The sequence below is a fragment of the Pseudomonas sp. MH9.3 genome, assembly GCF_034354675.1.
Lineage (GTDB): Bacteria > Pseudomonadota > Gammaproteobacteria > Pseudomonadales > Pseudomonadaceae > Aquipseudomonas.
Genome location: NZ_CP133785.1, coordinates 4,298,873 through 4,529,558 on the forward strand (window position 1 = coordinate 4,298,873; position 230,686 = coordinate 4,529,558).

At 62.2% G+C, this 230,686-nt stretch carries 184 protein-coding genes, 5 tRNA genes, 3 rRNA genes and 3 pseudogenes (2 of these 195 cut by a window edge); 101 read left to right on the top strand and 94 right to left on the bottom strand.

What is annotated here, in order from left to right; translation table 11 throughout:
* Positions 1–1,241, bottom strand: the 5' portion of a protein-coding gene (locus RHM60_RS19040; RefSeq protein ID WP_209987857.1) for an AhpA/YtjB family protein. 292 nt of this gene lie to the left of the window's left edge; the window shows 1,241 of its 1,533 coding nt (coding positions 1–1,241); the start codon lies at positions 1,239–1,241; its stop codon lies off the left edge, out of view.
* Between the two features lie 133 nt (positions 1,242–1,374).
* Between RHM60_RS19040 and serB the strand changes: the two genes are divergently transcribed.
* On the top strand, positions 1,375–2,589 hold the full coding sequence (gene serB / locus RHM60_RS19045; RefSeq protein WP_209987860.1) for a phosphoserine phosphatase SerB: 1,215 nt from the start codon (positions 1,375–1,377) through the stop codon (positions 2,587–2,589).
* 71 nt (positions 2,590–2,660) lie between these two features.
* Here the strand turns inward: serB and asd are convergent, their stop codons facing one another.
* Genes asd through RHM60_RS19060 form a run of 3 tightly spaced genes read right to left on the bottom strand, consistent with a single transcriptional unit; the run spans position 2,661 to position 5,946 of the window.
* The gene (gene asd, locus RHM60_RS19050) at positions 2,661–3,521 is read right to left on the bottom strand and encodes an archaetidylserine decarboxylase (protein WP_209987864.1); all 861 of its coding nucleotides are present in this window, start codon (positions 3,519–3,521) and stop codon (positions 2,661–2,663) included.
* 16 nt (positions 3,522–3,537) lie between these two features.
* Positions 3,538–4,353: a rhodanese-like domain-containing protein gene (locus tag RHM60_RS19055; protein WP_231422383.1), complete on the bottom strand. Its 816-nt coding sequence runs from the start codon at positions 4,351–4,353 to the stop codon at positions 3,538–3,540.
* A 57-nt stretch (positions 4,354–4,410) separates the two neighbouring features.
* Positions 4,411–5,946, bottom strand: coding sequence for an HDOD domain-containing protein (locus tag RHM60_RS19060; protein WP_231422452.1), 1,536 nt, complete (start codon positions 5,944–5,946; stop codon positions 4,411–4,413).
* Positions 5,947–6,112: 166 nt separating this feature from the next.
* Here RHM60_RS19060 and motA point away from each other — a divergent pair, with 166 nt between their 5' ends.
* Both motA and motB read left to right on the top strand, forming a co-directional pair.
* Positions 6,113–6,964 (top strand): flagellar motor stator protein MotA, encoded by an 852-nt coding sequence (motA, locus tag RHM60_RS19065; RefSeq protein WP_003236261.1) that lies wholly within the window; start codon positions 6,113–6,115, stop codon positions 6,962–6,964.
* A gap of 3 nt (positions 6,965–6,967) precedes the next feature.
* Positions 6,968–7,984, top strand: a complete 1,017-nt coding sequence (gene motB, locus RHM60_RS19070) for a flagellar motor protein MotB (protein ID WP_209987870.1) — start codon at positions 6,968–6,970, stop codon at positions 7,982–7,984.
* 156 nt (positions 7,985–8,140) lie between these two features.
* Here motB and rsgA read toward each other — a convergent pair whose 3' ends face one another.
* Positions 8,141–9,172, bottom strand: coding sequence for a small ribosomal subunit biogenesis GTPase RsgA (rsgA, locus tag RHM60_RS19075; protein WP_003236258.1), 1,032 nt, complete (start codon positions 9,170–9,172; stop codon positions 8,141–8,143).
* 108 nt (positions 9,173–9,280) lie between these two features.
* Here rsgA and orn point away from each other — a divergent pair, with 108 nt between their 5' ends.
* A complete protein-coding gene (orn, locus tag RHM60_RS19080; RefSeq protein ID WP_209987873.1) occupies positions 9,281–9,823 on the top strand; it encodes an oligoribonuclease in 543 nt (180 codons plus the stop codon).
* Positions 9,824–9,962: 139 nt separating this feature from the next.
* On the top strand, positions 9,963–10,577 hold the full coding sequence (locus RHM60_RS19085) for a trimeric intracellular cation channel family protein (protein ID WP_057010242.1): 615 nt from the start codon (positions 9,963–9,965) through the stop codon (positions 10,575–10,577).
* On the opposite strand, the gene queG is transcribed toward RHM60_RS19085, so the two are convergent.
* Positions 10,571–11,638, bottom strand: coding sequence for a tRNA epoxyqueuosine(34) reductase QueG (queG, locus tag RHM60_RS19090; RefSeq protein ID WP_231422384.1), 1,068 nt, complete (start codon positions 11,636–11,638; stop codon positions 10,571–10,573). The two genes, RHM60_RS19085 and queG, sit on opposite strands and share 7 nt — an antisense overlap.
* 63 nt (positions 11,639–11,701) lie before the next feature.
* Here queG and RHM60_RS19095 point away from each other — a divergent pair, with 63 nt between their 5' ends.
* The 13 genes and pseudogenes from RHM60_RS19095 to RHM60_RS25740 all read left to right on the top strand — a co-directional run bounded on the left by RHM60_RS19095 (position 11,702) and on the right by RHM60_RS25740 (position 26,061).
* Positions 11,702–12,562 (top strand): NAD(P)H-hydrate dehydratase, encoded by an 861-nt coding sequence (locus tag RHM60_RS19095; RefSeq protein WP_231422385.1) that lies wholly within the window; start codon positions 11,702–11,704, stop codon positions 12,560–12,562.
* Positions 12,550–13,020 carry a tRNA (adenosine(37)-N6)-threonylcarbamoyltransferase complex ATPase subunit type 1 TsaE gene (tsaE, locus tag RHM60_RS19100; RefSeq protein ID WP_057010245.1) on the top strand — a complete coding sequence of 157 codons (471 nt, stop codon included), beginning with the start codon at positions 12,550–12,552 and terminating at the stop codon, positions 13,018–13,020. Before RHM60_RS19095 ends, tsaE begins: the two co-directional genes overlap by 13 nt.
* Before the next feature lie 15 nt (positions 13,021–13,035).
* A complete protein-coding gene (locus RHM60_RS19105; RefSeq protein WP_209987883.1) occupies positions 13,036–14,457 on the top strand; it encodes an N-acetylmuramoyl-L-alanine amidase in 1,422 nt (473 codons plus the stop codon).
* On the top strand, positions 14,457–16,373 hold the full coding sequence (mutL, locus tag RHM60_RS19110) for a DNA mismatch repair endonuclease MutL (protein ID WP_416195150.1): 1,917 nt from the start codon (positions 14,457–14,459) through the stop codon (positions 16,371–16,373). Before RHM60_RS19105 ends, mutL begins: the two co-directional genes overlap by 1 nt.
* Positions 16,373–17,344 (top strand): tRNA (adenosine(37)-N6)-dimethylallyltransferase MiaA, encoded by a 972-nt coding sequence (gene miaA, locus RHM60_RS19115; protein WP_209987887.1) that lies wholly within the window; start codon positions 16,373–16,375, stop codon positions 17,342–17,344. The genes mutL and miaA overlap by 1 nt, the downstream gene beginning before the upstream one ends.
* Before the next feature lie 95 nt (positions 17,345–17,439).
* On the top strand, positions 17,440–17,700 hold the full coding sequence (gene hfq, locus RHM60_RS19120) for an RNA chaperone Hfq (RefSeq protein WP_003171355.1): 261 nt from the start codon (positions 17,440–17,442) through the stop codon (positions 17,698–17,700).
* Between the two features lie 12 nt (positions 17,701–17,712).
* A complete protein-coding gene (gene hflX, locus RHM60_RS19125; protein WP_209987890.1) occupies positions 17,713–19,014 on the top strand; it encodes a ribosome rescue GTPase HflX in 1,302 nt (433 codons plus the stop codon).
* Between the two features lie 96 nt (positions 19,015–19,110).
* Positions 19,111–20,286: an FtsH protease activity modulator HflK gene (gene hflK, locus RHM60_RS19130; protein ID WP_003236241.1), complete on the top strand. Its 1,176-nt coding sequence runs from the start codon at positions 19,111–19,113 to the stop codon at positions 20,284–20,286.
* A complete protein-coding gene (gene hflC, locus RHM60_RS19135) occupies positions 20,286–21,152 on the top strand; it encodes a protease modulator HflC (protein WP_209987893.1) in 867 nt (288 codons plus the stop codon). Before hflK ends, hflC begins: the two co-directional genes overlap by 1 nt.
* Before the next feature lie 303 nt (positions 21,153–21,455).
* On the top strand, positions 21,456–22,643 hold the full coding sequence (locus RHM60_RS19140) for an ATP phosphoribosyltransferase regulatory subunit (RefSeq protein ID WP_231422387.1): 1,188 nt from the start codon (positions 21,456–21,458) through the stop codon (positions 22,641–22,643).
* A gap of 54 nt (positions 22,644–22,697) precedes the next feature.
* Complete coding sequence (locus RHM60_RS19145; RefSeq protein ID WP_209987899.1) at positions 22,698–23,987, top strand: adenylosuccinate synthase; 1,290 nt, start codon at positions 22,698–22,700, stop codon at positions 23,985–23,987.
* A gap of 1,114 nt (positions 23,988–25,101) precedes the next feature.
* Positions 25,102–25,155 (top strand): annotated as a pseudogene (locus RHM60_RS25735) (hypothetical protein); the annotation flags it as partial.
* Between the two features lie 201 nt (positions 25,156–25,356).
* A complete protein-coding gene (locus tag RHM60_RS25740) occupies positions 25,357–26,061 on the top strand; it encodes a methyl-accepting chemotaxis protein (protein WP_416195188.1) in 705 nt (234 codons plus the stop codon).
* Positions 26,062–26,149: 88 nt separating this feature from the next.
* On the opposite strand, the gene RHM60_RS19155 is transcribed toward RHM60_RS25740, so the two are convergent.
* The 4 genes from RHM60_RS19155 to RHM60_RS19170 form a co-directional block, all read right to left on the bottom strand.
* Positions 26,150–27,703: an iron ABC transporter permease gene (locus RHM60_RS19155; RefSeq protein WP_322212497.1), complete on the bottom strand. Its 1,554-nt coding sequence runs from the start codon at positions 27,701–27,703 to the stop codon at positions 26,150–26,152.
* Positions 27,703–28,728 carry an extracellular solute-binding protein gene (locus RHM60_RS19160; protein ID WP_231422390.1) on the bottom strand — a complete coding sequence of 342 codons (1,026 nt, stop codon included), beginning with the start codon at positions 28,726–28,728 and terminating at the stop codon, positions 27,703–27,705. Before RHM60_RS19160 ends, RHM60_RS19155 begins: the two co-directional genes overlap by 1 nt.
* 143 nt (positions 28,729–28,871) lie before the next feature.
* Positions 28,872–28,958, bottom strand: a tRNA-Leu gene (locus tag RHM60_RS19165).
* Between the two features lie 155 nt (positions 28,959–29,113).
* A tRNA-Leu gene (locus RHM60_RS19170) sits at positions 29,114–29,200 on the bottom strand.
* A 225-nt stretch (positions 29,201–29,425) separates the two neighbouring features.
* Here RHM60_RS19170 and rnr point away from each other — a divergent pair.
* From rnr to dnaB, 7 genes are all read left to right on the top strand, one after another.
* Positions 29,426–32,056 (top strand): ribonuclease R, encoded by a 2,631-nt coding sequence (gene rnr / locus RHM60_RS19175; RefSeq protein WP_322212499.1) that lies wholly within the window; start codon positions 29,426–29,428, stop codon positions 32,054–32,056.
* Positions 32,053–32,808 (top strand): 23S rRNA (guanosine(2251)-2'-O)-methyltransferase RlmB, encoded by a 756-nt coding sequence (gene rlmB / locus RHM60_RS19180; protein WP_322212500.1) that lies wholly within the window; start codon positions 32,053–32,055, stop codon positions 32,806–32,808. The genes rnr and rlmB overlap by 4 nt, the downstream gene beginning before the upstream one ends.
* Positions 32,809–33,116: 308 nt before the next feature.
* On the top strand, positions 33,117–33,539 hold the full coding sequence (gene rpsF, locus RHM60_RS19185) for a 30S ribosomal protein S6 (protein ID WP_003236224.1): 423 nt from the start codon (positions 33,117–33,119) through the stop codon (positions 33,537–33,539).
* A gap of 28 nt (positions 33,540–33,567) precedes the next feature.
* Positions 33,568–33,798 (top strand): 30S ribosomal protein S18, encoded by a 231-nt coding sequence (gene rpsR, locus RHM60_RS19190; RefSeq protein ID WP_002551829.1) that lies wholly within the window; start codon positions 33,568–33,570, stop codon positions 33,796–33,798.
* 36 nt (positions 33,799–33,834) lie between these two features.
* Positions 33,835–34,728, top strand: coding sequence for a hypothetical protein (locus tag RHM60_RS19195; RefSeq protein ID WP_231422392.1), 894 nt, complete (start codon positions 33,835–33,837; stop codon positions 34,726–34,728).
* An 18-nt stretch (positions 34,729–34,746) separates the two neighbouring features.
* Positions 34,747–35,193: a 50S ribosomal protein L9 gene (gene rplI, locus RHM60_RS19200; protein ID WP_003171376.1), complete on the top strand. Its 447-nt coding sequence runs from the start codon at positions 34,747–34,749 to the stop codon at positions 35,191–35,193.
* Between the two features lie 110 nt (positions 35,194–35,303).
* Positions 35,304–36,698 (top strand): replicative DNA helicase, encoded by a 1,395-nt coding sequence (gene dnaB, locus RHM60_RS19205; protein ID WP_003236220.1) that lies wholly within the window; start codon positions 35,304–35,306, stop codon positions 36,696–36,698.
* Here the strand turns inward: dnaB and RHM60_RS19210 are convergent, their stop codons facing one another.
* A complete protein-coding gene (locus RHM60_RS19210) occupies positions 36,699–40,487 on the bottom strand; it encodes a dermonecrotic toxin domain-containing protein (RefSeq protein ID WP_322212502.1) in 3,789 nt (1,262 codons plus the stop codon).
* A 258-nt stretch (positions 40,488–40,745) separates the two neighbouring features.
* Here RHM60_RS19210 and RHM60_RS19215 point away from each other — a divergent pair, with 258 nt between their 5' ends.
* The 7 genes from RHM60_RS19215 to RHM60_RS19245 all read left to right on the top strand — a co-directional run bounded on the left by RHM60_RS19215 (position 40,746) and on the right by RHM60_RS19245 (position 52,101).
* Entirely contained in the window at positions 40,746–43,049 is a 2,304-nt protein-coding gene (locus RHM60_RS19215) for a YgiQ family radical SAM protein (RefSeq protein ID WP_322212503.1), read from the top strand.
* Between the two features lie 211 nt (positions 43,050–43,260).
* Positions 43,261–44,178, top strand: coding sequence for an NAD synthetase (locus tag RHM60_RS19220; protein WP_231422394.1), 918 nt, complete (start codon positions 43,261–43,263; stop codon positions 44,176–44,178).
* Positions 44,178–44,621: a hypothetical protein gene (locus RHM60_RS19225; RefSeq protein WP_209987931.1), complete on the top strand. Its 444-nt coding sequence runs from the start codon at positions 44,178–44,180 to the stop codon at positions 44,619–44,621. Before RHM60_RS19220 ends, RHM60_RS19225 begins: the two co-directional genes overlap by 1 nt.
* Before the next feature lie 104 nt (positions 44,622–44,725).
* A complete protein-coding gene (locus RHM60_RS19230; protein WP_231422395.1) occupies positions 44,726–45,088 on the top strand; it encodes a hypothetical protein in 363 nt (120 codons plus the stop codon).
* 187 nt (positions 45,089–45,275) lie between these two features.
* Positions 45,276–48,566 carry a transglutaminase family protein gene (locus tag RHM60_RS19235; RefSeq protein WP_322212504.1) on the top strand — a complete coding sequence of 1,097 codons (3,291 nt, stop codon included), beginning with the start codon at positions 45,276–45,278 and terminating at the stop codon, positions 48,564–48,566.
* A gap of 158 nt (positions 48,567–48,724) precedes the next feature.
* The gene (locus tag RHM60_RS19240) at positions 48,725–51,211 is read left to right on the top strand and encodes a circularly permuted type 2 ATP-grasp protein (protein WP_322212505.1); all 2,487 of its coding nucleotides are present in this window, start codon (positions 48,725–48,727) and stop codon (positions 51,209–51,211) included.
* Positions 51,211–52,101: a transglutaminase family protein gene (locus RHM60_RS19245; protein WP_322212506.1), complete on the top strand. Its 891-nt coding sequence runs from the start codon at positions 51,211–51,213 to the stop codon at positions 52,099–52,101. Before RHM60_RS19240 ends, RHM60_RS19245 begins: the two co-directional genes overlap by 1 nt.
* A gap of 36 nt (positions 52,102–52,137) precedes the next feature.
* Here RHM60_RS19245 and RHM60_RS19250 read toward each other — a convergent pair whose 3' ends face one another.
* Positions 52,138–52,320, bottom strand: coding sequence for a hypothetical protein (locus RHM60_RS19250; protein ID WP_209987942.1), 183 nt, complete (start codon positions 52,318–52,320; stop codon positions 52,138–52,140).
* Between the two features lie 222 nt (positions 52,321–52,542).
* Here RHM60_RS19250 and azu point away from each other — a divergent pair, with 222 nt between their 5' ends.
* On the top strand, positions 52,543–52,989 hold the full coding sequence (gene azu, locus RHM60_RS19255; RefSeq protein WP_322212507.1) for an azurin: 447 nt from the start codon (positions 52,543–52,545) through the stop codon (positions 52,987–52,989).
* Positions 52,990–53,108: 119 nt separating this feature from the next.
* Here azu and nadE read toward each other — a convergent pair whose 3' ends face one another.
* From nadE to RHM60_RS19270, 3 genes are all read right to left on the bottom strand, one after another.
* A complete protein-coding gene (gene nadE / locus RHM60_RS19260; protein ID WP_057009741.1) occupies positions 53,109–53,936 on the bottom strand; it encodes an ammonia-dependent NAD(+) synthetase in 828 nt (275 codons plus the stop codon).
* 3 nt (positions 53,937–53,939) lie between these two features.
* Positions 53,940–55,154 carry a nicotinate phosphoribosyltransferase gene (gene pncB, locus RHM60_RS19265; RefSeq protein ID WP_209987948.1) on the bottom strand — a complete coding sequence of 405 codons (1,215 nt, stop codon included), beginning with the start codon at positions 55,152–55,154 and terminating at the stop codon, positions 53,940–53,942.
* A gap of 222 nt (positions 55,155–55,376) precedes the next feature.
* Positions 55,377–56,267: a LysR family transcriptional regulator gene (locus RHM60_RS19270; RefSeq protein ID WP_322212508.1), complete on the bottom strand. Its 891-nt coding sequence runs from the start codon at positions 56,265–56,267 to the stop codon at positions 55,377–55,379.
* 153 nt (positions 56,268–56,420) lie between these two features.
* On the opposite strand from RHM60_RS19270, the gene RHM60_RS19275 reads away from it, so the two are divergent.
* The 9 genes from RHM60_RS19275 (at position 56,421) to RHM60_RS19315 (ending at position 67,362) form a co-directional block, all read left to right on the top strand.
* Positions 56,421–57,911: an aldehyde dehydrogenase family protein gene (locus RHM60_RS19275; RefSeq protein ID WP_322212509.1), complete on the top strand. Its 1,491-nt coding sequence runs from the start codon at positions 56,421–56,423 to the stop codon at positions 57,909–57,911.
* 106 nt (positions 57,912–58,017) lie between these two features.
* Positions 58,018–59,301, top strand: coding sequence for an NAD(P)/FAD-dependent oxidoreductase (locus tag RHM60_RS19280; RefSeq protein WP_231422400.1), 1,284 nt, complete (start codon positions 58,018–58,020; stop codon positions 59,299–59,301).
* A 373-nt stretch (positions 59,302–59,674) separates the two neighbouring features.
* Positions 59,675–60,811 carry a branched-chain amino acid ABC transporter substrate-binding protein gene (locus tag RHM60_RS19285; protein WP_057009736.1) on the top strand — a complete coding sequence of 379 codons (1,137 nt, stop codon included), beginning with the start codon at positions 59,675–59,677 and terminating at the stop codon, positions 60,809–60,811.
* Positions 60,812–61,013: 202 nt separating this feature from the next.
* Positions 61,014–61,928, top strand: a complete 915-nt coding sequence (locus RHM60_RS19290) for an ABC transporter permease subunit (RefSeq protein ID WP_003236186.1) — start codon at positions 61,014–61,016, stop codon at positions 61,926–61,928.
* 2 nt (positions 61,929–61,930) lie between these two features.
* On the top strand, positions 61,931–63,208 hold the full coding sequence (gene livM / locus RHM60_RS19295; RefSeq protein WP_209987960.1) for a high-affinity branched-chain amino acid ABC transporter permease LivM: 1,278 nt from the start codon (positions 61,931–61,933) through the stop codon (positions 63,206–63,208).
* Positions 63,205–64,080: an ABC transporter ATP-binding protein gene (locus RHM60_RS19300; RefSeq protein WP_322212511.1), complete on the top strand. Its 876-nt coding sequence runs from the start codon at positions 63,205–63,207 to the stop codon at positions 64,078–64,080. The genes livM and RHM60_RS19300 overlap by 4 nt, the downstream gene beginning before the upstream one ends.
* Positions 64,077–64,793 (top strand): ABC transporter ATP-binding protein, encoded by a 717-nt coding sequence (locus tag RHM60_RS19305; RefSeq protein WP_209987966.1) that lies wholly within the window; start codon positions 64,077–64,079, stop codon positions 64,791–64,793. The genes RHM60_RS19300 and RHM60_RS19305 overlap by 4 nt, the downstream gene beginning before the upstream one ends.
* 694 nt (positions 64,794–65,487) lie before the next feature.
* Positions 65,488–66,252 (top strand): SDR family oxidoreductase, encoded by a 765-nt coding sequence (locus tag RHM60_RS19310; RefSeq protein ID WP_209987969.1) that lies wholly within the window; start codon positions 65,488–65,490, stop codon positions 66,250–66,252.
* 204 nt (positions 66,253–66,456) lie between these two features.
* On the top strand, positions 66,457–67,362 hold the full coding sequence (locus RHM60_RS19315) for a cation diffusion facilitator family transporter (RefSeq protein ID WP_231422403.1): 906 nt from the start codon (positions 66,457–66,459) through the stop codon (positions 67,360–67,362).
* Positions 67,363–67,713: 351 nt separating this feature from the next.
* On the opposite strand, the gene RHM60_RS19320 is transcribed toward RHM60_RS19315, so the two are convergent.
* From RHM60_RS19320 to RHM60_RS19350, 7 genes are all read right to left on the bottom strand, one after another.
* On the bottom strand, positions 67,714–68,823 hold the full coding sequence (locus RHM60_RS19320) for an AGE family epimerase/isomerase (protein WP_322212513.1): 1,110 nt from the start codon (positions 68,821–68,823) through the stop codon (positions 67,714–67,716).
* A 171-nt stretch (positions 68,824–68,994) separates the two neighbouring features.
* Positions 68,995–69,567: a HupE/UreJ family protein gene (locus RHM60_RS19325; RefSeq protein ID WP_322212514.1), complete on the bottom strand. Its 573-nt coding sequence runs from the start codon at positions 69,565–69,567 to the stop codon at positions 68,995–68,997.
* A gap of 23 nt (positions 69,568–69,590) precedes the next feature.
* A complete protein-coding gene (ureG, locus tag RHM60_RS19330) occupies positions 69,591–70,205 on the bottom strand; it encodes an urease accessory protein UreG (protein ID WP_003236172.1) in 615 nt (204 codons plus the stop codon).
* A 23-nt stretch (positions 70,206–70,228) separates the two neighbouring features.
* Entirely contained in the window at positions 70,229–70,903 is a 675-nt protein-coding gene (locus RHM60_RS19335) for an urease accessory protein UreF (protein WP_231422405.1), read from the bottom strand.
* A complete protein-coding gene (gene ureE, locus RHM60_RS19340) occupies positions 70,900–71,400 on the bottom strand; it encodes an urease accessory protein UreE (RefSeq protein WP_209987985.1) in 501 nt (166 codons plus the stop codon). The genes RHM60_RS19335 and ureE overlap by 4 nt, the downstream gene beginning before the upstream one ends.
* Positions 71,401–71,592: 192 nt before the next feature.
* On the bottom strand, positions 71,593–72,225 hold the full coding sequence (locus RHM60_RS19345; RefSeq protein ID WP_209987987.1) for a TetR family transcriptional regulator: 633 nt from the start codon (positions 72,223–72,225) through the stop codon (positions 71,593–71,595).
* Between the two features lie 181 nt (positions 72,226–72,406).
* Entirely contained in the window at positions 72,407–72,775 is a 369-nt protein-coding gene (locus RHM60_RS19350) for a hypothetical protein (protein ID WP_322212515.1), read from the bottom strand.
* A 345-nt stretch (positions 72,776–73,120) separates the two neighbouring features.
* Between RHM60_RS19350 and RHM60_RS19355 the strand changes: the two genes are divergently transcribed.
* Complete coding sequence (locus tag RHM60_RS19355) at positions 73,121–75,187, top strand: AsmA family protein (protein ID WP_322212516.1); 2,067 nt, start codon at positions 73,121–73,123, stop codon at positions 75,185–75,187.
* 135 nt (positions 75,188–75,322) lie between these two features.
* Here the strand turns inward: RHM60_RS19355 and RHM60_RS19360 are convergent, their stop codons facing one another.
* Positions 75,323–75,853 carry a ferritin-like domain-containing protein gene (locus RHM60_RS19360; protein WP_209987997.1) on the bottom strand — a complete coding sequence of 177 codons (531 nt, stop codon included), beginning with the start codon at positions 75,851–75,853 and terminating at the stop codon, positions 75,323–75,325.
* 88 nt (positions 75,854–75,941) lie between these two features.
* Positions 75,942–76,856 carry a DMT family transporter gene (locus tag RHM60_RS19365; protein WP_231422409.1) on the bottom strand — a complete coding sequence of 305 codons (915 nt, stop codon included), beginning with the start codon at positions 76,854–76,856 and terminating at the stop codon, positions 75,942–75,944.
* 122 nt (positions 76,857–76,978) lie between these two features.
* Between RHM60_RS19365 and RHM60_RS19370 the strand changes: the two genes are divergently transcribed.
* Together RHM60_RS19370 and RHM60_RS19375 are read left to right on the top strand one after the other, a co-directional pair.
* Positions 76,979–77,278, top strand: coding sequence for a PsiF family protein (locus RHM60_RS19370; RefSeq protein WP_209988003.1), 300 nt, complete (start codon positions 76,979–76,981; stop codon positions 77,276–77,278).
* Between the two features lie 199 nt (positions 77,279–77,477).
* On the top strand, positions 77,478–78,491 hold the full coding sequence (locus tag RHM60_RS19375) for an AI-2E family transporter (RefSeq protein ID WP_209988006.1): 1,014 nt from the start codon (positions 77,478–77,480) through the stop codon (positions 78,489–78,491).
* Between the two features lie 338 nt (positions 78,492–78,829).
* Here RHM60_RS19375 and RHM60_RS19380 read toward each other — a convergent pair whose 3' ends face one another.
* Positions 78,830–80,098 carry an Hsp70 family protein gene (locus RHM60_RS19380; protein WP_209988014.1) on the bottom strand — a complete coding sequence of 423 codons (1,269 nt, stop codon included), beginning with the start codon at positions 80,096–80,098 and terminating at the stop codon, positions 78,830–78,832.
* A gap of 238 nt (positions 80,099–80,336) precedes the next feature.
* Between RHM60_RS19380 and RHM60_RS19385 the strand changes: the two genes are divergently transcribed.
* Both RHM60_RS19385 and RHM60_RS19390 read left to right on the top strand, forming a co-directional pair.
* Positions 80,337–81,278, top strand: a complete 942-nt coding sequence (locus tag RHM60_RS19385) for a DnaJ C-terminal domain-containing protein (protein WP_322212517.1) — start codon at positions 80,337–80,339, stop codon at positions 81,276–81,278.
* 78 nt (positions 81,279–81,356) lie between these two features.
* Positions 81,357–88,346 (top strand): NEL-type E3 ubiquitin ligase domain-containing protein, encoded by a 6,990-nt coding sequence (locus tag RHM60_RS19390; protein ID WP_322212518.1) that lies wholly within the window; start codon positions 81,357–81,359, stop codon positions 88,344–88,346.
* Between the two features lie 48 nt (positions 88,347–88,394).
* On the opposite strand, the gene ureC is transcribed toward RHM60_RS19390, so the two are convergent.
* The 11 genes from ureC to urtA form a co-directional block, all read right to left on the bottom strand.
* Positions 88,395–90,095, bottom strand: a complete 1,701-nt coding sequence (ureC, locus tag RHM60_RS19395; RefSeq protein WP_209988027.1) for an urease subunit alpha — start codon at positions 90,093–90,095, stop codon at positions 88,395–88,397.
* A gap of 111 nt (positions 90,096–90,206) precedes the next feature.
* Entirely contained in the window at positions 90,207–90,512 is a 306-nt protein-coding gene (locus RHM60_RS19400; RefSeq protein WP_003236142.1) for an urease subunit beta, read from the bottom strand.
* On the bottom strand, positions 90,509–91,042 hold the full coding sequence (locus RHM60_RS19405; RefSeq protein ID WP_322212519.1) for a GNAT family N-acetyltransferase: 534 nt from the start codon (positions 91,040–91,042) through the stop codon (positions 90,509–90,511). The genes RHM60_RS19400 and RHM60_RS19405 overlap by 4 nt, the downstream gene beginning before the upstream one ends.
* Positions 91,043–91,047: 5 nt before the next feature.
* On the bottom strand, positions 91,048–91,560 hold the full coding sequence (locus tag RHM60_RS19410) for a GNAT family N-acetyltransferase (protein ID WP_209988033.1): 513 nt from the start codon (positions 91,558–91,560) through the stop codon (positions 91,048–91,050).
* Between the two features lie 10 nt (positions 91,561–91,570).
* The gene (ureA, locus tag RHM60_RS19415) at positions 91,571–91,873 is read right to left on the bottom strand and encodes an urease subunit gamma (RefSeq protein ID WP_003171437.1); all 303 of its coding nucleotides are present in this window, start codon (positions 91,871–91,873) and stop codon (positions 91,571–91,573) included.
* 80 nt (positions 91,874–91,953) lie between these two features.
* Entirely contained in the window at positions 91,954–92,793 is an 840-nt protein-coding gene (locus RHM60_RS19420; RefSeq protein WP_322212521.1) for an urease accessory protein UreD, read from the bottom strand.
* Between the two features lie 31 nt (positions 92,794–92,824).
* Positions 92,825–93,523 (bottom strand): urea ABC transporter ATP-binding subunit UrtE, encoded by a 699-nt coding sequence (urtE, locus tag RHM60_RS19425; protein WP_209988035.1) that lies wholly within the window; start codon positions 93,521–93,523, stop codon positions 92,825–92,827.
* Between the two features lie 70 nt (positions 93,524–93,593).
* Positions 93,594–94,427 (bottom strand): urea ABC transporter ATP-binding protein UrtD, encoded by an 834-nt coding sequence (gene urtD, locus RHM60_RS19430; protein ID WP_209988037.1) that lies wholly within the window; start codon positions 94,425–94,427, stop codon positions 93,594–93,596.
* Entirely contained in the window at positions 94,424–95,491 is a 1,068-nt protein-coding gene (gene urtC / locus RHM60_RS19435) for an urea ABC transporter permease subunit UrtC (protein WP_322212522.1), read from the bottom strand. Before urtC ends, urtD begins: the two co-directional genes overlap by 4 nt.
* On the bottom strand, positions 95,491–96,993 hold the full coding sequence (gene urtB / locus RHM60_RS19440; RefSeq protein ID WP_322212523.1) for an urea ABC transporter permease subunit UrtB: 1,503 nt from the start codon (positions 96,991–96,993) through the stop codon (positions 95,491–95,493). The genes urtC and urtB overlap by 1 nt, the downstream gene beginning before the upstream one ends.
* Positions 96,994–97,132: 139 nt before the next feature.
* Entirely contained in the window at positions 97,133–98,398 is a 1,266-nt protein-coding gene (gene urtA, locus RHM60_RS19445; protein ID WP_209988044.1) for an urea ABC transporter substrate-binding protein, read from the bottom strand.
* A 286-nt stretch (positions 98,399–98,684) separates the two neighbouring features.
* On the opposite strand from urtA, the gene RHM60_RS19450 reads away from it, so the two are divergent.
* The gene (locus RHM60_RS19450; RefSeq protein WP_322212524.1) at positions 98,685–103,301 is read left to right on the top strand and encodes a DUF4329 domain-containing protein; all 4,617 of its coding nucleotides are present in this window, start codon (positions 98,685–98,687) and stop codon (positions 103,299–103,301) included.
* A 4-nt stretch (positions 103,302–103,305) separates the two neighbouring features.
* Here RHM60_RS19450 and RHM60_RS19455 read toward each other — a convergent pair whose 3' ends face one another.
* The 11 genes and pseudogenes from RHM60_RS19455 to cbiE form a co-directional block, all read right to left on the bottom strand.
* Positions 103,306–104,316, bottom strand: coding sequence for a FecCD family ABC transporter permease (locus RHM60_RS19455; protein ID WP_231422418.1), 1,011 nt, complete (start codon positions 104,314–104,316; stop codon positions 103,306–103,308).
* Complete coding sequence (locus tag RHM60_RS19460) at positions 104,313–105,260, bottom strand: ABC transporter substrate-binding protein (RefSeq protein WP_322212525.1); 948 nt, start codon at positions 105,258–105,260, stop codon at positions 104,313–104,315. Before RHM60_RS19460 ends, RHM60_RS19455 begins: the two co-directional genes overlap by 4 nt.
* Positions 105,257–106,045, bottom strand: coding sequence for an ABC transporter ATP-binding protein (locus RHM60_RS19465; protein ID WP_209988053.1), 789 nt, complete (start codon positions 106,043–106,045; stop codon positions 105,257–105,259). The genes RHM60_RS19460 and RHM60_RS19465 overlap by 4 nt, the downstream gene beginning before the upstream one ends.
* 59 nt (positions 106,046–106,104) lie before the next feature.
* A complete protein-coding gene (locus tag RHM60_RS19470) occupies positions 106,105–108,213 on the bottom strand; it encodes a TonB-dependent receptor (RefSeq protein ID WP_322212528.1) in 2,109 nt (702 codons plus the stop codon).
* Between the two features lie 148 nt (positions 108,214–108,361).
* Complete coding sequence (locus tag RHM60_RS19475; protein ID WP_231422422.1) at positions 108,362–109,744, bottom strand: PepSY-associated TM helix domain-containing protein; 1,383 nt, start codon at positions 109,742–109,744, stop codon at positions 108,362–108,364.
* Between the two features lie 130 nt (positions 109,745–109,874).
* Entirely contained in the window at positions 109,875–110,264 is a 390-nt protein-coding gene (locus tag RHM60_RS19480) for a DUF2946 domain-containing protein (protein ID WP_322212529.1), read from the bottom strand.
* 11 nt (positions 110,265–110,275) lie between these two features.
* The gene (locus RHM60_RS19485; RefSeq protein ID WP_322212530.1) at positions 110,276–110,749 is read right to left on the bottom strand and encodes a copper chaperone PCu(A)C; all 474 of its coding nucleotides are present in this window, start codon (positions 110,747–110,749) and stop codon (positions 110,276–110,278) included.
* 47 nt (positions 110,750–110,796) lie between these two features.
* Positions 110,797–111,192 carry a DUF2946 domain-containing protein gene (locus RHM60_RS19490; protein WP_322212531.1) on the bottom strand — a complete coding sequence of 132 codons (396 nt, stop codon included), beginning with the start codon at positions 111,190–111,192 and terminating at the stop codon, positions 110,797–110,799.
* Between the two features lie 139 nt (positions 111,193–111,331).
* Positions 111,332–111,487 (bottom strand): annotated as a pseudogene (locus RHM60_RS19495) (type II toxin-antitoxin system RelE/ParE family toxin); the annotation flags it as partial.
* Positions 111,488–112,207: a cobalt-precorrin-6A reductase gene (locus tag RHM60_RS19500; protein WP_231422425.1), complete on the bottom strand. Its 720-nt coding sequence runs from the start codon at positions 112,205–112,207 to the stop codon at positions 111,488–111,490. It lies immediately after the preceding pseudogene.
* Positions 112,204–113,409, bottom strand: coding sequence for a precorrin-6y C5,15-methyltransferase (decarboxylating) subunit CbiE (gene cbiE / locus RHM60_RS19505; protein ID WP_322212532.1), 1,206 nt, complete (start codon positions 113,407–113,409; stop codon positions 112,204–112,206). Before cbiE ends, RHM60_RS19500 begins: the two co-directional genes overlap by 4 nt.
* Before the next feature lie 38 nt (positions 113,410–113,447).
* Between cbiE and cobG the strand changes: the two genes are divergently transcribed.
* The 5 genes from cobG to RHM60_RS19530 all read left to right on the top strand — a co-directional run bounded on the left by cobG (position 113,448) and on the right by RHM60_RS19530 (position 118,777).
* On the top strand, positions 113,448–114,785 hold the full coding sequence (cobG, locus tag RHM60_RS19510) for a precorrin-3B synthase (RefSeq protein ID WP_322212533.1): 1,338 nt from the start codon (positions 113,448–113,450) through the stop codon (positions 114,783–114,785).
* The gene (locus tag RHM60_RS19515; protein ID WP_322212534.1) at positions 114,778–115,404 is read left to right on the top strand and encodes a precorrin-8X methylmutase; all 627 of its coding nucleotides are present in this window, start codon (positions 114,778–114,780) and stop codon (positions 115,402–115,404) included. The genes cobG and RHM60_RS19515 overlap by 8 nt, the downstream gene beginning before the upstream one ends.
* Positions 115,404–116,135 carry a precorrin-2 C(20)-methyltransferase gene (locus RHM60_RS19520; protein WP_209988079.1) on the top strand — a complete coding sequence of 244 codons (732 nt, stop codon included), beginning with the start codon at positions 115,404–115,406 and terminating at the stop codon, positions 116,133–116,135. The genes RHM60_RS19515 and RHM60_RS19520 overlap by 1 nt, the downstream gene beginning before the upstream one ends.
* Positions 116,135–117,772, top strand: coding sequence for a precorrin-3B C(17)-methyltransferase (gene cobJ, locus RHM60_RS19525; protein WP_231422454.1), 1,638 nt, complete (start codon positions 116,135–116,137; stop codon positions 117,770–117,772). The genes RHM60_RS19520 and cobJ overlap by 1 nt, the downstream gene beginning before the upstream one ends.
* 225 nt (positions 117,773–117,997) lie before the next feature.
* Positions 117,998–118,777, top strand: a complete 780-nt coding sequence (locus RHM60_RS19530; RefSeq protein WP_209988080.1) for a hypothetical protein — start codon at positions 117,998–118,000, stop codon at positions 118,775–118,777.
* A gap of 440 nt (positions 118,778–119,217) precedes the next feature.
* Here RHM60_RS19530 and RHM60_RS19535 read toward each other — a convergent pair whose 3' ends face one another.
* The 12 genes from RHM60_RS19535 to RHM60_RS19590 form a co-directional block, all read right to left on the bottom strand.
* Complete coding sequence (locus tag RHM60_RS19535) at positions 119,218–121,989, bottom strand: hybrid sensor histidine kinase/response regulator (RefSeq protein WP_209988082.1); 2,772 nt, start codon at positions 121,987–121,989, stop codon at positions 119,218–119,220.
* Positions 121,990–122,089: 100 nt separating this feature from the next.
* Complete coding sequence (gene purD / locus RHM60_RS19540; RefSeq protein ID WP_209988085.1) at positions 122,090–123,382, bottom strand: phosphoribosylamine--glycine ligase; 1,293 nt, start codon at positions 123,380–123,382, stop codon at positions 122,090–122,092.
* A 166-nt stretch (positions 123,383–123,548) separates the two neighbouring features.
* Positions 123,549–125,156 carry a bifunctional phosphoribosylaminoimidazolecarboxamide formyltransferase/IMP cyclohydrolase gene (purH, locus tag RHM60_RS19545; RefSeq protein ID WP_322212535.1) on the bottom strand — a complete coding sequence of 536 codons (1,608 nt, stop codon included), beginning with the start codon at positions 125,154–125,156 and terminating at the stop codon, positions 123,549–123,551.
* 81 nt (positions 125,157–125,237) lie between these two features.
* Positions 125,238–125,558 (bottom strand): DNA-binding transcriptional regulator Fis, encoded by a 321-nt coding sequence (gene fis, locus RHM60_RS19550; protein ID WP_003221275.1) that lies wholly within the window; start codon positions 125,556–125,558, stop codon positions 125,238–125,240.
* Positions 125,555–126,568, bottom strand: coding sequence for a tRNA dihydrouridine synthase DusB (gene dusB / locus RHM60_RS19555; protein WP_231422431.1), 1,014 nt, complete (start codon positions 126,566–126,568; stop codon positions 125,555–125,557). The genes fis and dusB overlap by 4 nt, the downstream gene beginning before the upstream one ends.
* A 186-nt stretch (positions 126,569–126,754) precedes the next feature.
* Positions 126,755–127,951: a DUF3426 domain-containing protein gene (locus RHM60_RS19560; protein ID WP_231422432.1), complete on the bottom strand. Its 1,197-nt coding sequence runs from the start codon at positions 127,949–127,951 to the stop codon at positions 126,755–126,757.
* Between the two features lie 30 nt (positions 127,952–127,981).
* Positions 127,982–128,860 (bottom strand): 50S ribosomal protein L11 methyltransferase, encoded by an 879-nt coding sequence (prmA, locus tag RHM60_RS19565; protein ID WP_322212536.1) that lies wholly within the window; start codon positions 128,858–128,860, stop codon positions 127,982–127,984.
* Positions 128,861–129,135: 275 nt separating this feature from the next.
* The gene (gene accC / locus RHM60_RS19570) at positions 129,136–130,497 is read right to left on the bottom strand and encodes an acetyl-CoA carboxylase biotin carboxylase subunit (RefSeq protein ID WP_046033970.1); all 1,362 of its coding nucleotides are present in this window, start codon (positions 130,495–130,497) and stop codon (positions 129,136–129,138) included.
* Between the two features lie 17 nt (positions 130,498–130,514).
* Complete coding sequence (gene accB / locus RHM60_RS19575) at positions 130,515–130,976, bottom strand: acetyl-CoA carboxylase biotin carboxyl carrier protein (RefSeq protein ID WP_015373672.1); 462 nt, start codon at positions 130,974–130,976, stop codon at positions 130,515–130,517.
* A gap of 24 nt (positions 130,977–131,000) precedes the next feature.
* Positions 131,001–131,456, bottom strand: a complete 456-nt coding sequence (gene aroQ / locus RHM60_RS19580; RefSeq protein WP_015373673.1) for a type II 3-dehydroquinate dehydratase — start codon at positions 131,454–131,456, stop codon at positions 131,001–131,003.
* Between the two features lie 307 nt (positions 131,457–131,763).
* A complete protein-coding gene (locus tag RHM60_RS19585) occupies positions 131,764–133,725 on the bottom strand; it encodes a methyl-accepting chemotaxis protein (RefSeq protein ID WP_322212539.1) in 1,962 nt (653 codons plus the stop codon).
* 53 nt (positions 133,726–133,778) lie between these two features.
* The gene (locus RHM60_RS19590) at positions 133,779–135,449 is read right to left on the bottom strand and encodes a PleD family two-component system response regulator (RefSeq protein ID WP_322212540.1); all 1,671 of its coding nucleotides are present in this window, start codon (positions 135,447–135,449) and stop codon (positions 133,779–133,781) included.
* 300 nt (positions 135,450–135,749) lie between these two features.
* Here RHM60_RS19590 and RHM60_RS19595 point away from each other — a divergent pair, with 300 nt between their 5' ends.
* The 5 genes from RHM60_RS19595 (at position 135,750) to RHM60_RS19615 (ending at position 140,997) form a co-directional block, all read left to right on the top strand.
* The gene (locus RHM60_RS19595) at positions 135,750–136,817 is read left to right on the top strand and encodes a DUF2333 family protein (RefSeq protein ID WP_322212541.1); all 1,068 of its coding nucleotides are present in this window, start codon (positions 135,750–135,752) and stop codon (positions 136,815–136,817) included.
* Between the two features lie 2 nt (positions 136,818–136,819).
* Positions 136,820–137,356 (top strand): NUDIX hydrolase, encoded by a 537-nt coding sequence (locus tag RHM60_RS19600; RefSeq protein WP_231422435.1) that lies wholly within the window; start codon positions 136,820–136,822, stop codon positions 137,354–137,356.
* Positions 137,357–137,539: 183 nt separating this feature from the next.
* Entirely contained in the window at positions 137,540–137,911 is a 372-nt protein-coding gene (locus RHM60_RS19605) for a translation initiation factor Sui1 (RefSeq protein ID WP_209988113.1), read from the top strand.
* 142 nt (positions 137,912–138,053) lie between these two features.
* On the top strand, positions 138,054–139,967 hold the full coding sequence (speA, locus tag RHM60_RS19610) for an arginine decarboxylase (protein WP_003233168.1): 1,914 nt from the start codon (positions 138,054–138,056) through the stop codon (positions 139,965–139,967).
* A 136-nt stretch (positions 139,968–140,103) separates the two neighbouring features.
* A complete protein-coding gene (locus RHM60_RS19615) occupies positions 140,104–140,997 on the top strand; it encodes an alpha/beta hydrolase (protein WP_209988116.1) in 894 nt (297 codons plus the stop codon).
* Here RHM60_RS19615 and RHM60_RS19620 read toward each other — a convergent pair.
* Positions 140,942–142,279 (bottom strand): MATE family efflux transporter, encoded by a 1,338-nt coding sequence (locus RHM60_RS19620; protein WP_322212542.1) that lies wholly within the window; start codon positions 142,277–142,279, stop codon positions 140,942–140,944. The genes RHM60_RS19615 and RHM60_RS19620 overlap by 56 nt on opposite strands.
* A gap of 473 nt (positions 142,280–142,752) precedes the next feature.
* Here RHM60_RS19620 and RHM60_RS19625 point away from each other — a divergent pair, with 473 nt between their 5' ends.
* Positions 142,753–147,648: an alpha-2-macroglobulin gene (locus RHM60_RS19625; RefSeq protein WP_322212543.1), complete on the top strand. Its 4,896-nt coding sequence runs from the start codon at positions 142,753–142,755 to the stop codon at positions 147,646–147,648.
* A gap of 57 nt (positions 147,649–147,705) precedes the next feature.
* On the opposite strand, the gene RHM60_RS19630 is transcribed toward RHM60_RS19625, so the two are convergent.
* A complete protein-coding gene (locus RHM60_RS19630) occupies positions 147,706–147,999 on the bottom strand; it encodes a hypothetical protein (RefSeq protein WP_003233162.1) in 294 nt (97 codons plus the stop codon).
* 232 nt (positions 148,000–148,231) lie between these two features.
* Between RHM60_RS19630 and pbpC the strand changes: the two genes are divergently transcribed.
* From pbpC to RHM60_RS19655, 5 genes are all read left to right on the top strand, one after another.
* On the top strand, positions 148,232–150,523 hold the full coding sequence (pbpC, locus tag RHM60_RS19635; RefSeq protein WP_322214643.1) for a peptidoglycan glycosyltransferase PbpC: 2,292 nt from the start codon (positions 148,232–148,234) through the stop codon (positions 150,521–150,523).
* Between the two features lie 158 nt (positions 150,524–150,681).
* Entirely contained in the window at positions 150,682–150,990 is a 309-nt protein-coding gene (locus RHM60_RS19640) for a MazG-like family protein (RefSeq protein ID WP_003233158.1), read from the top strand.
* Positions 150,983–151,732, top strand: coding sequence for a methyltransferase domain-containing protein (locus RHM60_RS19645; protein WP_209988128.1), 750 nt, complete (start codon positions 150,983–150,985; stop codon positions 151,730–151,732). Before RHM60_RS19640 ends, RHM60_RS19645 begins: the two co-directional genes overlap by 8 nt.
* 24 nt (positions 151,733–151,756) lie before the next feature.
* Positions 151,757–152,377: a DUF4136 domain-containing protein gene (locus tag RHM60_RS19650; protein ID WP_209988130.1), complete on the top strand. Its 621-nt coding sequence runs from the start codon at positions 151,757–151,759 to the stop codon at positions 152,375–152,377.
* Between the two features lie 23 nt (positions 152,378–152,400).
* Positions 152,401–152,958: a DUF4136 domain-containing protein gene (locus RHM60_RS19655; RefSeq protein WP_209988133.1), complete on the top strand. Its 558-nt coding sequence runs from the start codon at positions 152,401–152,403 to the stop codon at positions 152,956–152,958.
* 63 nt (positions 152,959–153,021) lie between these two features.
* Here RHM60_RS19655 and RHM60_RS19660 read toward each other — a convergent pair whose 3' ends face one another.
* On the bottom strand, positions 153,022–153,870 hold the full coding sequence (locus tag RHM60_RS19660; protein ID WP_209988136.1) for a MaoC family dehydratase: 849 nt from the start codon (positions 153,868–153,870) through the stop codon (positions 153,022–153,024).
* A gap of 2 nt (positions 153,871–153,872) precedes the next feature.
* Positions 153,873–155,216 carry a 3-oxoacyl-ACP reductase gene (locus RHM60_RS19665; protein WP_322212545.1) on the bottom strand — a complete coding sequence of 448 codons (1,344 nt, stop codon included), beginning with the start codon at positions 155,214–155,216 and terminating at the stop codon, positions 153,873–153,875.
* A 105-nt stretch (positions 155,217–155,321) separates the two neighbouring features.
* Between RHM60_RS19665 and RHM60_RS19670 the strand changes: the two genes are divergently transcribed.
* Complete coding sequence (locus RHM60_RS19670; RefSeq protein ID WP_322212546.1) at positions 155,322–156,599, top strand: acetyl-CoA C-acetyltransferase; 1,278 nt, start codon at positions 155,322–155,324, stop codon at positions 156,597–156,599.
* A gap of 134 nt (positions 156,600–156,733) precedes the next feature.
* Positions 156,734–157,633, top strand: a complete 900-nt coding sequence (locus tag RHM60_RS19675; protein WP_057009670.1) for a PA4780 family RIO1-like protein kinase — start codon at positions 156,734–156,736, stop codon at positions 157,631–157,633.
* Positions 157,634–157,774: 141 nt separating this feature from the next.
* On the opposite strand, the gene cueR is transcribed toward RHM60_RS19675, so the two are convergent.
* The 3 genes from cueR to RHM60_RS19690 all read right to left on the bottom strand — a co-directional run bounded on the left by cueR (position 157,775) and on the right by RHM60_RS19690 (position 160,816).
* Entirely contained in the window at positions 157,775–158,176 is a 402-nt protein-coding gene (cueR, locus tag RHM60_RS19680; RefSeq protein WP_322212547.1) for a Cu(I)-responsive transcriptional regulator, read from the bottom strand.
* Positions 158,173–160,365 (bottom strand): heavy metal translocating P-type ATPase, encoded by a 2,193-nt coding sequence (locus RHM60_RS19685; protein WP_322212548.1) that lies wholly within the window; start codon positions 160,363–160,365, stop codon positions 158,173–158,175. Before RHM60_RS19685 ends, cueR begins: the two co-directional genes overlap by 4 nt.
* Positions 160,366–160,435: 70 nt before the next feature.
* On the bottom strand, positions 160,436–160,816 hold the full coding sequence (locus RHM60_RS19690) for a hypothetical protein (protein WP_322212549.1): 381 nt from the start codon (positions 160,814–160,816) through the stop codon (positions 160,436–160,438).
* A gap of 204 nt (positions 160,817–161,020) precedes the next feature.
* Here RHM60_RS19690 and RHM60_RS19695 point away from each other — a divergent pair, with 204 nt between their 5' ends.
* Entirely contained in the window at positions 161,021–162,214 is a 1,194-nt protein-coding gene (locus tag RHM60_RS19695; protein ID WP_209988152.1) for a multidrug effflux MFS transporter, read from the top strand.
* 4 nt (positions 162,215–162,218) lie between these two features.
* On the opposite strand, the gene RHM60_RS19700 is transcribed toward RHM60_RS19695, so the two are convergent.
* Together RHM60_RS19700 and RHM60_RS19705 are read right to left on the bottom strand one after the other, a co-directional pair.
* A complete protein-coding gene (locus RHM60_RS19700) occupies positions 162,219–163,232 on the bottom strand; it encodes a zinc-binding alcohol dehydrogenase family protein (protein WP_322212550.1) in 1,014 nt (337 codons plus the stop codon).
* 37 nt (positions 163,233–163,269) lie between these two features.
* Positions 163,270–163,563 carry a putative quinol monooxygenase gene (locus tag RHM60_RS19705; RefSeq protein WP_231422446.1) on the bottom strand — a complete coding sequence of 98 codons (294 nt, stop codon included), beginning with the start codon at positions 163,561–163,563 and terminating at the stop codon, positions 163,270–163,272.
* A gap of 117 nt (positions 163,564–163,680) precedes the next feature.
* On the opposite strand from RHM60_RS19705, the gene RHM60_RS19710 reads away from it, so the two are divergent.
* The 3 genes from RHM60_RS19710 to RHM60_RS19720 all read left to right on the top strand — a co-directional run bounded on the left by RHM60_RS19710 (position 163,681) and on the right by RHM60_RS19720 (position 166,916).
* Positions 163,681–164,592: a LysR family transcriptional regulator gene (locus tag RHM60_RS19710; RefSeq protein ID WP_322212551.1), complete on the top strand. Its 912-nt coding sequence runs from the start codon at positions 163,681–163,683 to the stop codon at positions 164,590–164,592.
* Between the two features lie 152 nt (positions 164,593–164,744).
* Positions 164,745–165,440 (top strand): ArsR/SmtB family transcription factor, encoded by a 696-nt coding sequence (locus RHM60_RS19715; RefSeq protein ID WP_209988162.1) that lies wholly within the window; start codon positions 164,745–164,747, stop codon positions 165,438–165,440.
* A 105-nt stretch (positions 165,441–165,545) separates the two neighbouring features.
* The gene (locus tag RHM60_RS19720; RefSeq protein WP_057009661.1) at positions 165,546–166,916 is read left to right on the top strand and encodes an MFS transporter; all 1,371 of its coding nucleotides are present in this window, start codon (positions 165,546–165,548) and stop codon (positions 166,914–166,916) included.
* Between the two features lie 63 nt (positions 166,917–166,979).
* Here the strand turns inward: RHM60_RS19720 and RHM60_RS19725 are convergent, their stop codons facing one another.
* Positions 166,980–167,933: an adenosine deaminase gene (locus RHM60_RS19725; RefSeq protein WP_003233123.1), complete on the bottom strand. Its 954-nt coding sequence runs from the start codon at positions 167,931–167,933 to the stop codon at positions 166,980–166,982.
* Positions 167,934–168,126: 193 nt separating this feature from the next.
* On the opposite strand from RHM60_RS19725, the gene RHM60_RS19730 reads away from it, so the two are divergent.
* Entirely contained in the window at positions 168,127–169,218 is a 1,092-nt protein-coding gene (locus RHM60_RS19730) for a calcium:proton antiporter (protein WP_057009659.1), read from the top strand.
* 126 nt (positions 169,219–169,344) lie between these two features.
* On the opposite strand, the gene RHM60_RS19735 is transcribed toward RHM60_RS19730, so the two are convergent.
* The 6 genes from RHM60_RS19735 to RHM60_RS19760 all read right to left on the bottom strand — a co-directional run bounded on the left by RHM60_RS19735 (position 169,345) and on the right by RHM60_RS19760 (position 175,310).
* Positions 169,345–170,703, bottom strand: coding sequence for an 8-oxoguanine deaminase (locus tag RHM60_RS19735; protein WP_322212552.1), 1,359 nt, complete (start codon positions 170,701–170,703; stop codon positions 169,345–169,347).
* Between the two features lie 121 nt (positions 170,704–170,824).
* Positions 170,825–171,511 carry an SDR family oxidoreductase gene (locus tag RHM60_RS19740; protein ID WP_322212553.1) on the bottom strand — a complete coding sequence of 229 codons (687 nt, stop codon included), beginning with the start codon at positions 171,509–171,511 and terminating at the stop codon, positions 170,825–170,827.
* 54 nt (positions 171,512–171,565) lie between these two features.
* Positions 171,566–172,147, bottom strand: a complete 582-nt coding sequence (locus RHM60_RS19745; RefSeq protein ID WP_322212554.1) for a YigZ family protein — start codon at positions 172,145–172,147, stop codon at positions 171,566–171,568.
* 12 nt (positions 172,148–172,159) lie between these two features.
* Positions 172,160–172,819: a TetR/AcrR family transcriptional regulator gene (locus RHM60_RS19750; RefSeq protein ID WP_209988177.1), complete on the bottom strand. Its 660-nt coding sequence runs from the start codon at positions 172,817–172,819 to the stop codon at positions 172,160–172,162.
* Between the two features lie 87 nt (positions 172,820–172,906).
* Entirely contained in the window at positions 172,907–174,301 is a 1,395-nt protein-coding gene (locus RHM60_RS19755) for a nucleobase:cation symporter-2 family protein (RefSeq protein WP_322212555.1), read from the bottom strand.
* Positions 174,302–174,389: 88 nt separating this feature from the next.
* Positions 174,390–175,310: a LysR family transcriptional regulator gene (locus tag RHM60_RS19760; RefSeq protein WP_209988184.1), complete on the bottom strand. Its 921-nt coding sequence runs from the start codon at positions 175,308–175,310 to the stop codon at positions 174,390–174,392.
* 126 nt (positions 175,311–175,436) lie between these two features.
* Between RHM60_RS19760 and RHM60_RS19765 the strand changes: the two genes are divergently transcribed.
* From RHM60_RS19765 to RHM60_RS19810, 10 genes are all read left to right on the top strand, one after another.
* On the top strand, positions 175,437–176,786 hold the full coding sequence (locus tag RHM60_RS19765) for an aspartate aminotransferase family protein (protein WP_209988188.1): 1,350 nt from the start codon (positions 175,437–175,439) through the stop codon (positions 176,784–176,786).
* Between the two features lie 40 nt (positions 176,787–176,826).
* Positions 176,827–178,320, top strand: coding sequence for a CoA-acylating methylmalonate-semialdehyde dehydrogenase (locus RHM60_RS19770; protein WP_209988193.1), 1,494 nt, complete (start codon positions 176,827–176,829; stop codon positions 178,318–178,320).
* 612 nt (positions 178,321–178,932) lie between these two features.
* Positions 178,933–180,469: ribosomal RNA gene (locus RHM60_RS19775) — 16S ribosomal RNA — on the top strand.
* Positions 180,470–180,632: 163 nt separating this feature from the next.
* Positions 180,633–180,709 (top strand) — tRNA-Ile (locus tag RHM60_RS19780).
* Between the two features lie 30 nt (positions 180,710–180,739).
* A tRNA-Ala gene (locus RHM60_RS19785) sits at positions 180,740–180,815 on the top strand.
* 247 nt (positions 180,816–181,062) lie between these two features.
* Positions 181,063–183,954: ribosomal RNA gene (locus RHM60_RS19790) — 23S ribosomal RNA — on the top strand.
* Positions 183,955–184,126: 172 nt separating this feature from the next.
* Positions 184,127–184,242, top strand: a 5S ribosomal RNA gene (gene rrf, locus RHM60_RS19795).
* The 16S, 23S and 5S rRNA genes sit together here with 2 tRNA genes alongside, the layout of an rRNA operon.
* 155 nt (positions 184,243–184,397) lie before the next feature.
* On the top strand, positions 184,398–185,057 hold the full coding sequence (locus RHM60_RS19800; protein ID WP_209988196.1) for a paraquat-inducible protein A: 660 nt from the start codon (positions 184,398–184,400) through the stop codon (positions 185,055–185,057).
* Entirely contained in the window at positions 185,044–185,667 is a 624-nt protein-coding gene (locus RHM60_RS19805) for a paraquat-inducible protein A (protein WP_231423749.1), read from the top strand. Before RHM60_RS19800 ends, RHM60_RS19805 begins: the two co-directional genes overlap by 14 nt.
* Complete coding sequence (locus RHM60_RS19810; protein WP_209988202.1) at positions 185,660–187,963, top strand: PqiB family protein; 2,304 nt, start codon at positions 185,660–185,662, stop codon at positions 187,961–187,963. The genes RHM60_RS19805 and RHM60_RS19810 overlap by 8 nt, the downstream gene beginning before the upstream one ends.
* 160 nt (positions 187,964–188,123) lie before the next feature.
* Here RHM60_RS19810 and mksF read toward each other — a convergent pair whose 3' ends face one another.
* From mksF to mksB, 3 genes are read right to left on the bottom strand one after another with little or no spacing between them, the layout of a single operon-like run.
* On the bottom strand, positions 188,124–190,955 hold the full coding sequence (gene mksF / locus RHM60_RS19815) for an Mks condensin complex protein MksF (protein WP_322212557.1): 2,832 nt from the start codon (positions 190,953–190,955) through the stop codon (positions 188,124–188,126).
* Entirely contained in the window at positions 190,952–191,659 is a 708-nt protein-coding gene (mksE, locus tag RHM60_RS19820) for an Mks condensin complex protein MksE (RefSeq protein WP_231423751.1), read from the bottom strand. The genes mksF and mksE overlap by 4 nt, the downstream gene beginning before the upstream one ends.
* Positions 191,649–192,926, bottom strand: a complete 1,278-nt coding sequence (gene mksB, locus RHM60_RS19825; RefSeq protein ID WP_209988208.1) for an Mks condensin complex protein MksB — start codon at positions 192,924–192,926, stop codon at positions 191,649–191,651. Before mksB ends, mksE begins: the two co-directional genes overlap by 11 nt.
* Before the next feature lie 187 nt (positions 192,927–193,113).
* On the opposite strand from mksB, the gene RHM60_RS19830 reads away from it, so the two are divergent.
* Entirely contained in the window at positions 193,114–193,857 is a 744-nt protein-coding gene (locus tag RHM60_RS19830; RefSeq protein WP_322214644.1) for an energy transducer TonB, read from the top strand.
* The gene (rimI, locus tag RHM60_RS19835) at positions 193,850–194,302 is read left to right on the top strand and encodes a ribosomal protein S18-alanine N-acetyltransferase (RefSeq protein WP_005784514.1); all 453 of its coding nucleotides are present in this window, start codon (positions 193,850–193,852) and stop codon (positions 194,300–194,302) included. The genes RHM60_RS19830 and rimI overlap by 8 nt, the downstream gene beginning before the upstream one ends.
* Positions 194,303–194,420: 118 nt before the next feature.
* Here the strand turns inward: rimI and RHM60_RS19840 are convergent, their stop codons facing one another.
* Positions 194,421–194,825, bottom strand: coding sequence for a serine kinase/phosphatase (locus RHM60_RS19840; RefSeq protein WP_209988211.1), 405 nt, complete (start codon positions 194,823–194,825; stop codon positions 194,421–194,423).
* 139 nt (positions 194,826–194,964) lie between these two features.
* Between RHM60_RS19840 and can the strand changes: the two genes are divergently transcribed.
* Positions 194,965–195,609 (top strand): carbonate dehydratase, encoded by a 645-nt coding sequence (gene can, locus RHM60_RS19845; protein WP_003232867.1) that lies wholly within the window; start codon positions 194,965–194,967, stop codon positions 195,607–195,609.
* Here can and RHM60_RS19850 read toward each other — a convergent pair.
* From RHM60_RS19850 to RHM60_RS19865, 4 genes are all read right to left on the bottom strand, one after another.
* Positions 195,606–196,136 (bottom strand): SET domain-containing protein-lysine N-methyltransferase, encoded by a 531-nt coding sequence (locus tag RHM60_RS19850; protein WP_322212559.1) that lies wholly within the window; start codon positions 196,134–196,136, stop codon positions 195,606–195,608. The two genes, can and RHM60_RS19850, sit on opposite strands and share 4 nt — an antisense overlap.
* Positions 196,137–196,284: 148 nt before the next feature.
* A complete protein-coding gene (locus tag RHM60_RS19855) occupies positions 196,285–197,454 on the bottom strand; it encodes a hypothetical protein (protein ID WP_209988217.1) in 1,170 nt (389 codons plus the stop codon).
* 121 nt (positions 197,455–197,575) lie between these two features.
* Entirely contained in the window at positions 197,576–199,276 is a 1,701-nt protein-coding gene (gene acpA, locus RHM60_RS19860; protein WP_322212560.1) for an acid phosphatase, read from the bottom strand.
* 136 nt (positions 199,277–199,412) lie between these two features.
* Positions 199,413–200,831 (bottom strand): short-chain fatty acid transporter, encoded by a 1,419-nt coding sequence (locus RHM60_RS19865; protein WP_209988222.1) that lies wholly within the window; start codon positions 200,829–200,831, stop codon positions 199,413–199,415.
* Between the two features lie 185 nt (positions 200,832–201,016).
* On the opposite strand from RHM60_RS19865, the gene RHM60_RS19870 reads away from it, so the two are divergent.
* Positions 201,017–202,306 carry an MFS transporter gene (locus tag RHM60_RS19870; RefSeq protein ID WP_231423754.1) on the top strand — a complete coding sequence of 430 codons (1,290 nt, stop codon included), beginning with the start codon at positions 201,017–201,019 and terminating at the stop codon, positions 202,304–202,306.
* A 3-nt stretch (positions 202,307–202,309) separates the two neighbouring features.
* On the opposite strand, the gene RHM60_RS19875 is transcribed toward RHM60_RS19870, so the two are convergent.
* The gene (locus tag RHM60_RS19875; protein WP_322212561.1) at positions 202,310–203,680 is read right to left on the bottom strand and encodes a gluconate:H+ symporter; all 1,371 of its coding nucleotides are present in this window, start codon (positions 203,678–203,680) and stop codon (positions 202,310–202,312) included.
* A gap of 298 nt (positions 203,681–203,978) precedes the next feature.
* Between RHM60_RS19875 and RHM60_RS19880 the strand changes: the two genes are divergently transcribed.
* The 3 genes from RHM60_RS19880 to RHM60_RS19890 are packed head-to-tail and all read left to right on the top strand — an operon-like array spanning position 203,979 to position 209,503.
* On the top strand, positions 203,979–205,199 hold the full coding sequence (locus RHM60_RS19880) for a TolC family protein (protein WP_322212562.1): 1,221 nt from the start codon (positions 203,979–203,981) through the stop codon (positions 205,197–205,199).
* Between the two features lie 17 nt (positions 205,200–205,216).
* Positions 205,217–206,329: an efflux RND transporter periplasmic adaptor subunit gene (locus tag RHM60_RS19885; RefSeq protein WP_322212563.1), complete on the top strand. Its 1,113-nt coding sequence runs from the start codon at positions 205,217–205,219 to the stop codon at positions 206,327–206,329.
* Between the two features lie 18 nt (positions 206,330–206,347).
* A complete protein-coding gene (locus tag RHM60_RS19890) occupies positions 206,348–209,503 on the top strand; it encodes a CusA/CzcA family heavy metal efflux RND transporter (protein ID WP_322212564.1) in 3,156 nt (1,051 codons plus the stop codon).
* On the opposite strand, the gene RHM60_RS19895 is transcribed toward RHM60_RS19890, so the two are convergent.
* The 3 genes and pseudogenes from RHM60_RS19895 to RHM60_RS19905 all read right to left on the bottom strand — a co-directional run bounded on the left by RHM60_RS19895 (position 209,409) and on the right by RHM60_RS19905 (position 213,188).
* Entirely contained in the window at positions 209,409–210,854 is a 1,446-nt protein-coding gene (locus tag RHM60_RS19895) for a heavy metal sensor histidine kinase (RefSeq protein ID WP_322212565.1), read from the bottom strand. The two genes, RHM60_RS19890 and RHM60_RS19895, sit on opposite strands and share 95 nt — an antisense overlap.
* Entirely contained in the window at positions 210,851–211,525 is a 675-nt protein-coding gene (locus tag RHM60_RS19900) for a heavy metal response regulator transcription factor (protein WP_209988254.1), read from the bottom strand. Before RHM60_RS19900 ends, RHM60_RS19895 begins: the two co-directional genes overlap by 4 nt.
* Before the next feature lie 343 nt (positions 211,526–211,868).
* Positions 211,869–213,188 (bottom strand): annotated as a pseudogene (locus RHM60_RS19905) (OprD family porin).
* Positions 213,189–213,409: 221 nt separating this feature from the next.
* On the opposite strand from RHM60_RS19905, the gene RHM60_RS19910 reads away from it, so the two are divergent.
* Positions 213,410–213,730, top strand: coding sequence for a DUF2790 domain-containing protein (locus RHM60_RS19910; protein ID WP_322212566.1), 321 nt, complete (start codon positions 213,410–213,412; stop codon positions 213,728–213,730).
* A 13-nt stretch (positions 213,731–213,743) separates the two neighbouring features.
* Here the strand turns inward: RHM60_RS19910 and RHM60_RS19915 are convergent, their stop codons facing one another.
* A complete protein-coding gene (locus tag RHM60_RS19915) occupies positions 213,744–214,553 on the bottom strand; it encodes an AraC family transcriptional regulator (protein ID WP_209988263.1) in 810 nt (269 codons plus the stop codon).
* 131 nt (positions 214,554–214,684) lie between these two features.
* On the opposite strand from RHM60_RS19915, the gene ddlA reads away from it, so the two are divergent.
* A complete protein-coding gene (gene ddlA / locus RHM60_RS19920) occupies positions 214,685–215,779 on the top strand; it encodes a D-alanine--D-alanine ligase (protein ID WP_209988266.1) in 1,095 nt (364 codons plus the stop codon).
* A gap of 226 nt (positions 215,780–216,005) precedes the next feature.
* On the opposite strand, the gene ggt is transcribed toward ddlA, so the two are convergent.
* From ggt to RHM60_RS19940, 4 genes are all read right to left on the bottom strand, one after another.
* Positions 216,006–217,817: a gamma-glutamyltransferase gene (gene ggt / locus RHM60_RS19925; RefSeq protein ID WP_322212567.1), complete on the bottom strand. Its 1,812-nt coding sequence runs from the start codon at positions 217,815–217,817 to the stop codon at positions 216,006–216,008.
* A 54-nt stretch (positions 217,818–217,871) separates the two neighbouring features.
* Positions 217,872–218,651, bottom strand: coding sequence for a PhzF family phenazine biosynthesis protein (locus RHM60_RS19930; RefSeq protein WP_322212568.1), 780 nt, complete (start codon positions 218,649–218,651; stop codon positions 217,872–217,874).
* A gap of 147 nt (positions 218,652–218,798) precedes the next feature.
* Positions 218,799–218,875 (bottom strand) — tRNA-Met (locus RHM60_RS19935).
* Between the two features lie 290 nt (positions 218,876–219,165).
* Positions 219,166–219,717, bottom strand: a complete 552-nt coding sequence (locus tag RHM60_RS19940) for an RNA polymerase sigma factor (protein WP_209988276.1) — start codon at positions 219,715–219,717, stop codon at positions 219,166–219,168.
* 263 nt (positions 219,718–219,980) lie between these two features.
* Between RHM60_RS19940 and RHM60_RS19945 the strand changes: the two genes are divergently transcribed.
* The 11 genes from RHM60_RS19945 to sctU are packed head-to-tail and all read left to right on the top strand — an operon-like array spanning position 219,981 to position 230,097.
* Complete coding sequence (locus tag RHM60_RS19945) at positions 219,981–221,036, top strand: TyeA family type III secretion system gatekeeper subunit (RefSeq protein WP_416195189.1); 1,056 nt, start codon at positions 219,981–219,983, stop codon at positions 221,034–221,036.
* Positions 221,033–223,126, top strand: a complete 2,094-nt coding sequence (sctV, locus tag RHM60_RS19950; RefSeq protein ID WP_322212570.1) for a type III secretion system export apparatus subunit SctV — start codon at positions 221,033–221,035, stop codon at positions 223,124–223,126. The genes RHM60_RS19945 and sctV overlap by 4 nt, the downstream gene beginning before the upstream one ends.
* Before the next feature lie 37 nt (positions 223,127–223,163).
* On the top strand, positions 223,164–224,063 hold the full coding sequence (locus RHM60_RS19955) for an FHA domain-containing protein (RefSeq protein WP_209990646.1): 900 nt from the start codon (positions 223,164–223,166) through the stop codon (positions 224,061–224,063).
* Positions 224,060–225,418, top strand: coding sequence for a FliI/YscN family ATPase (locus RHM60_RS19960; RefSeq protein WP_209988285.1), 1,359 nt, complete (start codon positions 224,060–224,062; stop codon positions 225,416–225,418). Before RHM60_RS19955 ends, RHM60_RS19960 begins: the two co-directional genes overlap by 4 nt.
* A complete protein-coding gene (sctO, locus tag RHM60_RS19965; RefSeq protein ID WP_322212571.1) occupies positions 225,405–225,818 on the top strand; it encodes a type III secretion system stalk subunit SctO in 414 nt (137 codons plus the stop codon). The genes RHM60_RS19960 and sctO overlap by 14 nt, the downstream gene beginning before the upstream one ends.
* The gene (locus RHM60_RS19970) at positions 225,815–226,273 is read left to right on the top strand and encodes a type III secretion system HrpP C-terminal domain-containing protein (RefSeq protein ID WP_322212572.1); all 459 of its coding nucleotides are present in this window, start codon (positions 225,815–225,817) and stop codon (positions 226,271–226,273) included. The genes sctO and RHM60_RS19970 overlap by 4 nt, the downstream gene beginning before the upstream one ends.
* Positions 226,270–227,283 (top strand): FliM/FliN family flagellar motor switch protein, encoded by a 1,014-nt coding sequence (locus RHM60_RS19975; protein WP_322212573.1) that lies wholly within the window; start codon positions 226,270–226,272, stop codon positions 227,281–227,283. Before RHM60_RS19970 ends, RHM60_RS19975 begins: the two co-directional genes overlap by 4 nt.
* A complete protein-coding gene (gene sctR, locus RHM60_RS19980; protein WP_209988295.1) occupies positions 227,280–227,933 on the top strand; it encodes a type III secretion system export apparatus subunit SctR in 654 nt (217 codons plus the stop codon). The genes RHM60_RS19975 and sctR overlap by 4 nt, the downstream gene beginning before the upstream one ends.
* 7 nt (positions 227,934–227,940) lie before the next feature.
* A complete protein-coding gene (gene sctS, locus RHM60_RS19985; RefSeq protein WP_015371072.1) occupies positions 227,941–228,204 on the top strand; it encodes a type III secretion system export apparatus subunit SctS in 264 nt (87 codons plus the stop codon).
* A gap of 10 nt (positions 228,205–228,214) precedes the next feature.
* The gene (gene sctT / locus RHM60_RS19990; protein WP_209990649.1) at positions 228,215–229,003 is read left to right on the top strand and encodes a type III secretion system export apparatus subunit SctT; all 789 of its coding nucleotides are present in this window, start codon (positions 228,215–228,217) and stop codon (positions 229,001–229,003) included.
* Entirely contained in the window at positions 229,000–230,097 is a 1,098-nt protein-coding gene (gene sctU, locus RHM60_RS19995) for a type III secretion system export apparatus subunit SctU (protein ID WP_209988298.1), read from the top strand. Before sctT ends, sctU begins: the two co-directional genes overlap by 4 nt.
* Before the next feature lie 83 nt (positions 230,098–230,180).
* Here sctU and hrpT read toward each other — a convergent pair whose 3' ends face one another.
* Both hrpT and sctC read right to left on the bottom strand, forming a co-directional pair.
* The gene (hrpT, locus tag RHM60_RS20000; RefSeq protein ID WP_209988301.1) at positions 230,181–230,384 is read right to left on the bottom strand and encodes an HrpT family type III secretion system protein; all 204 of its coding nucleotides are present in this window, start codon (positions 230,382–230,384) and stop codon (positions 230,181–230,183) included.
* Positions 230,381–230,686: the 3' end of a type III secretion system outer membrane ring subunit SctC gene (gene sctC, locus RHM60_RS20005; RefSeq protein ID WP_209988304.1), read on the bottom strand. 1,827 nt of this gene lie beyond the right edge of the window; 306 of the gene's 2,133 nt are visible here — the last part of the coding sequence; its start codon lies off the right edge, out of view; its stop codon occupies positions 230,381–230,383. The genes hrpT and sctC overlap by 4 nt, the downstream gene beginning before the upstream one ends.

Sequence of the window (230,686 nt, forward strand, 5' to 3'; positions counted from 1 at the left end):
GTTATGCCGCTGTCGGCCACTTCGATCTGCAGTTCATGCCCCAGGGCGCGCAGCAGCTCACCGCAGCAAATGGCATTGGTCAGGTAGTCCTCACCGCTGTCTTCGCTGTGGAACAGCATCAGCGTGCTGCCGTCGTTCAGGGTGTGCAGCTCGCTCTGGTACAACGAGGCAGCCTGATCGAGGCAATCGCGGTAGCGTTCCAGCAGTTCGGTCAGGCGTGCGCGGGGCAGGCGGCGCAGTTGCTCCTGAGAGCCCAGTTGCACGGCGAGTACGGCGCTGTGCTGCGGTTCGGTGTTTTTCACCACCGCCGCTTTTGGCGCCACGGCAGGACTGGCAGCCGACGTGTCGCGCAGGTCGGCGAACGGGTCTTCGTCGTCCAGTTCGTCTTCCTGGGCTCTGATCACCTGGCGCGGTGCTGGTTTGGCGCTGGCGACCGGGGCGCTTTCGTCAAAGCCTGGGTCGCGCAGGTCGCGTACTTCAAACTCGGGTTCGTCGTCGTAATCGGTGTCGTCGTATTCGGGCTCGGGTTCAACCTCGGGCACCACCGGTTCCGGCGCAAAGCTTGCGTGGAGCTGGCGCGCGAGGTCGCCGATTTCATCCTGGCGGTCGGTGGCCGGGGTGTGCTCGTCGATATCGCGCAGCCAGATGCGCAGTTGCATCAACGGCGTGGAGATATGCCGCCCCAGGCGCAGGCTCAAGGCCAGCGCCAGCGCCAGCAGAATCGCGCTGAGGATGCCCATGCTTTGCAGGCTGATGGTCATCGGCTGCTGGAATTGCTGCATGTCCAGGCTGATGCGCAACTGGCCGGCCTTCACATCCTGAAACGTGATATTGCTCTGGTACAGACCTTCGGCTTCGCCCAGCAGGCCGTTCTTCGGGCGTTGCCCGGCTTCGGCCATGATCCGGTTGTCCACGCTGTAGATGGCGGCGTGGGCCACCAGCGGGTTCTTGGTCAGGTTGTTGAGCAGCACGTTGAGGCTGAGGATGTCGTTGGACACCAGCAGCTCGGTCGCCGAGGTGGCGGTCTGGGTCGTCAGGCTCTCGCCCAGGGCGTCAGCCTGCTCGTGCATGGCCTGCTTGAACTGCAAGCCCATCACGCAGGCGTAGATCACCAGGGCCAGAGCGACCAGGATCACGTTATGGCTGGCGATGCGTAATGCTATCGGCACACGGCGATGGCGCAGTGCCCGGAAGATCAGCAGGAAGAAGTTATCGGTTTTTACTGGCGTGGGCCGGTTCACTTGCGCTCGGCTCTTGGTCCGTGAAGTTGACGCGCAGTATAGCGACAGGCCCTGTACCGGCAAAGCGCTCGCTGTGCCCGATGGTCACTGAAAGTGGGTAGAATGCGGTTTTTTTCCAGCCTGGGGGTGCGCCTTGCGCGAAATTGTCCTGATAAACATCACCGGCGTTGACCGCCCGGGTCTTACCGCGGCCATTACCGGCGTTCTGGCCCAGGGTGGTGTGAACATTCTCGACATCGGCCAGGCCGTGATTCACGACACCCTGTCGTTCGGCATCCTGGTGGAAATCCCGAGCGAAGAACAGGCTGCGTCCCTGCGTACGCAAATCCTGTCTACCGCGCAAACACTGGATCAACAGGTGCGTTTTACCCCGCTGTCCGAAGCGGACTACCAGCACTGGGTGGACGGCCAGCGTGATAAGCGCCACATCGTTACGTTGCTGAGCCGCAAGGTCACGGCCGAGCAGTTGCAGCGCGTCAGCGCGATCACCGCCCATCACGCTTTGAATATCGACCATATCGACCGCCTGTCGCGGCGCATGCCCCTGGACACGTCGACCGACCTGGGCAAGGGCTGCATCGAGTTCTCCGTGCGCGGCGAACCGGCCGACCCGCAGGCCCTGCGTGCTGAGTTCCTCAGTGCGGCGCAGGAATTGAATATCGATATCGCCTTCCAGGAAGACTCGCTGTACCGGCGCAACCGCCGTCTGGCGGTGTTCGACATGGACTCCACGCTGATCGAGGCCGAAGTCATCGACGAACTGGCCAAGGCCGCCGGCGTGGGCGAACAGGTCTCGGCCATCACCGAGCGTGCCATGGCCGGCGAGCTGGATTTTCGCGCCAGCTTCAAGGAGCGCCTGGCGTTGCTCAAAGGGCTGGATGTCAGCGTGCTGGACGCCATCGGCGCTTCGCTGCGCCTGACCGAAGGCGCCGAAATCCTGTTCGCCGAACTCAAGCGACTGGGCTACAAGACCGCGATCCTGTCCGGCGGCTTCACCTACTTTGCCAGGCAATTGCAGGTCAAGCTGGGCATCGACTATGTGTTCGCCAACGAGCTGGAAGTGGAGGACGGCAAAGTGACCGGCGTGGCGGTCGAGCCGATTGTCGATGCGCAGCGCAAGGCTGATTTGCTCAGGGAGTTGGCGCACAAGGAAGGTTTGCGACTGGAACAGACCATTGCGGTGGGCGACGGCGCGAATGACTTGCCGATGCTGGCAATTGCTGGCCTGGGTGTGGCGTTCCGCGCCAAGCCGTTGGTGAAGCAGTCGGCCAAACAGGCGATTTCGACGCTGGGGCTGGATGGGGTGTTGTATCTGCTGGGCTTTCGCGAACGCGACGGGCAGGGTTAAGCGGTTTCCAACTGCAGACATGCAGTAAAGATGTGGGAGGGGGCTTGCGCCCTCCCACATTCAGAGCGGTGTCAGGCTTTGGGTGAGCCGATACCCTGGCCCATCTGCACCGGCGAGCCGGCCACCAATTCCTGCGCCCACTTCACCTGGTCGGGCCCAAACAGCACAATCGCCGTCGAACCCAGCTTGAAGCGGCCCAATTCAGCGCCTTTCTCCAAATGAATCGGCGCCCGCGCGGCTTCGTCATAACGGAAGGTTTTCAGCTCACGCTTGGGCGGCGTAACCAGGCCTGCCCACACGGTCTCAATCGACGCCACAATCATCGCGCCGACCAGCACTACCGCCATCGGGCCGCGCTCTGTGTCGAAAATGCAGGCAACACGTTCGTTACGCGCAAACAGCTCGGGCACGTTTTCGGCGGTGGTCTGGTTCACCGAGAAGATGCGCCCCGGAATGTAGACCATCTCGCGCAGGGTGCCGGCCAGTGGCATGTGCACCCGGTGGTAGTCCTTGGGTGACAGGTACACGGTGGCGAAGTCACCGCCCATGAACGGCGCAGCCACGGCCGCGTCACCGCCCAGCAGCTCCAGCACGCTGAAGCTGTGGCCCTTGGCCTGGAAGACCCGGCCGTGTTCGATTGGGCCAAGCTGGCTGACCGCGCCGTCGGCCGGGCTCAACACCGCGCCCGGCGTCTGGTCCAGTGGGCGCGCGCCGTCTTTCAAGGCACGGGTGAAGAAGGCGTTGAAGTGCTCGTAGGCCGTCACGTCTTCCACCAGGGCCTGGGACATGTCCACCTGATAGCGCTTGGCAAACCAGGTGGTGAAGGCATTCTTGAACCAGCGCACACGGCACTCGGCAATGCAGCCGGCCAGGCGCGACAGCAAGTGGTGCGGCAGCAAGTACTGGCTGAGGATAAACAACTGCTTTTTCATTAACTGTCCTTAAACCTTAAATCTCAACGGGGGTGTCGGGGTGGTTGCCCCATTCGCCCCAGGAACCGGCATAACCTTTGACTCGCGGATAACCGAGCGCCTTGGCCACCAGGTAGGTGAAGCCAGAGCGGTGGTGAGTCTGGCAGTGGGTGATGATTTCCTTGTCGCGGGTAAGCCCCAGGTCTTCGAGGATCTGCGGCATGTCGCGGCGAATGCGCAGGTTGCGCGCCTTGTCCATGCCGGCGGTCCATTCGAAGTTGACGGCGCCGGGGATGTGCCCGCCCTTGGCTGCCAGCACCTTTTCGCCGGAATACTCCAGCGGGCCGCGTGCGTCCCAGATGCCCAGATCGGCAGCGCCGAGGCGGCTTTGCAGGTATTCGCGGGTGGCGGTGGGGCCGTCGTGCAGTGTGAGGCTGACCGGGCCGCCAGCCGGGGCGGGTGCCTCGGTGGACAGCGGGTAGTGTGCTTCCAGCCAGGCCAGCAGGCCGCCATCGAGGTAGTGGTACTTCTGGTGGCCGATCACGTCGAGCAGCCAGATGAAGCGCCCGGCCCAACCGCCGCCTTCGTCGTCGTAGACCACGTAGGTGGCGTCCGGGGTGTGGCCCAGTTCGCCGAACAGCTTCTCCAGTTCGGCCTTGTCCGGCAGCAGGCCCGGTGCCGGTGGCTGGCCCAGTTGGGTGCGTTTGGGGTCAACGAAATGCGCGCCGGGAATATGCCCTTCGGCGTAGCGGGCGGCACTGGTGAGGTCCACCACAATCAGGTGCTCGGCATCCAGTTGACCAAGCAGGTCGCTGGACTCGATCACCAGCGGCAAGCCAGAGAAGTCAGGCATGTGAGGTCTCCTGGGCACAAAAGTGGGTGATAAAGGAGGGCGATTGTAGCGCAAGCATCAGGCGCTGCGGTTGGTAAAGCAGTGCAGGGCTTTCTCGACGCATTGGGCGGTTTTGCCGAAGGCCTGCACGGTGGTTTCCGAAAACGGCCCGCCGCCCTGGTCGGCGATCATCAGCATCACCACCTTGCCATTGCAGCTCAGCGAGCGCAGCAGCAGGTGTTCGCCAGCGAACAGGCGGCGCAGGATCGGCGGCAGCAGGGCCGAGAATTGCGCATGGTTGTCGGGCGTAAGGCGCACCTGGGCGGACTTCTCCAGCAAGCGCTGCAGCAGCGTGCTGTTGACCACGTCCAGGCTCAGGTTGGCCGCGTCCCGGGGCAGGCCGTCAACCTGATGCACGCGCAAGGTGCTCTGGGCGCGATCCGTCATCATCAGCATCACCCGCTGCATGCCGCTGGCCACCAGAGCGTCCCGGGCGCAGGTGGTCAGGTGCATGGCGTTGGCGAAACGGCTCGGCTCCAGCAACAACTCGGTGCAGTGCCTGCGCCACACAGCGAGGGCTTCGGCGGTGGGCGGTGGCGCCGGCAGCAGGCCGCGATGGACCTTCTGCACATGCCACGGCCAGATCAGCGACAGCGCCGGGTGCCAGAGGTCGGGCATCAAGGTGGTACGGGCGCTGGTGACGGCCTGCTGGTGAGCCTGTTGCTGCACATCGGCCAGCGGCTGTTGCAGGTACAGCGCGGTGAGGTATTGCCAGCGCTCGGCGTGTGGGCAGGTCCAGGACTCCTGGGCCGACATCGCCAGGCCGTTGGCCAGTAGCACGGTATTGGCCGGCTGGTTGAGCCAGCGACGCAGGTTGGGTTCGGCGTCGAGCAATTGCTGGTGGCGCAGTGCGTCATCCTCGCGGGCGATGCGCAAGGCCTTGACCAGCAGGCGTTTCTCGTTGCGCAGCAAGGTATAACCCTGGGACACCCAGACCGGCAGGTGCCAGGCTTCGGTCAGGCCCAGGCACAGGTCCAGAAGGCGCACGCCGAACACCTGTTGCTCCACCGCGCGGGCGCTCTCGCCTTTATGGATAACCCGCAGCTCCCATTCTTCCAGCAGCTTGGGATAGGCCACGGCCATCGGCCACAGCGGTGACAGAAACAGCAGGCTGCCCCAATGAATGTCCTGCCACAGGCGCGCCAGGCGGCTGGCGAACAAGCCGCTGGCCTGCTGGGACGCGTGCTGGCTCACCAGCAGCAATTGGCGCAAGGCCAGCGGGATGTCCTGGGCGGGCACCGAGGGCAGCCGCGCGAGCAGTTCTTCGGCGCGCTTGAGGCCCAGGCGGTTGAGCGCCACTTCGAGGTTTTCTGCCGGTTCCGTCATGCTGCCCTGGGTGTGGCCGTTGGCTTCGCGCATCACGCTGAGCACCAGCGCCGGGCTGTTCTGCATCAGCTCGGCAATGTCTCGCAACGAACTGCGGCTGTCGCGAATGGCCTTGCACACGCGCTCATGGGCGGCCTGCGGCACGGGCAGCAGCACATCGTCCAGGCGCTTGATCCAGGCGGCGAGGGTGGCGGGTTTGGCACTTGGGACGCTGGTTTCATTAGCCATCATTGGGGCGTGATCATCACTTGCGTTCAATACGCCCGGAACGGGCTGAGTTGGCTTTTCGCCTTAACGGGCTATAGTCTGGCGCAGTTTTGCCGATAAGTAGAACAAGAGTTTTCAGCTGCACCCACTATGTCCATGAACCCGACGGCGCAAGTACAGATCCCCTATGGCTAAAATTATCGGCATCATTGTCGTCATCGCAAGTGTGCTCGGTGGGTACGTCTTGTCCCACGGTAAAATTGCCGCGTTGATCCAGCCTTTCGAAGTGCTGATTATCGGCGGTGCTGCGTTTGGCGCATTCCTGCAGGCCAACCCCGGCTACATGACCATGCACGTGATCAAGAAATCGGTGGGCATGTTCGGCTCGCGCTTTTCTCACACCTTCTATCTGGACGTGCTGGGTCTGGTCTACGAGATCCTCAACAAGAGTCGTCGCGAAGGCATGATGGCCATTGAAGGGGATATCGAAGACGCCGCGGCCAGCCCGATTTTCGCCAAGTACCCGACGGTGCTCAAGGACGAGCGCCTGACCGCCTATATCTGTGATTACCTGCGCATCATGTCCTCCGGCAACATGGCTCCCCACGAACTCGAAGGCCTGTTCGACATGGAGCTGTTCAGCCTCAAGGAAGAGCTGGAGCATCCATCCCATGCCGTGACCGGCGTCGCCGACGGCATGCCCGGTTTCGGTATCGTTGCGGCAGTGCTCGGCATCGTGGTGACCATGGCTTCTCTCGGCGAAGGTGACCAGGCGGCCATTGGCATGCACGTCGGCGCGGCGCTGGTGGGCACCTTCTTCGGTATCCTGGCGGCCTACGGCTTCTTCGGCCCGCTCGCCACCTGCCTGGCCCACGACGCCAAGGAAGAAGTGAATCTGTACGAAGCGATCAAGGCCAGCCTGGTGGCGTCGGCGTCCGGCATGCCGCCGTCGCTGGCCGTGGAGTTCGGGCGCAAGGTGCTCTACCCCAAACATCGCCCGAGTTTCTCCGAGCTGGAGCAAGCGGTTCGCGGTCGCTAAGCCATGGAAAACAACCAGCCGATAATCATCAAGCGCGTCAAGCGCTTCGCTGCGGGGCACCATGGTGGCGCCTGGAAGATCGCCTTCGCCGACTTTGCCACGGCGATGATGGCGTTCTTCCTGGTGCTATGGCTGATGTCCACCGCCACGCCGGAACAGAAGATCGCCATTGCCGGTTACTTCAAGGACCCGATCGGCTTCTCGGAAAGCGGCACGCCCTTTGTGATCGACCTGGGTGGATCACCGCAGTTGGCGCCGGAGCGCACCATCAACCCGGAGGTGCAGACCGAGTCGCCGCAGGACAAGATTCCCGTGGAGCGCGATACCGTCGAGAGCATGGCCGAACAGGTCGAGCAGGAACGCCTCGAACTGTTACTGCAGGAGTTGCAGAACAAGGTTGAAGAAAACCCGCAGTTGCTCAAGTTCAAGGATCAGATTTCGTTCGAAATCACCCCGGAAGGCCTGCGCATCCAGATCACCGACGCCGCCAATCGGCCGATGTTCGACTCCGGCAGCGCACGCCTCAAACCGTACTTTGAAGACATCCTGCTGGCCATGGCCGACACCATCAAGGCGGTGCCGAACAAGATCAGCATCAGCGGCCATACCGACGCCAAGCCCTACGCGGGCCAGGGCGACTTCGGCAATTGGGAGCTGTCGGCCAACCGCGCCAACGCCGCCCGGCGTGCGCTGGTCGCCGGCAGTTATCCGGACCCGCAAGTGGCGCGCGTGGTGGGGTTTGCCTCCTCGCAGCTGTTTGATCACAAGGACCCCTTCAATCCGGTCAACCGCCGCATCGATATCGTCGTACTGACCAAAAAGGCCCAGCGCGCGATTGAAGGCGATCAGCCGCCACCGGCACCCGCCCAGGGTGAAGGCGCACCGGGTGAAGTGCCCACCGACCCGAATGCGATTGCGCCGGGGCAGGAGCCGTTACCGGCCCATGAACTGCGCCAGAAGCTGAATTTGTTCGATGACGGTGGGGTGAAGGATCCGACGGTGCCTGGGACGGGTTCATAGCTAAATAGGCTGTGGCTTATTGTGGCGAGCAGGCTTGTCCTGCGTTTGGCTGCGCAGCAGCCCCAAAGCCTGATAAATCATTTCTGGAATAAATAAGCCGTTTGGATGAGGGCTGCTGCGCAGCCCGGCGCGGGGCAAGCCCGCTCGCCAATACGTTCAGTAACTGCTCTCAGGCAAGCTCGCAATAATCGACCGATAGCTGTTCATCCGCTGCTGCTGCACACGTCCGTCTTCCAGTGCCTTGAGCAACGCACACCCAGGTTCGCGGTCGTGTTTGCAGTCGCGGAAGCGGCAGGTACCGATCAGGTCGTTGAACTCGATAAAACCCGCTTCCACATCGCTGCGGCTAACGTGGCCCAGGCCGAATTCACGAATGCCGGGGGAGTCGATCAACTCGCCGCCGCCCGGGAAGTGGAACAAGCGTGCGGTGGTGGTGGTGTGCGTGCCCTGGCCGGACAGCTCCGACAGCGGGCCGACGCGGGTGTCGACTTCCGGCAGCAGGCTGTTGACCAGCGACGACTTGCCCACGCCCGATTGGCCGACGAACACGCTGATACGCCCGTCCAGCTGCTGTTGCAGTTGTTCCATGCCGTCGCCGTGATGGGCCGACACTTCCAGCACCGGGTAACCCAGGGTGCGGTACACCGCCAGCAGCGCGTTGAGCGCGGGGGCGTTCTGATCGTCGATCAAGTCGAATTTGTTCAGCAGCAACAGCGGGCGAATGCCGGCATGCTCGGCCGCGACCAGGTAGCGGTCGATCAGGTTGGCATGGGGCTCGGGCAGCGGGGCGAACACGATCACGATCATGTCGACGTTGGCTGCCACAGGCTTGAGCTGACCACGGCTGTCGGGACGGCGCAGCTCGGTGGTGCGCGGCAGTTGCGCGACGATGACGCCGATGCCCTGGTTGCCGGCACGCCACACGACCTTGTCGCCAGTGACCAGCGCCGGCAGGTTGGCGCGCAAGTGGCAACGTGACACTGAGCCGGCGAGTTCGCCTTCCAGCGCCTCCACTTCGACCTGCACACCAAAGTGCGCGATCACCAGGCCCGTCTGTTCCGGGCCGAGGTCGCCACCCTCGAGTGCTTCCACGGCGGAGGATTCACGTTTGGCGGCGCGCGCGGCGCGTTCGCCTTGAATCTTTTCGATGCGCCAGTTTTGGCGACGATTGAGCTGGCGTTTGGCCATTGGTGTTCCGTGTCGATAATGCAAAGATAGGGTGAAACGGTCGCGAGTCTAGCACGCCGCCGCCTGCTAAACTGCGCGGCTACGCCAAGGTGCCAAGAGAATCAAGCCATGCTGAACCCACAGAACCTGATTTGGATCGATCTGGAAATGACCGGTCTGAACCCAGACACCGACGTCATCATCGAGATGGCGACGATTGTCACCGACAGCAACCTCAACACCTTGGCCGAAGGTCCGGTGATCGCCATCCACCACAGCGACGCGGTGCTGGCCACCATGGACGAGTGGAACACCCGCACCCACGGCAACTCCGGGCTGACCCAGCGCGTGCGCGACAGCCGCATCAGCATGGCCGACGCCGAAGCCGAAACCATCGCGTTTCTGGAAAAGTGGGTGCCCAAGGGCAAGTCGCCGATCTGCGGCAACAGCATTTGCCAGGACCGGCGCTTCCTCTATACCCACATGAAGGGGCTGGAGAGTTACTTCCACTATCGCAACCTGGATGTGTCCACCTTGAAGGAGCTGGCCGCGCGCTGGGCGCCCGAGGTTAAAGACAGCTTTCATAAAGGCAGCACGCACCTGGCGCTGGATGACATTCGCGAGTCGATTGCCGAGTTGCAGCATTACCGCAAGCATTTCATCAAGGCTTGAAGAGGTATTGACTGGCCTGGCGCTATCGGGAGCAAGCCCCCTCCCGCATTGATGTGCGAACGCAGTCAACTGTGGGAGGGGGCTTGCTCCCGATGGCCGCGACTCGGTCACCTTTGATGCCCATGCAAGGATCGCCCGCATGCTGCTGATGCTCTACCTCATCGCCATCACCGCCGAAGCCATGACCGGCGCCCTGTCCGCCGGTCGGCGCGGCATGGACTGGTTTGGCGTGGTGCTGATTGCCTGTGTGACGGCACTGGGAGGCGGTTCGGTGCGCGATGTGTTGCTCGGCCACTACCCGCTGACCTGGGTCAAACACCCGGAATACCTGATACTGACTTCGATCGCCGCGCTGGTGACGATCTTCGCCGCACCGCTGATGCGCCGCCTGCGCTCGCTGTTTCTCGCGCTGGATGCCGTGGGGCTGGTGGCTTTTACCCTGATCGGCTGCATGACCGCCCTGGAAATGGGCCATGGCATGTTGGTGGCTTCGGTCAGCGGCGTGATCACCGGGGTGTTCGGCGGCATCCTGCGGGACATTTTCTGCAACGACATCCCGCTGGTGTTCCGCCGTGAGCTGTACGCCAGCGTGTCATTTCTCGCCGCGTGGTTCTACCTGCTGTGCCTTTACCTCGAGTTGCCCAGCGAACAGGCCATTCTGCTGACGCTGTTCAGCGGTTTTCTGTTGCGCCTGCTGGCGATCCGCTTTCATTGGGAAATGCCCAAGTTCGTCTATAACGACGACGTTCACTGACGTCCGGCGTGCTGCTTCAGCGCCCATTCCACGTGCTCGCGCACCAGCTCTGAAGGGTAATCGCGACGCGCCTGCAACGCCTCCAGCACCGGAATGCTCGATGGCGCATTGCCCAGGCCCACTGCCAGGTTGCGCAGCCAGCGCTCATAACCGGCGCGCCGCAGCGGTGAGCCTTCGGTGCTGCTGAGGAATCTGTCCTCGTCCCACAGAAACAGTTCGGCCAGTTCTGCGTTATCCAGATTGTGCCGTGGCTTGAAATCGCTTTCGGCGGTGGGCCGGGCGAAACGATTCCATGGGCAAACGATCTGACAGTCATCGCAGCCAAACACGCGGTTGCCGATCAGCGGGCGCAGGTCCTCGGGAATGGCGCTCTTGAGTTCGATGGTGAGGTAGGAAATGCAGCGCCGGGCGTCAAGTACGTAGGGGCCGACGAAGGCATTGGTCGGGCAGATATCCAGGCACGCCGTGCAGCGGCCGCAATGTTCGGTGCTGTGGGGCGCATCCACCGGCAGCGGCAGGTCCACGAACAGCTCGCTGAGGAAAAAGTAACTGCCGGCCTTGCGGTTGAGCACCAGGGTGTTTTTGCCGATCCAGCCGAGACCGGCCTGTTCGGCAATGGCTTTTTCCAGCACCGGCGCGCTGTCGACGAAGGCACGAAAGCCGAACGGGCCGATCTGCGCCTGGATGCGGTCGGCCAGTTGCTGCACACGCTTGCGGATCAGCTTGTGGTAATCGCGGCCCAGGGCGTAACGCGAGATGTAGGCTTTTTCCGGCTGTGCCAGCAAGTGAGCCATCTGGGTGTCGCCGGGCAGATAATCCATGCGCAGCGACACCACGCGCAGGGTGCCCGGCACCAGTTGCTCGGGATGGGAGCGTTTGCTGCCATGGGCGCCCATGTAGTCCATCTCGCCGTGATAGCCCGCGTCGAGCCAGCGTTGCAGGTGCTGCTCATGCTCGGCCAGGTCCAGGCCGCTGATGCCCACTTGTTGGAAGCCCAGCTCGCGGCCCCAGTCTTTGATCGATTGGGCAAGCGCGGGCAGATCGGAGGTAATGGCAGGCATGAGACACAAGAAACCACAGGTTAGATGGGTATAATTCTGCCAGACATCGGAGCTTGAAGACGCATGCCTCAGACAAAACACGAAATAACCGACGTTCAGCCACTGTTGCCCGGCAATTTGCCGCAACTGCCTGCACGTTCCCCGGATGCCCATAAAGGCCAGTTTGGCCATCTGCTGGTCATTGGCGGCGACCATGGCTTTGGCGGCGCCGCGCTGCTGAGCACCGAAAGTGCCCTGCGCAGTGGCGCCGGCATGGTTTCCCTGGCGACCCGGCCTGAGCATGTGCCGGCGGCGCTGGCGCGACTGCCGGAGGTCATGGCGCTGGGCGTTAGCTCGGCCAACCAGTTGATGGGCCTGCTGGAAAAAACCTCGGTCATCGTCATGGGTCCTGGCCTGGGCGAATCAGCCTGGGGCAGAAGCCTGTTGTCGGTGGCGGCCAACGCCAAACTGCCGCAGGTGTGGGACGCGGACGCATTGAACCTGCTCGCTGCAGGCCATGTCGACTTGCCGGCCAATTGCGTGATCACCCCCCATCCGGGCGAGGCCGCGCGTTTGCTGGGCATTACCACCGCCGAGGTTCAAGCTGATCGCCTCACTGCGGCACTCGCGCTGAGCCTCACATTAAATGCCGTGGTTATTCTCAAAGGAGCTGGCAGTCTGATTGCAAGCCCCGATGGGGACGTTGCCCGTTGTGATCAGGGCCATCCCGCCATGGCTGCGCCCGGTCTGGGTGATGTATTGGCCGGGTTGGTGGGTGCATTGCTGGCCCAGGGCATGCCGGCTTATGACGCCAGCTGCCTGGCGGTGTGGCTGCACGCTACGGCAGGTGATCGTCAAGGCACCTTCGGTCGCGGGCTGGCGGCCAGCGACCTGATCCCCGCCATTCGTCAATTGCTGGAGGAGCAGTCGCCGTGTCTGACGTAACCCTGTTCCTGGCCGATGAAGATGCCATGGTGGCGCTTGGGAATCGTATCGCCGCCGTCACGGCAGGCGCCGGGCTGATCTTCCTCGAAGGCGACCTCGGCGCGGGCAAGACCACGCTGTCGCGGGGGATTATTCGTGGGCTTGGGCACGCTGGCGCGGTGAAAAGTCCCACGTTTACGCTGGTCGAACCCTACGAGATCGGCGACGTGCGCGCCTTTCACTTCGATCTGTACCGCCTGGTCGACCCCGAAGAGCTGGAATACATGGGCATTCGTGATTACTTCGACGAAGATGCGCTGTGCCTGATCGAGTGGCCAGATAAAGGTGCAGGCTTTTTGCCAAAGCCGGACATGACCATTACCATTACGCCGCATGAAACAGGACGTCAGCTGAAGTTGTTGCCCCAGAGCGCGCGTGGCCAGTCGTGGTGCGCCGCTTTGGCATTGGAATTCAAATAATTGGTGGGGTTAGGTATGCGCTTTCGCGCGTTGGTTGCTGTCGTGGGAGTGTTGCTTGCGGCAATGACTGTCAATGCTCTGGCTGCTTCACAGGTGAAAAGTGTTCGCCTGTGGCGAGCGCCGGATAACACGCGACTGGTGTTTGACCTGTCTGGCCCTGTCCAGCACAGCGTCTTTACCCTGGCGGCGCCTGATCGCCTGGTGATCGATATCAATGGTGCGACCCTGGCCGCACCGCTCAAGGTGTCCACCGCCAACACGCCGATCACCGCCATGCGCTCGGCCCAGCGTACGCCCACCGACTTGCGCGTGGTCATCGACCTGAAAAAGGCCGTGACCCCGAAAAGCTTTTCCCTGGCGCCCAACGCCCAGTACGGCAACCGCCTGGTGGTCGACCTGTTCGACAATGCCGCCGACGCCAACCCGACGCCTGCGCCGACGCCGAGCGTGGCGACCGTGCCCGCGATACCGGTCAACCCATCGCAACCGCAGGTGAAATTGCCGCCGCCGCCGCCCGCGCCGCCGGGCAAGCGCGACATTATTGTGGTGATCGACGCCGGCCACGGCGGTGAAGACCCGGGGGCCTCCGGCTCGCGCGGCCAGCATGAAAAAGACGTGGTGTTGGCCATCGCCCGCGAGCTGCAGCGCCAGGTCAACGGCATGAAAGGCTATCGCGCCGAGCTGACCCGCACCGGTGACTACTTCATTCCGCTGCGCGGCCGTACGGAAATCGCGCGCAAGAAGGGCGCCGACCTGTTCGTTTCGATCCATGCCGACGCTGCGCCGTCCAGCGCCGCCTTCGGTGCCTCGGTGTTTGCCCTGTCCGATCGCGGCGCCACGTCCGAAACGGCGCGCTGGCTGGCCGACAGTGAAAACCGTTCCGACCTGATCGGCGGGGCCGGCAACGTGTCCCTCGACGACAAGGACAAGATGCTCGCCGGCGTACTGCTCGACCTGTCGATGACCGCCTCGCTGACCTCCAGCCTCAACGTCGGCCAGAAAGTCCTGAGCAACATCGGCCGGGTCACCTCGCTGCACAAACAGCGCGTGGAGCAGGCCGGGTTCATGGTGTTGAAATCGCCGGATATCCCGTCGATCCTGGTCGAAACCGGCTTTATCTCCAACGCCAACGAAGCCTCCAAGCTGGCCAGTGCCAGCCATCAGCAGGCCCTGGCGCGTTCCATCAGCGCCGGCGTACGGCAGTTCTTCCAGCAGAATCCGCCGCCGGGTACCTACATTGCCTGGCTGCGTGATTCCGGCAAAATCGCCCAGGGCCCGCGCGACCATCGCGTGCAGCCCGGCGACACCCTGGCCATGCTGGCGGTGCGCTTCCAGGTGTCGCCTGCCACGTTGCGCAGTGCCAACAACCTGAAGAGCGACGAACTGAAAGTCGGCCAGGTGCTGACCATCCCCGGCACTGAATTGGCGGCGCAGTAATGAGCGAGTCCTTGTTGAACAGTGGCTCGCGCATTGAATTGCTCAGCCCGCGCCTGGCCAACCAGATTGCCGCCGGTGAGGTGGTTGAACGCCCGGCGTCGGTGATCAAGGAGCTGCTGGAAAACAGCATCGACTCCGGCGCCAAACGCATCGATGTCGACGTGGAGCAGGGCGGCGTCAAGCTGCTGCGCGTACGCGACGATGGCAGTGGTATCTCCTCGGATGACCTGCCGCTGGCCCTGGCCCGTCACGCCACCAGCAAAATCCGCGACCTCGAAGACCTGGAGCGGGTGATGAGTCTGGGTTTTCGCGGTGAGGCCCTGGCGTCGATCAGCTCCGTGGCGCGCCTGACCCTGACCTCGCGCACCCGCGACGCCGAGCAGGCCTGGCAAGTGGAAACCGAAGGCCGCGACATGGCCCCGCGCGTTCAGCCGGCGGCGCATCCGGTGGGTACGTCGGTGGAAGTGCGCGACCTGTTCTTCAACACCCCGGCCCGGCGCAAATTCCTCAAGGCCGAGAAAACCGAATTCGATCACCTGCAGGAAGTCATCAAGCGCCTGGCCCTGGCACGTTTCGACGTAGCGTTTCACCTGCGTCACAACGGCAAGACCATCCTCAGCCTGCACGAAGCCCATGACGATGCTGCGCGTGCCCGACGGGTGTCGGCGATCTGCGGCGCGGGTTTCCTGGAGCAGGCGCTGCCGATCGAGATCGAGCGCAATGGCCTGCGTCTGTGGGGTTGGGTGGGCCTGCCGACGTTCTCGCGCAGCCAGGCGGACTTGCAGTATTTCTTCGTGAATGGCCGTGCGGTGCGCGACAAACTGGTGGCGCATGCGGTGCGTCAGGCGTATCGCGACGTGTTGTTCAACGGTCGGCATCCGACCTTTGTGTTGTTCTTTGAGGTCGACCCTTCGGTGGTCGACGTCAACGTGCACCCGACCAAGCATGAAGTGCGCTTCCGTGATGGGCGCATGGTGCATGACTTCCTGTATGGCACCTTGCACCGTGCCCTGGGCGATGTGCGCCCGGACGATCAACTGTCGGCGCCGATCGTGACGGCAGTGGTGCGGCCGACCGGCCCCGAGGCCGGTGAGTTCGGGCCGCAGGGCGAAATGAGCCTGGCGGCCAACCTGCTGCAATCGCCGCAGCCACAGCCTTCGTACACCGCGCCGGGCTCGGGTGCTGGCGCGGGCTATCAGTATCAATACACGCCGCGCCCGCAATCGACTGTGCCGGTGGCCGAGGCCCAGGCGGCCTATCGCGAATTTTTCGCGCCGCTGCCGGGTGCCGAGCCGGGCGCCGCCGTTGCGTTGCCCGAAGGTGGCGGTGATATCCCGCCGCTGGGTTATGCGCTGGCCCAGCTCAAGGGGATCTACATCCTCGCGGAAAACGCCCACGGTCTGGTGCTGGTGGACATGCACGCCGCCCACGAGCGAATCATGTACGAGCGCCTCAAGATCGCCATGGCCAGCGAAGGCCTGAGCGGCCAGCCGCTGCTGGTGCCCGAATCCCTGGCCGTCAGTCAGCGGGAAGCCGACTGCGCCGAAGAACACCATGGTGTGTTCCAGAAACTCGGTTTTGAACTGCAACGCCTGGGCCCGGAAACCCTTGCGATCCGTCAGATTCCGGCGCTGCTCAAACAGGCCGAGGCCAACCGCCTGGTGGCCGACGTGCTGGCCGACCTCATGGAATACGGCACCAGTGACCGTATCCAGGCGCACATCAATGAGCTGCTCGGCACCATGGCCTGCCACGGCGCGATCCGCGCCAATCGCCGCCTGGCCCTGCCGGAAATGAACGGCCTGCTGCGCGACATGGAAAACACCGAGCGCAGTGGCCAGTGCAACCACGGCCGGCCGACCTGGACCCAGATGGGCCTGGACGATCTGGACAAACTGTTCCTGCGCGGCCGCTGATGAGTGCCTTGCCCCCCGCGATCTTTCTGATGGGCCCCACGGCCGCCGGCAAAACTGACCTGGCCATCGAGCTGAGCAAGGTGCTGCCCTGCGAGCTGATCAGCGTCGACTCTGCCCTGGTTTACCGGGACATGGATATCGGCACCGCCAAGCCTTCCAAAGCGCTGCTGGCCGAACATCCCCACCGCCTGATCGACATCCTCGACCCGTCGATGAGCTATTCGGCTGCGGATTTTCGCACTGACGCCCTGGCAGCCATGGCCGACATCACCGCGCGGGGCAATATCCCGCTGCTGGTGGGCGGCACAATGCTCTACTACAAGGCTTTGCAGGAAGGGCTCGCCGACATGCCGCCCGCCGACGCCCAGGTGCGCGCCGAACTTGAGGACGACGCTGCCCGCCTTGGCTGGCAAGCCCTGCACGACCAACTGGCGGCGGTAGACCCGGTGTCTGCCGCGCGTATTCACCCCAACGATCCGCAGCGCCTCACGCGCGCGCTGGAAGTCTGGCGTGTGAGCGGCCAGACCATGACTGAACACAGGCTGAAACAAACTGCGCAAAGTGCTGATGCAGACGCGTCGGGTCAATCACAATTGCCCTATACTGTCGCGAATCTGGCCATTGCCCCGGCAAATCGCCAAGTGCTGCATGAACGAATTGCGCAAAGATTCACGATTATGTTGGAACAGGGGTTTGTGGACGAGGTCGTAGCTTTGCGTTCCCGAGGTGACCTGCATGCCGGGCTGCCTTCGATACGCGCTGTAGGCTACCGTCAAGTCTGGGATTACCTGGATGGCAAGCTGACGTCAGCCGACATGCAGGAGCGCGGCATCATCGCCACGCGCCAATTGGCGAAGCGCCAGTTCACCTGGCTGCGCAGCTGGAGCGATTTGCACTGGCTGGACAGCCTGGACAGCGACAATCTGTCACGCGCCTTGAAATACCTGGGGTCGGTCTCCATATTGAGCTGAGTCCTTGCAATTGCCGTCTATCCTTGGGGGTGTGACGGCCATAAGCTACCCATTTTCCGATTTTTTAATTATTGATCCTTAAAGGAGTGCGACACATGTCAAAAGGGCATTCGCTACAAGACCCTTACTTGAACACTTTACGTAAAGAGAAAGTGGGGGTTTCCATCTACCTGGTCAACGGTATCAAGCTGCAGGGCACGATCGAGTCGTTCGACCAGTTCGTGATCCTGCTGAAAAACACCGTCAGCCAGATGGTCTACAAGCACGCTATCTCGACAGTCGTTCCAGTCCGTCCAATCCGTCTGCCTAGCGCAGCCGGTGATGATGCAGCTGACGCTGAGCCAGGTAACGCCTGATAGGAGTCTCCTTTGTTCTTTGAGCGCCACGGTGGTGGTGAGCGAGTAATCCTCGTTCACTTGGATGGACAGGACCCTGAGGCGCGCGAAGATCCGCAGGAGTTTCAGGAGTTGGCAAATTCGGCCGGCGCCGAGACCGTTGCGTTTTTTAACGTGCCGCGTCATCGGCCAACCGCCAAATACCTGATCGGCAGCGGCAAGGTCGAGGAACTGCGCGACCTGGTCCACGCCGAAGAAGCCGATCTGGTGATCTTCAATCACACCCTCACGCCCAGTCAGGAACGCAACCTCGAACGTGTTTTCGAGTGTCGCGTGATCGACCGTACCGGTCTGATTCTCGATATTTTTGCCCAGCGCGCCCGCACCCATGAAGGCAAGCTCCAGGTCGAACTGGCCCAGCTTGACCACATGAGTACGCGTCTGGTGCGCGGCTGGACTCACCTTGAGCGTCAGGGGGGCGGTATCGGCATGCGGGGTCCGGGTGAAACCCAACTCGAAACCGACCGACGCCTGCTGCGGGTGCGCCTGCGCCAGATCAAGGGGCGCCTGGAGAAGGTACGCAGCCAGCGCGAGCAATCGCGTCGAGGCCGTTCGCGTGCGGATATTCCTACCGTGTCGCTGGTGGGCTATACCAACGCCGGCAAATCCACACTCTTCAATAATGTGACGAAGTCGGACGTGTATGCGGCCGACCAACTGTTCGCCACTCTCGACCCGACCTTGCGCCGCCTTGATATAGGCGACCTGGGGCCGATTGTCCTGGCCGACACGGTAGGTTTCATTCGTCACTTGCCCCACAAGCTGGTCGAGGCCTTTCGGTCTACGCTCGAAGAGTCGAGCAACTCCGACCTGCTGCTGCATGTGATCGATGCGGCCGAACCGGACCGCATGCTGCAGATTGAACAGGTGATGGTGGTACTGGGCGAGATTGGTGCCCAGGACTTGCCGATCCTCGAGGTCTATAACAAACTCGATTTGCTTGAAGGCGTTGAGCCACAAATTCAGCGCGACGAGAACGGCGTACCCCAGCGGGTGTGGCTGTCGGCGCGTGATGGCAGTGGTCTGGAGCTGCTTGAACAAGCGATTGCCGAACTGCTCGGCAGTGATTTGTTCGTCGGCACCTTGCGCTTGCCGCAGCGTTTTGCTCGACTGCGTGCACAGTTTTTCGAACTGGGCGCGGTACAGAAAGAAGAACACGACGAAGAAGGTGTCAGCTTGCTGGCCGTTCGGTTGCCGCGCTCGGAGCTCAATCGGCTGGTCAGCCGCGAGGGTGAGGTGCCAGCGGAGTTCATCGAACAACACACTTTGCAATAAAAGCCTCCTAAAGCGGTTGTGCCGCAATGGCAGGCATTCTGTAGCATTGGTCGGCGCGCCGTGGGCGCGTCTTTGCTTTATCAGATGGAGAGCGCTATGGCTTGGAATGAGCCGGGTGGCAACTCGAATAATCAGGATCCTTGGGGTGGTAAGCGCCGCAATAATGGCGACCGCAAGGGGCCTCCAGATCTCGACGAGGCCTTCCGAAAGCTGCAGGAAAGCCTGAATGGGTTGTTCGGTGGTGGGAAAAAACGGGGTGGTGACGACGGCGGTCGCACAAGCAAGGGCGGTGGCTATGGCCTGCTGGGCCTGGGTCTTGTCGTGCTGGCGGCCGTATGGCTGTACAGCGCCGTTTACGTGGTGGACGAGCAGGAGCAAGCCGTGGTGCTGCGCTTCGGCAAGTACTACGAGACGGTCGGGCCGGGCCTGAACATCTACTTCCCGCCGATCGACAAGAAGTACATGGAGAACGTCACACGTGAGCGTTCCTATACCAAGCAGGGCCAGATGCTGACCGAAGACGAAAACATCGTCGAAGTGCCGCTGACCGTGCAGTACAAGATCACCAACCTGCAGGACTTCGTGCTGAACGTCGACCAGCCGGAAATCAGCCTGCAACACGCGACCGAAAGCGCCTTGCGCCATGTGGTGGGTTCCACCGCCATGGATCAGGTGCTGACCGAAGGCCGTGAGTTGATGGCCAGCGAAATCAAGGAGCGTCTGCAACGGTTCCTCGATACCTATCGCACCGGTATCACCGTCACCCAGGTGAACGTGCAGAGCGCAGCGGCACCGCGTGAAGTGCAGGAAGCCTTCGACGACGTGATCCGCGCCCGTGAAGACGAGCAGCGTTCGCGCAACCAGGCTGAAACCTACGCCAACGGCGTCGTGCCGGAAGCCCGTGGTCAGGCCCAGCGCATCCTTGAAGATGCCAACGGCTACCGTGACGAAGTGGTCTCGCGCGCCAAGGGTGAGGCGGATCGCTTTACCAAGCTGGTCGCCGAGTATCGCAAGGCACCCGAGGTCACCCGTGAGCGTCTGTACCTGGACACCATGCAGGAAGTCTTCAGCAACACCAGCAAGGTTCTCGTGACCGGCAGCAAGGGCGGGCAGAACAACCTGCTGTACCTGCCGCTGGACAAGATGATCGAAGGTGGTCGTAGTGGCGCCAGCGCGCCGTCGACCGGTTCGAACGCCGCTGCCAACGAAGCCAGCGCCCGTGCGGCCGCTGACCTGCTGCAACAGCAAACACGTACCAGGGAGAGTCGTTGATGAGCAATAAATCGCTGACCGCCCTGATTGTGGGCGTCGTCGTGGTCATCGCTGCCTGGAACTGCTTCTACATCGTCGCTCAGACCGAGCGCGCGGTGCTGCTGCAATTCGGTCGCGTGGTCCAGGCGGATGTCCAGCCCGGCCTGCATGTGAAGGTTCCTTACGTCAATCAGGTGCGCAAGTTCGACGGTCGCCTGATGACCCTGGATGCACCGACGCAGCGCTTCCTGACCCTGGAAAAGAAAGCCGTGATGGTTGACGCCTACGCCAAGTGGCGCGTCAAGGATGCCGAGCGGTACTACACCGCGACCTCCGGCCAGAAGCAGCTTGCCGATGATCGTTTGTCGCGTCGTCTCGAGTCGGGTCTGCGCGACCAGTTCGGTAAGCGCACCCTGCACGAAGTGGTATCCGGCGAGCGTGATGCGCTGATGGCGGATATCACCCGCTCGCTGAACACCATGGCGGAAAAGGAACTGGGTATCGAAGTGGTCGATGTGCGCGTCAAGGCCATTGATCTGCCCAAGGAAGTGAACCGCAGCGTGTTCGAGCGTATGAGCACCGAGCGTGAGCGTGAGGCACGTGAGCACCGCGCCAAGGGTAACGAACTGGCTGAGGGGATCCGTGCGGATGCCGACCGTCAGCGTCGTGTCCTGCTGGCGGAAGCCTATCGCGAGTCTGAAGAGGCCCGTGGTGATGGCGATGCGCAAGCGGCGGCGATCTACTCCAAGGCCTATGGCCAGGACCAGGAGTTCTACGCGTTCTATCGTAGCCTGCGTGCCTACCGCGAAAGCTTCGCGAACAAAACCGACGTCATGGTGCTGGACCCAAGCAGCGATTTCTTCCGCTACCTGGAAAAAGCCAAGTAATCAGCTCGTCACTGTGCAGGAACCACTCCGTCGGGCGGCTAAAATGCCGGGCGGGGTGATCCTTTCAGAAAACGGGTGTATGATGCGGCAGCCGGGAAATTCCCGGCTTTTTTGCGTCTGCATGTTTGATTGTTGATGGTCGAGCAGGCGCCACCGGTTTTTCGAGGAAAGTGCCCGACGAGGCCATTGACAGGCCGTTCGTCACGTCGCTCTTGCGCGTGGTTTATGCAAGGGGCGGGTGTTTTCTGCTTCACTCAAGGCTCGGCCGAGGGCTGGCCGCCCGGATCAAAGGGGAATGGCGTAATGGCAACGGTAGACCGCTGGCTGCTGCCAGATGGCATCGAAGAAGTACTGCCACCAGAGGCTGCGCGCATTGAAGTAGCGCGTCGCCAGGTGTTGGATCTGTTCCAGAGCTGGGGTTACGAGTTTGTCGTGACTCCCCATATCGAGTACCTGGAATCCCTGCTGACCGGCGCGGGCCAGGACCTGGATCTGCGCACCTTCAAGGTTATCGACCCGCAATCGGGCCGGCAGATGGGCTTTCGTGCCGACATCACGCCACAGGTTGCGCGCATCGACGCGCACACTCTGCGCCGCGAAGGCCCGAGCCGCCTGTGCTACGCCGGCAGTGTGCTGCATGCGCAGCCGCGTGCCCTGTCGTCTTCGCGCAGCCCGATCCAGCTGGGGGCCGAGCTGTATGGCGACGCCAGCCCGAGCAGCGACGTTGAAGTGATCAGCCTGATGCTGGCCATGTTGCAACTGGCTGATGTGCCGGATGTGCACATGGACCTGGGTCACGTGGGTATCTACCGTGGTCTGGCCCGTGCCGCCGGGTTGTCCGGCGAAGTGGAGCAGCAGTTGTTCGATGCCCTGCAACGCAAGGCCATCGATGAAGTCATTGCCCTCACCGAAGGCGTGCCTGCAGACCTTGCCGGCATGCTGCGTGCGCTGGTCAACCTGTGCGGTGGTCGTGAAGTGCTGGTGGCCGCGCGTGAGCGCCTGGCCAATGCGCCGGCGTCGGTATTGGCCGCGCTGGACGACGTGCTGGCGATTGCCGAGCGCCTGTCGGCACGTTTCCCGCAGTTGCCGCTGTACTTTGATCTGGGTGAGTTGCGCGGCTACCACTACCACACGGGTGTGGTGTTCGCCGTATTCGTACCGGGTGTTGGCCAGGCCATCGCCCAGGGCGGTCGTTATGACGATATCGGCGCTGACTTTGGTCGCGCGCGTCCGGCTACCGGCTTTTCCACCGATTTGAAAACCCTGGTGACCCTGGGGCGTGCTGAGGTCGAGCTGCCGTCTGGTGGCATCTGGATGCCCGACAGTACGGACGCAGCACTCTGGCAGCAGGTTTGCCAGTTGCGCAGTGAGGGTCAGCGTGTGGTCCAGGCTTTGCCTGGGCAGCCATTGGCCGCCGCCCGTGAAGCGGACTGCGACCGGCAATTGATTCAGCAGAACGGGCTTTGGCAAGTATCGCCACTGGCTTCTTGAGTTTTCCTGCCGGCCATCGCCGGCACCAAGTTTGCGCGAATGAGGACAAGTGTTATGGGTAAGAATGTCGTAGTCCTGGGCACCCAATGGGGTGATGAGGGCAAAGGCAAGATCGTTGATCTGCTGACCGAACATGCTGCCGCCGTAGTGCGCTATCAGGGCGGCCACAACGCTGGCCACACCCTGGTCATCGATGGCGAAAAAACCGTCTTGCACCTGATCCCGTCGGGCGTGCTGCGCGAAGGTGTGCAGTGCCTGATCGGCAACGGCGTGGTGGTAGCTCCCGACGCCCTGCTGCGCGAGATCACCAAGCTGGAAGAAAAAGGCGTGCCGGTGCGCGAGCGCCTGCGCATCAGCCCGTCCTGCCCGCTGATCCTGTCCTTCCACGTTGCCCTGGATCAGGCCCGTGAAAAGGCGCGTGGCGAGCTGAAGATCGGCACCACCGGTCGCGGCATCGGCCCGGCGTACGAAGACAAGGTTGCCCGTCGTGGCCTGCGTGTGGGCGACCTGCTCAACATGCCGCGCTTTGAAGACAAGCTGCGTGAACTGGTGGATTACCACAACTTCATGCTGGTCGGTTACTACAAAGAGCCGGCCATCGAGTTCGACAAGACCCTGGCCGAGTGCAAGGAATACGCCGAGCTGCTCAAGCCGCTGATGCTGGACGTGACCGCCGAGCTGCACGACCTGCGTCGCGCCGGCAAGGACATCATGTTCGAAGGCGCACAGGGCTCGCTGCTGGACATCGACCACGGTACCTACCCGTACGTGACCAGCTCCAACACCACTGCCGGCGGCGTTGCCACCGGTTCCGGCGTTGGCCCGATGTTCCTCGACTACATCCTGGGCATCACCAAGGCCTACACCACCCGCGTGGGCTCGGGTCCTTTCCCGACTGAGCTGTTCGACGCCGTGGGCGCGCACCTGGCCAAGCAGGGTCACGAATTCGGCGCCACCACCGGCCGCGCCCGTCGTTGTGGCTGGTTCGACGCCGTTATCCTGCGTCGCGCCATCGATGTGAACAGCATCTCCGGCATCTGCCTGACCAAGCTGGACGTACTCGACGGTCTGGAAGCCATCAACATCTGCATCGGCTACAAGGATGCGCAAGGCAATGACGTCGCACCGACCGACGCTGACAGCTACGTAGGCCTGCAGCCGGTGTACGAAGAAGTGCCGGGCTGGACCGAATCGACCGTGGGCGCCAAGACCCTGGAAGAACTGCCGGCTAACGCCCGTGCCTACATCAAGCGTGTTGAAGCGTTGATCGGTGCGCCGATCGACATTATTTCGACGGGGCCGGACCGCAACGAAACCATCGTTCTGCGCCACCCGTTCGCTTGATAAGCGATTGATGTGAAAAGCAAAGGGCTCCTTCGGGAGCCCTTTTTCATGGGCGTCTGCCAGACGGCACGACACTTGCTGTTATTCTCTCTTTCGCGGTGCTATCAAAATAATGGCACCCGTGGTCGAGGGATTACCGATGTCTGCCGTTCTCTCAGTGTTACAAAGTCGTCTGTTGCGTCCGGTGTTCGTTACTCTGGGTATCGCCCTTTTGGTGCAAGTGCTGGTCGCCGTCGCGCTGACGCGGAGCACGGTCACGGCGTTGGAGGCAGATTTGGCCGCGCGTCTGGGCATCGACAGCCAGAAGCTCTCAGGCGAACTGGCCCAGGCCGGCAAGGAAGTCACGTCGAGTCTGGAGAGCTTGTCCACCAGCACGCGTCAGCGTCTGACTGCGGGGCTTTCAACACGCCTGCAGGAAGAGCAGAAGCAACTGCGTGCGACCCTGGAAAAAGACCTGCAAGACTCCGCCAACGACATGGCGCAATTGCTGGCCTCGGTGGCGCCGCGCGCCATGTGGGACAGCGATGTGCCGACGTTGTCCGAATTCGCCCGGCGCGCCCAGCGCAATCCCAACGTGTTGTTCGTGGTCTACGACGACGCCACCGGTGAGCATCTGACCCGCTACCTCAATCGTGAAAACCCGATCAACCAGGCGCTGCTGGCCAAGGGCGCCGGTGAGCGCGCCCTCGACAAAGTGCTGGATGCGGCCAGGTCCGATCCTGCCGTGTACTACGTCGAAGCGTCCATCAGCCCCAATGGGGTCGAGATCGGCAAGGTGCGCATGGGCGTTTCGACCGCCTCGGTGGAGGCGAATCTGCAAGCCCTCGACAAACGCTTTGCCGCGTTGATTGCCAGCGGCGATCAACTGGTGGGCGACAGCCTCAAGGGCGCAGCCGCTGACAGCGCGTCCGCCATGGGCGCGCGTCTGCAATCGGCCCAGGCCACCGCCAACCAGATGACCGCCAACACCACCGATGCCGTGCAGGATGCGGCGGGCACGCTGCGTTGGCGCATCGGTATGGGGCTCGCCATCGTGGGTTTGGCGGTGTTGCTGCTGATCGCCATCGTGCTGGGGCGGCGCGTGGTCAATCGCCTGAAACTGTTGATTGCCGCCATGGATGACTTGGCGGCGGGGGACGGCGACCTGACCCGGCGCGTGCAAATCAACAGCAAGGACGAAATCGGCGCCATGGCTTCGGCGGTCAATCGCTTTGTGGATAAGTTGCAGCCGATCGTGCGCGAAGCGGGCGATGTGGCCCAGCGCACCGGGGTGGAAATCGGCGCCATGACCCTGCGCAATGCCGGCGCCGATGCCGCGGCCGGCTTGCAGCGCGATGAGGTGGCCGAGAGCCTGCGCGAGCTTTCGCAGATGGCTGATGAAGCCCAGGCCGAAAGCCAGGCGATGCAGGCGGCGTTGCAGCAGGTGGTGGATATTCGTCAGGCCACCGATGAAAACGCGCGCACTTCGGCCGAAGTCGGCAGTTTGATCGAGGCGCTGGCGGGGCAGGTGCAGGCCGGTTCCCAGGTCATCGAGCGGCTGGCGCAGCAAAGCGAGCAGATCGAAGTGGTGCTGACCGTGATTCATGGCATCGCCGAACAGACCAACCTGCTGGCGCTCAACGCGGCCATCGAGGCGGCGCGTGCCGGTGAGACCGGACGCGGCTTTGCGGTAGTGGCGGACGAGGTGCGTGCGCTGGCCAGCAAGACCCAAAGCTCAACCGGTGACATCCAGGCGCATATCGTCGCGTTGCAGCAGGGCGCGCGCGAGGCGGTGGAAACCATCGGCAAGGCCGGGCGCCAGGCCAGCGAAGGTTTGCTGGTGTTGCGTGACAGTGTGCGCTTGCAGCAGACGGTGCAGGCCTCGGTGGAGCAGGTGCACGCGGCCATCGGCCTGGCGACGCGCGCGGCCGAGCATCAGGCCCAGGGGGCGCATGCGGTGCGTGGGCGGGTGGAGGTGATCCATGCCCAGGCCGAGCGCGCGGCGCAGGCGGTGGTGGAGACCACGGCCAGTGGCAAGGTGCTGGATGGGTTGGCGGCGCAGCTTAAGGCCAGCCTGGGACAGTTTCGGGCCTAGTGCTGGCGCTATCGGGAGCAAGCCCCTCCCACATTTTGATGTGTGAAGACCTTCAAATGTGAGAGGGGGCTTGCTCCCGATAGCGATTTCAGCGGCTCAGATACATCCGAGTCGTCAGCCAATACACCGGCAACCCCGACACCAGAATCAACAACGCCGCATAAGGCGCCGCCGCCGCAAATTCTATATTCGAGGTATGCGCCCACACCGCAGTCGCCAGGGTATTCAGCCCGGTCGGACTGAGCAGCAACGTCGCCGTCAATTCCTTCATCGCATCCAGAAATACCAGCGCAAATGCTGCGCCCAGCGCCGGGAAAATAATCGGCAGGGTCACCCGGCAGAACGCACTGAACGACGACGCGCCCAGCGTGCGCGCCGCCTCTTCCAGCTGCGGTGCAGCCTTGTTCAGGGCCGTACGAATCGGCGCCTGGGCCAGCGGTAAAAACAGCAGCGCATAAGCGATCAGCAACAGCGCCGAGGTTTGATACAGCACTGGCACATAATGCAGTGCGAAATACACCAGCGTCAGGGCGATGACCAACCCAGGCAGAGCGTGCAGCAGATAGGGCAGACGCTCGGCCCAGATCGCCAGTCGGCCTTTGTAGCGCACCACCAGCAGCCCCACCGGCACCGCCAGTAGCAGGCACAGCGCCGCGCCGCCCAGCGAGAGCGCCAGGGACGACAGCAGCGCCTCGCCAATCTCGGCCAGCGGGAACGCTGCCGACGAACCCACCGCCAGCCAATACCCGAGCATGCCCAGCGGAATGCCGCTGCCGATCACCGCCAGCGCCAGGCAACACAGCTGGCCCAACGGCGCCCACTGGCCCAGCTTCACCTGCCCGGCATGCCGCGCCGCGCCCTGGCCGATGCGCACGTGTCGGCCCTTGCCGCGCACACGCAGCTCCAGCCACAGCAGGGTCAGGCACATCACCAGCAACACTGCCGACAGCATCGCGGCATTGGCATTGCTGAACTCCAGTTCGAATTGCTGGTAGATCGCCGTGGTGAAGGTCTGCAGGCCGATGATCGAGAGGGCGCCGAACTCCACCAGCATATGCAGCGCGATCAGCAATGCGCCGGCCAGCAGGGACGGCCACAGCAAGGGCAGGGTGACGCGCACGAACACGCCCCAGCGATTGTGTCCCAGCGTGCGCGCCGACTCTTCAAGAGACGGATCCAGGTTGCGCAGGGTTGCCGCCACTGGCAGAAACACCAGCGGGTATTTCGACAGCGTCATCACCAGGATCGCCCCGCCGAGCCCTTCGAAATTGGCGCTCAGCGACACCCAGGTAAAGCTGCTGACAAACGCCGGCACTGCAAACGGCAGGCACAGGATCACGCCCCAGATGCGCCGTCCCGGCAGGTTGCTGCGTTCGAGCAGCCAGGCCAGGGACAGGCCGATCACGCCGCACGCCAGGGTAACGCCGACCATCAGCGCCAAAGTATTGCGCAGCAGGCCGAACACGTAAGGCCGCCACAGCAGGTGCAGGGCCTGCGCCCAGCCCGCCTGCCAGGCTTTGAGCCCAACGTAGACCAGCGGCAGCAGGCTCAGGCCAACCAGCAATAACACGGGCAACAGCAGCCAGATCGACGGACGTTTGCGCCGGGGCATGAACCCCGGCGCCGATAGCGATGGGCTCATCAGTTCAAGCCAACCTCGCGTTCCAGCTCCAGGGCTTCCTCGGCATTGCCAAGGTCGGCAGGCGTGACTTTCGGCGGTTGCAGCTCAGAGAATGGCTTGAGGCCACGGCTCGATTGCATCCCCTTGCGCAGCGGGTATTCGGCTGAGGTGTTGGTGATCACACGCTGGCCGTCTTCGCTGGCCATGAATGCCAGCAACTGCTGGGCTTCTTTCGGGTGTTTGCTGGATTTGAGTGCGGCTGCCGAAGACACGGTGATCAGGCCGCCGGCATCGCCGTCGGTGAAGTAATGCAGTTGCGAATCCAGGTTGGTTTTTTCTTTCTTCAAGGCAAACCAGTAGTAGTTGTTCACCAGCACGGTGGCGACTTCGCCATTTTCCACCGCTTTGAGCGCAACCATATTGTTGCTGTACACCTTGCCAAAGGCGCGCAGGCCGGTCAGCCATTCTTCAGCCGCCTCGCGCCCGTGCAGCTTGAGGATTGCCACGGCCTGTTCCTGGAATGCGCCGCTGGTAGGCACGAAGCCGACTTTGCCTTGCCACTCGGGGCCGGCGAAATCCAGCACCGATTTGGGCAGGTCTTTTTCCGCAATCAGTTTCGGGTTGAAGGCCACCACGCGGGTGCGGGCGGTCACGCCCATCCAGTTGCCGTTGCTGCCCACGTAGTCCTTGGGCAGTACGTCGAGGGTGCTGGCGTCGATGTTGGCCAGCAGGCCTTGCTCGCCCAGTTTATTGAGCGGGGGGGATTCTTCGGTATAGATCACGTCGGCCGGGGAGCGCTCACCTTCTTCGACGACCTGGCTGGCCAGCTGGTTGCTGCTGCCTTTGCGCACGTTGACGTGAATGCCGGTTTTGGCTTCGAAGGCCTTGGCGAGTTCATCGCCGACTTCTTTGTGTTGGCCGTTGTAGAGGGTCAGTGAGACCTTGTCGGCGCTGTGAGCCGAAGGGGAGAGCAGGGTCAGACTGAGTAGAGTGAGCGTCAGGCCACGCAGAAGGGATGTCTTGAGATGGGTAGAGCGGATAGTCATCCGACGGTTTCCTCGCTTGAATGCAACAAATCTTTGCAAGGATAAACGATAAAACTTCTCAAGTACGGGCGAGGGCTGAATCGCCGGGAAGTTTTCAAACCCCGGAAACGAAAAAACCCGCTTTCGCGGGTTTGATCTGAATTTGGTGCCCAGGAGAAGACTCGAACTTCCACGACCTTGCGATCACCAGCACCTGAAGCTGGCGTGTCTACCAATTTCACCACCTGGGCATTATCAAGCAACGTTGCCGCTGTTGATGGGGCAAACTATACGGCGGGCTTTTTAATCTGTAAACCCCTGGCTCGAAAAATATAAATCAATTTTTTCGTTAAAAATCAAAGGCCTGAAACGAAAAAACCCGCTTTCGCGGGTTTGATCTGAATTTTGGTGCCCAGGAGAAGACTCGAACTTCCACGACCTTGCGATCACCAGCACCTGAAGCTGGCGTGTCTACCAATTTCACCACCTGGGCAGCATCAACCACGTTGCCGTCGTCGATGGCGCGCACTATACGGAGCCGAATTTACGCTGTAAACCCCCGCTATCAAAAAACTCTGGAAAACTTCGCCAATGGTCGTGCAAGGTGTGCAACCGATGGCACAAAAGGCCTTTTAAGGGCTTGTTGACGCCTGAAATTTCCCGTTTCAATACGCGTATGCCAAACTAACCCCTATATAGACAAGGTGAAAACTCTCTAATGGCCGATTGGCAGTCCCTCGATCCCGAGGCCGCTCGTGAAGCGGAAAAATATGAAAACCCTATTCCTAGCCGCGAACTGATCCTGGCGCACCTCGCCGATCGGGGTTCGCCTGCTAGCCGCGAGCAACTGGTTGAAGAGTTCGGTCTGACCACCGAAGACCAGCTCGAAGCCCTGCGCCGCCGTCTGCGTGCCATGGAACGCGACGCTCAGTTGATCTACACCCGCCGTGGCACCTACGCGCCCGTGGACAAACTCGACCTGATCCTGGGCCGCATTGCCGGTCACCGTGACGGCTTCGGCTTCCTGATCCCGGATGACGGCAGCGATGACCTGTTCATGAGCCCGGCGCAAATGCGCCTGGTGTTCGATGGCGACCGTGCCCTGGCACGTGTTTCCGGGCTGGACCGTCGCGGTCGCCGCGAAGGTGTGATTGTCGAAGTGGTGTCCCGCGCCCACGAGTCCATCGTCGGCCGTTACTTCGAAGAAGGCGGCATCGGCTTTGTTGTCCCGGATAACCCCAAGGTCCAGCAGGAAGTGCTGATCACCCCGGGCCGCAATGGCGCCGCCAAGGTCGGCCAGTTTGTCGAGGTGAAAATCACCCACTGGCCAACGGCGCGCTTCCAGCCTCAGGGCGATATCGTTGAAGTGGTCGGCAACTACATGGCGCCGGGCATGGAGATCGACGTTGCGCTGCGCACCTACGATATTCCTCACGTATGGCCCGAAGCGGTCATCAAGGAAGCGCGCAAGCTCAAGCCGGAAGTGGAAGACAAGGACAAAGAGAAGCGCATCGACCTGCGCCATCTGCCCTTCGTCACCATCGATGGCGAAGACGCCCGCGACTTCGACGATGCGGTCTACTGCGAAGCCAAGCCTGGCAAATTGCGCTTGTTCTCCGGCGGCTGGAAGCTGTATGTCGCGATTGCCGACGTGTCCAGCTACGTGAAAATCGGTTCTGCGCTGGATAACGAAGCCCAGGTGCGCGGCAACTCCGTGTATTTCCCTGAGCGCGTGATACCGATGCTGCCTGAGCAGCTGTCCAACGGCCTGTGCTCGCTGAATCCGAAAGTCGACCGTTTGGCCATGGTGTGCGAGATGACCATCTCGAAAACCGGTGAAATGACCGATTACCAGTTCTATGAGGCGGTGATTCACTCCCAGGCGCGCCTGACCTACAACAAGGTCAGCACCATCCTGGAAACACCGAAAACCAGCGAAGCCAAGGCTCTGCGTACCGAATACGCTGGCGTGGTACCGCACCTCAAGCAGCTCTACTCGCTCTACAAGGTATTGCTGGGTGCTCGTCATGTGCGTGGCGCGATCGATTTTGAAACCCAGGAAACCCGAATTGTCTTCGGTTCCGAGCGCAAGATCGCCGCAATCACCCCGACCACCCGCAACGATGCGCACAAGCTCATCGAGGAATGCATGCTGGCGGCCAACGTGGCCACCGCTGAATTCCTGAAAAAACACGAGATCCCTGCGCTGTACCGAGTGCATGATGGCCCGCCGCCGGAACGTCTGGAAAAACTGCGCGCGTTCCTCGGTGAGCTTGGTCTGTCTCTGCACAAAGGCAAGGACGGCCCGACGCCGAAGGACTACCAGGCACTGTTGGCCAGCATCAAGGACCGTCCGGATTACCACGTGATCCAGACCGTGATGTTGCGTTCCCTGAGCCAGGCGGTGTACAGCGCCGATAACCAGGGCCACTTCGGCCTCAATTACGAAGCGTACACCCACTTCACGTCGCCGATCCGCCGTTACCCGGACCTGCTCACGCACCGGGCGATCCGCAGCGTGATCCATTCCAAACAGGACACCCCGCACGTCAAGCGCGCCGGTGCCATGAGCATTCCGAAAGCGCGGATTTATCCGTACGACGAAGCCGCCCTGGAACAGCTCGGCGAGCAGTGCTCCATGAGCGAGCGCCGCGCCGATGAGGCCACACGCGATGTGGTGAACTGGCTCAAGTGCGAGTTCATGAAGGACCGCGTGGGCGAGTCGTTCCCGGGTGTGATCACCGCCGTGACCGGCTTTGGCCTGTTTGTCGAGCTGACCGACATCTACGTCGAGGGCCTGGTGCACGTCACCGCCTTGCCGGGCGACTATTACCACTTCGATCCTGTGCATCACCGCCTGGCGGGCGAGCGCACCGGTCGCAGCTTCCGTTTGGGCGACACGGTGGAAGTGCAGGTCATGCGCGTCGACCTCGATGAGCGCAAGATCGACTTCGGCATGCCTGACAAGCCGACCGAGCCGACCGGCCGTAAAAAACGCGGCAGCGACACCACAGCGCCGACCGCGAAAGGCAAAGCGGCTGCCACAACCGCGGCGACAGAGTCTGCGCCTGCCAAGTCGGGCCGTCGTTCCTCTGCCAAGGATAAGGCCCCAGAAGCCTATCGCCCGAGCGATGCCGCGGCGAAAAACGCCGAGCTGCGCAAGAGCCGCGAGTTGAAGCAGCAGTTGCTCAACGAAGCCAAAAGCGGTGGTAAAGCGGCGTCTGGGGGAAAGTCCCAAACGGCGGAAAAAACCTCGAGCAAGACCAGTAAACACCGTAAAGGCCCGTCCAAGACGGGTTCGACCCCTGCCAAAAGCAGCGGGTCGCGCAAACCTAAGGCCAAGTCATGAGTCTGGAAAAAATCTACGGCGTCCACGCCGTAGAAGCGCTGCTGCGTCACCATCCCAAGCGCGTCAAGCAGGTATGGCTGGCCGAAGGGCGCAGCGAGCCACGCGTGCAGGCGCTGGTCGAGCTGGCGACCCAGAATAAAGTCGCCATCGGCCAGGCCGAGCGCCGTGAAATGGATGTGTGGGTCGAAGGTGTGCATCAGGGCGTGGTTGCTGACGTCAGCCCGAGCCAGGTGTGGGGCGAGGCCATGCTCGACGAGCTGCTCGACCGTACCGAAGGTGCGCCGCTGCTGCTGGTGCTGGACGGCGTGACCGACCCGCACAACCTCGGCGCCTGTCTGCGCTCGGCAGATGCCGCCGGCGCCCTGGCGGTGATTGTGCCCAAGGACAAGTCGGCCACCCTGACGCCTGTGGTGCGCAAGGTTGCCTGCGGCGCGGCGGAAGTGATTCCGCTGGTGGCCGTGACCAACCTGGCGCGCACCCTGGAAAAACTCCAGCAGCGCGGCCTGTGGGTCGTGGGCACGGCGGGGGAGGCCGAGGTCAGTATTTATGACCAGGACCTCACCGGCCCGACCATCCTGATCATGGGCGCTGAAGGCAAAGGCATGCGTCGCTTGACGCGTGAGCATTGCGATTACCTGGTGCACCTGCCGATGGCCGGTAGTGTCAGCAGTCTCAATGTGTCGGTCGCGACCGGTGTATGCCTGTTCGAAGCGCGGCGTCAGCGTGGCGCCAAGGCCAAGGCCAAGAAGTAATTTTTAGCCTGGCATAGATGCAAATGTGGGAGGGGCTTGCTCCCGATAGCAGTGAGTCAGTAATAGATAATGTTGCTGATCCACCGCAATCGGGAGCAAGCCACCTCCCACAGTTGTTTTGCGGCGATTGGGAGATTGTTCAAATAATCACCAATCACCTTGCGCCTGTTCCTCCCCTTCTCTACAATTGCGCCCCTTGCCCACCCGGCAGGCACGCATGTGCCTCCCCTGCGGCAAGATCCATAAGTGTCATTCACTCCTTGTCTGACCGTTTTTGAGCGGCAGGCTACAACCCGTAAGGAGCATTCATGCGTCATTACGAAATCATCTTTTTGGTCCACCCGGATCAAAGCGAGCAAGTCGGCGGCATGGTTGAGCGTTACACCAAGCTGATCGAAGAAGACGGCGGCAAAATCCACCGTCTGGAAGATTGGGGCCGTCGTCAACTGGCCTATGCAATCAACAATGTTCACAAGGCTCACTACGTGATGCTGAACGTTGAATGCACCGGCAAGGCCCTGGCCGAGCTGGAAGACAACTTCCGCTACAACGATGCAGTGATCCGTAACCTGGTCATCCGTCGCGAAGAAGCCGTTACCGGCCAATCCGAGATGCTCAAGGCTGAAGAAAACCGCAGTGAGCGCCGTGAGCGTCGCGACCGTCCTGAGCACGAAGGCGCTGATAGCGCTGACAGTGATGACAGCGACAACAGCGATAACGCTGACGAGTAATCCACGGACCTTTTAAGGAGCCTATCAAATGGCACGTTTCTTCCGTCGTCGTAAATTCTGCCGCTTCACCGCTGAAGACGTGAAAGAGATCGATTACAAAGATCTCAACACTCTGAAAGCCTACGTATCCGAGACCGGCAAAATCGTTCCAAGCCGTATCACCGGTACCAAAGCACGTTATCAGCGTCAGCTGGCCACCGCTATCAAGCGCGCCCGCTTCCTGGCCCTGCTGGCCTACACCGACAGCCACGGCCGCTGAGACCGGGCAGTCGACAAGTAGTAAGGGATTAAATGCATGCGCGCCTTAGCTGAGTTCATCATGCGCGGTCGTATGCAGGCCACTCTGGTAGTGGCCGGCTGTGCGGCATTGCCGTTGTTGTATTGGTTGGGTGCTGCCGCCGGATGCCTTGTGCTCCTGCGGCGCGGTTTACAGGATGCCATTGGCGTCCTGGCCCTGGGATTGTTGGCCGGCCTTGTCTGGTGGCTGCAATTGGGCGAACCCAAGGTGCTTATGGTGCTGTTGGGTTCGTCGAGCCTTGCGTTGGTCTTGCGCGCAAGTGAGTCCTGGGTCCGCACGCTGCTGGTCAGCGTGGCAGTGGGGTTGGTGTATTCAGTGTTGCTCGGCGCGGCTTTCCACCCGCAAATCGAGGCGCTGGCGCAAGAGATCGTCAAGGTCCTGCCGTCGGCTCTCGGGGAGCTCTACCAGCAATTGTCGGTAGACGAGCGAGCGCGTCTCGCAGCATTGATAGCACCGGCCCTGATCGGCCTGATGGCGGTGGTGTTGCAGGTCGTCAGCCTGCTGAGCCTGATGCTTGGGCGTTATTGGCAGGCGTTGTTGTACAACCCGGGTGGTTTTGGTCGCGAGTTTCGCAGCATCAGAATCCCTGCGGGCCCGGCGATGTTGCTGCTGGCATGCATGGTGGTCGGACCGAACTTCGGTCCACAGGCCGCCCTGTTGTTGCTGTTTTGCAGCGTACCGCTGGTGTTTTCCGGGCTGGCTCTGATTCATGGGCTGGTGGCGCAGAAGCGCCTGGCCAGGTTCTGGCTGGTGGGGTTGTACGTGACGCTGGTGCTGTTCATGCAGCTGATTTATCCGTTACTCGTGGTTTTGGCCATTGTCGACGGCCTGATTGATTTTCGCGGTCGTCTGGCGCCGAAAGACGCCGACAACGCGAACGGTGAAGGTTAAAAGTTAGAGGATTTTCACATGCAACTGATCCTTCTGGAAAAAGTCGCCAACCTGGGCAACCTGGGCGACAAAGTAAATGTTAAGGCCGGTTACGGTCGTAACTACCTGCTGCCATACGGCAAAGCCACCGCTGCAACCGCTGCCAACCTGGCTGCGTTTGAAGAGCGTCGTGCTGAGCTGGAAAAAGCCGCAGCAGACAAAAAAGCCTCGGCCGAAACTCGCGCTGCCCAACTGGCTGAGCTGGAAGTGACTATCACTGCCACTGCCGGTGACGAAGGCAAGCTGTTCGGTTCGATCGGCACCCACGACATCGCTGATGCACTGACCGCCTCCGGCGTTGAAGTGCAGAAGAGCGAAGTTCGTCTGCCGAACGGCACCATCCGCAACGTAGGCGAATTCGACGTAGCCGTGCACCTGCACGCCGAAGTTGAAGCCACCGTACGCGTTGTCGTGGTAGCAGCTTAAGCAGCACCTAACTGGGTGGCACCTCGCGTGCCAGCCGGTTAACATCGGGCACGATCCTGTTTACAGGTCGTGCCTTTTGTTTTTCTACACTCCCCAAATTCCAAGTGGCCATGAACGATATTTCAGCTCCCGAGCAATACGATCTGCAAACCGCTGCCCTGAAGGTGCCGCCGCATTCCATCGAGGCCGAACAGGCCGTGCTCGGTGGCCTGATGCTGGACAACAACGCCTGGGAACGCGTGCTGGATCAAGTCTCGGACGGCGATTTCTATCGGCATGACCACCGCCTGATCTTCCGTGCCATCGCCAAGCTGGCCGACCTGAACTCACCGATCGACGTGGTGACCCTGGCCGAGCAACTCGACAAGGAGGGCCAGACCTCCCAGGTCGGCGGCCTGGGCTACCTCGGTGAGCTGGCGAAAAACACGCCGTCCGTCGCCAACATCAAGGCCTATGCGCAGATCGTTCGCGCCCGGGCCACCTTGCGCCAGTTGATCGGCATCGCCACCGAGATCGCCGACAGCGCCTTCAACCCCGAAGGCCGCACCGCCGAAGAAATCCTCGACGAGGCCGAACGGCAGATCTTCCAGATCGCCGAAGCGCGCCCCAAGACCGGCGGCCCGGTGGGGGTCAACGAGTTGTTGACCAAGGCCATCGACCGTATCGACACCCTGTTCAACACCGACAACGCCATCACCGGCCTCTCCACTGGCTACACCGACCTTGACGGCATGACCAGCGGCCTGCAGCCGGCGGACTTGATCATCGTGGCCGGCCGTCCGTCCATGGGCAAGACCACCTTCGCCATGAACCTGGTGGAAAACGCCGTGCTGCGCAGTGACAAGAGCGTGCTGGTGTACTCCCTGGAGATGCCAGGCGAATCGCTGATCATGCGGATGCTCTCGTCCCTCGGCCGTATCGACCAGACCAAGGTGCGTGCCGGCCGCCTGGAAGACGACGACTGGCCGCGCCTGACGTCGGCGGTCAACCTGCTCAATGACCGCAAACTGTTCATCGATGACACCGCCGGCATCAGCCCCTCGGAAATGCGTGCGCGCACCCGACGCCTGGTGCGTGAGCACGGCGACGTGGCGCTGATCATGATCGACTACCTGCAGCTCATGCAGATCCCGGGCTCCGGCGGCGACAACCGTACCAACGAGATCTCCGAGATTTCCCGCTCCCTGAAAGCCCTGGCCAAGGAATTCAATTGCCCGGTGGTGGCGCTGTCCCAGCTCAACCGCTCCCTGGAACAACGTCCGAACAAACGCCCGATCAACTCCGACCTGCGTGAATCCGGAGCGATCGAGCAGGATGCCGACGTGATCATGTTCGTCTACCGCGATGAGGTGTATCACCCGGAAACCGAACACAAGGGGATCGCCGAAATCATCATCGGCAAGCAGCGTAACGGCCCTATCGGTACGACGCGGCTGGCCTTTATCGGTAAATACACGCGCTTCGAAAACCTTGCGCCTGGCAGTTACAACTTCGACGACGAGTAGTCACCCCGGCGGCAATGGGAACAGTTGCCTGACGGTGGCTTCACTGTATTGATAGTTCCAGCGTAGTTCGGCGCCTGCGGGGACATCCTCGCTGGCAAACATGCCGGTCAGAATCATTTGTTCCTGTGGCGCATCGCCGACCTGGGTATTCACCCGAAAGTGCGCGGCTTCAACGTTGTAGCCCGTACTGGCCTGCCGCACCGGATGGCCTGCCTCGTATTCGAAAATCGTGTTTATCCTCGACAACGCGTTGTCGCCCGACAGGATCGGTTGAGTGTTGACGGCGTAAGGGGAGGCGGGCCGGACTTCTTTAATGGCCATCAGATACGGGTCATGCCGAGCGTGTGCAACGTACAAAGGCAGCACTTCCCCGCCATACACGCCCAAGGCTTCGCCTTTCCTGAGCGGTTTGCGGGTAATGACGGTGGCCTGCCCGATCAGCGCAGATTCCTGCGCAAACTTCTGATGCGCCGCTGTGAAAGGCGTTACTTCGAGCTTGTCCTCGTAAAGGCGCGCGACGTTTTCATAACCTTCCCACTGGATGTAAGGCCGGATCGACGCGCTTGCGTATACCACGTCGGACGTTAACGACTTCCCCTGGATTTGCAGATGCCGGATCCGCATGGGCTGACCTGTCTGGTCACGTAACGGATATCGACCGTTGTTGGCTCGGTCGTAGATGCACCGGTAGTTCCAGCTGTGCTGATAGCCTCGTTCGCTGCGCATGCTGGTCAGTTCCTGTGCGGTGTAAGCCGGCTGCACGCTGTCCCCTTCGGCTGATCCGTAATCGCTGGAAGACTGCGTCGACTCAAACTCGTCGCTGGACTCCATGCCTTGAAGTGACGGTGCAGGTGATGTTCCGCCGCCGAGCAGTAACCCAGTGGCTTGATCAGTTTCCCAGCCTCCCCCGGTTTTTTGACGAACGTAGGGCTGATAGGCGCGGAAACGATTGCGGGCATCGATCAGTCGCCATCCCTGCGGGTCAGCTTTGACTTCGTAATACCTTTGCTGGTCCTGAAGGTAGTAGCGATAACTGCCGTCTGAAGCGGGACGGCTTTGATGAAGGCCGTCCGCGCGCAACGTCAGCCCGGTCGGGGGGCTTGTTTGTGCAAATGATGGATCAAGTGGCAACCCTGGCTCTGTTGGCGCGTGCCTCAAGAGCATGTGGCCCCGATAGGCCGCGGCAGGCCCGGCGATCAGCGACGCGCCGGTCTTGTGCAGCGCGGCTTCGAGGGAAGTGGCGTTTGCCCGGGTCAAGAGCGCAGTGCGTTCGGAGTCGGTGAGCGTGCCCTCGATAGCGCCAAGCAGGTCGGTCGGTGCAGCAGGTTGTTCTGCGTACAGCTCACCTTCACGAACCAGTACGTGGCTGGTGATGCTATCTGGATCGCCGATGCTGCCCAGCAACGGGCCGTCGGGACTGGCGTCGTGTACGCTGATTTTTCGTGCCTTTGGCCAGCCGGGCGTTTGCTCCAGGGCATAGAGAACCAATGGCACGCTCTCGGGGCTGCGCCTGGCCTCGAGAAAAATACCGGCCTGCAAACGGGCTGCCTGCGCAGCGTCACTGGTGGCCTTTACCTCCATTTCCAGGGGCGGCGGCAAGCGTTTTTCCATCGTCGTGACCGCTGTTTCACCGGACTCGTCGAGCAAGGAAAGCAGTCGCTGCTTTTTACGCGGAACGTCATCCGCCAGCCGTACTGCCAGATTTTCGATTTTGGTTAAATAATCGACATAGAACCTGGGTAGCAGCTTGTTGAATTCGAGCTGTGGCATCTGCTCTTCCAGCGCATGCAGCAGCTCGCCCTTTCTGAAGCGCGCTTCGCTGATTTTTATTTCGACTGTTCCGGTGCCGTGGCTCATCACGACCTGTTGTTGTTCGCCGACAATTTTCAGCACATGGTTGGCTGGCCATTCAGGCAGCGATGTAAGCAGGTGGAATTGAATCTGTGGTGAACAGGGCGTCACCGCTGTGCCTTCGGCGCGCTCCAGGTTGAAGTCGGTCAGCTCCTGGTCCAGGTTGAAGTCCCTGACCGTATCGAGCAGCAGGGGCGGCGGGCGCTGCATATCCTGGTGGACTTCACGCAGCTGGGTCTTGTCCAGGCCGCTGAGCAGGAGGATGGGCTCAACCTTGGGCAGGGTGATAGTTGCGGCGTCAGGCCCCAGGCGCTTGATCAGTTTAAGCTCGTCCCAGTCGTGTGGCGTTTCATGGGCGTGGCGCCAACCGCCGGCTCCATTGCTCAGGAGAGCGGGTTGGTAGGCATCCGGATCGGTGGGGTGTGAAAGCTCCCATTGCTGGCCATCGGCGGCGCGTTGTATGGCATGGGCGTGATCGTCCAGTTTCAGGTAGTGCTGCTGCCCATCCTTGTAAATTCCCTGTTTATCGGCCACCACATGGCTGGGCAATGCTTCGTGATGGCGGTAGGGTTTGAGGTCGGTGTTCCACAAACGCCAGCCTTTGTTGCGCACCTTGACCTTGACCAGCCGGGTGCCGAAGCCGACGGTGCGCACCGCGCCCGCCGTGGCCACCGCCAGAGCGGCGCTGTCCACCAGGTCGAGCAAGTCATTCAAGGCTTCATCGCTGTCGCCACGGCTCCAGGCCGCGAACCCTTCATACACGGTGCCGATCACCTGTGCAGCGGTGACGACCAACAACACTTCGCCCACCACGGGAATGAAAGACGCTGCAAAAAACAGCGCGGACTTGCCCAGGTCGAGCCAGCCCTGCAGACGTTTTTGCCGGCTGATCAGGTCGACGTCGGCGGTGGGCACGGCCACGATGCGTGCATCGCTTTTGATCTGGTCGATTCGCTGCCGGGCAATGGCTTTGAAAAGGTCGCCTTCAACTGCCGTGAGGCTGATGGCCGCCTTGAGTGTGGCTGGCAGCTTTTTCTGCAGGGCTGGCGCCTCGGGATGGCGAAGGCGGGCCACAGTCACTTCCAGCAGATTACCTTGATGCTGCAACGGCACCAAGTGTTTGAAGAAGGCCTGGTAATCCGGTTTAAGCAGGCGCGTCGCCAGCTCTGCCACAAGCTCAGCCAGGGAGGCGTGTTGACGCAGCGCTGCGTGCGGGTCCTCGGGGGTGTAGAGCAGGAACGGGATACCGATGCTCTCGGCCTTGATCACCAAAACACTGGGCAGTACCACCTCATTGAGGGTCAGGTGGTTGCAGGTTATCTCCAGGTGTTTTCCCGCTTCCTGGAGGACCTGCAATTGCAAATGCTGGCGAGCTATTATCTTCTGGCGCATGTTGCTGCTGTGCAGTGCAACACCGAAGGCATGCCGCGCCTGGGCCCTGAATAGCCCCCGGACCTTGTCAGCAGACGCAGGCTCAAGGACATCGCTGATGTGTTTTAGATACTGGCCGCCGATATCCAGCTTGCGACAAAAGCGTGCGAACGCGGTCGCGCAAACCGCACTCGGCACCTCTCCCGAGTCAGTCGGATTGAAAATCGCCGTGCCGATTTCCATGCCTCCCGCCTCTGCCTCCGAGGCTTCGAATTTCTGCAGTGCAGCCTCCAGGAGCGTCTGCCGGGTGGTTTTTGCGTGGTTCTTGATCAAGCCCAGCAGGTGATGATTCTTCCACTCGCGGGACAGGACGGCGTCTTCGTTCGTAACGAGGCCAAAGAACCAGGATCGGATTTTCTCGCGCAACAACTTGCGTGCAAACGCTTCCGGGCTTTGTATTGCATCGAGCAGGGCGTCAAGGTCGTGCCTGGCCTGGTTGCTGCTGATCAGGCTGCTGCGAAAACTCCGGCGCAACTGCTCCGGCGCTTCGCTCAGCCAGGAGGGCAACTGATTCTTGATGAAGTCCAGGTGGGGCGTCAGGGGCGAGGCGGGTGTGTGCATTGCCGAAACGTGTTGGGGCATGGATCGAGCCCTCATGGGCTGTGGTTGGTCGCTCTCAGGCTATCCATGATTTTTTTGACGGGGCCCTAGCCCGTTAGCCCCAGTTGGGTGTTCATGGAAAAGCCGACCACTGTCGTCGGAATTGGTCAAAATTTGTGCTATATTCCGCGCCCGCGATTTTTCATCTCAACACCGGTTATCGTCATGCAAACAGCCAAGCCGTTATTTGACTATCCCAAGTACTGGGCCGAATGTTTCGGTCCAGCGCCATTCCTGCCGATGAGCAGGGAGGAGATGGATCAGCTTGGCTGGGATTCGTGCGACATCATCATCGTCACGGGTGATGCGTACGTGGACCACCCGTCCTTCGGCATGGCGATCATTGGCCGGCTGCTGGAGTCCCAGGGCTTTCGCGTGGGGATCATTGCCCAGCCGAACTGGCAGTCCAAAGAAGACTTCATGAAGCTCGGCGAGCCGAACCTGTTCTTCGGCGTCGCGGCCGGCAACATGGACTCCATGATCAACCGCTACACCGCCGACAAGAAAATCCGTTCCGACGACGCCTACACCCCCGGCGGGATGGCCGGCAAACGCCCGGACCGTGCGAGTCTGGTGTACAGCCAGCGCTGCAAGGAAGCCTACAAGCACGTACCGATCGTGCTCGGCGGCATCGAAGCCTCCCTGCGCCGCATCGCCCACTACGACTACTGGCAGGACCGCGTGCGCAACTCGATCCTGATCGACGCCGCCGCCGATATCCTGCTGTATGGCAACGCCGAGCGGGCCATCGTCGAAGTGGCTCAGCGCCTGTCGTGGGGCCACAAGATCGAAGACATCACCGATGTGCGCGGCACCGCGTTCATTCGCCGCGATACCCCGGCGGGCTGGTACGAAGTGGACTCCACGCGTATCGATCGCCCGGGCAAGGTCGACAAGATCATCAACCCGTACGTCAACACCCAGGACACCCAGGCCTGCGCTATCGAGCAGGAAAAGGGGCCGGTTGAAGACCCGGAAGAGGCCAAGGTCGTACAGATCCTGGCCAGCCCGCGCATGACCCGCGACAAGACCGTGATCCGCCTGCCCTCGGTGGAAAAAGTCCGTGGCGACGCGGTGCTCTACGCTCACGCCAACCGCGTGCTGCACCTGGAAACCAACCCAGGCAACGCCCGCGCCCTGGTGCAAAAGCACGGTGAAGTGGACGTGTGGTTCAACCCGCCGCCCATCCCGATGACCACCGAAGAAATGGACTACGTGTTCGGCATGCCTTACGCGCGCGTGCCGCACCCGGCGTACGGCAAGGAAAAGATCCCGGCCTACGACATGATCCGCTTCTCGGTGAACATCATGCGCGGCTGCTTCGGTGGCTGTACCTTCTGCTCGATCACCGAGCACGAAGGCCGCATTATCCAGAACCGCTCCGAAGAGTCGATCATTCGCGAGATCGAAGAGATCCGCGACAAAGTGCCGGGCTTTACCGGCGTGATCTCCGACCTCGGCGGCCCCACCGCGAACATGTACCGCATCGCCTGCAAGAGCCCGGAGATCGAATCCGCATGCCGCAAGCCGTCCTGCGTGTTTCCCGGTATCTGCCCGAACCTGAACACCGACCACTCCTCCTTGATCCAGCTGTACCGCAGCGCCCGTGCGTTGCCGGGTGTGAAAAAGATCCTGATCGCTTCCGGCCTGCGCTACGACCTGGCCGTCGAGTCGCCGGAATACGTGAAAGAGCTGGTCACCCATCACGTCGGTGGCTACCTCAAGATCGCCCCGGAACACACCGAGGAAGGTCCGCTCAACCAGATGATGAAACCGGGCATCGGCAGCTATGACAAGTTCAAGCGCATGTTCGAGAAGTACACCAAGGAAGCGGGCAAGGAGCAGTACCTGATCCCGTACTTCATCGCCGCCCACCCCGGCACCACCGATGAAGACATGATGAACCTCGCCCTGTGGCTCAAGGGCAACGGCTTCCGTGCCGACCAGGTGCAGGCGTTCTACCCCTCGCCGATGGCCACCGCCACCGCGATGTACCACTCGGGCAAGAACCCGCTGCGCAAGGTCACCTACAAGAGCGACGCGGTGACCATCGTCAAGAGCGAAGAGCAACGCCGTCTGCACAAGGCCTTCCTGCGCTACCACGACCCGAAGGGCTGGCCGATGCTGCGTGAAGCCTTGACCCGCATGGGCCGCGCCGACCTGATCGGGCCGGGCAAGGAACAATTGATTCCGTTGCACCAGCCGAGCACCGACAGCTACCAGAGCGCCCGGCGCAAGAACTCGACGCCGGCCGGCAGCCACAAGGTTGCCAAGGAAACCACTACCAAAATCCTCACCCAGCACACCGGCCTGCCGCCGCGTGGCAGCGACGGCAGCAACCCCTGGGACAAGCGCGAACAGGCCAAGGCTGCCGCGCAAGCGCGCAACAAACAGGTGGCCAAGGAACGCACGGATGCGGCGAAGGGCAAAGGCGGCAAGCCAACGCGCAAGCCGGTAGTGCCGCGTTGATCGCAGCCTGAAATACAAAACGCCAGCCTTAAGGGCTGGCGTTTTGCTTTCTAGGCGCTGGGTAGTCTGTTTGATAAGGTGGCGGGCATTGGATCGCTATCGGGGGCGAGCCCCTCCCACCGTTTGAATGTATTCACCGTTCAGACTGTGGGAGGGGGCTTGCTCCCGATAGCGTCAGTTCAGTCACCCCCCTTCAAGGAAGAGCACCCCCATGGGCAACCCCCTGGCCGGCATCGGCATGGACTTCAACCGCTCCCAGTTCCTGGCCCGCCAGCGCATCGAAAGCCAACTCAATCTGCCCCGCCTGTTTGCGGCCATCGATGGCGACCCCGGCATCGTCGGCGCGGGTGTCGTGTACATCGACGCTGATTTTAATGTCGTGACGCTGCGCGAATTCAAGCCCATCTGCAGCATCAAGCCCAAGCGCATCATTTTGCGTGAGGCGCAGAAGTACATAGCCCCCGCGCAGTTTGCCGATCAGGTAACCAACAATCCGCGTGAGTCTCGACTCGTGGGGGAGGCCGTCAATACGACATTGTCATGTGCCGGCGCGATTCTGGGTTGGATTGTGGTGTTCAGCGGCACTGTCGCCGTACCGTTCACGGGTGGCGCGAGCTTGGTGGTGGCGGGCCTGGGCGCCACCGCTGCCGCGGCCAGTACCGCGCAGTGCGTGGTGGGAGGCATGAGAACGTTCAACGAACTCAACGACCCGACCGCCAACGACGATATGGACAACGAGGAATGGTATCGCTATGCGATGCCGGTATTGGACGCGGCCTCGCTGTTGGGCGCCGGCGCCTCTACCCTGACGACTGTTCGACTGTTGCAGGCTCGAAAAGCAACGACCGGTAGAAGCTGGTATGAGCTGTCCAAGGGTTTGACCCGCCAGCAACGTAAGGCGCTCACCAAAGAGTTGCTAAGCCTGAAAGACCCAAGCCTGAGCAATAAGCTGCTGAAGTTGCGCCAGCGCTCCGGTGAGTTGGTGAAGCGCTATTCGGCGACCGAGATCAATCACGCGACTATTACGCAGATCAGGGACTCCCTCGGTGCCGCTATTGGTTTCACCGGCAGTGCAGTGTCCGGCAACATTCGAACCATCGCAGTAGGGTTGTACGAGGAGCTTGAGTGATGGTGCGCCAAGTCTCGTTAAAAGCTTTTTTGGCTGACTACTTCCCTGCGTTTATTTGTGCATTTTTCCTTGCCTGTTTTTCCCTGTCCGCTGCCATTTCATTGGCATCCAGTACCTTTTTCCGGGGTGAACCAGAGCGAGCGCGTTACTCCTTTGTGGCGGCGGTAGTCTTGGGGCTGCTCTTGGCGGTCAGTCACTTCTTCATGATTCGGGGGAGAGCCTGGGGCGTTTGGGCCATCGTCGCCTTCTACGCGGTGTGTTTTTTGATCGTATTACCAACCTATGGCTATCGGCCCCATATGGCTGCCTATGTCATTGGGTTGCTGTTTCCAATGCTGGGACTGCTGTTGCTCAACAGTAAGCGTCATCGGGCAATGCGCCGTCAGCTACGGGAAATCCGTCACCTGCGTGAAGCCAAGAGCGCCAAGCACAAAGCTCGCTGAATGGGTAGATTCACCCCCCCCAGCCTCGCACGCGCGCCATAAGTATGTGCAGCGCGTGCAACGAATCGCCCATTTGAAGGAAGATCACCCCATGGGCAACCCCCTTGTTCACGGTCCCGCTGGTGGTCGACAGCTATTTCCCGCGCCTGCCGCTGGAGGACAACCTCCGGTATTGCTTTTTCGGCGGCCTGGCGCTGACGTGGGGTGTGGTGCAGTGCAACTTCATGATCGCGCGCGGTCGGCCGCAGTGGGTACGGCCGCTGGCGACGCTGCTGGTACTCTGCATGTTGGCGGTGCTGCCCACGATCGCTTGCGGTCCACATTGGCTTTCGTTTGGCTTGAGCCTGCTGTTTCCCCTGCTGGGATTGCTGCTGCTCAACAGCAAGCGTCACCGTGTAATGCGCCGCAAACTGGTCGAAGTACGGCGGCTGCGGCAAGCCATCATCGCCACCCGCAAAGCTCGCTAGTTGGGTAGATTCGCCACTGATCGCCACACGGGCGCCACAAATACGTGCAACGCTCGCACCACTCCCCACCCGTTGGCGCCGTTTTGGTGCTGTACTGCACCGGGTCCATTGAGAAAGCGCAATGACCGCCGCGCTGGCATAAGTCTTGCGCGCGTTGTTCCCATGCTTTGGCTCGCAGGAGGCCGCCGTGTCGATTCATGTCGCGTTGCACCACGTTACGCATTACCGCTACGACCGCGCTGTCGAACTCGGCCCGCAGATCGTGCGTTTGCGCCCCACGCCCCACAGCCGCACGCGGATTCTGTCTTACGCGCTCAACGTGCAGCCCGAGCAGCACTTCATCAATTGGCAGCAGGACCCCCAGGGCAATTACCTGGCGCGCCTGGTGTTTCCGGAAAAGACCGCCGAGCTGCGCATCGAGGTCGACCTGGTCGCCGAGATTGCGGTGTTCAATCCGTTCGACTTTTTCCTTGAGCCCTACGCCGAGAACATCCCCTTCAGCTACGCCGCCGATGAGCAGCGCGAGCTGGCGCCGTACCTGGAAACCCTACCGCTGACGCCAACGTTTGCCGCCTACCTGGCCGGTATCGACCGCACGCCCTTGCCAGCGGTGGATTTTCTGGTGGGCCTCAACCAGCGTCTGGCCGCCGATATCGGTTACCTGATCCGCATGGAACCGGGGGTGCAGACCCCGGAATTCACCCTGCAGAACGCCTCCGGCTCCTGCCGCGATTCGGCCTGGCTGCTGGTGCAGTTGCTGCGCAACCTCGGGCTGGCCGCGCGCTTCGTGTCCGGCTACCTGATCCAGCTCACCGCGGACGTCAAGGCCCTCGACGGCCCGTCCGGCACCGAGGTGGACTTCACCGACCTGCACGCCTGGTGCGAGGTGTATCTGCCCGGCGCCGGCTGGATCGGTCTGGATGCGACGTCCGGCCTGTTCGCCGGTGAAGGCCACATCCCCTTGGCCTGCAGTCCCGATCCATCGTCCGCCGCGCCGATCAGTGGCCTGGTGGAACCGTGCGGCTGCGAATTCACCCACGAGATGTCGGTAGAGCGGATCTGGGAAGCCCCACGGGTGACCAAACCCTACACCGAAGCACAGTGGCAGGAGATCCAGGCCCTGGGCCAACAGATCGATAGCGACCTGCTCAAGCACGACGTGCGCCTGACCATGGGCGGTGAGCCGACCTTCGTGTCCATCGACGACCCCGACGGCGCCGAGTGGAACACCGCCGCCCTGGGCCCGGACAAACGGCGCCTGTCCGCCGAACTGTTCCAGCGCATGCGCCAGCACTATGCGCCGCAGGGCCTGGTGCACTTCGGTCAGGGCAAGTGGTACCCCGGCGAGCAATTGCCGCGCTGGTCGCTCAATGCCTACTGGCGCCGCGATGGCGTGCCGATCTGGCACAACAGCGCGCTGATCGCCGATGAGCAGCAGGACTATGGCGCCGACGGCGAGCTGGCCGGGCGCTTACTGGCCAGTGTGGCCGAACGTCTGAAATTGCCGGCGCGCTTCGTGTTCCCGGCCTTCGAAGACAACTTCTACTACCTGTGGCGTGAAGGGGCGTTGCCGCAGAACGTCACCGCCCAGGACCCGCGCTTGAGCGATGAGCTGGAACGCGAACGCCTGCGCAAAGTGTTCGCCCAGGGCCTGGATAAAGTTATCGGCCAGGTGCTGCCGCTGGCGCGCACCGCCGCCAATGATCGCTGGCAGAGCGGGCGCTGGTACCTGCGCGACAACCACTGCCGCCTGGTGCCGGGTGATTCGCCATTGGGTTACCGCCTGCCGCTGGCCTCGCAACCCTGGGTGACGGCAGCCGAGTACCCGTTCGTGCACCCCACAGACCCCAATCAGGATCTGCCGGCGTTACCCACCACCGCCCAACTGCACCATCACGGCGAACCCGCGCCAAGCGATGAGCGCGTGCCCGAGGTGGACGAGTCCGCCGACTGGCTGACGCGCACCGCGCTGTGCGCCGAAGCCCGGGAAGGGCGGCTGTACCTGTTCATGCCGCCGCTGGAACGGCTCGAAGATTACCTGGAACTGGTGGCCGCCATCGAAGCCACCGCCGAGGAGTTGCAGTGCCCGGTGCTGCTCGAAGGTTACGAGCCGCCGGCCGATACGCGCCTGAGCAACTTCCGCGTCACACCCGATCCAGGGGTGATCGAGGTCAACGTACAGCCGTCCTCTACCTGGAGCGAGTTGGTGGAGCGCACCGAATTTCTCTACGAAGAGGCGCGGCAAACCCGCCTGACCACGGAAAAGTTCATGATCGACGGGCGCCACACCGGCACCGGTGGCGGCAACCACTTAGTGCTCGGCGGCGCGACACCCAAGGACTCGCCATTCCTGCGCCGGCCCGACCTGCTGCGCAGCCTGATCAGCTATTGGCACAATCACCCGTCGTTGTCGTACCTGTTTTCCGGGCTGTTCATCGGCCCGACCTCCCAGGCGCCACGGGTGGACGAAGCGCGCAACGACGCGTTGTATGAGCTGGAAATCGCCTTTGCGCAAATGCCCGAACCGGGCGAAGAATGCCCGCCGTGGCTGGTCGACCGTCTGCTGCGCAACCTGCTGATCGACGTGACGGGCAACACCCACCGCGCCGAATTCTGCATCGACAAACTTTACTCTCCGGACGGCGCCACCGGACGCTTGGGCCTGCTGGAGCTGCGCGCGTTCGAGATGCCGCCCCATGCGCGCATGAGCCTGACCCAGCAATTGCTGCTGCGCGCCCTGGTCGCGCGTTTCTGGCGTGAGCCTTACGCGCCGGCGAAACTGGCGCGCTGGGGCACCGAGCTGCATGACCGCTTCCTGTTGCCGCATTTTATCGCGCAGGATTTTGCCGACGTGATCGACGAGCTCAACACGGCTGGCTACCCGCTGCGCGCCGAGTGGTTTGCCGCGCACCTGGAGTTCCGTTTCCCCAAAGTCGGCGACTACGCCGTCAGCGGCATCGAGCTGGAGTTGCGCCAGGCCCTGGAGCCCTGGCATGTGCTGGGCGAAGAGGGCGCGGTGGGCGGCACGGTGCGTTATGTGGACTCGTCGCTGGAACGCCTGCAAGTGAAGCTGACCGGCCTGGCGCCGCAGCGCTACCTGCTGACCTGCAACGGCATTCCCGTGCCGCTGCAGCCCACCGGCCGCGTTGGCGAGTTCGTCGCCGGCGTGCGGTATCGCGCGTGGCAACCGGCCAACTGCCTGCAACCGACTATCGCGGTGCATGCGCCGCTGGTGTTCGACCTGCTCGACACCTGGATGCAACGCTCGCTGGGCGGTTGCCAGTACCACGTCGCCCATCCAGGCGGGCGCAACTACGACAGCCTGCCGGTGAATGCCAATGAGGCCGAGAGCCGGCGCATGGCGCGGTTTTTCCGTCTGGGGCACAGCCCTGGGAAGCTCGCCGTGCCTACGGTGGTGCTCAACGATGAACTGCCGATGACGCTCGATCTGCGCCGCTTCCCCAATAAAAATGACTGAATGCAATTCAACCTGTGGGAGGGGGGTTGCTCCCGATCGCGGTATATCAGCCGATACATAAGTGACTGATCCGCCGCCGTCGGGAGCAAGCCCCCTCCTACATTGGATTGCGGCAAGTTTGAATTACACTGATCCCCCTTTGCCCTGCCGAGCGTTCCATGTCCGATTTGCTCGACCGTTACCCGCTGACCGCGGGCACCTATCACGAACTGCTGGATGACAGCGGTGCCGTGCGTGCCCATTGGCGGCGCCTGCTCGACCACCTGCAACGCAGCACGCCCAACCAGTTGGCCCAGCGCCAGGCGCTGCTGACCCGGCAGATCCAGGAAAACGGCGTGACCTACAACGTCTACGCCGACCCCAAGGGCGCCGACCGCCCGTGGGAGCTGGACCTGCTGCCCCATGTGCTGGCTGCCGATGAATGGCAGCACCTGGCGGCCGGTATCGCCCAGCGTGCGCGCCTGCTCAATGCCGTGCTCGCCGACCTGTACGGTCCGCAACGCCTGATTGCCGAAGGCCTGCTGCCGGCCGAGCTGGTGTTCGGGCATAACAACTTCCTGTGGCCGTGCCAGGGCATCCAGCCGCCGGACGGCGCGTTTCTGCACCTGTACGCCGTCGACCTGGCGCGTACGCCGGATGGTCGCTGGTGGGTGACGGCCGACCGCACCCAGGCCCCCTCGGGCGCCGGCTACGCCCTGGAAAACCGCACCATTGTGTCCCGCGCCTTCCCGGACCTGTACCGCGACCTGCAAGTGCAGCACCTCACCGGTTTTTTTCGCACACTCCAGGAAACCCTGGCGCGCCAGGCACCGGGCGACAACCAGCCGCCACTGATTGTGCTGCTCACCCCGGGGCGCTTCAACGAAAGCTATTTCGAACACCTGTACCTGGCCCGCCAGCTCGGCTACCCGCTGGTGGAAGGCGGCGACCTGACCGTGCGCGACAGTACCGTGTTTCTCAAAACCCTCAGCGGCCTGCGCCGGGTGCACGCGATCATGCGCCGCCTGGACGATGACTTCTGCGACCCGCTGGAGCTGCGCACCGACTCGGCACTCGGCGTGCCCGGCCTGCTCGACGCCGTGCGCCAGGGCAATGTGCTGGTGGCCAATGCCCTGGGCAGCGGTGTGCTGGAGTCCCCTGGGCTGCTGGGCTTTTTGCCGAAGATCAACGAGTTCCTGTTCGGCGAAACACTGATCCTGCCGTCGATTGCCACCTGGTGGTGCGGCGAGGCGCCGGTGCTGGCCAAAGCCCTGGAGAAACTGCCCGAGTTGCTGATCAAACCGGCGTTTCCCTCGCAGAGTTTCGCCCCGGTATTCGGCCGCGACCTCAACCCCGAACAACGCCAGGCCCTGGCCGAGCGCATGCGCGCGCGGCCCTACGCCTACGTCGCCCAGGAGCTGGCGCAATTGTCCCAGGCGCCGGTGTGGCACACCGTCGACGACCACCTGCAACACCGCGCCATCGGCATGCGCGTGTACGCCGTGGCCAGTGAGGACGGTTATCGCGTGCTGCCCGGCGGCCTGACCCGCGTGGCGGCCGATGCCGACGCTGAAGTGGTGTCGATGCAGCGCGGCGGCGCGAGCAAGGACACCTGGGTGCTCGGCGAGCGCGCCGCCGCTGGTGAGCTGTGGCGTGCACAACGCACAATTGGCGCCCATGACCTGGTGCGCCGAGACCCTTATCTGCCCTCGCGCGTGGTGGAAAACCTGTTCTGGTTCGGCCGCTATTGCGAGCGCTGCGATAACAGCGCGCGCTGGTTGCGTATCGTGCTCGCGCGCTATGTCGACGGCGACGACCCGCTGGCCTTGCAGGCGGCGGTGGAGCTGGGAGAAAACCTGCGCCTGCTGCCGGAGGAGGGCGAGTTGCCGGAGCGCCTGCTCGCGGCCTTGCTGGGAGATGACTGGCCGTCAAGCCTGCGCGCCAACCTGCAACGCTTGCAGTGGGCGGCGTCCCAGGTGCGCGGCAAGTTGTCCCGCGAAAACTGGCAGGCGCTGGTGGAGCTGCAGCGCGAAGCCATGGAGTTGGAGCGCGACGCTGCGGATGTGGGCGAGCTGCTGGACTTCCTCAACCGCCTGGTGATGTCCCTGGCGGCGCTGTCCGGCTTTGCCCTGGACGACATGACCCGCGACGAAGGCTGGCGCTTTCTGATGATGGGGCGGCGCATCGAGCGCCTGCAGTTCCTGAGCAGCAGCCTGGCAGCGTTCCTGCGCGGCGTGGCGGTGTTCGATCAGGCCGGGCTTGAGTGGTTGCTGGAGCTGGGCAACAGCAGCATCACCTACCGCTCGCGCTACCTGGCAGTGCCGCAGTTGATCCCGGTGCTCGACCTGTTGCTGCTCGATGAGCAGAACCCCCATGCGGTGCTGTTCCAGCTCAAACTGGTGAGCCGTACCTTGCGCCGCTTGAACGACGACTTCGGCGTGCCGCGCGAAACCGGCCTGGCGCCGTTGGTGGAGCGTCTGGCGCGTTTCGACCTGGCGTGCCTGGAGAACCCGCTGTTCGGCGAGCCCGGTGTGCGCGCCGCACTGAACGGTCTGGCCGACCTGTTGCAGGCGGTCGCCGATGAGAGCGGGCAAGTCTCGGATCGCCTGGCCCTGCGCCATTTTGCCCATGTGGATGATGTCAGCCAGCAGACGGTGTCGGTGTAATGAGCGCGCGCTATCAGATTTTTCACGATACCCACTACCACTATGACAGCCCGGTGTCCCTGGCCCAGCAGTTGGCCCACCTGTGGCCCCGGCCTTGCGCCTGGCAACGTTGCAGCTCGCAGCAACTGGACATCAGCCCCGAGCCGTCCTCGCGGCGCGACGAGCTGGATGTGTTCGGCAACCCGATCACCCGCCTGGCGTTCGAGCGGCCTCACGATGAATTGCTGGTCAATGCCAGCCTGAGCGTGGAAGTGCTGGCGCGGCCGGCGCTGGATTTTCGGCAGTCGCCGGCCTGGGACCGCACCCGTGACAGCCTGGCCTACAGCAGCCAGCCGCTGTCGCCAGAGCGGATCGAAGCTTGTCGCTACCGGTTCGAATCGCCTTACGTGCACCTCAAACAAATCTTCGTCGAGTTCTCCGCCAGCTGTTTCCCGCCCGGCGCGCCGTTGCTGGTAGGCACGCAGGCATTGATGGAAAAGATCTTCAGCGAGTTCACCTTCGATGCCGAGGCCACCCAGGTCGCCACGCCGCTGGTGGAAGTGCTGGAACGTCGACGCGGCGTGTGCCAGGACTTCGCCCACCTGATGCTCGCCTGCCTGCGCTCGCGTGGCCTGCCGGCGCGCTACATCAGCGGCTACCTGCTCACCCAGCCGCCGCCCGGCCAGCCACGGCTGATCGGCGCCGACGCGTCCCACGCGTGGGTTTCGGTGTTTTGCCCGGTGTCGGGCTGGGTCGATTTTGATCCGACGAATAACGTGCAGCCGGCACTGGAGCACATCACCCTGGCCTGGGGCCGGGATTTCTCCGATGTGTCGCCGTTGCGGGGGGTGATTCTGGGAGGGGGGAGCCATGACCCGGAGGTGCGGGTGACGGTGATGCCGCTGGAATAACTGTGGCAAGCGCGCTTGCCACAGTGTGGGGAATACTTATTCAGCCGGATCTTTTGGTGTTTCGCTCTCGTCGCTCGTTACTTCAGCATCTGCATCCGGGGTCTCGCCACCGGCTTCTTCGTCTGCAGCGGCTTTTTTGCGTTGCAGTTTTTCCTCTTTCTTCTGTTCCTTGGCCAAGTCTCTCTGACGTTTGGCGAAGGAGTAATTAGGTTTGGCCATGGGCGATCCTCTAGGGTCGAAGGGGAGGGGGGCGGCGCGCAGCTGCCTTTGGGTCGCTATGGTAGCAGCTTAGCGGCGCGGTTGGCGGCTGGCAGATTGTGCTGAGCAGTCTGATAGCCTAAAGTTGTATACAATCTGCCGGTGCAGATCATAAGAATTCAAGCCTGTCTGAGGCGCCCTTTGCGGTATTACGCGTTTTAAAACCTTGCCATGGAGATTCACATGTTTGCCAAAATCGTTGCTGTTTCCCTGCTCACTCTGGCCAGCGGCCAGTTGCTTGCAGCAGAGTGCGCGGTCACTGTTGATTCCACCGATCAGATGTCCTTCAACACCAAGGAAATCACGATCGACAAAAGCTGCAAGACCTTCACGGTGAACCTGGAGCACTCGGGCAACTTGCCAAAAAACGTCATGGGTCATAACTGGGTGCTGAGTTCTGCCGCCGATATGCCTGGCATCGCCAGCGACGGCATGGCCGCCGGTATCGACAATGGCTACCTGAAAGAAGGCGACACCCGCATCATCGCGCACACCAAGATCATCGGTGCCGGTGAGAAGGATTCGGTGACTTTTGATGTGTCGAAGCTGGCTGCGGGTACTGACTATGCGTTTTTCTGCTCGTTCCCGGGGCACATCTCGATGATGAAAGGTACGGTGGTGGTCAAGTAACACCGCGTTATCGTTTATCGGGAGCAAGCCCCCTCCCACATTCGACCGCATTCCAAGTGTGGGAGGGGGCTTGCCCCCGATGACTATCTGACAGTCAACACAAAACTACCTGACTCACCTCACGGCGCAAACGGCATCACCCGCTTGTGCTCGGTCTTGCGATACGTCTCGCAGATAATCCGGAACGCCTCTTCGCGCACCGGCTCACCGTGCAGGAACGCATCGATCTCGGCATAGGTCACGCCATGTGACGCTTCATCCGGCTTGCCCGGCGACAAATCTTCCAGGTCCGCCGTCGGCACTTTCTCCACCAGCGACTCCGGCGCGCCGAAGTAACGCGCAATCGCGCGCACCTGGTTTTTCACCAGCCCGCTCAAGGGGGCCAGGTCGCAGGCGCCATCGCCGAACTTGGTGAAGAAACCCATCACCGCTTCCGCCGCATGGTCAGTGCCGATCACCAGGCCACCGGCCGCGCCGGCGATGGTGTACTGCGCCACCATGCGCATGCGCGCCTTGGTGTTGCCCAGCACAAAGTCGCGGGACGCGGCGGGCTTGTCTTCAAACGCCGACACTTCAGTGGCCAGGGCTTTCACCGCCGGGCCGATGTTCACGGTGTGGCGCTCGTGCGGGTTGATGAAGTCGACCGAAGCCTGGGCATCGAGTTCGTCGAACTGGGTTTCGTAGGGCAGACGCACCGCGATAAAGCGATAGGCCTCGTCGCCGCTGCTGGCGCGCAGTTCCTGCATCGCGCGCTGGGCCAAAAGGCCTGCGGTGAGGGAGTCGACGCCGCCGCTGATGCCCAGCACCAGGGCCTTGAGTCCGGAATTGCGCAGGCAGTCCTGGATAAACGTTATGCGCCTGACCACTTCGGCCTCAAGGGCCGCCTGGTCGTTGAACGGCGCCTGGACCTTGAGCTGCTGCGCAATTTCACGCTGTACGGCTTGCATGGTTCACTCCTTGCTGGATAGGGCAGGTACTTTGAAAACGTGACGCAAATAGGCGACGAAATTGGGGTCGGTGCAGTGGGTCTTGCCCGCTTCATCGGAAATCTTCGCGACCGGCTGGCCATTGCAGGCGGTCATTTTAAGCACGATGCTCATCGGCTCCACCCCTGGAATGTCGCAGGTCAGGTTGGTGCCGATACCAAAGCTCACATTGATGCGACCGCGCAGCGCACGGAATATCTCCAGCGCCTTGGGCAACGTCAGGCTGTCGGAGAACACCAGGGTCTTGCTCATCGGCTCGATGCCCAGTTTGTGATAGTGGGCGATGGCTTTTTCGGCCCATTGCACCGGGTCGCCGGAGTCGTGGCGCAGGCCGTCGAACAGCTTGGCGAAGTACAGATCGAAGTCGCCGAGGAACGCGTCGGTGGTGATGCAGTCGGTCAGGGCGATGCCGAGCAGGCCACGGTATTCGCGCACCCAGCAGTCGAGCGCGGCGATCTGGCTGTCGATCAGGCGCGGGCCGAGTTGCTGGTGGGCCATGATCCACTCGTGGGCCATGGTGCCCAGCGGCTTCATGTCGAATTCGCGGGCCAGGTGCACGTTGCTGGTGCCCACGAAGCGCCCGGGGAAATCGTGCTTGAGCACGCTCACCACTTCTTCCTGCACGCGGTAGGAAAAGCGTCGGCGCGTGCCGAAATCCGCCACTTGCAGCTCCGCCAGCTCCTCGCTGCTCGCATGGGCGGTCAGCCAGTCGAATTTGCGATACAGCTGCTCGCGCGCCTGTTCGAGGATCACGCTCTGGTAGCGGTAGCGGTTACGCACTTCGCTGACAATCGCCAGCATCGGCACTTCAAACAGGATCACATGCAGCCACGGCCCGCGCAGGCGGATAAACAACTCGCCGTTTTCGATACCGGTCTGCACGTAGCGCAGGTTGAAGCGGAACAGCCCGAGGAAGCGCAAAAAGTCCGGCTTCATGAAACTGATGCGTTCCAGAAAGCCCAGTTGGTCGGGGCTCAGGCTCAGTTCGGCGAGGCGCTCGATCTGGTAGCGGATTTCCGCCAGGTACGGACGCAGGTCTTCGCTGTTGCGGCAACGAAACTCCCATTCAACGTCCACGTTCGGGTAGTTGTGCAGCACCGCCTGCATCATGGTCAGCTTGTAGAAGTCGGTGTCGAGCAGGTTCTGCACGATGCGATCGGCAAACACACTCTCGCTCATAACGGGAATCTCCAGACGGGTCGGCGATGGGCGCCGGCCTTTACGCATAATTGAGGAAAGAGCTAGTGGCGCATAGACCTGTAGGGTTTTGCCAGCGATTTTTTTTGCTGAGGCCACTGGCGCTATCGGGAGCAAGCCCCCTCCCACACTTGACCGGGTTGGCACATGAGTACACGGTCAACTGTGGGAGGGGGCTTGCTCCCGATAGCGGTATTCCACGCACTAAATGACTTGCTCCATCATCCACTTCACAAATTCGCGCACCTTGGGCACCTCTGCCGAATGCTCCGGATACGCCAGGTAATACGCATCCTGGCTGGGCATCGCATGCTGCCAGGGAATTACCAGCTTGCCCTCGGCCAGTTCCTCTTCCACCAGAAACCTCGGCAACAAGGCCACGCCACAACCGACCTGCGCGGCACGAATGCACATGTAGAAGGTGTCAAAACGTGGCCCGTGATAGCCGTGTTCGGTATGAAGCCCCTGATCGGCGAACCAGTCATGCCAGCCCTGCGGGCGTGAGGCGTTTTGCAGCAGCACCAGGTCGCTCAATTGCGTGGGGTCGGTGAACGGCGTCGCGGGCAGGCTTTCCGGGGCACACACCGGCACCAGTTCCTCGCTGAACAGCTTCAGGCTCTCGGTGCCGGGCCGCGAGCCCTGGCCGAAGTAGAAAGCCATATCGGCCTTGCCTTGCAGCAGTTCGTCCGGTTCCTGCTCGTTGCACAGGTCCAGATGAATCTGCGGGTGACGCAAACGCCAGCCCTTGAGGCGCGGCACCAGCCAGCGCGCGCCGAAGGTGTAGGGCGTGGACACGCGCAGCACTTCGGTCTCGCCGCCGTAGGAGCGTAGGTAGTGGGTGGACATCTCCACCTGCGTGAGGATCTTGCGCACTTCCACCAGGTAAAGATCCCCCGCCGGGGTCATCTGCAAGCGGCGGCGCACCCGGCGAAACAACAGGTGTTGCAGCAACTCTTCCAACTGCGCCACCTGCTTGCTCACCGCGCTTTGCGTGAGGTTGAGTTCCTCGGCGGCGCGGGTGAAGCTCAGGTGGCGGGTGGCCGCTTCGAAGCACTGCAGGGCGGTGATCGAGGGCAAATAGCGTTTGTTCAGCACGGCACGCCTCTTTTTATTCTTTGCATGAATAAACGGAATGATATCTCGCCTAATCGTCGTTTGTTGGCAAGTCTTGGGCCAGCTACAAATAGGCCCTGAATTGCCGTGCGTGTGGCGGCGCGATTTTTTGTGTGCAGATTGAAGGAGTGACCCATGGTTGCCGCATTGCTTGATCGTCTCGGGGTGAGCCCGGCGCTGTACCAGGCGGGTAAACAGCCCGTGCATTCGCCGATTGATGGCAGCCTGATCGGCAGTGTGCACTGGGAGGGTGCCGCCGAGGTGGAGCAACAGGTCAGTCGCGCCGAGCATGCATTCGACGCCTGGCGCAACGTGCCGGCACCGCGTCGCGGCGAACTGGTGCGCCAGTTTGGTGATGTGCTGCGCCAATACAAGGCCGACCTGGGCGAACTCGTGTCCTGGGAAGCCGGCAAGATCACCCAGGAAGGCCTGGGCGAAGTGCAGGAGATGATCGACATCTGCGACTTCGCCGTCGGCCTTTCGCGTCAGCTCTACGGGCTGACCATCGCCTCCGAGCGTCCCGGCCACCACATGCGTGAAACCTGGCACCCGCTGGGCGTGGTCGGCGTGATCAGTGCGTTCAACTTTCCGGTGGCCGTGTGGGCGTGGAACACCGCCCTGGCGCTGGTGTGCGGCAATGCGGTGATCTGGAAACCGTCGGAAAAGACCCCGCTCACCGCCCTGGCCTGCCAGGCATTGTTCGAGCGCGTGCTGAAGACCTTCGACGGCGCTCCGGAGTACCTCTGCCAGGTGATCATCGGTGGTCGCGATGCGGGCGCCGCGCTGGTGGATGACCCACGCGTGGCGCTGATCAGCGCCACCGGCAGTACGCGCATGGGCCGCGAAGTGGCGCCGAAAGTCGCCGCACGCTTTGCCCGCAGCATCCTCGAGCTGGGCGGTAACAACGCGATGATCCTCGGCCCCAGCGCCGACCTGGACATGGCGGTGCGCGCCATCCTGTTCAGCGCCGTCGGCACCGCCGGCCAGCGTTGCACCACCCTGCGCCGCCTGATCGCCCATGAGTCGGTCAAGGAGGAAATCGTCACCCGCCTCAAGGCCGCCTATGCCAAGGTGCGCATCGGCCACCCGCTGGAAGGCAACCTGATCGGCCCGCTGATCGACAAACACGGTTTCGACGCCATGCAGGACGCCCTGGAACAGGCGTTGAGCGAAGGCGGCAAGGTGTTCGGCGGCCAGCGCCAGTTGCAGGACAAATTCCCCAATGCGTACTACGTGTCCCCGGCCATTGTGGAAATGCCTGAGCAGAGCGACGTGGTGTGCACCGAAACCTTCGCGCCGATCCTTTATGTGGTTGGCTACAGTGACTTTGCCGAAGCCCTGCGCCTGAACAACGCCGTGCCCCAGGGCCTGTCGTCGTGCATCTTCACCCTTGATGTGCGCGAAGCCGAGCAATTCATGTCGGCGGTGGGCAGCGACTGCGGCATCGCCAACGTCAACATCGGCCCGAGCGGCGCGGAGATCGGCGGCGCGTTCGGCGGCGAGAAAGAAACGGGCGGCGGGCGTGAATCGGGTTCGGATGCCTGGCGCGGGTACATGCGTCGCCAGACCAACACCGTGAACTACTCGCTGGAGCTGCCGCTGGCGCAGGGCATTACCTTCGACTGATTCCCCAAGGCGGAGCGCGGTCAATGTGGGAGGGGGCTTGCTCCCACAGTTGATCGCATTTGCACATCAAGAATGGTTGTTTGTTGGGTCTCATCGGAGTCTGGCAATGGCACTGCGCGAAGCATGTTTGTGGGAACACCTCACCCCCGGCCGGCCCGACCGCGCCGCGCTCAAGGGCGAGGTCAAGGTGGATGTGTGCGTGATCGGCGCCGGCATCACCGGGTTGTCGGCAGCCATTCACCTGCTGGAGCAGGGCAAAAGCGTCGCCGTGCTCGAAGCCCATCGCACCGGCCACGGCGGCTCTGGGCGTAACGTCGGGCTGGTGAATGCGGGCCTGTGGATCCCGCCGGACGAGATCGAAGCCGGTTTTGGCGAAGCGGTGGGCAGCCAGCTCAACCGTATGCTGGGTGCGGCGCCGTCGCTGGTGTTCAGCCTGGTCGACACATACAACATCGATTGCCAATTGCGCCGCGAGGGCACCTTGCACATGGCGCACAACGCCCGGGGCGAGGCGGATTTACGCAGTCGTGAAGAACAGTGGAAGCGCCGTGGCGCGCCGGTCGAGCTGCTGACCGGTCAGGCCTGTGAACAGGCCACCGGCACCCGCAAAATTTCCGCCGCCCTGCTCGACAAGCGCGCCGGCACGTTGAACCCGATGGCGTATACCACGGGGCTGGCGAATGCCGCGGCCGGCCTGGGCGGGCAGATGTTCGACCATTCCCCGGTGACGCAATTGGAACGCCAGGGCGCGAACTGGTCGGTGCAGACGGCCCAGGGTTCGGTGCAGGCGGCCCAGGTGGTGATCGCCTCCAATGCCTACACCGAAGGCGAATGGACCGAGTTGCGGCGCAATTTTTTCCCCGGTTATTACTATCAGGTCGCCTCCGCGCCGCTCACCGATGATGCCGCCCGGCAAATCCTCCCCGGCGGCCAGGGGTCATGGGACACCCGTCAGGTGCTCAGCAGCATTCGCCGCGATGCCGATGGCCGCCTGTTGCTCGGTAGCCTGGGCAACGGCAATCAGAAGCCGGGCTGGTTCCTCAAGGCGTGGGCTGATCGGGTGCAACAGCATTACTTCCCGTACCTCAAATCGGTGCAGTGGGAATACACCTGGACCGGCTGCATCGCGTTTACCCCGGATCACCTGATGCGCCTGTTCGAACCGGCGCCGGGCCTGGTCGCCGTCACCGGCTATAACGGGCGCGGCGTCACCACCGGCAGTGTGGTCGGCAAGGCGTTTGCCGATTACCTGTGTCACCAGAATCCCCAGGCCTTGCCGATACCGTTTGCGCCGATGCAGCCCCTGGCTGGTGTGGGCGTGCGCAGTTGTCTGTATGAAGCGGGATTCTCGCTGTATCACGCCGGGCAATGCCTGCGAATCGTGATCTGAACAGCGACCCGGCGTGTAAAAGCCTGCCTCTTCCTGGCAGGCTTCCCATCTGTATTGGTGCAAGTCGTAGCAATCGCGCACTGTAAATGTGCAGTTCCGTTACGCCTGTTGTTACAGGTGCAGGCGCTGTCGTTTGCGGGTCCGGTTGCAGGTGCCACCGGGTCGGGTTGTACTTTTCTTGCCTGCTGGTTGCACCTATGCCGGCCAGAGGGTTGCACGTACTGGCAAGCGGCGCCGAAACGCCTGCAATAACAATGACACGGTGTCTTTTTGAAGAATAAAAAAGTAATGGCACGCGGCTTGCTCTGAGCTTTCGGTGAAAGGATGGAATGCAAGTCGTCGTGCCTAAAATCAAAAATACGGAGCACCACTCATGTCCCAGACGTTTTACAAGAAAGGTTTTCTGGCCCTCGCCGTTGCAGCGGCGCTGGGTGTTTCTACGTTTGTTCAAGCTGATGTGAAAATCGGCGTGGCGGGCCCGATGACGGGCGCCAACGCCGCTTTCGGTGAGCAGTACATGAAAGGTGCCCAGGCGGCGGCCGATGTGATCAACAAGGCCGGCGGCATCAACGGCGAAAAAATCGTGCTGGTGGCTGGCGATGATGCGTGTGAGCCCAAACAGGCCGTGGCCGTGGCCAACCGCCTGGCCGACCAGGACAAAGTGATCGGCGTGGTCGGGCACTTCTGCTCCTCCAACACCATCCCGGCGTCCGAGGTGTATGACGAGGCCGGCATCATTGCGATCACGCCGGGCTCCACCAACCCGCAAGTCACCGAACGTGGCCTGGGCGCGATGTTCCGCATGTGCGGGCGTGACGACCAGCAGGGCGTCGTCGCCGGCGACTACATCGTCGATGTGCTCAAGGGCAAGAAAGTCGCGGTCATCAACGACAAGGACACCTACGGCAAAGGCCTGGCCGACGCCACCGCTGCCCAGTTGACCAAGCGCGGCGTCAAGCCGGTGCTGGAAGAAGGCCTCACCCGTGGCGAGAAAGACTTCAGCGCCCTGGTCACCAAAATTCGCTCCACCGGCGCCGACGTCGTGTACTTCGGCGGCCTGCACCCCGAAGCCGGCCCTCTGGTGCGCCAGATCCGTGAAGCGGGCCTCAAGGACGTCAAGTTCATGTCCGATGACGGCATCGTCACCGACGAACTGGTCGCCACCGCCGGCGGCAAGCAGTACGTGGACGGTGTGTACATGACCTTCGGTGCCGACCCGCGCAAACTGCCGGACAGCAAGACCGTCGTGGAAGAGTTCCAGAAGAGCGGCTACGAGCCGGAAGGCTACACCCTGTACGCCTACGCATCGGTCCAGGCGCTGGCGGCCGGCTTCAATGGCGCCAAGTCCAACAAGGGCGAAGACGCTGCCAAGTGGCTCAAGGCTCACCCGGTAAAAACCGTCATGGGCGAAAAAGCCTGGGATTCCAAGGGCGACCTGAAAATCTCCGACTACGTGGTTTACCAGTGGGATAAAGACGGCAAATACCACCAGCTGGAAAAACAGAAGTAAGCCTGAGCACCACAGCTCCACTGTGGGAGGGGGCTTACTCCCGATAGCGGTATGTCAGGCAACACCTGCATGACTGACCCACCGTCATCGGGAGCAAGCCCCCTCCCACAGGAGACGGGGCTGTTATCGAGATCTGTTTTTTCCTCCAGAAGCGCCGCACACCCACCCGGTGTGCAGGTGCTCACCGCGTGAGATTTGCGTTATGGATGGTATTTTCCTGCAGCAACTGGTCAACGGCCTGACCCTCGGGTCGGTCTACGGCCTGATCGCCATCGGCTACACAATGGTCTACGGCATCATTGGCATGATCAACTTCGCCCACGGCGAGGTTTATATGATCTCCGCGTACCTCGCGGCGATCAGTCTGGCACTGCTGGCTTACTTCGGCATCGAATCCTTCCCGCTGCTCATTCTCGGCACCCTGATCTTCACCGTGGTCGTCACCGGCGTGTACGGCTGGGTGATCGAACGGGTTGCCTACAAACCGCTGCGCAACTCCACCCGACTGGCCCCGCTGATCAGCGCCATCGGGATTTCGCTGATCCTGCAGAACTACGCACAGATCGCCCAGGGCGCCAAGCAACAAGGCATCCCGACCCTGCTGGCCGGCGCCTGGCGCGTCGATATCGGCAGCGGGTTCGTGCAACTCACCTACACCAAAGTGTTCATTCTCGTGGCGGCGTTTGCCGGCATGGCCCTGCTCACCTACATCATCAAGTACACCAAGCTGGGCCGCATGTGCCGCGCGACGCAGCAAGACCGCAAGATGGCCTCGATCCTCGGTATCAACACCGACCGCGTGATCTCCTATGTCTTCGTCATCGGTGCCGCCATGGCTGCGTTGGCCGGCGTGCTGATCACCCTCAACTACGGCACCTTCGACTTCTATGCCGGCTTCATCATCGGCATCAAGGCATTTACCGCAGCGGTGCTCGGCGGCATCGGCTCCCTGCCTGGGGCGATGCTCGGCGGGATCATCCTGGGGATTTCCGAGTCGCTGTTCTCCGGGTTGATCAACTCCGACTACAAAGACGTGTTCAGTTTCTCCCTGCTGGTGGTGATTCTGATTTTCCGTCCCCAGGGCCTGCTGGGTCGCCCACTCGTGGCTAAGGTGTAAACATGTCTGCTGCCAAACCTATCGATATCAAGAAAAGTGCGGTCGATACGATCCTTGCCGGGCTGATTTCGTTGATCGTGTTCGGTCCGATCGTCGGCGTGGTCCTCGACGGCTACAGCTTCAATCTGGAACCGGCCCGCGTGGGCCTGCTGGTGGCCATCGTGATGGTCGGCCGCTTTGCCATGAGCCTGTTCCTGCAAACCCCCAGGGGCCTGAAGATCCTGCAGGGCTTCGAAAGCAGCGGCTCCGGCGTGCACGTGCGGGCGCCGGACTATAAATCGCGGCTGCGCTGGATCATCCCGGCGCTGATCGTGATCGCCATCGTGTTCCCGATCTTCGCCAACAAGTACCTGCTCACCGTGGTGATCCTCGGACTGATCTACGTGCTGCTCGGCCTGGGCCTGAACATTGTGGTCGGCCTGGCCGGTCTGCTCGACCTCGGTTACGTGGCGTTCTACGCCATCGGAGCCTACGGCCTGGCATTGGGTTATCAATACCTCGGCCTGGGCTTCTGGACGGTGCTGCCGTTGGCAGCCATCGCGGCGGCGTTAGCGGGGTGCATACTCGGCTTCCCGGTGCTGCGAATGCACGGTGACTACCTGGCCATCGTGACGCTTGGCTTCGGTGAAATCATCCGCCTGGTGCTCAACAACTGGCTGTCGTTCACCGGCGGGCCGAACGGCATGCCCGTGCCGTCGCCGACCTTCCTGGGCCTGGAGTTCGGCCGGCGCGCGAAGGACGGCGGGATACCCTTCCACGAATTTTTCGGCATTGACTACAACCCCAATATCAAATTCCTGTTCATCTACATCGTGTTGTTCCTGGTGGTGCTGGCCGTGCTCTACATCAAGCACCGCCTGACCCGCATGCCGGTCGGCCGCGCCTGGGAAGCCCTGCGTGAAGATGAGATCGCCTGCCGCTCCATGGGCCTGAACCATGTGCTGGTCAAGCTTTCGGCGTTCACCATCGGTGCATCGACTGCCGGCCTGGCCGGGGTGTTCTTTGCCAGCTATCAGGGCTTTGTGAACCCGTCGTCGTTCACCTTCTTCGAGTCGGCGCTGATCCTCGCCATCGTGGTACTGGGCGGCATGGGTTCGACGGTGGGCGTGGTGATCGCGGCGTTCGTATTGACCGTGGCGCCTGAGTTGCTGCGCAGCTTCTCGGAATACCGCGTGCTGCTGTTTGGCGTGTTGATGGTGGTGATGATGATCTGGCGACCACGCGGGTTGATCCGCATCAGCCGAACCGGTGTGACCCCACGCAAAGGAGTGGCGCCATGAGCAAGGAAGTCGTTCTGTCCGTGGAACACCTGATGATGCACTTCGGTGGCATCAAGGCCTTGAGCGATGTGAGCCTCAAGGTCGAACGCAACTCGATCTTCGCCCTGATCGGCCCCAATGGCGCCGGCAAGACCACCGTGTTCAACTGCCTCACCGGCTTCTACAAGGCCAGTGGCGGCAAGATCCAACTCAACATCCGCGGCAAGCAGACCAACGTGATCCAACTGCTCGGCGAACGCTTCAAGGTCACCGACTTCGTCTCGCCGAAAAGCTTCTTCAGTCGCGTGTACTACAAGATGTTCGGCGGCACCCACCTGGTCAACCGCGCAGGCCTGGCCCGTACGTTCCAGAACATTCGCCTGTTCAAGGAAATGTCGGTGCTGGAAAACCTGCTGGTGGCCCAGCACATGTGGGTCAACCGCAACATGCTCGCGGGCATCCTCAACACCAGGGGCTACCGCAAGGCCGAGAGCGATGCGCTCGACCACGCCTTCTACTGGCTGGAGGTGGTCGACCTGGTGGACTGCGCCAATCGCCTCGCCGGCGAACTCTCCTATGGCCAGCAGCGCCGCCTGGAGATCGCCCGCGCCATGTGCACGCGGCCGCAGATCATCTGCCTGGACGAACCGGCCGCCGGCCTTAACCCGCAGGAAACCGAAGCCCTCAGCGCGATGATTCGCCTGCTGCGCGACGAACACGACCTCACGGTGGTGCTGATCGAACACGACATGGGCATGGTGATGAGTATTTCCGACCACATCGTGGTGCTCGACCACGGCAACGTGATCGCTGAAGGCGGGCCGGAAGCGATCCGCAACGACCCGAAAGTGATTGCCGCCTACCTGGGCGCCGACGAAGAGGAGCTGGTATGAGCGGGCCTATCCTCGAAATGAAGGACCTGGACGTGTTCTACGGCCCGATCCAGGCCCTGAAAAAAGTCTCGCTGCACATCAACGAAGGCGAAACCGTGAGCCTGATCGGCTCCAACGGCGCGGGTAAGTCCACGCTGCTGATGTCGATCTTCGGCCAACCACGGGCAGAATCCGGGCAGATTCTGTACAACGGCGTCGACATTACCCACAAGTCGTCCCACTACATCGCCTCCAATGGCATCGCACAGTCGCCGGAAGGGCGGCGGGTGTTCCCCGACATGACGGTCGAGGAAAACCTGTTGATGGGCACCATCCCCATCGGCGACAAGTTCGCGCAGGAAGACATGCAGCGCATGTTCGAGCTGTTCCCACGGCTCAAGGAGCGGCGCAACCAGCGCGCCATGACCATGTCCGGCGGCGAGCAGCAAATGCTCGCCATCGCCCGTGCCCTGATGAGCCGGCCCAAGCTGCTGCTGCTGGACGAACCGAGCCTGGGCCTGGCACCGATTGTGGTGAAGCAGATCTTCTCCACGCTGCGCGAGCTGGCGGCCACCGGCATGACCATCTTTCTGGTGGAACAGAACGCCAACCACGCGCTGCGCCTGTCCGACCGCGCGTATGTGATGGTCAACGGCGAGATTCGCCTGACGGGCACCGGCAAGGAGTTGCTGGTGAACGAGGACGTGCGCAGCGCCTACCTCGGCGGGCACTGATCGCTGTGGGAGGGGCTTGCTCCCTCCCACACGGGTTTTGTGTGGTCCGCAAGACCCCTTTCGAAATTGTGGAAAACAAATCCAGCCGCCCTCCAAACCGCGACATATAGCCGCCGCAAATCCCTGTTTTGTCACAGTTTTGACTTGTCCCCATTCGCTGTGGAACCGGCTGTGGGTAACGTGGGTGTAGCTGGCTGAAAGCCTTTAACGCCGTGGCTTTCAGCGCGGTGGTCGTTTATTGATCAGCGGTTTTTTCGTGGCCTGTCGAGGGGTTTGTCAACCTGTTTAAAGACACAGGTATATGACCGATTGATGTCGGATCAGCCTGTGGATAAGTCTGTGACTAAACTCTGGAAAGACCTCCGTAGGGGCCGGATTAACTGGCCTGGAGCCATCGTTCGGTTTTTGCCTTTTCACCCAGGCCTACATACGGCCCGGTCCAGGTCAAGCAAAAAACTTTCTAAAATCGCCTGCGGGCCTTGTGTACAGCGGCCTGGAGCCTTTTCGACTTGCCCCCAAAGACTGTGGGCGCAGTTGTGGATAACCTGCGCGCATATGGCTGCAAGCCACGGTTCATAAGGCGTTGAATAAATCGATCAAAAAATGATCAGTTGGTGTGCCTGGCGGTTGCCGCAAGCGCCGTGTACGGGCATTCTGCTGGCAACTTTTTCCCGATGTTCGCAAGGAGACCACCATGTCCGACACGTTGTTTATTACTGGCGCCACCTCAGGTTTCGGCGAAGCCTGTGCCCGTCGTTTTGCCGAGGCCGGCTGGAAACTGGTGCTCACCGGTCGCCGTGCCGAACGCTTGAATGCGCTGGTCGAAGAGCTTTCCAAGCAGACCGAAGTACACGGCCTGGTGGTGGACGTGCGTGACCGCAAGGGCATGGAAGAGGCCATCGCCAACCTGCCGCCGTCGTTCGCGACCCTGCGTGGGCTGATCAACAACGCCGGCCTGGCCGTGGGCACCGACCCTGCGCCCAAGTGCAGCCTCGACGATTGGGAGACCATGGTCGACACCAACATCAAGGGCCTGCTGACCACCACCAACCTGCTGCTGCCGCGCCTGATTGCCCATGGGCGAGGCGCGGGCATCATCAACCTGGGCTCCATCGCCGGCAACTACCCTTACCCGGGCAGCCACGTGTATGGCGCGTCCAAGGCGTTCGTGAAGCAGTTCTCGCTGAACCTGCGTTGCGACCTGCAGGGCACCGGCGTGCGCGTGACCAACATCGAGCCGGGCTTGTGTGAGAGCGAGTTTTCGCTGGTGCGCTTCGGTGGTGACCAGGCGCGCTACGACGCCACTTACGCCGGCGCCGAGCCGATCCAGCCGCAGGACATCGCCGACACGATCTTCTGGGTGATGAACACCCCGGCGCACGTCAATATCAACCGCCTGGAGCTGATGCCGGTGAGCCAGACCTGGGCTGGGTTTGCGATTGAGCGGGGCGGTAAGTAAGGCTTTAAACCGGGTCGTTGCCATCGGGAGCAAGCCCCCTCCCACACTTGACGGTGTTCACACGTTTGAATGTGAGAACTCAGTCCCCTGTGGGAGCGGGCTTGCCCCGATGGCGTCAAATCGGCCAAAACAGGCCATAAGGTACACTCCCACCCTGAAAACCCCACCGCACCCGGCGGTTCAAAGGTTTTGACGGGAGGAAATGTGAGTAACCGAGGTGAGCAGGCACTGCTCAAACAATCGACGATTCTGATGTTCGCGGTCGCGATCGCCGGAATTGTCACGGGTGTGATATCCGGCGCCCAGTCCATTCTGTTCGACGGCTTCTTCTCGCTGATCGCCACCGCCATCAAGGTGTTGATGCTGATCACGGCCAAGCTGATCGCCAGGAAAAGCAACGAGCGTTTCCAGTTCGGCTATTGGCACCTGGAGCCGATGGTGTTGTTGATCGAAGGCAGTTTCCTGCTGCTGATCGCCCTCTATGCATTCCTCAACGGGGTGTTCGGCATTATCAACGGCGGGCGCGAGATCGAGTTGGGGCTGGTGATCATCTATGCGGCGGTGTTTACCGTCGTCGAGTTCGCTTACTTCTTCTATGTGCGCTACCGCAATCGCACGCTCAAATCATCGCTGATCCAGTTCGACAACATCAGCTGGCTGGTGGACGCGATGCTGTCGATAGGCTTGCTGTTCAGCTTCCTCGCCGCGCTGTTGCTCAAGTCCCGGGGCTATGGCGAGTGGGCCGTGTATGTCGACCCGGCGATCCTGATCCTGCTGGCCCTGAGCATGCTGGCGCCGGCCTTCAAGATCCTGCGTCCGGCGTTGCGCGAGGTGCTGGGGATCGCTCCGGATCACCTGGACGACAAGGTGCGTGAAGTGATGGACGCGGCCCAGGCCAGACATGGCTTCGACGACTACGTGTCCTACGTGCAGAAGCACGGGCGCGCGCGGTTTATCGAAATTCATGTGGTGTTGCCGGCGGATTACCCGGTGGAGAACGTGGCCACCTTCGACAGGCTGCGCGAAGAGATATCCACAGGGCTCGGCACGCCGGATGCGGCGCGCTGGCTGACGATCAGCTTTACCGGGGATCGCAAGTGGATTGCATGAGGCCGGTTAGACCGCGGTGAGGCAATCGCAGGCAAGCCAGCTCCCACATTCAGCACAGTCAAGTGTGAGAGGGGGCTTGCCCTAATGCCGTTCAGTTAAGCCAGCGTGTTTGACGGGGCGCCTAAGATCAAGATCAAGAGCGCGGCGGCCTGAGAGCCGACCGGAATGGTTTGCGAACTCTGTACAAAATGTGGGAGGGGGCTTGCTCCCGATGGCGTCGGCCCAGCAAACATTGATGTTGACTGACCCACCGCTTTCGCGGGCAAGTCGAATCGTCGCACCGCCGCTCCCATAGGGGAGCTGCGCTTAACTGACTGGCATTAGGGCTTGCCCCCGATGAGGCCCGAAAGGTCAGCGCAGATGCTTGATCAGCCCCTGATAGCAAGTCGCCAAATGATAAGGGGTGGTCGACGGCATATCCCGTCGGCTCACGACACCCTTGGCATCCAGGCATTCATGCCAGCCTTTTGCATGCAGGAAATGGTCTTGCAACGCCAGCAATTGGCGCTGCAACACTGCTTCGCTGCCCGGCCGCAACGTCAGCGCGCGCAGGTATTCGGCCTGGGCCCAGATACGCTGAGTGCCGTCACGCACATTGCCGTCTAGGTCGAGCATGCCGCTCACGGCGCCGCTCAGCTTATCCACACCCTTTTGCTCGGCGTAGACAAACGCCCGGCTGAGCGATGCATGCAGCGGCGTGCCGCGCAGCACCTCGGATGAGTCGAGCAGGAAGAACCATTCGAACTGATGGCCCGGCTCGAACCAGTTGTCCACAGCGCCCAGCGGCTTTTCCAGCATCACGCCGTGCCCCGGGTCGATGAAGCGCCGCTGCATGGCCGTCGCCAGGTTCAGCAGGGCGGTTTGCACGTGTGCGTCTTCACGCACCGCCAGGGTGGCGAGGAACGCTTCGGCCAGGTGCATCAACGGGTTTTGCAGCGGGCCGGACGAGAGTGACGACCAGTCGCGCTCCAGCACCGCGTCGTACAGGCCGTCACCGCTGGCGAACCGCTGGGCAACCACTTCGAGCGCGGCATTGAGGACCGACGCCACCAGCGGCTCGCGCACCTTGGCCCAGTAATGGGCGCAGGCGAAGATGATGAAGGCATGGGTGTAGAGGTCTTTGCGCGTATCCAGCGGTTGGCCCGCCGGGTCGATGCTGTAGAACCAGCCGCCGTGTTCGGCGTCATGGAAGTGCTGTTGCAGGGAGCGGAACAGCGCAGCTGCGCGCGCGTGCGCAAAACCGGCCTCGGGCTCGCCGATCAGGCTGGCAAACAGGTACAACTGACGGGCGCAGGCCATGGCGCGGTAGCGCTGGGGCGGCAAGGGCTGGTGATCGGCGTCCAGTGCCTCGTAGGGCAGCGCCAGCTCGGCATTCCAGCCCGGGCCTTGCCAGAGTGGCACGATCAGATCATGGAAATGGTTGAGCACGGTATTCAAAAGCGGTTGGGAAGCGCTGGGCATCGGCTGGCGTCGTCACGGCAGGGGTGTAGGCGCGCATGGTAGCAGGCTTGGGTGCGGTGGTGTCTGCGCCACCGTTATCGCGGGCAAGCCCGCTGCCACATTTTTGAATGGCGAATCCGCTCAAATGTGGGCGCTGGCTTGCCTGCGATGGGGCCGGCACAGGTGCCGAAATCAGCCCGCGAGCAACCACACGCCAGTCGCCGCCGAAGCCGCCCCAGCCACCCGCACCAACGGCGCCGCCGCGGCCGGCAGCACGCGCACCACGGCATAACCGGCAGCATGCAACAGGGCCGTCGCACCGACAAACCCCGCCGCATACGCCCAGGGGCTGGACATCTCCGGCAGTTCCAGACCATGCGCCACGCCGTGGAACAGCGCAAACAGCGCCGTCGCACCCACTGCCACAAACAGCGGCGGACGCACCGCCAGCGCCACCGCCAGGCCCAGTGCAAGCACCGAGGCAGCGATGCCGCTTTCCAGCGCCGGCAATGCCAGGCCTTCAAACCCCAGCACGCCGCCGATCAGCATGGTGCCGACGAAGGTGCACGGCAGCGCCCAGCGTGCCGCGCCTTTTTGCTGGGCGGCCCACAGGCCCACCGCGAGCATGGCCAGCAAGTGGTCGATGCCGCCCAGAGGATGGCTGATGCCGGCCACCAGGCCGTTGTCGCCATGGCCCGGATGGGCGAAGGCCAGGGCAGGGGCCAGCAGCAGTGCGGCGGCGGCGAACAGTTTGTTGAGGCTCATAAACAGGCTCCGTAATGGGTTGATCAGGCGGCGGTCAGCAGGCCCTGGCGTTCGATGAAGGCGACGATCTCGTCCAGGCCGACGCCGGTTTTCTGGTTGCTGAACACAAAAGGTTTACCGTTGCGCATGCGCTGGGTGTCGCTGTTCATCAGCTCCAGCGAGGCGCCCACCAGCGGCGCCAGGTCGATCTTGTTGATCACCAGCAGGTCGGATTTGCAAATACCGGGCCCGCCCTTGCGCGGCAGCTTGTCGCCGGCCGACACATCGATCACGTAGATAGTCAGGTCTGACAGTTCCGGGCTGAAGGTGGCCGACAGGTTGTCGCCGCCGGACTCCACCAGGATCAGGTCCAGGCCGGGAAAGCGCCGGTTGAGCTGGTCGACCGCTTCGAGGTTGATCGAGGCGTCTTCGCGGATCGCCGTGTGCGGGCAGCCGCCGGTTTCCACACCGATGATGCGCTCCGGCGCCAGGGCCTGGTTGCGCACCAAAAAGTCGGCGTCTTCGCGGGTATAAATATCGTTGGTGACCACGGCCAGGTTGTAGCGATCGCGCAGCGCCAGGCACAGGGCCAGGGTGAGGGCGGTCTTGCCGGAGCCCACCGGGCCGCCGATGCCGACACGCAGGGGTTGTGAGTTCATGTGCTTCTCCACATCAAGGGAATTTAGGAACGGAACAGGCGGCTGTATTGGCGTTCGTGGGCCATGCACGCCAGAGACAGGCCGAACGCGGCGCTGCCTGTTGAGTTGGGGTCGATGCGTGCGGCGTCCTGCTGGGCCTGCTGCAGCAGCGGCAGCAGTTCACTGGTCAGGCGCTGCGCGGCTTGCTGGCCCAGGGGCAGGGTTTTCATCAGCACCGCCAGCTGGTTTTCCAGCCAGCTCCACAGCCAGGCGGCGAGGGCGTCGTCGGGGCTGATGTGCCAGGCGCGCGCGGCCAGGGCCCAGCCCAGGGCCAGGTGAGGTTCGGCGCGCAGAGCGAGAAAGTCTCGGGCCGCGTCATCCAGTTCGGGCAAGCCATTGAGCAGCTGCTGCAGCGAGTAGCCCATCTGCCGGCTCTCCTGGTACAGCTCGCGGGTCTCACGGCTGGCGCGGTGCTCTTCGCACAGGTGCGCCAGTTGCGACCAGTCATCAACAGCGGCGGCACGGCAGTGGGCGAGCAGCAGCGGCGCTTCGAAGCGCGCCAGGTTAAGCAGCAACTGGTCGCTGATCCAGCGGCGTGCGCTGGCGGCGTCCGGCACGCGGCCGTTGTCCACGGCCATTTCCAGGCCCTGGGAATAGCTGTAGCCGCCAATCGGCAATTGCGGACTGGCCAGGCGCAGCAATGCCCAGGCTGGATTCATGTACGCACGCCGAATTGATGCAGTTTGGGCGGGTAGTTGAAATCTTCATCGCCATGGCGCGAGTGATGATGGCCGCCGCCGTAGGCACCGTGTTCCGGCTGGAACGGCGCCTCGATGGTTTCGGCCTGCGCGCCCAACTGTTCAAGCATCGCCTTGAGCACGTAGTCATCGAGCAGGCGCAACCAGCCATCGCCGACTTGCAGGGCCACGTGGCGGTTGCCCAGGTGGTAGGCGGCGCGTGTCAGTTCAAACGCGCTGCTGCAGGTGACGTGCAGCAGCTGTTCTGGCCGTGCGCACACGCGTACCACCCGGCCGTCTTCAGCCTGCAGGTATTCGCCGTCATGCAGCGGTGGCTGGCCACGCTCCAGAAACAGGCCGACGTCTTCGCCGTCGGCACTGAAACAGCGCAGACGGCTTTTGCTGCGGGCTTCGAAGTTGAGCAGCAGCTCGGCGGCCCATTGGGCCTGGGGGGCGATTCGGCGGTGGATCACCAGCATCAGAGGGCTTCCAGCTATGAGCGATAACGGAGCTAGAGCAAGGGGCTTGCCAACCCGGGGCGGGTTGTAGGAATTGCCTGTCGGCGCGCGCCGTTGTGCCTCCGAATAGGGCGGCGGCTTGTTCAGGGCGTGACTCAATGTGGTGCATTGCGTGTGCTAGGGCACTGGATGAGGGCGTTTTTGCCTGGCGGCCTATTCGGTGCTGCCCAGGCCTTGCCAGTGCTTGAGACCAATAAAGATAAAGCGCAACTGCTGGGTGATTTTCGCCTGGGGCGTGAGGTGTTCAGGCAGGGCGTGGGCGGGCGGGTCGATGATATCGGGCAGGGTGGCGAACACGCTCTTGACGATCAGGTCGGCCATCACGTGCAAACCGTCGGCCTGCAGGTGCGCCAGCTTGGGCATGCGGGTGAGGTCGGCGGCGAGGTCGCGGGTGATGTCTTCGCGCAGGGCCGCGATGGCCTGACGCACGGCGAGGCAGCCGCCGTATTGCTCGCGGGCCAGGAACAGGAATTGCGAACGGTTGGCCGATACCACGTCGAGAAAGATCCGCACCGAGGCATCGATGATGCCGCCCATCACGAATTCGTTGTGGCGTACCAGGCGAATGGTGGCGCGAAAGGTCTGGCCGACCTCGCTGACCAGCACGAGCCCGAGCTGATCCATATCGGCAAAGTGCCGATAGAAACCGGTAGGCACGATCCCGGCGGTTTTGGCCACTTCGCGCAGGCTCAGGCTGCCGAACCCACGGCCGCACTCCATCAGATGGCGGGCTGCGTCCATCAGGGCGAGGCGGGTCTGTTGCTTCTGTTCGGCACGGGGCAGCATGGCGGGTGAGCTTTGTCGGCAAGTACAGCGACGCACTCTAGCAAAAGCGCTTTGCCGGCGTCGAACTTGGCGGTATGAAGCGAGGGCGTTGCGTGAAATCGGGGGGGGCAGACGTTAGTGACGTTGGCGAGCAAGCTCGCTCCTACGGATGTCGGAGCGAGCTGTCTGGGCCACCACAGGCTCAGCTCTGTGCTTGATGCAGGTCTTGCAGGCGATCAGCACCACCTTCGGCAACGCCTTCAGTGTAGGCACGCTCGTTGGCTTGCTCGGCGCCGCCTTCAACCAGGCGTTTTTCTTCCAGGCGGTGCCGGCCGTTTTCGCTCAGGCCTTCGGTGTAAGCGCGTTTGTTGGCTTGCTCCGAACCGTTTTCGGCAACGCCTTTGGCGTAGTCGCGGTTCTCATCTTCTTGCGAGCCGCTGCGGGCCAGAGTCTGGCTGGACTGAACGGCCTGAGCCTGGTGTTGCGGGATAGTCTGCTCGGCGGCTGGCAGGGCGAAGGCACTGGAAGCCAGGACAGACAACAGGACGGTAGCGAGTACTTGGCGTTTCATGATGGTTGCTCCTTGGGAGGGCGATAAAGTGGGTACAGGACTCATGCTACTCTCGATATATCGATATAAAAGTTCATAAACGCAATGGTAATAATCAACACAATTGATGGTTCAAGCGGAGGGCTCTAGATCGGGCCTCTCAAGCACGCGGTTTTGCACCCAAGTGGGTATTTTCGACACAATGGCGGGTAGCAATGGTGCAGGCGAGCAGGCGAAATCTGTCGGTCCGGTCAGAAAAAAAGCGTTCTGCGGTTAAATCCATCAATGGGTTAAACCCTGCTGAGGTTTGCCAGTCGTACCCTTATGAGCTGTATTCCAGCTATCCGTGTTCAGGAGTTCTGTGCAATGACGCGCACTCGTAAAATCGTCGCCTGGTGCTGCGCCGGCTTCGCCGTATTGATCGCCGTGGTGGTGGTGTTCCTGGTGTTTTTCGACTGGAACCGCATCAAGCCGCCGCTCAATGCCAAAGTCTCCGAAGAGCTGCATCGTCCGTTCGCCATTAATGGCAACCTCGCGGTGGTGTGGCAGCGCGAACCCGAGGAAGGCGGTTGGCGCGCCTGGGTGCCGTGGCCCCATGTGATCGCCGAGGACCTGACCCTGGGTAACCCGGACTGGTCGAAGCAGCCACAGATGGTCACCTTGAAAAAAGTCGAGCTGCGCATTTCGCCGCTGGCCTTGCTGGCGCAGCGCGTAGCGATTCCGCGTATCGACCTCACCGAACCGAGTGCCCAGTTGCAGCGCCTGGCCGATGGCCGCGCCAACTGGACCTTTACGTTCGACCCCAAGGACCCGGACGCCGAGCCGTCCAACTGGGTGGTCGACATCGGCGCCATCAAGTTCGACAAGGGCCACGTGACCCTCGACGACCAGACCCTCAACACCCAGCTCGATGTGATCATTGACCCGCTGGGCCAGCCGATTCCCTTTGCCGAAATCGTCGGCGACGCCGATGCCAAAAAGGCCCTGGAAAAAGGCGCTGCGCCGCAGGATTACGCGTTCGGCCTCAAGGTAAAAGGCCAATACCATGGGCAGAAACTCGATGGCAGCGGCAAGATCGGCGGCCTGCTGGCCCTGCAGGACGCGGCCAAACCGTTTCCCCTGCAAGCCCAGGTCAAGATAGGCGACACCAGCATTGCCGTGGCCGGTACCCTGACCGACCCGCTCAACCTCGGTGCGCTTGACCTGCGCCTCAAACTCGCTGGCGCGAGCCTGGGCAACCTCTACCCGCTCACCGGCGTGACCCTGCCGGATTCGCCGGCCTATTCCACCGACGGTCACCTGATCGCCAAGCTGCATGAAGCCAGCGGTGCGTCGTTCCGCTATGAAAACTTCAACGGCAAGATCGGCAACAGCGATATCCACGGCGACCTGGCCTACGTCGCCAGCCAGCCACGGCCCAAGCTCAGCGGCACCCTGTTGTCCAACCAGTTGCTGATGACCGACCTTGCGCCGCTGATCGGCGCCGACTCCAACGCCAAGCAAAAGGCCCGTGGCGGTGCGAGCAAGCAGCCGGCCACCCGGGTGCTGCCAGTGGAAGAGTTCCGTACCCAGCGCTGGCGTGAAATGGATGCCGATGTGGAATTCACCGGCAAGCGCATCGTGCACAGCGCCGACCTGCCCTTCACCGACCTTTACACCCATGTGGTGCTCAACGATGGCGAACTGAGCCTGGAGCCGCTGCGTTTCGGCGTGGCCGGCGGCAAGCTCGATGCGCAGATTCGCCTCAACGGCCGCATCACTCCGATGGAAGGCCGCGCGAAACTCAGCGCGCGCAACTTCAAGCTCAAGCAGCTGTTCCCGACCTTTGAACCGATGAAAACCAGCTTTGGCGAACTCAACGGCGATGCCGACATCGCTGGGCGCGGCAACTCGGTCGCAGCCTTGCTGGGCAGTTCCAACGGTGACCTGAAGATGCTGATCAACGACGGCGCCATCAGCCGTGGGCTGATGGAGATCGCCGGGCTCAACGTGGGTAACTACGTGGTTGGCCGCCTGTTCGGCGACAAGGAAGTGAAGATCAACTGTGCGGCGGCGGACTTCGGCATCAAGACGGGCCTGGCGACCACCCGGCTGTTCGTGTTCGATACCGAGAACGCCATCATCTACATCGATGGCACCGCGAACATGGCCACCGAGCAGCTTGATCTCACGATCACCCCGGAATCCAAGGGCTTCCGTCTGTTCTCGCTGCGCTCGCCGCTGTACGTGAACGGGCCGTTTATCAAGCCTAACGCTGGCGTCAAAGCCATCCCGCTGGCCCTGCGTGGCGCGGGGATGGTGGCATTGGGCGTCATCGCAGGTCCGGCTGCCGGCCTGCTCGCGCTGGTGGCGCCGAGCGGCGGCGAGCCCAACGAGTGTGCGCCGTTGCTGCAGCAGATGAAGGAAGGCAAGGCGCCCAAGACCGTTAAATAACTGACGGCGCATGGTCCGATGTGGGAGGGAGCAAGCCCCCTCCCACCGTTTATTTTCGGTGTGGCAAAAAAAGAGGGGAGAGCCGTTTAACCGGCTCTCCCCCCTCTTTTTTGTGCGACTTTTTCGTGCGACGACTTACAGGCTTTCGAGAATGTCCGCCATGTCGTCGGCATGCTCTTCTTCCTGAGCCAGAATCTCTTCAAACAGACGGCGGGTGGTTGGATCCTTGTCGCCGATGTACTGGATGATTTCGCGGTAGCTGTCCACGGCAATACGCTCGGCCACCAAGTCTTCGTAGACCATTTCCTTCAGCGAATTACCCGCCACGTACTGCGCGTGGGAGTTTTTCGACAGCAGGTCAGGGTTGAACTCCGGCTCGCCGCCCAGTTGCACGATGCGCTCGGCAAGTTTGTCGGCGTGTTCGGCTTCCTGGGTCGCGTGCTCGAGGAATTCATCGGCGGCGACGGAGGCCTTGATGCCGCTGGCCATGAAGTAGTGACGCTTGTAGCGCAGCACGCACACCAGCTCAGTGGCCAGCGATGTGTTGAGCAGGCGAATGATCTCTTCGCGGTCGGCGTTGTAGCCTTCGGTCACGGCACCGTTTTCGACGTTCTGGCGGGCGCGGCTGCGCAGGGTCGCAACGTCAGTCAAGTTTGCTTCGGTCATCTCAATCTCCTGGTGCTAATCCGGTTGTACGCCACGCTCTGTCGGCGTGATCGCTACAGGTTGTGAGTCGCGGCCAGGGCAAAAAGTTTTATCGGATTTTACCGGATGTGTCACGAGGGCCTGGCTGACGGTTCTGGCTCACCGGTGTCGTCCAGCGCTCCGACAGGATCACCCCGCCCAGGGTCAGCAAGCCGCCCAGCAAGTGATACAGCGCCAGTTCCTCTTTCAGCACCACCGCTGCAATCAGCGCGGTGATCAACGGCAGCAGGTTGAAAAACAGCGTTGTGCGGCTCGGGCCCAGGGTCTTCACCGAATGCATCCACGCCAGCGGCGCCAGCATCGAGGCCAGCAAACAGGCGTACAGCACCAGTGGAATGTTCGCCCAGCCCAACCCTGTTTTGGGCGAGAACAGGAACAGCGGAAACAGCACCACCACCGCCACCAGCACCTGCAAGTACAACAACACCAAAGGCGGCAGGCGCAGTTGCCATTTTTTCAGCAGGGTGCTGTAGACCGCGTAGGCCAGGGTGGCCACCAGCATCATGCCGTCGCCCAGGTTGACCCCGTGTTGCAGCAGCGCGCCCAGGCTGCCGGACGACACCACCACGACCACGCCGGCAAACGACAGCATCGCCCCGGCAAGCGCGCCGTACGTGAGGCGCTGGCCCAGGCTGATAATCGCGGCAGTCAGCGCCATCAACGGCATCAGCGACAGGATGATGCCCATGTTGGTCGCCGAGGTCAGCGTCGCTGCGTAATAGGCCAGGCTCTGATACACCGCCATGCCCAGCACGCCCAGCACGAAGACCTTGCCCAGGTTAGGGCGGATTAACGGCCAGTGGGCAATCACCGGTTTAAGCATGAACGGGGTGAACAGCAGCGCCGCCAGCAACCAGCGGTAAAAGCCGATTTCGGCCGGGAAGATCGAGCCCACCGCCAATTTGTTGATCACGGTGTTGCCGGCCCAGATAAAAATGGCCAGCAGGGGATACGCGTATTGCATGAACATCGCCGTATAGATGGATGGGCGAGGATTATCCACCGTCCGCGCAGGAAGGTGTAACAGGGTTTGACTACACTCTGCCAAGGCCGTGCCCGTCGGCGCGGTAACCGGGAGAAAACTCCATGAAGATGCTGCGTATTCCTTTGCTGATGATGGGACTGTTGCTGTGTTCCCAAGGCTTTGCCGCCACTGCCCAGCAAAACAAGATGACCACCTGCAACGCCGAAGCCACTACCAAGACCCTCAAGGGCGACGAGCGCAAGGCCTTTATGAAGACCTGCCTGTCGGCCCCGGCCGCCAATGACGCCAAGGCTGTCACGCCGCAGCAGCAAAAGATGAAGGACTGCAACGCGTCAGCAAAAACCAAGGCGCTGGCCGGCGATGCGCGCAAGGCCTACATGAGCACCTGCCTCAAGGGCTGACGACGCTTTTGTAGCCACTGGCAATCGAGTGTGGGAGGGGGCTTGCCCCCGATAGCGGGATGTCAGGTAAAAGATGTGCTGGCTGACTGACCGCCATCGGGAGCAAGCCCCCTCCCACACTTGATCGCATCCCCCTCGCTTGATTCCCTCAAGGCTGGCAGACTGCCCATCCTTTTATCGCCGTTCGTTCTGAGGCTGTATGCCAACGTTTTCTCAGCGTCACGTGATATTGCTGGCCAGCTACATCATTATTCTCGGCGGGTTGCTGCTGGTGCTGCCGCTGAAGTTGCTGCCCAGCCTGCTGGCAGGCCTGTTGGTCTATGAACTGGTCAACATGCTCACCCCCCAACTGCAGCGGCTGATAGAGGGTCGCCGCGCGCGCTGGCTGGCGGTGGCGTTGCTCGGCACGCTGATCGTCAGCGTGCTGGCGCTGATCTTCGCCGGCGCCATCAGCTTTCTGCTGCACGAAGCGGAAAATCCCGGCGCCTCTCTCGACAAATTCATGGGCGTGGTTGACCGTGCACGCGGCCAGTTGCCGCCGTTCCTCGACGCCTACCTGCCCGCCAGCGCCGCCGAATTTCGCGTTGCCATCGGCGACTGGTTGAGCAAGCACCTGAGCGAACTGCAACTGGTGGGCAAAGACGCTGCGCACATGTTTGTCACCCTGCTGATCGGCATGGTACTCGGCGCCATCATTGCCCTGCAGCGCGTGCCCGACCTGACCAAACGCAAACCCCTGGCCGCCGCGCTGTTCGACCGCCTGCACCTGCTGGTGCAGGCCTTTCGCAACATCGTTTTCGCGCAGATCAAGATCGCTGCGCTCAACACCGCTTTCACCGCGATCTTCCTGGCCGTGGTGCTGCCGCTGTGCGGCATCCACCTGCCCCTGACCAAAACCCTGATCGTGCTGACCTTCCTGCTCGGCCTGCTGCCGGTGATCGGCAACCTCATGTCCAACACCCTGATCACCATCGTCGCGCTGTCGCTGTCGATCTGGGTGGCATTGGCCGCGCTGGGCTACCTGATCGTGATCCACAAGGTCGAATATTTTCTCAATGCCCGCATCGTCGGCGGGCAGATCAGTGCCAAATCGTGGGAATTGCTGCTGGCGATGCTGGTGTTTGAAGCCGCGTTCGGCTTGCCAGGTGTGGTGGCGGGGCCGATTTACTATGCGTACCTCAAGAGTGAGCTGAAGCTGGGTGGGATGGTCTGAGGCAATAACCCAGGCGCATTTGCTTCTTGGACTTTAAAGGGAATTAGGGGACGGCCAGCGATGAGTGATCAACTTCGCTGCGGGCGATCCCGACGGGCAGAGCAATGACCGCTTCAATGCGTGGAATTACCTGGTGATCGTGTCGGGTATCGCTGTCTGGTGCCTGACGGTTTTGAGACTCTGGATGTTTTATCCGCGCTGAGCAGTCTCTCGACAGGACCAAAATGTGGGAGGGGGCTTGCCCTCGACGGAGGTGTGTCAGTCAGCGCCTCTGGCACTGACCTGCCGCTATCGGCAGCAAGCCCCCTCCCACCTGCCTATCCGCAACGTTTGGGACATCAGCTGCCGTAGCGCTTGCTCGCCTCAATCGCCAAACCACTGCCGATACTGCCGAAGATGTTCCCTTCCACATGCCGTGCATTCGGCAGCATCGCGGAGATGCTGTGGCGCAGCGCCGGGATGCCGCTGGAGCCGCCGGTGAAGAACACCGTGTCCACCTGCTCGACGCTCACCGAGGCGTCATTGAGCAACTGCGTGACACTGCCGCGCACACGTTCCAGCAAATTGTCGATGGACGACTCGAACAGAGCCCGGCTCAAGTCCACGCTCAGGCCTTTTTCGATGCGGTCCAGCGCCACATGGCGGCTGTCTTCATGGGTCAGCTGGATCTTGGTTTCTTCCACTTCCATCGCCAGCCAGTGCCCGGCGCGCTGCTCGATCAACTTGAACAGGCGGTCGATGCCGCCGGTGTCTTCAATGTCGTAACGCATGCTGCCCAATGCCAGCTGGGATTTTTGCGAGTACACCGAGTTGATGGTGTGCCAGGTGGCCAGGTTCATGTGGTGACTGGTGGGCATGTAGGCGCCGCTTTTCATGCGGCTGCCGTAGCCGAACAGCGGCATCATCCCTTGCAGGCTGAGCTGTTTGTCGAAGTCGGTACCGCCGATGTGCACGCCGCCGGTGGCGAGGATGTCGCTCTGGCGGTTGTCGTTGTGGCGGCGGTCCGGCGACAGGCGTACCAGCGAGAAGTCCGACGTACCACCGCCGATGTCGACGATCAGCACCAGCTCTTCCTTCTGGATGGTCGACTCGTAGTCAAACGCCGCCGCAATCGGCTCGTACTGGAACGAAATATCCTTGAACCCGATGGCGCGCGCCACGTCCACCAGGGTGTTTTCCGCTTCCTGGTCGGCCATCGGGTCGTCGTCGACGAAGAACACCGGGCGGCCCAGCACCACTTCCTCGAACTCGCGGCCAGCGGTGGCTTCGGCGCGGCTCTTGAGCTGGCCGATAAACAGCGCCAACAGGTCGGTGAACGGCATCGCGGTGCCGAGCACGCTGGTGTCGTGCTTGATCAGCTTGGAACCCAGCAGGCTCTTGAGCGAGCGCATCAGCCGGCCTTCGTAGTTTTCCAGGTATTCGTGCAGGGCCAGGCGGCCGTAAACCGGGCGACGCTCCTCGAAGTTGAAGAACACCACCGACGGCAAGGTGATCTTGTCGTCCTCCAGCGCAATGAGCGTCTCCTCGCCGGGGCGGATCCAGCCGACGGTGGAGTTGGACGTGCCGAAGTCGATACCGCAGGCACGGGCTGGGGCTGGGTTTTTCATGTCTATCGGGTTCCGGTTGCAAAACGGCCGCGCAGTGTATGCCAGTCGGGGGCGGATGCGTAGGCCGACCATCCGTTAAATAGTGCTTGAAACGGCGCGATTCGCCCCCACATCTGCTGCATACGGCATGCGCCGATAACACTTTGACGCACCCCCGGCCACACCACTCGACATGTGCAAACCATCGCACGGTGTAGAGCCGGCGGTGCGATCTCGATTTAAGGAAGGTGAACCGCCGATGGATTTCAAAGACTACTACAAGATATTGGGTGTCGAGCCGAGCGCCGATGACAAGGAAATCAAGTCCGCCTATCGCAAGCTCGCACGCAAATATCACCCGGATGTGAGCAAGGAAAAAGACGCTGAAGCCAAATTCAAGGACGCGTCCGAAGCCTATGAAGCGCTCAAGAGCGCCGACAAACGCGCCGAATACGACGAGCTGCGCAAATATGGCCAGCACGGCCAGCCGTTCCAGGGCCCGCCGGGCTGGCAGAGCCGTGGCGGCTTTGGCGGTGGCGGCACCGGCACGGAGGATTTCTCCGACTTCTTCAGCTCGATCTTCGGCAATCGCGGCGACGGCTTTGGCGGCGGTCAGCGTCGTCCTGCCGGGCGCAAGGGCCAGGACGTGGAGATGCAGCTGACGGTTTCGCTGGAAGAGACACTGGCCACCGAGTCCAAGCAGATCAGCTTCCAGGTGCCGCAATACGACGCCTCCGGTCGCCACGTCAGCAACACCACCAAGAGCCTCAACGTGAAGATCCCCGCCGGCGTGGCCGACGGCGAGCGCATTCGCCTCAAGGCCCAGGGCGCGCCCGGCATCGGTGGCGGTGCCAATGGCGACCTGTACCTGATCATCCGGTTTGCGCCGCATCCAAAATTTGAAGTGGATGGCAACGACCTGATCATCAACCTGCCGCTGGCGCCGTGGGAACTGGCACTGGGCACGGAAGTGGCGGTGCCGACCCTCACCGGCAAAATCAACCTCAAGGTGCCGGCCGGCAGCCAGAACGGCCAGCGCATGCGCGCCAGGGGGCATGGCTTGCTGAACAAGGCCGGCGAGCGTGGCTATCTGTTTGTGCAGCTCAAGGCCGTGATGCCAAAGAGCAGCGACGAAGAGGTCAAGGCGTTGTGGCAGGAGCTGGCCAAAAAAGCGGCGTTCAACCCGCGAGAGCATTTCTGAGCGCCGATAAATAGGTAGGCTTTCCCGCCAGGGCCATTCGATAGGCTGTTTTTTCACAGCCTTCAAGGATGGCCCTTTATGTCACCTCAGCTTGTCACACTCCCCACCCATGGCGTCTTCAATGTCGACCTGCGCGGCGCGCACTACGACTTTCTCAAGGCGCGAGTACCCGATTGGTTCAACCAAGCCAGCACCCGGCGCCAGCAAGAACTCGCCAGCCACGAACTGCACCAGTTACCCAGTTGGTATCAGGCGGCACTGCCCCAGGCCCGGCGCGTGCTGGAGGCCAACCACACCCGCTACCGCGAGGCGCTCAATGCGCTTGAGCAGACGCTGGGCGACATCACCGATATCCAGGCCTTCGCCGAAGAGGCCCTGACAGCGGCGATCAAGCGCACCTTCAACCTCGATCTGGATGTCAAGAACGTCTACTTCGCCAGGAAGTACGCCTATGCAACCGGGCGTACCGACCTGTTTGGTGCATTCACCCTTGAGCGCCAGGACGACCCCGCGCTTGGCTACCGCTACCGTGGTGTTTCATTGCTGGAAGCGGCGCTGGCCAACTTCGAACCCGACGAAGAAATCCCTGCAGCCTGCGACGATTGCCACATTATTACCCGCTACAGCGGGTTTGATGGCGAGGCCAGTCCATCGTTCGAGGCACTCCAGCGCCAGGCCGTGCCCATCACCCCGCATGCCTTCGCCAAACTGTGCCGCACGCTTGACCTGGGCGAGCGTTATCTGGAGCACCTCAACAGCGTGCTGCGCCCATCGGTCACGTACGAGCGCGATAAAGTGCAGCAGCGCCTGCAGGATTACTACCGCCAACAACTGGCCGTGAGCGTTGAGATGGCGCACCTGCAAGTGGCCAGCGTACCAGGCAACGGCGAAATCGACTCAGGCGTGAGTGACGAAGCCTACCGCATGCTCAAGCGTGTACTGTCCGACACGCCCGGCGCCAACCTGGACGGCCGCCCGGTGACGTTCGCCGCCTTGAAAGTCTTCGATATCCGACTGGTCGGCCCCATTCTGATCGGCCCGGATCGCCTGCACAGCGACCGTGGTGAACGGGTGCTGGTGTTTATCCCCAACGACCCGCAGCAACCCCTCAAGGAATATGCGTCCAGCGCCGATTTCATGGCCGACCTGCGTACGCGCCTGCACAGTGCTTCCTATCGGCGCTTTTTCAGCAGCTTTATACCCAAGCGCGACCAAGGGGCATTTTTTAAACAATTCAACAAACTGTACCAACCTGCCGATAACAGCGCCGCGTCCCTCGACTTCCCGCACCAGCCCGATTCGGAACGCTTGAGCCTGGGCGAGGCGGTCGTTACCGGAACACTGTGGGCGCACCAGGCCAACGCGTTTGTCGACAAGACGCTCAGCGATGCCCGGGCGGTTGCCGTGCCGACAGGCGACGAAGACATCAAGGCGCGCAACGAACGCCTGGAGAGCTATCTGGATGCGGTGGTCAGCTTCTTGAACCTGGCGGCTTTCGTTGTGCCAGGGCTGGGCCCGGTGATGCTGGCCGTGGGTGCTGCGCAAATGTGCGGTGAGGTCTTCGAAGGCATCGAAGCGGCGGAGCAGGGCGAAGTTCGCGAGATGTGGGCACACTTTTCCTCGGTGGCTCTGAATGCGGCGTTCTTTGCTGGCGGCGCCAAAGTGCTGCCCCATGTCCAGTACGTGAATGTGCTGGACCGCTACAAACCGGTCACGATGCCCAAGGGCAAGCGGATGTTGTGGAAGGCCGACCTTGAACCCTATGAGTCACCGATCAAACCGGCACCCGACGTCAAACCCGATGCGCTTGGCCTGCACGTGCACGAGGGCAAGACGTTGCTGTCCATTGAGGGCAAGTCCTATCAGGTAAGCCCGGACGCGCAGACCGGCGAGTACCGCATCCAGCACCCGAAGCGGCCCAAGGCCTACACGCCAAAAGTCGCACGTCACCCTCAGGGCGGCTGGAGCCATGAAGTTGAAGAACCCTTGACCTGGGATGAGCACACGCTGTACCGGCGCCTTGGACTGGAGCATTACGTGGATCAGGTGCGCATCAGCGGCGTCGAAGCGCCCACCCTGCGCGAAACCTTTATGAGCCAAGAGCCGTTGCCGATGGTGCTGGACGAGACGATCCAGCGTTTCCAAATCCATCAGCAACTCAGCACCTTTGTAGAGCAGATGAGCAGCAGCGATCCCCTGGTCTACGCACAGGCAGACCCGGTGCTGCAGCTCGACATCATGCAGCGGCGCGGCATGCTGCCGCAAAGCTCATCCCTGCGGGTGCTCGACCCAAGCGGCAAAGTGCTCTGGGAAAGCGTCGCTCCAGCGTCCGCCGAACGTCGCATTGCGCCGATCAGCCAGGCCGAGCTCGACAGCGGCCAACTGCTCGACGGGGTGCTCTACACCTTGCAAGGTGTTGACCCGTCACTGCTGGAAATACCCGGTACCCCTCAAGATCCGTTGTCGGTGCGCGCGCGCCTGTTGCGCAGGTTCATTGCCCGCACGGTCGGCGAGCTCAAAGGTAACCTGATGGACGAGCGCTACGCAGCTTCCACCCGCTCAAGCGATCCCAACGTTCAACGCGTGCAGGCCGATTACCCGGGGCTTTCCGCCCCAATGGCTGCGCACATGCTCGAAGGCCTGGACGCCGCTGCCCTGGAACACTTTCACGCCACCGGCCGGCTGTCCGGCACCCTCGCCGAGCAGATGCGCTGGTGCGCACAGGAAACCCGTGTGTCCCGCGCCTACGAAGGGCTGCATCTGGACACGCTGAACGTGATCGACAGCCATCGCCTGGCATTGCATACGCTCCAAACCGTGCCAGGATGGTCGAGCGGCACGCGTGTGGAACTGCGCCATTATCGGACTGATGGGCCGCTGCTGGATGCCATCGGCGCCGCAGACGCGCCGCTGGGCAAGGCGTTGGTATTGCAGGACGACGGACTGTTTTCAGCGCCGCTGGGCGTGGATTTCTACAGCGCGGCATGGGAGGTATTGCCGCCTGCCCAGTGGCGACAGATGGGGTTGAGCGATGCCTCGCAACTCAAGCTAGCGATCCAGCAATCGCCGTTGCCGCGTGAGCCCCTGCGCCAGGTCCTGTTGAAACATCCGGTGCGCAAACCGGCCTACCATCGTGGTTTGCACTTGCTCGGCGGTGGCCCGGGTTTCCGGCAACTGCTCACAAGGACGGCGCAGGTGCTGCGTTCTCCCGAGGCGAGGGTGCGCCGGCTGTTTCCAACGTTCAGTGAGGCGATGGTCACCGAATTCATTCAGTCGCTGGGTAGCGATGTATCGAGTAGCCTGGCTCGGCGCGAGCTTGAACTGGACACGCTTGAGCGCACGTTGAAGCGTTGGGTCAAGGAAAATACACCGCAACCCACAGGCAGCGGTTTTGCCTCTGTGGTTTCATTAATCACTGGCGAGGCCTCGGATATTTTGTATTGCTGGCGCCGGGGATGGAGGACAGAGCATCTAAGCCTCAACACACGAGCAGCAAAGTTGCCGGCCATCAGCGGCGACTTCAGCCATGTCCAGACGCTCGATCTCTATAACGTGGGCGCAGGTGGCGGTGTCGACACGTTTTTAAAAAACTTCACTCATCTCAAGCATTTGAAGGTGAGCGGTGCTCTGGCTGATGTCCCTTTGGCCGTCGCCGACATGAAGGCCCTGACCTCGCTGGAACTGGAGGGCAATGACATTCGCCTTACCCCGCAAAGCGCGACGGCGCTGAACTCGCTCACCAGCCTGGAAACGCTCAACCTGGGCCATAATCCGCTGGGCGTACCTCTCGATTTCAGTACGATGCCCGCGCTCAAGCGCGTCACGCTCAATGCTACGCAGATGGAGCGGTGGCCAACCGGCTTGTCGCCCTCGCTGGAACTTCTGGACCTGCGCAACAATAACCTGCGCCAGGTTCCCGAGGCACACGTGAACCCGCCGCCTGAACAGGTCGAAACCATGGCAAGGATCAACCGTGTCACGTTGCTGGACGGCAACCCATTTCCCGGGGACTACTGGCGAGTCTTCGATGCTTACTGGAAGCGTCTGGGTGAGTCCCGTCCCGACTTGGCCGCCGGTGCACTGCACGACGCTTTCGATAGCGGCATGGGCACGGGCAAGTCGATCATGCGCAGGCTCTACCCGAACTACAGCGCCCAGCAGATCAGGGACTTTATCTGGAAGCTGGGGACCGGCGCAGGCACCGAGTTGATCGCGCTGGAGCGCGAGTTCAATCTGCTCGAATCTCAACTGGACGCCTGGACGTTCTCGGGTGTGGGCGCGCAGCAGCGTTATGTCAGGCCGCAGCAATGGCAAATGACTATGGCGGTGCACAGTGGACGCTACGAAGCCCGGGAACGCATTTTGCGCTGCTGGCGCAAGGAAACCCCGCAGATGCTGGCCACCGATGGCACGCCAATTGGCCTGGAGTTGGACCTCAGCGGCCTGAACCTGCCAAGCCTGCCTGACCTGGAAGCGGACCTTGGCCATGTGGGCTCGCTCAAGTTGAACAACATGAACCTGACCACCTCCCCGGAGGGCTTTCTCTCGCGCTATCGCGGGGTGCGCTGGCTGGATTTGTCGGGCAACCACCTGCGAGAACTACCGCCAGCCCTGGGCCAAATGCACGGCTTGACGCGCTTGTTCCTGCAATTCAACAGTATTCGCCTGAGTCCCGAGGCGGCCGGCATTCTGTCTGAGCGCGTCACCTTGCGCGCCCTGGACCTGAGCTACAACGACCTGGGCTTGACCCCCGACTTCACTCAAATCACCGATATGCGCTCCCTCAACCTGGCGCACACCGGTCTGGAGACCTGGCCGGCGGGTTTGCTTGAGCAACCCTTGCTCGAAGGGATAAACCTTTCAGGCAACCGGCTGACGACCATTCCCGCCTCGATCATCGCGCCCTCCGACGAACAACTGGCAACCACCGCGCAGGTCAACAACGTGACGGATGCGAGCGACAACCCCTGGACCGACGCGACCTTGCAGGCCACGCGCGCTTACGGCGAGCGGCTTGAACGCGCGGGCCTGGCTTCGCCGGAGCGCCCGAACCGGCTGGTCGCTACAGCGCCGCGCAGCACGGGGCGAGTGGCGTGGGGTGGGGGCAACGATGCGGTCTTTCGGCGTTGGGCCGTCGGCCTGTCCGAAACCGAGGCGGCCGCCCGCCAGATCCAGTGGCAAGGCCTGCGTGGGCAGACCGGCTCGCAAGGGTTCTTCGACATGCTCCGGGACCTGCAAACCACTGTCGACGGGCAGGAAGACCTGCAGCGCCGCGTCTGGGCGGTGATCGATTCCATCACGGCCAACTCCACCCAGTCGGAAAGCCTGCGCGCGCAAATGTTCGAGTGGGCGGGCAGGGCGGCATGCTGCGACCGGGCGGCGTTGTCGTTCAGTAACCTGGAAGTCATGTCGCTGGTCGACAAGGCCCGGCTCCAGGCGTTGGACGCGACCCAGGGCGTGGCGCTGTCGAGCTTGTCCAGGGGATTGCTGCGCCTGGACGAGGTTGAGCGGATTGCCCTGCGCGATATTGATCAACGTCGCGCCACGATCAATGCCGACCCGGCGTTGACGGCGGCCGAAAAATACACGCGCCTGGCGCTATTGGAGGAGGTTGAAATCAGGTTGGCCTATCGCTACGGCCTCAAGGACCGCCTGCAACTGCCTGGGCAACCCCTGGACGTCAAGTTCACCCAGTTGGGCAACGTAACCCCGGCCATGCTGGACGCTGCCTACACCCGCGTTGTGGCACTGGATAATTCGGCGCAGATGTTCCAGGCCTTGCTGGCCCGGGAATTCTGGCAGGACTACGTGACGCAGAAATATCGGCCCCGGTTCGAGGCACAGAGCAAACCGTATCAGGACCGGATGGCGGCTTTGCACGACAGGTTTTCTGACGGCACCCTGGCCGAAGCGGCCTACGACACGCAGGCCAGGGCGCTGCAAGCCCAACTGGCGATTGATGATGCCGCGCTGATCGACACCCTGACCCGCCAGGAGATCGCCGCGCACCTGCTCCCCAGGGAGCCGCTTCAAACCTTGAACGAACCGGTGTTCAGTCAGCTCACCTTGCAGTTTTCGAACGCCCAGGCCATCGAATTCGAGGGCAAACAGTATTTCATCGCAAGCCTGCCGGACGCCGGGGATGGGCAGCATTATCTGTTGCGCGTGCAGCGCTCGGACAACCCTTATGAACTGGCCAACAGCGGCATCATCGCCAAGCCGGATGCGGCGGGGGTGTGGAAGCGCAGGGGCCTCAAAGGCGGGGGCGTTTCCGAGGACGAGTACGAGTCTGCGTCGGAGTCCATGCCGGTCACGCCCTACAGCGCTGACGAACTCGCCTTCATGCGTCAGGCCGTGCACTTTTCGGCTCAGAAGAACGTGCTGGGGCGATACAACCGGGCCAACAACGGCAAGTATCCTCTCAGGGACCTGCAAGGTCGGCCGATTCGTATCCGCAGCCTGGAGCGAGAGGCCCGGATGGACGCCGGGACGACCTATGCCTCGACCCAGATCAAACCCTACATCCGCTTTGAAGGGTATGAGCGCGTGGCGGCCTTGTATGAAGAGAAACTGCAATGGCGCACGTTCACCGCCGATGACGTGAAAGTGCCCGGAGAAAAAGCCTTGATCGGGCAGTCCATGGTGGTGGCCAACCGGCGGATCGCCAAGGGCGAAATCATCGGCCTGTACGGCGGGGTGGTGATCCCCTACGACATGTCGGTGCGCTCGGAGAGCACGTTCGGCATGGTCGTTGCCTATAAAATGCTCCCGGACGCCGGCGCGTTTCGCGCCGATCCGATCTTTATCATCGGCGACACCATCACCTCCAGGATCAACACGAACTTCGAATACGATGCTCAAGGCACGCCGGTACGCCAGGCCACCGGCGGGTACAACGTAGAGTGCGTGCCGTTCCAGGTGGAAGCCGAGCACGCCACCAGCGCGCCAGGCAAGAGAACGACCTATCGGTTGAATACGATGTTTGCCACGCAAGATATCCCGGCAGGTGTGGAACTGCGGATGGATTACGGTTACACCGAAAACATGATCAAGAACAAATTTGCGTGAGGCATCGGCCCTGAACACCGCCTGGTATTCAGGGTCGCCAAGGCCGAGTCAGAACAGGAAATACCGCTGCGCCATCGGCAGCACCTCGGCCGGCTCGCACCACAGCAGCACGCCGTCCGCCTTGACCTGATACGTCTGCGGGTCCACTTCGATGTCCGGCAGGTAATCGTTGTGGATCAGGTCGGTTTTCTGCACGTCACGGCAGCCCTTGACCACCGCAATCTGCTTTTTCAAGCCCAGGGCCTCGGGCAATCCGGCGTCCTGCGCCGCCTGGCTGATAAAGGTCAGGCTGGTGGCGTGCAGCGAACTGCCAAAGCTTGCGAACATCGGGCGATAGTGCACCGGCTGCGGCGTGGGAATCGACGCGTTGGCGTCGCCCATCAGGCTTGAGGCAATCGCGCCGCCCTTGAGAATCAGCGTCGGCTTGATACCGAAAAACGCCGGACGCCACAGCACCAGATCGGCCCACTTGCCCACTTCAATCGAACCGACAATATGGCTCACGCCGTGGGTGATCGCCGGGTTGATGGTGTACTTGGCGATGTAGCGCTTGGCGCGGAAGTTGTCGTTGCCGGGGCCGTCGCCGGGCAGCGGGCCGCGCTGTTTTTTCATCTTGTCGGCGGTCTGCCAGGTGCGTGTGATCACCTCGCCGACCCGGCCCATGGCCTGGCTGTCGGAGCTGATCATCGAGAACGCGCCGAGGTCGTGCAGGATGTCTTCGGCGGCGATGGTCTCGCGGCGGATGCGGCTTTCGGCGAAGGCCACGTCTTCGGCAATGCTCGGGTCGAGGTGATGGCAGACCATCAGCATGTCCAGGTGTTCGTCGATGGTGTTGCGCGTGAACGGTCGCGTCGGGTTGGTGGAGCTGGGCAGCACGTTGGGGAAACCGCAGGCCTTGATGATGTCCGGCGCGTGGCCGCCACCGGCCCCTTCGGTGTGGTAGGTGTGAATGGTGCGGCCCTTGAGCGCGGCCAGGGTGGTTTCGACGAAGCCGGACTCGTTGAGGGTGTCGCTGTGAATCGCCACCTGCACGTCGTATTGGTCGGCCACGCTCAGGCAGTTGTCGATGCTGGCCGGTGTGGTGCCCCAGTCTTCATGCAGCTTCAAACCGATGGCGCCGGCCTTGACCTGTTCGATCAACGGTTCGGGCAGGCTGGCGTTGCCCTTGCCGGTGAAGCCGATGTTCATCGGGAACGAATCGCTGGCCTGGAGCATGCGCGCCAGGTGCCAGGGGCCGGAGGTGCAAGTGGTGGCGTTGGTGCCGGTAGCCGGCCCGGTGCCGCCGCCGATCATGGTGGTGACGCCGCTGGTCAGCGCCTCTTCGATCTGCTGCGGGCAGATGAAATGCACGTGGCTGTCGATGCCGCCGGCGGTGAGGATCATGCCTTCGCCGGCGATCACTTCGGTGCTGGCGCCGATGGCCATGGTCACGCCGGGTTGAATGTCCGGGTTGCCGGCTTTGCCGATAGCGTGGATGCGGCCATTCTTGAGGCCCACATCGGCCTTGACGATGCCCCAGTGGTCGATGATCAGCGCGTTGGTGATCAACGTGTCGACCACTTCGTGGGCGAGCAGCTGGCTCTGGCCCTGGCCGTCGCGGATCACCTTGCCGCCGCCGAATTTGACCTCTTCGCCGTAGACGGTGAAGTCCTGTTCCACTTCGACGAACAGCTCGGTGTCGGCCAGGCGGACCTTGTCACCGACGGTGGGGCCGTACATGTCGGCGTAGGCTTGGCGGCTGATTTTCATGTGTGTGAACCCTGAAAAAATGTGTTGAATGTGAAACCGCTATCGGGAGCAAGCCCCCTCCCACAGGGAACGTATTTCAACTGTGGGAGGGGGCTTGCTCCCGATGAGGCCCTAAAGATCACCCATGATTCGGCCGGCAAACCCGAACACCCGCCGCCCACCGCTCAAGTCCACCAACTCGATGTCGCGACTCTGCCCCGGCTCAAAGCGCACCGCCGTGCCCGCCGGAATATTCAGGCGCATGCCCCGGCTTGCCGCGCGGTCGAAGGTCAGCGCGTCGTTGGTCTCGAAAAAGTGATAGTGCGAGCCCACCTGAATCGGCCGGTCGCCGCTGTTGGCCACGCTCAGGGTGACGGTGCGGCGGCCGACATTCAGTTCGATCTCGCCAGGCTGGATCTGATATTCACCAGGAATCATGCAGGTTGCCCCAGGGTCTTGAAGTAGATGGCGGTCGGGCTGTAGCGCCCGTCCGGGCTTTGGCAGTAGTCGGGCAGTTCACCGACTTTGGTGTAGTGCAGCGATTGGTAGAAAGCTTCCGCGCCGGAGCCGGCCTCGGTGTCCAGATACAAGAGGCCGCGCCGGTGCTGGCGCGCGGCGAGTTCCAGCGTGTTCATCAACTGCTGGCCCAGGCCATGGCGGCGCGCGCTGCTGTGTACCAGCAGCTTTTGTACTTCGGCGCGGTTGCGCCCGTTGGCTTTCTGGCACAGCGCCAATTGCACGCTGGCGATCACCTGCTCGTCGCGCACCACTACCCACAGCAGCAGGCTCTGGTCTTCGATGCTGGCTTGTACGCCGGTCAGGTAGGCGCGGGCCTGGGCCTCGTCGAAGTCGGCCATGAAGCCGACCGAGGCGCCATGCTGTACCGCGTCCAGCAACAGATCGATCAACCCCAGGCGGTAGTGGGCAAAACTTTCAGCATTGACTCGACGCAGTTGCGCAGTACTCATCGATGTCACTCCTTGGGCGGTTCGGCGCCCGGGTTCAAGGCCAGTTGCATGAAGGTCAGGTCCAGCCAGCGGCCGAACTTGATGCCCACTTGCGGCATCTGCCCGGTGGTGACGAACCCCAGGCGTTCGTGCAGGCGGATCGAGGCCAGGTTGCCGCTTTCGATGGCCGCGACCATCACGTACTTGCCGCAGGTGCGCGCGCGTTCGATCAGGGTTTCCATCAACCGTGGGCCCAGGCCTTTGCCGCGCTGGTCGTTGCGCACGTACACCGAGTGTTCGACGCTGTAGCGAAAGCCTTCGAAGGGCCGCCAGTCGCCAAACGAGGCGTAGCCGGTGACCTCGTCGTTTTCGATCGACACCAGAATCGGATAGCCCAGGGCCTGTCGCGCCTGGAACCAGGCCTGGCGGTTGGCCAGATCCACCGGTTGCTCGTTCCAGATCGCCGTGGTGTTGAGCACCGCATCGTTGTAGATGGCGCAGATCGCCGACAGGTCGCTTTCAATGGCGTCACGAATCATGGCCGGCCTCTCACGCGATGGGCTGGTGGACGGTGACCAGCTTGGTGCCGTCCGGGAAGGTGGCTTCCACCTGGATATCCGGAATCATCTCCGGGATGCCTTCCATCACCTGTTCGCGGCTGAGCAGGGTGGTGCCGTAGTGCATCAGGTCGGCGACGGTGCGGCCATCGCGCGCGCCTTCCATCAGCGCAGCGGAAATGTAGGCGATGGTTTCCGGGTAGTTGAGCTTCACCCCGCGTGCCAGGCGGCGCTCGGCAACCAGGCCGGCGGTGAAGATCAGCAGTTTGTCTTTTTCCCGTGGGGTCAGATCCATGGTTCAAGGTCCTTCAGACTACATTCATAAAAACACTGGAGATCCCTGTGGGAGGGGGCTTGCTCCCACAGTGTTGATCTTCATGTGCTCCAGATTCTCGGTGCTACCGCTTCCCGTCCCAGCACCGCCGGGCGCAGCAAACGCCATAAATCAATCAACCAGGCCCGCGCCTGCAGCGCTTCACTGGCCAGGCAGCGGGCCACCAGCAGCCCGGGCAGTTGGGTCAGGTCGCCGCGCACCGCATGGGGCAGGGCGCGGCAGGCTTCAAGTAAGTCAGGATCGATGTCGCCGGTGAGCAGCAGGGTGGCGAACACCGGTTGCCCGTCCAGGCCGATGGGTGAGTCGAGCAGGCCATCGGCGCCCACAATGCGCTGGCGCTCATGCCAGAGCAACTGGCCGTCGCGGCGGATATCCAGGTGCGACTGGAAGTGGCCCAGGTCAAAGCGCTCGTCGCTGGCCGGGCGCCCGAGGGCGACCACGTCCCAGTAGAGCAACCGTGCATCGCCCTGCAGCTCAATGCGTGTGGTCAACTCGGCCTGGGCGGCGCTGAACACGATGGTTTCCTGGGGCAGCCACTCCAGCGTGGCGCCGGCCTCCACGGTCAGTTCGAGCTGTTGATACGCCGGACCACTGGCGCGGTACCACTTGGCGGCGCCGGGGCTGGTCAATTGTGCCCACGCCCCTTCGCCAACGTGGGCGCGGATATCCAGCCGATCACCGCCGGCAATGCCGCCGGGCGGGTGCACGATGATGTGCTGGCACACCTCGGGGCCTTCGGCGTAGAGGTGCTTTTGCACGCGCAGCGGGCCGCTGTGCCGGCGCATCACCGGGCGCGTGGTATCGCCGAAACGCGCGTAGCCGAGGTCCAGCGCGGCGTGCCAGCTGGGGGTGAACAGGGCAGGGGAAACGGGCAGGTTCATGGTTTCTGGCTTAGTGTCGGGACGCCACAGGTTAGATGGTTACGAGGCCGCGTACACCCTCGCTTTGCATATTTTCGCCACGGCCCTGCTGCACGATTTCACCCCGCGACATCACCAGGTACTGGTCGGCCAATTCGGCGGCAAAGTCGTAGAACTGCTCCACCAGCAGGATCGCCATGTCGCCGCGCGCCGCGAGTTTTCTGATCACCGCGCCGATCTCCTTGATCACTGACGGCTGGATGCCTTCGGTCGGTTCATCAAGAATCAGCAGACGCGGACGGCTGGCCAGGGCGCGGCCGATTGCCAATTGCTGTTGCTGCCCGCCGGACAGGTCGCCGCCGCGTCGATGTTTCATCTGCAGCAGCACCGGGAACAGCTCGTAGATGAACGCCGGCACTTCCTTGGCCTCGGCGCCAGGAAAACGCGACAACCCCATCAACAGGTTCTCCTCCACCGTCAATCGAGCGAAAATTTCCCGGCCCTGGGGCACGTAGGCAATGCCGGCGTGCACGCGCTGGTGCGGCTTGTAGCCGGTGATGGCTTTGCCTTCCCAGTTCACTGCGCCTTCCCTGGCCGGCAGCAGGCCCATCAGGCACTTGAGCAGGGTGGTCTTGCCCACGCCGTTGCGTCCGAGCAGGCAGGTGACTTCGCCGATCTTCACGTCAAACGAAAGCCCGCGCAGGATGTGGCTACCGCCATAGTACTGGTGCAGCTTGTCGACTTGCAGCATGTTCAAATACTCCTCAAATCGTGCGGGGGCCTGGCTTCTGTGGCAAGCAGGTGTGCATACCACGCACTTTTCAGCGACCGAGGTAAACCTCGATCACCCGCTCGTTTTCCTGCACCTGTTCCAGCGACCCTTCGGCCAGCACGCTGCCCTGGTGCAACACGGTCACGTGATCGGCAATCGAACCGACAAAGCCCATGTCGTGCTCCACCACCATCAGCGAATGCTTGCCCGCCAGGCGCTTGAACAGCTCGGCGGTGAACTCGGTTTCGGCGTCGGTCATGCCTGCCACCGGTTCATCCAGCAGCAGCAGTTGCGGGTCCTGCATCAGCAGCATGCCGATTTCCAGAAACTGTTTTTGCCCGTGGGACAGCAACCCGGCCGGGCGCTGCGCCGAGGCGGTCAGGCGAATGGTCTCGAGCACTTCCTCAATGCGGTCCTTCTGCTCGCCACTCAGGCGCGCGCGCAGGCTGGCCCATACCGACTTGTCGGTCTTCTGCGCCAGCTCCAGGTTTTCGAACACGCTGAGCGCTTCGAACACCGTGGGCTTCTGGAACTTGCGACCGATGCCGGCCTGGGCAATCTGCACTTCGCTCATGCTGGTCAGGTCCAGGGTTTCGCCGAACCAGGCCTTGCCGTGGCTGGGGCGGGTCTTGCCGGTGATCACGTCCATCAGCGTGGTCTTGCCTGCGCCGTTGGGGCCGATAATGCAACGCAGTTCGCCGACGCCGATGTACAGGTTCAGGTCGTTGAGCGCCTTGAAACCATCGAAACTGACGCTGATGTCTTCCAGGGTCAGGATCGTGCCGTGGCGCGTATTGAGGCCCTTGCCTGCGGCCTGGCCGAGGCCGATGGCATCGCGGCCGCTGCCCGCATCGAAGATAGGTTCCAGCATGACGTTCCTCATTTTTTCAGCAGCCCGATCACGCCCTTGGGCAGGTACAGGGTGACGATGATGAACAGCGCGCCAAGAAAGAACAGCCAGTATTCCGGGAAGGCCACGGTGAACCAGCTCTTCATGCCATTGACCACGCCGGCGCCGAGCAGCGGCCCGATCAGCGTGCCGCGTCCGCCCAGTGCCACCCACACGGCGGCTTCGATCGAGTTGGTCGGCGACATTTCGCTGGGGTTGATAATGCCCACCTGCGGCACATACAAGGCCCCGGCCAGGCCGCACAACACCGCGCTCAGCACCCACACGAAGAGCTTGAAACCGCGCGGGTCGTAGCCGCAGAACATCAGGCGGTTCTCGGCATCGCGCAGGGCGGTGAGTACCCGGCCGAACTTGCTTTGCGCCAGGCGCCAGCCGATGTACAGGCTGGCGATCAGCAGCAGAACGGTGGCGATGAACAGCGCCGCGCGGGTGCCGGGCTCGGTGATGCCGAACCCGAGGATGCTGCGGAAATTGGTGAAGCCGTTATTGCCGCCAAAGCCGGTCTCGTTGCGAAAGAACAGCAGCATGCCGGCGAAGGTCAGCGCCTGGGTCATGATCGAGAAATACACGCCTTTGATCCGCGAGCGAAACGCGAAAAAGCCGAACACCAGAGCGAGCAGCCCGGGAGCGAGCACCACCAGGCACAGGGCCCAGAGGAAGTGGTCGGTGCCGGCCCAGTACCAGGGCAATTCCGTCCACGACAAAAAGGTCATGAACGCCGGCAGCTCATCGCCGGACGCCTGGCGCATCAGGTACATGCCCATGGCATAACCGCCGAGGGCGAAGAACAGGCCATGGCCGAGGGACAGCATCCCTGCATAGCCCCACACCAGGTCCAGGGCGAGGGCGACAATCGCATAGCAAAGGATCTTGCCCACCAGCGTCAGGGTGTAGGCGGAAACATGAAAGGCGTTTTCCGGCGGCAACAATGACAGCAGCGGCAGGGCCAGCAGCACCGCGAGGATCACCACGCCCACCGCAATCGTCACCTTGGGGCCGGCCTTTTGCGTGGCCGTGAGCATCAATGGCTGGTTCATCAGTCGATCACCCGTCCTTTCAGTGCGAAGAGTCCCTGCGGACGTTTCTGGATAAACAGAATGATCAGCGCGAGGATCAGGATCTTGCCGAGCACCGCGCCGATCTGCGGCTCCAGAATCTTGTTGGCGATGCCCAGCCCGAACGCGGCCATGACGCTACCGGCCAACTGGCCGACGCCGCCCAACACCACCACCAGGAACGAGTCGATGATGTAGCTCTGGCCCAGGTCCGGGCCGACGTTGCCGATCTGGCTCAGCGCCACGCCGCCCAGGCCTGCGATGCCGGAGCCGAGGCCAAAGGCGAGCATGTCCACGCGCCCGGTGGGTACGCCGCAGCAGGCGGCCATGTTGCGGTTCTGGGTGACGGCGCGCACGTTGAGGCCCAGGCGCGTCTTGTTCAGCAGCAGCCAGGTCAGCACCACCACGAACAGCGCGAAGGCGATGATCACCATGCGGTTGTACGGCAGCACCAGGTTGGGCAGCACTTGAATGCCACCGGACAGCCACGCGGGGTTGGCCACTTCGACGTTCTGCGCGCCGAACACCAGGCGCACCAGTTGGATCAGCATCAGGCTGATGCCCCAGGTGGCGAGCAGGGTTTCCAGTGGGCGGCCATAGAGGTGACGAATCACCGTGCGTTCCAGCGCCATGCCGATGCAGGCAGTCACGAAGAACGCCACCGGCAGTGCGATCAGCGGGTAAAACTCGATGGCGGCGGGCACGTAGCGCTGCATCAGCAGTTGCACCACATAGGTGGAGTAGGCGCCGAGCATCAGCATTTCGCCGTGGGCCATGTTGATCACCCCGAGCAGGCCGAAAGTGATCGCCAGGCCCAGCGCGGCCAGCAGCAGGATCGAGCCCAGGGACATGCCGCTGAACGCCTGGCCGAGGATCTCGCCAAACATCAGCTTGCGTTTGACCTGGGCCAGGCTGGTCTCGGCGGCGGTGTGCACGGCGGCATCGGTTTCCACGCCGGGCGCCAGCAGCGCCTCGAGGCGAGTGCGGGCCAGCGGATCGCCGGTGCCGCCGAGCAGGCGCACGGCGGCCAGGCGCACCAGCGGGTCGCTGTCGACCAGTTGCAGGTTGGCCAGGGCCAGGCTGAGGGCAGTGTGCACGCCCTCGTCGGTCTCGGCGGCGACCTGCTGGTCGAGCAATTTGAGTTGTGCAGGCACGGCGCTTTTTTGCAGGGTGCGGGCGGCCGCCAGGCGTACTTTGGGATCGGCGGCAAGCAGTTGCTGGCTGGCCTGTACGTTATCGATCAGGCTGCGCAGGCGATTGTTCAGGCGTACGGTTTTGGTTTCGCCGTTGAGTGTGAGCTGGCCTTGTTGCAGGGCGTCCACCAGCTCGATGCGCGCCGGGTCAGGCTGGGCGGCCCAGTCCTGCAGCAATTTGGCTTGCTGCGCCGGGTTGGCGGCAAGGAAGTCTTCGGCGTCGCCGGCGTGTGCGGCGAAGGGCAGCAATAGCAGCAGCGTCAGGAGATAGCGTGTGAGGGCAGTGGGCATAAACAAATGTCCTGATCATGCGTGGACAGTGTGGGAGGGGGCTTGCCCCCGATAGCGGAGTGTCAGGTGAAACTTCTGTCACTGATGCACCGCCATCGGGGGCAAGCCCCCTCCCACATTTTTAACCTGTGGTGCGGCTTTAGTTGCTCTTCACCGCATAGTCCGGCTTCTTGTCATTGCCCGGAATGTAAGGGCTCCACGGCTGGGCACGGATCGGCTCTTCGGTCTGCCACACCACCTGGAACTGCCCGTCGGCCTGGATCTCGCCGATCATCACTGGCTTGTGCAGGTGGTGGTTGGTCTTGTCCATGGTCAGGGTGAAGCCGGACGGCGCGGCGAAGGTCTGGCCGGCCAGGGCTTCACGCACTTTGTCGACGTCGGTGGACTTGGCTTTTTCCGCTGCCTGCGCCCACATGTGGATGCCCACGTAGGTGGCTTCCATCGGGTCGTTGGTCACCGCTTTGTCGGCGCCCGGCAGGTTGTGTTTCTTGGCGTAGGCTTTCCAGTCGGCGACGAATTTCTTGTTCACCGGGTTCTCCACCGACTGGAAGTAGTTCCAGGCGGCGAGGTTGCCCACCAGCGGCTTGGTGTCGATGCCGCGCAGTTCCTCTTCGCCCACCGAGAACGCCACCACCGGCACGTCGGTGGCTTTCAGGCCCTGGTTGGCCAGCTCTTTGTAGAACGGCACGTTGGAGTCGCCGTTGACGGTGGAGATCACGGCGGTTTTGCCGCCGGCGGAGAATTTCTTGATGTTGGCGACGATGGTCTGGTAATCGGCGTGGCCGAATGGGGTGTAGACCTCTTCGATGTCCTTGTCCGCCACGCCTTTGGAGTGCAGGAACGAACGCAGAATCTTGTTGGTGGTGCGCGGGTAGACGTAGTCGGTGCCCAGCAGGAAGAAGCGCTTGGCGCTGCCGCCTTCTTCGCTCATCAGGTATTCCACTGCCGGGATCGCCTGCTGGTTGGGCGCCGCACCGGTGTAGAACACGTTTGGCGACATCTCTTCACCTTCGTATTGCACCGGGTAGAACAGCAGGCCGTTGAGCTCTTCGAACACCGGCAATACCGATTTGCGCGACACCGAGGTCCAGCAACCGAACACCACGGCGACCTTGTCCTGGGTCAGCAACTGACGGCCCTTTTCGGCGAACAGCGGCCAGTTCGACGCCGGGTCCACGACCACCGGCTCAAGCATCTTGCCGTTCACACCACCCTTGGCGTTGATCTCGTCGATGGTCATCAGCGCCATGTCTTTAAGGGACGTTTCGGAGATCGCCATCGTGCCGGACAACGAATGCAGGATGCCGACCTTGATGGTCTCTGCGGCCTGTGCGGTCCAGGTCAGGCCCATGGCGACGATGGAGGCGGAAAGAGTGAAAGCCTTGATCAAGCTGCGACGCTTCATGGTGCGATCTCCGAGAACCTGTTGGTGTTGTAAGGGCAGATGCAGGAGGCATTGCAAGGGGTGTGCCTAGTCGGAAAAGAGCACCTGTCGGTCGTTTCGCCAGGGGGCCTGGCGCGATGGCGCACCACAAGCGGGCAGGCGCAATTGATGGTGCGCTGCCAAGCGCCAAAATGACGCGCGTTAGCTATGTTCAAGCCAGGTTTGCAGCAGGACACCGTGGGGTACGAACCGCACAGTGTCAGCGAGAGCAACTATGTAGCGCCCGCGGCGTTGGCGAAGGGAGAGGATGAAACGCTTATCCATATTGCGTTTCGAGGTTTATGTCATGGATGCACCCCTCTCCCGGGAAAAGCGCGCCACTCTCGGCACCCTGACCCCCGCTTTTCTCAGCGCCGATGATGCTGCACGCTACGTGCACGAGCGTATCCCGCGCACCGCCGAGCACGAGTACGGCAGCGTGATCCTGCAGCGGCTGTCCGATGATCTGTTTGTCGCCTCGCAACCTGTTGTTGGCCGCGCCAGCACGTTTGACTGGACCCAACTGCTGGATCGCTCCGGACCCACCGCAGACTTCATTGACCCGACCGGCTACCGGATCGTGGCCAGCCTGCATTCCCACCCGGACATCGTTCAGTCCACCAGTCAATTGAACCCGTCGTGGTCGATGCCGCAGGTCAAGGCGTTTCTCAGTTTCTATTCCGAGCCGGATATCATTTTCAACTTCACCGAGCGCGCGCGATTCAGGCTGGCCTATTTGTCTGGCCCGGACGGCGCCTTGCTCAAGTATCAGGTGCACGACGTCAAGGCTGCCGAAGGCCATGTGAATTGGTTGAAGACGCAGGGTCCCTGGACCTCACCTGACGCGCCCGATGGGACCCTGGAAGGCGCGTTCAAAAAGCTCGCCAGTGTGGGCAAATTGACGTTCCTGGTATCCAGCCCGTCATGGGGCGGCTCCGTCGGCGAGGTGCCGCAGGATTGGCAACCGCTCAGACCGTTCGCCAGCGAACCGCTGACCTTGCCCTGCGGGCCGGTGTTTCCCTCGCAGGACCTGGCGCTGAACTACGCTCAACAGCGCATTCAGCGCCAGCCCGCGTTGCAACAACAGGTGGTGATCCTGCAGCAGACGCTCTCGGAGCGTTACATCGCCAGCGAACCCGTCGCGGTCGAGCCGCTGTTCGATCCACTGCCGCCGCTCCCTGCCGGCTGCTACGTACGCGGCTTCTACGTGCAGGCGCGACCGTTGCCGGGCAATTACCCTGAACTGGAAGACTGGCTGTACAAAAACTTCATCAGCCCGATGCAGCTGGCCCGGCACATCGCCCACTACCGACATTTTGCCCGCAGCGTGCAATCAAACCTCGGTGCTTCGCTGTTCATCCGGCTACGTGATGAGGCGATCCTGTACTACCGCTTCTCTGGTTCGGCCGCCGAGTCGAAGCTGTTCGACACGGGCAGCGACGGCACAGTCAATGACAACGGGCACCAGGCCAAACTCAAGGCCGGCACCTTGTTGACTCGAGCGTTCGTGCGCCAGGTGGCGCAGGCAGGTGAATTGTCGGTGCAGAAGACCAGTGCGCTGTGGGACCGCCTCGGTGTGGTCGAGGAGACGTGGGAGCCCTACGCCGATTTTCCGTTGCCGGGGCTCAGTCGCCGTTTTCTGACGGCCGACGATGCGGTTCGCTACGCTCACGCCAGTATCGGCGGGCGTCGGGACAAGATGTCCGGCGGGCTCGTTTTGCAACGCAGTGACGGTCGCTTTGTGGTCACAGAACCTGTTGAGACGCCTGTGCGGGGATTGCTGCATGACGGCTGGTACCCAAAGGGCCGGTTGGGGAAAATGATTATTCTGCATGCAGGCCATCGCTTGAAAGGGCGCTACGGCGCCTGTCCAGGACTGTCGACGATGGAGACGGCCAATAGTGCCCGGCTCAAGTGGACGCACCAGGAAGCCGAACTGTATGGGCAAATGTTCACCGATCAGGAGGTCGAGGCGATTGTTCAGTCCGGGTTGCCGGGGTATTTGTCAGGGACACAGGACAGCTTGATCAGCTTCCAGCCAGGTCCCGCCCCAGGCAATTGGCGGCAGCAGTGGCAAGCCGATGCAGCCGGCGGGATGAGCCCCATCGCCAGGCAACTCGAAGACGGCAAGATCAAGCCAGCCGACGTGGTCCGCTCCCTTGCCGAGGGGGGCACCTTGCGGGTCATGACCGGCACGGCGCTGTGGGGGCCGGCCGAGAAAGTGGCAGTGGACTGGGGGCCTTTTGTTCGCGTGCTGGAGTTTCAGCGCCCGGTCGAGCTGAGTTACGGTGGGCTATTCGAAACGGCGGATGCGGCCGCGCTGGATGTCTACCATCGTCGGCCTGAGCGGGAGCAGCAGCGCTATGCCGATCAGTACTTCGCCTTTATTTTCAAGCACGAAGAAAAACAGGAGTACCTCGCCAGCGAGCTCGTGGCGACCACGCGCAAGACACCGCTGCTGTCCCTCGCGGACGTATCCGCAAACCCGGTGCCTGAAGGTTTTGGTTGCTGTGGTGTGTACTACTCCCAGCAATGGTCGAATGAAGGCAAGACGAAATGGCTGGAACGTTTTTTTATCGCGCCGCAGGATTTGAGTATTGCGATTACCCAGTTACGTAACGCCCAGTCGCCGTCGACCCGGCAGCCTTCGTTGTATATCGCACCGCCCGAAGGTGTATTGCTACGCTATCGCTCACCCTCTACCAGCGCCTTGTTTGAAGCGCAAAGCGAAGGCGATACGTTTGAGACGGTCCAGGCCAAGCTGGATAGCGGTACCCTCTCTGCACCGGAGTTTGTCCACAAGGTGGCCAATTCGGGTGACCTGCAGGTCATCCGCTACAGTCATTGCTGGGACCGCCTGGGCAAGGTAACGGGGCAGTGGCAGCCCTACGCGCATATTCAGCGTCGCCGCTTGAGCCCCGCTTTCCTGTCGATGGACGATGCTGCGCGGTATGTGCGTCGGCGTGTGCCGGTGACAGCGCGCGTTTGCTACGGCGGTGCGATCCTGCGACGCGACGATGGCTGGTTCCTGGCCACCGAGCCGGTTGTGGTGCTCAATGAAGTGTTCGATATCAAGCAGATTTTTCCTGACAGGTTGGCCGACCTGGGGCTTCATCCTGTTCTCACCTCGGTGGTTGCGCTGTATCACTCAAAACCTGCGAGGCACATGCCGTTCCTGCTGACAGCCGAGCAGGCAGTGATCTACAGCGCCATGTTTTCCACGCGGGTCCTGGCCCAGGCCATGGCCGCCGTAGCCGATCACATGCATCACTATTCATTGGGGGCGGACGGATCATTGATCAGCCTGCTGATAACACCTCGCTCCAGGCTGATCAGCCGTCAAAATGTGGTATTGCACCCGCAAGGCCGCCACGATTGGCTGCATGGAGAGCTTGAGCGCAAGCTTCGCTCCGGCGAGTTGACGCCTTTGGAGTATGTGAAACTAGTCGCCGGGACCTACCCATTGCAGGTGGTGGTGGTGGTGGGCAGCCGGATGTGGGGTGAGCCGGGCCAGGTATCGAACTGGTGGCTCCCGTTCGCTTCGGCCGCCAGTACCGATCGGGGCTACCCCATGGCTCAAACTGATCCGTCCTGTAGCGCGATCTGCGCCCAACCGGACGACGCCGCACTGTGTGTACACCAGCAAGTGACGACGCGTGCCGAACTGAGTTTCGGTTACCTGCTCAAGTCCATGAAAAACGGCAACTTCACCGCGACGTTGCCGGTGGCCGACAGGGGCGCCAGGTTTGCTCATCGCCGGGTGTTCAGCGACGTCGGTTACCCCTACCGCTATGAAATGGCCGGGCTGTATTTTTGCGTGCCGCAGCACGCTGACTTTCATCCGGCGGGGTCGTCGGTGGCGGGGGCCAGCCGGTACCTGGGGCTGTTCTCGCCTGCTGATTTGAAAAGTGCGCTTGCGCTTCTGCATGCCACCGCGTCGCGCGCGGCCCTGCCGCTCTATATCTCCTGTGCGGACGGTGCGTTGCTCAAGTTCGTGATACAGGACAGGCAGTTTATCAAGCCCAATGACCTGCTCTTTTTAAGGCTGGGGTTGTTGAGTCCGCGTGATTATATTCGCCGCATGGCGTCGGCCGGGGAGCTGCGGGTGCTCCGCTCCAGCGCAAATTGGCCAGGGCTTGGCGTGGTCGGCGACGACTGGCAACTGGGCCATACACGAGCCGTTGCAGACCCGCGCGACAGCCGTTTGGTGCTGGGACCGATTCATTCCCATGCCGAAGATGCCGCGCACTATATCCATGGACGGGCGGGGACATTCAGCGGCGAACAGTATCTGGGTGCTCAACTGGCGAGCCAGGACGGTCTTTGCTACCTGCCAGTGCTTGCGCAGCCCGACGACGGTTTTCCCTCGGCAGTGGCCGAGCGATTGTTTCCTCAGGCGCGCTTTGCGGGCGGACCGAGCCCCTCCCTTGCGTTCCCGCTGCCGCAGTTGCCTCAGGGTTACCAGTTGAATGCTGCTCACCTGGTGTTTCATGCGGGGCTCGACCAGCCTGAAGCGGTCGGTGAAAGTGAGTACAGACAGTACTTCGTCTCCTGGCGTGAGCTGGGGTTCTACCTTCATGAGTTGAAACGCAAGGGGCTGCCTGTAAACCGAGTCTATCTATCGGTGCGCGATGGTGCGTTGTTGAGCTACATGCCGCGGTTCAGCAATGAAGAGGCCACGCTATTCGACACTGCCGCCAAGTGGTCGAAAGACGAGGGCTACTCAGCCGATGCACCAGCCCCTTCCAGGGTTGTCATCGAGCTGGCAGGCATTGGCGAGTTGCAAGTGATTCACCCGGGACGCTTCTGGAGGCTGCAGGGCAAGGTGGAGGCGGATTTCAAGGATGTGAATGGCAGTTTCGTCCCGGACAAGGACGAACTGTGAGCCGTTAGCGCTTGCGCATCAACCCGATGAAAAACAACCCGCCAATCGCCGCCGTGGCCACGCCAATAGGCAGGTCTTCGGGGGCGATCAGGGTGCGTGCGGCCACGTCGACCCACACCAGGAACAAGCTGCCCAGCAGCGCGCACACCGGCAGCAGACGACGATGCTCGGCGCCGACCAGGCGCCGCGCGATATGCGGCACCATCAGCCCGACGAAGCCGATGGAGCCGCTGATGGCCACCAGCACGCCAGTCATCAGCGAGGCCACCAGAAACACCTTCAGGCGCACCGTGCGCGCGTTGAGGCCCAGGGTCACGGCGGTCTGTTCGCCGGCCATCAATGCGTTGAGCGGTCGGGCCATGCCCAGCAGAATCAGCAAGCCCAGCAGTACCGTGACGGCGGGGATCGTCAGTAATTCCCAGCGCGCCAAACCGAGGCCGCCGAGCATCCAGAACATCACCGCCGACGCCGCGCGATGGTCGCCCATGAACAGCAGCAGGTTGGCGGCGGCCATCATCACGAACGATACCGCCACGCCGCACAGCAACAGGCGATCACTCTCCAGCCGGCCATTGCGACTGGCCACCGCCAGCACCACCAGCATGCTCGCCAGCGCGCCGATGAATGCGGCGATGGGCAGGGTCAGCAAACCGATGATTTCACCCACATGCAGCACCACGATCACCGCGCCGAGGGTGGCGCCGGACGTGACGCCGAGCAGGTGCGGGTCGGCCAGCGGGTTGCGCGTGACCGCCTGCAACACCGCGCCGATCAGCGCCAGGCCGGCACCCACCAGCGCCCCCAGCAGCATGCGCGGCACGCGGATCAGCCAGACAATATGCGCCTGCCCGGCCGGCCAGTTCACCTCGCCGAATCCAAAGGCCTTGTGCAGCAGGATGCGCCACACCACGTCCACCGGCACCCGCGCCGGGCCAAAACCCAGGGAGATCACGCAGGACACCAGCAACAGCGCACCGAGGGCGGCGAGCAACAGGGCGTAGCGACGACTGATCATTCGCCGTGGAACCCCTTGGCCAGGGTTTCCACCGCCTGCACGTTGTCGATGCCCGGCGTGGCCTGCACATAAGGGATCACGATAAAGCGCTGGTTTTTGATCGCGTCCACCCCTTGCAGCGCGGGGTTGTTGAGCAGGAATTGTTCCTTTTGGTCGGCAGTGATTTCGCTGTAGTCGACGATCACGATCACCTGCGGGTTGCGCTCCACCACGGTTTCCCAGTTGACGCGGGTCCAGCTGGCGTCAATGTCGTCGAGGATATTGCGCCCGCCAGCGGCAGCGATCAGCGCCTGCGGCATGCCCAGGCGCCCGGAGGTCATGGCGCGGTCTTCGCCACTGTCGTAGAGGAACACGCGGGGCTTGTCGGCCGGCAGGTCTTTTTGCACCTCGGCGACTTGCGCCTGCATCTGCGCGATCAGCACATTGGCGCGGTCCTGCACGTCGAAGATCTTGCCCAGGTTGCGCAGGTCGTTGTAAGTGTCGTCCAGGCTCGCGGCCTTGCGCTTCATCACGAACGCGCAGGACTCGGTCAGCTCATACACGTTGATGCCCAGGGGTTGCAGGGTGGCGGGCGTGAGGTCGCCGCCCACGCGCATGCCGTAGTCCCAGCCGGCGAAGAAGAAATCCACGTTGGCGTTGAGCAGGGTTTCCACCGACGGGTACTTGCTCGCCAGTTCCGGCAGGCCGTCGAGGATCGCGGCCATTTCAGGGGTGACCGACTTCCAGCCAGTGACGCCGCTGTAGCCGGCCATGCGCGACTTGAGGCCCAGGGCGAGCATCATCTGGGTCATGTTGATGTCATGGCTGACTGCGTGTTGCGGCGCTTCCTGGAAGGTCACGTTGCGGTTGCAGCTCTTGATGGTCACCGGGTAATGGGTGGCCTCGGCGAACGCCTGGGCGGTGCCGAACAGCAGGGCGAGAGACAGCAGTGAGCGCAGCATCATGGTTGAGTTATCCAGGTGATTCGGGGGTAGCCGGACAAGGGGTGAGTGTCGATCAGTGCCTGCACGCCAAACACGTCGTGCAGCAGTTCGGCAGTGAGGACTTCATGGGGCGTGCCGCTGGCGATGATGCGGCCGTGGTCGATCACATACAGGCGATCACAGAACGCGGCGGCCAGGTTGAGGTCGTGGATGCTGGCCAGTGTGCCGATGTGCAGGCGCTTGACCAGGCGCAGCAGCTCCAGTTGGTAACGCGGGTCGAGGTGGTTGGTCGGCTCGTCGAGGATCAGCAGGTGCGGCTCCTGGGCCAGGGCGCGGGCGAGGATCACACGCTGCTTTTCGCCGCCTGAGAGGGTGGCGAAAGCGTGGTCTTCGAAGCCTTGCATGCCAACTGATTCGAGCATGTTGCACACCAACTGCCGGTCGTGCACGGTGTCGCCATCGAACAGGCCCTTGTGGGGCGTACGGCCCATGGCGACCACTTCATCCACGCGCAGGCCGAAGGCATCGGGGAACTCCTGCAGCACCACGGCGATGCGTTGCGCGCACCATTTGGCGCTTTGCTTCCACACGTTCTGATGTTGCAGCAGTACGTCGCCCTGGTCCGGTTTGCAGAAGCGGTAAGCGCAGCGCAGCAGGCTGGTCTTGCCGCTGCCATTGGGGCCTATCAGCCCCACGAATTCACCGGCGGCGACGTGCAGGCTGGCGTCACACAGGTGGAACTGGTGATGACAGCTGCCGTGGTCCCGTGGGGTCCAGGTGAGGTGGGTGAGGCTCAGTGCGGTCATCAATTTTCTCAGGTGCAGTGCAGGGGCTAAAGGTGGGAGGGGGCTGTGTGTAATGCCGGTCAGAAGGTGTAGTCCGCCGTGACGAACAGCGAGCGCGGCTCGCCTAGGATCCACTGTTGGCCGTCGTTGTACTGGCTGACGGCGTAGGTGCGGTCAAACAGGTTGTTCAGTTGCAGGCCCAGGGTGGTGTTGCGCAGGGCCTTCCATGACACGCTGGCGTCCACCACGGTGTAGCTCGGCAGCTCGTTCTGATTGGCCATGTCGGCATAGCGCGCGTCGACATACCGCACGCCGGCACCGGCGCGGATGCTATCGCTCACGGCCTTGCTCAGCCACAGGTTGGCGGTACGGCGCGGCACGTCCACTGGGCGGTTGCCGTCGCGCGATACCTGCACACCGCCGACGTCCTGCTGGAAGTCGTCGTACTGCGCACGCACGAGGGCGGCGTTGGCTTGCAGCTGCCAGGCATTGGGCAGTTGCAGGTCGAGGCTGGCTTCCAGGCCACTGGAGGATTGCTGGCCGACTTGCTGCTTGAGGTTCGGGTTGCCCGGAACGTCGGTCAGCAGCTTCTTTTTCACAATGTGGTAGGCCGCCAGGGTCCAGTCGCCGCGTCCGCTCCAGAACGCCTGCTTGATGCCGATTTCGCTTTGTCTGGCCGTGGACAGGTCGAACTGCTGCTGGCCCGGGCTCAGCGAGATCAGGCCGCCGACGCCGTCGGTGCTGGTGGCGTACTGGCCATAGAGCGAGGTGTCCGGCGTGATCGCATACACCAGCCCGGCCTTCCAGTTGTTGCCGGTCAGCGTTCTGCTTGTTTGGCTGCCATCGCGCAAATCATCGCGATCGACATGGGCGTAGTCGCGGCGAATGCCGGTAACCAGTGCGAGCTGGTCGGTGAGCTGCAGGCGGTTTTCGGCAAAACCTGCGACGGTTTTGGTGGTGGTGGCGAACAGCGGTTCGAACGGATCGGCGCTGGCAAACGGCCCCGGTTGCGGGTGGTTCACGTCGATGGGCTGGCCGTTGGCAAAGGTGTCGTCAAACGGCGAGTTGCTGGCCAGGCGAAAGCGGATGCGGTTGTACTCAATGCCGGTCACGGTCTGGCTGTCGAGACCGAACAGCGTGTGCTTGAAAGTGAAGGTCTGGCGATCACCCACCTGTTGCTGATTGTGCTTGATGCCGAAGTTACCGCTGCGGGTGAGTTGGCCGTTGGTGAAGTTGTAGTTCTCGGCGTTCTGCCAGCGGCGCTGGTTTTTCAGGTAGAACAACTCGTTGGTGGCGCTGACGCTGTCGTTGATCTGCCACTCGCTGGTCAGGCGCGTCCACTGGTCGTTGTAGTGTTGGGTGTCGTTGCTGACGTTGTAGTTCTTGTCGCGCAGGCCCTTGTGCAACTGGCCGTTGATCAAGGGGGTGCCGAAGTAGTTTTGCGGTTGCTGGTCGCCGTAGTCGCTGGCGAGGGTGAAGCTCAGGGTGTCCGCCGCTTGCCAGCGCAGGGCGCCGCTGACGAAGTCGCTGGCCGAATCGCCACGGTCGATGAAACCGTTGCTGCGCAGGCGATTGAGGTTCAGGCGGTAGCTCAAGGTGTCGCTCAGCGAGCCGCCGCTGTCGAGGGCTTGCTGCTGGCGGTCGTAGGAGCCGTAGCCGAGGCGCACGTGGTTTTCGATTTCGCCTTCGAACGGTTTTTTCGGCACCGTGTTGATCACCGCGCCGGTGGCGCCTTCGCCGTACAGCACCGAAGCCGGGCCGCGCAGCACGTCGACGCGCTCCACCGACCAGGTGTCCACCGGGAAGGTCGAAGTGCCCATGCCCATGTACATGCGGTTGCCGTCGTACAACTGCATCACCGAACCCTGGCCGGTAAAGCCGCGCGCCGACAACGAGGTGCCGCCGTCGCCCGGCGAGCCGGTGCGGCTGATGCCGGTGGCACGGGAGATGGCGTCCTGCACACTGGCATCGCCACGCTGGCGAATCTGCGTGCCGGTCTGGCTTTCGACGCTGCCCGGGGTTTGCAGGGCGCTGAGGTTAAGGCGCGAGCCAGCGGTGGTCGGGGTGTTCAGGTCGACCCGTTCGTCATCCACGGCGGGCGCGGTGACGGGGCTGGCGGGCAGGGTCAGGGCCTGGGCGCTGTTGTGCAAGGCGAGCAGGCACAGGCCGGACGCTAGGTACTTGTTCATCGGTCGATCAGTCTTCCTGGGGTGTGCTCGCCGCAGGGTGCGGCGAGCAACGATAACGCACAAAGTGTTATAAGTTAACAATTATCGGCTGCGTGACTAACGTCCGCGCAGCCTACACAAGCCTTGTGGCATGGGCATCTCGCCGGTTTCATGCAGAACCTGAGGCGGATTCACCTTGAGCAAAAAGACGCGACAGCACCAGGCGATCGACTGCCCACACGGCGATCAACGAAGCGCCCACCAACGGGAAAATGATCGCCAGGCCGAGCATGATCAGCATCGCGGTTTTCCATTTCGGCAGGTCATGGCGCAGCGGCGGAACGCCCAGCCCGCCCATGGGCCTGCGCTTCCACCAGATCACCACGCCACTGACCGCACTGAGCAGAATCATCAGGCAGATCAGCAGTACGATCAGCTGGTTGACCCAGCCGAACATCTTGCCCTCGTGCAGCATCACACCGGTCTCGGTGGCGCGTGCCGCCAGGTTGTAATGCTGCCAGCGCACGTCGGCGAGGACCTTGCCGGTGTACTGGTCCACGTGCAGGGTGGCGTCATTGCGCGGGTCGTCGGCGAACACCGAGACCGTGAACACGCCCGTGGCAGTGGTGGGGAAGGTGATGCTGTAGCCGGGTTCGACCTTGCGCGCAGTGGCCAGGTCGACCACCTGTTGCAGGCGCACGCCGGGCGCGGCGGGGCCTGCATGCATGGCGCCGTGGTTCACGTGTTCGGCATGGTCGCCGGACATCGGCATCGGCGTGTTTTCCATCGCCCACGGCACCGTCTGCTGGCTGGCGCTGTTGAGGATGCGCGCCTGCTGGTCGGACTGCGGCACGTTGTTCCACATCGCCGCCGGGAAGGTGTTCCACAGGGCGGCGTATTGCTTGCCCCAGAAGCCGGTCCAGGTCATGCCGCTGAGCAGCATCACCAGCAGGAAGGCCGCGCCCCAGAAGCCGGCGACGGCGTGCAGGTCGCGCCACAGCAGGCGGCCCCTGGCGTTCAGGCGCGGCCACAAGACCCCAGCCGATGACTTGCCACGCGGCCACCACAGGTACAGACCGGACACCACCAGCATGACCCCCCAGCCGGCGGCGAGCTCCACCAGGCGGTCGCCGGTGGTGCCGATCATCAATTCACCGTGCAGTGCACGGGCGATGGCTTGGAGGTTGTATTTGGCGTCCTGCTCGCCAAGCACGTTGCCGCGATAGGGGTCGACGAACACGGTTATTTCGCGGCCGTTGTTGTGCATGACGAATTGCGCGCTGCGGGTGGCGTCGGTCGGTGGCAGGTACTTGCTGATCGTCGCCTGCGGGTAGGCGGCCCTGGCGCGTTGCAACTGTTCATCGGCGCTGAGGGCGTGTTCAGCGCTTTTTACGTTGAGCAGGTCGGCGTACATCAGCGGGTCGAGCTGGGGTTTGAACAGGTAGATGATGCCGGTGAGGGCCAGCAGCACCATGAACGGGGCCACGAAGAGGCCGGCGTAGAAGTGCCAGCGCCAGGCGAGGTTGTAGAAGGATACTTTTTGGGGGGTCATCAGGGGCTCCGCAAGCCATGAATATTGGATGCCGATTGGGCCGTCATCGGGAGCAAGCCCCTCCCACACATTTACAGGTGCGAAGGGGGCTGGCTCCCGATGCTTTTTACAAGCACAGGGTGTGAAGGGCCTACGCGGCAGCGGGCGGAGCGCGGCTACGGGCGCCGGGGAAGGTACTTTGCCGGGCATGGCCCAGGCGCGGAGCGGGGGTAAGGGCGGCTATCGGCGGTGGCGTGTCGAGGGCGCCCCAGGACACGTCGCCGGGCAGGGCAGGGCAACTGAACAGCAGGTCGCAGTAGCCGCATTTTGCCCAGAGTGCGTGATGATCGTCGGGGGCTTGAGGGTGATGGGAGTTGCCGTGGTGTGCCGGCATGTCCATGGACATGCCGACGTGATGATTCATCGGCATCGCCTGGGAAATCAGCGGACCGATAAAGATCATCAGCATGGCGAACAGGCTGACCCAGCCGCCGCGTGTCAGGCGGTGGCGTGCAGACAACCCGGCGCGAGGGGCGCCCATCGATCAGCGACCTATTGGGCGTGGTTATGCGCGTGGGGCGGTGCCTTTTGTACCGACACCTGCACCTCGACCCTGCCGGCCTTTTCGAAGGTCAGGGTCAGCGGGAAGTGCTTGCCATCGGCCAACAAACTGCGGTCCTTGAGGCCCAGCAGCATCACGTGATATGCCATGGGCGCGAAGGTCAGCTCGCCGTTGGCCGGCACCGCGACGCTGGTCACTTGCTGCATCTTCATCAGGTCGCCCTGCATCACATGCTCATGCAACTCGGCCTTTTCGGCCACGGGGGTTTCGACACCGAGCAGGCGGTCCGGGGTTTTGCCGTCGTTATGGATCACGAAATACGCTGCGACGGTGGGCGCATTCGGTGGCAGCTCCTGGGACCAGGGGTCGCTGACCAGCAGCTCGCCGGCCTTGTAGTCATCGGCATTGGCGGCGCTGAACACGGGCATCAGCAATGCGGCCAGCAGCAGGGAAGATTTGAGCATGACAGTTCTCCAGAACGGTTTTGAACGCAGTTCACGAGCGAAGCAAATCAGACCGTGGGAGAGGCGCGCGGGTTGAGGCTCGGCCATTGACGGCGCGGGTTTGGGGCGTGTGGCGACGGCGGTGAAAGGCCCTGGGAGGCTTCAAAACGAGCGACGTACAACTGCGGCACATGCCCCGGCAGCGCCACCCATGGCGTCGAGCCCGAGCAGCACCAGCAATGCTGCATCGTGGAGTGATCGTCCTGCTGCGGCGCCGGGATCTCCAACTGGCCCAGGGCGACGGTCTTGAGGCTTGCACCAGTGGACGAACAGAACCCGCCCCAGAACAGCTGCTTGACCGGATCGTGCGCTGGCTGCATCGCATTGGTCAGCGGCATGGCAAACGCATTGAACAGCACTGCAAGACAGGCGATCCAGGCAAGTGCAAAGCGTTGACGGGCCATGGCGGACAAATCCGTGAGGGTAAGCGATCAGGCGGGTATTTAGCCTGAACGGGGTGGATAAGTAAAAAGGGCTGGTGTGGTGGGGTGGCGCAGTGCAATCAGATGGCAGTGGATCGAAATCTTTGAACCTGGTCATGCGTCACTCCGGTTTTTCAAATTCAGCTGCGATGTGTCTCGCGCGTTGTATATCGCGTTTTTGCGTTGATTTATCGCCACCCATCAACAGCAGGTAAATAACTTCATCTATGCGCTTGAAGTACACCCGATATCCAGGACCGTAGTGGATGCGCATTTCTCAGTGAGAGTGGATTGCCTGCAGCACCGCATCCACCGCTGTGAATTCTCGATCCACTCCTGCCAACACTGGCCGCTTCAACACCAGCACCGGCACCCCCAACTCCCGCGCCACTTCCAGCTTCGGCTCGGTGGCCGTGCTGCCACTGTTTTTGCTGATCAGCACATCAATTCGCTGGCGCGCAAACAACTGACGCTCATCCTCCAGCAGAAACGGCCCGCGCGCGCCGATCACTTCGCAGCGCTCATTGCCCGGGTACACCTCCAGCGCGCGCAGGGTCCAGAACTGGTGGTCAGGGATTTCGTCGAGGTGCTGCAACGGCTCGCGGCCCAGGGTGAACAACGGTCGTTTGAACGGTTTCAACGCTTCAACCAACTGCGTCCAGTCACTGACTTCGCGCCAGTCGTCCCCGGGCTGCGGCTGCCAGGCCGGACGCCGCAGCGCCCAGCACGGCACCCCGCAGGCGCGCGCCGCCTGGGCCGCGTTGTGGCTGATCTGCGCCGCATACGGGTGGGTCGCGTCGAGAATCAGGCTGACGCCTTCGGCGCGCACAAACTGCGCCAGGCCGTCCGCACCGCCATAACCGCCCACGCGCACCTGGCAGGTCAGGTCGGTGGGCACGCGCCCAACCCCCGCCAGGCTGTAGATATGCTGCGGCCCCAGCGTCCGCGCGATGGCCAGCGCCTCGGTCACGCCGCCCAGCAGCAAAATCCTGTTCATGACGGCTTGACCATGTCCAGCAGGGTGATCGGCAGCGCCTGGCGCCACGTATCGAATTCCCCCAACGGCTGCGCCTGGGCCACGTGGATGCGCGTGAGTTCGCCGCCATGCCGGGCGCGCCAGTTCATCAGGGTCATTTCGCTTTGCAGAGTTACTGCGTTGGCGACCAGCCGCCCGCCTGGGCGCAATTGCTGCCAGCAGGTTTCCAGCACGCCCTCGCGGGTGACGCCGCCGCCGATGAAGATCGCGTCCGGCGCCGCAAGCCCCGCCAGAACCTCGGGTGCCTTGCCGCGAATCAGTTGCAGGCCCGGCACGCCAAGGGCATCACGGTTGTGTTCGATCAGGCCCTGGCGACCAGTATCTGCTTCAATCGCCAACGCGCGGCAGCTCGGGTGCGTGCGCATCCATTCGATGCCGATGGAGCCACTGCCCGCGCCCACGTCCCACAGCAGTTCGCCGGGCAGCGGCGCGAGGCGCGCGAGGGTCATGGCGCGCACGTCACGCTTGGTCAGTTGACCGTCGTGCCGGAACGCCGAATCCGGCAGGCCGGCAAGGCGTGACAGCCCCGGCGTGTCGCTGCAGGCCTGGCAGTCGATGGCGACCAGGTTCAAATCGGCGACCCGGTCCAGCGTCCACGACTGCGCGAGCCCATCGATGCGCTGCTCATCCGCGCCGCCCAGGTGTTCAAACACGCTCAGTCGGCTCGATCCAAATCCGGCCTGTGCCAGCAACGCGGCGATCAACCCAGGGCTGCTGCCGTCGTTGCTTAACACCAGCAAACGCACGCCGCTGGCCAGATGCGCGTTGAGCGCCGCCAGCGGCCGGGCGACCACGGATAACGTCACCACGTCCTGCAACGGCCAACCCAGCCGCGCCGCCGCCAGCGAGACGGACGACGGCGCCGGCAACACCAGCAGTTCGTCAGCCGGCACCTGCCGCGCCAGGCTGGCGCCCACGCCGTAGAACATCGGATCGCCGCTGGCCAGCACGCACACCGGCTCTCCGCGCCGTGCCAGCACCGGCGCCAGGGAAAACGGGCTCGGCCACACGTGCCGCTCGCCGCGAATACACACCGGCAGCAGGTCCAACTGGCGCTGACCACCTATAATCCGCGTAGCGCGCAACAGGGCGTGCCGGGCGTTTTTGCCCAGCCCCTTGAAGCCGTCTTCACCGATGCCTACAACCGTCAGCCAGGGCGACATATCCATTCCTTGAGCGACATCCGACGGGCAGGCTTTTCATGCCGCCGGACAAAGCAGGCATAATACCGCGCCTTTACCCGTCAACCGGTAGCCCCGTGAACCCATCGCCCGCCCTGAACACCTTGCGCCCCTCGGCTTGTCCGGGGTTGCTGCGTATCGTCCAGGCGCTGGATGGCGGCATCTGCCGGATCAAACTGGCCGGCGGCTCGATCACCGCCACCCAGGCCCACGCCGTGGCGGACGCGGCCCGGGCCTACGCGGGCGGCGTGATCGAGGCGACCAACCGCGCCAACCTGCAGATTCGCGGGATCGGCGCCGAGCAGGACGCCTTGATCGCGGCCCTGCTGGCTGCAGGCCTTGGGCCGAATAATGCGGCGGGTGACGACGTGCGCAACCTGATGCTCAGCCCCAGTGCCGGCATCGACCCGCAGATGCTGTTCGACACCCGCCCGCTGGCCGCGCAGATCCTCGCCACGCTGGAAAACCATCCGCGCTTTCATGAGCTGTCGGCCAAATTCGCCGTGCAACTGGACGGCGGCGAGGCCCTGGCGATGCTCGAACACCCGCACGACGTGTGGTTGTCGGCGTTTGAACGCGGCGGCGATACCTTGCTGGCGTTCGGCCTGGCCGGGTGCCCGGGGCTGGATGCGCCACTGGCGGCCGTGCGTCTTGAGCAGGGGCATGCCCTGGTGGTCGCCGTGCTGGAAGCGTTTCTGGCGCTGGCGACGCCGCAGCAAACACGCATGCGTCATCTGGCTGTGGATAACCTGGTGAGCCGCCTGAGCCTGCCGCTGTTGCCGGCAGATGGCTTCAAACGCGCGGCCAGTAGCGCCTTGCTGCACCTGGGCAGTTATCCACAACGGCAGAAAAACCGGTGCTATGTCGCCGCCGTGGCGCCGTTGGGTCGTCTGGATTCGACGATGCTCAACGGCGCCGCACAACTGGCCAGCGAGCACGGCGACGGCACCTTGCGCTTCACCCCCTGGCAAGGCGTGCTGCTGCCCAACCTCACACAACCTCAAGCGGTGACTGCAGGTTTGGCGCAACTGGGCTTTCTCTGCTCGGCCGACGCCCCCCTGGCCCAGGTGATCGCCTGCACCGGTTCCAGCGGCTGCGCCAAGGGCCTGGCCGACACCAAGGCCGACGCCCTCGGCCTGCCGCCCGGCCATGACGTGCACCTGTCCGGCTGCTCGCGCTCCTGCGCCGCTGCGCACATCGCGCCAGTCACCTTGCTGGCGGTGAGCCGCGGCCACTACGACCTCTATTTTCGCGATGCAGCCCAGCCGGGTTTCGGCCGGCTGCACGCGCGCAACCTTTCCATTGAAGCGGCGGGCGCCGTGCTGCGCGCTCGTCCACGGAGCAACACCGATGATTGATTACATCCGCGACGGTCAGGAGATCTATCGCAACTCCTTCGCCATCATTCGCGCGGAAGCCAACCTGGAGCGCATCCCGGCCGACCTGGAAAAACTCGCGGTGCGGGTGATTCATGCGTGCGGCATGGTCGGCGCCATCGACGGCCTGCAGTTCTCCGAAGGTGCGGGCAAGGCCGGGCGCGCTGCGCTGGCGGCCGGCGCGCCGATCCTGTGTGACGCGCGGATGGTCTCCGAAGGCGTGACCCGCACGCGCCTGCCGGCCAACAATCAGGTGATCTGCACCCTGCGTGACGACAGCGTGCCGCAGTTGGCGCGTGACTTGGGCAACACCCGCTCTGCCGCCGCGCTGGAGCTGTGGCGCCCGCACCTGGAAGGCAGTGTGGTGGTGATCGGCAACGCACCGACCGCGCTGTTTTACCTGCTGGAGATGCTCGATGCCGGCGCGCCGAAACCGGCGCTGATCCTCGGCTTCCCTGTCGGCTTCGTCGGCGCCGCCGAATCCAAGGCGATGCTTGCCGCCGACAGCCGTGGCGTGCCCTTCGTGATCATGCAGGGTCGCCTCGGTGGCAGCGCCATGGCTGCCGCCGCCGTCAATGCGCTTGCCACGGAGGTGGAGTGATGCCGGCACGCGGACGCTTGATCGGCCTGGGCGTCGGCCCCGGCGACCCGGAGCTGATCACCGTGAAGGCCCTGCGCCTGCTGCGCGAATCCCCGGTGGTGGCGTACTTCGTGGCCAGGGGCAAGAAAGGCAACGCGTTCAGCATCATCGAGGACCACCTGGTGCCCCAGCAGACCCTGATGCCGCTGGTGTACCCGGTGACCACCGAAGCGTTGCCGGCGCCGCTGTCCTACGAACAGGTGATCAGCGACTTCTACGACACCGCCAGCCTGCACGTGGCGGCGCATCTGGACGCCGGCCGCGATGTGGCGGTGATCTGCGAGGGTGATCCGTTCTTCTACGGCTCCTACATGTACCTGCACGACCGCCTTGCCGAGCGCTACGAAGCACAGGTCATCCCCGGCGTGTGCTCGATGCTCGGTGGCGCTTCGGTGCTCGGTGCGCCGTTGGTGTACCGCAACCAGAGCCTGTCGGTGCTGTCGGGCGTATTGCCCCATGAAGACCTCAAGCGCCGGCTGGCCGATGCCGACGCGGCGGTGATCATGAAGCTGGGCCGCAATTTCCCCAAGGTGCGCCAGGTGCTGGAAGAGCTCGGGCTCGCTGAGCGTGCGCTGTACGTGGAGCGCGCAACCATGGCCAATCAGAAAATCGTGCCGCTGGACCAGGTGGTGCCGATGTCGTCGCCGTATTTCTCGCTGATCATCGTGCCCGGTGAACGGTGGCAAGGGTGATCGATCCCGCGATTGTCATCCTTGGCCAGGGCAGCCTCGCCACCGCGCGCGCTATCCAGCAGGTGTACCCCGCTGCATTGATCCACGGCCTGGCCGGACGCGTCGACGGCGCGGACGTAAATTACAGCGAATTCGGCGCCACGTTGCGCCAGCTCTACCAGCAGGGCACGCCGCTGATTGCGCTGTGCGCTGCCGGCATTGTGATTCGCACCCTGGCGCCGCTGTTGTTGGAAAAGGGCGAAGAGCCCGCCGTGCTGGCGGTGGCCGAGGACGGCAGTGCGGTGGTGCCGCTGCTCGGTGGCCTGGGCGGTGTGAATGTCATGGCGCGCGAGATCGCGGCGGCGTTGAACGTGGCGGCGGCGATCACCACCAGTGGCGAGCTGCGTTTCGGCACCTGCCTGCTCAACCCGCCCCAGGGTTATGAACTGGGAGACCTGGCGCTGGGCAAGCGCTTTGTCAGCGATCTGCTGGCCGGTGAACGTGTGCGCATCGAAGGGGCGGCGCCATGGTTGAACGAGGCGAATCTGCCCCAGGATCAACAGGCTCATCTGGCGATTCACGTGGGCAGCGCCGCGCGCGCGCCTGCGGCCAATGAACTGCTGATCTACCCGAAAAATGTGAGCGTCACCTGCAAACCGGGCGCGCAGTTGGCCGAGCGGGTGCGCACCGCGCTGCAACAGGCCGGCATCGCGCTGCAATCGCTGGCCTGTCTGTTGGCCAGTGACACGCAGATGGCGGACGCGTCGTTGCACGAAGCCGCAACGCAGTTGGCGGTGCCGCTGCGGTTCGCCAGCGTCAGCGAGGACGCCGATATCGTGATCGATGTTGCCGAGCAGCCGCTGGAGCTGTCCCTGGTCGGTCGCGCGCGTGGTCGTCTCGCAGTGATCGGCCTTGGCCCCGGCGCCGCCGAGTTGATGGTGCCGGCGGTGAAGGCCGAGCTGGCGCGCTGCACCGATGTGCTGGGCTATGAAACCTATGTGCGCATGGCCGGGCCGTTCCGCGACGATCAGGTGCAGCACTGCACCGACAACCGCGAAGAAATGCAGCGCGCACGGCACGCCTTCGAACTGGCCGTGCAAGGCCGTTCGGTGGTGGTGGTGTCGTCCGGCGACCCGGGCGTATTTGCCATGGCCGCGGCTGTACTCGAGGCGCTGCACGAATCCAGTGACCCGGCGTGGCATCAGGTCGACCTGCAGATTTTGCCGGGGGTGTCCGCCTCGCTGGCGACCGCCGCCCAGGCCGGAGCGCCGCTGGGTCATGACTTCTGCGTGATGTCGCTGTCGGACAACCTCAAGCCCTGGTCGATCATCGAAAAACGCCTGGACCTCGCGTCCCAGGCCGACCTGGCGCTGGCGTTCTACAACCCGATCTCCCGCGCACGGCCGTGGCAACTGGGGCGAGCGCTGGACATCGTCGCACAGCACCGCACGCCCGAAACGCCGGTGGTGCTCGGCCGCGATATCGGGCGACCGGGCCAGACCCTGCGCGTCACCACCCTGGGGCAACTCACGCCCGAGCAGGTGGACATGCGCACGATGGTGCTGATCGGCTCGTCCACCACCTGCACATTCCCGCGTGCCGGTGGCGGTGAGTGGGTGTACACGCCGCGCTGGTACGGCGACAAACCCAACGCCTGATACCGTGGGAAAGCTCCGATTGATTCTCGGGTCATACCGGTGGGTGGTCGGGGCTTTTTCTTTTTTCATCGATGAAACAGGCGCGACCTGACGCTGCGCCCGGCAATTGCTGGGCGGCGTGTTGCGGTGCGCGCAGGCAAGGGATAAGTGTCGTCTGGCAAGCGCGCCCGTCACTGGACTAGGGTGGAGGCAGCCCCAATGTGGGGCACTTGTGGAGAGCTGAACATGGAGCGACATCATAGAAGGATCAACAGTACAAAAAGGCGCAAGTTGATTGCGGCCTACAAGCTTCCGGCGGCGTTCGGTGCGCAGGCTTTGTCGGCGCCCGACCCCGACGACGATTCGAACGCGGCGGTGGTCAATAACAGCGTGATCTCGTTTGCCGAGGGCCTGTCCGGCCTGAGCCGCGAATACATTCGCAAAAGTTACTTGCTGGCCAGCAGTTATGTCAGCGATGTGTTGAAGATTCATCGCGGCACCGAGGCGTGGTATGACGAGTTCATCAAGGTGATGATCAGCCTGGGCTGGCTGCCGATGCGCAGCAGCTTCGAGCGGGTCTCCAGCAGCGGCAAGGGCCTGACGGTGCAACTGGCGGTGCTGAACATGATTGCCGCGATGCTCGCCTCGACCGCACTGGCCGGGCCGGTGCTGGCGGCCTTGCCCAAGCTGGCGGCGGATGCGCTGGAGGCCATGAAGCAGCAACCCGCCTCGTTCGAGTTGTTCAAACGCAACAGTACGCTGCGTCAGGGCGGAGACTTTGGCGTGGCGTCGTGCACCGAAGCCAACGGCGAAGTGATGATGGTGCTGGTGACCTACAGCAGCCAGGGCGTGAGCAAACAGGTAGGGCTGCCGTTTCTGGAATGGGACAGTTCCTCGTTCGAGGCCTTCAGCGGGCAGACCTGCCTGGTGCTCAATACCTCGCTGGTCAACGAAAAAACCATCCAGCTGATGCGCGAGAGCGCGGGAGACAAGGTGCAGTCGGCTATCGCCAGATACCGCATCTGAGGCATTTATCAGGCCTGTGGGACCAACGGTGAGAGGGGCAAGCCCTAATGCCGTTCAGTTAAGCGCAGATTCCCTGTGGCGAGCAGGCTTGTCCTGCGTTGGGCTGCGCAGCAGCCCCAAAACCAGACGCTGAGCCGTATCAGGTACACCGCGTTTTGCTTGATTGGGGGCGCTTCGCACCCCAACGCGGGGCAAGCCCGCTCGCCACAGGAATGAGGCTGTCTGAAACTTCAGGTTTTAAAATCAATAAGCTATTTTGTGTTTGATAAGCGCTGGCTTGCCTGCGAAGGCGGTAGTCCAGCAAACATTGATGTTGACTGACCCACCGCGTTCGCGGGCAAGTCGTACCGCCGTTCCCAATCTGCACTTAACTGAACGGCATCAGGGCAAGCCCGCTCGCCACAGCGGCTAGAGTTTGCTGCAAGACAACCCCGTTGACGTCAGGAAGGCGTGTGTTCCGGGCGCTGTTGGCGCTGCGCCACCCAGAACTCCACCAGCTCACGCAACTGCGACAACTCCACCGGCTTGGCCATGTGCCCGTCCATTCCGGCCTGGCGTGCGCGTTCCTTGTGTTCCGAGAGGATATGCGCAGTCAGCGCCACCACCGGCGTGCGGATGCGCTGGTGGCTGACTTCCCACGCGCGCAGTTGCTGGGTGGCGGAGAAGCCATCGAGGATCGGCATTTCGCAGTCCATCAACACCAGATCGTAGCGCTGGGCCTTCATCGCTTGCAGGGCTTCTTCGCCGTTGCTGGCGGTGTCCGGGTTGAGGTTGAGCTTGCCAAGCATGCCGCGAATCACTTTGGTGGAGATGCTGTTGTCCTCGGCCACGAGGATGCGGAAGTCGGCCGGCACGGTAATCGCGGCCGGTGCGCTGAGTTGCGCGCGTGGCTGAGTGTTGCCTTTGTTGCGCTGGGTCAGTTCGTCGGCCAGGGTGGTCTTGAGTGTATAACCGGCCACCGGCTTGGCGAGGATGCGCTTGATCCCGCTGTTGCGCGCGATGATCTTGCTCGGCGCGTTGCTGATGCCGGTGAGCATGATCAGCAGGATGTCGTGGTTCAAGCTCGGGTCTTCCTTGATCTTCGCCGCGAGCTGCATGCCGGTCATGCCGGGCATGTTCTGGTCCAGCAGCACCACGTCGAAGTAATCGCGCAGGTGCGCCTTGGTGCGCAGCAGCGCCAGGGCCTCCTTGCCGGACGACACGGCGCTCACGTTCAGCCCCCAGGCGCTGCATTGCTGCACCAGCACCTTGCGGCAGGTGTCGTTGTCGTCCACCACCAGCACGCGCGCATCCTGCAGCGGGCCGTCGAGGTCGCAGGTCGGGTGTTGCAGGCGCTGCGGGTCCAGCGGCAGGGTCAGCCACAGGGTGCTGCCCTGGTGCGTGCCACTCTTGATGCCGAACTCGCCGTTCATCAACAGGATCAGCTGGCGGGCAATCACCAGGCCCAGGTGGCCGCTCAGGCGCGTGGCCGACACGAAGTTCTTGCTGTGCAGTTCGCTGTGCAGCAAGGCGTCACGTTCGGCGGCATCCATCGGCAGGCCGCTGTCCTGCACGGCAATGCGCAGGCGTGGCTGGGTGTTGCGGTCTTCCAGTGCGATCACGATCAGCACTTCACCTTCGTCGGTTTTCTGCAGGGCGTTTTCCAACAGACTCAGCATTGCCTGGCGCAGGCGCGTGGGGTCGCCGCTGATGACGCGGGGGACCTGAGGCTGGATAAAGCTGATCAGCTCGACGTTCTGCTGTTCGGCCTTGGCGCGGAAGATGCTCAGGCAGTCGTCGATCAGTGCGTTGAGGTCGAACTGCACGTCATCGAGCTCGATCTGCCCGGATTCGAGCTTGGAGATGTCAAGAATCTCGTTGATCAGCGTGAGCAGTTCGTTGCCGGCGCTGTGGATGGTCTGCACATAGTCGCGCTGCTTGACCGACAGCGGCGTGCCCAGCAGCAACTCGGTCATGCCCAGCACGCCGTTCATGGGGGTACGGATTTCATGGCTGATCTTTGCCAGGAACTCGGCCTTGGCGGCGATTTCGGCGTTGCTCGCGGCCAGGTCGCGGCTGAGACTGAAACGGGTTTCGACAATGGCGCGCTGGCGTTCGCCCAGCGCCAGGCTCATCAGCAGACCGCTTAGGCAGATAAAACCGAGCAATGTCACGATCAGCCCCTGCGGCGCCACCAGCGTCAGGCCGAGCAGGGCGGGCAGGATGATCAGTGTGCCGATGTTGAACACCACCATCGCCGCCACGAACAGGCGCGCCGGGCGGTAGCCTTTTTGCCAGTGATAGGCCGAGACGAACAGCATGCTCAGGCCGGCCAGGGCCACCAGGGCGTAGGTGATGATGTTCAGCGGCAGGGTGTTGACGAACAGCAGCAACAGGCCGCAGAGCACGATCACCAGGATATCGGCCATCAACAGCTTGTTCAGCGGGTGCGGGCCCAGCGGCATGAAGAAACGGTAGGCATACATCAGCCCGCAAGGGGCGGTGAGCAGCAGGGCGAGGTAGGCGCCGGGGGTCTGGATCGCGTGCCAGTTGGGCAGCCACGGTCCCACCAGGTTGAGCAGCAGCGCCAGGCTGAGCATCAACAGCACTTCGCAGGCCGCCAGCCACAGGCTGCTGCGCGAGCGGTGATAGGCGAAACGCGTGAGGTTATGCAGGATCAACATCGCCAGTACGCCGAACAGCAGGCCGTAGATCAGCGTCTGGTTCTGGTTGGCGGCGGCCAGTACCGCCGGCTCCAGGGTGATATAGGGGCGCAGTTCGTGTTCCGACACCATGCGCAGGTACACCTCCAGAGGCTTCTGGCTCTGGGGCATCGGCAGCATGAAGTCACTGCTGGGCAGCGGGCGCTCCGATTGCGGCTGGCGGGTGCCGGTGTTCTGCTGTTCGACCAGGGCGTCGCCGTCCAGCACGTACAGGCTCAGGTGCGACAGGTCAGGGGCGAACACCCGCAGCAGTTGCTCGTGCTTGCCGGGTTGCAGCTTGAAGCGTACCCACAGTGCACCGTCCGGCGGAGCAGCGGTGATCCGGTCCAGTTCGGTGGGGCTGAATTGATTGGTGTAGCGCGGGGACCGTATGTCGCTCAGTTGCAGGTCGGCCTGTTCGTCGAGCAATATCGCCCAACCACTGCCTTGTGCGGCCGCCTGGGCCGGGAACAAGCAGAGCAATGTCAGCAGGCTGACAGTGAAACCTATGGCGATCCTGAGCCAGCGCAAGGCGAAATCCCTTCGTAGGTTGGTGCACGGGTGAACTATGCGCGGGGAGGCATGAGTACGGCAAGGGCCGCAGGCCCTCACCTAACCGAACGGATAGCGGTTACGCGTTCTCGCCACGTTCACGGGCAATGGCGCGGTAGCCGATGTCCGTACGGTAAAAACAGCCTTTCCAGTCGATCTTCGCCGCCAGCTTGTACGCCTGTTGCTGCGCGGCGTCGACACTGGCACCCATCGCGGTGGCGCACAATACGCGGCCACCGGCGGTCACGACCTTGCCATCCTTGAGCGCAGTGCCCGCATGGAACACCTTGCCTTCCAGCGTAGCAGCGTCTTCGAGACCTCCAATCACGTCGCCCTTGGCATAGTCGGCGGGATAACCCCCGGCGGCCAGCACAATCCCGACGCTCGGGCGCGGGTCCCACTGCGCTTCAACCTTGTCCAGCGCCTGGGCCAGGGCGGCTTCCACCAGCAGCACCAGGCTGGACTGCAGGCGCAGCATCACCGGCTGGGTTTCCGGGTCGCCGAAGCGGCAGTTGAACTCGATGACTTTCGGGTTGCCGGCCTTGTCGATCATCAGGCCCGCGTACAGGAAACCGGTATAGACGTTGCCTTCGTCGGCCATGCCGCGCACGGTCGGCCAGATCACCAGGTCCATGACGCGCTGATGCACTTCGCTGGTGACCACGGGGGCAGGGGAGTAGGCGCCCATGCCGCCGGTATTCGGACCGCTGTCGCCGTTGCCGACGCGTTTGTGGTCCTGGCTGGTGGCCATCGGCAGCACGTTCTTGCCGTCGACCATCACGATAAAGCTGGCTTCTTCGCCGTCGAGGAACTCTTCGATCACTACCCTGGAACCTGCGTCACCAAAGGCATTGCCGGCGAGCATGTCGCGTACCGCGTCTTCGGCTTCCTGCAGGGTCATGGCGACGATCACGCCTTTACCGGCGGCCAGACCATCGGCCTTGATCACGATGGGCGCGCCTTTTTCCCGCAGGTAAGCCAGGGCCGGCTCGATTTCGGTGAAGTTCTGGTAGTCGGCGGTGGGGATCTTGTGACGCGCCAGGAAATCCTTGGTGAAGGCTTTTGAGCCTTCCAACTGCGCGGCGCCAGCGGTGGGGCCGAAGCAATCCAGGCCACGGCTGCGGAACAGATCCACCACGCCCGCCACCAGCGGTACTTCCGGGCCGACGATGGTCAGCGAAACGTTCTTTTCGGCAAAGTCGGCCAACTGCTCAAGGGCCAGTACGTCGATGGCGACGTTCTCGCACTTGGCTTCAATGGCGGTACCGGCGTTGCCGGGTGCCACGAAGACTTTCTGGACGCGTGGGTCCTGGGCAACTTTCCAGGCCAGGGCGTGTTCACGGCCACCGCTGCCAATGATCAAAACATTCATTTCAAAAACCTCAAATTCTGTAGGCGCTGCAGGAGCGCTTTTAAATGTGGGAGGGGGCTTGCCCCCGATAGCGGTGGTTCAGTAGCACATTAGTTGACTGATGCACCGCCATCGGGAGCAAGCCCCCTCCCACACAAGCCCGCTCCCACATTTCGATCAAGTTGGATCAGTGACGGAAGTGGCGCATGCCGGTGAAGACCATGGCAATGCCGGCCTCATCCGCAGCGGCGATCACTTCAGCATCACGCATCGAGCCGCCCGGCTGGATCACGGCGGTCACGCCTGCCTTGGCGGCGTTATCCAGGCCATCACGGAACGGGAAGAACGCGTCGGAGGCCATCACCGAACCCGCCACCTGCAGACCGGCGTGCTCAGCCTTGATCGCAGCAATGCGCGCCGAGTTCACGCGGCTCATCTGGCCGGCGCCGACACCGATGGTCTGGCGGTTCTTCGCGTAGACGATGGCATTCGATTTAACGTACTTGGCCACTTTCCAGGCGAAGATCAGGTCGTTGATTTCCTGCTCGGTCGGCGCGCGTTGGGTCACGACTTTCAGGTCGTCACTGCCGATCATGCCGATGTCGCGGCTCTGTACCAGCAGGCCGCCATTGACGCGCTTGTAGTCCCAGGCAGCGGCACGCTCGGCCGACCATTCGCCGCAGGCCAGCAGGCGCACGTTGGCTTTGCCTGCCACGATGGCGCGGGCTTCTGCGCTGACGCTTGGGGCGATGATCACTTCGACGAACTGACGCTCGACAATGGCCCTGGCGGTTTCGGCGTCCAGCTCACGGTTGAAGGCAATGATGCCGCCGAAGGCCGACTCGGTGTCGGTGGCGTAGGCCAGTTCGTAGGCCTGGCGAATCCCGCCTTCCGCGTCGGGGCTTACCGCCACGCCGCACGGGTTGGCGTGCTTGACGATCACGCAGGCTGGCTTGACGAAGCTCTTCACGCATTCCAGCGCGGCGTCGGTGTCGGCCACGTTGTTGTAGGACAGCTCTTTACCTTGCAGTTGGGTCGCGGTGGCGATGCCGACTTCGGCAGGCTTGGCTTCCACGTAGAACGCCGCGCTCTGGTGCGGGTTCTCGCCGTAGCGCATTTCCTGAGCCTTGATGAACTGGCTGTTGAAGGTGCGCGGGAATTGACTGCGGTCTTCGGTGCTCAGGGTGTCGGCGGCCTGATTCACAGTGCCCATGTAGTTGGCGATCATGCCGTCGTAGGCCGCAGTGTGTTCGAAGGCCTTGAGCATCAGGTCGAAGCGCTGGGCGTAAGTCAGGCCGCCAGCCTTGAGGCCTTCGAGCACCTGGGCGTAGTCGCCGGCGTTGACCACGATGGCCACGTCTTTGTGGTTCTTGGCCGCCGAACGGACCATGGTCGGGCCGCCGATGTCGATGTTTTCGATGGCGGTCGGCAGGTCGCAGCCGGGCTTGTTGATGGTGGCTTCGAACGGGTAGAGGTTGACGGCCACCAGGTCGATCGGCTTGATGCCGTGCTCGCTCATGATGGCGTCGTCGATACCGCGACGGCCGAGGATACCGCCGTGGATTTTCGGGTGCAGGGTCTTGACCCGACCGTCCATCATTTCTGCGAAACCGGTGTAGTCCGCCACTTCCACTGCGGCCACGCCGTTGTCCTGCAGCAGTTTGAAGGTCCCGCCCGTGGAGAGGATTTCCACGCCCAGGGCTTCCAGCTCCCGGGCAAATTCGAGGATCCCGGTCTTGTCGGAAACACTGATCAAGGCGCGGCGGATCGGCAGGCGGGTAGTCTGGTCGGTCATTTCAATTTCCATCAAAAGCAAAGGAGTCAGCAAAAAAGGCGACCGGTTCTACGCGGGCGCCTTTCTGGTTTGATTGAATGCTTACAGCAAATCGTACTGCTTGAGCTTTTTGCGCAAGGTGCCACGGTTGAGGCCGAGCAGCTCACTGGCTTTGGTCTGGTTACCCTTGACGTAGTTCATCACGCTTTCGAGCAGGGGCGCCTCGACTTCGGAAAGCACCAGGTTGTACACGTCCGTGACGGAAGCGCCCTCAAGGTGGGCGAAATAATTGTGCAGCGCCTTCTCCACACTCCCGCGAAGGGTCTGGCCTTCTTCGCTCGGCGTGTTCAGGTGCTGTTTCAAATTGACGTTGTCGCTCACGGGTGCTGTTCCACTCACTAAAGTCTCGGTCATCATCGTCATGCGGCCACCCATTCTCCGTCCCCTGCTCTCAGGCTCTTGTCTCGCTCGGTAAAGAACTCACGAACGGCGGTGACCTGTGCTTGCGTTTCATCCAAACGATTGAACCCGGCGCGAAACTCCCTGGCGCCTGGCAGGGTTGCGAGATACCAACCCACATGCTTGCGAGCAATACGCACGCCCATCACATCGCCGTAAAACGTGTGAAGGGCCGCCAGATGCTCTAGCAGAATACGTTCCACCTCGGGCAACTCCGGTGCCGGCAATACCTCGCCAGTGCGCAGGAAATGCTCGATCTCACGAAAGATCCATGGCCGCCCCTGGGCGGCCCGGCCAATCAACAGGCCATCGGCGCCGGTGGCGTGCAGCACGCGCCGGGCTTTCTCGGCCGAGTCGATATCGCCATTGGCAAACACCGGCATCGACACCGCCTGCTTGATCGCGGCAATGGTGTCGTACTCGGCAACACCTGTGTACAGATCGGCGCGGGTACGACCATGCACCGCCAGCGCCGTAATGCCTGCCTGTTCAGCGATCTTCGCCACTGTCAGGCCGTTCTTGTTGTCCCGGTCCCAGCCGGTACGGATCTTCAGCGTGACCGGCACATCGACTGCGGCCACAACGGCCTGCAGGATCTCGGCAACCAACTGCTCGTCCTTCAACAGCGCGGATCCGGCGGCCTTGTTGCAGACCTTCTTGGCCGGGCAGCCCATGTTGATATCAATGATCTGTGCACCCAGTTCCACATTGGCCCGGGCCGCGTCCGCCAGCATCTGCGCATCGCCACCGGCGATCTGTACCGAGCGCGGCTCGGGATCACCTTCGTGGATCATGCGCATCCTCGATTTGCGGGTGTTCCACAAGCTCATGTCGCTGGTGACCATTTCCGAGACTACAAGACCCGCACCCAAACGTTTGCACAGCTGACGAAAGGGCTGGTCGGTGACGCCCGCCATCGGGGCGAGGATCAAGCCGTTCTGCAATGTGTATGGGCCGATGCGTACCGCCGACATAGGACTTCCCTGTAGTGGGGCCGGATCATTAGAGTTCGAAAAAGGGTTGGCATGATACCCGCTCTCGATGACTGGATAAAGGCTGAATTGGATAAAATCTGAACAGTTATTTCTTTATCGCCGTCGGTTCGGTAACCGGCGATTCTGGCAGGTATCTGCCACCAAAGCCCCGCAGAGCGGGCCGTTTCACTCGGGCGAATGAAAGCTCAGGCTGTAATTTACGGCTTTGTTGCCGGGGTCGAGGATATCCAGCGAGATGTGGATCGGCGTTTGTGATGGCATTTCGCTCACTCCGGCCAGCTCGCCGCTCAGGTATTCGGCGGGCTTGAAGCGACGACTGGCGATCAGGCCGCCGTTCATGTCGGCAAAACGCAGTTCCAGCAAGGGAAAGGGCTGGGAGAACGCCGCACGATTGTAGATGATCGCATCCACCACCAGCGCCCCGGCGAACTCAGGGTGGCTGCGCACCACTAGGTTGCTGCTCTTGATGTGCGCAATATCGACCCGCGATGGCACCTTGCAGCCAAGCACCGGGCACACTTGCTGGAACCACGGGCGGTAGGCGTCCTGGCGCGCGAGGTCGTCGAACTGGTAGGCGATGAACTGACCGGCGAGGCCGGCAGCGGCGATCAGCACCAGCAGAATCCACAGCAGGCGACGTCCCGGTGTCGATGCGCGTTTCTGCGCGTACAAGTGCAGCGGGTCGTCTTCCAGGTCCAGCAGTTGCTCGTCGTGAACACGGGTTTCGGCGCGCGGGCGCTTGCGGCGCAGCGGCGGGCGTTGTTCCTGCGGCTCGGCCGCGTGGGTCAGGAGTGTGAACGGTGGGTCGGGATTTTCATCATCCAGGGCGGGTTCGTCGTCGAGGGCTTCGGCGCGCCGCGACATCGACGGTTCGGTGCGCTGCCGGCCACTGCTCGGCTCCGCGGGCTCGTCGACAACCGGGGCGCGTTCCTGCGGCGGCTCGCTGAACAGGCTGGCGGCCCATTTTTCTTCCTCGGCCTTCACGGTGTTGCGGCTGGCGCTGAGGGCATCGTCCTTTTGGCGACGGTCGGAGCCGGCGTGACGACGCTCCGCGCCCAGCGGTTTTTCGCGCAGCTCCAGCTTGGCCAGCTCTTCGTCCAGGTCCAGGTTGTCCAGGTCCAGCTCTTCAGCGTTCCACTGTTTCTGGCTGATGGCGCGCGGTGATTCGGGCGTCGGTTCAACGGCCACCGGCAGGTCGGCGTCGCCCGCCTCGGCGCGCTGCTCGAGCAGTTGGCGCAGGGCGTTGAAGACCTGAAGGCACGATCCGCAACGCACCACGCCGCGAGCCGCGCTCAATTGAGCGTGGTTGACGCGAAAGCGCGATTGGCAATGCGGGCACTGGGTGACGAAACTGTCGGTCATGCGGCCATCCGATTCAGGCAAGCGCTCATTCTAGCGCCGACGCCCGCTGATGCGTACCCAGCCATCGCGGTTGGCGATCGGATCCAGCTCAAAATCCTTCGCGTAGGCGGCGGCAACGTCTTCGCCCTGCTCGGCGAGGATACCTGACAGCGCCAGGCGCCCGCCCGGTTTGACCAGGCTCGACAACTGCGGCGCCAGGGCAACCAGCGGCCCGGCGAGGATATTGGCCACCAGCACATCGGCCTGCACCTGCGGCAGGTCCTGGGGCAGGTACAGCGGGAATTTGCCTTCGGCAATGTGGTTGCGTCCGGCGTTGTCGCGCGACGCTTCCAGTGCCTGCACATCGATATCGGTGCCCACGGCCTCCCTGGCGCCCAGCAACAGTGCGGCAATGGCCAGGATCCCCGAGCCACAGCCGAAGTCCAGCACATTGCAATCGGTCAGGTCCTGGCCGTCCAGCCATTCCAGGCATAGCGCGGTGGTGGGGTGGGTGCCGGTGCCGAATGCCAGACCCGGGTCCAGCAGCAGGTTGACTGCATCGGGTTCAGGCGCGGCATGCCAGCTCGGCACGATCCACAGGCGCTGGCCGAAGCGCATCGGCTGGAAGTTGTCCATCCAGCTGCGCTCCCAGTCCTGGTCTTCGATCACTTCGCTGTGATGCTCGGGCAGCGGGCTGCCGGTGAGCAGCTGCATATGGGCCAGCACGGTGGCGGCATCGGTGCCGTCTTCGAACAGCGCCAGCAAATGGGTGTGGGACCACAGCGGGGTGGTATTGAGTTCGGGTTCGAAGATCGGCTGGTCTTCGGCGTCCATGAAGGTCACCGACACGGCACCCACTTCGAGGAACGCGTCTTCGTAGGTTTCGGCTTGTTCTGGGCTGATGGCGAGACGGACTTGCAGCCAAGGCATGGCGGGCACCTTTGGAAAAATGAGTGTGCAGCGGGGAGGGGGCTGCGAAAGCGCGCAAGTTTACGCGAGCAGCGGGCTTGTGGCGAGCGGGCTTGCCCCGCGTTGGGGCGCGAAGCGGCCCTGAAATCGGCACTCTCGGTTAGGCAGGCAAACCGGGAATGCCCTATTGGGAGTGCTTCGCACTCCAACGCGGGGCAAGCCCGCTCGGCACAGGTATTTTGCCAACCCTCAAAAACAACAAAGCCGCCCGAAGGCGGCTTTGTTGGTTGGAGCTCTTACTGGTTGGCCAGCTTGTGTTCCAGGTAGTGAATGTTCACACCACCTTCGCAGAAGCCTTCATCGCGCACCAGATCCCGATGCAGCGGGATGTTGGTCTTGATGCCGTCGACCACGATTTCGTCCAGAGCGTTACGCATGCGGGCCATGGCCTCGTCGCGGGTGGCACCCCAGGTGATCAGCTTGCCGATCAGCGAGTCGTAGTTGGACGGAACCTTGTAGCCGCTGTACAGGTGCGAATCCACACGTACGCCGTTGCCGCCGGGCGCGTGGAAATGCTTGACCAGGCCAGGGCTTGGGATAAAGGTTTTCGGGTCTTCGGCGTTGATCCGGCACTCCAGCGAGTGACCGTGCATCTTCACGTCGTCCTGGGTGAAGGACAGCACGTTGCCGGCGGCGATGCTCAGCATCTCCTTGACGATATCGATACCGGTGACCATCTCCGACACCGGGTGCTCTACCTGCACACGCGTGTTCATCTCGATGAAGTAGAAGCGGCCGTTCTCGTAGAGGAACTCGAAAGTACCGGCGCCACGGTAGTTGATGTCGATGCACGCCTTGACGCAGCGAGCCAGTACTTCCTGGCGGGCTTTTTCGTCCAGGCCGGGTGCCGGGGCTTCTTCCAGTACCTTCTGGTGACGACGTTGCAGCGAGCAATCGCGGTCGCCCAGGTGGATGGCGTGGCCCTGGCCGTCGGACAGTACCTGCACTTCCACGTGACGTGGGTTGGTGAGGTACTTCTCCAGGTAGACCATCGGGTTGCCGAACCAGGCGCCTGCTTCGGAGCGGGTCTGCTTGGCGGCTTCGATCAGGTCTTCTTCCTTGTGCACCACGCGCATGCCGCGACCACCACCGCCACCGGCGGCCTTGATGATCACCGGGTAACCGACTTCGCGACCAATGCGCAGGGCGGTTTCCTCGTCTTCCGGCAGCGGGCCGTCGGAGCCTGGAACGGTTGGCACGCCAGCGGCGATCATCGCGTCCTTGGCCGAGACCTTGTCGCCCATCAGGCGAATGGTGTCGGCTTTCGGGCCAATGAAGGCAAACCCGGATTTTTCCACCTGTTCGGCGAAGTCGGCGTTTTCCGCAAGGAAGCCGTAGCCCGGGTGGATGCCATCAGCGCCGGTCACTTCAGCGGCCGCGATGATGTTCGAGACTTTCAGGTACGAGTTCGTGGCCAGCGGCGGGCCGATGCAGATGCTTTCGTCCGCCAGTTTCACGTGCATCAATTCGGTATCGGCCGTCGAGTAAACAGCGACGGTCTTGATGCCCTCTTCCTTACAGGCGCGCAGGATACGCAGCGCGATCTCGCCGCGGTTGGCGATCAGGACTTTTTGCAGTTTCTTCGCAGGTTTCAACATCGAAGGCGCTCCGCGGTTCAAACGATGGTGAACAGCGGCTGGTCGTACTCAACCGGCTGACCGTTTTCTACCAGGATGGATTCAATGACGCCGGCTTTTTCAGCGGTGATGTGGTTCATCATCTTCATCGCTTCAACGATGCAGATGGTGTCGCCCACTTTCACGGTCTTGCCGACTTCAACGAAGGCTGGCGAGGTCGGTGCCGGGGTGCGGTAGAAGGTACCGACCATTGGCGACTTGACCACGAAGCCGTTCAGCACAGGCTCTGCCGGTGCGGCAGGCGCAGCGGCAGCAGGTGCGGCGGCCGGAGCAGCAGCGGCCGGAGCCGGCGCTTGCATTTGCGGCGCGTAGAACTGTTGGGCCGGGGTCTTGCTGTGACGGCTGATCCGTACGGACTCTTCGCCTTCCTTGATTTCCAGCTCGTCGATACCGGATTCTTCCAGCAGTTCGATCAGTTTCTTGACTTTACGGATATCCATGAATCATCAACTCCCAAGGGTCGGTCAGGGGCGCTTGGCCGGTTGTTCAAGTTGTTCCAGGGCGGCCTCCAGGGCCAGCCGGTAACCGCTGGCGCCAAGGCCGCAGATCACACCTACCGCTACATCGGAGAAGTAGGAGTGATGGCGGAAAGCTTCGCGTTTGTGCACGTTCGACAAATGCACTTCGATGAATGGGATGCTCACCGCCAGCAGCGCGTCACGTAATGCAACACTTGTGTGCGTAAAAGCGGCGGGATTGATCAGGATAAAATCCACGCCTTCGCCACGCGCGGCATGGATGCGATCAATCAGTTCGTACTCGGCGTTGCTTTGCAGGTAGAGCAAATGGTGGCCGGCTTCACGGGCCCTGCGTTCCAGGTCGAGGTTGATCTGGTCCAGGGTGACTGCCCCGTAGACGCCCGGTTCGCGGGTGCCAAGCAGGTTCAGGTTGGGTCCGTGAAGAACCAGAAAGGTCGCCATCGGCTGTTCCTTGTTATTGATGTGGGTACGGCAGAACCCGGCGACTATGCCGCAAAGCCTTTGTGACTGTCCAGTTCTATGCAGTAGGCAGCACGATTAGCGAGGATAGCGAAAAATTTGTGACTAAGAGCTTGATTCCAGTCATCGGTAACATTGTCTCCAATTCTGTGGAGATCACATTGGGGGAGGGGCTTGCCCCCGATAGGGGTGTATCAGCTACAGATACTGAGACTGACACACTGCAATCGGGGGCAAGCCCCCTGCCACCTTTTGACCTCCATTGAGTTTTGGATCAGCAGTGGGCAGGTTAGACGCGGAAGGCTTTGACCGCCGTGTTCAGTTGCCCGCCGAGCACCAGCAAGTGCTCGCCCTGGCTGCGGCCCTGGCCGATACGCAGCAGATTGTCCTCACCCAGTTGGTGAATCCGCTCGCTGTTGTCGCGTATCTCGCTCACCGCGCCACTTTGCTGTGCGGTCACGTCGGCAATGCGCACCGCCGTCCCGGAAATGGTCTGGATCGCCTCGACGATCTCATCCAGTGCTCCATCCGCCGCCTGGGCTTGCTGGGCGGTGGCCTCGGCGTGTTCGACCTGCGCGCGCATGCCTTGCACCGACTGATGGGCAGCGGTCTGCAGGCCGGCAATCAGGCTCTGGATCTCAGCAGTGGCGCCGGCGGTGCGCTGGGCCAGCGAGCGCACTTCGTCGGCGACCACGGCAAACCCGCGCCCGGCCTCACCCGCGCGCGCGGCTTCGATGGCCGCGTTGAGCGCCAGCAGGTTGGTCTGGTCGGCAATCGAGCGGATCACCGTGAGCACGCCGCCGATGGTGGCCGATTCTTCCGCGAGTTTCTCGATCATCTGCGCGTTCTGCTGTACCTCGTCCACCAGCGCATGCAGCCCGGTCAGGCTCAGGCCGATCACGCGCTGGCCCTGTTCCACCGCCTGGCCGGCGCTGCGACTGGCGCCGGCGGCCTGGCTGGCATCGTCGGCGACCTGCTGGATGGTTGCCTCCAGTTCGCCCAGCGAATCGCGAATCTGCGCGGTGTCCCCGGCCTGGCGTTCGGCGCCGTCGTGCAGGCCGCTGCTCAGCTCGGCCAGGGTGCGGCTGGTGCCGGCCACCGCTTCGGCATTGCCGCGAATGGTGCCCACCAGCTCCACCAAGTACGTGCGCAGACGGTTGAGAGACGCTTCGATGTCATGCAGTTCGCGGTTGGTCCTGCCCAAGGCAATCGGCTGACTGAAGTCGCCTTCGGCCCAGGTCGACAGGGCCGGTGCCAGGCTGGTCAGCTTGCGCGCCAGATGCCGTTGCAGGGTGTCGATCAGCAGCGCAATCAGCAGGATCAGGCCGATCATCAGCCCTTGCATCAGGCGCACCTCGCCCTGGATCTTGCCGTGCTGGGCGCGCACCACCGGTTCCAGCCCGGCAATGGCCTGCTGCACCGCGGCGATTTTCAGGTGGGTGGCGGCGCTGAGGTCGGTGCGTTGCTGGATCTGTTCGCGGGTGCGCTTGAGTTCGGCGGGGTAGCGGGTGAGCAGGCTGTTGAGTTCACGCTTGAGGTCGACGCCGGTGTCCTGGGTTTCGGTCTTCGTGGTGTTTTCCAAACCCATCAGCGCTGAAAAATCGTCGGTATTGGAGTCGGCGCTGGCCTTGACGCCCAGCAGCGGCAGGTGTTCCAGCACCTCGGCCTGGGTGCGCATATTGCCGACTTCGCGCTCCACATCGTCGGCCAGTTCCGCGCGCCCGCTGCTCACCAATTTGTCGCGGGTCAGGGATAACCGGCCCAGGTGTTGCGACGCTGCCAGCAGCGGCGGCAGGTAGCGTGCGGCATCTGCCGAGTTTATGCCGCTGGCGTACTGGCTGAGCTGGTCAAGGTTGGCGCCCAATTCGCGCTCGGCTTGCAGCAACAGCGCCTGCGGGTCGCCGGCCAGTTTGCCGGCGGCCAGCAGCTCGGTTCTGCTGAAGGCTTCCAGGTTGGTCAGGCTGGGGCGCAGGTTTTGCGCAAGCTCGGCGGGCAATTCGTCGAGCTGTTGCAACAGGGTTTCCAGGCTCTGGCTGGCGCTGCTCAGGCGCAGGGCATCACCGCTGGCCAGGTAGTCGTCGATATTGCGCGCGGCCTGGTTCTGGAACGTCTGTGACAGGCCCAGGTAACGCTCCATGAGCAAATAGGGACGCTCCAGCGCGCGTTGCGACCACCACAGCGTCGCTCCCAGCGCCAGGCACACGGCCACCAGCAGCAGGGTATTAAGATTGGTCAGCAGCTTCAGGCGCATGCGGGGTTTCTACCGACAGCAAAAGGTAAGCGCCTGAAGTTATTGCGTTTCCATTACATCCTTATGACGGAATCAGTCGATTCCGGTGAAAAGATGGCACTTTGATTCGGTGCATGCGCGGCATGCACACGATTGCGTCCAGCGTGCTTGGCGCGGTACAGCGCTTCGTCGGCCTGGGCGGCCATCATCAGGCTGTCGGAATCATCGCACAGCTCCACCAGCCCGGCGCTGAAGGTGCACCACAAATCCTGCGGCTTGGCCGGGTAGTGGATTTCGGCGAAGCGCTCGCGAATTTCATCCAGCACTTTGCTGGCCGATTCCAGGTCGGTGTCAGGCATCACGATGGCAAACTCTTCACCGCCGTAGCGCCCGATGTAGTCGGTCTTGCGCAGGCGCTGCTTGAGAAACAGCGCCAGGCTCTTGATCACGCGGTCGCCCATGGGGTGGCCGTGGCTGTCGTTGACCCGCTTGAAGTGGTCGATGTCGAGCATGGCAAAACTCAGCGGCTTGTTCTCGCGGCGCGCGCGGAAGCTGCAGTCTTCGAGCAATTGCAGGATATGGGTGTGGTTGTACAGCCCGGTCAGGCTGTCGCGCACCATCCTCGCCTTGAGGTTACGGGCGCGGGCGGCGCGGTTGCGCACGGTGGTGATCAGGTGGCGCGGCTTGATCGGCTTGGTGAGAAAGTCGTCGCCGCCTTCGCTCATGGCGTCCAGCTGCTTGTCCAGGTCGTCTTCGGCCGACAGGTAGATGATCGGCACGCTCACGTAGCGGTCGTTGTGGCGGATGACCTTGGCCAGTTCGGTGCCGGTGCAGGCGGGCATGTACATGTCGAGGATGATCAGGTCGGGCTGGAAATCGGCCAGCTCGGCCATGGCCTGGATCGGCTCGATCAGCGTGCGGGTGACGATGCCGGCGCTGTTGAGCAGCCGCTCGGTGTGCAGCGCCTGGGCCCGCGAGTCGTCGATGATCAACACTTTATAGGGCTCGTACTGGGCGACGCAGGTGAGCACCTCGATCTTTTCCAGCAGGCTCGACGCTTCGAGGGTGCCGGTGAGGAATTCCTGGCCGCCGGCACGCACCGCCGCCAGGCGCGTCGGGGTGTCGGTTTCATGCAGGCTGAAAAACAGCAGCGGCAGTTTCTGCTCCAGTCCCTCCTGGGCTTCGGCGGCGAGCTTGAGGCCCAGGCCTGCGCCGCAGAAGTCCACGTCCATCACCAGCGCCGATGGCAGGCGCTCGGCCATGGACGAGCGAAACGCCGCCACGCTGTCCAGGGATTGCGCGCTCAGGCCAAAGAATTCCAGCTGCTTGGCCAGGCGTTCAGCGCGGTCGTGATCGGCCAGCATCACGTAGATCGGCTTGCGCATCGGCGGCAGGAACGTCTGCTCCAGTTGGTCGCCCTGGCGCAGGCCGGTGCGCGACAGGCGCTGCATCAGGCGGTTGAGATCGGTGATCAGGTGGCTGCTCAGGCGGCCGCGATTTGCGTCCACCGCTTTCAGCGATTCACCGATATGCCGCGCCAACTGGCAGTGCTCGGGCTGTTCGAAGCGCTCGGCAAAGCGCAGCAGGCGCAGGGTGGCCTCGCTGAGTTCGCAAAAGTCAGCCTCGGACCATTCGCTGCGTTGCAGGCGCTGCCAGATCTCGAGAATTTGACGCGCCTGATGAATTACCCGCTGGGCAAAATGCTGCTTGAGGCGTTCACGGCTGGGGTCTTCTGACTCGGTCATATCCTGACTACTAGTTAGGCTGCATGCTGAGGTCGACTGATGGCGCTATGCTAGCACCTCTTTCGGTCGGATGAGTGTTGTATGTCAATAAACTGCGCGCCGCTGATATTCAGTCACGGTCCTGCTCGTCGCGTCGCGCAAAAAAAAGCGTGCATCCTTTATAGTCGACTGCCCGGCAACCGCCAGTTTGCGCAAAGCCTGCGCACTGACGGGCACGATGGGTTAGGGTTGTGGTCGGAATATTTGAACGCACGCCGCCTTTTGAAGTGCATGAACTCAAGTGATTGAAAGGATATCGCCATGCTGGACTGGAAAAACCGCGCAGGCAGTGCCAAAGGCCCCGCCCCTGAGCCCAACTCGACCCAACGCGGCTATTTGCGCAGCGTACTGATGAGCCGCGCCGTGCTCGCTGTGCTCGGCTTGTACCTATTGGTCACCGGTGCCCTGGGCTGGTATTGGAGCGAAGAGCCTGCGCTGTTTCCGGTGCAGCAGAATGCCCAGCTTGCCGCCGAGCAGGAAGGCAAGCAGATGGTGATCGGTTACACCACCGTCGAAACCCTCAAGACCGTTGTCGGCACCTTGCTGAACAAGCCAGGTGGCTACATTTCCAACGACCGCTTCCCGCCCGGCCTGTGGATGGACAACATGCCGAGCTGGGAATACGGCGTGCTGGTGCAGGTGCGTGACCTGACCCGTGCCCTGCGTAAGGATTTTGCCCGCTCCCAGTCGCAATCGGCCGAAGACGCTGACCTGGCCAAGGCCGAGCCGCGCTTCAACTTCGACAACAAGAGCTGGGTGCTGCCCTCCAGCGAGTCGGAATACCAGCAAGGCATCAACTCCCTGAGCCGCTACGAAGCGCGTCTGTCCGACCCGAACCAGCGCGGCGCGCTGTTTTATGCGCGTGCCGACAACCTCAACAACTGGCTGGGCGATGTTGCTACGCGCCTGGGCTCGCTGTCGCAACGCCTGTCGGCCAGCGTGGGCCGGGTGAAACTCAACACCGCGCTGAAAACCGAGGCGCTGGCGCCAGGTGAAGTGCCGCAGGTCGACGAAGAAGTGGTGGAAACCCCATGGATGCAGATCGATAACGTCTTCTACGAAGCGCGCGGCCAGGCCTGGGCCCTGTCCCACCTGCTGCGTGCCATCGAAGTCGATTTTGCCGACGTGCTGGCCAAGAAAAACGCCACCGTCAGCGTGCGCCAGATCATTCGTGAGCTGGAGGCCTCGCAGGAACCGGTGTGGAGTCCGATGATTCTTAACGGCAGTGGCTTCGGGGTACTGGCGAATCATTCGCTGGTGATGGCCAACTATATTTCCCGAGCAAACGCTGCAGTGATCGATTTGCGTCAGCTCCTCAATCAGGGTTGATGATGGACGCTATTCAAAAAGAGGCCGCACACCGAGCGGCCTCGGATGCTGAATTGATCTGCTGGGTGGACGAGCAGGACAACCTGCTCGGCCACCTTGTACGTTCCGACCTTCGCCAGCGCGGCCTGATCGGCCGTTGCACCTTCATCTTTCTGTTCAATGCCAAAGGCGAGCTGTGTGTGCATCGGCGCACCCTCAGCAAGGCGCTGTATCCCGGGTTCTGGGACACGGCAGCCGGCGGCATGGTGGCGGCAGGGGAGAGCTACGCCGTGTCGGCGGCCCGCGAGCTTGCAGAAGAGCTTGGGGTGAGCGGGGTCGAACTGGTCGAACATGATCACTTCTATTTCGAAGACGGCGACAGCCGCCTGTGGTGCACATCCTATTCCGCCGTATGGGACGGACCGCTGTTGCTGCAGCCCGAAGAGGTCATGGAAGCGCGCTTTCTGCCCCTGGAAGCCGTGCTCGCAGAGGCTGAGCAAAAGCCTTACTGCCCGGACGCCCAGGAGGGCTTGCGACGCTATCTGGCTTCACGTCGCTAAAGCGGCATGAATTGGCGCCATTTGGCCCTTAGCAAGCTGCGTTTTTGCCGTTACACTGCGCGCCTTTTCACCCGAACCGCCTTGGCGATTCGGTAGCGCTGCCCCTGCCTGAGTGGGGCTTCGCGGTCGATATTCGCCCTGTGCTAACGTCGATCAGTCTCCATCCTCCCAAGAGGATTGCCGGTGGCCAAAAAAGCCGCATCCTTCGCCGCCCTCGGTGGCCTGGTATTTTCCACCGACGCAGGTCGACACTGCCCGGACTGTCGCCAGCCCGTGGACGCCTGCCTCTGCAAACAAACCCTGATCCCCGAAGGTGACGGCATTGCCCGCGTGCGCCGCGAAAGCAAAGGCCGTGGCGGCAAGACGGTGACCACCATCACCGGCGTGCCCCTGGCCGAAGACGCGCTCAAGGAGCTGGCCACCACGCTGAAAAAGCGTTGTGGCACCGGCGGCGCATTGAAGGACGGGGTCATCGAGATCCAGGGCGATCACGTCGAACTGCTGTTGGCCGAGCTGATCAAGCTCGGTTACAAGGCCAGGAAGTCCGGCGGCTGAAGGCCGCTTGCCAACCTGTGTCTAAACTCTGCCCCGCAGGCGAGGTCTCACCTGCTTACAGGCAAATCGTCATTTTCATTCTTTAGACTGCGCCAGCCTCCGCTTGAGGTGGCGCTTTCGCCTTCATTTATAGGGGACTTCGATGTCCGTACGACGCACACGCAAAGACGATGGCAGCCAATGGACCGTTGCGGACAGCCGCAGCGTTTACGGGATTCGCCATTGGGGGGCCGGGTATTTCGCGATCAATGAAGCCGGTCGCGTCGAAGTCCGTCCGAACGGCCCGAACAGCACCCCCGTCGACCTCTACGAGCAGGTCGACCAACTGCGCAAAAGCGGCCTGTCGCTGCCGTTGCTGGTGCGCTTCCCCGATATTCTGCAAGACCGCGTGCGCCAGCTCACCGGTGCCTTCGATGCGAACATCGAGCGCCTGGAATACCAGAGCAAATACACCGCGCTGTACCCGATCAAGGTGAACCAGCAGGAAGCGGTGATCGAAAACATCATCGCCACCCAGAATGTGTCCATCGGCCTGGAAGCCGGTTCCAAGCCGGAGCTGCTGGCCGTGCTGGCCCTGGCGCCAAAAGGCGGCACCATCGTCTGCAACGGCTACAAGGACCGCGAGTTCATCCGCCTGGCGCTGATGGGCCAGAAGCTCGGTCACAACGTGTTTATCGTGATCGAGAAAGAATCCGAAGTTGAGCTGGTGATCGAAGAGGCCGCGTCGCTGAAGGTCAAGCCACAGGTGGGCCTGCGCGTGCGCCTGTCGTCCCTGGCGTCGAGCAAGTGGGCGGACACCGGTGGCGAGAAGTCCAAGTTCGGTCTGTCGGCGGCGCAATTGCTGTCGGTGGTCGAGCGCTTCCGCGCGGCCGGCCTGGACCAGGGCATCCGCCTGCTGCACTTTCACATGGGCTCGCAGATCGCCAACCTGGCCGACTACCAGCACGGGTTCAAGGAAGCCATTCGTTACTACGGTGAACTGCGCAACCTCGGCCTGCCGGTGGACCACATCGACGTTGGCGGTGGCCTGGGCGTGGACTACGACGGTACCCACTCGCGCAACGCCAGCTCCATCAACTACGACATGGATGACTACGCCGGCGTGGTGGTGGGCATGCTCAAGGAGTTCTGCGACGCGCAGAGCCTGCCGCACCCGAACATCTTCTCCGAAAGCGGCCGCTCGCTGACCGCCCACCACGCCATGCTAGTGGTGCAGGTCACCGACGTCGAGAAACACAACGACGAAATCCCGACCATCGAAAACAAGGAAAGCCTGCCGGAAACCGTGCAATGGCTGGTGGACCTGCTGGGGCCGACCGACATCGAGATGGTCACCGAGACCTACTGGCGCGCCACCCACTACATGAGCGACGTGGCCACCCAGTACGCCGACGGCAAACTGACCCTGGCCGAAAAAGCCCTGGCCGAACAATGCTACTTCGCCGTGTGCCGCCGCCTGCACAACTCGCTCAAGGCGCGTCAGCGTTCCCACCGCCAGGTGCTGGACGAACTCAACGACAAGCTGGCCGACAAGTACATCTGCAACTTCTCGGTCTTCCAGAGCCTGCCGGACACCTGGGCCATCGGCCAGGTGCTGCCGATCCTGCCGTTGCACCGCCTCGACGAAGAGCCGCTGCGCCGCGCGGTGCTGCAGGACCTGACCTGCGACTCCGACGGCAAGATCAAGCAGTACGTCGACGAACAGAGCATCGAGACCAGCCTGCCGGTGCACGCCCTCAACGAAGGCGAAGACTACCTGCTGGGTATCTTCCTGGTGGGCGCATACCAAGAAATTCTTGGCGACATGCACAACCTGTTCGGTGACACCGACTCGGTGAACATCTACCAGCGCGAAGACGGTTCGGTGTACAGCGCCGGCATCGAGACCCACGACACCATCGAAGACATGCTGCGTTATGTGCATTTGTCGCCTGAGGAGTTGATGACCCACTACCGCGACAAGTGCGCGAGCGCGAAGATCTCCGCGTCGGAACGCACGCAGTTCCTGGACGCGTTGCGTTTGGGCCTGACGCGCTCTTCGTACCTGTCCTCGTAACCCATGCGGGAGGGGGCTTGCTCCCGATTGCCGTTTGTCAGTTGATGCATGTGTTGACTGACACACTGCCATCGGGAGCAAGCCCCCTCTCACATTTGAAGCACTGCTGATCCTGAAATTTTGTGGGGGCTGAGCAATGTCGCGCAAATGGCTGCAAATGTTCACCCTGGCGATGGCTGCCTTCATGGCCGCCTGCTCGCCCATCAAAGTGCTCAACGCACTCACGCCCTCCAGCACCTTCACCAAAACACCCGCAATCGCCTATGGCAGCGACCCCCGGCAGAAGCTCGATGTCTACCGGCCACTCCCGGCCGTCTCGAATGCCCCCGTGGTGGTGTTTTTCTACGGTGGCAGCTGGAACAGTGGCTCCAGAGAAGATTACGGTTTTGTCGGCGAAGCCCTGGCTTCGCGCGGCATTGTGGTGGTGATTGCCGATTACCGGCTTTACCCGCAGGTGCGTTACCCCGCGTTTCTTCAGGACGGCGCCAAGGCAGTGGCCTGGGCCGTTCAGCACAGCGCGGACTACGGCGCCGACCCTAGGCGCCTCTACGTGATGGGCCACAGCTCCGGCGCCTACAACGCTTCGATGCTGGCGCTGGATGCACGCTGGCTGAAAGAGGTGGGCCTGGCACCGTCGGTATTCAAAGGCTGGATTGGCCTGGCCGGGCCTTATGACTTTCTGCCGATTGAAAATCCGGACGTGAAACCGGTGTTTTTCTTCCCTGATTCACCGCCGGATTCGCAGCCGATCAACCATGTCAGCGCTGCGGCGCCGCCCAGCCTGTTGATTGCTTCCAACGATGACAACCTGGTCAATCCCACGCGCAATACCGGTGGGCTGGCTGAACGACTGGCGGCGGCAGGCGTGCCGGTGCAGACGTTCTACTTCGGTCGCACCAACCACCAGACGCTGGTGGCGGCCCTGTCCAAACCCCTGCGTTGGCTGGCGCCGGTGCTGGAGCGCGTCACGGCATTCATCCAAGCCAGCGACCCTGTCGATTCAAGCGCCAGGCAATTGCCCACAAGGTAAGGCTGCGCACGGCCATGAACAGCAGGAAGCTGATCCACAGGCCGTGGTTGCCGTAACCCTGCAACAGCCAGGCGATGGGCAGCAGGATCAACACCGTCAGCAGCATGCCGTTGCGCATCTCCCGCGCGCGGGTGGCGCCGATAAACAGCCCGTCGAGTACGTAACTCCACACCGCAATCAGCGGCAGCACGGCCAGATAGGGCAGGTAGCGGTCGGCGGTGTCGCGCACGCTGGGGATGTCGGTCTGCATGGCGATAAACAGATGGCCGGCGAAGGTGAACAGCAGGGCGAACCCGACGCTGGCGATCAGTGACCAGCCGCAGGCGACGATCAGTGAGCGGCGCAGGGCCTGGCGGTCGTGAGCGCCGATGGCGTGACCGCACAGGGCTTCCACCGCGTGGGCCAGGCCGTCCAGCGCGTGGGCAGTCAGCAACAGGCCATTGAGCAGCAGCGCATTGGCTGCCACCGTGGCATCGCCCAAGCGCGCGCCTTGCACGGTGATCATGAAAAACACCGACTGCAAGGCCAGGCTGCGGATAAAAATATCGCGGTTGACCGCCAGCAGCGGCCGCCAGTTCTGCCACACCTTGAGCGCGGCCCAGGCGATCTGTCCGGGGTAGGCGCGCAGGGCTTTTTGCGTCAGGGCCAGGCCCAGCAGGGCGCCGGTCCATTCGGCGATCACCGACGCGCGGGCGGAGCCGACCACGCCCCAATCCAGGCCGAGCACGAACCACAGGTTGAGTGCGATGTTCACCAGGTTGGTGGTCAGCAGAATCGCCAGCGGTGCACGGGCGTTCTGCGTGCCGAGAAACCAGCCGACCAGGGCGTAGCTGGCCAGCGCGGCAGGCAGGCCGAACAGGCGGGTGTGGAAAAACTCGCGGGTGAGCTGGCCCAGTTCGGGCGAGGGCTGCATCCATTCCAGCGCCAGATGGCTCAGGGGTATGCCCACGGTGCCGAGCAGCATCGCCAGGCCCAGCGCCAGCAGCAGACCCTGCAGCAGAATTTGCCGCAACGCCGCGCCGTCATTGCGCCCGGCAGCCTGGGCGGCAAAGCCGGTGGAGCCCATGCGCAGAAAGCCCATGGCCCAGGCGAGGAAGGTATACAGCGTGGCCCCGACCGCGACGGCGCCCAACTGATGGGCGTGAGGCAAGTGGCCGATGACCATGCTGTCCACCAGCGCCACCAGCGGCACGGAAATATTCGAAAGAATCATCGGCGCCGCCAGCGCCCAGACACGGCGATGAGTGGGGCGGTCGCGCCAGTCGTTCAGTAAGGTCGGCATGGGGACTCCTTCGGGGAGCGGCATTGTAACCTCGTATTAACCACACCAAGGAACCAATGTGGGAGGCAGTGTCGCGCAGCAAACAGAGTCTCTGTGGCAAGCCCTAATGCCGTTCAGTTAAGGAAAATGTGTGGGCTTATTGTGGCGAGCGGGCTTGCCCCGCGTTGGGGTGCGAAGCGCCCCCAATCGAGCAAAACGCGGTGTACCTGATACGGCTCAGCGCCTGGCTTTGGGGCTGCTGCGCAGCCCAGCGCAGGACAAGCCTGCTCGCCACAGGGAATCTGCGCTTAACTGAACGGCATTATGGCAAGCCCGCTCGCCACAGGAGTGGGGTTGCCTGACGTTTCAGGTTTTAAAATCAACCCGTTATTTTGTGTTTGATAAAGGGTCTCTCCACCTTTTGATCTCCAGCGGCAGTCTCGCTACGGCTGATATATAGTTCACACCCGGTTCCCTCTCACTACGAGTGCCCCATGCTTAACAAAGGATTGTTCCTGGCCTGTGCGCTGGCCCTGCTGAGCGCCTGCGATTCCTCCGATAAACCGGCTGCACCGTCTGCGCCCAGCGCGGCGGCGGTGCCCAAGTCGGCCAAGGCGGCGCCGGATGTGGCGGCGTTGAAGCAACGCTACGCCGGGCGCGAGTTGAGCGTGGTGGACGTGTCCGAAGTACAGCTGGACGGGGCCAGTACCTTGTCGGTGAGCTTTTCCATCCCGTTGGATCCGGACCAGAAATTCGCCGACAAGCTGCATCTGGTCGACAGCAAGTCCGGCAAGGTCGATGGCGCCTGGGAGCTGTCCGACAACCTCATGGAACTGCGCCTGCGTCATCTTGAGCCGCAGCGCAAACTGGTGCTCACCGTCGACCCCGGTGTGAAGGCGGTGAACAACAATCTGCTGCCCGCCGAATACAGCGCGCGCCTGGAAACCCGTGACCTGCAGGCCACTGTCGGCTTCGCCAGCCGCGGCACCCTGTTGCCCACGCGTCTGGCCGAAGGTTTGCCGGTGATCGCGCTGAATGTCGACAAGATCGATGTGGAGTTCTTCCGCATCAAGCCCGAATCCCTGCCCACGTTCCTCGCGCAATGGGGGCGCAACACCAGCCTGCAAAGCTATGAATCCCAGGAGCTGCTGCCCCTGGCCGACCTGGTCTACGGCGGCCGCTTCGACCTGAATCCGGCGCGCAACACCCGTGAAACCCTGTTGTTGCCGATCGCCGGGCTCAAGCAATTGCAGCAGCCAGGCGTGTACCTGGCGGTGATGCGCGCGTCGGGCACCTACAACTATTCGCAACCGGCCACGCTGTTCACCTTGAGTGATATCGGCCTGTCGGTGCACCGCTACGCCAATCGTCTGGATGTGTTCACCCAGGCACTGGAAGGCGGCAAGGCGCTGGAGGGCGTCGAGCTTGAAGTGCTGGACGCCGAGGGCCGCGTATTGGGCCAGGGCAAGACCGAACAGGGCGGCCACGCCGAGTTGCCGCTGCCGAAAAAGGCCCAGGTGCTGCTGGCCAAACAGGGCGAGCAAACCAGCCTGTTGCGTCTGGACAGTGCGGCGTTGGACCTGGCCGAATTCGATATCGGCGGGCAACCGTCACACCCGTTGCAGTTTTTTGTGTTTGGCCCGCGCGACCTGTATCGCCCCGGCGAAACCGTGCTGCTCAATGCCCTGCTGCGCGACAAGGACGGCAACGCCGTCAAGCCGCAGCCGGTGAGCGTCGAGGTGCGCCGCCCGGACGAACAGGTGAGCCGCAAATTCCTGTGGGAGGCCGATGCCTCTGGCCTCTATCAATACCCCTTGCAACTGGCCGGCGAAGCGCCGACCGGGCGCTGGCAACTGGTGTTCGACCTGGGCGACGGCAAACCGCAGTTGTATGAATTTCTCGTCGAGGATTTCCTGCCCGAGCGGTTGGCGCTGGAACTCAAGGGCAGCGACACCGCGCTGAGCCCGGCGGACAACCCGGTCATTCAGGTGAATGGGCGCTACCTGTACGGCGCCCCGGCGTCGGGCAATCGGGTCAGCGGCCAGGTCTACGTGCGCCCGTTGCGCGAAGCGGTCAAGTCGCTGCCGGGTTACCAGTTCGGCTCGGTCACCGAAGAAGAGCTGAGCCAGGATTTCGAGCTGGACGAAAGCGTGCTCGACGCCAAGGGCCAGCAGGCGTTGACCCTGGAAAGCAAATGGGCCGAGGCCAAATCACCGCTGCAGCTGATCGTGCAGGCCAGCCTGCAGGAGTCCGGCGGACGCCCGATCACCCGGCGTCTGGTGCAGCCGATCTGGCCGGCCGAGCAACTGCCGGGCCTGCGCGGGCTGTTTGACGGCAAGGAAACCAATGGTGACGGCCCGGCGGAATTCGAAGTGCTGGTGGCCAACCAGGCGGGGCAGAAACTCGCCGCGCAGAACCTCAAGGTGCGCCTGGTGCGCGAGCGTCGTGACTACTACTGGAACTACTCCGACAACGACGGCTGGAGCTATCACTTCAACGAAAAATTCCTCAACCTCGACGAACAGACCCTCAATATCAAGGCCGGCGATACCGCCAGGGTCAGCTTCCAGGTGGAGTGGGGCCCTTACCGCGTCGAGGTTGAAGACCCGCAGACCGGGCTGGTCAGCAGCCTGCGGTTCTGGGCCGGCTACCAGGCCCAGGACAACACCGAAGGCGGCGCCGTGCGGCCGGATCAGGTCAAGCTGGCGCTGGATAAGCCCGCCTATGGCGACGGCGACACCGCCAACGTCACGGTGACGCCGCCGGCGGCCGGTAAGGGCTACCTGCTGGTGGAATCCGCCGAAGGGCCGTTGTGGTGGCAGGCAATCGACGTGCCGGCCGAAGGCAAAAGCTTCGCCGTTAAACTCGACCCGACATGGGCGCGGCATGACCTGTACGTCAGCGCCCTGGTGGTTCGTCCCGGCGAGCGCAAGGCCAATATCACCCCCAAGCGCGCCGTGGGCCTGCTGCACCTGCCGCTGGATCGCACCCAGCGCAAACTCGGCCTGACCCTCACCGCGCCGGAAAAAATGCGCCCCAAACAACCGCTGACGGTGAAGATCGCCGCCAAAAATGCCGACGGCAGCGTACCCAGGCAGGTGCATGTGCTGCTGGCGGCGGTGGACGTGGGCATCCTCAATATCACCGAATACCCGACGCCCGACCCGTACTCCAGCCTGTTCGGCCGCAAGGCCTACGGGGTCGATCAGTTCGACATCTACGGCCAGTTGATCGAAGCCGGGCAGGGCCGTCTGGCCAGCCTGGCGTTCGGTGGCGACGCCGCGCTGGCCAAGGGCGGCAAGCGCCCGGACACCAGCGTGACCATCGTCGCCCTGCAAAGCGCGCCGGTCACCTTGAACGAGCAGGGTGAGGGCGAAGTCAGCGTCAATATCCCCGACTTCAACGGCGAACTGCGCCTGATGGCCCAGGCCTGGAGCGATGACCGCTACGGCATGGCCGAGGGCAAGACGGTGATCGCCGCACCGCTGATCGCTGAACTGTCGGCGCCGCGCTTTCTGGCCGGTGGCGACCAGACCAGCCTGGCGCTGGACCTGTCCAACCTGTCAGGCAAGGCGCAGAAGCTGGAAGTGCAGTTGAGCGCCGAAGGGCAACTGGAGCTGGTCAATGGCGGTGCGCAAACCGTCGAGTTGAAACAGGGCCAGCGCACCACGTTGCGCATTCCGGTGAAAGCCTGGGGCGGCCTGGGGCAGGGCAAGGTCAAGGTGAGCGTCAATGGCCTGGACTTGCCGGGCGAAAACCTGCCGCCGTTCAGCCGCGAATGGACCCTGGGCGTGCGCCCGGCCTACCCGGCGTTGCTCAAACACTACCGCGCGGTGCTCAAGGACCAGCCGTGGAGCTTGCCGGCGGGTGCGCTGGATCAGTTCGATGCCTCCGGGCGTGAGGCGCTGTTGAGCCTGTCGAGCCGGCCGCCGTTGAACCTGGGCGCGCAAATCGCGGCGCTCAAGGCGTATCCCTACGGTTGCCTGGAGCAAACCGCCAGCGGCTTGTATCCCTCGCTGTATGCCGATGAGGCGTTGCTCAAACGCCTGAGCATCAAGGGCGAACCGGACGCCGAGCGCAAGCGCAAGATCGAGCTGGGCATCGAGCGTCTGCTGGGCATGCAGCGCTATAACGGCAGCTTTGGCCTGTGGGGCGCCGATGGCGAGGAGGAATACTGGCTGACCGCCTACGTCACCGATTTCCTGCTGCGCGCCCGCGACCAGGGTTTTGCCGTGCCGCCTGACGCCTTGAAAAAAGCCAGTGAGCGCCTGCTGCGCTATGTGCAGGAGCGCAACCTGATCGAGGTGGACTACAGCGACAATGCCGAACACACCCGCTTTGCCGTGCAGGCTTACGCCGGCATGGTGCTGGCGCGCAGTCAGCAGGCGCCGTTGGGCGCATTGCGCAGCATTTTCGAGCGACGCAGCGACGCGCGCTCCGGGTTGCCGCTGGTGCAATTGTCCATCGCGTTGCAGAAGATGGGTGACCAGCCGCGTGCCGATCAGGCATTGCAGGCAGGGCTCGCCGCCCAGCGCGGCGCCAAGGAATGGCTGGCCGACTACGGCAGCCCGCTGCGCGATCAGGCGATGATCCTGGCGTTGCTGGAGGAAAATGACTTGGCCAAGGGTACGCGTGAAGAGCGCCTGTTCAGCTTGTCGGACCAGTTGGCGGCCAGTCCGTACCTGTCGACCCAGGAGCGCAATTCACTGTTCCTGGCCGGGCGGCTCGGGTTTGCCCAACCCGAGGCGAACTGGCAGGTCGCCTTGACCGGCAGCGGCGGTGCGCAGGCACTGAACAACCAGCACTCGACTGTGCAACTGGATGACAAGTCGCTGTCGGGCGACCTCAGCCTGAGCAACGGGGGTGAAACGCCGGTGTATCAGCAACTGACGATTTCGGGTTATCCACAAGTGCCACCGGCGCCGGGCGGCGACAACCTGAGTATCCACCGCGAATACCTGGGCATGAACGGGCAGCCGTTGAACCTGCGTAACCTCAACAGCGGCGACCTGGTGCTGGTGCACTTGACGGTCGGTGCCAAACAGCGCGTGCCGGATGCGCTGGTGGTGGACCTGCTGCCGGCCGGCCTGGAGCTGGAAAACCAGAACCTGGCGCAAAGCGCCGCCAGCCTTGAGAACGCCAGCAGCCAGGTGAAGGAATGGCGCGAGTCGATGCAGAACGCATCGCTCAAACATCAGGAGTTCCGCGATGACCGCTATGTGGCGGCGCTGAACCTGGACGGCTACGGCGCCACGCACCTGCTGTACCTGGCGCGTGCGGTCACCCCGGGCACCTACCGTGTGCCGCCGCCGCAGGTGGAGTCGATGTACCGGCCGAACTGGCAGGCGGTGGGCGAGACCCCGGCAGACATGGTGATCAAGGGCCGCTGACGGCCCGATGTGTAAGGGGGCAAATGTGGGAGGGAGCCAGCGCTCTCCCACAGGGGATCAGTGCACCACCCAGCTGAGCAACCACAACCCCAGCATCAGCCAGATGATCCCCATGATGATCGAGGCGCGCATGAACGCACGTACCGCCGAGTACAGCAGCATCAGGCCGATGATCAGGGTGATGATGCTGATGATCGAGGTGTCCATGCCCAGGGTGCGCGACAGGCCTTCGACAAAGTTGCCGCCGGCATGGGTCAACGCCCCGAACAGGCCGCTGAGGCCGTCGACGATAAACCGGATCACCGAACCCAGTGCCTGGCCCAACCATTCGAAGAAGCTTTCTACCTGCATGTGTGTGTCCTGATGAGAAGGTGGGCGTGTGTGTGCCTTTGGTTGCCGATAACGCGGGCTAGTTCCCTGCAAGCATAGAGGTTTGGCGGTTTGAGTTTTCGATTAATCATGCAATTCAACGTGGGAGGGGGCTTGCTCCCGATAGCGGTGTGTCAGCGGTGAATAAGTTGGCTGGAAGGACGCCATCGGGAGCAAGCCCCTCCCACAGGTGCTGCGCTGGGCCTTTGCGATTGTGTTGTTGGTGATAGCGCTGCTATGGCTGGCCGACCGCCTCTGGCCCTTGCCGCTGCCCCACGACGACCTCGCCCGTGTGGTGCTGGCCGAGGATGGCACGCCCTTGTGGCGCTTTGCCGATGCCAACGGGGTATGGCGTTACCCCGTGCAAACCGGTGAAGTCTCGCCGTATTACCTCGATGCACTGCTCACCTACGAAGACCGCTGGTTCTACGAGCACCCCGGCGTAAACCCGCTGGCACTGGTGCGCGCAACCTGGCAGAACCTTACCGGCGCACGGGTGGTGTCGGGCGGCAGCACCCTGTCGATGCAGGTGGCGCGCCTGCTCGACCCGCATTCGCGCACCTGGCACGGCAAGTTGCGTCAGCTGTGGCGCACCGCGCAGCTGGAATGGCACCTGTCCAAGGAGCAGATTCTTAACCTCTATCTCAACCGCGCGCCGTTCGGCGGTACCTTGCAGGGCGTGGCGGCGGCCAGTTGGGCGTACCTGGGCAAGTCTCCGGCGCAGCTCACCCGTGCCGAAGCCGCTTTGCTCGCGGTATTGCCCCAGGCGCCCAGCCGCCTGCGCCCGGACCGCCACCCACAGCGTGCCCAGCAGGCCCGGGACAAAGTGCTGCGCCGCCTCGCCGAGTTCCAGGTGTGGCCGCAGGCGGCGGTCGATGAGGCCCTGGAAGAACCGCTGCTGCTGGCGCCGCGCCTGGAACCGAGCCTGGCGCCGTTGCTCGCGCGTCGCCTTAACCGCCCGGACAGCCCGCCGCTGATCCGCACCACGCTGGATGCCACCCTGCAGCGACGTCTCGAAGACCTGTTGCTGGGCTGGCGCGCGCGCCTGCCCGAGCACACCTCGGCCGCGATTCTGGTGGTGGAGGAAGAAACCATGGCCGTGCGCGCTTACCTGGGCTCGGTGGACATCAACGACGCCAGGCGCTTCGGCCATGTGGACATGATCAGCGCCCTGCGCTCGCCCGGCTCGACCTTGAAACCGTTTTTGTACGGCATGGCCCTGGACGAGGGGCTGATTCATTCCGAATCGCTGTTGCAGGACGTGCCCCGGCGCTATGGCGATTATCGACCGGGCAATTTTTCCATGGGCTTTACCGGCGCGGTGCCGGCCAGTACCGCGCTGTCCAGTTCGTTGAATCTGCCGGCGGTGCAGTTGCTGGAAGCCTACGGGCCCAAGCGGTTTGCCGCGCAGATGCGCATCGGCGGCGTGCCCCTGGCATTGCCTGCGCTGGCCGAGCCAAACCTGGCGCTGATCCTCGGCGGCGCGGGCAGTCGCCTTGAGGATTTAGTGAGTGGCTACAGTGCGTTTGCCCGCGACGGCAAAAGCGCGACCCTCCGTTTGCAGCCGGACGACGTCTTGCGCGAGCGTCCGTTGCTGTCGCCGGGGGCCGCCTGGATTGTGCGCCGCATCCTCAGCGGCCAGGCGCGGCCCGACCGTGACCCGCGTGCCGAGCTGGTGCAACGCCCGACGCTGGCCTGGAAGACCGGCACCAGCTATGGCTTTCGCGATGCCTGGGCGATTGGCGTGGGGCCGCGCTATCTGATCGGCGTGTGGATCGGCCGGCCGGACGGCACGCCGGTGCCGGGGCAGTTCGGCCTGGCGTCGGCGGCGCCGTTGATGTTGCAGGTGCATGATGTGCTGGCCAACCGCGACAGCCAGCGCGGCATCAGTGCGCCGGTCAAACCGGTGCCGGCCAATGTCGGGGTCGCGGCGATCTGCTGGCCGCTGGGCCAGCCCATGAGCCGCAGCGACCCCAATTGTCGGCGCCAGCGCTTTGCCTGGACGCTGGACAACACCACGCCGCCGACCCTGCAGGCGCTGGACCAGCCGCTGAGCGTGGGCCTCAAGGAAACCGTGTGGGTCAACGCCAAGGGCTTGCGCGTCGACGCCCATTGCCCCGGCGCGGTTGCCCGGGACATTGCCCTGTGGCCCGCGCCGCTGGAACCGTGGCTGCCGAAGGTGGAGCGCCGTGAAGCGCGGATTCCGGCGGCGGACCCGGATTGCCCGCCGCCGGCACTGGCGGCGGCGTCGCCGTTGTCGATTGTCGGCGTGCGCGAAGGTGACCAGCTGCGCCTGCCGGCCGCCAGCCAGCAGGCGCTGCGCCTGAAGCTATCGGCGCTGGGGGGCAGTGGTCGGCGCTGGTGGTTCCTCAACGGTGCGCCGCTGGGGGACAGTGCCAATCAGGACAGCATCAATGCCAGCTTTGATCGGCTCGGGCGTTATCAGCTCAGTGTGCTGGATGAGGCCGGGCAGACGGCCAGGATTGAGTTCAGCGTTGTTGATTAAGGCCTCATCGGGAGCAAGCCCCTCCCACATTGTGTGGTGTGAATACCTTCAACTGTGGGAGGGGGCTTGCTCCCGATAGTGTCCTGAAGGCCAGCGCAGGCTATTCACTTGCCTTCAAGCCCCATCCCCCTGAAGCTATACCCCTTCAGGAGCCCAGCATGAACCTCGAACACCTCACCGAACGCCTGCACCGCATCCGCGATACCAACGACTGGAAGCAGTTCCACAGCCCGAAAAACCTGGCCATGGCTGCCAGTGTGGAAATGGCCGAGCTGGTGGAAATCTTCCAATGGCTCAGCGAAGACCAGTCGCGCCAGCTACCGCCGGAAAAGCTCGCCCATGCCGGGCAGGAAGTCGGCGATATCGTGTTGTACCTGCTGCTGCTGTGCAGCGAACTGGGCCTGGACATGGACGCGGTGGTGCGCGCCAAGCTGGCCGACAGCGAACGGCGGTTTGCCCATGAGTGACCGCCACTTCGACCAGTTGGCCACGCGCTTCGCCGAGAAGATCTACGGCGGCGCCAAAGGCGCCATCCGCCTGGCGGTGCTCCAGGCAGACCTCGCCGAGGCCTTGCCGCAGCGTCCATTGCGGGTGCTGGACATCGGCGCGGGGCTGGGCCACATGTCGCTGTGGCTGGCCGAACGCGGCCACACGGTGACGCTGGCCGAACCCGCCGCGCCAATGCTCGACGGCGCGCGCCAGCGTTTCGCCGAGGCCGGGCAGAGCGCAACCTTCATTCATGCGCCCTGGCAGGATCTGCCCGGCCAGCTCACCGAGCGCTACGACCTGGTGCTGTGCCACGCCGTGTTGGAGTGGCTGGCCGAACCTCACGCGATCCTGCCGGTGCTGCACCAGTTGACCGTGCCGGGTGGCTGGCTGTCGCTGGCGTTCTACAATCGCGATGCGCTGATCTACCGCAACCTGCTCAAGGGCCACTTTCGCAAGATGCGCAACAATGACATGGCCGGTGAGAAGCAGAGCCTCACCCCCCAGCAACCCCTCGATCCACGGGAACTGGCGGCGCAACTCGCCGGCGCGTGGCAGGTCGAAAGCCAAAGCGGTGTCAGAGTGTTTCACGATTACATGCCGGTGGAATTCCAGGCCCGCGCCCAGTTGCAGGACCTGGTCGAGATGGAGCTCGCTCATCGTCGTCACCCAGCCTTTGCCGGACTTGGGCGCTATTTGCACTGGATGTGCCGTCCGGTTTAAGCACGCCAGTGTGCGGAGGTCCAAATGCGTCGTCTCGGTTTGATCCTGTTATCCCTGGGGTTGGGCGCCTGTTCCAGCCCCAACCCTTACGTGGCCAGTTCGGCGCCGATGCCGCCGGCACCTGCGCAGGCGGCCAACGTGTTCGATGCCAGCGCGTATCCGGCGCCCGTGCGCGACTACGGCGCCTACCGCAATTGGGCCTGGCGCAACGGCCAGCTCCCGGCGGGCAGTGCCTGGGCGGATTCGGCGCAGATTGCCGAGGCGGTCAGCGGTGCGCTGGACCAGCGTGGCTTGCGCCCGCTGCATGATAACCGTGCGCCGGACCTGTTGGTCAGCGCCGACGTGCACACGGAAAGGCGCCTGCGGCAGGTGCGCGATGATTATGAATACGGCGGGGGTTACGGCGGCGGCTACGGCGGTTACAACCGCTATGGCAATCGCTACGGCATGTACAACTCGGCACCGCTGGTGCGCACCTATGAAGTGCAGGTGGTTGTGGTGCGGGTCGACCTGTTCGACGCGCGCAGCGGCCAGCCGGTGTGGAGTGCCAGCGCGGAGACCGGCAGCTCGGGCAGCCTGGGCGAGCGCGCCGATGCGTTGCGCCAGGCGGTGCAAAAGGCGCTGACGGCGTATCCTCCGCATTAACGCTAGGGTCTGGGAGAATCACCATGTTTGGACGTATCGCTGTGCTTGCCGTTGTCCTGCTGCTGGGCGGTTGCCAGAGCGGCCAGGTCAACCACGATTTTGACGCCAGCCGAGACTTCGGCGCCTACCGCAGTTGGGCCTGGAAAGACCCGGCCCTGCAATACAGCCCGGATGATCCGCGCATCAAGAGCGACCTCACCGAACAGCGCATCCGCCAGGCCGTGGGCGAGCAACTGGACCAGCGCGGCCTGCGCGCTGCCGCGCCAGGCGCGCGGGCCGACCTGCGTGTGCAGGCCTACCTGATCGTCGAAGATCGCCAGCAACAAGTCACCACTAATTACGGCGGCCCGTGGGGCAACCCGTGGAACGGCTACTGGGGCGCGCCGATGTACAACGAAACGCGCAACCTCACCTACAAGGTGGCGACCCTGCAGATCGATCTGCTCGACGGCAAGGACGGCAAGCTGGTGTGGCGCGGCAGCGACGAGCAACTGATGGCCAGCTCGCCCAACCCGCAGGATCGCGACAAAGCCATACGCACCACGGTGGCGCGAATCCTCTCCAGCTACCCGCCCCGTTAAAGACACCCCAGCTCCAGTATGTGAATGGGGTTCATGTGGGAGGGAGCAAGCCCCCTCCCACATTCAAGCAATGGGTCGCCAGGTGCCGACCATGTGTTCGATATCACCCGCACCTTTGAGCTGCAATTCACCGCTGGCCCCCGGTGCGCTGGCAGATAGCGTCACTTCGCCGGGCAGACGCACCGGCTTTTTGAACGCCACGTCGATCTCCACATTCGCCGCAGGCAAGTGCTCTCCCAGCGCGGCAAGCAGGCGCGCCTTGTTCCACAAGCCATGGGCAATAGCCTGGGGGAAGCCGAACAGTTTGGCGGTGAGCGCGCTCAGGTGGATCGGGTTGTAGTCGCCGGACACCCGTGCATAGCGTCGACCTATGTCGGCCGGAGCTTTCCAGCGGGTCAGTTCGCTGACGTCCAAGGGCGCAGGCCGCGTGTCATCCGGCGCTTCACCGTCGAGCTTGACGCCTCGGCACAGCATGCGGCTCTCGGCTTGCCACAGCAGGCCGAGGGCATCGTGGGCGGTGGTCACCAGATCGAAAGTGGCACCCTTGGCGTGGGGCTGGAGATTTTCGGCATGCACCGCCAGGGTCAGCTCGCTGACACTGCCCAGGGGCCGATGCAGGCGAATGCGATTACTCAGGTGGATCAGCCCCAGCAAGGGAAACGGGAACTGCCGGTCGGTGAGCAGTTGCATCTGCAGGCCGAACGCGAGGATATGCGGGTAAGTCGCCGGCAATATCGGCCCGTCGGCAAAACCGCAGACCTTGCGATACGCCGCCACGTGCCGTGGCTCAAGGCTGACCCGGCAGCGCAGGCCCTTGTCGGGCAGCGTGCTGCCGCTGATCTTGCGCTTGAGCGCCGCGCGCCAGTACAGCGGCGGAAGAAACGGCGGGCTGTCCAGTGTTTGCCAATCCATGCTTACGCTCCCAGAAGACTTTGCCCACAGACCCGCAGGGCCTGGCCGGTGACCGCGCCGGACCCCGGCTGGCCAAGCCATGCCACGGCTTCGGCGACATCCTGGGGCAGGCCGCCCTGGCCCAGTGAACTCATGCGTCGCCCGGCCTCACGCAGGCCGAACGGAATATGCGCGGTCATCTGGGTTTCGATAAACCCCGGCGCCACGGCATTGATGCTGATGCCTCGTTGCTGCAACAGCGGTGCCCAGGCCTGGGCCAGGCCGATCAGGCCGGCCTTGCTCGCGGCGTAGTTGGTCTGCCCGCGGTTGCCGGCGATGCCGCTGATGGAGGCCAGCAGCACCACGCGCGCGTTGTCGTGCAGGGTGCCGCTGTCGAGCAGGGCCTTGGTCAGCACCTGCGGCGCATTGAGATTGACCGCCAGCACGGCGTCCCAGTATTCCGGGGTCATGTTGGCCAGGGTCTTGTCGCGGGTGATGCCGGCGTTGTGCACCAGGATGTCGAGGCCGTCGGGCAGGTGTTCGATCAACTGGGCGGCGGCGTCTTCGGCGCAGATATCCAGGGTGATGGTGCGCGCGCTCAGGCGCGCGGCCAGGGCGTCGAGGTCGGCCTTGGCCTGGGGCACGTCCAGCAGGATCACCTCGGCGCCATCGCGGGCCAGGGTTTCGGCGATGGAGGCGCCAATGCCGCGTGCGGCGCCGGTGACCAGTGCCTTGCGCCCGGCCAGTGGGCGCGTCCAGTCCTCCACTGGCGTTGCGCAGGCTTGCAGGCGCAGCACCTGGCCCGAGATGTAGGCGCTTTTGGGCGAGAGGAAAAACCTCAGCGCACCTTCCAACTGGTCTTCAGCCCCCGCGCCGACATACAGCAACTGCAGCACACCGCCGCTGCGCAACTCCTTGGCCAGGGAACGGCTGAACCCTTCGAGGGCGCGCTGGGCGCTGGCGGCAAACGGATCGTCGAGGCTTTGCGGCGCGCGACCGAGGATCACCAGGTGGGCGCTGTGGTCGAGGTTCTTCAGCAGCGGCTGGAAGAACTCGCGCAGTTGCTTGAGCTGATCGGTGTGCTGCAAGCCGCTGGCGTCGAACACCACTGCCTTGAGTTTGGGACCGTGGCCGGGAATCCAGGTCGAGGCCTCGGTGCCATAGCGGTAAGTGGCGTCGGTAAATTTGTGGGCAAACGCCTGCACCTTGTCGGCCAGCGCGCCGCCGCTCAGCAACAGCGCACCCTCCACCGGGCGCAGGCGCCCGGCTTGCCAGCGTTCCAGGCGCACCGGTGACGGCAGGCCAATGGCGGCGACCAGGCGATGGCCGAGGCTTGAGTTGGCGAAGTCGATATAACGGTCAGACATGGAACGCTCTCCGAAGGCTGGGGTTCAAAAGGTTGACCATTCCAGGGTAGCAGTCGTTCGACTAGGCTCAGTGATCCAGCCCGCAACCGACAGAGGGAGCTTCTTATGACTCAATTGCGCCGTGTGGCGATCATTGGCGGTAACCGCATTCCGTTCGCCCGCTCCAATGGCCCTTACGCCACGGCGAGCAACCAGGCGATGCTGACCGCTGCGCTGGAAGGCCTGATCGAACGCTACGACCTGCACGGCCAGCGCATTGGCGAAGTGGTTGCCGGCGCTGTGCTCAAGCATTCGCGCGACTTCAACCTCACCCGCGAGTGCGTGCTGGGCTCGCGGCTGTCGCCGCAGACGCCGGCCTATGACATCCAGCAGGCCTGCGGCACGGGGCTGGAGGCGGCGTTGCTGGTGGCCAACAAGATCGCTCTGGGCCAGATCGAGTGCGGTATTGCCGGCGGCGTCGACACCACCTCGGACGCGCCGATTGGCGTGAATGAAGGGCTGCGCAAGATCTTGCTGCAGGCCAATCGCGCCAGGTCCATGGCGGATAAATTAAAAGTCCTGTTACAACTTCGCCCGCAGCACCTCAAGCCCGAGCTGCCGCGCAATGGCGAACCGCGCACCAAAATGTCGATGGGCCAGCACTGTGAATTGATGGCGCAGACCTGGCAGATCCCCCGCGCCGAGCAGGACCAACTGGCCCTTGAGAGTCACCGGAAAATGGCCGCCGCCTATGCCGAAGGCTGGCACAACGATTTGCTCACACCGTTTATGGGGCTCACCCGTGATAACAACCTGCGCCCCGACCTGACCCTGGAAAAACTCGCCGCGCTCAAGCCTGCCTTCGAGCGCAGTGAAAAAGGCACGCTCACCGCCGGCAACTCCACGCCGCTCACCGATGGTGCATCCCTGGTGTTGCTGGGCAGCGAAGCCTGGGCCCGTGAGCGCGGCTTGCCGATTCTGGCGTACCTGCGCGACGGCGAAGCGGCGGCGGTGGATTTCGTCAACGGCGCCGAAGGCCTGTTGATGGCTCCGGTGTACGCGGTGCCGCGCCTGTTGGCGAGGAATGGTCTGACGCTGCAGGACTTTGATTACTACGAAATCCACGAAGCGTTCGCCGCCCAGGTGCTGTGCACGCTCAAGTCTTGGGAAGACGCCGACTATTGCCGGACGCACCTGGGGCTGGACGCGCCGCTGGGCGCTATCGACCGCAGCCGGCTGAACGTCAAGGGCAGCTCCCTGGCCGCCGGGCACCCGTTTGCAGCCACCGGTGGGCGGATCGTCGCCAACCTGGCCAAGTTGCTCGACGCGGCGGGCAAGGGGCGCGGCTTGATTTCGATCTGCGCCGCAGGTGGGCAGGGGGTGACTGCCATCATTGAACGCTGATGGGCAGTGAAATTGGCACACAGGATGCATTCTTGGGTGGTCAAAGGTCGGTCGCCTCTCCCACCGGCGCGCCGATTGCCGTATAACGAGTGCCATACGCGTATTTGGTAATAAAGGACCCACAATAAAAGCTGATGAAGACTCCTAAACGCATTGAACCCCTGATCGAAGACGGTCTGGTCGACGAAGTGCTGCGCCCTCTGATGAGTGGTAAAGAAGCAGCTGTTTATGTGGTGCGCTGCGGCAACGAATTGCGTTGCGCCAAGGTTTACAAGGAGGCGAATAAACGAAGTTTTCGTCAGGCGTCCGAATACCAGGAGGGCCGCAAGGTCCGCAACAGCCGCCAGGCCCGGGCCATGGCCAAGGGCTCCAAGTTCGGCAAGAAAGAAACCGAAGACGCCTGGCAGAACGCGGAAGTGGCGGCATTGTTCCGTCTGGCCGGTGCGGGCGTTCGCGTGCCCAAGCCGTACGACTTCCTCGAAGGCGTGCTGTTGATGGAACTGGTGGCCGATGAATACGGTGATGCGGCGCCGCGTCTGAACGACGTGACCCTGGACCCGGATCAGGCGCGCGAATACCACGCCTTCCTGATCTCCCAGATCGTACTGATGCTGTGTACCGGCCTGGTGCACGGTGACCTGTCCGAGTTCAACGTACTGCTCACGCCGACGGGCCCGGTGATCATCGACCTGCCCCAGGCGGTGGATGCGGCGGGCAACAACCACGCGTTCAGCATGCTCGAGCGCGATGTAGGCAACATGGCGTCCTACTTCGGGCGTTTCGCCCCGGAGTTGAAGGCGACCAAATATGCCAAGGAAATGTGGGCGTTGTACGAAGCTGGCACCCTGCACCCGGCCAGCGTATTGACCGGTGAGTTCGACGAGCCGGAAGAGCTGGCGGACGTGGGCGGTGTGATCCGCGAGATCGAAGCGGCGCGGCTGGACGAAGCGCGCAAGCAGGCGATTCGGGCGGCGGATGATGCGCCACCGAGCAAGGGATCCGACGAGCCACCGCCGCCGCCCTGGATGCAGTGATCTTCAGGTAAATGAAGATTAAAAATGTGGGAGGGGGCGTGCTCCCGGTAGCGGTGGGTCAGTCAGCCAATCTGTGACTGGCCCGCCGCTATCGGGAGCAAGCCCCCTCCCACATTGGTTCGTGGTGTGTCATTAAGATCTTCAGGCGCAACAGCTTCCGGACGCCAATTCCTTGAGGATCGGGCAGTCCGGCCTGTGGTCGCCCTGGCAGTGATCCATCAGGTCCTGCAGGGTGTCGCGCAGTTGCCCAAGCTCCAGAATCTTCTGGTTCAACGCCTCGATATGCTGCCGCGCCAGTGCCTTTACATCGGCGCTGGCGCGTTGCCGGTCCTGCCACAGGGTCAGCAACTTGCCGACCTCTTCCAATGAAAACCCAAGGTCCCGCGAGCGTTTGATGAACGCCAGGGTGTGCAGGTCCTGCGCGCCGTATACGCGGTAGCCACTGTCGGTGCGCTGGGCGGCTTCGAGCAGGCCGATGGCTTCGTAGTAGCGAATCATCTTTGCGCTCAGGCCACTGTGGCGAGCGGCTTGGCCGATGTTCATGGGTGTTTGTCCTCCAGGTGCTGCGGTTTCCAGGTGTTCAACAGTAGCGCATTGCTCACCACGCTGACGCTGGACAAGGCCATCGCCGCGCCGGCAATCACCGGGTTGAGCAGGCCGAATGCCGCCAGCGGAATGCCGATTACGTTAAACACAAAGGCCCAGAACAGGTTCTGGCGGATTTTTGCACAGGTTTTGCGGCAGATTTGCAGCGCCGCCGGCACCAGGCGCGGGTCGCCGCGCATCAGGGTGATACCGGCGGCGTGCATGGCCACATCGGTGCCACCGCCCATGGCAATGCCGATATCGGCAGCGGCCAGGGCCGGGGCGTCGTTGATGCCGTCGCCGATCATGGCCACTACGCCGGTTTTTTTCAGTTGCGCGATGATGGCGGCCTTCTCGGCGGGCAGCACCTGTGCGTACACGTCCTCAATGCCCAGCGCCTGGGCCACGGCCTGCGCGCTGCCGCGATTGTCGCCGGTGAGCAAGTGGCAGCCGATGTGTTGCGCCTTGAGCGCCTGCACCGCCGCCAGCGCGCCGGGCTTGAGCGTATCGCCAAAGGCGAACAGCCCGAGCACGCGCGGTTGCGCACCTTGCTCGATCAGCCAGGACAGTGTGCGGCCTTCGGCTTCCCAAGCGCTGGCGCGGGTTGCCAGTTCGCCTGCGCTCAAGCCGTGTTCCTGCAGCATGCGCGTGTTGCCCAACGCCAGTTGCCGACCGTCAACGGTGCCGGTCATGCCGCGCCCGGTGAGGGATTGGCTGGCACTCGCGTCGGCGACGGGCAGTCCCTGTTCGTTGCAGGCATCCAGTACCGCCCTGGCCAACGGGTGCTGGCTGCCACGTTGCAACGCGCCGGCCTGTTGCAGCAGCTGTGACGCGTTGCCCACCACCGCCACCAGGTGCGCGATGGTTGGCGCGCCGCTGGTGAGGGTGCCGGTCTTGTCGAACACCACAGTGCTTACGGCATGGGCGCGCTCGAGCGCTTCGGCGTCCTTGATCAGAATGCCGTGATGCGCGGCGACGCCGGTGCCGGCCATGATCGCGGTGGGCGTGGCCAACCCCAGGGCGCAGGGGCAGGCGATCACCAGCACGGCGACCGCATTGATGATCGCGGTTTCCAGCGGCGCGCCGTACAGCCACCAGCCCACCAGGGTGACCAACGCCAGCGCCAGCACCGCCGGGACGAACACCTGGCTGACTTTATCCACCTGTTTCTGGATGGGGGCCTTCGCCGCCTGGGCGTCTTCCACCAGGCGAATGATCCGCGCCAGCACGCTTTCTGCGCCAAGGGCCAGGGTGCGCACCAGCAGGCGGCCTTCGCCGTTGATGGCGCCGCCGGTAACCGGGTCGCCCGGCTGTTTGGGCACCGGCAGGCTTTCGCCGCTGATCAGTGCTTCATCGGCGTGGCTGTGGCCGTCCACCACTTCACCGTCCACCGGGAAGCGCTCGCCGGGTTTGACCATGACCAGGTCGTGGCGCTTGAGCTGGTGGATGGCGACGCTTTCTTCACGTCCGTCCCGCACGCGCACCGCCCGCTCCGGGCGCAGCGCCTCCAGGGCACGGATGGCGCTGGCAGTCTGGCGCTTGGCGCGGCTTTCCAGGTGTTTGCCGAGCAGCACCAGGGCGATCACCACCGCAGATGCTTCGAAATACAAGTGCGGCGCGGTGGCGCTCAGCCACTGATGAATGCTCAGGCCATACGCGGCGCTGGTGCCAATGGCCACCAGCAGGTCCATGTTGCCGCTGCCGGCCCGCACGGCCTTCCAGGCGGCGCTGTAAAAACGCGCGCCGAGGATGAACTGCACCGGCGTGGCCAGGGCGAACTGTGCCCAGGCCGGGAGCATCCAGTGCAGGCCGAAGGGTTGCATCAGCATCGGCAGCACCAGGGGCAACGCCAGCGCAATCGCCAGCAGCAACGCCCAACGCTCGCGGTGCAGGCGCCGGGCCTGGTCGGCCTGAGTATCAATGTCGGATTGGGGCAGGGTGGCGGTGTAGCCGGCCTTGTCGATGGCGGCGATCAATACGCCAGGGTCCATTGGGCCGAGTACTTGGACATGGGCGCGTTCGTTGGCCAGGTTGACGCTGACGCTGTGCACCCCCGGCACCTGGCCCAGCGCGCGTTCGACCCGGCCGGCACAACTGGCGCAACTCATGCCGCTGATGGGCAGGTCGAAGGTGGTGGATCGGTTCATGGGGCAGTCCTCCAAGGGAAGTGGCCCCAAGCATCAACCTTGACCTGTGGGGAAGGTCAAGGTTGATGTTTCAGTAATCGAGTTCGGCCGCCTTGAGGTACATGCCGTCCGGCCCCTGGGCAATACGCAACTTGCGTATGTCGCCGGCCTTGAGCGTGATGTTCTGCGCGGGCGGCGCAAGCAGGCCCGGCAGGCAGCCCGGGGCCTGGCCCTGCAGCAGCTTGAGGCGCAGCGACACGTCGCCCGGCGGCAGGTTGAACGAGGTGGACTCTTCCTGGAACAGGCGGCCGGCCAGTTGGTCCTGGATGTAGAGGCCGATTTCGCAGGTGGTCGGCACTTCCAGGCGTTCACGGGAAATGATCAGCACTGCGTAATCCTGTGCGGCACTGGCCAGGGGCGCAGCGGTAGACAGGCTCAGCAGGCCGGCAACGGCGAAATACGACCAGCGCATGGCGAATGCTCCGTGGTTCAGATGCAAAGATAGGTGCAGCTTGGCCGACCGCGCGTGCAAATACCAGCCCGGCCGATGTTGCTGGAACTTGATGGGAAGAAGGCGACAGGGGCGTCTGAACGTCAATAGTTAGCGAGCTATCGTTCTATCCAAGAAACTCACCCGCAGCTAGACTATCGGGCTGCCGACTCACTTGGGTGTCTGATGAACCTTCGCATAATCCTGATCCTGGGCGCCTTGAGCGCCTTCGCGCCGTTGTCGATCGATTTTTACCTGCCGGGCTTTCCGGCGATGGCCACGGCGTTTGCCACCGATGAAAAGCATATCCAGCTGACCCTGGCGGTGTATTTCGCAGGCCTGGCCATTGGTCAATTGATCTACGGCCCGCTGGCCGACCGCTTCGGGCGCCGGGTGCCGCTGCTCAGCGGCGTGATTCTGTTTACCCTCGCGTCTTGCGCCTGCGCGTATGCGCCGTCTCTGGAATGGCTGATTGGCGCGCGCTTCGTGCAGGCCCTGGGCGGGTGCGCGGGCATGGTGATTTCCCGCGCGGTGGTCAGTGACAAGTGCGATGCCATAGGCTCGGCCAAGGTGTATTCGCAACTGATGCTGGTGACCGGCCTGGCGCCGATCCTGGCGCCGTTGGCGGGCGGGGTCATGGTCGGCTTGTGGGGCTGGCAGTCGATCTTTCTGGCGTTGTCGCTGTTCAGCGCACTGGCCGCCATCGCGGTGGCGGTGGGGTTGCCGGAAACCTTCCCGGCCCATCAAGCGCGCCAACCGTTGTCCGGATCGTTGCGTCGTTACGCCGCGCTGCTCTCGGACCGTGTCTACCTCGGTTACGCGCTGACCGGCGGTATCTCGATTGCCGGGATGTTTGCCTACATCGCCGGGTCGCCTTTCGTCTTCATCAAGCTCTATGGCGTGGCACCCGAGCACTACGGCTGGCTGTTCGGCTCCAATGCGGCGGGCTTTATCCTGATGGCGCAGGTGAATGCGCGGCTGCTGGCCAAGCGTGGGCCGGCGTTCCTGCTGTCGCGTACCGTATGGTTGTATGCGTTGGCGGCGCTGACGCTGTTGGGCATCGCCGCGTTGCGCACCGAGGCGCTGTGGCCGTTGCTGGTGCCGCTGTTTATCTGCATCGCCAGCCTGGGCTGTATTTTGCCGAACACCTCGGCCTGTGCCATGACCGGGCAGGGCGCCCGGGCCGGCAGTGCTTCGGCGTTGCTGGGGTGCATTCAGTTCGGCGTGGCGGCGGGGGCCGCGTCGTTGGTGGGGGTGTTGCACGATGGCACCGCGCTGCCGATGGCGATGGTCATCAGCCTGTGCGGTGTACTCGCGGTGACCATTGCCGTGTCGACCCAGCGCCTGCAACGGGCGCGGGCCGAGCAGGCGCAGGTCTGACCGATCAGAACCCTTCGAGCACGATCTTGCCCTTGGCCTTGCCGCTTTCGAGCAACGCGTGGGCGCGGCGCAGGTTGTCGGCGTTGATCACGCCGAAGTGCTCGCCCAGTGTGGTTTTCAGGGTGCCGTTGTCGATCAGGTCGGCGACGCGGTTGAGCAAGTTGTGTTGCTCGATCATGTCCGGTGTTTCGAACATCGAGCGGGTGTACATGAACTCCCAGTGCAGCGACAGGCTCTTGCGCTTGAGCGTGCTCACGTCCAGCGCCTTGGGGTCGTCGATCAGCGCCAGTTTGCCCTGGGGCTGCAGCGCTTCCACCAGTTGCTCCAGGTGATGCTCGGTCTGGGTCAGGCTGGCGACGTGGGTCACCTGCGGGTGGCCGGCCTGTTGCAGGGCCTGGCTCAGCGGTTGGCTATGATCGATCACCAGGTGGGCGCCGAGGTCTTTGGCCCAGGCCTGGGTTTCCGGGCGCGAGGCGGTGCCGATCACTTTCAGTGCGGTAAGCCGGCTGGCCAACTGGGTGAGGATCGAGCCCACGCCCCCGGCGGCGCCGACGATCAGCAGGCTCTGGCCTTCATCTGTTTGACCTTCACGCACCTGCAGGCGCTCGAACAGCAGTTCCCAGGCGGTGATGGCGGTCAGGGGCAGGGCGGCCGCTTCGGCGAAACTCAGGCTTTTGGGCATGTGCCCGACGATGCGTTCGTCGACGGTGTGCAGCTCGCTGTTGCCGCCCGGGCGCACCAGGGAGCCGGCGTAGAACACCTTGTCACCGGGCTTGAACAGCGTCACGTCGCTGCCGACCGCCTTGACCACGCCCGCCACGTCCCAGCCCAGCACCTTGGCGGCGCCGTCCTGCGGGGTGACGTTCTGGCGGATCTTGGTATCGACCGGGTTGACCGAGATGGCTTTGACTTCCACCAGCAGGTCGCGCGGGCCGGCGACGGGTTCGGGCAGTTCGATGTCCTGCAGGGATTTTGGATCGTTGATCGGCAGTGAAGCGTAATAGGCGATGGCTTTCATGGGGGCTCCGCAAAAGGGTGATGGGAAGGTGCGGTGATCAGGCGAGCAATGTCAGGCGCTTGAGTTCGAAATGTTCGATCACATCGGCGGCCTTGGCGCGAAAGCTCTGGATATGTGCGCTCTGGTCGTGGTCGGCCAGGGCGGCGTCGTCGCTCCAGCGTTCGAGCATGTAGAAGGTCTGCGGGTGTTGCAGGTCCTGGTGCAGGTCGTATTGCTCGCAACCGGCTTCAAGGCGGGTGGGCTCCAACAGCTCGCGCAGGAGTTTTTCCAGGGTGTCCTGCTGGTCGGGCTTGGCGATCAGCGTGGCAATGACGTTAAAGGCGGTGGACATGGTCGACTCCAGATACGTGATGAGCGGGATGCACAGATGATTGGCTATTTGCAGGGCGGATAAAAGCCGCTAAAACAGAGGTCTGTTTCAATATAATTTTGATAATGGGTGGGTTTGATGCTGCGTTTTGATGATTTGCAGCTGTTTGTACGCGCCGCGGACCTGGGCAGTCTGTCGGCGGCGGCGCGGGTGATGGACCTGTCACCGGCAGTGGCAAGTGCCGCCCTCAAGCGCATCGAGCAGCAACTGGGCGCGCGCTTGCTGGCGCGTTCCACCCGCAGCCTGCGCCTGACGGCCGAGGGTGAGGGCTTTCTGGACTACGCGCGCACCGCGTTGGGTGCGCTGGAGGACGGACGGCGTCACCTGACCAGCGGCCAGGACCACGTCAGCGGTGTGCTGCAACTGTCGGCGCCTTCGGATTTCGGCCGCAACCTGCTGTTGCCGTGGCTGGATGAGTTCCAGCGCGAGCACCCGCAACTGAATATCCGTCTGCTGCTGGGCGACCGTATTGCCGACCTGTTTCGCCAGCCGGTGGACATTGCCCTGCGTTATGGCGAGCCCGAGGATTCCAGCCTGGTCGCGCTGCCTGTTGCGCCGGACAATATCCGCGTGCTTTGCGCCGCGCCCAGCTATCTCGCGCGGCATGGCGAGCCGCAGCATCTGGAGCAACTGGCCCAGCACAATTGCCTGCTGTATATGCTCGGCACCCGCGTGCACGATCAATGGGGCTTTCACGACGGCAAGCGCAAGGTCGGCCTGACGGTTACGGGCGATCGCTTCAGTGACGACGCCGATGTGGTGCGGCGCTGGGCAGTGGCGGGCATGGGCATTGCCTACAAGTCCTGGCTGGATGTGAGCGCCGAGGTGCTGACCGGGCGCCTGCGCCTGATCCTGCCGGCGCTGCGCGGCGAGCGCACGCCCCTCAATCTGCTGTGCGCACACCGTGCGCAATTGAGCAAGCCCATCAACCTGCTGCGGGAAATGCTCGTGTCCCGCTGTGCGACATTGACGGCGCAAATGCCCGGATGAATGCGTGCGACGTAAAACCTTCCATCAATGTCGGAAATTTCACTCAGCTTATGTCCCTATCCATACTGTAAGACCCCATGGAACCGGCACTTTGGGTGCCTGTACTCTGGCGGCAACCGCATCAGAAAAATGCGTCAACAGGGAGTGGATAGATGGAACAGGCACCATGCATCAGTCGTATTGCCAGCTTGCTGGCCGAGCCCAAGCGCACCGCCATGCTCTGGGCATTGATGGACGGTTCGGCGAGGTCGTCGGAGGAATTGGCGACGCTGGCGGGCGTGTCGTCGACCTCGGCCAATGCGCACCTGGCGCGACTGACCGGCAGCGGCCTGCTGCGGGTCGAGGTGCGGCGTGGCCGGCGCCTCTTCCGCGTTGCCGCCGCCGACGTCAGCCTGGCCATCGACGCCCTGGCCAGCACCACCATGGCCAGTGCCGCGCGTTGTTCACCCCAGGTGGCGCCCGTGTCGTTGGCAGCGCCGGCGCTGTTACGCCACGCGCGTTTGTGTCACGGCCATCTGGGCGGTGAACTGGCGGCGCAGTTGTACCAACGGATGATAGCGGCGGGGTGGATCGAGCGCTGTGAGCAGCGCGTCGAAGTCACGCCCAAGGGCGCGCAGCAACTGGCCGGCCTGGGGATTTTCACCCAGGCGCTGAGCACGCCGCTGGTGTGCGATTGTTTCGATTGGAGTCAGCAGCAACCGCACCTGGGCGGCGCGTTGGGGGCGGGGCTGATGCAGCTGTTTTTGCAGTCGAACTGGATCCGCGCCACGCATGAGTCGCGCGGCCTGTTGGTAAGCCCCATGGGGCTGCTGGAAATCGCCCGCCTGGCCGAACCGGCCCAGGCCTGAGACGGTTGGCGTCGTTCAGGGTTTCAGTCAGGTCGCATCCAGCAATAGCCCGCCAATACGATGCCGCACACTCGCCGAGGGGAATTTCACACGGTGGGGTGCAGCATGGGCAGGCAAGGCTATAGCGCGGCGGAACGGCTGGAACGGTTACCTTTGAGCGGCTATCACCGCGTCATCTTTATCATCATCGCCCTGGCGTTTTTCTTCGACTCCATGGACCTGGCGATGATGACCTTTCTGTTGGGCTCGATCAAAACCGAGTTTGGCCTGAGCACGGCCCAGGCCGGGTTGCTCGCCAGCTCGAGTTTTTTTGGCATGGTGGTGGGCGCGTCCCTGTCCGGCATGCTGGCGGACCGCTTCGGCCGCAAGCCAGTGTTCCAGTGGAGCATCGTGCTGTGGGGCCTGGCCAGCTACCTGTGTTCCACAGCGCAGACGGTGGAGGCGCTGACCTTGTTCCGTGTGCTGCTGGGCATCGGCATGGGCATGGAGTTTCCGATTGCCCAGTCGATGCTGTCGGAGCTGATTCCCGCCAAGCGGCGCGGGCGCTACATCGCCTTGATGGACGGCTTCTGGCCGCTGGGTTTTGTGGCTGCCGGGGTGCTGTCTTACTTCCTGTTGCCGGTGATTGGCTGGCGCGACATCTTCCTGGTGCTGGCGGTGCCGGCGGTGTTTGTCCTGGCGATCCGCTTCTTTATACCGGAATCGCCGCGCTGGCTGGAGCAGGCCGGGCGGCATGCGGCGGCGGACAAGGTGCTGCTGGGGATCGAGCAGAAGGTGCGCGATTCGCTGGGCCGCGCGGACTTGCCCGAACCGATTGCATTGCCACGGGTTGAGAGTGCGCCGGGCACGTTCTTCTCTGCATTCCACCAGCTGTGGTCGGCGCAGTACCGTCAGCGCACGATGATGATCTGGAGCGTGTGGTTCTTTGCCCTGCTCGGGTTCTACGGGTTGACCTCGTGGCTGAGCGCGCTGCTGCAACAGTCGGGGTTTGCGGTGACACAGTCGGTGTATTACACGGTGATCATTTCCCTGGGCGGAATTCCCGGCTTCCTGATGGCGGCCTGGCTGGTAGAGCGCTGGGGGCGCAAACCGGTGTGTGTGGTGACGCTGCTCGGCGGCGGGGTGATGGCGTTTCTCTACGGACAAAGCGCGGTGTTTGGCGGCAACGTCGGCCTGCTGATCACCTCGGGGCTGCTGATGCAGTTCTTCCTGTTTGGCATGTGGGCGGTGCTGTACACCTACACGCCGGAGCTTTACCCCACGTCGGCGCGTGCGACAGGCTCCGGATTTGCCTCGGCCATAGGCCGGGTCGGCTCGCTGCTCGGGCCGTTGGTGACCGGGCTGGTATTCCCGATAACCGGGCAAGGCGGGGTGTTTGCCCTCGGCGCGCTGTGCTTTGCCGTGGCGGCACTGGTGGTGTGGGTGTTCGGAATGGAGACGAAGGGCAAGACCCTGGAAGAACTCACCGAAGCATGAAGAACACTGCAAACCAAATGTGGGAGGGGCAAGCCCCTCCCACATTTGGTTTTATTGATTAAGTTATGGCTTGATCAACCGCGCATCCAGGCTGTTCTGCGCCAGGCGTTTGGCCTGGTCCTGGGTCATGCCCAGGCTGGTGTACAGCGCATGGAAGTTCTCGGTGACATAACCGCCGAAGTACGCCGGGTCATCGGAGTTCACCGTCACTTTCACACCGCGCTCGAGCATGTCGAGGATGTTGTGCTGGGCCATGTCGTCGAATACGCAGAGCTTGGTGTTGGACAACGGGCACACGGTCAGCGGGATCTGTTCGTCGATGATGCGCTGCATCAGGCGCTCGTCTTCGATGGCGCGCACGCCATGGTCGATGCGCTGGATTTTCAACAGGTCGATGGCTTCCCAGATGTACTCGGGCGGGCCTTCTTCGCCGGCGTGGGCCACGGTGAGGAAGCCTTCGCCACGGGCGCGGTCGAACACCCGCTGGAACTTGCTCGGCGGGTGACCCATTTCCGAACTGTCCAGGCCTACGGCCACGAATGCGTCACGGAACGGCAGCGCCTGGTCGAGGGTTTTTTCGGCTTCGGCTTCGCTCAGGTGGCGCAGGAAGCTGAGGATCAGGCCGCTGGTGATGCCCAGTTGCTGCTCGCCGTCCTTGAGTGCGGCGGCGATGCCGTTGAGCACCACTTCAAAGGGAATGCCACGGTCGGTATGGGTTTGCGGGTCGAAGAACGGTTCGGTGTGGATCACGTTCTGGGCCTTGCAGCGCAGCAGGTAGGCCCAGGTCAGGTCGTAGAAGTCCTGGGAGGTGCGCAACACATCGGCGCCCTTGTAATACAGGTCGAGAAACTCCTGCAGGTTGTTGAAGGCGTAGGCCTTGCGCAGGGCTTCGACGTCGTTCCACGGCAACGCAATCTTGTTGCGTTCGGCCAGGGCGAACAGCAGCTCAGGCTCCAGCGAGCCCTCCAGGTGCAGGTGCAATTCGGCCTTGGGCAGGGCGTTGAGCCAATCGTACATAGTCAAATTCTCATCAGGTGCAATGGCGGCATTCTACAGGCCATGGCAGAAATAATCGGCAAAACCTGACCGGCAGGAGAGTATTCCTATTATTCGCGCAAGGGCGACTTGAATTAAGGTGTAACGAAACGTTAGCGGCGCGATGCAGTCTGTACCCCATCAATGACTGATTTGCCCTACCAGAAGGCCCGCAATGCTTACCTCACTCAAGCAAGAAAAATTCATGCTGCTGGCGCTGATTGCCGCCATCGCCGCCTACCCGCTGGAGCACTGGATGCTGCACAGCGGGCAGGTCGTGGCGCTGGTGGCGGGCGTGGTGTTGATCGGTTTTATCGTCATGGCCTCGATGCGCGTCGCCCACCATGCCGAGCAATTGGCGGAGAAGGTCGGCGACCCCTACGGCACCATGATCCTGACGCTGGCCGCCGTGCTGGTGGAAGTGGTGATCCTGGCCATCATGATGAGCAACGAACCTTCGCCCACCTTGGTGCGCGACACCATTTACTCGGCGGTGATGCTGGACATCAACGGCATCCTCGGCCTGGCCGCGCTGATGGGCGGCATCAAGCACGGTGAGCAGTCCTACAACGATGATTCGGCGCGCACCTACAGCGTGATGATCCTGACCGCCATGGGCGTGTCGATGGTGGTGCCGGAATTTATTCCCCAAGCCGACTGGAAGATTTACTCGGCGTTCACCATCGGCGCGATGGTGGTGCTCTACACCTTGTTCCTGCGCATGCAGGTCGGGCCGCACAGTTATTTCTTCAGCTACAGCTACCCGGAAAAACGCCGCAAGAAACTGCCGGAAGCCGAACATGAGGCGCCGGTGAGCCTGGCGTTTTCCATCGGCACCCTGGTGTTCGGTGTGATCGTGATTGGCGCGCTGGCCGAAGTGATGTCCAAGACCCTCGACCTGGGCCTGGAAGGCACCGGCGCACCGCCGGTGATCACGGCGATTGTGGTAGCGGCCATTTCCGCGGCGCCGGAGATCCTGACCGCATTGCGTGCGGCGCTGGCCAATCGCATGCAGTCGGTGGTGAACATTGCCCTGGGTGCCTCGTTGTCGACGGTGATTCTGACCGTACCGGTGATGGAAGCCATGGCGCTCTACAGCGGCCAGCCGTTCCAGATGGCGATGACCCCGGTGCAGACAGTGATGGTGTTTATCACGCTGATCGTGAGTGCGATCAACCTCAACGATGGCGAAACCAATGCCATCGAAGGGATGACGCACTTTGTGCTGTTTGCGACGTTCATCATGTTGTCGCTGCTCGGACTTTAAGCACCGCATAACGAATGTGGGAGGGGGCTTGCTCCCGATGGCGGTGTGTCAGCTACAGATAAGCTGACTGATCCACTGCTATCGGGAGCAAGCCCCCTCCCACATTTTGAACGGTGTCTGGCTCAGTCAGGTCCCGGCGATCAATTGCCGCGCGGCCTGGGTGTGATCGGCGATCAGGCCCTTGAGGTCGAGGCCTTCGATCTGACCGTCGATGACGCGCCACTTGCCGCCCACCATCACCCGATCGGCCCGGTCGGCACCGCACAGCAGCAGCGCCGAAATCGGGTCATGGCTGCCGGAAAAGCGCAGTTCATCAAGTTTGAACAGCGCCAGGTCTGCCTGTTTGCCTACGGCCAATTCGCCGATATCCGTACGTCCCAATAACTGCGCCGAGCCTTTGGTCGCCCAACCAAGCACACCTTCGGGGGTGATTTTTTCGGCGCCGTAGCGCAGGCGCTGGATATACAACGCCTGGCGCGTCTCGAGGATCATGTTCGACGCATCGTTGGACGCCGAGCCGTCCACGCCAAGGCCAATCGGCGCGCCAGCGGCGAGCAGGTCGAGGGTGGGGCAGATGCCGGACGCCAGGCGCATGTTCGAGCTGGGGCAATGGCAGATACCGGTGCCGGCCGCGCCCAGGCGTGCGATTTCATACGGGTTGAAGTGAATGCCATGGGCCAGCCAGGTGCGCGGGCCAAGCCAGCCGACGCTGTCGAGGTAATCCACGGTGCGCAGGCCGAAGCGTTGCAGGCAGAAATCTTCTTCGTCGAGGGTTTCCGCCAGGTGCGTGTGCAGGCGTACATCGAGTTGACTGGCCAGCTCGGCGCTGGCTTGCATGATTTCGCGGGTGACGGAGAACGGTGAGCAGGGCGCCAGGGCAATCTGGATCTGCGCGCCGTCGCCGCGTTCGTGGTAGTCGCGGATCAGGCGCTGGCTGTCGTCGAGAATCACCTGGCCTTGTTGCACGGTCTGTTGCGGCGGCAGGCCGCCGTCGGCTTCGCCCAGGCTCATGGAACCGCGAGTGAGCATGGCGCGCATGCCCAGTTCGCGCACGCTTTGCACTTGCACGTCAATCGCGTGCTCCAGGCCGTCGGGAAACAGGTAATGGTGATCGGCGGCGGTGGTACAGCCGGAGAGCAGCAATTCGGCGAGGGCGACCTTGGATGCCAGCGCGAGCTTTTGCGGCGTCAGCCGCGCCCACACCGGGTAGAGGGTTTTCAGCCAGGGGAACAACGGCTGGTTGACCACCGGTGCCCAGGCGCGGGTCAGGGTCTGGTAGAAGTGGTGATGGGTGTTGATCAGGCCCGGCAGGATCACGTGCTCGCGGGCGTCGAACACCTGTGTGCAGGGATGTGCGGGCGCCTGGCCGTGGGCCAGTACTTCGCTGATCACACCGTCTTGCAGCACCAGGCCGCCACGGGCATCGAGGCCATTGGCGGTGAATATCGCGAGGGGGTTTTTTAACCAGATATGGGTCGCAGGCATTGGCCGGCTCCTCTGAATGATGGGTTCAGGTTTGCCAGCTCAGTGTTGCCCTGTCTGCTGATCCAGGGTCGCCGTGGAGGGCGAGGTGCTGGAGCGAGCAAGCTCGCTCCAGGCGGGAAGATTACCAGGCGATGGTGTCGCCCTTGTAGTCCACGAAGTGATGACCGCCTTTGCCGGTGTAGGCATTTACCTGGTCCACCAGGCCGCGCACGCTGGTGTCGACATCGATGTGCGCGTTCTCACCGCCCATGTCGGTCTTCACCCAACCCGGATGCAACGACAGTACGGTGAGTTTTTTTGCGCCCAGTTGGGTGACGAAACTGTTGGTCATGGAGTTGAGCGCGGCCTTGCTGGCTTTGTACAGCGCCATATCCGAACCGTCGGGGATGGTCACGCTGCCCAGCACCGAACTCATGAACGCCAGCACACCGCTGTCCTTGCGGATTTGCCCGACAAAGCGCTGGGCCAGGTTGATCGGCGCCACGGCGTTGGTAAAAAACAGCTGGCCGACCTGCGCCAGGGTAGCGTGGCCCGGTTCCTGGTTGTCCGGGCCCTTGACGCCGGCGTTGACGAACAGCAGGTCGAAGGTGCGGTCCTTGAGACGCTGGCTCAGGGCGATTACGGCTTGTTGATCGTCCATGTCCAGTTTTTCGATCTGTACCGGGCCGACGGCCTTCAGGGCATCGGCCTTGCTCGGGTCGCGCACGGTGGCGGTGACGTCCCAGCCGTCCTGCAGCAATTGCTTGACCAGGCCAAGGCCCAGGCCGCGCGAGGCGCCGATGATCAGTGCGGTTTTTTGCGTAGACATGAAAAGCTTCCTTTGCAGTAGCGGTTCAGGGTGCAGTGGGCAACAGTAGCAGGTTCAACGTTGCAGCAGGATACGGCCACGGCTCAGATCGGCCAGTTGGGTCTGCAGGGTGTCGATGTGCGCTTCGCCCAGGGCCAGTTGCAGCTCGACACCATTGGCGGTGAAATTTTCTTCCACGATCAGCCCGTCCAGTTCGGCCACGCGCAGCTTGACCAGGTTCAGTTCGGAGAAGCCGCAGGCGCAACTCAGCGCCACACGGCTGATCAGCTCGATGCGTTCGGCCGTTTGCAGGCACTTGTTGGCGCCGCCGCCATAGGCGCGGGCCAGCCCGCCGGTGCCCAGTTGAATGCCGCCGTACCAGCGGATCACCAGCACCGCGACCTGATCGAACCCTTGCGCCTCGATGGCAGCGAGTATCGGGCGCCCGGCGGTGCCACCGGGTTCGCCGTCGTCGTTGCTGCGGTATTGGTCGGCCAGTTTCCAGGCCCAGCAGTTGTGGGTGGCGTTGAGGTCACTGTGGTGCTCGATAAACGCCTGAGCGTCCTGCGCAGTGGCGATCGGCGCGGCCAGGGTAATAAAGCGGCTTTTGCGTATTTCTTCGCGAAATTCGCAAAGGCCGGTCAGCGTGTAAGGCATAAGTCGCTTCGTTTATTGGGCTGGCTTGATGCCACAGCCTTTGAGAATGATGTGGATCAGGTTGGTGCCGGCCTCTTCCATGTCCTGCTTGGTCAGCCGGGTGCGACCGGTGACGCGGCAGATTTGGGTAGCGAAGTCGGCGTAGTGCTGGGTGCTGCCCCACAGCAGGAAGATCAGGTGCACGGGGTCGATCGGGTCCATTTTGCCGGCGTCGATCCAGGCCTGGAATACCGCCGCACGGCCGCTGAACCAGGCGCGGTAGTCCTGGCTGAAATATTCGGTGAGGCATTCGCCGCCGCTGATGATCTCCATCGCGAAGATCCGCGAGGCCTGGGGCTGGCGCCGAGAGAACTCCATCTTGGTGCGGATGTAACGACTGAGCGCCACGGCGGGGTCGTCCTCGGCGGTCAGCGCGTTGAAGGTGCTGTCCCACAGTTCGAGGATATTGCTGAGCACTGCGATATACAGGCCCAGCTTGTTGGTGAAGTAGTAATGCAGGTTGGCTTTGGGCAGTCCGGCACTGGCCGCGATGGTGTTCATGCTCGTGCCTTTGTAGCCATGGCGCGCGAACTCATCTTCAGCAGCCCGCAGAATCGCTTGTTCGTTCTTTTGCCGAATGCGGCTGGCAGGTTTACCGGCGTGGTTGCTGTGGGCAGGAACTTCGAGGCTCATGGAGGTTTCCGTGCTGATCGATAGAGACGACGTGTGCACAGATAACCCACCCTCAAGCCTCAGACAAGTCCTGATGCAATAAAACCGTCAAAGCGGTTCCAGGGTGTCGCTTTCGGTTGCCGGGTTTGCGCCAACCGGGCTCGCCTTGGCTTCGGGCAACAGCAGGCACAGCACGATAGCGGTCAAGCCGCCGCTGGTGATGGCCGAGTCGAACAGGTTCTGCACCAGGGTGGGCATCAGGTGCAGCAGATTGGGCTGGGCGGCGATGCCCAGGCCGACGCCGAACGAGGTGGCGATGATCAGCATGCTGCGCCGGTCCAGCGGGGCCTGGGCGAGGATGCGCACGCCGGCGGCGGCCACGCTGCCGAACATCACCAGGGTCGCGCCGCCCAGCACCGGTTTGGGGATTTGCTGCAGCACGGCGCCAATCAGCGGAAACAATCCGAGGCAAAACAGCAGCACGCCTATATATAAGCCGACGTAACGGCTGGCCACACCGGTGAGTTGGATCACGCCGTTGTTTTGCGCAAAGGTGGTGTTGGGAAAGGCGCTGAAGGTGGCGGCGATCATGCAGCTCACGCCGTCGCCCAGTACGCCGCCTTTGAGTCGGCTTATATAGGAAGGGCCGCTGATGGGTTGGCGGGCGATCATGCAGTTGGCGGTGAGGTCGCCCACGGTTTCGATGCTGCTGATCAGATAAATCAGCGCGATTGGCAGGAAGGCGCTCCAGTCGAAGTTGAATCCGAAGCGAAACGGGGTCGGCACGCTGACCCAGGGCAAGTCCGGCAGCGCCTGGGGGACGAGTTTGCCGCTGAACCAGGCGGCCAGGCTGCCCAGGACCAGGCCGATGATGATGGCCGAGAGGCGCACCCACGGCGTAGCGGAGCGGTTGAGCAGGATGATGGTGAGCACCACGAACAGGCCGAGCGCCAAATTGGTGGGCGCGCCGAAGTCGGGCGCGTTGAAGCCGCCGCCCAGGTCGGTGATGCCGACCTTGATCAGGCTGATGCCGATCAACGTGATCACGATGCCGGTCACCAGCGGGGTGATCACCCGACGCAGTTGGCCGATGAAGCGGCTGAGCACGATCTGCACCGCGGCACCGAAGAAACACACACCGAAGATCATCGCCATGATGTCCTCCGGGCTGCCGCCGCGTTGCTTCACCAGAAAACCCGCCGACAGCACTGCGCCGAGAAACGCAAAGCTGGTGCCTTGCAGGCAGATCATGCCGGCCCCGATACCAAACGGCCTGCGCGCGTGGATGAACGTGCCTGCGCCGGAAACCATCAATGCCATGCTGATCAGGTAGGGCAAGTAGGCGCTGAGACCCAGCGTGGAACCGATGATCAGTGGCGGGGTGATGATGCCGACGAAGGCGGCCAGCACATGTTGCAGGGCGGCGAGCATAGCCGGTGCGGGTTTCGGGCGGTCGTCGAGGCCGTAGATCAGGTCGCTGGGGCTCAAGGATTCTGGGGGCATGGTGGGTCAACTCAAGGCGGACGGTTCAAGGTAGTTGCGTCCTTGCAAAAAACTGTCCAGTTGCTCAGCTTTTTGCTTGAGACCCGAGTCAGCGGGTTGCGGCGAGGCTTTCGAGAAAGCTTTCCAGCACCAAATGAGGGCGACGGCCTTTGCGCGTGACCGATGCCAGGCTCAAATCGTAAAAACGTGTAGCCGATTTCAGCGCGCGCAGTCGGCCTTGTTGCACCCACAGGCTGGCGTAGTGGTCGGGCAAATAACCGATATAGCGCCCGGTGAGGATCAGGAACGCCATGCCTTCACGGTCGGAGGCGCTGGCCGTGCAGCGCAGGGCCTGGTAGTGCGCCTGGATCTCGGCGGGCAGACGGAAGGTGGGCGCGATGGCGTCCTGGCTGTCGATGCGGGCATCGTCCAGCTGTTTGTCGTCGGCGTAGAACAGCGGGTGGCCGACCGCGCAATAGAGCAGTGAGCGTTCGCTGTACAGCGGCTGGTATTCAAGGCCGGACAATGCGCTGGCCTGGGGTACGACGCCGACATGCAGGCGGCCGTCGAGTACGCCTTGTTCCACTTCGTTCGGGGCGATCATGCGGATCTGGATCTGCACGTCCGGGCCGCGTTCTTTCAATTGCGCCAGGGCGTGGGTGATGCGCATGTGGGGCAGGGTGACCAGGTTGTCGGTGAGGCCGATGATCAACTCGCCGCGCAGGTGCTGGTGCAGTCCGTTGACCTCGGTGCGAAAACTTTCCAGCGCGCTCAACAGTTGCAAGGCGGATTGGTAGACCTCGCGACCTTCTTCGGTCAGCGAGAACCCGGCGCGTCCACGTTGGCAGAGTCTCAGCCCGAGGCGTTGCTCCAGGTCGCTCATTTGCTGGCTGATGGCCGAGCGGCCAATGCCGAGTACGGTCTCCGCCGCCGAAAAACCGCCACATTCGACCACGCTGCGAAAGATGCGCAGCAGGCGGATATCGAAGTCGCTGACTTGAGCGAGGGGATCTGGCCTGCGACTGCTCATAGTTTAGTGAAGGCCTGACTGAAGGTTAGAAAAGTTGGATTTCATTGACTTTATCGCCATGGCAATTTACTCGCAACTACGCTTTATCGATCCCGACGCTGCCGTTTGCCCTGCGAGGTTTTGCTGATGAACATGCCCGAAAACGCCCCATCGTCCCTTGCCAGCCAGTTGAAGCTGGATGCGCATTGGATGCCGTATACCGCCAATCGTAGTTTCCAGCGTGACCCGCGCCTGATCGTGGCAGCGCAAGGTAGCTGGTTGACGGATGACAAGGGGCGCCAGGTGTATGACTCCCTGTCGGGCCTGTGGACCTGCGGCGCCGGGCATACGCGCAAGGAAATCCAGGAAGCGGTGACCAAACAATTGGGCACGTTGGACTACTCGCCGGGCTTTCAATACGGTCATCCGTTGTCCTTCCAGTTGGCGGAAAAGATTACCGAGCTGACCCCGGGCAACCTGAACCATGTGTTCTTCACCGATTCGGGCTCCGAGTGCGCCGATACCGCGGTGAAGATGGTACGTGCCTACTGGCGCCTGAAAGGCCAGGCGACCAAGACCAAGATGATCGGCCGCGCCCGTGGTTATCACGGTGTGAATATTGCCGGTACCAGCCTGGGCGGGGTTAATGGCAACCGAAAGATGTTTGGTCAGGCCATGATGGATGTTGACCATCTGCCTCACACGTTGCTGGCGAGCAATGCGTTCTCCCGCGGTATGCCGGAGCAGGGCGGCGTTGCGTTGGCCGATGAGTTGCTCAAGTTGATCGAGTTGCACGACGCCTCGAATATCGCCGCCGTATTTGTCGAGCCGATGGCAGGTTCAGCCGGTGTGCTGGTGCCGCCACAGGGGTACCTCAAGCGTCTGCGCGAGATCTGCGATCAGCACAATATCCTGCTGGTGTTCGATGAAGTGATCACCGGTTTCGGCCGTACCGGCTCAATGTTCGGCGCCGACAGTTTCGGCGTGACGCCGGACCTGATGTGTATCGCCAAACAAGTTACCAACGGCGCAATCCCTATGGGAGCGGTGGTCGCCAGCAGTGAGATCTATCAAACCTTCATGAACCAGGCGACGCCGGAGTACGCGGTGGAGTTTCCCCACGGCTACACCTACTCGGCCCATCCCGTGGCCTGCGCGGCGGGCCTGGCGGCACTCGACCTGTTGCAGAAGGAGAACCTGGTGCAGAGCGTGGCCGACATCGCACCTCACTTCGAGAATGCGCTGCATGGTTTGAAGGGCAGCAAGAACGTGGTCGACATCCGCAACTATGGCCTGGCCGGTGCCATCCAGATTGCGCCGCGTGATGGTGATGCGATTGTGCGTCCCTTCGAGGCGGGTATCGCGTTATGGAAGGCCGGTTTCTATGTGCGCTTTGGCGGAGACACCTTGCAGTTCGGGCCAATGTTCAACAGCAAGGCGCAGGACCTGGACCGCTTGTTTGATGCCGTTGGCGAAGTGCTGCGCAAGATCGATTGATTTTCTCCTTCTCTATAGAACAATTTTTCAGGAGTCCTGCATGAGCGTTATCCAGCATTTGATCAACGGTGAATGGGTCAGCGACAGCGGCCGTACGGCTGATGTGTACAACCCGTCCACCGGCCAGGTCATCCACCAGGTGCCGTTGGCCAGTCGCGAAACCATTCAAAGTGCGATTGACACCGCCAAGGCCGCCTTCCCGGCCTGGCGCAATACGCCAGCCGCCAAGCGGGCGCAGGTGATGTTTCGTTTCAAGCAATTGCTGGAGCAGAACGAGGCGCGTATCGCGCAGCTGATCAGCGAGGAGCATGGCAAGACGCTGGAAGACGCCGCCGGTGAGTTGAAGCGCGGGATCGAGAACGTGGAGTACGCGTGTTCGGCGCCGGAGATTCTCAAGGGCGAGTACAGCCGCAACGTGGGGCCGAATATTGATGCCTGGTCGGATTTCCAGCCGTTGGGCGTGGTGGCCGGTATTACGCCGTTCAACTTTCCGGCGATGGTGCCGTTGTGGATGTACCCGCTGGCGATCGTGTGCGGTAACTGTTTCATCCTCAAACCGTCGGAGCGTGATCCGAGCTCAACGCTGTTGATCGCGCAATTGCTGCAGGAAGCCGGCTTGCCCAAGGGCGTGCTCAGTGTGGTGCACGGCGACAAAGGGGCGGTGGATGCCTTGATTGAAGCGCCGGAGGTCAAGGCGCTGAGCTTTGTGGGTTCGACGCCGATTGCCGAGTACATTTATGCCGAGGCGACCAGACGCGGTAAACGCGTGCAGGCGCTGGGCGGGGCGAAGAACCATGCGGTGCTGATGCCGGACGCGGATCTGGACAACGCCGTCAGTGCCCTGATGGGCGCTGCCTATGGTTCGTGCGGTGAGCGGTGCATGGCGATCTCGGTGGCGGTGTGCGTGGGCGACCAGGTGGCGGATGCGTTGATCGCCAAGCTTGTGCCGCAGGTCAAGGCGCTGAAGATTGGTGCGGGCACTACGTGCGGCCTGGATATGGGCCCATTGGTGACGGGGCAGGCACGGGACAAGGTCAGCGGCTATATAGAAGACGGCGTGGCGTCGGGTGCTGAGTTGGTGGTGGATGGGCGCGGCTTGAGCATTGCCGGGAATGAGCAGGGCTTCTTTTTGGGCGGCAGTTTGTTTGACCGTGTGACACCCCAGATGCGTATCTATAAGGAAGAGATCTTCGGGCCGGTGCTGTGCGTAGTGCGCGTGAGCAGCCTGGAAGCGGCGATGCAACTGATCAACGATCACGAGTATGGCAACGGTACGTGCATCTTTACCCGTGACGGGGAGGCGGCGCGTTTGTTCTGTGACGAAATTGAGGTGGGCATGGTGGGCGTGAACGTTCCACTGCCGGTGCCGGTGGCCTATCACAGCTTTGGTGGGTGGAAGCGTTCGCTGTTTGGTGACTTGCACGCCTATGGGCCCGACGGGGTGCGCTTTTATACGCGTCGCAAGGCGATCACCCAGCGCTGGCCGCAGCGGGCCAGTCATGAAGCGTCGCAGTTTGCTTTCCCTAGTTTGTAGGATGCGATGAAAGCCGGCCCCTTTGGGCCGGCTTTTTTGTTTTTGGGGTTTATGACAGAAAGATGAAAATAGGTATTGACGGCAGATTCTGGACGTCTATAATTCGCCCCACTTCCGGCGCAGTCGAAACGGAAAACTCCTTGGTAAACAAGTAGTTATGCAAGATTCGACAGCGAGTTGCTTCAGTTCATCGAAGTCCAGAAGAAGTTGATAGTGCGGTGTTGTCTGGCGCTATTAACGTTTCGATCTTCTCGGTCGAAAGCGGAGAAAAAGAGGTGTTGACAGCAGCGTGTAACGCTGTAGAATTCGCCTCCCGCTAACGAGAGATCGGAAGCGCAAGTGGTTGAAGTTGTTGAAGAATTCTTCGAAAGCTTCTGAAAATAATCACTTGACAGCAAGTGAGGCTGCTGTAGAATGCGCGCCTCGGTTGAGATGAAGCATCTTAACCAACCGCTCTTTAACAACTGAATCAAGCAATTCGTGTGGGTGCTTGTGGAGTCAGACTGATAGTCAACAAGATTATCAGCATCACAAGTTACTCCGCGAGAAATCAAAGAATAACCAACGATTGCTGAGCCAAGTTTAGGGTTTCTTAAAAACCCAAAGATGTTTGAACTGAAGAGTTTGATCATGGCTCAGATTGAACGCTGGCGGCAGGCCTAACACATGCAAGTCGAGCGGTAGAGAGAAGCTTGCTTCTCTTGAGAGCGGCGGACGGGTGAGTAATGCCTAGGAATCTGCCTGGTAGTGGGGGATAACGTTCGGAAACGGACGCTAATACCGCATACGTCCTACGGGAGAAAGCAGGGGACCTTCGGGCCTTGCGCTATCAGATGAGCCTAGGTCGGATTAGCTAGTTGGTGGGGTAATGGCTCACCAAGGCGACGATCCGTAACTGGTCTGAGAGGATGATCAGTCACACTGGAACTGAGACACGGTCCAGACTCCTACGGGAGGCAGCAGTGGGGAATATTGGACAATGGGCGAAAGCCTGATCCAGCCATGCCGCGTGTGTGAAGAAGGTCTTCGGATTGTAAAGCACTTTAAGTTGGGAGGAAGGGCAGTTACCTAATACGTGATTGTTTTGACGTTACCGACAGAATAAGCACCGGCTAACTCTGTGCCAGCAGCCGCGGTAATACAGAGGGTGCAAGCGTTAATCGGAATTACTGGGCGTAAAGCGCGCGTAGGTGGTTTGTTAAGTTGGATGTGAAATCCCCGGGCTCAACCTGGGAACTGCATTCAAAACTGACTGACTAGAGTATGGTAGAGGGTGGTGGAATTTCCTGTGTAGCGGTGAAATGCGTAGATATAGGAAGGAACACCAGTGGCGAAGGCGACCACCTGGACTAATACTGACACTGAGGTGCGAAAGCGTGGGGAGCAAACAGGATTAGATACCCTGGTAGTCCACGCCGTAAACGATGTCAACTAGCCGTTGGAAGCCTTGAGCTTTTAGTGGCGCAGCTAACGCATTAAGTTGACCGCCTGGGGAGTACGGCCGCAAGGTTAAAACTCAAATGAATTGACGGGGGCCCGCACAAGCGGTGGAGCATGTGGTTTAATTCGAAGCAACGCGAAGAACCTTACCAGGCCTTGACATCCAATGAACTTTCTAGAGATAGATTGGTGCCTTCGGGAACATTGAGACAGGTGCTGCATGGCTGTCGTCAGCTCGTGTCGTGAGATGTTGGGTTAAGTCCCGTAACGAGCGCAACCCTTGTCCTTAGTTACCAGCACGTAATGGTGGGCACTCTAAGGAGACTGCCGGTGACAAACCGGAGGAAGGTGGGGATGACGTCAAGTCATCATGGCCCTTACGGCCTGGGCTACACACGTGCTACAATGGTCGGTACAGAGGGTTGCCAAGCCGCGAGGTGGAGCTAATCCCACAAAACCGATCGTAGTCCGGATCGCAGTCTGCAACTCGACTGCGTGAAGTCGGAATCGCTAGTAATCGCGAATCAGAATGTCGCGGTGAATACGTTCCCGGGCCTTGTACACACCGCCCGTCACACCATGGGAGTGGGTTGCACCAGAAGTAGCTAGTCTAACCTTCGGGAGGACGGTTACCACGGTGTGATTCATGACTGGGGTGAAGTCGTAACAAGGTAGCCGTAGGGGAACCTGCGGCTGGATCACCTCCTTAATCGACGACATCAGCTGCTCCATAAGTTCCCACACGAATTGCTTGATTCATTGAAGAAGACGATAAGAAGCAGCCTAAATAGGGTTGTAGCTTAGTTGGTTGGAGCGCACCCCATGCTCTGTGGTAAAGAGCAGGGTGAGATCGGCCTTAGCAGCTCGAAATTGGGTCTGTAGCTCAGTTGGTTAGAGCGCACCCCTGATAAGGGTGAGGTCGGCAGTTCGAATCTGCCCAGACCCACCAATTTTGTGTGGGAAACGCCTGTAGAAATACGGGGCCATAGCTCAGCTGGGAGAGCGCCTGCCTTGCACGCAGGAGGTCAACGGTTCGATCCCGTTTGGCTCCACCACTACTGCTTCTGTTGTATGAAAGCTTAGAAATGAGCATTCCATTGTGATGATGGTGAATGTTGATTTCTAGTCTTTGATTAGATCGTTCTTTAAAAATTTGGGTATGTGATAGAAAGATAGACTGAACGTTACTTTCACTGGTAACGGATCAGGCTAAGGTAAAATTTGTGAGTTCTCTTAACTGAGAAATTCGAATTTTCGGCGAATGTTGTCTTCACAGTATAACCAGATTGCTTGGGGTTATATGGTCAAGTGAAGAAGCGCATACGGTGGATGCCTTGGCAGTCAGAGGCGATGAAAGACGTGGTAGCCTGCGAAAAGCTTCGGGGAGTCGGCAAACAGACTTTGATCCGGAGATGTCTGAATGGGGGAACCCAGCCATCATAAGATGGTTATCTTACGCTGAATACATAGGCGTAAGAGGCGAACCAGGGGAACTGAAACATCTAAGTACCCTGAGGAAAAGAAATCAACCGAGATTCCCTTAGTAGTGGCGAGCGAACGGGGACTAGCCCTTAAGTGGCTTTGAGATTAGCGGAACGCTCTGGAAAGTGCGGCCATAGTGGGTGATAGCCCTGTACGCGAAAATCTCTTGGTCATGAAATCGAGTAGGACGGAGCACGAGAAACTTTGTCTGAATATGGGGGGACCATCCTCCAAGGCTAAATACTACTGACTGACCGATAGTGAACTAGTACCGTGAGGGAAAGGCGAAAAGAACCCCGGAGAGGGGAGTGAAATAGATCCTGAAACCGTATGCGTACAAGCAGTGGGAGCCCACTTTGTTGGGTGACTGCGTACCTTTTGTATAATGGGTCAGCGACTTATTTTCAGTGGCGAGCTTAACCGAATAGGGGAGGCGTAGCGAAAGCGAGTCTTAATAGGGCGTCTAGTCGCTGGGAATAGACCCGAAACCGGGCGATCTATCCATGGGCAGGTTGAAGGTTGGGTAACACTAACTGGAGGACCGAACCGACTACCGTTGAAAAGTTAGCGGATGACCTGTGGATCGGAGTGAAAGGCTAATCAAGCTCGGAGATAGCTGGTTCTCCTCGAAAGCTATTTAGGTAGCGCCTCATGTATCACTGTAGGGGGTAGAGCACTGTTTCGGCTAGGGGGTCATCCCGACTTACCAAACCGATGCAAACTCCGAATACCTACAAGTGCCGAGCATGGGAGACACACGGCGGGTGCTAACGTCCGTCGTGAAAAGGGAAACAACCCAGACCGTCAGCTAAGGTCCCAAAGTTATGGTTAAGTGGGAAACGATGTGGGAAGGCTTAGACAGCTAGGAGGTTGGCTTAGAAGCAGCCACCCTTTAAAGAAAGCGTAATAGCTCACTAGTCGAGTCGGCCTGCGCGGAAGATGTAACGGGGCTCAAACCATACACCGAAGCTACGGGTATCACGTAAGTGATGCGGTAGAGGAGCGTTCTGTAAGCCTGTGAAGGTGAGTTGAGAAGCTTGCTGGAGGTATCAGAAGTGCGAATGCTGACATGAGTAACGACAATGGGTGTGAAAAACACCCACGCCGAAAGACCAAGGTTTCCTGCGCAACGTTAATCGACGCAGGGTTAGTCGGTCCCTAAGGCGAGGCTGAAAAGCGTAGTCGATGGAAAACAGGTTAATATTCCTGTACTTCTGGTTATTGCGATGGAGGGACGGAGAAGGCTAGGCCAGCTTGGCGTTGGTTGTCCAAGTTTAAGGTGGTAGGCTGAGATCTTAGGTAAATCCGGGATCTTAAGGCCGAGAGCTGATGACGAGTGTTCTTTTAGAACACGAAGTGGTTGATGCCATGCTTCCAAGAAAAGCTTCTAAGCTTCAGGTAACCAGGAACCGTACCCCAAACCGACACAGGTGGTTGGGTAGAGAATACCAAGGCGCTTGAGAGAACTCGGGTGAAGGAACTAGGCAAAATGGCACCGTAACTTCGGGAGAAGGTGCGCCGGTGAGGGTGAAGGACTTGCTCCGTAAGCTCATGCCGGTCGAAGATACCAGGCCGCTGCGACTGTTTATTAAAAACACAGCACTCTGCAAACACGAAAGTGGACGTATAGGGTGTGACGCCTGCCCGGTGCCGGAAGGTTAATTGATGGGGTTAGCTAACGCGAAGCTCTTGATCGAAGCCCCGGTAAACGGCGGCCGTAACTATAACGGTCCTAAGGTAGCGAAATTCCTTGTCGGGTAAGTTCCGACCTGCACGAATGGCGTAACGATGGCGGCGCTGTCTCCACCCGAGACTCAGTGAAATTGAAATCGCTGTGAAGATGCAGTGTATCCGCGGCTAGACGGAAAGACCCCGTGAACCTTTACTATAGCTTTGCACTGGACTTTGAATTTGCTTGTGTAGGATAGGTGGGAGGCTTTGAAGCGTGGACGCCAGTCTGCGTGGAGCCAACCTTGAAATACCACCCTGGCAACTTTGAGGTTCTAACTCAGGTCCGTTATCCGGATCGAGGACAGTGTATGGTGGGTAGTTTGACTGGGGCGGTCTCCTCCTAAAGAGTAACGGAGGAGTACGAAGGTGCGCTCAGACCGGTCGGAAATCGGTCGTAGAGTATAAAGGCAAAAGCGCGCTTGACTGCGAGACAGACACGTCGAGCAGGTACGAAAGTAGGTCTTAGTGATCCGGTGGTTCTGTATGGAAGGGCCATCGCTCAACGGATAAAAGGTACTCCGGGGATAACAGGCTGATACCGCCCAAGAGTTCATATCGACGGCGGTGTTTGGCACCTCGATGTCGGCTCATCACATCCTGGGGCTGAAGCCGGTCCCAAGGGTATGGCTGTTCGCCATTTAAAGTGGTACGCGAGCTGGGTTTAGAACGTCGTGAGACAGTTCGGTCCCTATCTGCCGTGGACGTTTGAGATTTGAGAGGGGCTGCTCCTAGTACGAGAGGACCGGAGTGGACGAACCTCTGGTGTTCCGGTTGTCACGCCAGTGGCATTGCCGGGTAGCTATGTTCGGAATAGATAACCGCTGAAAGCATCTAAGCGGGAAACTAGCCTCAAGATGAGATCTCACTGGAACCTTGAGTTCCCTGAAGGGCCGTCGAAGACTACGACGTTGATAGGTTGGGTGTGTAAGCGCTGTGAGGCGTTGAGCTAACCAATACTAATTGCCCGTGAGGCTTGACCATATAACACCCAAGCAATTTGACTACTCCTGACTTGGAAACAAGTAGAAGCATCAGATTGCGGTGTGTGAAGACGAGATGAACCGAAAGTTCGACGCTCACAAAACACCGACAGCTGTCACATACCCAATTTGCTGAAGCGAGGCCGTCTGGCCACGACTCAGTACCCGAATTTCTTGACGACCATAGAGCATTGGAACCACCTGATCCCATCCCGAACTCAGCAGTGAAACGATGCATCGCCGATGGTAGTGTGGGGTTTCCCCATGTGAGAGTAGGTCATCGTCAAGATTAAATTCCGAAACCCCATCTGCGAAAGCAGATGGGGTTTTGTTTTGGGCGGTTGGAAAGTCAAGTAAGCCTTCGCCTATAAAATTGCACAGTTATTTCTGAACCAGACCACTAGAATAGGCGCCTAACCTTTTTTTAGAGTAAGAGCCCTATCCATGCCCGAGCCGGTTGATGCCCCACAGGTGGCCGACTTACCACTGGACGATCTGGTGGCATGCCATGAATGCGACTTACTGATGCGTAAGCCTGTGCTCGCACGAGGCGAAAAGGCAGAATGCCCACGTTGCGGTTATGAGCTGTACGCTCACCGCCACAATGTCATTGAGCGCAGCCTCGCTTTGGTGATTGCTGCGCTATTGCTGTACATCCCCGCGAACTTTCTGCCCATCATGCAGCTCAATCTACTCGGGCAGACGTCAGAGGACACAGTGTGGACCGGCGTCGTCGGCCTGTTCGATACGGGCATGCAAGGCGTCGCAATTGTGGTGTTCCTGTGCAGCATGGGTATTCCGTTGCTCAAGCTGCTCTGCCAATTGGCCGTGCTGCTCAGCATTCGCTGGAAGATCGGCCGTAATTACGGGCTGCTGCTATACCGCATCTACCATCACATGAAAGATTGGGGGATGTTGGAGGTCTATCTGATGGGCGTGCTGGTCGCGATCGTCAAGCTCGCCGACATGGCTTCCATCACGGTGGGTGTGGGTCTCGTTTGTTTCATCAGTCTATTAGTGGTTCAGGTTCTGCTTGAGGTGGTGATGTCGCCCCACCAGATCTGGCAGGCGTTGTCAGGAGAGGATGATCATGCGGGCGATTGATGCAGGCATTCTGGTGTGTACCGAATGTCACGAGCTGAATACGCAAGAGCCGGATACCGATGAACAAACGTGCACCCGCTGTGGTGCGTTGATTCATCCGCGTCGGCCCGACAGCCTAACCCGCACATGGGCACTGCTGATCACTGCGGCGATCCTCTATATCCCCGCCAACCTGTTGCCCATTATGACCGTCAACTCACTCGGCCAGGGCGAGCCCAGTACCATCATGGCCGGTGTGATCCAGCTGGTGCAGCATGGGATGTTTCCTATTGCTGCCGTGGTGTTCATCGCCAGTATTCTGGTGCCGACGTTCAAGTTGGTGGGCATTGGTCTGCTACTGTTCTCGGTGCAGCGTCACCAACCGCTGTCCGCACAACAACGCATTGTCATGTACCGCTTTATCGAATTCATTGGCCGCTGGTCCATGCTGGATATCTTCGTGATCGCCATCCTGGTGGCGGTCGTAAACTTTGGGCGGCTCGCCAGCGTTGAGGCCAATCTCGGCGCTGCGGCATTCGCCAGTGTGGTGATCTTGACGATGCTCGCCGCAGTAACTTTCGATCCCCGACTGATTTGGGATAACACGGAGTCGGACGACGACCATGAGTGATTTGCCTAAAGCTAAAACCCGCCCAGCCTCTAACTGGTCAGCCATTTGGGTGTTACCCCTGATTGCGCTGATCATCGGCGGCTGGCTCGGATGGCGCGCCTATTCCCAGCAGGGCATCGAGATCCAGGTGCGCTTTGAAAGCGGTGAAGGCATCCAGGTCAACAAGACCGAGGTTGTGTACAAAGGCATGCCCGTGGGCAAGGTCAAAGCCTTGGCGCTCGACGACGAGGGCAACAATCGGGGGGTAATTGCCACCATCGAGATGGGCAAGGACGTTGAGCAATACCTTAAGACCAATACCCGCTTCTGGCTGGTCAAGCCCAGCGTAACGCTGGCCGGCATCACTGGCCTGGAAACCCTTGTGTCGGGTAACTACATCGCCGCCAGCCCTGGCGACGGCGAGCCCACCCGCAAATTCAAGGCGCTCTCCGAAGAGCCGCCGCTGTCCGACGCCAAGCCCGGCCTGCACATCACCGTCAAGGCCGATCGCCTCGGCTCGCTCAACCGTGGTAGCCCGGTGTTCTACAAGCAGATCCAGGTCGGCCAGGTTAAAAGCTACCTGTTGTCCGAAGACCAGAGCACCGTCGAGATCAAGCTCTATATCGAACCGACCTACGCCCACCTGGTGCGTAAACATACGCGCTTCTGGAACGCCAGCGGCATCAGCATCGACGCCAACCTGTCTGGCGTGAAGGTGCGCAGCGAGTCGCTGTCCAGCATCGTCGCCGGTGGTATTGCCTTTGCCACCCCCGAGAATCGCAAGGACAGCCCGCCCACCGATCCCAGCCTGCCATTCCGTCTGTACGAAGATTTCGACGCCGCCGCCGCCGGCATCCGAGTCAAGGTCAAGCTCAGCGACTTCGAAGGCCTGCAGGCCGGCCGCACGCCGGTGATGTACAAAGGCATCCAGGTCGGCAGCCTGAAAACCCTGAAGATCGACCCGGACCTGTCCAGTGCCAGCGCCGAACTGACCCTCGACCCATTGGCCGAAGACTATCTGGTCCAGGACACTCAATTCTGGGTGGTCAAGCCATCCATCTCCCTCGCGGGGATCACCGGCCTGGAAGCCCTGGTCAAAGGTAACTACATCGCCATCCGCCCAGGCGACAAAGGTACTGCGCCACAGCGCGAGTATGTCGCCCGTGCGAAGGCGCCTCCGCTGGATCTGCGTTCCCCTGGTTTGCACATGGTGTTGTTTACCGACAACCTCGGCTCCCTGGATGTCGGCAGCCCGATTCTCTACAAGCAGGTCAAGGTCGGTTCGGTGCAGAGCTACCAGTTCTCGCGCAAGAACAAGCAACTGGTGATTGGCGTACATATCGAGAAAGAATACGAGAACCTGGTCAACGGCTCGACGCGTTTCTGGAATGCCAGCGGCGTCACCCTGACCGGTGGCCTCACTGGCGGCATCCAGGTAAAGAGTGAATCCCTGGCGAGTCTGATGGCCGGCGGTATCGCGTTCGAAACGCCTGAGCCGAATGTGCCACTGAAAAAACACATTCCGCGCTTCCGTCTTTACCCTGACCGCGAAGCCGCCAATCAACACGGCACTCTGGTGACTATCAAGGTTGATCGCGCCGATGGCCTGCGACCCGGCACGGCGGTGCGTTTCAAAGGGCTGGACGTGGGCAAGATCGAAAGTGTCAATCTGAGTGCGGACATGCAATCGGTGCTGCTCGGCGCACGCATCACCCAGGTGGCCGACCGCATCGCACGTGCCGGCAGCCAGTTCTGGGTGGTCAAGCCGGAACTGGGCCTGATGAAAACCGCCAACCTGGAAACCCTGGTGACTGGGCAATACATCGAAGTGCAGCCCGCGACGAAAAACGCAGGCCCGCAGAAAAACTTCGTCGCCCTGGCCCAGCCGCCCGAGGCCGTGCGCCAGGAGCAAGGCTTGAGTCTGGTGCTCAGTGCCGCGCGTCGTGGCTCACTGAAGGAAGGCGTACCGGTGACCTACCGCGAAGTCACCGTGGGCAAGGTCACCGGCTACGAGCTGGGCCAGACTGCCGACCGCGTGCTGGTGCACATCCTGATCGAGCCCAAGTACGCACCGTTGGTTCGCAGCGGCAGCCGCTTCTGGAACACCAGTGGTTTTGGCGTGGACTTCGGCTTGTTCAAGGGCGCGACGGTGCGCACCGAATCCCTGGAGACGTTGGTCGCCGGTGGTATCGCCTTCGCCACGCCGGATGGCGAGCGGATGGGCAATGCGGCGCGGCCGCAGCAGACCTTCCCGTTGTTCGACAAATTTGAGGATGAGTGGCTGACCTGGGCGCCCAAGATTCCATTGGGCAAATAAACCGAGGCGCGGCTATCGGGAGCAAGCCCCCTCCCACATTCGACGGTGTTCACAGTTCAAAATGTGGGAGGGGGCTTGCCCCGATGAGGCCCTCTGCAGCACCACAAAAAAAGGCCGCGATCCATAGATCGCGGCCTTTTTTGCATTTCAACGCACCACGTCAGACTTCATCCAACTCCGCCTGCGCAATCACCGTCGCCTTCACCTCATCATGACGCCGGATGTACTTCCAATCTGCTTCATCAATGTAGATCCCGTTCGGCCCGCTGCCGCCTTCCAGGTCGATGGCCACCTGGGCGGACACCTGCGGCTTCACACTCGCCAGGATCGGCACGAAGCCCAATTGCAAACTGGTCTCCAGCAACGCCGCCTGGTTCTTCTCGTCGATATCGGCTGCCTCGTCGAGGTAGTACGGCAAGCGCACGCGCCCGGCCTGGTCGCGGTCCATCAAGTGCAGCAACAGGTACATGTTGGTCAGCGCCTTGATGGTCATGGTGGTGCCATTGGACGCGGCGCCATCAATGTCGGTGTGAATCACCGGCTGGCCGTTCACCTTGGTGATCTCGAACGCGAGTTCGAACAGGTCCTTGAGGCCCAACTGGTTATGGTTGGCCGCCACCAGGCGCGCCAGGTATTCCTTGGCCTCTTCGTTCTTGTTGTCCTGCTCGGCGCTCTGACTGAGGTCGAACACCGACAGGGTCTCGCCTTCCTCATACTGACCGGCGCTATGGATGATCTGGTCGATATGCTTGAGCGCCTCCTTGTTCGGTGCCAGCACGATGCGGAAGCTTTGCAGGTTGGAGACCTGTCGCTTGTTGATCTCGCGATTGAACAGCGCCAGTTGGTGTTCCAGGCTGTCGTAGTCGCTGCGGATATTGCGCAAGGTCCGCGCGATATCGGTGACTGCCGCCCGCCGCGCCTTGCCCAGCGTCAGCGCCTCATCGGTGCGGTGCGCATAGGCGTTGATCAGCAGTTGCAGACGACGCTCCACGTCATCCTCGCTGTCGAACTTGGCCACGCCCTTGAGCCGCACCTGAGCGTACAACGCTTCAATCTGGCCATCGGCACGCAGCAAGCCCTGCCAGCTGTCCTGATAGTCATTGAGCAGCGGCAGCAGGTTGTCCATGGAATCGTCGACCGGGTCCATGAACGGCGTGCCGAACGGCAAGTCCGCCGGCAACAGCTGGCGACGGCGCAAGGCGTCATCCAGGGTGCGCTGTTTGGCTTCCATATCGCCAATCTGGCGGCCGACCAGTTGCAGCTTGGCCGACAATTGCTGGACACGCTCGGTGAACGCATCGCTGGAACGCTTCAACTCATCCTGCGCCGCCTCCATCTGCGCCAGCTGTTCGAGCTTCTCGCCTTCTTCGGCGCTCAGAGTCTGCGCGCGACGGAAATCTTCCAGGGCTTTTTGCGCATCCAGCACCTGCTGGTACAGCGCCTCGGTCTGGGTCTTGCTGGCTGCGCGATCGGACGCCACAGCCTGCTGAGTCTTGAGTTGCTTGAGTTCTTTTTCCAGACGCTCTTTTTGATCACGCAGTGCCGCGCGATCCGCTAACGCCTGCAACGCGGGTGGTTCGATGTGCGAGATGTCGATGGACAGCCCCGGCACCTCAAAGCGCTCGCCCTTGAAGCCATCGAGGATCCGCTCCAGGGATTTGACCCAGTGGCCGTCTTCATCCAGCGTGATGCCCTGTTCACCCAATGGCAGGCTGAACAGCGAACTGTTGAACAGCCGCATCAGACGCTCGACGTCCTGCTGTGAGAATTCTTCGCGCAGCTTGGCGTAGCTGTTGTTGTCCGCGTGATCAAGCTGCTGTTTGACCGACTTCAGGCGTTTTTCCAGGTCGCGCAGACGCTCGTCCAGATCCTCGGCGCTGAACTGCCGCGACTGCGCCAGCGCACCCGCCAATTCATCGTGAGCATCCTTGGCCGCGAGCAACTGCTGCTCCAGCATCTTCACGTCGTCCACCAGCGCAAAGCGATGCTTGAGCACCGACAGCTCGCCCAGCCAGCGCTGGATGCCGCTGATCTCCCGCTCCAGGCGCATCAGCTCCTGGGTGCCGCCGCGCTGGTCATGTTGCAGTGCATCCTGTTCATTGCGGTAGTGCTCGGCCTGGATGGTCAGCTCTTCCTTGCGCGCACTGGCGTAGTCCGACCACGTGCCCAGCAGCGAGTCCAATAGCGGTGAGAGGCGGTGCAACTTGCCGCGCAACACATCGCGTTGCCGCACGCCATTGGCCAGCGCTTCGACCAATGGCCCGGCAGCCACCAGCGAGTTGTAGTCCTGCTCCATGCGTCGTACGTCGCGGAAGGCCTCTTCACACGCTGCGATGTAATCCACGCTGCCGGAACGCAGGCTGTGTTCGAAGGCATCAAGGAACAGTTGCTTGAGTTTGGCCGCGGTGATTTCGCGCATGTGCAGCAGGTTGATAAACAGCGCGCGGAAAGTCTTCAGGCTCTGCTCACTGGTGGAGCGCAGCGGGATCAGCGTCAGGTCCAGCGGGATCGACGTGTGACCGCCCACCAGCAAACGCCGCAGTTCATCCGGCTTGAGTTCGTAGGCCTTGAGGCCCTCTTTCTCAAGGTTGGTGAACAGCTCTTTCTGCCGCAGGCAGGTGTCGTTCTTCTGGTAGTGCGCCAGGTCCAGCTTGCCGGCATAGGCGAAGAACTGGTGACCGAAACCGCCACCCGGGCCGCGCCCGACCACGCCAATGACATGGGGGCCGTGGGGCAGCGAGACTTCCACGAGGATGTAGCTGGTGTCAGTGGCGAAGTAGAAGCGCCGCGATTGCTCGAGGGTGTACTTGCCGAAACTCATGTCCGACATGCGCGCCAGAATCGGAAACTGCAGGGCGTTGATCGAGGCGGATTTGCCCAGGTTGTTCGCGCCGTATACCGACAGCGGCTCTTCCAGCGGGAACAGGCCCAGGCTGTAACCGGCGGTGTTCAATAGGGCGAAGCGGCGGATGCCGTAGCGTTGCTTGCTCATGCATCGGTCTCCTGTTCTTCGGCAATGGCACGCGCCAGGGCGTCTTCGTCGCTTTCTTCCTCGAAGTCGCTCAAGTCCAGCGGGTCATCGGTCTTCAGCAGTTTTTCATCGCTGTCTTCGTCGATGATCACCGGCGCCGGCAATGGCAACACGCTGTGCACGCTGGCGGCAAGGTCGCGGTCCTGCTGCACCGACAGGCACACGTCGAGGAAGCGATGCATCGGCGGCAGGAAGCGATAGATGCCGTTGTCTTCGCTGGCAAAACCCAGCTGGGTCATGCGGCGCATTATTTTTTCTTCGAGTTCTTCCTGAGTCTGCACTTCGGCCTGGATAAACAGGTCGCGGTATTTATCCAGCAGCGACGGCAGTTCATCACGGCCCAGGCTGCCGCCGTCGAGCACGGCGATCGGGTCGCGGCCCTGGTCGGCCAGGTGTTCGACGATGATGAAGGTGAACAGCGCCAGACGCTGGGCGGTCTTGTTGACCTGCGCACTGGCGATGGCGGAGTCGGGCACGAAGTAATAAAAACCACGGGTGTCGCACACCAGCTCAAAGCCCAGGGCCTTGAACAGCGTGCGGTACTGGTCCTGGAAGTTCGACAGTTGCGCGTACAGCTCCGGGTCGCGGCGGCTGACGTGGTAACCCTTGAACAGCTCGCGAAAGATCGGCGCCAGTTGGGACAGTTCGGATAGATCAAGATGCATAAGGTGTACTCGCAGGTTGCTCGGCGGCGTCTGTGCCGGCCGGGAGCAGGGCGAATGAGCGCAGGCTGACCTGGTGCTCGTGTGTGTGGTAATCGCGGCGTTCCAGGCGTTCGCGCTTGAAGCGTTTTTCGCGCGAGAGGCGGGAGAACCAGTACAGCAATTCGTCGGTGGCGCCGTCCGGTTCCTGCTCCAGCAGCCAGGTCATCAGGTCAGGCATCGGCAGCGCGTCTTCGCAGCGTTCGAGCATTTCCTTGACCGTGCGCGGCGCGCGTTGGGCCTGGCCCTTGTGGGATGTGTGCGCCTTGGGGAAACGCGCCGGTTTCGGCTCGAAATTCGCCAGGGCATACACGTAGGCCTCGACCTGGCTGGCACTGCCCAGAAAGGTGCTTTGCGGCCGGGTGAACAGCGGCATCGCTGCCTGCGGCACCGCGTCCAGACCTTTGCGGCGGATCGCCGACAGGGCCAGCGCCGCGCCACGGGTCACTGCGTTGTGGCGGCGTGCCTCCTCACGCAACGGCAACAGCAGTTCGCGGGCGTGACGCAGGGTCAACTGGGCGCTGGTCTGCATTTCGAGGATGCGCGCGTGGGTACGCAGCAGCATGTCGTCGTCCACCAAGTGGCCGAGGCGCTGTTGCTCGGTGAGCATGCGCAGCAGCACATTCTCGACCTTGCGCACGCCTTGCTCGAAGGCGCCGTCGGCGTTCACCAACTGGATCATCGGTTCGACGTATTCATCCCAGGTCGCCAGGACTTCGGCGTAACGCTGGCGCAACGGGATCTGCCGGTCGCTGGTCTTGGCGCGGTCGGCCACGGCCGCCAGGGCTTGTTCGTCGTTGGCGAGTTTTTTCAGCACGTCGCGTACGCGCATGTCCAGCAGGCGCAATTGCCGGGCCAGGTCGTGGCCGTCACGGATGTCAAAGGCGTCCTGGATATAGCCGGCCAGACGCTCGAGGTGGCGCAGGTAGGCTTCGATTTCCAGGCACAGGCCAAGCCGGTGCTCTTTGCGCAAATAGGCGAGGAAGTCGTGGATCTGTGCGTTGAGCTCGAAACGGTTCGGGCTCTTGGCCACAGGCACCAGGATGTCCAGGCGAATCCACACATCCAGCAGGCTGGTGATGTCCTGGGGCGTGCTGTCCAGTTGTTGGGCAGCCAATTGCGCGCGCAGCTCGCCCAGGCTCAGGGTGCCTTGGTCGAAGTGTTCGCACAGTGGCTCAAGCAAGGCCCAGTGTTCGGCGAGGGCGCGCAGGACGCGCTTGGGTTCGATCATGGGAAAGGCCGGCTGGTTGGCGATTAAAGGTCGCGATTGTACTGCATCGGGAGTGGGATTTATCCACAGCCGGTCAGCGCGCAGTGGGCGATTGTTGCCGAACAGCGGTAGAATCCCCGCTCTTTACTTATCCACAAGTGGCCGAGCTGTGCTTATCGAGTCCCGACGTCGCGCTTACTTGACCGCCATGCAGGTGGTCAACTGGCTGCCCCGCACCGAACTGCCGTTTGCCGCACCGTCGCGGCCCGCGTTGTTGCAGGCGCCTGAGCCCTATGAGGCGTTCGACGCCTCGGGCGAGGAGGCCGCTGCGCCGGTTGCGCTGGTCAAGCCTGTGCCCGAGGTGCGGCCGGTGGTCGAACGGGCCAAAATCGAAGTGCCGCGCCCCTCGCCAGTGACCAAACCGATGGTGGCCGAAGACACGACGTCGGTGGCCAAGGCGCCAGTGGTGCCGCCGCCGCGTTTTGTCCTGCAACTGCTGCGAGCCGGGCGTTGCCTGCTGCTGGTGGAACTGCCCACCGGCGAGCGCTTCCAGACCCGCGACCCGGCCTACATGCTGCTCAAGGACATGCTGCGCGCCGCCGGCCTGCCCGACAGCCCGCAGATCGTCGGCGACCCGGTGCGCTGGCCGTTGCTGGTGCGCGGCACCATGGATCAGGGCCCGGACGCCGCGCGGGATTTTGTGCAAGGTTTTGTCTCGGCACGCCTGGAAGACGAACCCTGCGTGTGCCTGTGGCTGATCGGCCTGCCCGCCGTGCGCTTTGCCGGCGAGGCCAACGCCGAAGCCTGGTACCGCGAACTGCAGGTCGAAGGCCTGGGCTCGGTGTGGGCCCTGCCGGGCCTGGAATTATTAATGGAAGAGCCACAGCGTAAGGCTGATGTCTGGCAAGCCATGCGCCGGCTGATGGCGCGCTGGAAAACAACCGATGAGTGAGGCTTTATCCTTCCGCCCGATGACCGAGGCCGACCTCGACGCCGTGCTGAAAATCGAATACGCGGCGTTCAGCCATCCCTGGACGCGCGGCATCTTTCTCGATGGGCTGGGCAAGTACCAGATCTGGCTGATGTTCGAGGGTGAGCAGCAGGTGGGGCACGGTGTGGTGCAGATCATTCTGGATGAAGCCCATTTGCTCAATATCACCGTCAAACCGGAGAACCAGGGGCGTGGCCTGGGCCTGGCGTTGCTGGAGCACTTGATGTCCCGCGCGTATGCCGCCAGTGCGCGAGAGTGTTTCCTGGAGGTGCGCGACAGCAATACCGGGGCGTTCCGGTTGTATGAGCGTTATGGCTTCAATGAGATTGGGCGTCGGCGCGATTACTACCCGGCTGTCGGCGGCCGCGAAGACGCAGTCGTTATGGCCTGCACGCTCGTCGACTGAACACAGGGATCAGTGTAGGAGGGGCTTGCTCCCGATGGCGGTGTATCAGCGACTTATCAAGTAACTGACACCCTGCTATCGCGGGCAAGCCCCCTCTCACATGGCTAACAGTGTCGTATCAGCGGTTGCCGTCGACCGGATCGATATCCGCCAGCTCCGCTTCATCCAGGCCATTGCCGCCTCCGATCTCATCTTCATCCACAATGCTGAGGTCGAAGTCGGCTGGGTTGTCTTCCCCGGCCTCTCGCGCATCCCGCGCCCCGTCCTCATGGATCAGGGTTTCCGGGCTCATATCATCGTCAGTCGACTCATGGTCATCCGTCGAAGCCCCGGTCATCCCAGCCGCGCGCACCCGCTCATCGGGCATCAGGTGTTCGCGCTCGCCGCGCGGGATTTCATCGCCGATTTCCGCCGTCTGGTCTTCCTGGTCAAAGTCCAGCTCGCGCATCGAACCCATGCGGTCTTCGTTATCGTCAATCGGTTCGGGCTGCGTAGCGCCGTAGGGACGTCGTGATTCAGTCATGGCCAATCCTCATACTGTGGGGCTTATAGTGTGTGGACAGGCTCTGCACCCCAAAGATTCAAGCTAATTTGCGCCAGGCGTGACCCGAACGAGGGGTTGTCAGTCACACAGCTGCGCATCATTCCCGAGGCTTTCCCTGATGAACGAACTACAAGACCTGCTTGATAACAACGAACGCTGGGCGGATGCGATCAAACAGGAAGATCCCGAATTCTTCGCCAAGCTCGCCCGCCAGCAAACCCCGGAATACCTGTGGATCGGCTGTTCCGATGCGCGCGTACCGGCCAACGAGATCGTCGGCATGCTGCCAGGCGATCTGTTCGTGCACCGCAACGTGGCCAACGTGGTGCTGCACACCGACCTCAATTGCCTGTCGGTGATCCAGTACGCGGTCGATGTGCTCAAGGTCAAACACATCCTCGTCACCGGGCACTACGGCTGCGGCGGCGTGCGTGCGTCGATGCAGGACCGCCAGTTCGGCCTGATCGATGGCTGGCTGCGCACCATTCGTGATCTCTACTACGAAAACCGCGAAGTGCTGGCGCAGCTGCCCACCGAAGAAGAACAGGTCGACCGCCTGTGCGAGCTGAACGTGATTCAGCAGGTGGCCAACGTCGGCCACACCAGCATTGTGCAAAACGCCTGGCACCGTGGGCAGAGCCTGTCGATCCACGGCTGCATCTACGGCATCAAGGATGGTCGCTGGAAAAGCCTGAACACCACCATCAGCGGCTTCGAGCAACTGCCGCCGCAATATCGCCTGCGCCCGCTGGGTGACGCCTAAGGTCGCTCGGCGCGCTCGCGCTGCTCCAGGAACAGCCGGCCTTCTGCGCTGAGTTGTTCCTGCGAGCCTTTGATCCAGCCCCGGCAGTCCGGTGCTCCGCAGGTGCAGGCAAACTGTCGGGGCAGGGTGTCGCCGGTGGTGGCGTGATCGATGGTCAGCCAGGTACCGGCTGCGATGGGCATCACTGACCAAAGCTCCAGGTAGGACGTGTCGAAATACGTATTGGGGTGGCAGGCATGCTGCAGTTGACCGCACAACCACGGGTCATATAGCCAGATACGCCCCGAGATCTGAAACGTGTGCTGGCGGCATTCGCCCAAGGCATAGCCGAATACGCGAGCGATGAGGGTGCGGCTGTCGAACGCGACGCGGGATTTGACACCCATGATTTCGCCGGCTTTGTCGCAAACCATTTCAAATTGCCGGTTGGAGGGGTAGCCATACTCCGCCAACGTCGTTGTAAAGGGATACAGACAGTCGTCGTCAGAATTCGCGCGAATCGCCTTATCCATGGCACGAGTTTTCATCACGTTCCTTGAATGGGCTGCATCGACCTGCAGGTGATGTCTGACTGCCAGTCTTGCAGCGAATGGGCCCGGCTCAAGGTTCGCCGATGGGCTGGCTGATATCTACTGTCAAATTTGACAGTAGATATCAGCCAGCCCTGTGTGCTCTCTACAGGCTGGGCGCAGGCAGGAGAGTCGCTGGCGCGGGGTTCTTCAGCTGTTTCAACTGCGCCTTGATCGGTGCAGTGGCGCATTTGGCATTTGCCTGTTCCGGGGTCAGCGAGCGTACCGAGGTGTAGAACAATTCGCAGGTCTGTTCCTTGCGCGTCACTTGCCAAGTGGTGTTGCACGCCTGGAGCAACACGTTGGGGTCACTGGCCGGCTTGCGGCCCATGCCGGCTTGCCAGCAGGCCGCGCTCAAATCCTGCCCCATCACCTTCAGGCCGGCCTCGTCGGCTTTCTGTTCGTTACCGCCATAGCTTGCCGGGTCCGCCGCGTACCAGATGTAACTGGGGTGGTTGGCGCCCAGTACCGATACGCTTTTGCCGGCCACCGGGCTGATCTGCGCCAGGCCCATTACGTCAACGGTCTGCCCGTATTGCTGCTTGATCCAGCTGCGCACCGGCGCGCCGAAGGCCACCATGGGCAGCGCACCGTCGGGCCGCAGGCTCAGTTCACTGACCATGCGTGTCTGGTAGTCGGTGAAATAGCCGTAGACGTTTTCAAGGTCCTTGCCCGCATTGGACGGTGCGGCAATCGGGGCGATATCGATGATGGTCTGGTAGGCCGGGGTTTCGCTGGCCGGCACGCCGTTGTCGGTGAGCAGGGCGGCCCAGCGGTCGGTGGTGGCCGATTCCAGGTAGTCCTGGAAGTGGGTCAACGAATAATCCGGCGGAAAGTGCAACAGCTCGACGCTTTTGCGGTTTTCCAGGGCCATGCCCAGCGGCAGGAACAGGTACCAGTTGTAGGCCCATTTACCGTCGCTGTTCAGCTTGCTGGCGCCCTGATAGGCCAGATCGGCGGTGTTGAGCAATTGGGTGAGAGGCTGGCCGTAGGTATCCGGTACCCCGCTGAATGTGGCGGTCAGTTGGTCGCCGTCGGTTTTGACACTTACCTTGGCGCGACTGTAGCCGTCACGTTGCAGGCTCTGGTTGAGGTAGTGCTCGGCAGTCTGTTCCAGCGTCCACGGCTTGAAGCAGATCACGTTGCAGTTATTGGGGAAGGCGAATAATTGCGTGACGCGCTGGGTGTTCCCCAGCGGTACGTTGATGTCGGCCTGTACGACCGCACTGGCCAGCAGTGCGATCAGGGTGCAGGACAGCCTGGTCTGTTTAAACATAGTCGATTCCTTGTCAGCGAAAGCCCGTCTGCGCGGGTGAAAAGCCCACCTGCACACAGTAGCGGCTGGCCAGGAAAATCGCGTGCTAAATCGCTGCCGGTGTCGCTATTGGATAAGCGCCTTAGAGGTCGAAGCGCAATGCATTGCTCAGATCCCCCATCGGCTTCTGGCCCCGGGCACTCATTGCGTCATCGCGCTGCTTGAGGCCGTCCAGTGTTTCCAGTTGGAATACCCGCGTGATCAGCCGCAGGATCGAGGCCGTGTCGTACACCGTATGGTCGACCATGCCCTTGCGCGCAAACGGCGACACCACCAGCGCCGGCACCCGCGTGCCGGGGCCCCAGCGGTCGCCCTTGGGCGGCGCCACGTGGTCCCACCAGCCGCCGTTTTCATCGACAGTTACCACCACCACCATGTTTTTCCATTGCGGGCTTTCCTGCAGCACCTTCAAGGCACGGGCGATATGACGGTCGCCCGAGGCCACGTCGGCATAACCGGCGTGCATGTTGAGGTTGCCCTGGGGCTTGTAGAAGGTCACGGCAGGCAGCTTGCCCGCCTCGGCATCGGCAAAGAATTTATTGGTGCTGGACTCATCGCCCAGGCCGCCGTCGCGCAGGCGCTTGTCGCGTTCGGCGCGATTTTCCGGCCCCTGTTGCTTGAAGTAGTTGAAGGGCTGGTGGTGATACTGGAAGTTCGGGATTTTCGGGATACCGCCCGAGTCCTTGAACTGATCCAGGGTCGCCTGCCACGCGCCGGCGTACCAGGCCCAGTCGACGTTCTTCTTCGACAGCTTGTCGCCAATGTGCTCGTGGGTTTGCGGCACCAGCACATTGGGCAGGTCGGGCTTGGAGTAGTCCGGGTTCTGCGGGTCGCGGATCCAGGTTGGCCAATACGGCGGGGCCAGGGTGTTTACGCCGTAGCCGTCCGGGGTCAGGGCGCTGGGGCCGAACTGCGGCGGGCCGGTCATGGCGCTGGCCGGGGATGCATCCAGCGGTTTGAGGCGCGGGTCGGCAGGGTCATCGCTCTGCAACGTGGCGATCTGTGCCTTGGCCACCGATTGGGCAGCGTTCGGATAAAACGGCGCGGTGGCGCTGATCAGGTATTGATGGTTGAGGAACGAGCCACCGAACGCGCCCTGGAAGAAGTTATCGCAGAGCACGAACTCCTTGGCCACGTCCCACAGACGCAGGGCATAACGGCTCTGGGCGTAATGGCCCATCACCAGGCCGCCTGAGTCGGCCCAGGCGACAAAACCGTCGTTCTTGCCGCCGTTGATCTGCATCTGGTTTTGGTAGAACACGTGCCACAGGTCGCGGGTGACCAGGCTCAAAGGCAGGTCCGCGCCATTCGGGCCCTTGAGGGCGAAGGGTGCGTTGGGCAGGTTCTCCTGGAATTGCACTTCGCTGGGATAGGTCACGCCGTCCACGCTTTGCGGGCCGACCTGCAACACACCGCCCCAGGTCGGCGGCAGGCTGTTCAACACACTGCCGTCGCGGTCGCGCTGCTGGGTCTGGGCAGCGGACAGTGCGGACAGCGGTTTCTCCACGCCGGGGAAATCCGCAAACAGGTTATTGAAACTGCGGTTTTCGGCGTAGATCACCACCACGGTCTTCACCTGGTCGCGCAATGCCTTGTCCAATTCCTGTGGCGTGAGCGGTCGATCCGCCGGTTTGCCCGGCGCTTCGCTGGTATTGCCGCAGGCACTCAAGGTGGCGCCCACCCCCAGCACCGCCGCGCCTCCCAGGAAACGTCGCCGGCTGGTATCTACCGGCGGTTGTGCAACGGAATCGGGGGAAGGGCGGTCTTCGTGCTCGTCACTCATTGCGGGAGTCCCTGGCGATATGTTGCAAGATATTTCGCAGGACGGTAGCAATGCAATGTGACGGAACGAAGACAGCTGCTAGTCTCTGGCTCCAAGCCCAAGCTTGAAGCTAAAAACTTGCAACTTATAACTGCTCCTATGGCATCACCGGCGGCACATACGCCAATGTCGTCCCCAGCGCCCACAGCAAAAACAGCACCAGCGGCGTGTGCACCAGCAACTGCACAAACGAAAAACCGATCAAGTCCCGTGCCTTCAGGCCCAGCACCCCCAGCAGCGGCAGCATGTAGAACGGGTTGATCAGGTTCGGCAGTGCTTCGGCCGCGTTGTAGATCTGCACCGCCCAGCCCAGGTGGTATTGCAGGTCATTGGCCACTTGCATCACGTACGGCGCTTCAATGATCCACTTGCCGCCGCCCGACGGGATAAAGAAACCCAGCACCGCCGAATACACGCCCATCAATAGCGCGTAGGTGTCGTGGGACGCGATGGAGGTGAAGAACAGCGAGATATGGTGCGCCAGGGTCTGACCGTCGCCACCCTTGACCAGCGTCATCAGCGCGGCGATCGAGCCGTACAGCGGAAACTGGATCAACACGCCGGTGGTGGTCGGCACGGCGCGGGCCACTGCATCCAGGAAGCTGCGCGGGCGCCAGTGCAACAGCGCACCGACCATGATGAATAGGAAGTTATAGGTATTGAGCCCCGAGATCGCGCTGATTGCAGGCTTGGTCGAGAACTCGTGGAACAGCCAACCGGCCGCCAGCAGCGCCAGCAGGATGGTCAGCAGCGGACTGTGTTCCAGCCATTCGCCGGGGCGGGTCGGCGCCTGGACCTTGGGCAGGTTGAACGCCGGGTCGACGCCGCAGGCCTTGGCATCGCGTGCGCTGTTCGGGCCGGGCGCGGTGGCGTAGGCGATGATCAGCGACACCACGATCAGCGCCAGCAGCAGCACGCCCGATTGCCACAGAAAAATGGTCTCGGTGAACGGGATCATTCCGGTGATCGCCAGAATCGACGGCGGCAGACTGCCCGGGTTGGCCTGCAACTGCGCGGCCGACGACGACAGCCCCAGCGCCCAGACCGCACCAAGCCCCAGATAAGCCGCAGCACCGGCCGCGCGGTAGTCCATGCGCAAATCCGTGCGCCGGGCCAATGCCCGCACCAGCAAACCGCCGAACACCAGGGACAGGCCCCAGTTGAGCAACGACGCGACCATGGAAATCAAGGCCACCCAGGCTACGGCCGAGCGGCCGTTTTTGGGAATGCGCGCCAGGCGGTCGATCAGCTTGACCGCCGGCGGCGAACTGGCGACCACATAACCGCCGATCACCACGAAGGCCATCTGCATGGTGAACGGAATCAGGCTCCAGAACCCATCGCCAAAGGCCTTCGCGGCGTCGGTCGGCGCGGCGCCCATGCCTAGGGTCGCGACGGTGACGACAATCACTGCAAGCGCGGCAAACACCCAGGAGTCCGGAAACCAGCGTTCGGCGAAGTTGGAACAGCGCAGGGCAAAACGGGCATAGCGGCTTTCTTCAATGGCATCGGCCATGGGGGCTTCCTCTTGTAGTTATTATGGCGGCGGCAGCTTTCCGGCATGTTGCTCCACGGCCATTGATTTGGGAATGCAGTTATCTTCATCGATCAATGAGCAAAACAAATGTATCTGTCGTGATTGCCATGATCCGGTTCAGCTCCTAACCTGCACGCCATTTTGTCTGTCTGCCGAGCTTGCACATGACTGCCACTTTTCCTGCACAGGCGCAGCGTTTTTCCCGTTCCGATTACAAAACCCTGGGCCTGGCCGCTCTGGGCGGGGCCCTGGAAATCTACGACTTCATCATCTTCGTGTTTTTCGCGCTGACCCTCAGCCAGTTGTTCTTCCCGCCGGAAATGCCCGAGTGGCTGCGCCTGTTGCAGAGCTTCGGCATCTTCGTCACCGGCTACCTCGCGCGCCCGTTGGGCGGCATCCTGATGGCGCACTTTGCCGATCATCTGGGGCGCAAGCGCGTGTTCAGCCTGAGTATCCTGATGATGGCCTTACCCTGTCTGCTGATCGGGATCATGCCCACCTACGCGCAAATCGGCTATTTCGCACCGCTGATTCTGCTGGCGCTGCGCGTGCTGCAAGGCGCGGCCGTGGGCGGTGAAGTGCCCAGTGCCTGGACCTTCGTCGCCGAGCATGCGCCGCCTGCTCATCGCGGCTATGCCCTGGGTTTCCTGCAGGCCGGCCTGACCTTTGGCTACCTGCTCGGCGCGCTCACCGCGACGCTGCTGGCGCAGGTCTTCACGCCGGCAGAAATCCTCGATTACGCCTGGCGTTTGCCCTTTTTGCTTGGCGGCGTCTTCGGCGTGATCGGTGTGTGGCTGCGCCGCTGGCTCAACGAAACCCCGGTGTTCCTCGACATGCAGGCGCGCCGCCAGGCCGCTGCCGAACTGCCGCTGCGCACCGTGCTGCGCGAGCACCGCGCCGTGTTGCTGCCGGCGATGATCCTCACTTGCGTACTCACCTCGGCGGTGGTGGTGCTGGTGGTCATCACGCCAACGATGATGCAGAAAACCTTCGGCATGAGCCCCGGCCACACGTTCGCCCTCAGCGCGCTGGGCATCGTGTTTCTGAACATCGGCTGCGTATTGGCGGGCCTGCTGGTCGACCGCATCGGCGCCTGGCGTGCGGTGCTGGTGTACAGCCTTTTGCTGCCGGCGGGAATCGCGATTTTGTACACCAGCCTGATCAACGGCGGCCTCTGGCTCGGTGCGGCGTATGCGTTGGCGGGCCTGTGCTGCGGCGTGGTGGGCGCGGTGCCTTCGGTGATGGTCGGGCTGTTTCCGGCGCCGGTGCGGGTGTCGGGGATTTCCTTCACCTACAACATCGCCTATGCACTGTGGGCGAGTACCACGCCGCTGTTGCTGATCGCGCTGATGCCGACCAGCCCGTGGGTGTGCGTGGGGTATGGCGTGGTGATGGGGGCTGTGGGCGTGGCGAGTGTGGCGTTGTTTGGCAAGCGCCACACGCTGGCGGGCTGAGGCTCAGGTCAAAAAGTGCCAAAGCACCAACGTACCGACCAACCCCACCACCGAAACAATCGTCTGCAGCACCGACCACACCCAGATCGTCTGCTTTAACTGCAAGCCGAAATACTCGCGCACCATCCAGAAGCCAGCGTCGTTGACGTGGCAGAAGAACACCGAGCCTGCGCCAATCGCCAGCGCTACCAGTGAGCTTTGTGTGGCCGCCAGTCCCGCCATCATCGGCGCGAGGATGCCGGCCGTGGTAGTGGTCGCGACCGTCGCCGAACCGGTGGCCTGACGCAGCGCTACGGCGATCAGCCACGCCAGCAGCAGATAGGGCATGTGCGCGCCTTCGGCGACCTTGCTGATGGTCTGGCTCACGCCCGCGTCGAGCAGGGTCTGCTTGAGGCCGCCACCGGCGCCGATGGTCAGCAACAGCACCGCGATGGGGGCGATGGCTTTGCGCAAGGTGTTGCCGACGTCGGCGCGAGGCATGCCTGCGGCCCAGCCCAGGCAGATCACCGCGGCGATCACCGCCAGGGCGAGGGCGATCAGCGGCTCGCCGAGGAACTTCAACGTCAGGCCCAGGCTACTTTCCGTCGGCAGGGCGACTTTGGCCAGCGTGCTGCCCAGCATCAGAATCACCGGCAACAGAATGATCAGCAACGACACCGCAAAGCCAGGTTGGCGCGGTGCCTTGGGCGGTGCGCTGAACAACGCGCCGATGTCGGCCGGTGCATCCACGTGCAGGCGCCTGGACAGCCAGTTGCCATAGATCGGACCGGCAAGTATCACCGCAGGCACGGCCAGGCAAAAACCCAGCAACATGGTCAGGCCCAGGTCGGCGTGCAGCGCACCCACTGCGATCAGCGGTCCCGGATGCGGTGGCATCAGGGCGTGCAGGGTGGTCATGCCGGCCAGGGCCGGAATGGCGATTTTCAGCAGCGGCTGGTTCGAGCGTTTGGCCATCACCAAGATGATCGGCACCATCATCACCAGGCCCACTTCGAAGAACAGCGGCAAGCCGATCACCATCGCCACCAGCGCCATCACCCACGGCAGTGACTTGCCTTTGCCCAGCCCGAGCAGGGTGGTGGCGATACGGTCGGCCGCGCCGGATTCGGCCATCAACGCGCCGAGCATCGCGCCCAGCGCAATGATGATCCCGGCCTCGCCAAGAATCGCCCCGGCGCCTTTGCTGAAGGCCTTGGCAACCTCCTCCGGCGGCAGGCCGGCGCCGACGCCGGCGATAAAGGTGCCGATCAGAATCGACAGGAACGGCGGCAGCCTGGTCGCGCTGATCAGCACGATAATGCTGGTGATGGCGAGCAGGACGCAGAGCATGAGGCGTGTGTCGTGGAACATCCACGCGGCAGTCGATAACTCCAAAACGGGACTCCTTGGCGAACGGCTTGGCTGATATGTTTCTTTATGTTTCTGATCGGGAGCATACCTTATAAGGCGGCCGCTATCGGTTTCCGGGTGTGGCCGCGCGAACAGTTGATATTTCCCACGTCACCTTGCAGGTCGAAAGCACGTGGCCCATTACGATGAACATGACTACGTGTATGCCCGACCGCTTGCCTGTCAGGTTTGTAATCCTGCCTCCACCCCCCTGATAAGTCGCGATAGCTACATTGCCCTCGCTGGGAACCCTCAGCGACTTCATGGGCGTGGAACTGTCGTTATGTACATAACCGTTGGAACATTGTTGGGGGCTGCGGCGTTGTGGATAACCGCAAGTGTTGCCCAGGCGCAAACCCTCACCCTCGATGCAGCGCTGCAGACCGCCTTTGCCAACAATCCGGATCTGGCAGCTGCGCAATGGGAAATCGATATCGCCCGCGGCGGTCGCCAGCAGGCCGGGTTGATCCCCAATCCGGTTGCCTCCTGGGACGTCGAAGACACGCGCCGTAATGCCCGTACCACCACCGTCAAGCTCAGCCAGACCCTTGAACTGGGCGGCAAGCGCGGTGCGCGGATTGACCTGGCGACCCAGGCCCAGGTCGCTGCGGCGCTGACGTTGGAGCAGCAGCGCAACAGCCTGCGCGCCGATGTGATCGACCGCTACTACGGCGCCCTGCGTGCCCAGGAACGGCTGGATCTGGCGCAACGCTCCCTGGCGCTTGCCGAGCGCGGGCTGGTGATTGCAAACGGCCGGGTTACCGCCGGCAAGTCGTCGCCGGTGGAAGCCACCCGAGCACAGGTGCAATTGTCGGAGATTCGCCTGGAGCTGAATCGTGCGCAGGTCGGCCTCAACGATGCCTACCGTCAACTCGCCGCCAGCACCGGCAGCGCCGCCCCGGACTTCGACGCTGTCGCCGCGCAAAACCGGCCCGTGCCGTCGCTGCCGCCCCGCGCACAACTGCTGGCACGGGTCGAGCAAACTGCGCAATTGCGACTGGCCGAACTGCGTATCCGCGAGGGCGAAGCCAGCGTGACGCTGGAGAAAGCCCAGCGTATTCCCGATCTGGATGTGTCCATTGGCAGCCAGTACGACGCCAGCACGCGCGAGCGCGTAAATCTCGTTGGCGTCTCGATGCCGATCCCCGTGTTCAACCGCAACCAGGGCAACGTGCTCGCCGCCAACCGCCGCGCCGACCAGGCGCGCGACCTGCGCAACGCCGTCGAACTGCGGCTGCGCGCCGAAACCCTTCAGGCCCTGGCCTTGTGGCAAACCGCCAATACCGAAGTGCACACCTTCAACCAACAAATCCTGCCCGCCGCGCAAAGCGCCGTGGACAGCGCGACCCGTGGCTTCGAGATGGGCAAGTTCAACTTCCTCGACGTGCTCGACGCCCAGCGCACCTTGATTGCCGCCCGTACCCAGTACCTGACGGCCACCGCCCAGGCGACCGACGCCTGGGTGCGCCTCGAACGGATATACGGCGATCTCGTTCAGTTTTGATTTTTCAGGAGCAACCCATGAACAAACCACACGGTGTGGCGCTTGCCATCGCCCTGATACTGGCCTGGCCGGTAGCCGGCTTTGCCGATGGCGACGAGGAGGAGGGCACGCTTGAACTCACCGAACAGCAGGTCCAGGCCGCCGGTATTCAGCTTGCCAGGGCCCAGCCCCGCCCGATCAGTACGCTGCTGACACTGCCGGGCGAAGTGCGTTTTGACGAAGACCGTACCTCGCACATTATTCCGCGCGCGGCGGGTGTGGTGGAGTCGGTGAGCGTCAACCTTGGCCAATCGGTGAAGCAGGGGCAGTTGCTGGCGGTGATTGCCAGCCAGCAGATTTCCGATCAACGCAGCGAGCTGGCCGCCAGTGAGCGGCGGGTCGAGCTGGCGCGCATAACCTTCCAGCGCGAACGTCAGTTGTGGCAGGACAAAATCTCTGCCGAGCAGGACTACCTGCTCGCACGCCAGACGTTGGCGGAGGCCGAGATCGCGCGCAATAACGCCCGCCAGAAGATGACCGCCCTCAGCGGCAACGCGGGCTCGGCCGGCGGCAATCGTTATGAACTGCGCGCCCCGTTCGCCGGGGTGGTGGTGGAAAAACATCTGGGTGTCGGCGAAGTGGTCAGTGAGACCAGCAACGCCTTCACCCTCTCGGACCTGTCCCAGGTGTGGGTCACGTTCGGGGTCTTTCCCAAGGACTTGAACAAGGTCCGCGTTGGCAAGCCGGTGATCGTCAGCTCCACGGAAATGGACACTCGGGTGCAAGGCACCGTGGCCTATGTGGGCAACCTGCTGGGCGAACAGACGCGTACCGCCACCGTGCGTGTCAGCGTGCCCAACCCTGACGGCGCGTGGCGCCCGGGCCTGTTTGTGAGCGTGCAATTGGCCACCGACACCACGCAGGCCAGCGTCACCGTGCCACAGGAGGCGATCCAGACGGTCGAGGACAAACCTTCGGTATTCGAGCGAACCCCGAGCGGCTTCATCACCCGCCATGTGGAGCTGGGCATGCGCGAGAACGGCTACGTCGAAGTGCGCCAGGGGCTCGACGCAGGCGCGCAGGTGGCCACGGTCGGCAGCTTTATCCTCAAGTCCGAACTGGGCAAAGGTTCGGCCGAACACGGCCATTGATTCCGCGAGTGATTTTTCATGTTTGAGCGCCTTATTCAATTCGCCATCGAGCAGCGCATCATTGTGCTGCTGGCGGTACTGTTGATGGCCGGTGTCGGCATCGCCAGCTATCAGAAATTACCCATCGACGCCGTGCCCGACATCACCAATGTGCAGGTGCAGATCAACTCGGCGGCGGCGGGCTTCTCGCCGCTGGAAACCGAGCAGCGCATCACCTTTCCCATTGAAACCGCCATGGCCGGGTTGCCGGGCCTGCAGCAGACGCGTTCGTTGTCGCGTTCGGGGTTGTCGCAGGTGACGGTGATTTTCAAGGACGGCACCGACCTGTTCTTTGCCCGGCAATTGGTCAACGAGCGTCTGCAAGTGGCCCGCGATCAATTGCCCGAAGGCATCGAGAGCACCATGGGGCCGATTTCCACCGGGCTTGGGGAGATTTTCCTGTGGACCGTGGAGGCCGAGGAGGGCGCCCGCAAGGAGGACGGCACACCCTACACGCCGACGGACCTGCGCGTGATCCAGGACTGGATCATCAAGCCGCAACTGCGCAACGTGCCGGGCGTGGCGGAGATCAATACGATTGGCGGGTTCGCCAAGGAATACCAGATCGCCCCGGACCCCAAGCGCCTGGCGGCCTACAACCTGACATTGAACGACCTGGTCACGGCGCTGGAGCGCAACAATGCCAACGTCGGCGCCGGCTATATCGAACGCAGTGGCGAGCAGTTGCTGATCCGCGCACCGGGGCAGGTGGCGTCCATCGAGGATATTGCCAATATCGTCATCACCTCGACGGAGGGCACGCCGATTCGCGTGCGCAATGTGGCGCAGGTCGAGATCGGCCGCGAACTGCGCACCGGCGCAGCCACCGAGAACGGCCGCGAAGCGGTGCTGGGCACGGTGTTCATGCTGATCGGCGAGAACAGTCGCAGTGTGTCCCAGGCGGTGGCGAAGAAACTCGAGGAGATCAACCGTTCGCTGCCCGCAGGCGTGGTGGCGGTTACCGTCTACGACCGTACCAACCTTGTCGAAAAAGCCATTGCCACGGTCAAGCGCAACCTCTTCGAAGGGGCGCTGCTGGTGGTCGCGGTGCTGTTTCTGTTTCTGGGCAATATCCGCGCGGCGCTGATCACTGCGATGGTCATTCCGCTGGCGATGCTGTTCACGTTCACCGGCATGTTCACCTACAAAGTCAGCGCCAACCTCATGAGCCTTGGCGCGCTGGATTTCGGCATTATCGTCGACGGCGCAGTGGTGATCGTCGAGAACTCGATCCGCCGCCTGGCCCATGCGCAACATCGACACGGCCGCCTGCTGACCCGCAGCGAGCGCCTGCACGAGGTATTCGCCGCCGCGAAGGAAGCGCGGCGGGCGCTGATCTACGGGCAACTGATCATCATGGTGGTGTACCTGCCGATCTTTGCCCTCACCGGCGTGGCCGGGAAGATGTTCCACCCGATGGCGTTCACTGTGGTCATCGCCCTGTTGGGTGCGATGATCCTGTCGGTGACCTTCGTGCCGGCGGCGATTGCGCTGTTTGTCACCGGTAAGGTCAAGGAAGAGGAAAATCTGGTGATGCGCAGCGCGCGTCGGGTGTACGCGCCGGTGCTGGACTGGGTGATGGCGCGTCGGCCGCTGGTCTTCGCACTGGCGGCGCTGACCATTGTCGGCACCGGTCTGATGGCCAGCCGCATGGGCAGCGAGTTTATCCCCAGCCTCAGCGAAGGCGATTTCGCCCAGCAGGCCTTGCGCGTGCCCGGCACCAGCCTCACGCAATCGGTGCAGATGCAGCAGCAACTGGAAAAGACCTTGCTGGCACAAGTGCCGGAAATCGAGCGGGTGTTCGCGCGTACGGGCACGGCTGAGATTGCGTCCGACCCGATGCCGCCGAATATTTCCGACAGTTACCTGATGCTCAAGCCAAAGGAGCAATGGCCCGACCCCAACAAATCCCGTGAGGCACTGATCGCCGATATTCAGCGCGCCAGTGAAATAGTGCCGGGCAGCGCGTATGAACTCTCGCAACCGATCCAGCTGCGTTTCAACGAGCTGATCTCAGGCGTGCGCAGCGATGTAGCGGTGAAGGTATTTGGCGATGACATGGCGGTGCTCAACAGCACCGCCGGCGCGATCGCCGGGACCCTGCGCGGGATTGATGGCGCTTCGGAAGTCAAAGTAGAGCAGACATCCGGCCTGCCGGTGCTGACGATCAATATCGACCGCGAAAAGGCGGCGCGTTTTGGCCTCAATACCGGTGATGTGCAGGACACCATTGCCGTCGCAGTCGGTGGTCGCAAGGCCGGTACGCTGTACGAAGGTGACCGCCGATTTGACATGGTCGTGCGCTTGTCCGACACGCTGCGCACCGATATCGACGGGCTGTCACGCCTGTTGATCCCGGTGCCGGCGTTGGCGGGCAGCCCTTCCGGGCAACTGGGATTTATCGCGTTGTCACAGGTGGCCAGCCTCGACCTGCTACTGGGCCCCAATCAGGTAAGTCGCGAGAACGGCAAGCGCCTGGTAATCGTCAGTGCCAACGTGCGCGGGCGCGATATCGGTTCGTTTGTGGAAGAAGCCGAGGCCGCAATCAGCGGCGAGGTGAAAGTGCCCGCAGGTTACTGGACCTCCTGGGGCGGCCAGTTCGAGCAACTGAAGGAGGCCTCCGAGCGGCTGCGCATCGTGGTGCCGGTGGCATTGCTGCTGGTGTTCGGCCTGTTGTTCATGATGTTCAACAACATCAAGGACGGCTTGCTGGTGTTCACCGGGATTCCGTTTGCGCTGACCGGCGGGATCATGGCCCTGTGGCTGCGCGATATCCCGCTGTCGATCTCGGCGGGCGTGGGGTTTATCGCGTTGTCTGGCGTGGCGGTGCTCAATGGCCTGGTGATGATCGCCTTTATCCGCAATCTGCGCGAAGAAGGGTATTCGCTGGCGCTGGCGATCAACGAAGGTGCGCTGACGCGCCTGCGCCCGGTATTGATGACTGCGCTGGTGGCGTCTCTTGGGTTCATCCCCATGGCCCTGGCCACCGGCACCGGTGCCGAGGTGCAGCGGCCGTTGGCCACGGTGGTGATCGGAGGGATCATTTCATCAACGTTGCTGACATTATTGGTGCTGCCGGCGCTGTATCAGTGGGCGCACCGCAAGGACGAGGAAACACCAGTCGAAACTGCGTAAATCCACTTGGCTGGCTGTGTACGTCGGCCTGCCCCTGGTGCAGGGTCATGATCGACTGCACGATGGCCAGGCCCAGGCCAGTGCCGCCCTCGGTGCGCGCGCGGCTGCTGTCGGCGCGGTAGAAACGCTCGAACACATGCGGCAGGTGATGGGCTTCGATGCCTGCCCCCGCGTTGCTAACCAATACGCAGATGCTGTCGGCGCCTGCTTCTACGCTCAGAGGCACGTACCCACCCTCCGGGCTATGGCGAATTGCGTTGGACAGCAGGTTCGAGAGCGCACGTTGAATCATCAGGCGGTCACCCTGTACCTGGGCATTTCCGCTCAGGGAGAGGCTCAGGTGCTTTTCTTCGGCGCTGAAGGCGAACAGTTCCATTACCCGCTCGGCTTCCTGCGCCAGCGACACCGTGGTGAACGACGCGCGGGCGGACGGATGGCTGACTTGCGCCAGAAACAGCATGTCGTAGACGATGCGTGCCAGGCGCTCCAGCTCTTCCACGCTGGACTCCAGCGCCGCTTTGTAGGCCTCTGGCACTCGCGGGCGCGAGAGGGTTACCTGGGCCTTGCCCATCAGGTTGGTGAGCGGCGCGCGCAATTCGTGGGCAAGGTCGTCGGAAAACTGCGACAGCTGCTGCACCCCCGCGTCCAGCCGGTCGAGCATTACGTTGAACGCCTGCGCCAACTCCGCCAGCTCCTTTGGCAGGTTGTCCACCGCCAGACGATGCGTGAGGTCCTGGGTGGTGACTTTGGCCGCGACGTGGCTGAACTGCTTCAAGGGTGCCAACCCGCGCTGTACCAGCCACCACGCACCCAGGCCGATCAGCACCAGCAGCAACGGCAGCACGAACAGGGTGGAGCGCAGATAGGCACTGAGCAGCGCTTGGTCATCGGCACGGTCTCGCGTCAGCAGCACCCGCACATTTTCGCCGCTGCGCAGGCGCACCAGGCGTGAGGCACCGAGCTGCTGGTTGCCGCGCCCGTCGGCCCATGTCAGGTAGCCGAGGGTTTCACTGGCAGTAAAGTCTGTCATCAAGGGTGCCTGAACCCTGGTGCCAACACTGAGCAACACGTCGGTGGTCGGCAATGGCCCGACGATGGTCAGGTAGAAATTATCGTGGCCCATCACCAGGTCCGGCAGAGGATGGTTGCGCGTTGCAATCTCGCGCGTGTTGAGGTTCATGGTCAGGCTGTGCTGAATCAGCTCCATCTTGTTTTCCAGACTCTTGCGCGCCATTTTTTCCAGTTCGTGATCGAGCACCAGAAAGGCCAGAGTCGCCAGCAGCAGCACCAGGCCCGCGCCCATCAGGCTGACCATCAGCCCCAGACGCGTCGACAAGCTGCTGGTTTTCATTGGCGTGCCTCCAGCACATAGCCCACGCCGCGAATGGTATGAATCAGCCTGACCTCGCTCTGGTCATCGACCTTGGCGCGCAGGCGGCTGATGGACACTTCCACCACGTTAGTGTCGCAATCGAAATTCATGTCCCACACCAGAGAAATGATCTGCGTGCGGGTCATCACCTCGCCGGTCTGGCGCATCAATACATGCAGCAGGGCGAACTCCTTGGTGGTCAGGTCGATGCGTCGGTTGCCGCGGTACGCTCGATGCCTTCGCGGGTCCAGCTCCAGGTCCGAGACGCGCAGCACCTCCGGCAGCGGGATGTGTTCGCTGCGGCGCAACAAGGTGCGCACACGGGCCAGTAATTCAGGAAATTCAAAGGGCTTGACCAGGTAGTCGTCGGCGCCCATGTCCAGGCCTTTGATCTTGTCGGCCAGGCGCCCGCGTGCCGTCAGCATCATCACTCGCTGGTTGCCGTCGCGGCGTAATTGCTCAAGCACGCCCCAACCATCGGTGTTGGGCAAATTGACATCGAGGATCACCAGTTCGTAGCTGTGTTGCCGCGCCAGGTGCAAGCCATCGATGCCGCTGGCGGCGCAGTCGACGACGTAACCGCTTTCGGTCAGGCCTTGCTGCAGGTAGTCGGCGGTTTTCTGCTCGTCCTCAACAACCAGGATGCGCATAGGGATTTTCCTTCAAGAATAGGGAAATGATATGGCCTCACAGAAGGCTCTGAGTAAGCTGTAGGGGAAGTCTCAAACGTGAAGAGGCTTTAGGGTCAAGCGATGTAAGGCCGGTGTGACATTTGGCCGCTGAAGTTCAACGCAAAAAAAACGCCCCGGCGGGGGCGTAAATATTCATCTCTGTTCCAAAGGAGCTATACAAAAGCCGCAGAGATGAAGGATGTCGAGTAAGCGAGTTTAAAAATTACAACTTAACGAGCAGGTGAGTCCGATATTACAGTTCTGACAGACTTGAGCGCGTCAGCAGATATAGGGTATCGGTAAATGAATGTAAGGCGCCGGTTCAGAGTATGGCTAATGGGTATTCGACGATAAGGCGAACTTCTTCCAGGTCTGCGTCGAACGCACTTGAACGGATGGTGGCCTGACGCAGCCTGAGGGATAAATCCCTCAAATTGCCGGTTTGTACCACGTACCTGGCTTCCACATCCCGTTCCCAACGGCTTTGCCCGGTCAGCGGGTTGCCTGCCGCATCATTGCGCACATAGACCGAATTGGCGTTGCTATAGTCGGCGCCCGAGCCTCTGCCGTAGCGGGTCATGAACGACAGGCCGGGGATGCCGAAGGGTTGCATGTCCAGGTCGTAGCGCACCATCCATGAGCGCTCCTTGGGCGAGTTGAAGTCGCTGTACTGCATGGAGTTTTCGAGGATGTTGGAATCCGACTGACGCAGGTAGTCGAAGTCGTTGTCGCCGTTGTTGCGCTGGTGAGAAACGGTCACACGATGGGCGCCGACCCTCACCCCCAGGCGCGCGCTCCAGATGTTGTTGTTCAGTTCCCCTCGCAGTTTGCGGCCTTCGTCTTTCACGTTGTAATAGTTGAAATTGCCAAACAGCGACACGTCCTCGCCCAGTGGATAGCTGGCGGTAGTGCCGAAGTAGTACTGGTCCCAGGCATCCTTCAGGCGACTGCCATAGACGCTCGCGCTCAGGTGCGGATTGAACTGGTAATCGCCGCCGAAATAGCCAACCCAGGGTGAATCGACCTTGCCCGCGTAAAACGTGGCGAACTCTTTGTTCCGGCCGCTCTGGGAGGGCTGGCTCATGCCACTCAATTGCCCGCCCTGCAGGCTAAGGCCTTCAATACTTGTGTTCTGTACGGTGACGCCGCGAAAGCTTTCCGGCAACACGCGCGAGTCGCCGGCCGCCACGACGGGCGTGTAGGGGAACACATCGCCGGCCTTGATCACGGTGTCCAGAAAGCGCAGTTTCGCGGCACCACCCACCTTGTTGTAGGTGCTTTCCGGGCGGTTGCTACTGTCTACCGGCATTACGCTGAATTAGCCCTTGCCGCCACTGCGGCCCCTGCCCGAATCGAGCCTGAGGCCATGCATGGCAAACGCGTCCAGGCCAAAGCCCACGGTGCCCTGGGTAAAGCCGGATTCGAATTTGCCGATCAGGCCCTGGGCCCAGGCTTCGGAATAACCATTGCCGGTAGGGCTGGATCGACCATTGCGATCATCGCGGTTGAAGTAAAAATTACGCATCAACAGCTTGACGCTGCTGCCTTCGATAAAGCCTTCGGGATGCTCCTGTGCCGCCACCGCTGCCAGCGGCAACGCGGCGCATAACGAAAGAGGCAGAGTCATGTTGAGGATATTCATGTTCGCTCCTGGGTCTGGCAATAACCAGCTTCTTATTTATGAGAGTGGGCGTTGTAGTGCCCAGAGCGATAGTTGCAAACGACGAATAACGGCTGAGTGGCGCAAACATTACGATCCTGGAAAGTTACTGTTATCTATCAAATAAGTAATCTTGCAGCGAACCTGTCGCAAGGGTGATCTGGATAGTCTCGACGCTGAACTTTTCAGTCGAGGGACGTGTGATGAACTTACAGACAGTTGGCCTGGGATTGCTCGTTGCAATACTGTCATTTGGCGCAGTGGCGGACGGCAAGCGCACTTATGCGTTGCTTCTGGAAGGTAACGAGGACGCCATGGCGGCTTACGCTGAGAAAAGAGGCCTGCCGGCACCTCAGGTGCAGGTGTACCGCTACGGCATGAATCTGGATATTGCCAAGGTGGTCAACATCTCGCCGCCAATTCGCTCGTGCAACGCGGTGCCGTCGCGCATGACCTATTGGGATTCGGTCGGCAAGCTCAATACCCTGGAGTATCAAGTGATGGGCGTATGCCGCATGAAGTGATGCCGCTTGAGTCTCAGCGGCCCAGCATCTTCACCCAGCGCGACGGCGGCATGCCGTAGGTGCTGCGAAATTGTCGGGTCATGTGGCTCTGGTCGGTGAAGCCTGCCGTCAGCGCCGCATCCACCAGCGACTGGCCCTGGGCAAGCAGGTTACGCAGCAGATCGAGTCGACGCATGGTCAGGTAGCGATAGGGGCTGGTACCGAACAGCAGGCGAAAATCCCGCGACAGGGCCCAGCGGTCGCGGCCGGCATGGTCGGCCATTTCATCCAGGGTAATGCTGCGGCCCAGGGCCCCGTGGATAAATTCCCGGGCCCGCTCGGCGGCGACATAGTCGAAGGATTTGCGGCTGATGATCGCGCCCGACGCAGCGCTCAGCGCATGTGCCAGGTCGAACAGGGCATCCTGCTCCTGCATCGGGTCAATCGGGCAGTCCAGGCCTTGCAGCAGCACTTCGCTGGCACGCAACAGACGCGGATCAGTCGACAGGCCGCTGTGGATAAACGGCAGTGGCCGGCCGCCGAGAATCTGCTGGATCAGCGCAGGCTCCACGTAAATCATGCGGTACTTGAAACCTTCCACACTGCTGGCGCGGCCGTCATGGGTTTCATCGGGATGAATCACCATGGTTGTGCCCGGCAGGCTGTGGATCATGCAGCCGCGGTAGTGATAACTCTGCACGCCAAACAAGGTACGCCCGATGGCGTAGGTGTCATGGCGATGCGGGTCGAACGCAAAGCCGGCAAAGTATGCCTCGATACGGTCCAGGCCGCTGGCGTGCGGCGCGCGGTGAAGCCAGTCAAGGGGGGCGGTTGATTTACCCATGATGATTGCCACGAGAAGAGATGGAATGACGTTAACCCAGTCTGCCGCTGCTTGTCTGTGCGGGTCTTGAACGATTGTGCAGGGGCAGAGCCCATGGTAAGAAGCCCTACGTTCAACACTGAGGCCGGGTCATGAGTAAGTTGCGGGTAGGTATTATTTTTGGTGGCCGATCGGCTGAGCATGAAGTGTCGCTGCAATCGGCGCGCAACATCGTCGATGCCCTGGACCGGTCGCGCTTCGAGCCGATCCTCATTGGGATCGACAAGGCCGGGCACTGGCACCTGAACGACACCTCGGACTTTCTGATCAATCAGGAAAACCCGGCCCTGATCGCCCTCAACCAATCCAATCGTGAGCTGGCGGTCGTGCCTGGCAAGGCCAGCCAGCAAGTGGTGGAAACCTCCGGCCAGGGGCTGCTGGCACCTATCGATGTGATTTTCCCCATCGTCCACGGCACCCTTGGCGAAGATGGCTGCCTTCAAGGCTTGTTGCGCATGGCGGACCTGCCCTTCGTCGGCGCCGACGTGCTTGGCTCGGCCGTGTGCATGGACAAGGACATCAGCAAGCGTCTGCTGCGTGACGCCGGCATTGCCGTCACCCCGTTCATCACGCTGACCCGGCGCACCGCGGCGCGTACATCCTTTGCCACGGCGGTGAACACACTCGGCCTGCCGATGTTCGTCAAGCCCGCCAACCAGGGCTCGTCGGTGGGCGTCAGCAAAGTTGCCGACGAAGCCGAGTACCACGCCGCGGTAGAACTGGCGCTCGGGTTTGATGAAAAAGTGCTGGTGGAATCCGCCGTCAGTGGCCGTGAAATCGAATGCGCGGTGCTGGGTAACGAACACCCGATTGCCAGCGGTTGCGGCGAGATCGTGGTGAGCAGCGGCTTCTACTCCTACGACAGTAAATACATCGACGAGCATGCCGCGCAGGTGGTGGTGCCGGCGGATATCAGCGTTGAAGCCTGCGAGCGCATTCGCAGCCTGGCGGTCGAGGCGTTCGAGGTGCTGGGTTGCGCCGGGCTGGCGCGGGTTGACGTGTTTCTCACGGACGACGGCGAAGTACTGATCAACGAAGTCAACTCACTGCCCGGCTTCACCCGCATCAGTATGTACCCCAAGCTGTGGCAGGCTGCCGGGATGAGTTACAGCGAACTGGTGAGCCGGCTGATCGACCTGGCGCTGGAGCGGCATGCGGGACGCAAGGGCTTGAAGATCAGTCGCTGACAGCTGTGTGGCGAGCGGGCTTGCCCTAATGCCGTTCAGTTAAGCGCAGATTCCCTGTGGCGAGCAGGCTTGTCCTGCGTTGGGCTGCGCAGCAGCCCCAAAGCCAGGCGCTGAGCCGTATCAGGTACACTGCGTTTTGCTCGATTGGGGGCGCTTCGCACCCCAACGCGGGACAAGCCCGCTCGCCACATGGGGGAGCAGGTTTTGCACAGTTTATGGCCTTAGCTCAGTCACCCAAGGCTTCACCCTCACGCCGAGGGTCCGCGCCGCCGCTCAGCGACACTTTTCCCTGGGCATCGCGCGCGCGAACAATCGCCTGCACACCGCTGGTCATGTCGATCTCGCTCAGTGCATGGCCTTTTTCCTTCAATGCCTTTTTCGTGCCCGGGCTGAACAATCCGGCCTCCAGTTCCGTCGCGCCATTGCGGCTGCCGAAATTGGGCAGGTTAATGGCGGCTTGCGGGTCAAGGTTCCAGTCGAGCATTGCCACCAGCGTCTTGCTCACATATTCGATGATCTGCGAGCCGCCGGGCGAGCCCAGCGTGGCCAGCAATTCCCCGCTCTGGCGGTCGAATACAAGTGTGGGCGCCATGGCCGAGCGCGGGCGTTTGCCAGGCTGCACACGGTTGGCAACCGGCTGACCGTGTTCTTCGGGGATGAACGAAAAGTCGGTCATCTGGTTATTCAGCAAGAAGCCCTGGACCATCACATGGGAGCCAAAGGCTGCTTCCACCGTGGTGGTCATCGATACGGCGCCGCCCAGGTCATCCACGGCCACCACCTGTGAGGTGGAAATGCGCAGCGGCGACCGGTCCGGCGCGTAGGCCACCTGGATGCCCGCCGGCTGTCCCGGTTTGGCGATCCCCATGCTGCGCTCACCGATCAGGTCGGCACGCCGCGCCAGATAATCCGGCGCAACGAGACCGGCAACCGGCACCGGCACAAAGTCCGCATCGGCCACATACTGCGCGCGGTCGGCAAACGCCAGGCGGCCGGCCTCGGCAAGCAGGTGCACGGCCTGCGGCGTGGGTTCGAACCCGGCCGGGGTGGCAAGCTTGACCGGGGTCATCGGCGCGAGGGCCTGGCGCGGGTCGCGGGTTTCCAGCGCCTGCAAGGTGCCGAGGATCTGCGCCACCGCAATCGCGCCGGACGACGGCGGCGGCATGCCACAGATTTTCCAGCGCTTGTAGTCGGTGCACAGCGGCGCCCGCTCCCTGGCGACGTAACCCGCGAGGTCGGACTTGGACAAGCCACCTGCATTACGGTGGCTCTGCACCTTGCGCGCAATTTCTTCGGCAATCGGACCACGGTACAGCGCGTCCGGGCCTTCCTTGGCGATGCGTTTGAACACCGCGGCCAGCGCCGGGTTTTTCAGCACCGTGCCGGTATCTTTCGGCGTGCCATCCGCCTTCAGGAAATAGGCGGCCATGTCCGGTGACTGCGCAATAAAACGGTCGGCCGCGATCAAGCTGTGCAACCGTGGGGAAATCGCAAAACCCTGTTCCGACAAACGAATCGCCGGCTCGAACAGTTTGGCCCATTGCAGGTGCCCGGTCTTTTTATGCGCCATCTCCAATGCGCGCAACACACCGGGTGTACCGACGGAGCGCCCGCCGATCTGGGCATCGGTGAAAGCCATCGGGGTGCCATCGGCGTTCAGAAAAAGACGCTCGGTCGCCTCGGCTGGCGCGGTTTCGCGACCGTCATAGGCGTGCACGTTTTCGCCGTCCCACAGCATGATGAATGCGCCGCCGCCGATGCCGGACGACTGCGGCTCCACCAGGGTCAGTACGGCTTGCATGGCAATCGCCGCGTCAATCGCCGAGCCGCCCTGGCGCAGCATCTCCCGCCCGGCTTCGGCGGCCAGCGGGTTCGCGGCGGCCGCCATGTGGCGTTCGGCATGGCGCAGGGTGAGGTCGTTGCGATAACCCGATCCCGACTCCGGTGCGGGAGGCGGTTCGTTGAGCGCGGTGTGACAGGCCGACAGGGCGAAGGCTGCGGCGATGATCGACAAAGGGCGGCGGGAAATTGAAAACACGTGTTGAACTCCGTTTACGTTGAGAATGCTCGACCGTCCTTTGGGTCGTGCGTTTTACAGGTAAATCGTGCCTTGCATGTACAGCACCGCCTTGCCGGAAATAATCACGCGCTCACCCTCAAGCTCGCAGCGCAACTGGCCCTTGCGCGCACCGCCCTGCTCGGCAGTCAATTGCGATTTGCCCAGGCGTGCCGCCCAGAATGGCGCCAGTGACGTGTGCGCGGAACCCGTGACGGGGTCTTCATTGACGCCCACATTCGGCCCGAACCAGCGCGAGATGAAATCAAACCCCGTGCTTTTGGCGGTCACGGCAATGCCGCGTTTGGGCAAGCCCTTGAGGCTTGCAAAATCCGGCGTCAGTGCAGCGACTTGAGCCTCGTCGCTCACCAGCACAATGTAGTCATCGGTGCTGAATACCTCGGCGTGCTCGATCCCCAACGCGCTCAGCAGTCCGGCGGGCGGCTCACAGCGTTCGGGTTGCCGGGCCGGGAAGTCCATTGCCAGTTCGTCGCCCTGACGCGTCACCCGCAGCTCGCCGCTGCGAGTGGCGAAGCGCAGCACCTGCGGCGCATCCGCCAGCACATGGAACAATACCCAGGCTGCCGCCAGCGTGGCATGGCCGCACAGGTCGACTTCAACTGAAGGGGTAAACCAGCGCAACTCATAGTGCTCGCCACGGGGCACGAAATACGCGGTTTCCGAGAGGTTGTTCTCAGCGGCAATGTTCTGCAGTTGCTCGTCGGGCAGCCATTCGGTGAGCGGGCAGACGGCTGCGGGGTTGCCGCCGAACGGATGCTGGCTGAAGGCGTCGACTTGGTAGATGTCCAGTTTCACCGTGGGGCGCTCCATGTGGGGGAGGCAGGACACTAACAGTGGGGTTGGAGGGCGTCAAAATACAGTTGGGAAGTTTTTGTGCGCTTCAGGCACTTTTCTCAAGGCATAAAAAAACGGCCTACCTTTCGGTAAGCCGTTTTTAGTACTTGGTGGCTACGCAGGGACTTGAACCCCGGACCCCAGCATTATGAATGCTATGCTCTAACCAACTGAGCTACGTAGCCAAGTGGCGCGCATTATTCGCGCAGAACGAGAATGCGTCAAGCACTTTTGTTGAGATTTTTTCTACGCTTTCAATTGTTTAACCGGAGCTGGCGCCGCTGAAGACGGGCGATCAGGTGTGCGCGGCGATCGAGCAGGGCGGCTGACGCGCTTTGATTGGCCGGTAGTTTCGAGTTGGGCATCTTTGAAGACGAGGCGAGAGAGGGGATCGTTGCAGAGGCGTTATTAAAGAAATTCGTTTTACATTCGGTTGGGCAGATATCCCTGCCGCCCAACGCTTGCTCCCAGGCGCTTACGGTTGCAGCGGGTTATACGTGACGCGTTTAAGGTGTTCGCGCGCCCGAGACAGGCGTGAACGAACGGTACCGATGGGGATGTCCAACGCGTTGGCAGTGTCCTGATAGCTGCCGTCGGTTTCCAGTGAGGCGTACAGCGTCTTGCGCATTTCTGCAGGCAGGTGGTCGATGGCGCTCAGGGTTTTCTCCAGTCTGCGGTTGATTTCGAACTCCCAATCCAGGTTTTTGTTTTCCTCCTGTCCATGCCACAGCGATTCATCGAATTCGCAATGCACCGGTTTGGCATAAAGGCGTCGGAAGTGGTTGCGGACCAGGTTCTGCGCAATGCCGCACATCCAGGTGCTGAGGCTCGCCTGACCACTGAATCGTTCCCTGTTGCGCCATGCCTCCAGGTAGGTGAGTTGCAGGATATCGTCGGCATCTTCGGGGTTAAGCACGCGTTTGTGAATAAAACGTCGGAGTTTTTTCTGCTGTTCGTCCGTCAGTTGGAGCATGAATTGAGGCGAGTTACCAACGAGCTGCGCTAAAGCTTCAATAGGGATATTCACGATTTTTTCCTCAGGGTAAACGCTATCGAAAAAATTTCGATGGAAACCCCTTTAGCACTGGCTGTGCCAAACGGAAAAAACATGCAACCTAATGATTTTTATAGATAAATATATTGAAATGCCGCGTTTTTACGCAGCAACTTGCAAAAAGTACCGATGGCACGTGCCAGTCTTGTCAAACGCATCGATAGACGCGTTTTGATGGAACTGCATCGGCGGGCGTAACCACACACGAAGCACACTCTTCCTGTATTGGCATGCCCATGAAAGTCGAATCTCCCAACGATGTGTCATCTGCCCGGCATCTGGATCAGTCCGCCACTTCGCTTGTCTCCGCGTCCGCGCTGGCGAAAGTCGATGAGCTTGTCCAGATCTTCAACCATGAGGTTCTTGCCGTTAACCAGGCCCAGCAGGCCACGGCGATACGCATACCTCCCTCCGCGCAGTTGACGCAGCTTTACGATCAGCTGGGTTATCCGGCCCAGGAGTCGTTGGCAGCCATTTCGCGGCGGTTCAGGCAGCAGTTGCAGCACAACGTCAGTGTCGACAAGTGGGTGGAACTTGCCGAGGGGGATCCCGCGCGTGCGTTCGTGGTGCTCAAGCATCTGGAAGTGCATTTGGACAGTGAGGCACGCCCCTCCGAAGCTGCGAGGGCGCGGGAGGCCATTGCCCTGTTGTCGGTGGGTTTCAAGGGGGAGATCCAGGCGGGCCTTACATTCGCCGGTGCGCTGCTGAAGGCAGGTGGCGATCCGCAAGAGCGCCAGGCGCTGCGTACGCTCTATTATGCCAGCATCTCCACGCGCCAATCCCTGGCGACGATAATGCAGGCCTTGCTGGGCGAGTACGGTGGCGACACGTTTTCCGCCAGGCTCGGCAACATGCGCAAGGCTTTGGCTGACGACATCGCGACCCTGGTTTCGGCAATGACCACGCCCCGATTGCGCACCTTGTTACTGGCACTGCAAAGTTGTGGACAATTAGGCACGGTATTAGCCAGTTGCAATGCGGTGATCGAGCGGCTGGGCCTCGATTGCGACGGCGTAAGTCTTCTGCAGCGCCTGCTGGGATATGCCGGCAGCGGTATCGATGCAGGTGAAATCCTGCGGCTTGGGCATGATCTGGGAGGTCATCCGACGCTTCGGCAAGTGGTGCTCCTCAACGCACTTTATCCGCTGATGCGCGATTTGCCCCTGGCGTTGTGGCCGGACAGTCGAGTGCGGCAGGACGCCCTGGACTGCTTCCTGGCGGTAATGGGCGAACTGGAACGCAGTGAGCGCAAACCCTCGCGCTTTGCCGGTGACCTGGGGGCGCTGGCGTGACGGTACTGTCTACCATCAACCTGGCGTTGCTCAAAGTGGCACAGCGTGCCGAAGTGCTGGGCGCCGTGGTGGTCCTGGGCATCGTATTCATTTTTATCGTGCCGCTGCCGACCTGGCTGGTAGACATCCTGATTGCAATCAACATCTGCATATCATGCCTGTTGATCGTACTGGCGCTGTATTTGCCAGGGCCTTTGGCGTTCTCCTCGTTTCCTTCGATTTTGCTGCTGACCACCATGTTTCGCTTGGCGTTGTCGATTGCCACGACGCGTCTGATTTTGCTGGAGCAGGACGCCGGCCATATCGTCGAGGCATTCGGCAACTTCGTGGTGGGGGGGAATCTGGCCGTCGGCATGGTGATCTTTTTGATCCTCACCCTGGTCAACTTTCTGGTGATCACCAAGGGCTCGGAGCGGGTCGCCGAGGTCGCCGCGCGGTTCAGTCTGGATGCGATGCCGGGTAAGCAGATGTCCATCGACAGTGACCTGCGTGCCGGTCTGATCGACGGTATGCAGGCACGCGATAAACGCGAGCAGTTGTCCCGCGAGAGCCAGTTGTTCGGTGCCATGGACGGAGCCATGAAGTTCGTCAAGGGGGATGCCATCGCCGGTTTGATCATCGTTGTGGTCAACCTGCTGGGCGGCTTCACCACGGGCATGTTTCAACACGACCTGAGCGCGGCCGAATCGATACAGCTGTATTCGGTACTGACCATCGGCGACGGCCTGATTGCGCAGATTCCAGCCCTGCTGATCTCCCTGACGGCCGGCATGATCATCACCCGTGTGGCGCCGGACGGACGCAACGGTACGAGCAATATGGGCGCTGAAATCGCCCGGCAAATGACCAGTGAACCCAAGAGCTGGATGATTGCATCGGTCGGCATGCTCGCGTTTGCAGTGGTGCCCGGCATGCCTACCCTGGTGTTTATCCTGATCTCGGCGGCCACCGGCTCCCTGGGCTATTTCCTGATGCGTCAGCGTCAACGCGAAGAAAAGCCCAAGGAGGACGTTGCAAATGTCGTGCGCCCCGAAGAGAACGGTAATGAGGACTTGCGTGGGTTCGATCCATCGCGGCCTTATCTGTTGCAGTTTCCTCCGTCCTTACGGGGGACGCCTGAGGTTACGGACCTTATTCACGGGATTCGCCAGGCACGAAATTCGCTGGTCGCCAATATTGGCCTGACCTTGCCGCCGTTCGAAGTCGAGCTCGACGACTCGCTGGCCGCCGATGAAATGCGTTTTTGTGTGCATGAGGTACCGATGGTCAAGGCCTCGGTGGTCACGCTCGTTGCCGTTGAACGTAAGGCGCTGGCGGTCGAGCCGGAGCACGCGATACCAGGACTGGCCGAGCGTGATGAGCAGGATTGGCTCTGGTTGCCACCTGATGATCCGCTGCTTGCCGACCCCGCGCTTGAACGCTTTACCGCGACAAGCCTGATCCTTGATCGCATGAGGCAGGCAATGATGCTCAGCGGACCGCAGTTCCTGGGTATTCAGGAGAGCAAGGCGATCCTCAGCTGGCTTGAGCACAACCAGTCGGAGCTGGTGCAGGAGTTGCAACGCATCATGCCGCTGTCGCGGTTTTCGGCGGTTTTGCAGCGCCTGGCCAGTGAGGGCGTGCCGCTGCGTGCGGTGCGGCTGATTGTCGAGTCGCTGATCGAGCACGGCCAGCATGAGCGCGAACCCGACGCGCTCGCCGACTATGCGCGCATTGCCCTCAAGGCGCAGATCTTCCAGCAGTACAGCGAGGACGATGGTCTGCATGCCTGGTTGTTGTCTCCCCATACCGAGAACATCCTGCGCGAGGCGTTGCGCCAGACCCAGACCGGGGTGTTCTTTGCGCTTGATAACGAAAGCAGCGCCGCGTTGGTCAACCTCCTCAACCAGGCATTCACCGTGCGCGCCAGGAGCAAGAGCGTGATGTTGGTGGCGCAGGACCTGCGCAGCCCTCTACGCGCCTTGTTGCTGGAGGAGTTCAACCACGTACCTGTGCTGTCGTTTGCCGAGTTGGCAAGCACGTCCAAGGTAAAGGTCCTGGGGCGTTTTGATCTGGGGCAGGACGAATTGATGCGCGGTGCGGCGGCATGATTTTTCACCCGGGTTCAACGCACGGGAGGGCTCGATGATGTTTGAGCTGCGAGTGCTTAATGGTCAGCGTCAGGGGGCTGCGTTACCGCTATTTGGCGAGCAGTGGAGCATCGGTGCTCACCCTGATGCCGACCTGATGCTCAACGACCCCGGTATCGCCGAGCAGCATGCGCGGCTGCGGTTGGCTGACTCGCAATGGTCGGTGCAGGCTGAAGCCGGACTGCTGCATGACGCCCAGGGGCAAGTGCTGGCACAGATTGCGAGCCTGGCGTTGAACGTCCCTTTTTCGGTAGGGGCCATTCGACTCTACGTCAGCCTGGCCGATCAACCCTGGCCTGAAACACCCGCCCCGGCCCCTGCGCCCGCGCCGCGAGCAAGCGAGGCATCACCGACGCTGCAGTTGTCCTCCATCTCCAACAGGCAGCAAAAACGCCTGATCAGCGCGGTGCTGTTGGTGGCGGTCATCGGTGTGGTGGTCAGCATGGTGTCCTCCGGAGAACGTGATGCGCAGGCTTCCCTGATGCCTCCCGTGGCGGTTAAACAACAACTGGCCTCGCCGTTTGAAGTCCGTCAGCAATTATTGAAAATGCTCAGCGAGCGCGAGTTGAGCCAAAGGGTCAGCCTGGAGGTGATCAATGGCCAGATCGCGCTCAATGGCGTTGTATCCCCGGACGATATGGAACTGGTCGCGCGCATGCTCAGCCGTTTTGGCGAGCTGTTCGACAGTGCGGTCCCGGTGATCAGTCGTGTACGCGCCCGCGATGGGGCGCTGCCGTTCAAGATCGTGCAGATCGTCGGCGGGCCGAACGGCCACGTCGTTCTTGAGGAAGGCAGCCGGCTGTTCGTGGGGGACGAGGTGGATGGTTTGCGCCTGGTGTTGATCGACAACACCAAGGTGGTTTTCGATGGCGCGCAGCGCTATGAGGTGCGCTGGTGAGTACGGAACTGCAGGCGCGTCTGGCGGCCTGGGAGCAGCGCCAGACGCGGTCGCTGGCCAACTTCACGCCGGTGACGATGCGCGGTCGAGTGCAGCGCGTGAATGGCATGCTGTTGCAATGTCGTTTGCCTGACGCGCGTATCGGTGACCTGTGCCAGGTAGAAAAGTCCGTCGACGACTACATGCTGGCTGAGATCATCGGTTTTGATCAGCAGGACGCCGTACTCAGCGCCCTTGGCAATCTTGAAGGGATACGTGTGGGCGCCAGCGTACAGCGCCTGGGGGTGTCGCACCGGGTGCTGGTCAGTGATGAGTTGCTGGGCCAGGTGCTGGATGGTTTCGGCCGGCCGATCAGTGGCGTTGGCCCCAGTGCGTTTGTCGAGGCCGACAGTCCCGATGCAAGCATGGTGTTGTGTGAGGCGCCGCTGCCGACCGAACGTCCCAGGATCCATCGCGCACTGGCGACCGGGGTGCGCTCGATCGATGGCTTGCTGACGCTTGGCGAGGGCCAGCGTGTGGGGCTGTTTGCCGGCGCTGGCTGCGGCAAGACCACCTTGCTGGCGGAGATTGCCCGTAACGTCGAGTGCGATGTGATTGTGTTTGGCCTGATCGGCGAGCGCGGACGCGAACTGCGTGAGTTTCTCGATCACGAACTGGATGACCAATTGCGCGCCAAGGCCGTGCTGGTGTGCGCGACGTCCGATCGTTCAAGCATGGAGCGCGCCCGCGCGGCCTTCACGGCGACGGCCCTGGCAGAGGGCTATCGCCGCAAGGGCAAGCGCGTGCTGCTGCTGATCGACTCCCTGACGCGGTTTGCGCGCGCCCAGCGCGAAATCGGTCTGGCAGCCGGTGAACCGCTGGGACGAGGCGGCCTGCCGCCCTCGGTTTACAGCCTGCTGCCGCGATTAGTGGAGCGCGCCGGCTTGACCCAGGACGGCGTTATCACGGCGATCTACACCGTGCTCATCGAACAGGACTCCATGAGCGACCCCGTGGCTGACGAAGTTCGCTCGCTGCTCGATGGCCACATTGTGCTGTCCCGCAAGCTGGCCGAGCGAGGTCACTACCCGGCGGTTGACGTACTGGCCAGTCTGTCGCGAATTTTGAGCAACGTCGCCACGCCCGAGCATATTCGGGCCGGTACGGCACTGCGTCGTCTGTTATCGGCGTACCAGCAGATCGAGCTGATGCTGAAGTTGGGTGAGTACCAGCCTGGCAGTGACGCCCTGACCGACATGGCGGTGGACAGCCGTTCGCGCGTGGACGGTTTTCTGCGCCAGGACTTGCGCGAGCCCGCGCTGATGGACTCGACCCTGGATCAACTGACGGAGCTTACCGCCCATGTCCCTTTCTGAATTGGAAACCTTGCGGCGTCTGCGCAAGCATCGGGCGGACCGGGCCGAGCGCGTATTGGGCAAGGCCAAAAGGCATCAGCGAGCCCTGCAATTGCAAGTTGAGCAGGCACAGCAAGTCCTCGAGCAAACCCGCCTGCAGGAAGCCCAGGCGGGTGCACAGCTTCTGAGCCAGCATCAAGGACAGGTGATCTCGTTTCAGGCGCTCAAGTCGTGGAATAACCAGGAGCGCTCATTGTCCGCCACGACGCAGCGCGAAGAAGCCCAATTGCAAGGATTGCACGGACAGCAGGAGCAGCAAGTGACCGAGGTCGACCTTGCGCAGAAGCAGGTCACCCAATGTTTGCGTGAGGTTGAAAAAATTCTGGAATTGTCCCGTTTACTGGCGCAGGAAGAGACATGAAAGAAATACCTGCAAGCAAGCCCGAGCGGCCGCGTGCGCGCGAGTACGGACGAGAAGACGAATCGGCTATCGAAGGTGTGTTGCCCCTGAACTACGCAAGTCTGTTTGCCCACCTGTTTACCTACGAGCAAGGCGAAGGCGGTTATGTTTCCGGCCTGCCAGGCTCAATCGTGTCGACGAATAAATTGATGCTCGAAGCCCTGGCTGGGCAGTTGGCGTTGCGAATACAGGCAACTGCGCAATGGCCCTTGCTGGCAGTGCTTTACCTGCCGCATCGAGGGCGGATCAACGCCCGTGTGCAGAGATCGCCGGGTAGCTGGGACATCGAGTTGCAAGCCGAAGAGGCGCACACGACGCAGTGGCTCGGTACGGTGCAGAAAAGCCTTCAGAGCAGGCTGGTCGAGGCGTTGGGGCAGCCTGTCGACGTTCAGCTCGCGCGCGTGAGCCCGGCATGATCATGTCGGCGTTGACATTGCCAAGGGTCGAGGCGGGAAGGGCGGCAGCGCTGCATCGGCTGGGGCGCGGCTTGCGCCTGTCGTTCCAGGTGGGTGATCAGCGTGGTGCTTTTTTGCTTGAGCCCGGCCTCACGCCCGTAGGGGTGAACCCGTTGTGTTTCGAGAGCGCTCTGGGCGTGCTGGCGTTTTCTGACCCGGAAGCGATGTTCAGCTTGATGGGGGAATGCCCGGTCACCCTGGCGCAGGTTGGTAACGACCCGAAATCCTGGTTCTGGGAATTGTTCCAGCTTCACCTCGCCCCGCAGGTGTCGTCGTTGTTTGGCTATCTGCGCTTGCTGCCCGCGCCCAGGAAGCTGGACTTTGGTTGTCGCTTTACCGTGACGCTGGGGCTCTCCAGGGTTGCAGGTCACCTGTGGCTGGCCCCCGAAAGTTTGCTGGCTGCCTATGCGGCCGGCGCCTGGGAGCAGATGGCCGCTGCGCTGCCCGTGTCTTTTCCATTGGCAATCAGCGTGAAGCTGGGCGGCTTGAGCCTGCCTGTCGCACAAGTGCGCGATCTGCGAGCGGGTGATGTGTTGATGCTCGAACAGGCCTTTTTCGATGTGCAGGGCCTTGGCCACTTGCCTGTTGGAAGTCGTTTGTTGCAAGGGCGTATTGAAGATGAATCCGGGCGGTTATGCCTGAACCTTATTGCGATCAAGGAAGCGTCCGTGGACGAAGAGTTTGTCATACAAGAATACCCGGGGCCTGAGCTTGACCACCCGGTGGAGGATGCCTTCGGCCGGGAGCCCTTTGACGAGTTGAGCATGGCGTTGACCGTGCGCTGTGGTGTCCTCACGCTGACCCTGGGCGAATTGCGCAACCTGGCTCCCGGTACCGTGCTGGGCATTACCGGGTACGCCCCCGGCGTCGCCGGCCTGTATTACGGTGACCGTCCCATTGGGCAAGGGCAGTTGGTGGAAGTGGAAGGTCGACTCGGCTTGCAATTGACGCGCGTGGTGTTCTCCCGATGATGTTCCAGGGCGTTGATCCCGTTGTACTCGCGCTGTTCTTCGGTGCGATGTCGGTGCTGCCGATGCTGTTGGTCGTCTGTACGGCGTTTCTCAAGATTGTCATTGTGCTGATGATTACGCGTAACGCCATCGGCGTGCAGCAGGTGCCTCCGAGCATGGCGATCAATGGCATAGCGTTGGCTGCCACGCTCTTTGTCATGGCCCCGGTGGGCTATCAGATCGCCGAGAACCTCAAGACATCCCCGCTGGACATGAGCAATGTACAGACGCTTCAGGCAACGGGCCTTGTGGCAATCGAGCCGTTGCGCACTTTCATGAAGCGCAATACCGACCCGGATGTGCTCACCCATCTGCAGGAGAACAGCGCGCGCATGTGGCCGCCGGAAATGGTGCAAAGCACCCAGCGCGAAGACCTGGTGCTGTTGATTCCGGCGTTTGTGGTGTCGCAGTTGCAGGCCGGGTTCGAGATCGGCTTCCTGATCTATATCCCGTTTATCGTCATCGATTTGATCGTGTCCAACCTGCTGCTGGCGCTGGGCATGCAAATGGTTTCGCCCATGACCATTTCCCTGCCACTCAAGCTGCTGCTGTTCGTCATGGTTTCCGGCTGGTCGCGGTTGCTCGACAGCCTTTTCCTTTCTTACCTCTGAGTACCCTATGGAACCGATCGTGCTGTTCAAGCAGGGCATGCTGCTGGTCGTGGTGTTGACGGCACCGCCACTGATCGTGGCAGTGGTGGTCGGCGTATTGACGTCGCTGGTTCAGGCGCTGATGCAGATCCAGGATCAGACCCTGCCCTTTGGCATCAAGCTGGTTGCGGTGGGTATCACACTGATATTGACGGGACGCTGGATCGGCGTGGAGTTGATTCAACTGATCAACCTGATGTTCGACATGATCGCTCGCTCGGCATTGAACTGAGGGCATGTCCGTGGTGCTTTATCTCGATTTACTGACGAGCCTGTTGATTGGCATGGCGCGTATCTATCCCTGTGCCATTCTGGTGCCGGCGTTCTGTTTCCAGCACATACGCGGCTTGCCCCGTCACGCCGTCGTGATGGTCATGGCCTTCATTCCGGCGCCGGGTATCCATGCCGTACTCGCGGGCCAGGACTACTCGGCGCTGATGATCATCGGGCTGATAGGCAAAGAGGCGGCCCTGGGTATTTTGCTGGGTGTCCTGTTGGCGATGCCCTTCTGGATGTTCGAGTCGGTCGGTGCCCTGCTGGACAACCAGCGCGGCGCCCTGGCCGGTGGTCAGCTCAACCCTTCGCTGGGGCCGGACGCAACGCCCGTCGGGCATTTGTTCAAGCAACTGGTGATCTACCTGCTGATCGCTGTGCTGGGGCTGAGTGTCCTCATGCAAGTGATTTGGGACAGCTATCGGATCTGGCCGGCCACCGCCTGGATACCGCTGCCGGCAGTCAACGGATTCGGCGTGTTCCTGGGGATACTCGGCGATACCTTTACCCACATGATGCTCTACGCCGCGCCTTTTATTGCGGTGCTGTTGTTTATGGAATTCGGCATTGCGCTGCTCGGGGTTTACAGTCAGCAACTGCAGGTGAGCACGCTGGCGCCACCGGTAAAGTGCCTCGCAGGCATTGGCATTTTGTTGCTGTACTTTGCGTTGCTGCAGGACTTGATGGTCGGGCGCCTTAACCTGTTGAGCGATCTCAAGCATTCACTCGGGCTGATGTTCCAGGTCTCGACGCCATGAGCGACTCAGGTGAAAAGAAACACCCCGCGTCAGCCAAAAAACTGCGCGATCAGCGCAAGAAAGGCCAGGTTTCCCAGAGTCAGGACATCGGCAAGCTGATGGCGTTGGCTGCCATCAGCGAGATTGCGTTGTTCACTGCCGAAGCCAGTTTGCAACGCTTCCAGCAACTGATCAGTTTGCCCATGTCGAGCATGGCCCAGCCTTTCACGCGGGCGCTGGAGGAAGTGCTGTTCGAGGGGCTGACGGTGTTTTTCTCGTTCGCCCTGCTGATGGTCGCGACGGCCATTCTCATGAAGCTGATCAGCAGCTGGATGCAGTTCGGATTGTTGTTCGCGCCGGAGACGTTGAAGCTCGACTTCAACCGCGTCAACCCGCTCAAGCAGCTCAAGCAGATGTTCTCTGCTCAATCGGTCATGAATCTGTTGATGAGCATCGCCAAGGCGCTGCTGCTGGGCTTGGTTGTGTATCTGGTGATCAGACCTTCATTGGGTGCGCTGATCAACCTGGCCAACAGTGACCTGCAAACCTACATCCTGGCGTTGATCGTGCTGTTCCGCTACTTGCTGCACGCCTGCCTGGCGCTGCTGCTGGTGCTGGCACTCATTGACCTGGTTCTGCAAAAGCACTTTTTCGCCAAACGCATGCGCATGACCCAGGTCGAGGTCGTCAAGGAGTACAAGGACATGGAAGGCGATCCGCATGTAAAGGGCAAGCGCCGCGCGTTGGCACAGCAGTTGGCCCAGGAGGAACCGAAGGTCAAGCTGCCCAAGCTCGAGGAGTCCGACATGCTTGTGGTCAACCCGACGCACTTTGCTGTGGCCCTGTATTACCGCCCTGGCAAAACGCCGCTGCCGGTGCTGGTCAACAAGGGGACGGACGACGAGGCCCGCGAGTTGATCCGCCAGGCGAAGGCGGCCGAGGTGCCGGTGATCCAGTGTGTCTGGCTGGCCCGTACACTCTATACACACAAACTGGGCGCTGGTATTCCCCGCGAGACCTTGCAGGCGGTGGCCTTGATCTACCGCACCTTGCGCGAGCTTGACGATGACGCCAAGCGCGAAACCCTGGAGTTGCCGGCGCTGGAGTTGCGCTGATCAGCGCCTTGCGCGCCGTCAGGCGACGCTCTTATCCATCTGCAGATCAGACGCCCGGTAACACCGGGCGTTGATCACTGAGCTTATCGTTCCAGCGAGATCGTCTGGTAGTCCGCGCGTTCGCCGGACGGGCCGGGCTCGACGCGCATCTGCGGTGGCCACCAGATCACCAGCGTGTCTTTGGTCGATTGCGGACGCGAGCAGGAGTCGCCTTTACACGTGGGGCTGCAGCCGGTGATGAGCAGCACAGCGCTGATCAGAGTGACGCACAACAAGCGGTGTTTCATGGCGTGGCCTTTTTAGCTGGAGTGAGCAAGGAGGGGCGCGGCACGCTGAGGTGTTCATCTTTAACCACCGGGCGCATGGCAATGAATACCTCGGCTTCTTCACCTGGTTTGAGCCAGGCTCGCGGCCACACGGTCACGGCCAGGGTTTGCGAGGTGCTGCATTCCTTTTCGTCGATACGCACATTGCGCTTGAGCTGGTTGCGCAGCACGACCACGGCCACATTGAACTGCGGGCCGGCGTACCACTGGCTGCGTTCGGTATTCATGGCCAGTAAGTCGCGGGTGCTGCACAAGGTGTCCAG

Excerpts from the sequence above, each read along its gene's own strand:
- RHM60_RS19240 (WP_322212505.1), top strand. The coding sequence starts at position 48,725 with ATGTCCGATTTGCTCGACCGTTACCCGCTGACCGCGGGCACCTATCAC.
- mutL (WP_416195150.1), top strand. The coding sequence starts at position 14,457 with ATGAGCGAGTCCTTGTTGAACAGTGGCTCGCGCATTGAATTGCTCAGC.
- RHM60_RS19155 (WP_322212497.1), bottom strand. The coding sequence starts at position 27,703 with ATGAGCCCATCGCTATCGGCGCCGGGGTTCATGCCCCGGCGCAAACGT.
- RHM60_RS19460 (WP_322212525.1), bottom strand. The coding sequence starts at position 105,260 with ATGATGCTGCGCTCACTGCTGTCTCTCGCCCTGCTGTTCGGCACCGCC.
- fis (WP_003221275.1), bottom strand. The coding sequence starts at position 125,558 with ATGACGATGATGACCGAGACTTTAGTGAGTGGAACAGCACCCGTGAGC.
- RHM60_RS19325 (WP_322212514.1), bottom strand. The coding sequence starts at position 69,567 with ATGAGCCTCAACAAACTGTTCGCCGCCGCCGCACTGCTGCTGGCCCCT.
- urtB (WP_322212523.1), bottom strand. The coding sequence starts at position 96,993 with ATGCCCACTGCCCTCACACGCTATCTCCTGACGCTGCTGCTATTGCTG.
- RHM60_RS19450 (WP_322212524.1), top strand. The coding sequence starts at position 98,685 with ATGAAACGCTTATCCATATTGCGTTTCGAGGTTTATGTCATGGATGCA.
- motA (WP_003236261.1), top strand. The coding sequence starts at position 6,113 with ATGGCTAAAATTATCGGCATCATTGTCGTCATCGCAAGTGTGCTCGGT.
- aroQ (WP_015373673.1), bottom strand. The coding sequence starts at position 131,456 with ATGGCGACCTTTCTGGTTCTTCACGGACCCAACCTGAACCTGCTTGGC.
- RHM60_RS19310 (WP_209987969.1), top strand. The coding sequence starts at position 65,488 with ATGTCCGACACGTTGTTTATTACTGGCGCCACCTCAGGTTTCGGCGAA.
- RHM60_RS19880 (WP_322212562.1), top strand. The coding sequence starts at position 203,979 with ATGTACATAACCGTTGGAACATTGTTGGGGGCTGCGGCGTTGTGGATA.
- rpsF (WP_003236224.1), top strand. The coding sequence starts at position 33,117 with ATGCGTCATTACGAAATCATCTTTTTGGTCCACCCGGATCAAAGCGAG.
- RHM60_RS19455 (WP_231422418.1), bottom strand. The coding sequence starts at position 104,316 with ATGATCAGTCGTCGCTACGCCCTGTTGCTCGCCGCCCTCGGTGCGCTG.
- RHM60_RS19800 (WP_209988196.1), top strand. The coding sequence starts at position 184,398 with ATGCCCGAGCCGGTTGATGCCCCACAGGTGGCCGACTTACCACTGGAC.
- RHM60_RS19690 (WP_322212549.1), bottom strand. The coding sequence starts at position 160,816 with ATGCGCTGGTCGTATTTCGCCGTTGCCGGCCTGCTGAGCCTGTCTACC.
- azu (WP_322212507.1), top strand. The coding sequence starts at position 52,543 with ATGTTTGCCAAAATCGTTGCTGTTTCCCTGCTCACTCTGGCCAGCGGC.
- RHM60_RS19750 (WP_209988177.1), bottom strand. The coding sequence starts at position 172,819 with ATGAGCCTCGAAGTTCCTGCCCACAGCAACCACGCCGGTAAACCTGCC.
- RHM60_RS19705 (WP_231422446.1), bottom strand. The coding sequence starts at position 163,563 with ATGTCCACCGCCTTTAACGTCATTGCCACGCTGATCGCCAAGCCCGAC.
- RHM60_RS19475 (WP_231422422.1), bottom strand. The coding sequence starts at position 109,744 with ATGACCCCCCAAAAAGTATCCTTCTACAACCTCGCCTGGCGCTGGCAC.
- RHM60_RS19305 (WP_209987966.1), top strand. The coding sequence starts at position 64,077 with ATGAGCGGGCCTATCCTCGAAATGAAGGACCTGGACGTGTTCTACGGC.
- mksB (WP_209988208.1), bottom strand. The coding sequence starts at position 192,926 with ATGATCGAACCCAAGCGCGTCCTGCGCGCCCTCGCCGAACACTGGGCC.
- ureC (WP_209988027.1), bottom strand. The coding sequence starts at position 90,095 with ATGAAAATCAGCCGCCAAGCCTACGCCGACATGTACGGCCCCACCGTC.
- accB (WP_015373672.1), bottom strand. The coding sequence starts at position 130,976 with ATGGATATCCGTAAAGTCAAGAAACTGATCGAACTGCTGGAAGAATCC.
- sctO (WP_322212571.1), top strand. The coding sequence starts at position 225,405 with ATGTCCCTTTCTGAATTGGAAACCTTGCGGCGTCTGCGCAAGCATCGG.
- accC (WP_046033970.1), bottom strand. The coding sequence starts at position 130,497 with ATGTTGAAACCTGCGAAGAAACTGCAAAAAGTCCTGATCGCCAACCGC.
- RHM60_RS19850 (WP_322212559.1), bottom strand. The coding sequence starts at position 196,136 with ATGAAAACTCGTGCCATGGATAAGGCGATTCGCGCGAATTCTGACGAC.
- miaA (WP_209987887.1), top strand. The coding sequence starts at position 16,373 with ATGAGTGCCTTGCCCCCCGCGATCTTTCTGATGGGCCCCACGGCCGCC.
- ureA (WP_003171437.1), bottom strand. The coding sequence starts at position 91,873 with ATGGATCTGACCCCACGGGAAAAAGACAAACTGCTGATCTTCACCGCC.
- RHM60_RS19735 (WP_322212552.1), bottom strand. The coding sequence starts at position 170,703 with ATGCCTGCGACCCATATCTGGTTAAAAAACCCCCTCGCGATATTCACC.
- nadE (WP_057009741.1), bottom strand. The coding sequence starts at position 53,936 with ATGCAAGCCGTACAGCGTGAAATTGCGCAGCAGCTCAAGGTCCAGGCG.
- purH (WP_322212535.1), bottom strand. The coding sequence starts at position 125,156 with ATGACCGACCAGACTACCCGCCTGCCGATCCGCCGCGCCTTGATCAGT.
- RHM60_RS19770 (WP_209988193.1), top strand. The coding sequence starts at position 176,827 with ATGAGCGTTATCCAGCATTTGATCAACGGTGAATGGGTCAGCGACAGC.
- RHM60_RS19375 (WP_209988006.1), top strand. The coding sequence starts at position 77,478 with ATGCCAACGTTTTCTCAGCGTCACGTGATATTGCTGGCCAGCTACATC.
- RHM60_RS19740 (WP_322212553.1), bottom strand. The coding sequence starts at position 171,511 with ATGTCTACGCAAAAAACCGCACTGATCATCGGCGCCTCGCGCGGCCTG.
- RHM60_RS19720 (WP_057009661.1), top strand. The coding sequence starts at position 165,546 with ATGGGCAGGCAAGGCTATAGCGCGGCGGAACGGCTGGAACGGTTACCT.
- purD (WP_209988085.1), bottom strand. The coding sequence starts at position 123,382 with ATGAATGTTTTGATCATTGGCAGCGGTGGCCGTGAACACGCCCTGGCC.
- dusB (WP_231422431.1), bottom strand. The coding sequence starts at position 126,568 with ATGTCGGCGGTACGCATCGGCCCATACACATTGCAGAACGGCTTGATC.
- hflK (WP_003236241.1), top strand. The coding sequence starts at position 19,111 with ATGGCTTGGAATGAGCCGGGTGGCAACTCGAATAATCAGGATCCTTGG.
- RHM60_RS19335 (WP_231422405.1), bottom strand. The coding sequence starts at position 70,903 with ATGAATCCAGCCTGGGCATTGCTGCGCCTGGCCAGTCCGCAATTGCCG.
- RHM60_RS19485 (WP_322212530.1), bottom strand. The coding sequence starts at position 110,749 with ATGCTCAAATCTTCCCTGCTGCTGGCCGCATTGCTGATGCCCGTGTTC.
- ureG (WP_003236172.1), bottom strand. The coding sequence starts at position 70,205 with ATGAACTCACAACCCCTGCGTGTCGGCATCGGCGGCCCGGTGGGCTCC.
- RHM60_RS19145 (WP_209987899.1), top strand. The coding sequence starts at position 22,698 with ATGGGTAAGAATGTCGTAGTCCTGGGCACCCAATGGGGTGATGAGGGC.
- asd (WP_209987864.1), bottom strand. The coding sequence starts at position 3,521 with ATGAAAAAGCAGTTGTTTATCCTCAGCCAGTACTTGCTGCCGCACCAC.
- rnr (WP_322212499.1), top strand. The coding sequence starts at position 29,426 with ATGGCCGATTGGCAGTCCCTCGATCCCGAGGCCGCTCGTGAAGCGGAA.
- RHM60_RS19945 (WP_416195189.1), top strand. The coding sequence starts at position 219,981 with ATGAAAGTCGAATCTCCCAACGATGTGTCATCTGCCCGGCATCTGGAT.
- RHM60_RS19160 (WP_231422390.1), bottom strand. The coding sequence starts at position 28,728 with ATGACTATCCGCTCTACCCATCTCAAGACATCCCTTCTGCGTGGCCTG.
- livM (WP_209987960.1), top strand. The coding sequence starts at position 61,931 with ATGTCTGCTGCCAAACCTATCGATATCAAGAAAAGTGCGGTCGATACG.
- RHM60_RS19715 (WP_209988162.1), top strand. The coding sequence starts at position 164,745 with ATGGAACAGGCACCATGCATCAGTCGTATTGCCAGCTTGCTGGCCGAG.
- rpsR (WP_002551829.1), top strand. The coding sequence starts at position 33,568 with ATGGCACGTTTCTTCCGTCGTCGTAAATTCTGCCGCTTCACCGCTGAA.
- RHM60_RS19275 (WP_322212509.1), top strand. The coding sequence starts at position 56,421 with ATGGTTGCCGCATTGCTTGATCGTCTCGGGGTGAGCCCGGCGCTGTAC.
- RHM60_RS19060 (WP_231422452.1), bottom strand. The coding sequence starts at position 5,946 with ATGGCTAATGAAACCAGCGTCCCAAGTGCCAAACCCGCCACCCTCGCC.
- motB (WP_209987870.1), top strand. The coding sequence starts at position 6,968 with ATGGAAAACAACCAGCCGATAATCATCAAGCGCGTCAAGCGCTTCGCT.
- RHM60_RS19590 (WP_322212540.1), bottom strand. The coding sequence starts at position 135,449 with ATGACCGAGTCAGAAGACCCCAGCCGTGAACGCCTCAAGCAGCATTTT.
- RHM60_RS19695 (WP_209988152.1), top strand. The coding sequence starts at position 161,021 with ATGAACCTTCGCATAATCCTGATCCTGGGCGCCTTGAGCGCCTTCGCG.
- RHM60_RS19370 (WP_209988003.1), top strand. The coding sequence starts at position 76,979 with ATGAAGATGCTGCGTATTCCTTTGCTGATGATGGGACTGTTGCTGTGT.
- RHM60_RS19280 (WP_231422400.1), top strand. The coding sequence starts at position 58,018 with ATGGCACTGCGCGAAGCATGTTTGTGGGAACACCTCACCCCCGGCCGG.
- cobG (WP_322212533.1), top strand. The coding sequence starts at position 113,448 with ATGCCGCCGGACAAAGCAGGCATAATACCGCGCCTTTACCCGTCAACC.
- RHM60_RS19650 (WP_209988130.1), top strand. The coding sequence starts at position 151,757 with ATGCGTCGTCTCGGTTTGATCCTGTTATCCCTGGGGTTGGGCGCCTGT.
- RHM60_RS19670 (WP_322212546.1), top strand. The coding sequence starts at position 155,322 with ATGACTCAATTGCGCCGTGTGGCGATCATTGGCGGTAACCGCATTCCG.
- RHM60_RS19765 (WP_209988188.1), top strand. The coding sequence starts at position 175,437 with ATGAACATGCCCGAAAACGCCCCATCGTCCCTTGCCAGCCAGTTGAAG.
- rsgA (WP_003236258.1), bottom strand. The coding sequence starts at position 9,172 with ATGGCCAAACGCCAGCTCAATCGTCGCCAAAACTGGCGCATCGAAAAG.
- RHM60_RS19710 (WP_322212551.1), top strand. The coding sequence starts at position 163,681 with ATGCTGCGTTTTGATGATTTGCAGCTGTTTGTACGCGCCGCGGACCTG.
- RHM60_RS19195 (WP_231422392.1), top strand. The coding sequence starts at position 33,835 with ATGCGCGCCTTAGCTGAGTTCATCATGCGCGGTCGTATGCAGGCCACT.
- mksF (WP_322212557.1), bottom strand. The coding sequence starts at position 190,955 with ATGAGCAAGCAACGCTACGGCATCCGCCGCTTCGCCCTATTGAACACC.
- RHM60_RS19675 (WP_057009670.1), top strand. The coding sequence starts at position 156,734 with ATGAAGACTCCTAAACGCATTGAACCCCTGATCGAAGACGGTCTGGTC.
- RHM60_RS19585 (WP_322212539.1), bottom strand. The coding sequence starts at position 133,725 with ATGCGCCTGAAGCTGCTGACCAATCTTAATACCCTGCTGCTGGTGGCC.
- urtD (WP_209988037.1), bottom strand. The coding sequence starts at position 94,427 with ATGAGGAACGTCATGCTGGAACCTATCTTCGATGCGGGCAGCGGCCGC.
- RHM60_RS19955 (WP_209990646.1), top strand. The coding sequence starts at position 223,164 with ATGTTTGAGCTGCGAGTGCTTAATGGTCAGCGTCAGGGGGCTGCGTTA.
- cbiE (WP_322212532.1), bottom strand. The coding sequence starts at position 113,409 with ATGTCGCCCTGGCTGACGGTTGTAGGCATCGGTGAAGACGGCTTCAAG.
- RHM60_RS19620 (WP_322212542.1), bottom strand. The coding sequence starts at position 142,279 with ATGCCGACCTTACTGAACGACTGGCGCGACCGCCCCACTCATCGCCGT.
- RHM60_RS19810 (WP_209988202.1), top strand. The coding sequence starts at position 185,660 with ATGAGTGATTTGCCTAAAGCTAAAACCCGCCCAGCCTCTAACTGGTCA.
- RHM60_RS19855 (WP_209988217.1), bottom strand. The coding sequence starts at position 197,454 with ATGTTTAAACAGACCAGGCTGTCCTGCACCCTGATCGCACTGCTGGCC.
- RHM60_RS19285 (WP_057009736.1), top strand. The coding sequence starts at position 59,675 with ATGTCCCAGACGTTTTACAAGAAAGGTTTTCTGGCCCTCGCCGTTGCA.
- RHM60_RS19140 (WP_231422387.1), top strand. The coding sequence starts at position 21,456 with ATGGCAACGGTAGACCGCTGGCTGCTGCCAGATGGCATCGAAGAAGTA.
- RHM60_RS19595 (WP_322212541.1), top strand. The coding sequence starts at position 135,750 with ATGCTGGACTGGAAAAACCGCGCAGGCAGTGCCAAAGGCCCCGCCCCT.
- RHM60_RS19365 (WP_231422409.1), bottom strand. The coding sequence starts at position 76,856 with ATGCAATACGCGTATCCCCTGCTGGCCATTTTTATCTGGGCCGGCAAC.
- RHM60_RS19470 (WP_322212528.1), bottom strand. The coding sequence starts at position 108,213 with ATGAACAAGTACCTAGCGTCCGGCCTGTGCCTGCTCGCCTTGCACAAC.
- hflC (WP_209987893.1), top strand. The coding sequence starts at position 20,286 with ATGAGCAATAAATCGCTGACCGCCCTGATTGTGGGCGTCGTCGTGGTC.
- RHM60_RS19500 (WP_231422425.1), bottom strand. The coding sequence starts at position 112,207 with ATGAACAGGATTTTGCTGCTGGGCGGCGTGACCGAGGCGCTGGCCATC.
- RHM60_RS19250 (WP_209987942.1), bottom strand. The coding sequence starts at position 52,320 with ATGGCCAAACCTAATTACTCCTTCGCCAAACGTCAGAGAGACTTGGCC.
- RHM60_RS19400 (WP_003236142.1), bottom strand. The coding sequence starts at position 90,512 with ATGATTCCTGGTGAATATCAGATCCAGCCTGGCGAGATCGAACTGAAT.
- RHM60_RS19975 (WP_322212573.1), top strand. The coding sequence starts at position 226,270 with ATGATCATGTCGGCGTTGACATTGCCAAGGGTCGAGGCGGGAAGGGCG.
- RHM60_RS19630 (WP_003233162.1), bottom strand. The coding sequence starts at position 147,999 with ATGCAGGTAGAAAGCTTCTTCGAATGGTTGGGCCAGGCACTGGGTTCG.
- RHM60_RS19885 (WP_322212563.1), top strand. The coding sequence starts at position 205,217 with ATGAACAAACCACACGGTGTGGCGCTTGCCATCGCCCTGATACTGGCC.
- RHM60_RS19900 (WP_209988254.1), bottom strand. The coding sequence starts at position 211,525 with ATGCGCATCCTGGTTGTTGAGGACGAGCAGAAAACCGCCGACTACCTG.
- RHM60_RS19530 (WP_209988080.1), top strand. The coding sequence starts at position 117,998 with ATGGAGCGACATCATAGAAGGATCAACAGTACAAAAAGGCGCAAGTTG.
- dnaB (WP_003236220.1), top strand. The coding sequence starts at position 35,304 with ATGAACGATATTTCAGCTCCCGAGCAATACGATCTGCAAACCGCTGCC.
- RHM60_RS19755 (WP_322212555.1), bottom strand. The coding sequence starts at position 174,301 with ATGCCCCCAGAATCCTTGAGCCCCAGCGACCTGATCTACGGCCTCGAC.
- RHM60_RS19910 (WP_322212566.1), top strand. The coding sequence starts at position 213,410 with ATGAACTTACAGACAGTTGGCCTGGGATTGCTCGTTGCAATACTGTCA.
- RHM60_RS19420 (WP_322212521.1), bottom strand. The coding sequence starts at position 92,793 with ATGAACCTGCCCGTTTCCCCTGCCCTGTTCACCCCCAGCTGGCACGCC.
- RHM60_RS19660 (WP_209988136.1), bottom strand. The coding sequence starts at position 153,870 with ATGGATTGGCAAACACTGGACAGCCCGCCGTTTCTTCCGCCGCTGTAC.
- RHM60_RS19385 (WP_322212517.1), top strand. The coding sequence starts at position 80,337 with ATGGATTTCAAAGACTACTACAAGATATTGGGTGTCGAGCCGAGCGCC.
- RHM60_RS19410 (WP_209988033.1), bottom strand. The coding sequence starts at position 91,560 with ATGATTCGTGACGCCATTGAAAGCGACCTGTCGGCGATCTGCGCCATC.
- RHM60_RS19290 (WP_003236186.1), top strand. The coding sequence starts at position 61,014 with ATGGATGGTATTTTCCTGCAGCAACTGGTCAACGGCCTGACCCTCGGG.
- RHM60_RS19655 (WP_209988133.1), top strand. The coding sequence starts at position 152,401 with ATGTTTGGACGTATCGCTGTGCTTGCCGTTGTCCTGCTGCTGGGCGGT.
- RHM60_RS19515 (WP_322212534.1), top strand. The coding sequence starts at position 114,778 with ATGATTGATTACATCCGCGACGGTCAGGAGATCTATCGCAACTCCTTC.
- RHM60_RS19870 (WP_231423754.1), top strand. The coding sequence starts at position 201,017 with ATGACTGCCACTTTTCCTGCACAGGCGCAGCGTTTTTCCCGTTCCGAT.
- RHM60_RS19865 (WP_209988222.1), bottom strand. The coding sequence starts at position 200,831 with ATGGCCGATGCCATTGAAGAAAGCCGCTATGCCCGTTTTGCCCTGCGC.
- RHM60_RS19560 (WP_231422432.1), bottom strand. The coding sequence starts at position 127,951 with ATGACCGACAGTTTCGTCACCCAGTGCCCGCATTGCCAATCGCGCTTT.
- ddlA (WP_209988266.1), top strand. The coding sequence starts at position 214,685 with ATGAGTAAGTTGCGGGTAGGTATTATTTTTGGTGGCCGATCGGCTGAG.
- RHM60_RS19645 (WP_209988128.1), top strand. The coding sequence starts at position 150,983 with ATGAGTGACCGCCACTTCGACCAGTTGGCCACGCGCTTCGCCGAGAAG.
- RHM60_RS19245 (WP_322212506.1), top strand. The coding sequence starts at position 51,211 with ATGAGCGCGCGCTATCAGATTTTTCACGATACCCACTACCACTATGAC.
- RHM60_RS19220 (WP_231422394.1), top strand. The coding sequence starts at position 43,261 with ATGGGCAACCCCCTGGCCGGCATCGGCATGGACTTCAACCGCTCCCAG.
- RHM60_RS19970 (WP_322212572.1), top strand. The coding sequence starts at position 225,815 with ATGAAAGAAATACCTGCAAGCAAGCCCGAGCGGCCGCGTGCGCGCGAG.
- RHM60_RS19405 (WP_322212519.1), bottom strand. The coding sequence starts at position 91,042 with ATGAGTACTGCGCAACTGCGTCGAGTCAATGCTGAAAGTTTTGCCCAC.
- RHM60_RS19890 (WP_322212564.1), top strand. The coding sequence starts at position 206,348 with ATGTTTGAGCGCCTTATTCAATTCGCCATCGAGCAGCGCATCATTGTG.
- RHM60_RS19350 (WP_322212515.1), bottom strand. The coding sequence starts at position 72,775 with ATGAAACGCCAAGTACTCGCTACCGTCCTGTTGTCTGTCCTGGCTTCC.
- RHM60_RS19895 (WP_322212565.1), bottom strand. The coding sequence starts at position 210,854 with ATGAAAACCAGCAGCTTGTCGACGCGTCTGGGGCTGATGGTCAGCCTG.
- rplI (WP_003171376.1), top strand. The coding sequence starts at position 34,747 with ATGCAACTGATCCTTCTGGAAAAAGTCGCCAACCTGGGCAACCTGGGC.
- orn (WP_209987873.1), top strand. The coding sequence starts at position 9,281 with ATGCTGAACCCACAGAACCTGATTTGGATCGATCTGGAAATGACCGGT.
- RHM60_RS19085 (WP_057010242.1), top strand. The coding sequence starts at position 9,963 with ATGCTGCTGATGCTCTACCTCATCGCCATCACCGCCGAAGCCATGACC.
- RHM60_RS19625 (WP_322212543.1), top strand. The coding sequence starts at position 142,753 with ATGCTTAACAAAGGATTGTTCCTGGCCTGTGCGCTGGCCCTGCTGAGC.
- mksE (WP_231423751.1), bottom strand. The coding sequence starts at position 191,659 with ATGCATCTTGATCTATCCGAACTGTCCCAACTGGCGCCGATCTTTCGC.
- RHM60_RS19700 (WP_322212550.1), bottom strand. The coding sequence starts at position 163,232 with ATGAAAGCCATCGCCTATTACGCTTCACTGCCGATCAACGATCCAAAA.
- RHM60_RS19665 (WP_322212545.1), bottom strand. The coding sequence starts at position 155,216 with ATGTCTGACCGTTATATCGACTTCGCCAACTCAAGCCTCGGCCATCGC.
- prmA (WP_322212536.1), bottom strand. The coding sequence starts at position 128,860 with ATGCCTTGGCTGCAAGTCCGTCTCGCCATCAGCCCAGAACAAGCCGAA.
- RHM60_RS19840 (WP_209988211.1), bottom strand. The coding sequence starts at position 194,825 with ATGACTGAATCACGACGTCCCTACGGCGCTACGCAGCCCGAACCGATT.
- RHM60_RS19490 (WP_322212531.1), bottom strand. The coding sequence starts at position 111,192 with ATGGCCCGTCAACGCTTTGCACTTGCCTGGATCGCCTGTCTTGCAGTG.
- RHM60_RS19685 (WP_322212548.1), bottom strand. The coding sequence starts at position 160,365 with ATGAACCGATCCACCACCTTCGACCTGCCCATCAGCGGCATGAGTTGC.
- ureE (WP_209987985.1), bottom strand. The coding sequence starts at position 71,400 with ATGCTGGTGATCCACCGCCGAATCGCCCCCCAGGCCCAATGGGCCGCC.
- acpA (WP_322212560.1), bottom strand. The coding sequence starts at position 199,276 with ATGAGTGACGAGCACGAAGACCGCCCTTCCCCCGATTCCGTTGCACAA.
- RHM60_RS19520 (WP_209988079.1), top strand. The coding sequence starts at position 115,404 with ATGCCGGCACGCGGACGCTTGATCGGCCTGGGCGTCGGCCCCGGCGAC.
- can (WP_003232867.1), top strand. The coding sequence starts at position 194,965 with ATGAACGAACTACAAGACCTGCTTGATAACAACGAACGCTGGGCGGAT.
- speA (WP_003233168.1), top strand. The coding sequence starts at position 138,054 with ATGTCCGTACGACGCACACGCAAAGACGATGGCAGCCAATGGACCGTT.
- sctU (WP_209988298.1), top strand. The coding sequence starts at position 229,000 with ATGAGCGACTCAGGTGAAAAGAAACACCCCGCGTCAGCCAAAAAACTG.
- urtE (WP_209988035.1), bottom strand. The coding sequence starts at position 93,523 with ATGCTGCAAGTCGACAAGCTGCACCAGTACTATGGCGGTAGCCACATC.
- RHM60_RS19465 (WP_209988053.1), bottom strand. The coding sequence starts at position 106,045 with ATGACCGCACTGAGCCTCACCCACCTCACCTGGACCCCACGGGACCAC.
- queG (WP_231422384.1), bottom strand. The coding sequence starts at position 11,638 with ATGCCTGCCATTACCTCCGATCTGCCCGCGCTTGCCCAATCGATCAAA.
- RHM60_RS19355 (WP_322212516.1), top strand. The coding sequence starts at position 73,121 with ATGACGCGCACTCGTAAAATCGTCGCCTGGTGCTGCGCCGGCTTCGCC.
- RHM60_RS19345 (WP_209987987.1), bottom strand. The coding sequence starts at position 72,225 with ATGCTGCCCCGTGCCGAACAGAAGCAACAGACCCGCCTCGCCCTGATG.
- RHM60_RS19225 (WP_209987931.1), top strand. The coding sequence starts at position 44,178 with ATGGTGCGCCAAGTCTCGTTAAAAGCTTTTTTGGCTGACTACTTCCCT.
- RHM60_RS19600 (WP_231422435.1), top strand. The coding sequence starts at position 136,820 with ATGGACGCTATTCAAAAAGAGGCCGCACACCGAGCGGCCTCGGATGCT.
- RHM60_RS19615 (WP_209988116.1), top strand. The coding sequence starts at position 140,104 with ATGTCGCGCAAATGGCTGCAAATGTTCACCCTGGCGATGGCTGCCTTC.
- RHM60_RS19730 (WP_057009659.1), top strand. The coding sequence starts at position 168,127 with ATGCTTACCTCACTCAAGCAAGAAAAATTCATGCTGCTGGCGCTGATT.
- pncB (WP_209987948.1), bottom strand. The coding sequence starts at position 55,154 with ATGAGCGAGAGTGTGTTTGCCGATCGCATCGTGCAGAACCTGCTCGAC.
- urtC (WP_322212522.1), bottom strand. The coding sequence starts at position 95,491 with ATGAACCAGCCATTGATGCTCACGGCCACGCAAAAGGCCGGCCCCAAG.
- hfq (WP_003171355.1), top strand. The coding sequence starts at position 17,440 with ATGTCAAAAGGGCATTCGCTACAAGACCCTTACTTGAACACTTTACGT.
- hrpT (WP_209988301.1), bottom strand. The coding sequence starts at position 230,384 with ATGAAACACCGCTTGTTGTGCGTCACTCTGATCAGCGCTGTGCTGCTC.
- RHM60_RS19915 (WP_209988263.1), bottom strand. The coding sequence starts at position 214,553 with ATGGGTAAATCAACCGCCCCCCTTGACTGGCTTCACCGCGCGCCGCAC.
- RHM60_RS19320 (WP_322212513.1), bottom strand. The coding sequence starts at position 68,823 with ATGCCCAGCGCTTCCCAACCGCTTTTGAATACCGTGCTCAACCATTTC.
- RHM60_RS19300 (WP_322212511.1), top strand. The coding sequence starts at position 63,205 with ATGAGCAAGGAAGTCGTTCTGTCCGTGGAACACCTGATGATGCACTTC.
- RHM60_RS19105 (WP_209987883.1), top strand. The coding sequence starts at position 13,036 with ATGCGCTTTCGCGCGTTGGTTGCTGTCGTGGGAGTGTTGCTTGCGGCA.
- RHM60_RS19805 (WP_231423749.1), top strand. The coding sequence starts at position 185,044 with ATGCGGGCGATTGATGCAGGCATTCTGGTGTGTACCGAATGTCACGAG.
- RHM60_RS19380 (WP_209988014.1), bottom strand. The coding sequence starts at position 80,098 with ATGAAAAACCCAGCCCCAGCCCGTGCCTGCGGTATCGACTTCGGCACG.
- RHM60_RS19830 (WP_322214644.1), top strand. The coding sequence starts at position 193,114 with ATGCAGGTGGTCAACTGGCTGCCCCGCACCGAACTGCCGTTTGCCGCA.
- RHM60_RS19055 (WP_231422383.1), bottom strand. The coding sequence starts at position 4,353 with ATGCCTGACTTCTCTGGCTTGCCGCTGGTGATCGAGTCCAGCGACCTG.
- rlmB (WP_322212500.1), top strand. The coding sequence starts at position 32,053 with ATGAGTCTGGAAAAAATCTACGGCGTCCACGCCGTAGAAGCGCTGCTG.
- RHM60_RS19725 (WP_003233123.1), bottom strand. The coding sequence starts at position 167,933 with ATGTACGATTGGCTCAACGCCCTGCCCAAGGCCGAATTGCACCTGCAC.
- RHM60_RS19480 (WP_322212529.1), bottom strand. The coding sequence starts at position 110,264 with ATGGGCGCCCCTCGCGCCGGGTTGTCTGCACGCCACCGCCTGACACGC.
- sctR (WP_209988295.1), top strand. The coding sequence starts at position 227,280 with ATGATGTTCCAGGGCGTTGATCCCGTTGTACTCGCGCTGTTCTTCGGT.
- RHM60_RS19095 (WP_231422385.1), top strand. The coding sequence starts at position 11,702 with ATGCCTCAGACAAAACACGAAATAACCGACGTTCAGCCACTGTTGCCC.
- RHM60_RS19390 (WP_322212518.1), top strand. The coding sequence starts at position 81,357 with ATGTCACCTCAGCTTGTCACACTCCCCACCCATGGCGTCTTCAATGTC.
- RHM60_RS19215 (WP_322212503.1), top strand. The coding sequence starts at position 40,746 with ATGCAAACAGCCAAGCCGTTATTTGACTATCCCAAGTACTGGGCCGAA.
- sctS (WP_015371072.1), top strand. The coding sequence starts at position 227,941 with ATGGAACCGATCGTGCTGTTCAAGCAGGGCATGCTGCTGGTCGTGGTG.
- RHM60_RS19640 (WP_003233158.1), top strand. The coding sequence starts at position 150,682 with ATGAACCTCGAACACCTCACCGAACGCCTGCACCGCATCCGCGATACC.
- RHM60_RS25740 (WP_416195188.1), top strand. The coding sequence starts at position 25,357 with ATGGCTGATGAAGCCCAGGCCGAAAGCCAGGCGATGCAGGCGGCGTTG.
- RHM60_RS19760 (WP_209988184.1), bottom strand. The coding sequence starts at position 175,310 with ATGAGCAGTCGCAGGCCAGATCCCCTCGCTCAAGTCAGCGACTTCGAT.
- rimI (WP_005784514.1), top strand. The coding sequence starts at position 193,850 with ATGAGTGAGGCTTTATCCTTCCGCCCGATGACCGAGGCCGACCTCGAC.
- RHM60_RS19360 (WP_209987997.1), bottom strand. The coding sequence starts at position 75,853 with ATGACCGAAGCAAACTTGACTGACGTTGCGACCCTGCGCAGCCGCGCC.
- urtA (WP_209988044.1), bottom strand. The coding sequence starts at position 98,398 with ATGAAGCGTCGCAGCTTGATCAAGGCTTTCACTCTTTCCGCCTCCATC.
- RHM60_RS19745 (WP_322212554.1), bottom strand. The coding sequence starts at position 172,147 with ATGCCTTACACGCTGACCGGCCTTTGCGAATTTCGCGAAGAAATACGC.
- cueR (WP_322212547.1), bottom strand. The coding sequence starts at position 158,176 with ATGAACATCGGCCAAGCCGCTCGCCACAGTGGCCTGAGCGCAAAGATG.